General features: G+C 67.4%; 192 protein-coding genes, 4 tRNA genes and 2 pseudogenes (2 of these 198 cut by a window edge). 101 read left to right on the top strand and 97 right to left on the bottom strand.

Going from position 1 to position 228872, the window contains the following annotated elements:
• From metX to LC490_RS04735, 3 genes are all read right to left on the bottom strand, one after another.
• Positions 1 to 269, bottom strand: the 5' end (the start) of a protein-coding gene (gene metX, locus LC490_RS04745; RefSeq protein ID WP_223619449.1) for a homoserine O-acetyltransferase. The gene continues 862 nt to the left of window position 1, outside the view; only the first 269 of its 1131 coding nucleotides appear in the window; the start codon lies at positions 267 to 269; its stop codon lies beyond the left edge, outside the window.
• A 105-nt stretch (positions 270 to 374) separates the two neighbouring features.
• Complete coding sequence (locus LC490_RS04740; RefSeq protein ID WP_051885037.1) at positions 375 to 638, bottom strand: acyl carrier protein; 264 nt, start codon at positions 636 to 638, stop codon at positions 375 to 377.
• Between the two features lie 119 nt (positions 639 to 757).
• The gene (locus tag LC490_RS04735; protein WP_255610658.1) at positions 758 to 2398 is read right to left on the bottom strand and encodes a fatty acyl-AMP ligase; all 1641 of its coding nucleotides are present in this window, start codon (positions 2396 to 2398) and stop codon (positions 758 to 760) included.
• 1189 nt (positions 2399 to 3587) lie between these two features.
• Between LC490_RS04735 and LC490_RS04730 the strand changes: the two genes are divergently transcribed.
• Together LC490_RS04730 and LC490_RS04725 are read left to right on the top strand one after the other, a co-directional pair.
• A complete protein-coding gene (locus LC490_RS04730) occupies positions 3588 to 6131 on the top strand; it encodes a penicillin acylase family protein (protein WP_223619447.1) in 2544 nt (847 codons plus the stop codon).
• Complete coding sequence (locus LC490_RS04725) at positions 6128 to 7855, top strand: cyclic peptide export ABC transporter (protein ID WP_223619446.1); 1728 nt, start codon at positions 6128 to 6130, stop codon at positions 7853 to 7855. The genes LC490_RS04730 and LC490_RS04725 overlap by 4 nt, the downstream gene beginning before the upstream one ends.
• Here LC490_RS04725 and LC490_RS04720 read toward each other — a convergent pair.
• The 7 genes from LC490_RS04720 to LC490_RS04690 all read right to left on the bottom strand — a co-directional run bounded on the left by LC490_RS04720 (position 7842) and on the right by LC490_RS04690 (position 16226).
• Positions 7842 to 8981 carry a hypothetical protein gene (locus LC490_RS04720; RefSeq protein ID WP_223619445.1) on the bottom strand — a complete coding sequence of 380 codons (1140 nt, stop codon included), beginning with the start codon at positions 8979 to 8981 and terminating at the stop codon, positions 7842 to 7844. The genes LC490_RS04725 and LC490_RS04720 overlap by 14 nt on opposite strands.
• A gap of 38 nt (positions 8982 to 9019) precedes the next feature.
• Positions 9020 to 9748, bottom strand: coding sequence for a helix-turn-helix domain-containing protein (locus tag LC490_RS24575; RefSeq protein ID WP_031372230.1), 729 nt, complete (start codon positions 9746 to 9748; stop codon positions 9020 to 9022).
• Entirely contained in the window at positions 9745 to 10278 is a 534-nt protein-coding gene (locus LC490_RS04710) for an SRPBCC domain-containing protein (protein ID WP_223619444.1), read from the bottom strand. Before LC490_RS04710 ends, LC490_RS24575 begins: the two co-directional genes overlap by 4 nt.
• 248 nt (positions 10279 to 10526) lie before the next feature.
• The gene (locus LC490_RS04705) at positions 10527 to 12401 is read right to left on the bottom strand and encodes an ATP-binding cassette domain-containing protein (RefSeq protein WP_223619443.1); all 1875 of its coding nucleotides are present in this window, start codon (positions 12399 to 12401) and stop codon (positions 10527 to 10529) included.
• A gap of 499 nt (positions 12402 to 12900) precedes the next feature.
• Positions 12901 to 13785 carry a GNAT family N-acetyltransferase gene (locus LC490_RS04700; protein WP_223619442.1) on the bottom strand — a complete coding sequence of 295 codons (885 nt, stop codon included), beginning with the start codon at positions 13783 to 13785 and terminating at the stop codon, positions 12901 to 12903.
• A 59-nt stretch (positions 13786 to 13844) separates the two neighbouring features.
• Positions 13845 to 15407, bottom strand: a complete 1563-nt coding sequence (locus tag LC490_RS04695; protein WP_223619441.1) for a YdiU family protein — start codon at positions 15405 to 15407, stop codon at positions 13845 to 13847.
• Between the two features lie 138 nt (positions 15408 to 15545).
• On the bottom strand, positions 15546 to 16226 hold the full coding sequence (locus tag LC490_RS04690) for a glutathione S-transferase (RefSeq protein WP_223619440.1): 681 nt from the start codon (positions 16224 to 16226) through the stop codon (positions 15546 to 15548).
• Between the two features lie 140 nt (positions 16227 to 16366).
• On the opposite strand from LC490_RS04690, the gene LC490_RS04685 reads away from it, so the two are divergent.
• Positions 16367 to 16834 carry a YaiI/YqxD family protein gene (locus tag LC490_RS04685; protein ID WP_223619439.1) on the top strand — a complete coding sequence of 156 codons (468 nt, stop codon included), beginning with the start codon at positions 16367 to 16369 and terminating at the stop codon, positions 16832 to 16834.
• Positions 16835 to 16843: 9 nt separating this feature from the next.
• Here the strand turns inward: LC490_RS04685 and LC490_RS04680 are convergent, their stop codons facing one another.
• Together LC490_RS04680 and LC490_RS04675 are read right to left on the bottom strand one after the other, a co-directional pair.
• Complete coding sequence (locus LC490_RS04680; protein WP_343222998.1) at positions 16844 to 18166, bottom strand: MFS transporter; 1323 nt, start codon at positions 18164 to 18166, stop codon at positions 16844 to 16846.
• A gap of 8 nt (positions 18167 to 18174) precedes the next feature.
• Entirely contained in the window at positions 18175 to 19029 is an 855-nt protein-coding gene (locus tag LC490_RS04675) for a DeoR/GlpR family DNA-binding transcription regulator (RefSeq protein ID WP_223619438.1), read from the bottom strand.
• Between the two features lie 275 nt (positions 19030 to 19304).
• Between LC490_RS04675 and LC490_RS04670 the strand changes: the two genes are divergently transcribed.
• Complete coding sequence (locus LC490_RS04670) at positions 19305 to 21326, top strand: DEAD/DEAH box helicase (protein ID WP_223619437.1); 2022 nt, start codon at positions 19305 to 19307, stop codon at positions 21324 to 21326.
• A gap of 326 nt (positions 21327 to 21652) precedes the next feature.
• Positions 21653 to 22408, top strand: coding sequence for a gamma-glutamyl-gamma-aminobutyrate hydrolase family protein (locus tag LC490_RS04665; RefSeq protein WP_223619436.1), 756 nt, complete (start codon positions 21653 to 21655; stop codon positions 22406 to 22408).
• A gap of 257 nt (positions 22409 to 22665) precedes the next feature.
• Here LC490_RS04665 and LC490_RS04660 read toward each other — a convergent pair whose 3' ends face one another.
• Positions 22666 to 24384 (bottom strand): AIPR family protein, encoded by a 1719-nt coding sequence (locus tag LC490_RS04660; protein ID WP_223619435.1) that lies wholly within the window; start codon positions 24382 to 24384, stop codon positions 22666 to 22668.
• Positions 24385 to 24785: 401 nt separating this feature from the next.
• A complete protein-coding gene (locus LC490_RS04655; protein ID WP_223619434.1) occupies positions 24786 to 25676 on the bottom strand; it encodes a pseudouridine synthase in 891 nt (296 codons plus the stop codon).
• A gap of 218 nt (positions 25677 to 25894) precedes the next feature.
• Between LC490_RS04655 and LC490_RS04650 the strand changes: the two genes are divergently transcribed.
• Positions 25895 to 26452, top strand: a complete 558-nt coding sequence (locus tag LC490_RS04650) for a YaeQ family protein (protein ID WP_057917605.1) — start codon at positions 25895 to 25897, stop codon at positions 26450 to 26452.
• Positions 26453 to 26454: 2 nt separating this feature from the next.
• Positions 26455 to 27642, top strand: a complete 1188-nt coding sequence (locus LC490_RS04645) for an NAD(P)/FAD-dependent oxidoreductase (protein ID WP_223619433.1) — start codon at positions 26455 to 26457, stop codon at positions 27640 to 27642.
• A gap of 325 nt (positions 27643 to 27967) precedes the next feature.
• On the opposite strand, the gene rimO is transcribed toward LC490_RS04645, so the two are convergent.
• The gene (gene rimO / locus LC490_RS04640; protein ID WP_031372245.1) at positions 27968 to 29341 is read right to left on the bottom strand and encodes a 30S ribosomal protein S12 methylthiotransferase RimO; all 1374 of its coding nucleotides are present in this window, start codon (positions 29339 to 29341) and stop codon (positions 27968 to 27970) included.
• A gap of 135 nt (positions 29342 to 29476) precedes the next feature.
• Between rimO and LC490_RS04635 the strand changes: the two genes are divergently transcribed.
• The 11 genes from LC490_RS04635 (at position 29477) to LC490_RS04585 (ending at position 38723) form a co-directional block, all read left to right on the top strand.
• On the top strand, positions 29477 to 30151 hold the full coding sequence (locus LC490_RS04635; RefSeq protein ID WP_223619432.1) for a dienelactone hydrolase family protein: 675 nt from the start codon (positions 29477 to 29479) through the stop codon (positions 30149 to 30151).
• Entirely contained in the window at positions 30148 to 30558 is a 411-nt protein-coding gene (locus LC490_RS04630) for an HIT family protein (RefSeq protein WP_031372247.1), read from the top strand. The genes LC490_RS04635 and LC490_RS04630 overlap by 4 nt, the downstream gene beginning before the upstream one ends.
• Entirely contained in the window at positions 30555 to 31289 is a 735-nt protein-coding gene (gene pxpB / locus LC490_RS04625; protein WP_223619431.1) for a 5-oxoprolinase subunit PxpB, read from the top strand. Before LC490_RS04630 ends, pxpB begins: the two co-directional genes overlap by 4 nt.
• On the top strand, positions 31286 to 32260 hold the full coding sequence (locus LC490_RS04620; RefSeq protein WP_031372249.1) for a biotin-dependent carboxyltransferase family protein: 975 nt from the start codon (positions 31286 to 31288) through the stop codon (positions 32258 to 32260). Before pxpB ends, LC490_RS04620 begins: the two co-directional genes overlap by 4 nt.
• Positions 32261 to 32441: 181 nt before the next feature.
• Positions 32442 to 34280, top strand: coding sequence for a DUF885 domain-containing protein (locus LC490_RS04615; protein ID WP_223619430.1), 1839 nt, complete (start codon positions 32442 to 32444; stop codon positions 34278 to 34280).
• A gap of 706 nt (positions 34281 to 34986) precedes the next feature.
• Positions 34987 to 35154 (top strand): DUF5668 domain-containing protein, encoded by a 168-nt coding sequence (locus LC490_RS04610; protein ID WP_031372251.1) that lies wholly within the window; start codon positions 34987 to 34989, stop codon positions 35152 to 35154.
• Positions 35155 to 35173: 19 nt separating this feature from the next.
• Complete coding sequence (locus LC490_RS04605) at positions 35174 to 35920, top strand: 5-oxoprolinase subunit PxpA (protein WP_223619429.1); 747 nt, start codon at positions 35174 to 35176, stop codon at positions 35918 to 35920.
• Positions 35921 to 35992: 72 nt separating this feature from the next.
• A complete protein-coding gene (locus LC490_RS04600) occupies positions 35993 to 36694 on the top strand; it encodes a DUF969 domain-containing protein (RefSeq protein ID WP_031372253.1) in 702 nt (233 codons plus the stop codon).
• Positions 36691 to 37644: a DUF979 domain-containing protein gene (locus LC490_RS04595; RefSeq protein WP_223619428.1), complete on the top strand. Its 954-nt coding sequence runs from the start codon at positions 36691 to 36693 to the stop codon at positions 37642 to 37644. Before LC490_RS04600 ends, LC490_RS04595 begins: the two co-directional genes overlap by 4 nt.
• Positions 37641 to 38369: a pyroglutamyl-peptidase I gene (gene pcp, locus LC490_RS04590; protein WP_223619427.1), complete on the top strand. Its 729-nt coding sequence runs from the start codon at positions 37641 to 37643 to the stop codon at positions 38367 to 38369. Before LC490_RS04595 ends, pcp begins: the two co-directional genes overlap by 4 nt.
• 45 nt (positions 38370 to 38414) lie before the next feature.
• Complete coding sequence (locus tag LC490_RS04585; protein WP_036148699.1) at positions 38415 to 38723, top strand: hypothetical protein; 309 nt, start codon at positions 38415 to 38417, stop codon at positions 38721 to 38723.
• A 231-nt stretch (positions 38724 to 38954) separates the two neighbouring features.
• On the opposite strand, the gene LC490_RS04580 is transcribed toward LC490_RS04585, so the two are convergent.
• From LC490_RS04580 to apbC, 3 genes are all read right to left on the bottom strand, one after another.
• Positions 38955 to 39467 (bottom strand): RDD family protein, encoded by a 513-nt coding sequence (locus LC490_RS04580; protein ID WP_031372256.1) that lies wholly within the window; start codon positions 39465 to 39467, stop codon positions 38955 to 38957.
• Between the two features lie 256 nt (positions 39468 to 39723).
• Positions 39724 to 40293, bottom strand: coding sequence for a dCTP deaminase (dcd, locus tag LC490_RS04575; protein ID WP_031372257.1), 570 nt, complete (start codon positions 40291 to 40293; stop codon positions 39724 to 39726).
• 61 nt (positions 40294 to 40354) lie between these two features.
• On the bottom strand, positions 40355 to 41422 hold the full coding sequence (gene apbC, locus LC490_RS04570) for an iron-sulfur cluster carrier protein ApbC (protein ID WP_223619426.1): 1068 nt from the start codon (positions 41420 to 41422) through the stop codon (positions 40355 to 40357).
• 498 nt (positions 41423 to 41920) lie between these two features.
• On the opposite strand from apbC, the gene LC490_RS04565 reads away from it, so the two are divergent.
• The 4 genes from LC490_RS04565 to rnfB all read left to right on the top strand — a co-directional run bounded on the left by LC490_RS04565 (position 41921) and on the right by rnfB (position 48336).
• Positions 41921 to 44893 carry a TonB-dependent receptor gene (locus LC490_RS04565; RefSeq protein ID WP_223619425.1) on the top strand — a complete coding sequence of 991 codons (2973 nt, stop codon included), beginning with the start codon at positions 41921 to 41923 and terminating at the stop codon, positions 44891 to 44893.
• Between the two features lie 206 nt (positions 44894 to 45099).
• A complete protein-coding gene (locus tag LC490_RS04560) occupies positions 45100 to 45537 on the top strand; it encodes a DUF2147 domain-containing protein (protein WP_031372260.1) in 438 nt (145 codons plus the stop codon).
• A 146-nt stretch (positions 45538 to 45683) separates the two neighbouring features.
• The gene (gene metG, locus LC490_RS04555; RefSeq protein WP_223619424.1) at positions 45684 to 47789 is read left to right on the top strand and encodes a methionine--tRNA ligase; all 2106 of its coding nucleotides are present in this window, start codon (positions 45684 to 45686) and stop codon (positions 47787 to 47789) included.
• 124 nt (positions 47790 to 47913) lie between these two features.
• On the top strand, positions 47914 to 48336 hold the full coding sequence (rnfB, locus tag LC490_RS04550; protein ID WP_223619423.1) for an Rnf electron transport complex subunit RnfB: 423 nt from the start codon (positions 47914 to 47916) through the stop codon (positions 48334 to 48336).
• On the opposite strand, the gene LC490_RS04545 is transcribed toward rnfB, so the two are convergent.
• The 7 genes from LC490_RS04545 to LC490_RS04510 all read right to left on the bottom strand — a co-directional run bounded on the left by LC490_RS04545 (position 48333) and on the right by LC490_RS04510 (position 57419).
• On the bottom strand, positions 48333 to 48893 hold the full coding sequence (locus tag LC490_RS04545; protein ID WP_223619422.1) for a DUF4303 domain-containing protein: 561 nt from the start codon (positions 48891 to 48893) through the stop codon (positions 48333 to 48335). The genes rnfB and LC490_RS04545 overlap by 4 nt on opposite strands.
• A 14-nt stretch (positions 48894 to 48907) precedes the next feature.
• Positions 48908 to 50095: a TraB/GumN family protein gene (locus LC490_RS04540; RefSeq protein WP_223619421.1), complete on the bottom strand. Its 1188-nt coding sequence runs from the start codon at positions 50093 to 50095 to the stop codon at positions 48908 to 48910.
• Positions 50096 to 50195: 100 nt separating this feature from the next.
• Complete coding sequence (locus LC490_RS04535; protein ID WP_223619420.1) at positions 50196 to 51173, bottom strand: DUF1684 domain-containing protein; 978 nt, start codon at positions 51171 to 51173, stop codon at positions 50196 to 50198.
• Between the two features lie 43 nt (positions 51174 to 51216).
• Positions 51217 to 53100: a DNA mismatch repair endonuclease MutL gene (gene mutL / locus LC490_RS04530; RefSeq protein ID WP_223619419.1), complete on the bottom strand. Its 1884-nt coding sequence runs from the start codon at positions 53098 to 53100 to the stop codon at positions 51217 to 51219.
• Positions 53101 to 53484: 384 nt separating this feature from the next.
• A complete protein-coding gene (locus tag LC490_RS24505) occupies positions 53485 to 55257 on the bottom strand; it encodes an N-acetylmuramoyl-L-alanine amidase (protein WP_305067575.1) in 1773 nt (590 codons plus the stop codon).
• Positions 55258 to 55344: 87 nt separating this feature from the next.
• Positions 55345 to 55848 (bottom strand): tRNA (adenosine(37)-N6)-threonylcarbamoyltransferase complex ATPase subunit type 1 TsaE, encoded by a 504-nt coding sequence (tsaE, locus tag LC490_RS04515; protein WP_051885047.1) that lies wholly within the window; start codon positions 55846 to 55848, stop codon positions 55345 to 55347.
• Between the two features lie 65 nt (positions 55849 to 55913).
• Complete coding sequence (locus LC490_RS04510; protein ID WP_223619418.1) at positions 55914 to 57419, bottom strand: NAD(P)H-hydrate dehydratase; 1506 nt, start codon at positions 57417 to 57419, stop codon at positions 55914 to 55916.
• A 61-nt stretch (positions 57420 to 57480) separates the two neighbouring features.
• Here LC490_RS04510 and queG point away from each other — a divergent pair, with 61 nt between their 5' ends.
• Entirely contained in the window at positions 57481 to 58557 is a 1077-nt protein-coding gene (queG, locus tag LC490_RS04505; protein WP_031372270.1) for a tRNA epoxyqueuosine(34) reductase QueG, read from the top strand.
• A gap of 1021 nt (positions 58558 to 59578) precedes the next feature.
• On the opposite strand, the gene pgi is transcribed toward queG, so the two are convergent.
• The 6 genes and pseudogenes from pgi to pcnB all read right to left on the bottom strand — a co-directional run.
• Entirely contained in the window at positions 59579 to 61090 is a 1512-nt protein-coding gene (pgi, locus tag LC490_RS04500; protein WP_223619417.1) for a glucose-6-phosphate isomerase, read from the bottom strand.
• Between the two features lie 13 nt (positions 61091 to 61103).
• Positions 61104 to 61484, bottom strand: coding sequence for an aspartate 1-decarboxylase (gene panD, locus LC490_RS04495; RefSeq protein WP_031373460.1), 381 nt, complete (start codon positions 61482 to 61484; stop codon positions 61104 to 61106).
• A gap of 148 nt (positions 61485 to 61632) precedes the next feature.
• Complete coding sequence (gene panC / locus LC490_RS04490; RefSeq protein ID WP_223619416.1) at positions 61633 to 62493, bottom strand: pantoate--beta-alanine ligase; 861 nt, start codon at positions 62491 to 62493, stop codon at positions 61633 to 61635.
• 121 nt (positions 62494 to 62614) lie between these two features.
• Positions 62615 to 63445 (bottom strand): 3-methyl-2-oxobutanoate hydroxymethyltransferase, encoded by an 831-nt coding sequence (gene panB / locus LC490_RS04485; protein ID WP_036149399.1) that lies wholly within the window; start codon positions 63443 to 63445, stop codon positions 62615 to 62617.
• Between the two features lie 153 nt (positions 63446 to 63598).
• Positions 63599 to 64126 (bottom strand): 2-amino-4-hydroxy-6-hydroxymethyldihydropteridine diphosphokinase, encoded by a 528-nt coding sequence (gene folK, locus LC490_RS04480; protein WP_223619415.1) that lies wholly within the window; start codon positions 64124 to 64126, stop codon positions 63599 to 63601.
• Positions 64127 to 64249: 123 nt separating this feature from the next.
• Positions 64250 to 65560: pseudogene (pcnB, locus tag LC490_RS04475) on the bottom strand (polynucleotide adenylyltransferase PcnB); the annotation flags it as partial.
• 168 nt (positions 65561 to 65728) lie between these two features.
• Between pcnB and LC490_RS04470 the strand changes: the two are divergent.
• The 3 genes from LC490_RS04470 (at position 65729) to LC490_RS04460 (ending at position 67268) form a co-directional block, all read left to right on the top strand.
• Positions 65729 to 65804, top strand: a tRNA-Glu gene (locus LC490_RS04470).
• Between the two features lie 192 nt (positions 65805 to 65996).
• Positions 65997 to 66320 (top strand): ferredoxin FdxA, encoded by a 324-nt coding sequence (fdxA, locus tag LC490_RS04465; RefSeq protein ID WP_031373455.1) that lies wholly within the window; start codon positions 65997 to 65999, stop codon positions 66318 to 66320.
• A 267-nt stretch (positions 66321 to 66587) separates the two neighbouring features.
• On the top strand, positions 66588 to 67268 hold the full coding sequence (locus LC490_RS04460) for a hypothetical protein (RefSeq protein ID WP_223619414.1): 681 nt from the start codon (positions 66588 to 66590) through the stop codon (positions 67266 to 67268).
• Between the two features lie 78 nt (positions 67269 to 67346).
• On the opposite strand, the gene LC490_RS04455 is transcribed toward LC490_RS04460, so the two are convergent.
• The gene (locus LC490_RS04455) at positions 67347 to 67880 is read right to left on the bottom strand and encodes a hypothetical protein (protein WP_223619413.1); all 534 of its coding nucleotides are present in this window, start codon (positions 67878 to 67880) and stop codon (positions 67347 to 67349) included.
• Between the two features lie 19 nt (positions 67881 to 67899).
• A complete protein-coding gene (gene dapA / locus LC490_RS04450) occupies positions 67900 to 68805 on the bottom strand; it encodes a 4-hydroxy-tetrahydrodipicolinate synthase (RefSeq protein ID WP_031373452.1) in 906 nt (301 codons plus the stop codon).
• A gap of 118 nt (positions 68806 to 68923) precedes the next feature.
• On the opposite strand from dapA, the gene LC490_RS04445 reads away from it, so the two are divergent.
• From LC490_RS04445 to LC490_RS04435, 3 genes are all read left to right on the top strand, one after another.
• Entirely contained in the window at positions 68924 to 69592 is a 669-nt protein-coding gene (locus LC490_RS04445) for a glycine cleavage system protein R (protein ID WP_187308502.1), read from the top strand.
• 2 nt (positions 69593 to 69594) lie between these two features.
• Positions 69595 to 70080: a peroxiredoxin gene (locus LC490_RS04440; RefSeq protein ID WP_031373450.1), complete on the top strand. Its 486-nt coding sequence runs from the start codon at positions 69595 to 69597 to the stop codon at positions 70078 to 70080.
• Between the two features lie 223 nt (positions 70081 to 70303).
• Positions 70304 to 71701, top strand: coding sequence for a PhoH family protein (locus tag LC490_RS04435; protein ID WP_031373449.1), 1398 nt, complete (start codon positions 70304 to 70306; stop codon positions 71699 to 71701).
• A 216-nt stretch (positions 71702 to 71917) separates the two neighbouring features.
• Here LC490_RS04435 and LC490_RS04430 read toward each other — a convergent pair whose 3' ends face one another.
• Entirely contained in the window at positions 71918 to 72952 is a 1035-nt protein-coding gene (locus LC490_RS04430) for a hypothetical protein (protein WP_223619412.1), read from the bottom strand.
• Positions 72953 to 73294: 342 nt separating this feature from the next.
• On the opposite strand from LC490_RS04430, the gene LC490_RS04425 reads away from it, so the two are divergent.
• The 8 genes from LC490_RS04425 to kdpC all read left to right on the top strand — a co-directional run bounded on the left by LC490_RS04425 (position 73295) and on the right by kdpC (position 81243).
• A complete protein-coding gene (locus LC490_RS04425) occupies positions 73295 to 73684 on the top strand; it encodes a helix-turn-helix transcriptional regulator (protein WP_081931199.1) in 390 nt (129 codons plus the stop codon).
• A gap of 138 nt (positions 73685 to 73822) precedes the next feature.
• On the top strand, positions 73823 to 74629 hold the full coding sequence (thiD, locus tag LC490_RS04420; RefSeq protein ID WP_223619411.1) for a bifunctional hydroxymethylpyrimidine kinase/phosphomethylpyrimidine kinase: 807 nt from the start codon (positions 73823 to 73825) through the stop codon (positions 74627 to 74629).
• Positions 74622 to 75482: an alpha/beta fold hydrolase gene (locus tag LC490_RS04415; RefSeq protein ID WP_223619410.1), complete on the top strand. Its 861-nt coding sequence runs from the start codon at positions 74622 to 74624 to the stop codon at positions 75480 to 75482. The genes thiD and LC490_RS04415 overlap by 8 nt, the downstream gene beginning before the upstream one ends.
• 294 nt (positions 75483 to 75776) lie before the next feature.
• Positions 75777 to 76520, top strand: coding sequence for a TorF family putative porin (locus LC490_RS04410; RefSeq protein ID WP_223619409.1), 744 nt, complete (start codon positions 75777 to 75779; stop codon positions 76518 to 76520).
• Between the two features lie 15 nt (positions 76521 to 76535).
• A complete protein-coding gene (locus LC490_RS04405) occupies positions 76536 to 76628 on the top strand; it encodes a potassium-transporting ATPase subunit F (protein WP_031373443.1) in 93 nt (30 codons plus the stop codon).
• A gap of 100 nt (positions 76629 to 76728) precedes the next feature.
• Positions 76729 to 78471 (top strand): potassium-transporting ATPase subunit KdpA, encoded by a 1743-nt coding sequence (gene kdpA, locus LC490_RS04400; RefSeq protein ID WP_223619408.1) that lies wholly within the window; start codon positions 76729 to 76731, stop codon positions 78469 to 78471.
• Between the two features lie 35 nt (positions 78472 to 78506).
• The gene (kdpB, locus tag LC490_RS04395) at positions 78507 to 80543 is read left to right on the top strand and encodes a potassium-transporting ATPase subunit KdpB (RefSeq protein WP_223619615.1); all 2037 of its coding nucleotides are present in this window, start codon (positions 78507 to 78509) and stop codon (positions 80541 to 80543) included.
• Between the two features lie 100 nt (positions 80544 to 80643).
• On the top strand, positions 80644 to 81243 hold the full coding sequence (gene kdpC / locus LC490_RS04390) for a potassium-transporting ATPase subunit KdpC (RefSeq protein ID WP_223619407.1): 600 nt from the start codon (positions 80644 to 80646) through the stop codon (positions 81241 to 81243).
• A 68-nt stretch (positions 81244 to 81311) separates the two neighbouring features.
• Here the strand turns inward: kdpC and LC490_RS04385 are convergent, their stop codons facing one another.
• On the bottom strand, positions 81312 to 81464 hold the full coding sequence (locus LC490_RS04385) for a hypothetical protein (RefSeq protein WP_223619406.1): 153 nt from the start codon (positions 81462 to 81464) through the stop codon (positions 81312 to 81314).
• Between the two features lie 584 nt (positions 81465 to 82048).
• Between LC490_RS04385 and LC490_RS04380 the strand changes: the two genes are divergently transcribed.
• Positions 82049 to 84763, top strand: a complete 2715-nt coding sequence (locus LC490_RS04380) for a sensor histidine kinase KdpD (protein WP_223619405.1) — start codon at positions 82049 to 82051, stop codon at positions 84761 to 84763.
• The gene (locus LC490_RS04375) at positions 84760 to 85482 is read left to right on the top strand and encodes a response regulator (RefSeq protein ID WP_223619404.1); all 723 of its coding nucleotides are present in this window, start codon (positions 84760 to 84762) and stop codon (positions 85480 to 85482) included. Before LC490_RS04380 ends, LC490_RS04375 begins: the two co-directional genes overlap by 4 nt.
• A 1077-nt stretch (positions 85483 to 86559) precedes the next feature.
• Here LC490_RS04375 and LC490_RS04370 read toward each other — a convergent pair.
• The 8 genes from LC490_RS04370 to lexA form a co-directional block, all read right to left on the bottom strand.
• Positions 86560 to 86636 (bottom strand) — tRNA-Arg (locus tag LC490_RS04370).
• 131 nt (positions 86637 to 86767) lie between these two features.
• Positions 86768 to 86860, bottom strand: a tRNA-Ser gene (locus tag LC490_RS04365).
• 66 nt (positions 86861 to 86926) lie between these two features.
• The gene (gene csrA / locus LC490_RS04360) at positions 86927 to 87130 is read right to left on the bottom strand and encodes a carbon storage regulator CsrA (RefSeq protein WP_031371770.1); all 204 of its coding nucleotides are present in this window, start codon (positions 87128 to 87130) and stop codon (positions 86927 to 86929) included.
• 144 nt (positions 87131 to 87274) lie between these two features.
• Positions 87275 to 89908 (bottom strand): alanine--tRNA ligase, encoded by a 2634-nt coding sequence (gene alaS / locus LC490_RS04355; RefSeq protein WP_223619403.1) that lies wholly within the window; start codon positions 89906 to 89908, stop codon positions 87275 to 87277.
• A 164-nt stretch (positions 89909 to 90072) separates the two neighbouring features.
• Positions 90073 to 90582, bottom strand: a complete 510-nt coding sequence (gene recX, locus LC490_RS04350; RefSeq protein ID WP_223619614.1) for a recombination regulator RecX — start codon at positions 90580 to 90582, stop codon at positions 90073 to 90075.
• Positions 90583 to 91199: 617 nt separating this feature from the next.
• On the bottom strand, positions 91200 to 92225 hold the full coding sequence (recA, locus tag LC490_RS04345; RefSeq protein WP_031371767.1) for a recombinase RecA: 1026 nt from the start codon (positions 92223 to 92225) through the stop codon (positions 91200 to 91202).
• 37 nt (positions 92226 to 92262) lie between these two features.
• Positions 92263 to 92496, bottom strand: coding sequence for a hypothetical protein (locus tag LC490_RS04340; RefSeq protein WP_031371766.1), 234 nt, complete (start codon positions 92494 to 92496; stop codon positions 92263 to 92265).
• Positions 92496 to 93152 (bottom strand): transcriptional repressor LexA, encoded by a 657-nt coding sequence (gene lexA, locus LC490_RS04335; protein WP_223619402.1) that lies wholly within the window; start codon positions 93150 to 93152, stop codon positions 92496 to 92498. Before lexA ends, LC490_RS04340 begins: the two co-directional genes overlap by 1 nt.
• 120 nt (positions 93153 to 93272) lie before the next feature.
• On the opposite strand from lexA, the gene LC490_RS04330 reads away from it, so the two are divergent.
• Positions 93273 to 94214, top strand: a complete 942-nt coding sequence (locus LC490_RS04330; protein WP_223619401.1) for a helix-turn-helix domain-containing GNAT family N-acetyltransferase — start codon at positions 93273 to 93275, stop codon at positions 94212 to 94214.
• A 174-nt stretch (positions 94215 to 94388) separates the two neighbouring features.
• Here LC490_RS04330 and LC490_RS04325 read toward each other — a convergent pair whose 3' ends face one another.
• Both LC490_RS04325 and LC490_RS04320 read right to left on the bottom strand, forming a co-directional pair.
• Positions 94389 to 94889 (bottom strand): CinA family protein, encoded by a 501-nt coding sequence (locus tag LC490_RS04325; protein WP_031371763.1) that lies wholly within the window; start codon positions 94887 to 94889, stop codon positions 94389 to 94391.
• Between the two features lie 490 nt (positions 94890 to 95379).
• A complete protein-coding gene (locus LC490_RS04320; protein WP_223619400.1) occupies positions 95380 to 97908 on the bottom strand; it encodes a TonB-dependent receptor in 2529 nt (842 codons plus the stop codon).
• A gap of 547 nt (positions 97909 to 98455) precedes the next feature.
• Here LC490_RS04320 and LC490_RS04315 point away from each other — a divergent pair.
• Together LC490_RS04315 and LC490_RS04310 are read left to right on the top strand one after the other, a co-directional pair.
• Positions 98456 to 99475 (top strand): M15 family metallopeptidase, encoded by a 1020-nt coding sequence (locus LC490_RS04315; protein WP_051884833.1) that lies wholly within the window; start codon positions 98456 to 98458, stop codon positions 99473 to 99475.
• Positions 99476 to 99521: 46 nt separating this feature from the next.
• Complete coding sequence (locus tag LC490_RS04310) at positions 99522 to 100232, top strand: hypothetical protein (protein WP_223619399.1); 711 nt, start codon at positions 99522 to 99524, stop codon at positions 100230 to 100232.
• Positions 100233 to 100324: 92 nt separating this feature from the next.
• Here LC490_RS04310 and LC490_RS04305 read toward each other — a convergent pair whose 3' ends face one another.
• The 5 genes from LC490_RS04305 to LC490_RS04285 form a co-directional block, all read right to left on the bottom strand.
• Positions 100325 to 100876 (bottom strand): DUF4402 domain-containing protein, encoded by a 552-nt coding sequence (locus tag LC490_RS04305; protein ID WP_223619398.1) that lies wholly within the window; start codon positions 100874 to 100876, stop codon positions 100325 to 100327.
• The gene (locus tag LC490_RS04300; RefSeq protein WP_223619397.1) at positions 100876 to 101427 is read right to left on the bottom strand and encodes a DUF4402 domain-containing protein; all 552 of its coding nucleotides are present in this window, start codon (positions 101425 to 101427) and stop codon (positions 100876 to 100878) included. The genes LC490_RS04305 and LC490_RS04300 overlap by 1 nt, the downstream gene beginning before the upstream one ends.
• Positions 101424 to 104357, bottom strand: a complete 2934-nt coding sequence (locus LC490_RS04295) for a hypothetical protein (RefSeq protein WP_223619396.1) — start codon at positions 104355 to 104357, stop codon at positions 101424 to 101426. Before LC490_RS04295 ends, LC490_RS04300 begins: the two co-directional genes overlap by 4 nt.
• Before the next feature lie 20 nt (positions 104358 to 104377).
• Positions 104378 to 105199 (bottom strand): hypothetical protein, encoded by an 822-nt coding sequence (locus LC490_RS04290; RefSeq protein ID WP_223619395.1) that lies wholly within the window; start codon positions 105197 to 105199, stop codon positions 104378 to 104380.
• A gap of 68 nt (positions 105200 to 105267) precedes the next feature.
• Positions 105268 to 105825 carry a hypothetical protein gene (locus LC490_RS04285; RefSeq protein WP_223619394.1) on the bottom strand — a complete coding sequence of 186 codons (558 nt, stop codon included), beginning with the start codon at positions 105823 to 105825 and terminating at the stop codon, positions 105268 to 105270.
• A gap of 685 nt (positions 105826 to 106510) precedes the next feature.
• Here LC490_RS04285 and mutS point away from each other — a divergent pair.
• The 4 genes from mutS to LC490_RS04265 all read left to right on the top strand — a co-directional run bounded on the left by mutS (position 106511) and on the right by LC490_RS04265 (position 116332).
• Positions 106511 to 109054, top strand: a complete 2544-nt coding sequence (gene mutS, locus LC490_RS04280; protein WP_223619613.1) for a DNA mismatch repair protein MutS — start codon at positions 106511 to 106513, stop codon at positions 109052 to 109054.
• Positions 109055 to 109530: 476 nt separating this feature from the next.
• Entirely contained in the window at positions 109531 to 112668 is a 3138-nt protein-coding gene (locus tag LC490_RS04275; RefSeq protein WP_223619393.1) for an AAA family ATPase, read from the top strand.
• A 594-nt stretch (positions 112669 to 113262) separates the two neighbouring features.
• Positions 113263 to 115443, top strand: a complete 2181-nt coding sequence (katG, locus tag LC490_RS04270; RefSeq protein ID WP_223619392.1) for a catalase/peroxidase HPI — start codon at positions 113263 to 113265, stop codon at positions 115441 to 115443.
• 256 nt (positions 115444 to 115699) lie between these two features.
• Positions 115700 to 116332, top strand: coding sequence for a DUF937 domain-containing protein (locus tag LC490_RS04265; RefSeq protein ID WP_031371756.1), 633 nt, complete (start codon positions 115700 to 115702; stop codon positions 116330 to 116332).
• 108 nt (positions 116333 to 116440) lie between these two features.
• On the opposite strand, the gene LC490_RS04260 is transcribed toward LC490_RS04265, so the two are convergent.
• Positions 116441 to 116860 (bottom strand): RNA-binding S4 domain-containing protein, encoded by a 420-nt coding sequence (locus LC490_RS04260; protein ID WP_036148455.1) that lies wholly within the window; start codon positions 116858 to 116860, stop codon positions 116441 to 116443.
• Between the two features lie 137 nt (positions 116861 to 116997).
• Here LC490_RS04260 and LC490_RS04255 point away from each other — a divergent pair, with 137 nt between their 5' ends.
• Positions 116998 to 118542, top strand: a complete 1545-nt coding sequence (locus tag LC490_RS04255; RefSeq protein WP_223619391.1) for an MATE family efflux transporter — start codon at positions 116998 to 117000, stop codon at positions 118540 to 118542.
• A gap of 70 nt (positions 118543 to 118612) precedes the next feature.
• Here LC490_RS04255 and LC490_RS04250 read toward each other — a convergent pair whose 3' ends face one another.
• The 7 genes from LC490_RS04250 to ffh all read right to left on the bottom strand — a co-directional run bounded on the left by LC490_RS04250 (position 118613) and on the right by ffh (position 124563).
• Positions 118613 to 118978, bottom strand: a complete 366-nt coding sequence (locus tag LC490_RS04250) for a hypothetical protein (RefSeq protein ID WP_152566190.1) — start codon at positions 118976 to 118978, stop codon at positions 118613 to 118615.
• A gap of 294 nt (positions 118979 to 119272) precedes the next feature.
• The gene (rplS, locus tag LC490_RS04245) at positions 119273 to 119680 is read right to left on the bottom strand and encodes a 50S ribosomal protein L19 (RefSeq protein ID WP_223619390.1); all 408 of its coding nucleotides are present in this window, start codon (positions 119678 to 119680) and stop codon (positions 119273 to 119275) included.
• Positions 119681 to 119816: 136 nt separating this feature from the next.
• Complete coding sequence (gene trmD, locus LC490_RS04240) at positions 119817 to 120653, bottom strand: tRNA (guanosine(37)-N1)-methyltransferase TrmD (RefSeq protein ID WP_223619389.1); 837 nt, start codon at positions 120651 to 120653, stop codon at positions 119817 to 119819.
• Positions 120654 to 120765: 112 nt separating this feature from the next.
• Positions 120766 to 121281, bottom strand: a complete 516-nt coding sequence (rimM, locus tag LC490_RS04235) for a ribosome maturation factor RimM (protein ID WP_031371750.1) — start codon at positions 121279 to 121281, stop codon at positions 120766 to 120768.
• A gap of 44 nt (positions 121282 to 121325) precedes the next feature.
• Positions 121326 to 121583 (bottom strand): 30S ribosomal protein S16, encoded by a 258-nt coding sequence (gene rpsP / locus LC490_RS04230; RefSeq protein ID WP_031371749.1) that lies wholly within the window; start codon positions 121581 to 121583, stop codon positions 121326 to 121328.
• Between the two features lie 302 nt (positions 121584 to 121885).
• The gene (locus LC490_RS04225; protein WP_223619388.1) at positions 121886 to 123034 is read right to left on the bottom strand and encodes a hypothetical protein; all 1149 of its coding nucleotides are present in this window, start codon (positions 123032 to 123034) and stop codon (positions 121886 to 121888) included.
• 161 nt (positions 123035 to 123195) lie between these two features.
• Positions 123196 to 124563 carry a signal recognition particle protein gene (gene ffh, locus LC490_RS04220; protein ID WP_223619387.1) on the bottom strand — a complete coding sequence of 456 codons (1368 nt, stop codon included), beginning with the start codon at positions 124561 to 124563 and terminating at the stop codon, positions 123196 to 123198.
• 151 nt (positions 124564 to 124714) lie between these two features.
• Here ffh and ccsA point away from each other — a divergent pair, with 151 nt between their 5' ends.
• The 6 genes from ccsA (at position 124715) to LC490_RS04190 (ending at position 131452) form a co-directional block, all read left to right on the top strand.
• Entirely contained in the window at positions 124715 to 125506 is a 792-nt protein-coding gene (gene ccsA / locus LC490_RS04215; protein ID WP_223619386.1) for a cytochrome c biogenesis protein CcsA, read from the top strand.
• A gap of 30 nt (positions 125507 to 125536) precedes the next feature.
• Complete coding sequence (locus LC490_RS04210) at positions 125537 to 126202, top strand: type II CAAX endopeptidase family protein (RefSeq protein ID WP_223619385.1); 666 nt, start codon at positions 125537 to 125539, stop codon at positions 126200 to 126202.
• 204 nt (positions 126203 to 126406) lie between these two features.
• Positions 126407 to 126865 (top strand): MarR family transcriptional regulator, encoded by a 459-nt coding sequence (locus LC490_RS04205; RefSeq protein ID WP_031371745.1) that lies wholly within the window; start codon positions 126407 to 126409, stop codon positions 126863 to 126865.
• Between the two features lie 3 nt (positions 126866 to 126868).
• Complete coding sequence (locus LC490_RS04200; protein WP_223619384.1) at positions 126869 to 128404, top strand: efflux transporter outer membrane subunit; 1536 nt, start codon at positions 126869 to 126871, stop codon at positions 128402 to 128404.
• Positions 128401 to 129594, top strand: coding sequence for an efflux RND transporter periplasmic adaptor subunit (locus LC490_RS04195; protein WP_223619383.1), 1194 nt, complete (start codon positions 128401 to 128403; stop codon positions 129592 to 129594). Before LC490_RS04200 ends, LC490_RS04195 begins: the two co-directional genes overlap by 4 nt.
• Positions 129595 to 129871: 277 nt before the next feature.
• Positions 129872 to 131452 (top strand): DHA2 family efflux MFS transporter permease subunit, encoded by a 1581-nt coding sequence (locus LC490_RS04190; RefSeq protein ID WP_031371742.1) that lies wholly within the window; start codon positions 129872 to 129874, stop codon positions 131450 to 131452.
• 147 nt (positions 131453 to 131599) lie between these two features.
• Here LC490_RS04190 and LC490_RS04185 read toward each other — a convergent pair whose 3' ends face one another.
• A complete protein-coding gene (locus LC490_RS04185) occupies positions 131600 to 133315 on the bottom strand; it encodes an enoyl-CoA hydratase-related protein (protein ID WP_223619382.1) in 1716 nt (571 codons plus the stop codon).
• Positions 133316 to 133359: 44 nt separating this feature from the next.
• On the opposite strand from LC490_RS04185, the gene LC490_RS04180 reads away from it, so the two are divergent.
• Together LC490_RS04180 and LC490_RS04175 are read left to right on the top strand one after the other, a co-directional pair.
• Positions 133360 to 133908, top strand: coding sequence for a hypothetical protein (locus LC490_RS04180; protein WP_223619381.1), 549 nt, complete (start codon positions 133360 to 133362; stop codon positions 133906 to 133908).
• Between the two features lie 490 nt (positions 133909 to 134398).
• Positions 134399 to 134824, top strand: a complete 426-nt coding sequence (locus tag LC490_RS04175) for a glutaredoxin family protein (protein ID WP_223619380.1) — start codon at positions 134399 to 134401, stop codon at positions 134822 to 134824.
• A 45-nt stretch (positions 134825 to 134869) separates the two neighbouring features.
• On the opposite strand, the gene LC490_RS04170 is transcribed toward LC490_RS04175, so the two are convergent.
• The 4 genes from LC490_RS04170 to LC490_RS04155 form a co-directional block, all read right to left on the bottom strand.
• Complete coding sequence (locus LC490_RS04170; protein ID WP_223619379.1) at positions 134870 to 135472, bottom strand: hypothetical protein; 603 nt, start codon at positions 135470 to 135472, stop codon at positions 134870 to 134872.
• Between the two features lie 48 nt (positions 135473 to 135520).
• Complete coding sequence (locus LC490_RS04165; protein ID WP_223619378.1) at positions 135521 to 137077, bottom strand: hypothetical protein; 1557 nt, start codon at positions 137075 to 137077, stop codon at positions 135521 to 135523.
• Positions 137078 to 137281: 204 nt separating this feature from the next.
• Positions 137282 to 138697 carry a DNA repair protein RadA gene (gene radA, locus LC490_RS04160; RefSeq protein ID WP_031371737.1) on the bottom strand — a complete coding sequence of 472 codons (1416 nt, stop codon included), beginning with the start codon at positions 138695 to 138697 and terminating at the stop codon, positions 137282 to 137284.
• Between the two features lie 278 nt (positions 138698 to 138975).
• Complete coding sequence (locus tag LC490_RS04155) at positions 138976 to 139269, bottom strand: hypothetical protein (protein WP_031371736.1); 294 nt, start codon at positions 139267 to 139269, stop codon at positions 138976 to 138978.
• 524 nt (positions 139270 to 139793) lie between these two features.
• Between LC490_RS04155 and LC490_RS04150 the strand changes: the two genes are divergently transcribed.
• Positions 139794 to 144152, top strand: coding sequence for an Ig-like domain-containing protein (locus tag LC490_RS04150; RefSeq protein ID WP_223619377.1), 4359 nt, complete (start codon positions 139794 to 139796; stop codon positions 144150 to 144152).
• A 105-nt stretch (positions 144153 to 144257) separates the two neighbouring features.
• On the opposite strand, the gene LC490_RS04145 is transcribed toward LC490_RS04150, so the two are convergent.
• Positions 144258 to 144920, bottom strand: coding sequence for a hypothetical protein (locus LC490_RS04145; protein ID WP_223619376.1), 663 nt, complete (start codon positions 144918 to 144920; stop codon positions 144258 to 144260).
• A 233-nt stretch (positions 144921 to 145153) separates the two neighbouring features.
• On the opposite strand from LC490_RS04145, the gene LC490_RS04140 reads away from it, so the two are divergent.
• Positions 145154 to 145229: transfer RNA gene (locus LC490_RS04140), tRNA-Thr, on the top strand.
• A 465-nt stretch (positions 145230 to 145694) separates the two neighbouring features.
• Positions 145695 to 146942, top strand: a complete 1248-nt coding sequence (locus tag LC490_RS04135) for a cation:proton antiporter (protein WP_223619375.1) — start codon at positions 145695 to 145697, stop codon at positions 146940 to 146942.
• 42 nt (positions 146943 to 146984) lie between these two features.
• Here LC490_RS04135 and ispH read toward each other — a convergent pair whose 3' ends face one another.
• The 5 genes and pseudogenes from ispH to murJ all read right to left on the bottom strand — a co-directional run bounded on the left by ispH (position 146985) and on the right by murJ (position 154534).
• Positions 146985 to 147935 carry a 4-hydroxy-3-methylbut-2-enyl diphosphate reductase gene (gene ispH, locus LC490_RS04130; protein ID WP_223619374.1) on the bottom strand — a complete coding sequence of 317 codons (951 nt, stop codon included), beginning with the start codon at positions 147933 to 147935 and terminating at the stop codon, positions 146985 to 146987.
• A 259-nt stretch (positions 147936 to 148194) separates the two neighbouring features.
• A complete protein-coding gene (gene lspA / locus LC490_RS04125; protein ID WP_031371905.1) occupies positions 148195 to 148692 on the bottom strand; it encodes a signal peptidase II in 498 nt (165 codons plus the stop codon).
• Between the two features lie 85 nt (positions 148693 to 148777).
• Positions 148778 to 151636, bottom strand: coding sequence for an isoleucine--tRNA ligase (ileS, locus tag LC490_RS04120; protein WP_223619612.1), 2859 nt, complete (start codon positions 151634 to 151636; stop codon positions 148778 to 148780).
• Positions 151637 to 151797: 161 nt separating this feature from the next.
• Positions 151798 to 152733: pseudogene (locus LC490_RS04115) on the bottom strand (bifunctional riboflavin kinase/FAD synthetase); the annotation flags it as partial.
• Between the two features lie 166 nt (positions 152734 to 152899).
• Positions 152900 to 154534 (bottom strand): murein biosynthesis integral membrane protein MurJ, encoded by a 1635-nt coding sequence (gene murJ / locus LC490_RS04110; RefSeq protein WP_031371908.1) that lies wholly within the window; start codon positions 154532 to 154534, stop codon positions 152900 to 152902.
• Positions 154535 to 154661: 127 nt separating this feature from the next.
• Between murJ and rpsT the strand changes: the two genes are divergently transcribed.
• Entirely contained in the window at positions 154662 to 154931 is a 270-nt protein-coding gene (gene rpsT, locus LC490_RS04105; RefSeq protein WP_031371909.1) for a 30S ribosomal protein S20, read from the top strand.
• A 76-nt stretch (positions 154932 to 155007) separates the two neighbouring features.
• Positions 155008 to 155193 carry a hypothetical protein gene (locus tag LC490_RS04100; protein ID WP_152566213.1) on the top strand — a complete coding sequence of 62 codons (186 nt, stop codon included), beginning with the start codon at positions 155008 to 155010 and terminating at the stop codon, positions 155191 to 155193.
• Positions 155194 to 155217: 24 nt separating this feature from the next.
• Here LC490_RS04100 and obgE read toward each other — a convergent pair whose 3' ends face one another.
• The 3 genes from obgE to rplU all read right to left on the bottom strand — a co-directional run bounded on the left by obgE (position 155218) and on the right by rplU (position 157057).
• The gene (obgE, locus tag LC490_RS04095; RefSeq protein ID WP_031371910.1) at positions 155218 to 156285 is read right to left on the bottom strand and encodes an Obg family GTPase CgtA; all 1068 of its coding nucleotides are present in this window, start codon (positions 156283 to 156285) and stop codon (positions 155218 to 155220) included.
• 178 nt (positions 156286 to 156463) lie between these two features.
• The gene (rpmA, locus tag LC490_RS04090; RefSeq protein ID WP_031371911.1) at positions 156464 to 156724 is read right to left on the bottom strand and encodes a 50S ribosomal protein L27; all 261 of its coding nucleotides are present in this window, start codon (positions 156722 to 156724) and stop codon (positions 156464 to 156466) included.
• A 12-nt stretch (positions 156725 to 156736) separates the two neighbouring features.
• Positions 156737 to 157057 (bottom strand): 50S ribosomal protein L21, encoded by a 321-nt coding sequence (rplU, locus tag LC490_RS04085; RefSeq protein ID WP_031371912.1) that lies wholly within the window; start codon positions 157055 to 157057, stop codon positions 156737 to 156739.
• A 360-nt stretch (positions 157058 to 157417) separates the two neighbouring features.
• Here rplU and LC490_RS04080 point away from each other — a divergent pair, with 360 nt between their 5' ends.
• The 6 genes from LC490_RS04080 to LC490_RS04055 all read left to right on the top strand — a co-directional run bounded on the left by LC490_RS04080 (position 157418) and on the right by LC490_RS04055 (position 166861).
• On the top strand, positions 157418 to 158884 hold the full coding sequence (locus LC490_RS04080) for an OmpA family protein (protein ID WP_223619372.1): 1467 nt from the start codon (positions 157418 to 157420) through the stop codon (positions 158882 to 158884).
• 13 nt (positions 158885 to 158897) lie between these two features.
• Complete coding sequence (locus LC490_RS04075; protein WP_223619371.1) at positions 158898 to 159410, top strand: hypothetical protein; 513 nt, start codon at positions 158898 to 158900, stop codon at positions 159408 to 159410.
• Between the two features lie 437 nt (positions 159411 to 159847).
• Entirely contained in the window at positions 159848 to 161923 is a 2076-nt protein-coding gene (locus tag LC490_RS04070; protein ID WP_223619370.1) for a S8 family peptidase, read from the top strand.
• 278 nt (positions 161924 to 162201) lie between these two features.
• On the top strand, positions 162202 to 163098 hold the full coding sequence (locus tag LC490_RS04065; RefSeq protein WP_223619369.1) for an OmpA family protein: 897 nt from the start codon (positions 162202 to 162204) through the stop codon (positions 163096 to 163098).
• 278 nt (positions 163099 to 163376) lie between these two features.
• Complete coding sequence (uvrA, locus tag LC490_RS04060) at positions 163377 to 166298, top strand: excinuclease ABC subunit UvrA (RefSeq protein WP_223619368.1); 2922 nt, start codon at positions 163377 to 163379, stop codon at positions 166296 to 166298.
• A gap of 152 nt (positions 166299 to 166450) precedes the next feature.
• Positions 166451 to 166861 carry a thioesterase family protein gene (locus LC490_RS04055; RefSeq protein ID WP_031371916.1) on the top strand — a complete coding sequence of 137 codons (411 nt, stop codon included), beginning with the start codon at positions 166451 to 166453 and terminating at the stop codon, positions 166859 to 166861.
• Positions 166862 to 167039: 178 nt separating this feature from the next.
• Here LC490_RS04055 and LC490_RS04050 read toward each other — a convergent pair whose 3' ends face one another.
• Positions 167040 to 167531 (bottom strand): copper chaperone PCu(A)C, encoded by a 492-nt coding sequence (locus LC490_RS04050; RefSeq protein WP_223619367.1) that lies wholly within the window; start codon positions 167529 to 167531, stop codon positions 167040 to 167042.
• Between the two features lie 37 nt (positions 167532 to 167568).
• Here LC490_RS04050 and LC490_RS04045 point away from each other — a divergent pair, with 37 nt between their 5' ends.
• The gene (locus LC490_RS04045) at positions 167569 to 169152 is read left to right on the top strand and encodes a DUF4139 domain-containing protein (protein ID WP_223619366.1); all 1584 of its coding nucleotides are present in this window, start codon (positions 167569 to 167571) and stop codon (positions 169150 to 169152) included.
• Complete coding sequence (locus LC490_RS04040; protein WP_223619365.1) at positions 169149 to 169907, top strand: enoyl-CoA hydratase/isomerase family protein; 759 nt, start codon at positions 169149 to 169151, stop codon at positions 169905 to 169907. The genes LC490_RS04045 and LC490_RS04040 overlap by 4 nt, the downstream gene beginning before the upstream one ends.
• 93 nt (positions 169908 to 170000) lie before the next feature.
• Here the strand turns inward: LC490_RS04040 and LC490_RS04035 are convergent, their stop codons facing one another.
• Positions 170001 to 171380 carry a substrate-binding domain-containing protein gene (locus LC490_RS04035; RefSeq protein ID WP_223619364.1) on the bottom strand — a complete coding sequence of 460 codons (1380 nt, stop codon included), beginning with the start codon at positions 171378 to 171380 and terminating at the stop codon, positions 170001 to 170003.
• A 47-nt stretch (positions 171381 to 171427) separates the two neighbouring features.
• On the opposite strand from LC490_RS04035, the gene LC490_RS04030 reads away from it, so the two are divergent.
• Positions 171428 to 171724 carry a hypothetical protein gene (locus LC490_RS04030; protein WP_223619363.1) on the top strand — a complete coding sequence of 99 codons (297 nt, stop codon included), beginning with the start codon at positions 171428 to 171430 and terminating at the stop codon, positions 171722 to 171724.
• 1069 nt (positions 171725 to 172793) lie between these two features.
• Here the strand turns inward: LC490_RS04030 and LC490_RS04025 are convergent.
• The 4 genes from LC490_RS04025 to LC490_RS04010 all read right to left on the bottom strand — a co-directional run bounded on the left by LC490_RS04025 (position 172794) and on the right by LC490_RS04010 (position 175363).
• Positions 172794 to 173645 (bottom strand): sulfurtransferase, encoded by an 852-nt coding sequence (locus LC490_RS04025; protein WP_031370482.1) that lies wholly within the window; start codon positions 173643 to 173645, stop codon positions 172794 to 172796.
• Positions 173642 to 174307, bottom strand: coding sequence for a CoA pyrophosphatase (locus LC490_RS04020; RefSeq protein ID WP_223619362.1), 666 nt, complete (start codon positions 174305 to 174307; stop codon positions 173642 to 173644). Before LC490_RS04020 ends, LC490_RS04025 begins: the two co-directional genes overlap by 4 nt.
• The gene (locus LC490_RS04015; RefSeq protein WP_031370480.1) at positions 174304 to 174486 is read right to left on the bottom strand and encodes a DUF1289 domain-containing protein; all 183 of its coding nucleotides are present in this window, start codon (positions 174484 to 174486) and stop codon (positions 174304 to 174306) included. The genes LC490_RS04020 and LC490_RS04015 overlap by 4 nt, the downstream gene beginning before the upstream one ends.
• A 190-nt stretch (positions 174487 to 174676) precedes the next feature.
• A complete protein-coding gene (locus LC490_RS04010) occupies positions 174677 to 175363 on the bottom strand; it encodes an FKBP-type peptidyl-prolyl cis-trans isomerase N-terminal domain-containing protein (RefSeq protein ID WP_031370479.1) in 687 nt (228 codons plus the stop codon).
• A gap of 236 nt (positions 175364 to 175599) precedes the next feature.
• Between LC490_RS04010 and LC490_RS04005 the strand changes: the two genes are divergently transcribed.
• The 17 genes from LC490_RS04005 (at position 175600) to LC490_RS03925 (ending at position 191563) form a co-directional block, all read left to right on the top strand.
• Positions 175600 to 176382, top strand: coding sequence for an enoyl-CoA hydratase-related protein (locus tag LC490_RS04005; protein ID WP_031370478.1), 783 nt, complete (start codon positions 175600 to 175602; stop codon positions 176380 to 176382).
• The gene (locus LC490_RS24570; RefSeq protein WP_343222997.1) at positions 176379 to 176837 is read left to right on the top strand and encodes a hypothetical protein; all 459 of its coding nucleotides are present in this window, start codon (positions 176379 to 176381) and stop codon (positions 176835 to 176837) included. Before LC490_RS04005 ends, LC490_RS24570 begins: the two co-directional genes overlap by 4 nt.
• A 242-nt stretch (positions 176838 to 177079) precedes the next feature.
• Positions 177080 to 177712 (top strand): endonuclease III, encoded by a 633-nt coding sequence (gene nth, locus LC490_RS03995; RefSeq protein WP_223619611.1) that lies wholly within the window; start codon positions 177080 to 177082, stop codon positions 177710 to 177712.
• Between the two features lie 145 nt (positions 177713 to 177857).
• Positions 177858 to 179132, top strand: a complete 1275-nt coding sequence (locus tag LC490_RS03990; RefSeq protein ID WP_223619361.1) for an OprO/OprP family phosphate-selective porin — start codon at positions 177858 to 177860, stop codon at positions 179130 to 179132.
• A gap of 229 nt (positions 179133 to 179361) precedes the next feature.
• Positions 179362 to 180369 carry a phosphate ABC transporter substrate-binding protein PstS gene (gene pstS, locus LC490_RS03985; RefSeq protein WP_223619610.1) on the top strand — a complete coding sequence of 336 codons (1008 nt, stop codon included), beginning with the start codon at positions 179362 to 179364 and terminating at the stop codon, positions 180367 to 180369.
• Positions 180370 to 181064: 695 nt separating this feature from the next.
• Positions 181065 to 182150 (top strand): phosphate ABC transporter substrate-binding protein PstS, encoded by a 1086-nt coding sequence (gene pstS / locus LC490_RS03980; RefSeq protein WP_031370473.1) that lies wholly within the window; start codon positions 181065 to 181067, stop codon positions 182148 to 182150.
• A gap of 264 nt (positions 182151 to 182414) precedes the next feature.
• Positions 182415 to 183386 (top strand): phosphate ABC transporter permease subunit PstC, encoded by a 972-nt coding sequence (gene pstC / locus LC490_RS03975; RefSeq protein ID WP_031370472.1) that lies wholly within the window; start codon positions 182415 to 182417, stop codon positions 183384 to 183386.
• Positions 183386 to 184291: a phosphate ABC transporter permease PstA gene (gene pstA, locus LC490_RS03970; protein WP_057917512.1), complete on the top strand. Its 906-nt coding sequence runs from the start codon at positions 183386 to 183388 to the stop codon at positions 184289 to 184291. Before pstC ends, pstA begins: the two co-directional genes overlap by 1 nt.
• A complete protein-coding gene (gene pstB, locus LC490_RS03965) occupies positions 184284 to 185141 on the top strand; it encodes a phosphate ABC transporter ATP-binding protein PstB (RefSeq protein WP_223619360.1) in 858 nt (285 codons plus the stop codon). Before pstA ends, pstB begins: the two co-directional genes overlap by 8 nt.
• 154 nt (positions 185142 to 185295) lie before the next feature.
• Entirely contained in the window at positions 185296 to 186006 is a 711-nt protein-coding gene (gene phoU, locus LC490_RS03960) for a phosphate signaling complex protein PhoU (RefSeq protein ID WP_031370469.1), read from the top strand.
• Positions 186007 to 186330: 324 nt separating this feature from the next.
• Complete coding sequence (locus LC490_RS03955; protein ID WP_223619359.1) at positions 186331 to 186846, top strand: sigma-70 family RNA polymerase sigma factor; 516 nt, start codon at positions 186331 to 186333, stop codon at positions 186844 to 186846.
• A 161-nt stretch (positions 186847 to 187007) separates the two neighbouring features.
• Positions 187008 to 187514 carry a hypothetical protein gene (locus LC490_RS03950; protein ID WP_223619358.1) on the top strand — a complete coding sequence of 169 codons (507 nt, stop codon included), beginning with the start codon at positions 187008 to 187010 and terminating at the stop codon, positions 187512 to 187514.
• 19 nt (positions 187515 to 187533) lie between these two features.
• Positions 187534 to 188406 (top strand): DUF692 domain-containing protein, encoded by an 873-nt coding sequence (locus LC490_RS03945; protein WP_223619357.1) that lies wholly within the window; start codon positions 187534 to 187536, stop codon positions 188404 to 188406.
• Between the two features lie 14 nt (positions 188407 to 188420).
• Positions 188421 to 189197 (top strand): putative DNA-binding domain-containing protein, encoded by a 777-nt coding sequence (locus LC490_RS03940; RefSeq protein WP_223619356.1) that lies wholly within the window; start codon positions 188421 to 188423, stop codon positions 189195 to 189197.
• A 60-nt stretch (positions 189198 to 189257) separates the two neighbouring features.
• The gene (locus LC490_RS03935) at positions 189258 to 189923 is read left to right on the top strand and encodes a DoxX family protein (protein WP_223619355.1); all 666 of its coding nucleotides are present in this window, start codon (positions 189258 to 189260) and stop codon (positions 189921 to 189923) included.
• Positions 189924 to 190054: 131 nt separating this feature from the next.
• Positions 190055 to 190705 (top strand): ribonuclease T, encoded by a 651-nt coding sequence (rnt, locus tag LC490_RS03930; RefSeq protein WP_031370463.1) that lies wholly within the window; start codon positions 190055 to 190057, stop codon positions 190703 to 190705.
• Between the two features lie 246 nt (positions 190706 to 190951).
• On the top strand, positions 190952 to 191563 hold the full coding sequence (locus LC490_RS03925) for a glycoside hydrolase family 19 protein (protein ID WP_051884337.1): 612 nt from the start codon (positions 190952 to 190954) through the stop codon (positions 191561 to 191563).
• A 101-nt stretch (positions 191564 to 191664) separates the two neighbouring features.
• Here the strand turns inward: LC490_RS03925 and sugE are convergent, their stop codons facing one another.
• From sugE to rnr, 3 genes are all read right to left on the bottom strand, one after another.
• A complete protein-coding gene (gene sugE, locus LC490_RS03920; protein ID WP_031370460.1) occupies positions 191665 to 191976 on the bottom strand; it encodes a quaternary ammonium compound efflux SMR transporter SugE in 312 nt (103 codons plus the stop codon).
• Positions 191977 to 192254: 278 nt separating this feature from the next.
• Positions 192255 to 193010 (bottom strand): 23S rRNA (guanosine(2251)-2'-O)-methyltransferase RlmB, encoded by a 756-nt coding sequence (gene rlmB / locus LC490_RS03915; RefSeq protein ID WP_031370459.1) that lies wholly within the window; start codon positions 193008 to 193010, stop codon positions 192255 to 192257.
• A 382-nt stretch (positions 193011 to 193392) separates the two neighbouring features.
• Positions 193393 to 195831: a ribonuclease R gene (gene rnr, locus LC490_RS03910; protein ID WP_031370458.1), complete on the bottom strand. Its 2439-nt coding sequence runs from the start codon at positions 195829 to 195831 to the stop codon at positions 193393 to 193395.
• A gap of 459 nt (positions 195832 to 196290) precedes the next feature.
• On the opposite strand from rnr, the gene LC490_RS03905 reads away from it, so the two are divergent.
• Positions 196291 to 197667: a trypsin-like peptidase domain-containing protein gene (locus LC490_RS03905; protein ID WP_031370457.1), complete on the top strand. Its 1377-nt coding sequence runs from the start codon at positions 196291 to 196293 to the stop codon at positions 197665 to 197667.
• A 521-nt stretch (positions 197668 to 198188) separates the two neighbouring features.
• On the opposite strand, the gene LC490_RS03900 is transcribed toward LC490_RS03905, so the two are convergent.
• Complete coding sequence (locus LC490_RS03900; protein ID WP_223619354.1) at positions 198189 to 199151, bottom strand: MBL fold metallo-hydrolase; 963 nt, start codon at positions 199149 to 199151, stop codon at positions 198189 to 198191.
• Positions 199152 to 199358: 207 nt separating this feature from the next.
• Between LC490_RS03900 and LC490_RS03895 the strand changes: the two genes are divergently transcribed.
• The 3 genes from LC490_RS03895 to LC490_RS03885 all read left to right on the top strand — a co-directional run bounded on the left by LC490_RS03895 (position 199359) and on the right by LC490_RS03885 (position 201913).
• On the top strand, positions 199359 to 200261 hold the full coding sequence (locus LC490_RS03895) for a LysR family transcriptional regulator (protein ID WP_255610635.1): 903 nt from the start codon (positions 199359 to 199361) through the stop codon (positions 200259 to 200261).
• Positions 200262 to 200343: 82 nt separating this feature from the next.
• Positions 200344 to 200967, top strand: a complete 624-nt coding sequence (locus tag LC490_RS03890) for a CGNR zinc finger domain-containing protein (protein ID WP_223619352.1) — start codon at positions 200344 to 200346, stop codon at positions 200965 to 200967.
• A 40-nt stretch (positions 200968 to 201007) separates the two neighbouring features.
• The gene (locus LC490_RS03885) at positions 201008 to 201913 is read left to right on the top strand and encodes a hypothetical protein (RefSeq protein WP_223619351.1); all 906 of its coding nucleotides are present in this window, start codon (positions 201008 to 201010) and stop codon (positions 201911 to 201913) included.
• Between the two features lie 88 nt (positions 201914 to 202001).
• Here LC490_RS03885 and LC490_RS03880 read toward each other — a convergent pair whose 3' ends face one another.
• Positions 202002 to 203828, bottom strand: a complete 1827-nt coding sequence (locus tag LC490_RS03880; RefSeq protein WP_223619350.1) for a monovalent cation:proton antiporter-2 (CPA2) family protein — start codon at positions 203826 to 203828, stop codon at positions 202002 to 202004.
• Positions 203829 to 203989: 161 nt separating this feature from the next.
• Here LC490_RS03880 and LC490_RS03875 point away from each other — a divergent pair, with 161 nt between their 5' ends.
• From LC490_RS03875 to LC490_RS03865, 3 genes are all read left to right on the top strand, one after another.
• Entirely contained in the window at positions 203990 to 204952 is a 963-nt protein-coding gene (locus LC490_RS03875) for a tetratricopeptide repeat protein (protein ID WP_223619349.1), read from the top strand.
• A 29-nt stretch (positions 204953 to 204981) separates the two neighbouring features.
• Complete coding sequence (locus LC490_RS03870; protein ID WP_223619348.1) at positions 204982 to 206151, top strand: polysaccharide deacetylase family protein; 1170 nt, start codon at positions 204982 to 204984, stop codon at positions 206149 to 206151.
• Between the two features lie 258 nt (positions 206152 to 206409).
• The gene (locus LC490_RS03865; RefSeq protein ID WP_223619347.1) at positions 206410 to 206886 is read left to right on the top strand and encodes a hypothetical protein; all 477 of its coding nucleotides are present in this window, start codon (positions 206410 to 206412) and stop codon (positions 206884 to 206886) included.
• Between the two features lie 147 nt (positions 206887 to 207033).
• On the opposite strand, the gene asnB is transcribed toward LC490_RS03865, so the two are convergent.
• Positions 207034 to 208728 (bottom strand): asparagine synthase B, encoded by a 1695-nt coding sequence (gene asnB / locus LC490_RS03860; RefSeq protein WP_223619346.1) that lies wholly within the window; start codon positions 208726 to 208728, stop codon positions 207034 to 207036.
• A 140-nt stretch (positions 208729 to 208868) separates the two neighbouring features.
• A complete protein-coding gene (locus LC490_RS24380) occupies positions 208869 to 209000 on the bottom strand; it encodes a hypothetical protein (protein ID WP_255610633.1) in 132 nt (43 codons plus the stop codon).
• A gap of 189 nt (positions 209001 to 209189) precedes the next feature.
• Here LC490_RS24380 and LC490_RS03855 point away from each other — a divergent pair, with 189 nt between their 5' ends.
• Positions 209190 to 211610 carry a penicillin acylase family protein gene (locus LC490_RS03855; RefSeq protein ID WP_223619345.1) on the top strand — a complete coding sequence of 807 codons (2421 nt, stop codon included), beginning with the start codon at positions 209190 to 209192 and terminating at the stop codon, positions 211608 to 211610.
• A gap of 169 nt (positions 211611 to 211779) precedes the next feature.
• On the opposite strand, the gene dapE is transcribed toward LC490_RS03855, so the two are convergent.
• The 8 genes from dapE to map all read right to left on the bottom strand — a co-directional run bounded on the left by dapE (position 211780) and on the right by map (position 219153).
• Entirely contained in the window at positions 211780 to 212940 is a 1161-nt protein-coding gene (gene dapE, locus LC490_RS03850; RefSeq protein WP_223619344.1) for a succinyl-diaminopimelate desuccinylase, read from the bottom strand.
• Positions 212937 to 213296 carry a Spx/MgsR family RNA polymerase-binding regulatory protein gene (locus LC490_RS03845; protein WP_031370445.1) on the bottom strand — a complete coding sequence of 120 codons (360 nt, stop codon included), beginning with the start codon at positions 213294 to 213296 and terminating at the stop codon, positions 212937 to 212939. The genes dapE and LC490_RS03845 overlap by 4 nt, the downstream gene beginning before the upstream one ends.
• Before the next feature lie 26 nt (positions 213297 to 213322).
• Positions 213323 to 213778, bottom strand: coding sequence for a hypothetical protein (locus LC490_RS03840; protein WP_031370444.1), 456 nt, complete (start codon positions 213776 to 213778; stop codon positions 213323 to 213325).
• 11 nt (positions 213779 to 213789) lie between these two features.
• Positions 213790 to 214242 carry a hypothetical protein gene (locus LC490_RS03835; protein ID WP_031370443.1) on the bottom strand — a complete coding sequence of 151 codons (453 nt, stop codon included), beginning with the start codon at positions 214240 to 214242 and terminating at the stop codon, positions 213790 to 213792.
• Between the two features lie 76 nt (positions 214243 to 214318).
• Positions 214319 to 214777, bottom strand: a complete 459-nt coding sequence (locus LC490_RS03830; RefSeq protein WP_223619343.1) for a hypothetical protein — start codon at positions 214775 to 214777, stop codon at positions 214319 to 214321.
• Between the two features lie 10 nt (positions 214778 to 214787).
• The gene (dapD, locus tag LC490_RS03825; protein WP_223619609.1) at positions 214788 to 215777 is read right to left on the bottom strand and encodes a 2,3,4,5-tetrahydropyridine-2,6-dicarboxylate N-succinyltransferase; all 990 of its coding nucleotides are present in this window, start codon (positions 215775 to 215777) and stop codon (positions 214788 to 214790) included.
• Positions 215678 to 218380, bottom strand: a complete 2703-nt coding sequence (gene glnD, locus LC490_RS03820) for a [protein-PII] uridylyltransferase (RefSeq protein WP_343222996.1) — start codon at positions 218378 to 218380, stop codon at positions 215678 to 215680. Before glnD ends, dapD begins: the two co-directional genes overlap by 100 nt.
• Positions 218377 to 219153 carry a type I methionyl aminopeptidase gene (map, locus tag LC490_RS03815; RefSeq protein WP_031370439.1) on the bottom strand — a complete coding sequence of 259 codons (777 nt, stop codon included), beginning with the start codon at positions 219151 to 219153 and terminating at the stop codon, positions 218377 to 218379. Before map ends, glnD begins: the two co-directional genes overlap by 4 nt.
• Between map and LC490_RS03810 the strand changes: the two genes are divergently transcribed.
• The 3 genes from LC490_RS03810 (at position 219152) to tsf (ending at position 221710) form a co-directional block, all read left to right on the top strand.
• Positions 219152 to 219412 (top strand): hypothetical protein, encoded by a 261-nt coding sequence (locus LC490_RS03810; protein ID WP_223619342.1) that lies wholly within the window; start codon positions 219152 to 219154, stop codon positions 219410 to 219412. The two genes, map and LC490_RS03810, sit on opposite strands and share 2 nt — an antisense overlap.
• Positions 219413 to 219812: 400 nt before the next feature.
• Positions 219813 to 220670 (top strand): 30S ribosomal protein S2, encoded by an 858-nt coding sequence (gene rpsB / locus LC490_RS03805; RefSeq protein ID WP_031370438.1) that lies wholly within the window; start codon positions 219813 to 219815, stop codon positions 220668 to 220670.
• A gap of 158 nt (positions 220671 to 220828) precedes the next feature.
• Positions 220829 to 221710, top strand: a complete 882-nt coding sequence (tsf, locus tag LC490_RS03800) for a translation elongation factor Ts (protein WP_031370437.1) — start codon at positions 220829 to 220831, stop codon at positions 221708 to 221710.
• Positions 221711 to 222002: 292 nt separating this feature from the next.
• Here the strand turns inward: tsf and LC490_RS03795 are convergent, their stop codons facing one another.
• Both LC490_RS03795 and LC490_RS03790 read right to left on the bottom strand, forming a co-directional pair.
• Entirely contained in the window at positions 222003 to 222230 is a 228-nt protein-coding gene (locus LC490_RS03795; RefSeq protein WP_031370436.1) for a hypothetical protein, read from the bottom strand.
• Positions 222231 to 222413: 183 nt separating this feature from the next.
• Complete coding sequence (locus tag LC490_RS03790) at positions 222414 to 223106, bottom strand: AIM24 family protein (protein ID WP_223619341.1); 693 nt, start codon at positions 223104 to 223106, stop codon at positions 222414 to 222416.
• Positions 223107 to 223353: 247 nt separating this feature from the next.
• Between LC490_RS03790 and pyrH the strand changes: the two genes are divergently transcribed.
• Positions 223354 to 224076 (top strand): UMP kinase, encoded by a 723-nt coding sequence (gene pyrH / locus LC490_RS03785; RefSeq protein ID WP_031370434.1) that lies wholly within the window; start codon positions 223354 to 223356, stop codon positions 224074 to 224076.
• A gap of 175 nt (positions 224077 to 224251) precedes the next feature.
• Here pyrH and LC490_RS03780 read toward each other — a convergent pair whose 3' ends face one another.
• Both LC490_RS03780 and LC490_RS03775 read right to left on the bottom strand, forming a co-directional pair.
• Positions 224252 to 225898, bottom strand: coding sequence for a M56 family metallopeptidase (locus tag LC490_RS03780; RefSeq protein ID WP_223619340.1), 1647 nt, complete (start codon positions 225896 to 225898; stop codon positions 224252 to 224254).
• Between the two features lies 1 nt (position 225899).
• Positions 225900 to 226286 (bottom strand): BlaI/MecI/CopY family transcriptional regulator, encoded by a 387-nt coding sequence (locus LC490_RS03775; RefSeq protein ID WP_031370432.1) that lies wholly within the window; start codon positions 226284 to 226286, stop codon positions 225900 to 225902.
• Positions 226287 to 226516: 230 nt separating this feature from the next.
• On the opposite strand from LC490_RS03775, the gene LC490_RS03770 reads away from it, so the two are divergent.
• The 3 genes from LC490_RS03770 to uppS all read left to right on the top strand — a co-directional run.
• Positions 226517 to 227542 carry a cation diffusion facilitator family transporter gene (locus LC490_RS03770; RefSeq protein WP_081930568.1) on the top strand — a complete coding sequence of 342 codons (1026 nt, stop codon included), beginning with the start codon at positions 226517 to 226519 and terminating at the stop codon, positions 227540 to 227542.
• A gap of 263 nt (positions 227543 to 227805) precedes the next feature.
• A complete protein-coding gene (frr, locus tag LC490_RS03765; RefSeq protein ID WP_031370430.1) occupies positions 227806 to 228363 on the top strand; it encodes a ribosome recycling factor in 558 nt (185 codons plus the stop codon).
• A 178-nt stretch (positions 228364 to 228541) separates the two neighbouring features.
• Positions 228542 to 228872: the 5' end (the start) of a polyprenyl diphosphate synthase gene (gene uppS / locus LC490_RS03760; protein WP_031370429.1), read on the top strand. 440 nt of this gene lie beyond the right edge of the window; the window shows 331 of its 771 coding nt (coding positions 1-331); it begins with the start codon at positions 228542 to 228544; the stop codon falls past the right edge of the window.

The following is a 228872-nucleotide window of genomic DNA, read 5'->3' as shown; positions in this document are numbered from 1 at the left end:
CAACTGCCGAGGGCATTGCTGCAGACGATGAAATCGCGTTGCGGGTCGAGCGCCTTGCCGGCGCCGAACAAGGGTTCCCACCATTCGGAGGCGTCGGCCGAACCAGTCAGGGCGTGGCAGACGATGACGGCGTTATCGCCGGCCGCGGACAGCTGGCCCCAGGTGCGATAGCCCAGGGTGTAGCCGGGCAGGTTCTGCCCGAGTTCGAGCGCGAGCGGCGCGGCGCTATGCCAGTGGCGAGTCGCGGGCGATACCGGAAATTCGCTCATGTCGCTGATTCCTTTCGTGACGCGTTGAGCAGGCCGCCCGGTTCCGGATCGCGGAACCGTCCATGGACCAGCCTGCGGAGGGTTTGGTTCGTCGGGCCCGCTGCTTCAACCCGGACCGACGGGCGCGGCATCCATCTCGCCGAAACGCTCGTCGAGAAAACACGCGAGCTGGCGCACGCTGGGGTGGTCGAACAACCATTCCAGTTCGACTTCGCTGCCCAGCAGGTCTTCCAACTTGCGCGTCAAGCGCAGTCCCAACAAAGAATCCACGCCGAGTTCGGCGAAGGACTCGGTCGCCGACAACTGCGAGCGGTCCACCTCCAGCACTTCGGCCATCGCATCGATCAACCACGGTTCACGCTTGCTCATTGCCCTACCCCCAACTGCTCCATGTCTTCCGGTCCGCGAGGACCGGCGCTGCACTCACTGGCGTTACGTTTGTTGTTGTCGCGGACGCGGTCCGCGTGGCCCTCTGCGGGGCCGGTCGGTCATCCCGCGCGCTGCAAGGCACCGGCGAGATAATCCATACGACACTGGTTGCGCCGCACCTTGCCGCTCGAGGTGCGCGGCAAGGTGCCGGGCTTGATCAGCACCACCTCGGACACCGGCAAGCCATAGGCGGAATTGACCGAGGCGCGCATCGAGCCGATCACATCGCCCCACTGCGGATGGCGCCGCAGCCATTCGCGCTTGAGTTCGAACACGACCACCAATCGGCCGCTGTCGCCCTCTGCGACGTCGAAGGCGGCGCCGCCGGACTGGCGCAGCGCTTCATGGCTCTGCTCGCATTCGTCTTCGATGTCCTGCGGCACGTACTTGCGGCCGTTGACGATGATCAGGTCCTTGAGCCGGCCTGTAACGAACAACTGACCGTCGTGCAGATAACCCAGGTCGCCGGTGCGTAGGTAACCGCCCGGCGCCACCGTCTCGGCTTCGCCCTCGATGCGCGCATGGAAGGCGATCCGGTTAAGTTCGGGACGCCGCCAATAGCCTTGCGCGACGCTGGCGCCGTGCACCCAGATCTCGCCGCCCTCGCCGTCCGCCACGAGGCGGTGGGTGTGCGGATCGACGACGACCAGGCGCATGCCGACGCGCGGCGTGCCGCAGCCGACCACGGCCGCACCGTCGCGGCGATCGACCGCGGTTGCGGTGCCGCAACGCACGCCGGTGATCAGCAAGGTCGACTCGGCCATGCCATAACAGGGGTAGAAGGATTCGGCGCGGAAGCCATACTCGCCGAAACGTTCGGCGAAACGCGCCACGGTGGCGGCGCGGATCGGCTCGGCGCCGCAGAAGGCGACGCGCCACGACGACAGGTCGACGCCTTCGATCTGTTCGGGCTTGATCGCGCGCCCTGCCAGGTCGTACATGAAGTTCGGGCCGCCGCTGACGGTGACGCCGAACTTCGAAATGATCTGCAGCCAGCGTTCCGGATACTGCACGAACTCGGACGGCGACATGAAGCCGGCCGGGCAGCCGCTGTACATCAGCTGCAACACGCCGCCGACCAGGCCCATGTCGTGGAACAACGGCAAGGCGGTGAACAGCACCGAATCCGGCGACAGTTCCATCGCGTCCTGGATCGCGGCGCAGTTATGCACCAGGTTGCCGTGGCTCACGACGACGCCCTTCGGGTCGCCGGTGGAACCGGAGGTGTACTGGAAGAAAGCGTGCGCCGAAGGTTCGGGGAACGCTTGAGCCCACTGCCCGGCATCGGCGCGCAAGCCCGCCGCGTCGTGTTCGCGCAGGTCGATCTTGAGCAGTCGCTCGCCATCGAATTCGAGCTCGGTGTCGAGCAATTCGTCGCCGTCGAACAACAGCGCGCGCGCCTGGGCGTCGCCGACGATCAACTGCAGGCGGCTCTGCATCACCTGACGGCGCGGCGGCGCCGACGGCACCGCGACCACGCCGGCGAGCATGCAGGCATAGAAGGCGACTACGAAACTCTGCTGCGACTTGCACACCAATACCGCGCGCTGGCCCGACAGGCCGCGCTGCTGCAACCGCGCCGCCAGGCCGGCGGCTTGCTCGAACAGGCCGCCGAAAGTGAATACCTCCGGCTCCAACGAGGCGCCCTTGAAAAAGCGGCAGGCCACGGCGTCGGGCATGGTTCGGGCACGGTGAAGCATGATCTCGGGAAAACTTTGCACACTGACTTCCTTGAGCAAACCTTTGCTTGACTGAACTGCTTCCGTTCGAAGACCCCATGTCTGGCGTGCTTCGCTTCATGCGATATGCGGACCAACAACTCTCCATCGACGCGCGAAACCCGCGCGCCGCCGCTGGTACTTCCTTTCGATTTCCCCCTGAGTCCGAGCCGATTCGGTTCGGACGGTGCGAGCCTAATGGCGCTGGTTCGCACTCGTTGCGACGGTCGTCAACGCGATCCGCGCAACTCCGGGGCCCATGACGCTTGCCACTGCATCTTGCGTAATCGGCCCTCGCGAGGCTTATACGCTTGGCGTCTCAAGCGCGTCAAATGTACGTATGGAATCTGTGCACTTGGTCTCTACAACCACACGAAACTGAAACGCAGTCACATAAAAAATACGGCCAGGTACGTGCAACCTACACACTTCAATGCACGCGCCCTGATTCGATGTGAAGGCGATGTATTAGGCAAATCCCCAGGGAAAACACCACTTTCGAGTGCACTGACGATTTTTTCGCCAACTCGATTCACCTACATGAGCGAGAGTCATTTTATTGACGCCACATCCTCATTAAGCTATTGCTGTGTGACGTTGGTCTTTCATCGACAGCTGTTCTCGTCGAACCGATGACCGCCTATCAGCAAGGATCCGGGGACGCCATAGGCGCATGATCATTGCGATAGCCGACAACGTGATCGCACTCAAGAATCTGCAAACAAAGGATCGAAACCCCAAGGAACAGGGAAATATCCGAAACCCAGTAAACGGCATCCGGGGGATGCACAGGACACGACCCGCTTCTGCGGCCTGCCAGGCCACGGGCGGTCGCGTCTGAACGCCCGCATGGCCTGATGGGGTCGAGTATCGCGTTAGCTATCGCACGGTGGCGACTCGTGCGCCCGCCCGCTGCGGGCCGTTGCGTCTCGTCATGTGCAACGCCGAGCCGCGAGGATGGCGAACCGACGCTGCGCGGTCCGTTCTCGTCGCGACGACCTGACTACGCGCGGCAATGGCATCCGCGCCGGGCGCGCGGCGCTTCGGCTCGGCGCATGGGCAAAGGCGAAAGCCGGCGCCGCAATGGAACGCACGCATCGACACTCCGTGGGGACGGCGTCGACGGCGGAGACAGGGAGTCGTCCCCTTCACGATCATGGCGAGAGCATCGGTGAAGTTTTTTGCATTATTCAGTTCCTTTCCGCTCGCCTCGCGGTTCCTGGCCATCGTCGTCGTACCGTTGCTGGCCGCTTCGGTCTGGACCTGGTCGTCGCTGAAAGCGAGCCTGCCGCAAACGGCGAACTTGCAGATCGGCCGCGCGCAGCTCAGCCGCGGCGCCACGGCACCGGCGACGATCCGGCGCGATGCCGACGGCATGGTCCACATCCAGGCAGCGAGCGACGACGACGCTTTCTTCGCGGTCGGCTATGCGCAAGCGCAAGACCGTCTGTGGCAGTTGGAACTGCAACGGCGCCTGGCACGCGGCCGCGTCAGCGAGATTTTCGGCAAGGACAGCGTCGACACCGACGTCTGGTTCCGTACCCTGGGCCTGTACGAATCCACCGCCACTGCGTGGCCGGCACTGAGCCCGCAGGCGCAGCGTTCGCTGACCGCCTACACCGCCGGCATCAATGCCTGGATCGGCGAAGGCCACCCGCTGCCGAGCGAATTCCGCGTGTTCGGCATCGCGCCGGAGCGCTGGACCGAACGCGATTCGCTGGCCTGGATCAAGATGTTCGCGCTCGATCTGGGCGGCAATTTCCAACGCGAACTGGCGCGCTACGTCGCCCAGCGCGGCCTCGACGAAGCGCAGCTGAAACCGTTCTTCCCCGATTACCCCGCCGATGCGCCGACCACGGTAGCGGCGCTGGGCGCGCGCGATGCCGCGCCGCTGGCCTCGATCGGCCGCCTGCAATCGCAGTTGCAGCGCGATTACGGCCTGGCGGTGCCGAACACCGGCAGCAATGCCTGGGTGGTGGCCGGTCGCCTGACCTCCGATGGCGCCGCCCTGCTCGCCAACGATCCGCATCTCGGCCTGCAGATTCCGTCCTTGTGGTATCCGCTCAGCATCCAGGCGCCGGGGTTGAAAACCTCGGGCATGAGCCTGGTCGGCCTGCCGGTGGTGGTGTTCGGACGCAACGAGCGCCTCGCCTGGGGCGGCACCAATATGATGGCCGACACCCAGGACTTGTTCTTCGAGCGCGTCGACCGCGGCAGCGAGCATTACGAAACCGGCGCCGGTTGGCAGGCGTTCGCGGTGCGCAAGGAGCGCATCGAGGTGCGCGCCGATTTCCCGCGGCAGTTGCGCGAGCAGTACGCGCCGGTCGCCTTGAAGGTCCGCTCGACCCGGCACGGGCCGATCATCAGCGATCGCTACGGCGTGTTCGATCAACCGGTGGCGCTGCGCTGGACCGGGCTCGACCCGGGCGACACCAGTTACGAGGCGTTCTTCCGCCTCGGTTATGCGAAAGACTGGGACGGCTTCCGCCAGGCTCTGGCCTTCCACGTCGCCCCGGCGATGAACATGGTCTACGCCGACCGCGAGGGCAACATCGGTTACCTCGGCGCCGGTCGCCTGCCGTTGCGCAAACAGGGCGAAGGCACCCTGCCCTCGCCGGGCTGGGACGAAGCCTACGGCTGGTCCGGCGAAGTGCCGCCGGCGCAATGGCCGCAAAGCTACAACCCGCCGTCAGGCTACATCGTCACCGCCAACAACAAGGTCGCCGGCGATGGCTACCCGTATTTCGTCTCGCACGACTGGGCTTCGCCGGCGCGCGCGCGACGCATCGAGCAATTGCTGCGCGAGCGCATCGACACCGGCAAGCGCCTGGGCGTGGCCGACATGCAGCGGATCCAGGCCGATACCCTCGACCTGGAAGCGGCGGCGCTGATCGGCGAGTTGCGCAAGCGCCTGCCCAAACTCTCCGACAACAGGCTCTCCGACAGCAGGCTTTCGGACGGCAACGCCCCGGACAAGATGGGGGAACACCGCGCGCAAGCGGCCCGCCATCTCAAGGACTGGAACGGCGACATGCGCGCCGACAGTCAGGCCGCGGCGATCTTCCACGCCTGGATGCGGCACTTCCGCGAGCGCGTCTACGCCGACCGCCTGCAGGCGAACTGGGGCGAGACCGAGGGCGAAGACGTCCTCGACGGGCTCGTCGAAGGCGTCGGCCTGGATCAGCTGACCGCGCTGCTGCGCGCCGACGGCGCGGGCTGGTGCGACCGCCCCGCCACCGCAGCGCGCGAGGCCTGCGACCAGGCCCTGGCGGCCTCGCAGGAACGCGCGTTGTGGGAGTTGTACAAGCTCAAGGGCGACTGGAGCATGGACAGTTGGCGTTGGGGCGAGGTCCAGCACACCGTGTACCGGCATACGCCCTTCAGCCAGTGGAAGCCGTTCGACAAACTGTTCGAGCGTCGCGTCGGCAACGGCGGCTCGCCGAATTCGGTCAACGTCGCCGGCGCCGCCTACGCCGGCTCGGACGGTTATCTGCAAGCCTTCGGCGCCGGCTTCCGGCAAGTGATCGCGTTGCGCCGCGACGCGGTGCTGCACCACTACATGAATTCCACCGGCCAGTCCGGCAACGTGTTCAGCCCGCACTACGACGACAGCGTCGAAGCCTTCCGCAATGTCGAATACCGCAGGCTGGAGGCGAGCTACGACCGGCCCGCCGCCGCACCCCGCGCAGGCCAGGCCACAGGAGCCGCCGAATGAAACTGTTCGCCGAGTATTCCCGCCGCGCGCCCAACAAGGTGTTCTTCTCGATCCTGCTGGGCGGCCTGTCGGGCATCTGCTATTCGTTGCTGATCCCGCTGGTGATGAACGTGCTCAAGCAAGGCGACCCGCGCCTGCACACGATCGCGGCCGCGCCGACCCGGCTGTTCTCGCTGGAGATCGCCAACGCCCCGTTCGCCCTGGTGTTCACGCTGGTGTGCGTGTTCATCCTGATCACCCGGACCTTGTCGCAGGTGGTGCTGACCCGGGTCGCGATCGACGTCGCCTCCAGCCTGCGCACCCGCCTGTACGACCGCATCGCCCAGGCGCCGCTGTCGGCGCTGGAGAAGATCGGCCACTCGCGGCTGATCGCCGCCCTGACCTCGGACGTGCCGCGCATCGTGTTGGGCGCGCGCATGTTCCCGGACATGCTGATCAACCTGGTCATGCTGCTGGGCATGCTCGGCTTCTTGCTGGTGCTCAACGCCGACCTGTTCTGGTTTGTGCTCGGCTGCATCGCCTTCGGTGTGGTCACCTATCAAATCCCGATGCTGATCGGCGGGCGTTATTTCAACAGCGCGCGCCAGCATTTCGACCACCTGCAGGAATCGATCCAGGGCCTCATCCACGGTATCAAGGAGCTCAAGCTCGACGACGCCAAGCGCGAGGCCTTCTTCGACAAGGTGCTGATGCACTGCGAACGCTCGGTGCAGAAGGACGAGAAGACCGGCTATACGATCCTGCGCGCGGCCAGCAACTACGGCGACCTGCTGAGTTTCTTCGTGATCGGCTCGATCGTATTCATCGTGGTCAACTACCGCACGATCAGCAACGAGCAGTTGATCGGGGTGATCATGGCGCTGCTGTACATCGCCGGGCCGATCTCGGCGATCCTCGGCTTTTTGCCGCAGATCTCGATCTCGCGCGTATCGATCCAACGCGTGGCCAAGCTGTTCGAGGAGATCCCGCAGGAGACCATCTCGGCCGTGCAGGAGCCGGCGCGCGACTGGGACAGCGTGCGTTTCGAGCAGGTCAGCTACCGCCACGGCAGCAAGGACGACAAGGACGACGGCTTCCGGGTCGGCCCGCTCGACCTGGAGTTCCGTAAGGGTGAGATCAGCTTCATCGTCGGCGGCAACGGCTCGGGCAAGTCGACCCTGAGCAAGCTGCTGACCCTGCACTACCGCGCGGTCGGCGGCACCATCCGCTTCGGCGAGCACGCCGTCAGCGACGATTCGATCGGCACCTACCGGCAGTCGGTCAGCGCGATCTATTCCGACTACCACCTGTTCGACCAGATCCTCGGCGCCGACGACGACCAGCTCAAGGCGACCGTCGACCACTACCTCAAGGCCCTGCACCTGGACCGCAAGGTCAGCTACCGCGACGGCCGCTTCTCCACCCTCGCCCTGTCCGACGGCCAGCGCCGGCGCATGGCCTTGCTGGCCTCGATCATCGACGACAAAGAACTGTATTTGTTCGACGAATGGGCCGCCGACCAGGACCCGACCTTCAAGGCCGTGTTCTATCACGAGATCCTTCCGGCGCTGAAGGCGCGCGGCAAGGCGATCGTCGCGATCACCCACGACGACCGCTATTTCGATGTCGCCGATCAATTGATCGTGATGGAGGAAGGCCGCGTCGCCCGGGTCGAGCGTCGCGAGACGCGCGCGGCGCAGGCACTCCCGTCGCCGCGCGCGCAAGCTTTCGTCATGGCCGGCTGACAGGCGCCGCCGCGGCCGATTTCGCCTCGCCGCTGTTAACCTCGCCGGTCTTCGCATCGCCCTCGGCCTCGCGCCGCTGGGTGTCGGCGATCAGCACTTCGCGCGCGGTGCGGCGCACCGCTTCGGGATCGGCCTTGCGCAGATCGGCGTCGGCGGCCAGGCCGAGCTTCGTCGCCACCTCGGCGGTGACGCGCTTGTTGGCGTAGGGATGCGGGTGATCGGGTTCGTCGTCCTGGCTGCGATAGAAACGGTCGAGCAGTTTCTCGCGGGTGGTATCGGCCTGGGCCAGTTCGACCAGCTTGGCGCGGTACTCCAGGGTCCAGGCCGGCATCTCCGGCCAGCGCTTCATGTCGGCGAAATGCTGGGCCTCGTGGCCGAGGAAGCTGACCCGGAAGTCTTCGCCCTTCATGTCGCCGTAGGAACTGCGCACGGCGTACAGGCCCTCGGGCTTGGCCCAACCGGCCGCGCCGGTGCGCTCGCACGAGGTGTAGTGGGCCCAGCCGCGGCTGACCCAACCGTCCATCACGAACACCTTCACCGGCTGCTGCTCGCCGCTCGGCAGATCGACGGTGTAAGCCCGCTCCTCCTGCCGGCCCCACAGCATCAGGTCGTACAGCGGCGGCGTGCGGCCCTGCAGCGGATGAAAGCCGCGCTTGCGCAGTTCGACGTTGATGCGCTCGTTCAAGCCTTCGAAAGCTTCTTCGGTCGGTGCCGGCGCGGGCTCGCCGATCAGCGCGGCCAGATCCGTCTTCAAGCGCGCCTCTTCGGCCGGACGCAGCGCCGGGTCGCGCAACGCCTTCCACCAATAGCGCTGATACACCTCCAGCACGCTGCGCGCGAACGGATCGGCGACGGTGCCGGCCAGGTACGGCGGCGTGCTGCGGTCGTGACGGCTGAGCATGCAGGCGCGGAACGCGGCGTCCTTGGCGTTGAACTCCTCCAGCGGGGCCGCCTTCAAGGTGCTCAGCGCGGTCGGCATGTCGGCGCGCAGCGACGCGCCGAGCGCATCGTTGACCGCCTTGGCCGCAACCGGACCGCTGGCGGGGACCGTCGTCGATGCGCCGCTCGCCGCCCAGGCAAGCAGGACGGGCAAGGCCGTGGCGGCGGCAAGTCGGGTGAGGTTCATGGCGTGGCTCCTGGTGCGCCGGCGGCGCGTTGGAGACATTAAGCCGCGATGGCCAGGGGCCGGTCTTGTACGCAATTGATCTGTTGCCGGAGCCGGCCGCGGACCTGTTCGCGCAGCCGCGCCGGCGTGCAGCCGGCATGGGCGACGACGATGCGGTGCAGATGGCTCTGGTCGCTGAAGCCGGCGGCGGCGGCGACTTCGGCCAGCGATGCATTGCCGGCCAGCAGCTGCAACGCATGGCGCCAGCGCGCTTCGCGGCGCAGCGCCTGCGGCGACATACCGTAGGTGCGGGTCAAGGCGCGGCTGGCGTGCTCGGCGGAAACGCCCAGGCGACGCGCGAGGGTGCCGATCTCGTCGTCGCATTCGGCCATCGTGCGCAGCAGTTCGCCTTGCCAATCGGGCACCACCACGGCCGTCTGCGGCGTTGCGCAGGCCAGCAGTTCCGACAGGCGCTGCGGACAACGCGCGAACACTTCCTGGGCTTCGCGCAGGTCGTGCACCTGCCAGGCGCTGGCGGCGAAGACGAAGCGATCGTTCGGCAATTCGATATTGATCGCACTCGCGCCGAGGCGGCCGAAACGATCGCCGTGGGCGTGATACGGCGGATGCAGCACCAAGGTGCCTGGGCGGCACGGCAAGGGGCCGTCGAGACTGGATTCGGTGTAATCGCCGTCCAGCACCAGCGCCGCGTAGGGCGCGTGGTGGCGGTGCGTCGCCAGGATCGCGCCGCGATCGTGGCGGGTGCGATAGGCGAGCCCGGAACTCACTTGCCCGAACCTGCCTTGGCCGGGTCGCGCGCGCGGCGCAGGTAATCGGCCAGACCGCCGAGTTGCAGCCCCTGCACCTTGTCGACCAAGGCGGCGAATTTGCTGAGGTCGTCGGGCGTGTAACCGCCGGCGCGGTAATGCAGGGCGATGCGGGTGCCGCCGTCGTTGACCGGGCTCAGGCGGAACTCCATCGCCCCGCCCAGGCCCATGCCCTGCAGCGGCCCGAGGCCGCCGAGCAGGCGCAGGGTCTTGCCGGGGTCGACGAAGCTGACCGTCATGTGCTGGGCTTGTTGTTGGCCGTTGCGGCCGATCTCGCAGAAGCAGCCGCCGGCGCGGGCGTCGATCGACAGGGTCGATTCGGCGCCCCACCAGGTGTGGTCCTTGGGCCACCAGCGGTCGACGTCTTCGACCAGGGCCTTCCATGCCGTGGCCTGGTCGACCGGGACGACCTGCTCGTTCTCGATGGTGAACCCATTCGGCGCCGTGTCCTTGACCGCGGCCGCGGCGTTGCCGGCACCAAGCAAGGCCAACGCCAGCGCCCCGCCCCATCCGAGCCGGCTCAGTCCGATTCGGTCCAGTCCGATTCGGTCCAGTCCGATTCGATCCGATCCGCTCCGACCCAATCCGCTCCGTTCCGATCCGCTCCGATCCGATCCGACCCTGCGCATCGCCGCTCTCCCCTCGCCGGCCGCGCCGGCGTTCGAGGGGATTAGGAACCGCCGCCTACGCTCCGCGCAAGCGACGGAAGTTGGGGGCCGGCGGCTAGGCCAGGCGCCCCTCAGCCGTCCAGTTCGGCCCAGCGCGCATAGGCCGCGTCGAGCGTGGCCTGGGCCTCGGCGAGGGTCGCGTTGTGGGCGTTGATCGCGGCGGCGTCGCGCTGGTAGAAGGACGGCTGGTTCATCTGCGCGGTGAGTTCGGCCAAGCGTGTTTCCAGGGCCTCGATCTTCGCCGGCAGTTGCTCGAGTTCGCGCGCGTCCTTGTAGCTCAGCTTGCGCTTGGCGACGACCGGTGCGGCCGCTTGGGCGTCCGGCTTCGGGGCCACGGTCTTGTTGGCGACGCTCCTGGCCGCAGCGTTGGCGCGCTGACGCACCCAGTCGCTGTAGCCGCCGACGTATTCGCCGACCCGGCCTTCGCCTTCCATGACCAGGGTCGAGGTCACCACGTTGTCGAGGAAGTCGCGGTCGTGGCTGACCAGCAGCAAGGTGCCGGTGTAGTCGCCGAGCAACTCTTCCAGCAGCTCCAGGGTCTCGACGTCGAGGTCGTTGGTCGGTTCGTCCATCACCAGCAGGTTGGACGGTTGCGCGAACAGCTTGGCCAGCAGCAGGCGATTGCGCTCGCCGCCGGACAGGCGGGTGATCGGCGCACGCGCGCGCTCGGGGGTGAACAGGAAGTCCTGCAGGTAGCCGATGATGTGCTTCTGCTTGCCGCCGACCTCGACATACTCGCGGCCCTCGGCGACGTTCTCGATCGCATTCCAGTCTTCGCGCAAGGTTGCGCGGTACTGGTCGAAATACGCGACCTGCAGCTTGCTGCCTTCGCGCACTTCGCCGGCGCTCGGCTTGAGGTCGCCGAGCAAGGTCTTGAGCAGGGTGGTCTTGCCGCTGCCGTTGGGGCCGATCAGGCCGATGCGGTCGCCGCGGAAGATCGTCGTCGACAGATTGCTCAGCAAGGGCTTGCCGCCGTAGTCGAAGCTGACGTCCTTGGCCTCGATGACCTTGCGCCCCGAGGACTCGGCCTGGGCGAAGTCCATGCGCACGTTGCCGACGGTGTCGCGGCGCGCCTGGCGTTCGTTGCGCATCGCCTTGAGCCGGCGTACGCGGCCTTCGTCGCGGGTGCGGCGGGCCTTGATGCCCTGGCGGATCCACACTTCTTCCTGCGCCAGCAGCTTGTCGAAGCGGGCGTTTTCCTGGGCCTCGGCGTTCAGGCGCTCTTCGCGGCGGCGCACGTAGTTGTCCCAGTCGCCGGGCCAGCTGGTGACCTGGCCGCGATCGATCTCGACGATGCGGGTGGCGAGCGAACGCAGGAAGCGGCGGTCGTGGGTGACGAACAGCAGCGCGCCCTGCCAGGACTTGAGGAATTGTTCGAGCCAGTCGATGGCTTCGATGTCGAGGTGGTTGGTCGGTTCGTCGAGCAGCAGCAGGTCGGGCGCCGAGACCAGCGCGCGCGCCAGCAGCACGCGCCGCTTCATGCCGCCGGACAGGCCCGAGAACGCGGCTTCGCCGTCCAGGCCGAGGCGGTCGAGGGTTTCGGTGACGCGCTGATCCAGGCCCCAGCCGTTGGCAGCCTCGATCTTGGTCTGCACGTCGGCCAGGGCGTCGCCGTCGAAGGGTTCGGCGTGGCTCAGGTGATGGTATTCGGCCAGCCAGTGGCCGAGCTCGCCGAGGCCGTCGGCGACCACGTCGAACACCGTGCCGCTGGCGCCGGGCGGCACTTCCTGTTCGAGCCGGGCGATGCGCACGCCGGATTCGCGGCGGATTTCGCCGTCGTCGGCCTGCAGTTCGCCGGCCAGCAGTTTCATGAGAGTGGACTTGCCCGCGCCGTTGCGACCGATCAGGGCGATGCGTTCGCCCGGTTCGATGGACAGTTCGACGTTTTCGAGCAGGAGCGGGCCGCCGACGCTGTAGTCGGCGTTCTGTACGGTAATCAGGGGCATCCGACCATTCTACCGGGCGCGGCGCGCCAATCGGCAGGCCGGGTCGGGCGGCCGGGGCTGGCCGGCGGCCCCGTGGTTCAGCCGCAAGGCCGCGCCAACGGAGGCTGGCGGACGCAGGCGCCGACCCGCCGGGCGGCGCATACTTGGCCACGGGCGCCCGCCATCCGCTGCGACGCGCCGCCATCGAACGAGGAAGAGATCATGAGCAAGGGAATGGACCGCAAGAAGGAAACCAAGAAGAAACCGGCCAAGACCATGAAGGAAAAGCGCGCCGAAAAGAACGAAAAGAAGACCACCAAGGGCTTCGCCCCGGTCTGAACGACCGGCCCGGCGGCTGCGGCGGCGCCGCGGCGCCGGCCGTCATCGGGCCACGGCCGCCGCGCGATGCGAGTCGTCGGCGCGGCGCAGCCGGGCGGCCCGGGATCGACGGCGGCCAGCGCCGTCGGCGACACCGGCCCGCCCTCGCCACTCTGCCGTCGCCAGCCTGCCGCCGCCGCGCTTAGGTGCGCGCGAGCAAGGGAAACCGGTGCGGCCCCGCCGGCAAGACCAGATTCCGCACGAATAGATCGGCGTCGGCCTCCGCCGCGACCGCACGGGCCCGCGGCCACAGCCGTTCCGGGGTGAAGCCGAAACGCACCGTGTGGATCGGCTGCGCGATCAAATGCGGCAGCGCCGCCGACAGATCCAACGGCCGGGTCGCGAACACGTCTTCGATCGTCAGTACGCCGTCCTCGACCTCGGCGAACACCCAGGTGTCGTCGTCGAGCCGGTGCGCAGGGCTGGCGTAGCCGTTGGCGACGTACCAGGTCGCGATGCGGCCGTAATCGCGCGCGGCGAAGCGTGCGCTGACCGGCGACGCCGCGGCCGCCGAACGCAGGAAGGCTTCGCGGATTTCGCCGTCGGCAAGGTCGAGGGCGGCGGCGCGAACGATGCGGCCCTCGCCCGCCGGCTCGGCTTGCAGCTCGGCTTCGAACAGTGTTTGCGGCGCCGGCGCGAAGCCGAAGCGCGGGTAGAAGTCGAGCACGCTGTCGTTGGCGAACAAGAACACCGGCGCTTGCCCGCAATACGCCAGCGCGGCCTGCATCGCCCTGCGCGCCAGCCCCTGCCCGCGCGCCTGCGGCAGGCAGCCGACGGCGCCGAGCTGATAACCCACAAGCTCGCGCCCCTCGACCAGCAAGCGCATGCGCGACACCGAGGCGTTGGCGAGCACGCGGCCGTCGTCGCCGACGATGCAGAACGCGCGGTAGTCCTCGCCCCACTGCCGCCATTCGCACCAACGGCGGAAATCGGCCTGGCGGAAAACCTGCGAGACGTAATCGCAATACGCGCCATGCCATGCGGCATCGTCGCGGTCGACGACACGGAGTTCGAGAAGCGGGTTCATGGCAGCGGATTCTGCGGCAAACCCCATGGGTTCGCGATGCCCGCTCAGGAACTACGCACTCATGAGCTGCACGACAGCATCGAGCAACCGGCGCGGTCGCGGGCCCATTCCGGGCGGCGCGCGGCATAGACGTCGCGGCCCGGCTGGTCCTCGTACGGCCGGCGCAGCACCTCCAGCAGTTCGGCGATGCCTTGCAGGTCGCCCTGCCCGGCGCGGTCGATGGCCTGCTGGGCCAGATAATTGCGCAGCACGTAACGCGGGTTGGCGGCGTTCATGACGGCGATGCGCTGGTCCGCGGGCCAGGCGTCGGCGCGCGCGCGTTCGGCGTAAGCCGCCAGCCAGGCACGCAAGGCCGCCTCGCCTGTCGCGCCCAGTTCGGCGTCGTAATAGGCCTCGGCGAAAGCCTGCGATTCCGGCTGCGTCTGCGCGATATCGACCGAAGCCAGGGCGCGGAAGAAGATCGTCATGTCGACCTGATGGCGGTGCAGCCACTCGCGCAGTTGCTGCATCAGCTCGACATCGCCGTCGCCGCATTCGCGCAGGCCGAGCTTGCGCGCGATGCTGTCGCGCTCGGCGAGGTTGTAGGCGTCGACATAACGGCGCAGGCCGTCCTGCAAGGCCTCGACCGGCAGCAACAGCGACAGCGCCCCGGCCAACCGGCTTAGGTTCCAGTACGCCACCTGCGGCTGCTGGCCGTAACGGTAGCGGCGCTGGCCGGCGTCGGTGGTGTTCGGCGTCCAGTCCGGGTCGTAGTCGTCGATCCAGCCGTAGGGGCCGTAGTCGATGGTCAGGCCGAGAATCGAAAGATTGTCGGTATTCATCACGCCATGGACGAAGCCGACCCGCATCCAGTGCGCCATCGTCACCGCGGTACGTTCGCAGACTTCGCCGAACCAGGCGCCGTAGCGGGCCTCGCCCTCGCCGCCCAGGTGCGGGAAATCGCGGGCGATGCAGAAGTCGACCAGTTGCCGCAGCAGTTCGGTCTCGCCGCGCGAGGCCGGCAGCTCGAAATTGCCGAAGCGAATGAACGACGGCGCGACCCGGCACACGACCGCGCCGGGCTCGGCCTGCGGATGGCCGTCGTAGAACATATCGCGCACCACGTCCTCGCCGGTGCCGACCAGGCTCAGCGCGCGCGTGGTCGGCACGCCGAGGTGGTGCATGGCCTCGCTGCACAGGAATTCGCGCACCGACGAACGCAGCACCGCGCGGCCATCGGCGGTACGCGAGTACGGCGTCGGGCCGGCGCCCTTGAGCTGCAGTTCCCAACGCTCGCCGGCGGCGTTGACGACTTCGCCGAGCGAAATCGCGCGGCCGTCGCCGAGCTGCCCGGCCCAATGGCCGAACTGATGGCCGCCGTAATTGGCCGCATACGGCTGCATGCCGTCGAGCAAGGCATTGCCGCCGAATACCTCGGCGAAGGCCTGGCTGACGACCTCGTCCTCGCTGAAACCCAGGCGTTCGGCCATCTCGGCCGACCAGGCCAACAGCCGCGGCGCCGCCACCGGGGTCGGGTCGACCCGCGAATACAGCGCGCCATGCACCTGGCGTATGCCCGGCGAGGTGTCGGGGTCGCCGGGAAGTTCGCGGACGAAGGCGTTGTCGAAGTGCGGCGAATGCATGCGGGGCTATGAGGCTCGAAAGGACGGTGTTCGAAAGGACGATGCTCGGAAGAAAGGCAGCGCCGGCGTCGCGGCGCGTTCCCCATCAGTGGGCCCGGACCGGGCCGAAACCAAGCCGGCGCGGGTTCGGCTCGGCAGTCAGCTCAGCAGCGAGTACGGCCCGCCCTGCTCCAGGGCGCGCTGGTAGGCCGGCCGCGCCTGGATGCGTTCGACGAAAGCCTGCATGCGCGGCCGTTCGCGATCCTTGGCCCGGGCGACCGCCGCTTCGACCGGGAAACTCATCTGGATGTCGGCGGCGGTGAAGCGATCGCCCGCGAACCACTCGTGCTTGCCCAATTCGCTTTCGATGTAGTCCAGATGCAGGGCCAGTTGCGGACCGACGAAGGCCGACACCGCCTTGTCGGCGATGCCGCGGGCGATGGGCTTGGCGAAGAACGGCATCGGCGCGCGGCGCAATTTGGAGAACACCAGGTTCAACAGCAAGGGCGGCATCGCCGAACCTTCGGCGTAATGCAGCCAGTAGCGATAACGCAGGCGTTCCTCGCCGTCCAGCGGCTGCAGCGGCGGCGACAGGCGATGGCTGCTGTCGAAGCGCTCGCTCAGGGTCTCGATGATCGCGGCCGATTCGGCCAGCACCTGGCCGTCGAGCTCGACCACCGGCGACTTGCCGAGCGGATGGATCGCGCGCAGTTCCGGCGGCGCCAGCATGGTCTTGGCGTCGCGCTGGTAATGCACGATCTGGTACGGCAGTTCCAGCTCTTCGAGCAGCCACAGCACGCGCTGCGAACGCGAGTTATTGAGGTGATGGACCTTGATCATGCGCGGCGCCCCACTGAGATGGCCGCCAGGACCGCGGCGGAGACGAACATGGTAGCGGGCCGCGGGCGGCGACAGGCGACGCGGCGCACGACTTGGCGCGACAATGCCGGATCGTTGCCGAAGCCGATCTCGCCCGCCTCATGACCGACACCCCCGCACCGCAGATCTGGGTCGATGCCGATGCCTGCCCCGGCGTGATCAAGGAGATCCTGTTCCGCGCCGCCGACCGCGCCCGGGTGCAGGTGACCCTGGTCGCCAATCAGTGGCTGCGCACGCCGCCGTCGCCTTATATCCGCGCGATCCAGGTGCCCGGCGGCTTCGACGTCGCCGATGCGCAAATCGTCGAGCGCGTGGTCGCCGGCGACCTGGTGGTCACCCAGGACATCCCGCTGGCGGCGCTGGCCCTGGAAAAGCATGCGGTCGCGCTGAATCCGCGCGGCGAGCTGTACACCGCGGACAACATCGCCGAACGCCTGTCGATGCGCAATTTCATGGACGAGTTGCGCGGCGCCGGCGTGCAGACCGGCGGCCCGCCGGTGTTTCATGCGCGCGACCGCCAGGCTTTCGCCGCGCAACTGGACCGCTGGCTGGCGCAACGGCCGCGCTGAACCTTCGATTCAATCGCGCGCCGCAGCGATGCGTGCGCTCGCGGCCACAGCGACTAACGCCGCACCCAGCAGCACGAACGCCACCGGCAAGCTGCTGAGCTTGGCGATCCAGCCGATCGCGGCCGGCCCCACCAGGATGCCGGCATAACCCAGCGTACTGACCGCGGAGATCGCCGGACCGGCCGGCATCGCCGTCTGCCGGCCTGCGGCGCTGAACAGGATCGGCACGATGTTGGAGGCGCCGAAACCGACCAGGGCGAAACCCAGCAAGGTCGGCAAGGCGCTCGGCGCGAGCGCCGCCAAGGCGAAACCCGCAGCGGCGCAGGCACCGCCGGCCGCCAACACCGGACGCGGGCCGAAACGGTGGACGATGCGGTCGCCGCTGAAACGCCCGATGGTCATCGCCAGCGCGAACACGGCGTAGCCGATGCCGGCCACGCTGGCCGCGACGCCGCGCTGCGACACCAGCAGCAAGGCGCTCCAGTCGAGCATCGCGCCCTCGGCCAGGAACACGATGAAACACAAGGCGCCGATCAGGATCACCACGCCGTGCGGCAACGCAAACATCGAGCCGCCGCCGTGGCTGTCGTCGCCATAGCGCAACAGGCCGCGACTGCCGGCCAACATCAACAGGGCCAAGACCACCGCGACGCTCATCGCCGCGATCGCAGGGGCCGCCTGCAGCCACAGCAGCACGCTGACCAGACCCGCGCCGGCGATGCCGCCGACGCTGAAAAAGCCGTGGAAACCCGACATCAGCGCACGCCCGCTGGCCTTCTCGACGATCACCGCCTGGATGTTGATGGCGACGTCGATGGTGCCGATGGCGGCGCCGAACACGAACAGGGTCAAGGCCATCGCCGGCACGCCGGAGAAATGCGTGAGCAAGGGCAAGGCCGCGCAGACCACGGCGCTGGCGAGCAGGATCACCCGGCGGCAGCCGTAACGCGCGGCGATGGCGCCGGTCAACGGCATGGTCACCAGCGAACCGGCGCCAAGCGCGAGCAACAGCAGCCCGAGCATGCCCTCGTCGATGCCGGTGCGCGCCTTCGCGTACGGCACCAGCGGCGCCCAAGCCGCCATCGCCAGGCCGGCGATGAAGAAGGCGATGCGGGTCGACAGGCGCTCGCTCGCGCCGATAGCTGCGTCGGCCCGCGTGGCATCCGTCGCTGCAGTGGCGCCGGCGTTTTCGCGCTCGCCCGCGGCGCTTGCCTCGTTGTCTGCCGCAACGGCGGCGGGATCGAATTCGGTCATGATCGTTCTCGGTTCGATGGCGGCGTGTCGCCGCGACAGGACGATGCGGAAGGCATCGGCGCCCAGGCTGCTGGTCATGCGCCGCTCTAATCGGCAGGTTCGGCGCGCAGCACGCGCGCGGCATCAGTCGGTGGGTCGGCGCGCAGCACGCGCGCGGCATCAGTCGGTGGTTCGGCGCGCAGCACGCGCGCGCCGAGTCGAGCGAAAGCTTCGGCCTCGGCGGCGTCGCCGCCGTGCTCGATCACCAGGGCCTGCACGCCTTCGACCGGCCATACCGAAAACGGCGCGGCGGTACCGAGCTTGTCGTCGGTGGCCACCGCCACCACCGCGCGGCTGGCGGCGGCGACTGCGCGCTTGAACTGCGCATCCTCGTAGTCGATCGCGCTGATGCCGGCCTGTGCATCGGCGCCGCAGACGCCGACGAAATACAGATCGCTGACGATCGCCGCGGCGTCGCGGATCGCGCCGCTACCGAGACTGGCGCCGACGTGCGGATCGACGCGGCCGCCGATCACGATCAGCTCGATGTCGTCGCGTTGCGCGAGCAAGGCCGCGATCGCCGGCGCATTGGTCGCCACGGTCAGGTCGAAATCGCGCGGCAAGACCTCGGCGATGGCGATGTTGGTCGAGCCGGCATCGAGGAACAGCAACTGCCCGCGTTCGACCAAGGCCAACGCGGCGCGCGCCAGCGCCGCCTTGCGCGTCGGCGCCTGGGTCCGGCGCTGCGCCAGCGAACCGTGATCGGGCGCCATCGGCAAGGCCCCGCCATAGACCCGCCGGCATTGCCCGGCCGCGGCCATCTCGCGCAGGTCGCGGCGGATGGTGTCGTGGGAGACCTCGAGTTCGCGGGCCAGGTCGACCGCGATCACCCGGCCCTCGGCCAGCAAGCGCTCCAGGATCAGGCGATGACGCTGTTGCGGCAGCAATTCCTCGGCGGACATATCGGCCCAATCGTTAATGATTGAGATAAATTGTGCACAAACGTGCAAACGAAGCAAGTTGCAGCCGACGGGTCGCCCGCAAAGGACCGATCCGGCACAGACGACGTCGGGGCGAGCCGGAAGATCGTCGAAACCCCACCCGATCGCCCTCGCCGTCCGCCCCGCACCTGTACCCAGGATGCCCGCCGATCCTGCGACCGAGCCGTAGCTCCACACTCATAGGAGTAAACTGGTGGGTCTTCCGACCGGCATCGCCGGCGCTGCTGAGCCTCGTTATGAGCGCCGACCTGACCAATACCTCCCCCGATACCCCGAAATTCACCGACCTCGCCCTGTCCGAGCCGCTGCTGCGCGCGCTCAAGGACGTCGGCTACGAGTCGCCCTCGCCGATCCAGGCCGCCACCATCCCGCCGCTGCTCGAAGGCCGCGACCTGCTCGGCCAGGCCCAGACCGGCACCGGCAAGACCGCGGCGTTTGCGCTGCCGATCCTGGCCCAGATCGATCCCAAGCAGTTCAAACCGCAGGCCCTGGTGCTGGCGCCGACCCGCGAGCTGGCGATCCAGGTCGCCGAGGCCTTCCAGAAGTACGCCGTGCACCTGCCCGGCTTCCACGTGCTGCCGATCTACGGCGGCCAGAGCTATTACCCGCAGTTGCAGGCACTCAAGCGCGGTGTGCACGTCGTGGTCGGTACGCCCGGCCGCGTCATCGACCACCTCGACCGCGGCACCCTGGACCTGTCCGAGCTGCGTTGCCTGGTGCTCGACGAAGCCGACGAAATGCTGCGCATGGGCTTCATCGACGACGTCGAGAACGTCCTCAAGAAGACCCCGGAATCGCGCCAGGTCGCACTGTTCTCGGCGACCATGCCGAGCCAGATCAAGCGCATCGCCCAGACCTATCTGAAAGAGCCGGTCGAGATCGCGATCAAGTCGACCACGACCACCGCCGCCAACATCCGCCAGCGCTATTGGTCGGTCAGCGGCGTGCACAAGCTCGACGCGCTGACCCGCATCCTCGAGGCCGAACCCTACGACGCGATGATCGTGTTCTCGCGCACCAAGCTCGGCACCGAAGAGCTGGCCGAGAAGTTGTGCGCGCGCGGCCTGTCGGCGGCGGCGATCAACGGCGACGTGCAGCAGGCGCAGCGCGAGAAGACCATCCAGAACCTCAAGGACGGCAAGATCGACGTGCTGGTGGCCACCGACGTCGCCGCGCGCGGCCTCGACGTGGACCGCATCAGCCACGTGCTGAATTACGACATCCCCTACGACACCGAAAGCTACGTCCACCGCATCGGCCGCACCGGCCGCGCCGGACGCAAGGGCGAGGCGATCCTATTCGTGACCCCGCGCGAGCGCGGCATGCTGCGCGCGATCGAACGCGCCACGCGCCAGCCGATCGAGCCGATGGAACTGCCGAGCGTCGAGACCGTCAACGAACAGCGCGTCGCGCGCTTCCTCGGCCGCATCACCGAAGCCCTGGAAAGCGCCGACCTCGGCCTGTTCCGCGAAATGGTCGAACGCTACGAACGCGAGAAGAACGTGCCGGCGGTCGAGATCGCCGCGGCGCTGGCCAAGGTGGTCCAGGGCGACAGCCCGCTGCTGCTGACCCCGCCTCCGGCGGCGCGTTACGAGCGCGAAGAACGCGACGGCCCGCGCGAACACCGCGGCGCGGCGACGCGCAAGTTCGTCGAGCGCGACAACGCCTCGAATTCCGGCGCGCACCGCAAGGAATACCGCCAGACCGACGCGCGTGCGCCGCGCGAAGGCGAGCGCGCCCCGGCGCCGCGTCGCGAAGACCGCCAGTACACCCCGCCGTCGGCGCGTCCGTCCAACAAGGCCGAGTCGCTGTTCGACGACGAGTCGCCGGCACCGCGCGCCGAACGCGCGCCGCGCGGCGCGCCCGAAGTCGGCATGGAAACCTTCCGTATCGAAGTCGGCCATGCCCATGGCGTCCAGCCCGGCAACATCGTCGGCGCGATCGCCAACGAAGCCGATCTGGAAAGCCGCTACATCGGCCGCATCGACATCCGCGACGACTACACCCTGATCGACCTGCCCGAAGGCATGCCGCGCGAACTGATGGAGCACCTGAAGAAGGTGCGCGTGGCCGGTCACCCGCTGCGCATCCAGCACGCCAGCCCCGGCGACACCGAAGGCGGCCGCAGCCGTCGTCCGGGCCCGGGCGGCCCGCGTGGTCCCGGCGGCCCCGGTGGCCCGCGCGGTCCGGGCGGCCCCGGCGGCCCGAAGTCGCACGGCGGCCCGCGCAAGCCGTTCAAGCCGCGCCCGCCGCGCTGAGTCGAGCTGAGGGGTGATGCCCCCCCTTCTCTCGCGTTCGGGAGAAGGGGGCGGAAGAGCCTGCCCCGCGAAGGCGGGGGCCGGATGAGGGCGCGCAAGCTGCCCCTCTAACCCGCACCCCCGCCCGAACGCCTGGCGTTCGGGCGTTCGCAAACGCGCGAGCCAATGGCTCGCAAGCGGCGTTCGCTCACCCCGCCAGCGGGAGAGGGAGCCATTCGCGGCAACGGCAGCCAGCCACCGCATCCGCACCAAAACTCATAAGCCAACCATCGCGTATCGGCGCCGATCTTTGGCATAGTCGCAGCGTAGTCGCTACGCCGCCGCACATGCCCCGCATCCTGGTATTCCAACACGTCGCCGCCGAACCGCTGGGCACGCTCGATCCCCTGATCCGGCGTCGCGGCCATCGCATCCGTTTCACCAACTTCGACCGCGACCCGCAGGCGCAACCGAACGTCGACCGCTACCGCGGCCTGATCGTGCTCGGCGGACCGATGAACGTCGAAGACCAGGCGCAGCGCCCGCATCTGCGCACCGAACTGCTCGCGATCGAACGCATGCTCGAACAGGGCAAGCCGGTGCTCGGTATCTGCCTGGGCGCGCAACTGCTCGCCCACGTCCTCGGCGCGCCGGTGCGTAAACACCACCGCCCCGAAATCGGCTGGTATCCCCTGCAGACCACCGAGGCCGGCCACGGCGACCCCGTACTCGCACCGCTGGCCGGCACCGCACCGGTGTTCCAGTGGCACCGCTACAGCTTCGAAGTCCCGCAGGGTGCGCACCACCTCGCCCGCACCGACACCTGCGAGCAACAGGCCTTCCGCTGGGGCGACAACGCCTACGGCTTCCAGTTCCATCTGGAAATGGACGTGCCGCTGATCGAACGCTGGCTGACCAACCCGGTCTACCGCGAAGAACTGGCCGAACTCGGCCACGACACCAGCGAAGCGGCGATCCGCGCGCACACGCTCGAACACATCCACGCCATGCAGACCCGCGCCGACGCGGTGTTCAACAACTTCCTCGACCTCATCGGCCAACCGCAACGGCGCTACACCCTGCCCTCGCGCGAGTGGGTCTGAGCCCGCCCACTTTCCAGAAGGCGCAGATCCGCTCTGAGGGGTAGGAGCGGCGCAAGCCGCGACCGCGCCGGTTCCGGTCGCGCCGTCAATATCGTCCGCTAAGGGGCGTGCCCAAATTGCCCATATGAAATACACGTTGGGTCGGGAAAGCCATATCCCGCGTTGATGGGTCTCGAAGGGCTAGCAGTGGTGGATTGAAAAGACCCGCCTTCGAGCGGTTTTTTTGACGGCAGAGGGAGCTCTGTGCACGCTGGCGATCAGGGGTAGAACAGGAACTGCTTGCCCTTGAGATCATCCAAGGCGACGGCGTGAACCGCGGCCGTCTGGGAAGGGTTTTTGAACAGTATGGCCAAGTGCCGGTTCTCGTAGTTGCGCATTAGCTCATTAACAACAGAGGAATGCGTTTCTTCCATTAGCTCCTCAAAAGCCTCGCCTTCGTGCGGAGTCTGCAAAAGGAAGTCTCGAACCGGCACATCAATCAGTGTTCCTAGCCGAGCTGCAAACGCCAAAGAAGCCATCAGTCGGTTTCCGTGGACTAGCGCTCCCCAGCTCTGTCCAGCCTTGCGTACGTACGTGGCCTTTTTTGTTTCGATCCATAGCTCAATCGCACGAAGGGCCAGTGTTGCATTAAATGCTCGCGATCCAGTTGTCGCGGGATTGAAGATGGCAAGGTACGGGGGGCGACTAAGATCGTTAAAAAAGCGACCTAACCCGGTCTTGACCTGTACCGCCATATTTGGGGCGCCTGTCGCACACGCTAGCGCAGTAGTTACTTCGATGAGATCGCACGAATTCGGAGAGCTGACGAAGTCGCCACTTCGGACGTACTGGTACTCAATATCCTCCATCGCCAATTCCTGGCGCAGCCTATGCTGTTGCTGATCTTGCGCGACGAAGTCGCGTGCTTCTATCCGGTTCTGCAGGTTGTTGGTGCGAGTGACCGCGGCAGCGAAGTCTGGCGGTGCTTGATTGAGAAGAATCACTCGTACCGATACCCATGTTCTTCCTAACGCAGTTTCATCTTCAATCGCACCAAGGGTACTGACGGTCTGCGCACCGTTTACGATCGATGCGCCACGAAGACGGAATATCCCTGCTTCACGAGTCGCGCCTGCGGCTGGAGCCTGCAGGGTGTCAGTTGCAATTATTGTGATGCCGTTGTTGTAGTACCAAAACTTCTCGGGCTCATCAGTTGCTGTCTGACGAATCTCGGTGTTGACATCGGTCGAACCCAGAGAGTGGCGAATGTTAGTTGCCAGTAGTCTGCCACCGTTATTCTGCCACCATGATCGAATTGTGAGTCCGTCCACCATGCCAAAGTAAGCAGGGTAGGGAGTCCGGACGAAGTGGTAGTGGAAAAGCTGGCATTGCAGCTCGACGTCGCCTTCATTGGCTGGTGATGCAATCGACGCGTAGACTTCCCTGAGACCGAATACCGCCATGCCTGCGAGCGGTTCCAGCATTCCGTCATTCACGTCTCGAACAAAGTCATCAAGATGCTGCTTGGCGGGCTGCGAGAGCGTGGACGCCCCGGTCGACACTACATATAGATATATTTCAGTGCCTGGCTCTTGAAGTCGATTAATTATGTCGCTCACTCTCCCGGTGAGGCGAGCGTCGAAATTGGCCTGAGACGCCTCGATAAGGTCGTATGCTCCTTTAACAAAGGATGCAACGTCACGCGCCGCTGGTTCGCCGGATCCAGAGATGATCCACTTTGATTGCACTAGCACAACCCGTTTCTTGTTGGGGTCGTAGTAAGCAGCATCAATGCCGTTATCGCCGGTACCATCCCATACAGCGATAGCAGCTTCTACCGGACTGCATCCAGTGGCCATATAAATTGCGTGAGCTGCTAGGCAGCGCGACCATACCGCTTCATCAGCTAACCCATCGATCTCTCCGAGGAGTTCTAAGTCAGGGCGAATGGCCTCTCTAAATCGCCCGGCTATCTGAGTTACGTGCAGCCTCGACATTTGTCAGTCCTTGCGAATGGCGATTGCTGATGCTATCCGATGAGCGGTGGGCTTGCGTCGTCCGAGTGCTGCTTCAGCAGGTTCGATATGGCTGTTGGTCAGCCGCTCGCGATTGCGCGCGGCGACTCCTCGTTAATTTCTGGTTCGTACTTGCGAACCCAGCCGAAGACACAGCCCAGAGCGCGGTCCAAAGTCTTGGTCCAACTGCACCCGACGGCCTCATTGAATGAAACTGGCCGCGCGGCTTGAGTGAAAGATCTGCCGCCCTAATCCGATCTCAAATGCTTGAAAATGCAGGAACCTAGACCACCCGCAGAGGAGTTTTGGGAGACGGGCCTAACCGTATGCCTTATATATTAGGCACTTAGAGCTGGTGAGCTCGTAGGCTGTTAATCGGGGCTCTAAAGCCCCAACCCACTCTCAAACCACCGCTCGCTCCCCTCCAGCGGATCGACAAACCGCAGCGAGCGCGCCAGCAGTTTCAGCGGCCGCGTGTAGTCGTCGGCCAGCGCCTGCGGCGACAAGGGGTAGAACGGGTCGTTGAGGATCGGCGCGCCGAGGGCGGCCAGGTGCACGCGCAGTTGGTGTTTGCGGCCGGTCACCGGTTCCAGGGCGTAGCGCCAGACCGGGCCGTCGCGGTCGATGACGTCGATGCGGGTCTCGCTATTGGGTTCGCCTTCGGCCTCGCACATGCGGAAGAACGGCTCGCCTGCGACCAGGCGCGAACGCCGCACCAACGGGAATTCGAGGGCCGGCAGAGCCGGTGCCAAGGCTTCGTAGCGCTTGTGGATGCGGCGTTCGCGAAACAGGGCCTGATAGGCCGCTCGCGAGGTTGGGTCGCGCGAGAACAGCATCACCCCGGCGGTGCCGCGGTCGAGCCGATGCAAGGGCACCAGATCGGGTTCGTCGTAGCGCCGGATCAGTCTCGTCAGCAAGGTCTCGGCGACGAAGCCGCCGGACGGGGTCACCGGCAGGAAATGCGGTTTGTCGACCACCACCAGGTGCGCGTCGCGATGCAGCACGCGCTCCTCGAACGGAATTCGCGGTTCCTCGGCGACTTCGCGGAAATACAGGATCTCCATGCCGATCCGATAGACGGCGTCGGCCCTCAGCGGCTGGCGTTGCGCATCGAGCACGCGGCCGCGCGCGAAGCGGTCGAGCCAACGCTCGCGTGCGATCGCCGGAAAACGCGCGCACAGGCCATCGAGCAAGTTCGTCCACGGGCCGGGCGGCAGTTGCAAGCGGCTCGGGGCGATGCCGTCGAGGGGCAGATTCGATTCGTTCGGCGACATGCCGGCATCATCGCCGACTTCGCCGCCCTCGCCCACGCCGCAGAACGGCGGCCCGGCGCCCCACCCAGACAAGGTCCAGCCCTGATCCAACAAGACCCAGCCAAGATGCAGGCAGCCGGACGGCGGCCCGACCAGCCTGAACCAGCCCGGGCACCCCGGACCGGACGCGGAAGCCGCCAGCGCCTAGAATGCGCGCTGTTTTCCTGCGAGCTCAGCCCATGGCGCCCAATGCCACCATCGTCAAGATCGAGTTGCAAATCAGCGACATGGACCGGCACTACTACGCCGCCCACGCCCTGACCCTGGCGCAACACCCTTCCGAAACCCAGCAACGGCTGATGGTGCGGATGCTGGCGTTCGCGCTGAACGCGCAGGAGCGGCTGGAATTCGGCCCGGGCCTGAGCAGCGAGGACGAGCCCGACGTGGTCCTGCGCGACTACACCGGCGACATCGATTTGTGGATCGACGTGGGCCAGCCCGACGAGTCGCGCATCCGCAAGGCCTGCGGCCGCGCGCGCCAGGTGGTGGTGGTGAACTACGGCGGCCGCGCCGCCGACATCTGGTGGGACAAGAATGTCGCCATCCTGCGCCGGCTCAAGAACCTGACCGTGCTCGACCTCGACCCGGCTGCGGTGGAAGCGATGGCCGGCCTGGTCGAACGCAGCTTCCGTCTCGATTGCCAGATCCAGGACGGCGAAGTGTCGCTGAGCACCGACAAGGGCGCGCTGGTGCTGACCCCGGGCGTGCGCCAGAGCGCGGACGCGCGAGCCGCCTGAGCATGACGGAAGCGGTCGATGTGGTGATCGTCGGCGGCGGTGCCGCCGGCTTGATGTGCGCCCTCACCGCAGGCCGCCGCGGCCTGCGTGCAGTGGTGATCGAGCACGCCAACAAGGTCGGCAAGAAGATCCTGATGTCGGGCGGCGGGCGCTGCAATTTCACCAACACCGGCACCACCCCGGCCAATTACCTCTCGGCCAATCCGCACTTCTGCAAGTCCGCGCTGGCGCGTTACACGCCGTGGGATTTCATCGCGATGGTCGAGCGCCATCGCATCGCCTATCACGAGAAAGAACTCGGTCAGCTGTTCTGCGACGTGTCGTCGAAGCTGATCGTGCAGATGCTGGTCGACGAGTGCCTGGCGGCCGGGGTGCGCATCGAGATCGGCTGCGCGGTCGAACGCATCGTCCACAACGAGGGCGACAGCGGTTTCCGCGTGCACACCGCGCGCGGCGGCTTCGTGGCGCGGTCGTTGGTGGTCGCCAGCGGCGGCCTGTCGATTCCGAGCATGGGCGCGACCGGCTTCGCTTACGAGTTGGCGAAGCGCTATGGCCACAACGTGTTGCCGACCCGTGCCGGCTTGGTGCCGCTGACCCTCAGCGGTAAACACCAGGAACGCCTGCAGGACCTCAGCGGCGTCGCCCTGCCGGTCACCGCGAGCTGCAACGGCCAGAGTTTCAGTAATCAGATGCTGATCACCCATCGCGGCATCAGCGGCCCGTCGATCCTGCAGATCTCGTCGTACTGGCAGCCGGGCGACGATCTACGCCTGGATCTGCTGCCGGGGCACGATGCGCTCGATTGGCTGCAGACGCAGCAACGCGAGCGTTCCGCCGCGGAGTTGAAGACCGTGCTCGGCGAGGTGGTGCCGCGGCGTTTCGCCCAGCGCTTGTGCGAGGTCTGGCTGGGCAACAAGCCGATGAAGCAATACAACCTGCCGGAGCTGAAGCAGCTCGCCGCGACCTTGAGCGAATGGCCGCTGGTGGCCAGCGGCACCGAGGGTTATCGCACCGCCGAGGTGACCTTGGGCGGTGTCGACACCGACGAGCTGTCGTCGAGCACGATGCAGTCCAAGCGCGTGCCGGGCCTGTATTTCATCGGCGAGGCGATCGACGTCACCGGCTGGCTCGGCGGCTACAACTTCCAGTGGGCCTGGGCATCGGGGCATGCGGCGGGCCAGGCGGTCTGACTGTGGTTGCGTCGTGGGCCTGTTGGCGCGGTCGCGACTTACGTCGCTCCTACAGGGGATGGCGGCGTCGCGGATGTAGGAGCGGCGTGAGCCGCGACCCGTATCCGTAACGGCGTCGCAAGTCTGTTGGTTGGGTCGCGACTTACGTCGCTCCTACAGGAGATGGCGGCGTCGCGGATGAAGGAGCGGCGTGAGCCGCGACCGCGAAACCACGGTTACGGCGTAATCCGATTGGCGCGGTCGCGACTTGTGACCGCAGGAAATCCCTGTGGGACGTCGCTCCTACCCCGGGACCTCGGGATGACGCCGCCGCTCGGCGCCCGCCTCAATCCTGTTCGACGGCTTCGCCGAACAGGTCGTGTTCGTCGCTGCCCATGATCTCGACGTCGACGAATTGGCCGACGCGCAGCTGCGCTTCGAGGCCGTTCTGGATCTGCACCAGGCCGTCGATCTCCGGCGCATCGGCCATCGAACGGGCGATGGCGAGGTCGCCGTCGATGGCGTCGACCAGGCAGCGCTGGATGCTGCCGACCTTGGCTTCGAGCTTGGCCGCGGAAATCTCGGCCTGGCGCTCCATGAAACGCGCCAGACGCTCCTGTTTGACGTCTTCGTCGACCGGGTCGGGCAGATCGTTGGCCTTGGCGCCGTCGACCGGCGAATAGGCGAACGCGCCGACGCGGTCGAGCTGGGCTTCGTCGAGGAAGTCGAGCAGTTCCTCGAACTCCTGCTCGGTCTCGCCGGGGAAACCGACGATGAAGGTGCTGCGGATCGCGATGTCCGGGGCGATCGAACGCCAGCGCTGGATGCGCTCGAGGGTCTTGTCGACCGCGCCGGGGCGCTTCATCAGCTTGAGCACGCGCGGGCTGGCGTGCTGGAACGGAATGTCGAGGTAAGGCAGCAGCTTGGGCATCCCGTTATGAGTCTGGGCCATCAAGGGGATGATGTCGTCGACGTGCGGATACGGATAAACGTAATGCAGACGCGTCCAGATGCCGAGCTCGCTAAGGCCTTCGCACAGCGCCTTCATCCGGGTCTGGTAGGACTTGCCGCGCCATTCGCGCTCGGCGTATTTGACGTCGACGCCATAGGCCGAGGTGTCCTGCGAGATCACCAGCAGTTCCTTGACCCCGCCCATCGCCAGCTTTTCGGCTTCGCGCAGCACTTCGTCGACCGGGCGCGAGACCAGATCGCCGCGCATCGACGGAATGATGCAGAAGCTGCAGCGGTGATTGCAGCCTTCGGAAATCTTCAGATAGGCGTAGTGCTTGGGGGTGAGCTTGACGCCGATGCCATCGTCGCGGCGCGGCACCAGGTCGATGAACGGGTCGTGCTTCGGCGGCAGCGCCGCGTGCACCGCGCTCATCACGCTGCCGTAGTCCTGCGGTCCGCTGATCGACAGCACGCCGGGGTGCGCTTCGCGGATCAGCTCCGAGCGCTTGCCCAGGCAGCCGGTGACGATGACCTTGCCGTTCTCGGCGATGGCCTCGCCGATCGCATCCAGCGATTCGGTCACCGCCGAGTCGATGAAGCCGCAGGTGTTGACCACCACCACGTCGGCGGCGTCGTAGGTCTGGACGATGTCGTAACCCTCGACCCGCAACTGGGTGAGGATGCGTTCCGAATCGACCAGCGCCTTGGGGCAACCGAGACTGACGAAACCGACTTTGGGATTGGCTGGCGAGACGCTGGCGGAAGACATGAACGAGGAGACCTGAACAAGAGAGCCGGACGCCGCGGGGGGCGGCCGGGCCCGGGCGGGAACCGCCGGGGCGCGAATTATAGCCTCCGGGGCTAAACTGGCCGTGGTTTGGATGAATTCGTTCGGGAGCAGGCCATGGGCCACTGGATCGACCTCGACACCCCGGCCGGCACGGTCGCCGCCTGGCGCACCGACCCCAGCGCGGTCCCGCGCGGCGGATTGGTGGTGATTCAAGAGATTTTCGGGGTCAACGCGCATATCCGCGACGTCGCCGAACGCTTCGCCCAGGCCGGTTACGCGGTGCTGGCCCCGGCCCTGTTCGACCCGGTCGAGCGCGGCGTCGAGCTGGGCTACGACCAGTCGGCGGCCGCGCGCGGGGTCGAATTGCGCAATGCCGTGGGTTTCGACCGCGCCACCGAGATCGTCGGTGCGGCCGCCCACCTGCTGCAGGGCGAAGGCCTGCGCACCGGCGCGGTCGGCTTCTGCTGGGGCGGCTCGGTCGCTTTTCTCGCCAATACCCGCCTCGACCTGCCGGCGGTGAGCTACTACGGCGCCCGCACCGTGCCGTTCCTGAGCGAGCGGCCGCGTGCGCCGGTCCGCGCGCCGATCCTGTTCCACTTCGGCCGCCACGACGGCAGCATCCCGCCGGAAGCGATCGAACAGCACCGACAGGCGCTGCCGACCGCGCCGATCCACCTCTACGAAGCCGGCCACGGCTTCAACTGCAACCTGCGCGCCGACTACGACGCCGACAGCGCCGCGTTGGCCTGGACTCGCACGCTCGATTTTCTAGCGGACAGCCTCAAATGAACCCCTGGCACCTGCACCCGCAACTCGCCGACGACACCCATCCGGTCGCCCAGTTCGAACTCAGCGAACTGCGCCTGATGGACGACGCCAACCATCCCTGGCTGATCCTGGTGCCGCGCGTCGACGGCGCGGTCGAACTGATCGACCTCGACGAGCAACAACAGCTCGCCCTGACCCGCGAGATCGCCCGCACCAGCCGTGCCTTGCAGGCCGCGTTCAAGCCGCACAAGCTCAACGTCGCCGCGCTGGGCAACCTGGTGCCGCAGTTGCACGTGCACGTGATCGCGCGCTATCGCGAGGACATCGCCTGGCCGCGTCCGGTCTGGGGCATGGCCAGCGCGCAGCCGTATTCCCCCGAGATCCTGGTGCAACGCATCCGCCGCCTGCAGGACGCGTTGCCGGCGTGAGCGCGGCTACGGCGTCGGCGCCATCGGCCTTCGTGTTCGAAGCGCTTGCCGACGATGCCTGGCTGCTGCGGCTCGGCGACGGCATCGACGACGCGGTCAACGCGCGCGTGCACCGCCTAACCGCGCGGCTGCGCGCGCAAGCGCCGCCGTGGCTGCGCGACCTGGTGCCGGCCTACGCCAGCCTGGCGCTGTTCTTCGACGAGGCCGCGGTCGACGCCTTGAGCGTGCAGGCCTGGCTGATGACGCAATGCGCCGTCATCGACGCGAGCGATGACGAGCTACCCACGCCGCAACGCATCGTCGAGATCCCGGTCGCCTACGGCGGCGACTACGGCCCGGATCTCGACAGCGCCGCCGCCGAACTCGGCCTGTCCGCGTACGAGTTGATCGCACGTCACAGCGGCGGCGAATACACGGTGGCGATGATCGGCTTCGCCCCAGGCTTTCCGTATCTGTCCGGGCTCGACCCCGCGCTCGCGCTGCCGCGCCTGGCGACGCCGCGCACCGAAGTCGCCGCCGGCAGCGTCGCCATCGGCGGCGCCCAGACCGGCATCTATCCGCGCCCCGGTCCCGGCGGTTGGCGCCTGCTCGGTCGCACGCCGCTGGCCTTGTTCGACCTCGCGCGTGCCCAGCCGAGCCTGCTGCAACCCGGCGACCGCGTGCGCTTCGTCGCCATCGACGCGGCCGCGTTCGCCGAACTTGCGCGCCTGCAAGCGCAGACGCCGGCATGAACACACGAAACGAATTCATCGAAGTGATCGCGCCCGGCCCGCTGACCAGCGTGCAGGACCGGGGCCGGCACGGTTGGCGCCATCTCGGCATCGCCCGCAGTGGCGCGCTCGACCCGGAACTGGCCGCGCTGGCCAATCATCTGGTCGGCAATCGCGACGACGATGCCGTGCTCGAACTGAGCCTGCACGGCCCGAGCCTGCGCCTGCCGCGGCCTTCGCGCATCGCCCTGCTCGGCGCGTCGGTCGATGCCCGCTTCGAGGGCACGGTGTTGCCGATGGCGCGGCCGATCGATCTGCCGGCCGGCACGCTCAAGCTCGGCGGCGTGCGCAACGGCGTGCGCGCCTGGCTGGCGATCGCCGGCGGTTTCGAAGTGGCGCCGGTGCTCGGCAGCCGCAGCACCGACCTGCGCGGCGGCTTCGGCGGTCACCAGGGCCGCGCCTTGCAGGCCGGCGACCGTCTGCCGCTCGGTTCGGCGCCGAGCTTGCGCATCGACTCGCCGCAGATCGCGCGCTGGTGGGTCGACCCCGACTTCGACGAAGACCCGCACCTGCCGATCCGCTACCTGCCCGTCGCAAACCCGGCGTTGGCCGACAGCGCCGCAGCGCTCGCCCGCCAGCCCTGGAGCGTCGCCGCCGCCAGCAATCGCCAAGGCCTGCGCCTGGACGGCGCGCCCTTGCCCGCCGTCGGCGGCAGCGGCGTGTCCGAGCCGGTCGCGCCCGGCACCATCCAATTGCCGGCCGACGGGCGTCCTATCGTCCTGCTCGCCGACGCCCAGACCGTCGGCGGTTATGCGCGCCTGGGGCATGTGATCGCCGCCGATCTGCCGCGTTTGGCGCAGGCACCTCCGCATGCGCGGCTGCGCTTTGAGGCCTGCGATGCGCCAGCGGCGATTGCTGCGCTGCGGCATCGGCGCGAACGCATGGCGCGTCTGCGCCTTGCGCTGGCATCGCGCTTGCCGCACACGCGCTAGCGGCATCGCGGATCTCCGCCACTGTGCCGAATTCGGCACCCAGCTAGGGCAAAAGGCACTATCGCTTCCGGCCCGGTTGCCGCGACGATCGACGGCGCACTCACGCCGCCGCTCAGGCGGTCCGCACCTGCTCGACCGTCACACGAACCGCTTCGCCGTCATCGCCTTCTGGAGATCCCGCATGCGTTCCCTGCGTCTGTTGTCGCTGTCCGTCTGTGTCGTCGCCGCGCTCGCCGCCGGCTGCAAATCCGAAACCGCCGCACCGCCCGCCGGTGCCGATGCCGCGCCCGCCGCGGCCAAGCCGGCCGGCGCCGAATGGAACGCCGCCGTCGACGGCTTCCTCAACGGTTTCTTCGAACACTTCCCGACCTGGGGCGCGAACGCCGGCAAGCACGAGTTCGACGGTCGCCTGCCGGATTTCTCGGCCGAAGGCCTGCAACGCAACATCCAATGGCTGCACCAGCAGCGCGACGCCATCAACGCGTTCGGCGACGAGCGCCTCGACGCCGCTCAGCGCTATCAACGCGATTACGTGCGCGCGGTCATCGACGGCCAGTTGTTCTGGCTGGAAGAGTCGGGTTTTTCCGCCAAGAACCCGGCCTTCTACGCCGGCGACCTGTCGCCGAGCATGTACCTGACCCGTCCTTATGCGCCCTTGCCGCAGCGCATGGCCGCGTTCGTGACCTATCAGGAAAACCTGCCCAAGGCGGTCGCGCAGATCCGCGCCAACCTCAAGGGCCCGTTCCCCGAAACCTATATCCAGCTCGGCACCGCGGTGTTCGGCGGCCTCGCCCAGTTCTTCGACACCGACGTGCCGAAGATCTTCGCCGAGGTCAAGGACGACGCCCTGCAGGCGCGCTTCAAGCAATCCAACGCCGCCGCCTCGGCCGCCATGCGCGAACTGGCCGAACACATGGCCTCGCAGAAAGCCCAGGCCACCCAGGATTTCGCCCTGGGCGCGGACAAGTTCGCGAAGATGCTCAAGGCCACCGAAGGCGTCGACCTGCCGCTGGACCAGCTCAAGGCCGCCGGCGAAGCCGACCTCGAACGCAATCTCGCCGCATTGAAGAGCGCCTGCGACCAATACGCCAAGGGCAAATCGCTCAACGACTGCATCACCCGGGTCAACGACGACAAACCGGTCGGCGGCGCAGTCGAAGGCGCACGCGCGCAGTTGGTCGGCTTGCGCCAGTTCCTGGTCGACAAGGACCTGGTGACGATCCCGGGCACCGAGCAGGCCAAGGTCGAGGAAGCGCCGCCGTTCAACCGCAACAACTTCGCCTACATCGAGATCCCCGGCCCGTACGAGAAGAATCTGCCGTCGGTCTACTACATCGCCCCGCCCGATCCGAACTGGCCGAAGGCCGAACAGGACGCCTACGTGCCGGGCAAGGCCGACCTGCTGTTCACCTCGGCGCACGAAGTGTGGCCGGGCCATTTCCTGCAGTTCCTGCACGCCAACCGTTCGCAGTGGAAGTTCGCCCAGTTGTTCGTCGGCTATGCCTATGCCGAAGGCTGGGCGCACTACACCGAGGAAATGATGTTCGACGCCGGCCTCGACGGTGCGACCCCGGAAATCCACATCGGCCAACTCACCAACGCGCTGCTGCGCAACGTGCGTTATCTGTCGGCGATCGGCCTGCACACCGGCGGCATGACCGTCGCCCAGTCCGAACAGATGTTCAAGGACAAGGCCTTCCAGGACCCGGGCAACGCCCGCCAGCAGGCCGCTCGCGGCACCTACGATCCGGCCTACCTCAACTACACCTTGGGCAAGCTGATGATCATGCAGTTGCGCGAAGACTGGACCGCTACGCGCGGCGGCCGCAACGCGTGGAAAGGCTTCCACGACCAGTTCCTGAGCTACGGCGGCCCGCCGATCCCGCTGCTGCGCGGGCAGATGCTGGGCACCAAGCCGGAAACCAAGTTGTGGCAGGCGCCCAAGCCTGCGGCCGCACCGGTGGCCAGCGCAACGGCACCGTCTTCCGCGGCGCCGGCCGCGACCGGCGCCGCGCACTGAACCGATCGAAACACCGATGACGACAAGAACGGGGCCGCACGCGGCCCCGTTCTTGCTTGAGCGGCATCAAATCTCCGTTTGAAGCCCTGCTGTACCCCCCTTTGAAAAAGGGGGGTAGGGGGGATTTGCTCAGGGCTTTGCTGCAACGACAAAAGCAAGAGCAAATCCCCCGGCGCAGCCACCCCATCCAGCCTCCGATTCACGCGGGCGCCAGCCCCCTTCTACAAAGGGGGCAAAGTTGCAGCGCGACGTAACCCATTCGAAGCTCGCTTCGATCCCGCTCCAACCCTCTTTCGCTCGATTCACGCGGGCGCCAGCCCCTTCTACAAAGGGGGCGAGGTTGCAGCGCGGCGTAACCCATTCGAAGTTCGCTTCGATCCCGCTCCCCCTCTTTCGCACCATTCCCCCCTTTGAAAAAGGGGGGCCAGGGGGGATTTGCTCTTCGCTGCAACGGCAAAGCAAATCCCCCGGCGCAGCCGCTCTACCCCGACCTCTATTCACGCAGGCGCCAGCCCCCTTTAAAAAAGGAGGCGAGTTATCCAGCTCGTTCGCACCGACGGCTACCTCCGCCCTCGCCGCCCTCGCCCGCGCGAAGCGATGCTTCCAGTCAGTGGTCGCGCCCGCCTCTTGGTCCCCCCGCCCCAACCCGTCTAGACTCCTTACGTCCCCGGGCCCGGCGCCCTGCACCACTTACGAGACCGCAGCAATGAAATCCAACGTCGTCGGCGCCCTGATCCTGATCGTCATCGGCACCCTGTTCCTGCTCAACAATCTGGGCCTCACCAATGTCAGCCTGACCCGCTTGCTGATGACCTGGTGGCCGGCGATCCTGATCGCCGTGGGCCTGGGTCTGCTGTTCAAGCGCGGCAAATAGCCGCGCGGAGTCTCGCCTCATGCAGGACCGCATCGATTTCAATTGCGATCTCGGCGAGGGTTGCGGCGACGATGCCGCGATCCTGCCCTTCGTCAGTTCGGCCAACATCGCCTGCGGCGGCCATGCCGGCGACGAAGCGACGATGCGCGAAACCCTGCGCCTGTGCCGCGAACACGGCGTCGCCGCCGGCGCGCATCCGGGTTACGACGATCCCGAACACTTCGGCCGCCGCACCCTGCCGCTGAGCCGCGACGAGATCGGCATGCTGATGCTCAACCAGCTCGCCCGGCTCGCCGCGGTCGCCGCCGACGAGGGCGTGCGCCTGAGCCACGTCAAACCGCACGGCGCGCTGTACAACCTCGCCGCCGACGACCGCATCGTCGCCGAAGCCATCGTCGGCGCGGTCGCCGCGTTCGATCCGAACCTGATCGTCTACGGTCTGTCGCAATCGCAGCTCACCGACGCGGCCGAAGCCGCCGGCCTGCGCGTCGCCCACGAGGTCTTCGCCGAGCGCGGTTATGCCCGCAACGGCCGGCTGTTGCCGCGCGGCCAGCCCGGCGCGGTGATCGAGTCGCTCGACGCGGCGATCGCCCAGGTCCATGGCCTGGTCGTGCGCGGCGAAGTCGCCACCGCCGACGGCGGCCGCATCGCGCTGCGCGCCGACACCCTGTGCCTGCACGGCGACCGCAGCGACGCGCCGGCGTTCGCGCGCGCGCTGCGCGACGCGCTCGTGGCCGACGGCATCCGCATCCTGCCGGTCGCATGAGCGCCCGCGCCCTATCGCAGACGGCGCCATCGGCAAACCGCATCACCGAATTTCCATGAGCGAGGGCGTGGCATGAACTATTGGCCCCTGATCGGCGTCGCCGCGGTCGTGATCGGCTTCGTACTGCGGCTCAATCCGGCCCTGGTCGTGGTCGCCGCCGGTTTCATCACCGGCCTGGCGGCGCAGCTGTCGCCGCTGGACATCCTCGAAGTGCTGGGCAAAGCGTTCACCGAGAAACGCTTTCTGTTGCTGTTCCTGCTGACCCTGCCGGTGATCGGCCTGCTCGAACGCCACGGCCTGAAGGAACACGCGCAAAACTGGGTCGCGCGATTGCGCGGCGCGACCATGGCGCGGCTGTTGGTCGCCTATCTGCTGATGCGCCAGCTGTCTTCGGCGATCGGCCTGACCAGCCTCGGCGGGCATCCGCAGACGGTGCGGCCGCTGCTCGCGCCGATGGCCGAGGGCGCGGCGCAGACCCGCCATGGCGAGCTCGACGACGACGAACGCCAACGCATCCGCGCCCTGGCCGCCGGCACCGACAACGTCGGCATGTTCTTCGGCGAGGACATTTTCATCGCCTTCGGCGCGGTGCTGCTGATCCAGAGCTTCTTCGCCGAGCACGGCTTCACGCTCGATCCGCTGCAGATCGCCTTGTGGGGCATTCCGACCGCGATCTGCGCCTTCGTGATCCACTCGGTGCGGATCGTGCGCTTCGAACGCGGACTGGCGCGACGGCGCGCCGTTGCGGCGACGACCGAAGCGCCCGCGCCATGATCACCCTGACCTTCGTCTACTGGGTGCTCGGCGCCTATTTCGGCGTCCTCGCCTGGCGCGGCCTGCGCGATCGCTCGAATCCGCGCCGCCATGCGAACGGCACGTTCTGGGGCCTGATCGCATTGCTGATGTTCGCCGCCGAGCATCTTCCGAACAAAGTCGTCGGCGCCTGCGTGGTCGTGCTCGCGGTGCTCGCCGGTTTCGGCGGCCTCGGCAAGGGCGGTTACGACGAAACCGCCGCCGAAGAAAAACAGGACGAAGCGCAGCGGCTCGGCAACCGGCTGTTCTGGCCGGCGCTGTTGATCCCCAGCGTGACCCTGATCGGCGCGCTCGGCCTGAAGTACGTGCGCATCGGCGACACGCCCTTGCTGCAGACCGCCAACGTCACCCTGATCGCGCTCGCGATCGCCTGCCTGATCGCGCTCGCGGCCGCATGCCGGCTGACCGGGCAGACGCCGTGGAGCGGCGTCGAGCAATCGCGGCGCCTGGTCGATTCGATCGGTTGGGCGGCCTTGCTGCCGCTGCTGCTGGCCACGCTCGGCAGCGTGTTCGAAGCCGGCGGCGTCGGCCAGGCCGTGGCCGGCGTGGTGCGCTCGGTGATTCCGGTCGACAACGCCTTCGTCGTGGTCGCGGCCTACGCGCTCGGCATGGCCTTGTTCACCGTGATCATGGGCAACGCCTTCGCCGCGTTCCCGGTCATGACCGCCGGCATCGCCCTGCCCTTGCTGGTCCATCACCACGGCGCCGAACCGGCCTCGCTGGCGGCCATCGGCATGCTCTCGGGCTATTGCGGCACCCTGCTGACGCCGATGGCGGCGAACTACAACCTGGTGCCGGCGGCCTTGCTCGAACTCAAGGACCCCTACGGCGTGATCCGCGCGCAATGGCCGACCGGCGTGGTGCTGCTGGCTTGCAACGTCGCGCTGATGTACTGGATCGCGTTCCGATGAAGGCGCGCCCGCCGACTGTGCAGGCACCGACTGTGCAGGCACCGACTCTGCAAGCGCCGGCTCTGCAAGCACCGATCCTGTTGACCGGCTTCGCGCCGTTCGGCGGCGAAACCGACAACCCGAGCTGGGACGCGGTACGCCGGCTCGACGGCGCGTCGATCGCAGGCAACGACGGCGCCGAACATCGCATCGTCGCGCGTTGCCTGCCGGTCGCGTTCGGCCAATGCCTGGATGAATTGAACGAAGCCATCGACAGCCTGCGGCCGGCGCTGGTGTTGTGCGTCGGCCAGGCCGGCGGCCGCGCGCAATTGTCGCTGGAGCGCATCGCGATCAACCTCGACGATGCGCGCATCGCCGACAACCGCGGCGCGCAACCGATCGACGAGCCGGTGGTCGCCGACGGCCCGGCCGCGTACTTCACCGACCTGCCGATCAAGGCCGTGCTCGCGGCGCTGCGCACGGCCGGCATCCCGGCCGAGGTGTCCCAGACCGCCGGCACCTATGTCTGCAATCACCTGTTCTATGGGCTGATGCATACCCTGCGCGGCCACGACGGCGTTCGAGGCGGCTTCATCCACATTCCGTATGCTCCGGCACAGGCTGCGCGCCATGCCGGTGCGCCGAGTCTGGCGATCGATACCGTCGTGCAAGGCCTGCGGGTGGCGCTGGAGACGGCGCTGACCACGCGGGTCGACCGACGCATCGCCGGCGGCGCCGAACACTGAACCGGGCGTTCGCCTACCCATCCAATATCCGACGGAGTATCCCCCATGCATCGCCTGTTGCTCGCCGCCCTGCTCGCCACCGCCGCCGTCGCCGGCTCGATCGCCGCCCCCGCGCACGCCGGCCTGTTCGACAAGAACCCCGAGCAGGTCGCCACCGAGGCCGTCAACAAGAACCTGATCGCGGTGACCCTGTGGGTCGACGCGAGCTGGGGTTTCCGCAACCAGGGCGCGGCCAACGCGCTGAGCCGCGCGCATCAGGCCTTCACCACCCGCGATTACGACGTGGTCAGCGTCGAGCCGTATATCGAGAACGGCGATCTGCAGGGGTTTTTCGTTACCTATCAGCGGCGCTGAGCGCGGGCTTTCTGAAGGCTGCGCCGGTGGTCTTAGCGGCGCGGTCGCGGCTCGCGCCGCTCCTACCCTGGAATCGTCGACATCTTGTGGATGCGCGGTCGCGGCGTATGACCGGAGGAAATCCCAGTGGGACGCCGCTCCTACCCAGGGCCCGGGCGTTCTCGAGGCCATAAAAAACGCGCCGATGCGAAAGCATCGACGCGTTTTTTTGAGGCGAGGACGCGTCCGGGATCAGCGCGCGACCACGACCTTGGTGCCGGCGATCTGGTCGTGCAGGCAGCGGCGGTCGTCGCGGAAGATCATCAGCACGTCGACCAGTTGGACGATCGCGCCCAGGCACGGAATCAGGCCGACGCCCTGCGAGAACAGGTAGCGCTTGCCGAGCAGCTCGGCCAGGCTCGGCTGCAGGCCGTCCATGTCGACGATCTTGATCTTCATGACCTTCTTGCCCCAGGTCTGGCCGCTGGCGTTCAGCGGGTAGGCCTGGACCAGGAAAAACACCACGATGCCGATCAAGCCCCACATCATCTGCAGGCCGAAGGTCTGTTCGCCGGCCTGGGCCGCGGTCATGACCTGTTCGAAATAACCGCCGACGAACATCACCGGCATCAGCAACACCAGCATGATCACGGCGTCGATGATGGCGGCGACCAGCCGGATGCCGCGATCGGCCAATTCCTCGCCGTCGGGCTCGGGCGCGGTCAGCGAGGATTGCGGGCTTTGATACGGGTTCTGCGGGTCCATTCCTTTGCTCCTTGGTTGAGATGACGCCAACGGCCCCCTGCCGCGACGCCTGTCGAATTGTGACGGCGAACGATAACAGGCCGGCGGCATCAATACGCATCCTGTCGGCCGATTCGCCTCGACCGATTCGCCGCCTTGCGTCCGCGCCGGCCGCGGACCGGCGCGGCGGGCCGCACGCATACGAGAACGGCCTGGCACGCATCCGCGCCAGGCCGTCGGTCGTCGCTGTCGCCTCGCTCGCCGCAGCGGGCCGGGCTCAGGTGCGCGGCAGGGTCACGCCGACCTGGCCCTGGTACTTGCCGCCGCGGTCCTTGTAGGAGGTCTCGCAGACTTCGTCGGACTGGAAGAACAGCATCTGCGCCACGCCTTCGTTGGCGTAGATGCGCGCCGGCAGCGGCGTGGTGTTGCTGAATTCCAGAGTGACGTGGCCTTCCCACTCCGGCTCCAGCGGGGTCACGTTGACGATGATGCCGCAGCGCGCATAGGTGCTCTTGCCCAGGCAGACCACCAGCACGTCGCGCGGAATGCGGAAGTACTCGACGGTGCGCGCCAGGGCGAAGGAGTTCGGCGGAATGATGCAGACGTCGTTCTCGATGTCGACGAAGCTGCCCGGGTCGAAATGCTTGGGATCGACGATGGTCGAGTTGATGTTGGTGAAGACCTTGAACTCGCGCGAGCAGCGCACGTCGTAGCCGTAGCTGGAGGTGCCGTAGCTGACGATGCGCTGGCCGTCGGCGGCGTGCTTGACCTGGCCGGGCTCGAACGGCTCGATCATGCCGTGCTGCTCGGACATGCGGCGGATCCAACGGTCGGACTTGATGCTCATTGCGATGTTCCAGTAAGGGCAGCCAGGCCGCCGATGGTAAGGGAGGTAATGCGGGCCGCGCTCAGCCGAGCAGCGAGGCCGAGATCGACGGCGTCACCCGCGGCCGCAGCGCGAGCTGCACCGCGAGCCGGCGCGCGGCGGCGCGGTAAGCGCGCGCGGCGGTCGAATCCGGTGCCGAGGCGACGATCGGCACGCCGGCGTCGCCCTGCTCGCGGATGCCGATTTCCAACGGCAGGCTGCCGAGCAGGCTCACGCCGTATTGCGAGGCCATGCGCGCGCCGCCGCCTTCGCCGAACAGATGCTCGGCGTGGCCGCAGTTCGAGCACACGTGCACGGCCATGTTCTCGATCAGCCCGAGCACCGGCACTTCGACCTTCTCGAACATGCGCAGCGCCTTCTTGGCATCGAGCGTGGCCACGTCCTGCGGCGTGGTCACGATGACCGCGCCGGCGACCGGGATTTTCTGCGACAGGGTCAGCTGGATATCGCCGGTGCCGGGCGGCAGGTCGACGATCAGATAGTCGAGCTCGCCCCAGCGGGTGTCGTTGAGCAAGGTGGTCAGCGCCGAAGTCGCCATCGGGCCGCGCCAGATCATCGGCGTGTCCTGCTCGACCAGCGGGCCGATCGACATCGCTTCCAGGCCGTGCGCGCGCATCGGTTCGATGCTCTTGCCGTCCGGGCTGTCGGGGCGGCCGCTGAGGCCCAGCATCATCGGCACGCTGGGGCCGTAGATGTCGGCATCGAGCACGCCGACGCGGGCGCCGTCGGCGGCCAGGGCCAGGGCCAGGTTCACCGCGGTGGTCGACTTGCCGACACCGCCCTTGCCGGAACCGATCGCGATCACATTGCGCACGCTCGGCAGCGGCGCCAACTTCGGCTGGACCGCGTGCGAGACGATGCGGGTGTTGAGTTCCAGGCTCGCCAGGCTGAGGCCTTGGCCCGCCAGCAGCTCGCCGATCGCCGTTTCCAGCGCGGCACGCAGGCCCTCGAGCGGATAGCCGGCGGTGATCGAAACCGCGGCGCGGCCTTCGCCGACGCCGGCGCGGATGCGCGCCTCGCTGTCGCCCAGGCGCACGTCGGTCTCGGGAATGAAAAGTGCCGCGATCGCGGCCTGCAAGGTCTCGCTCATACCGGCCGTCCGGCCGTACGGGGTGTGTGGATGCGCATGGGGACTCTGAATGGGGGGCGGGCCGCGCGGCGGCCTGCGCACATGGTAAGGCCTGCGCCTGGCAGCGTCCTGCCCGGCATGCGCGCGCGGCCGCATTCGACGCCGCTCCGACAGGCCGGCAGCGGCGGCGCCCGACCGGCTCGGCGCCGGCAACATGGCCGCTCAATCAGCAACCATAAATTGCATATCACACCAGCGCGCTGTCACAGATTCCGGCGATCGCGGTCGCGCTCATCCGTGCAGGGACCTGCCTTTCGGCAATGGTCGCCCTTCAGCAACAAGCGCGAAACTGCATTGCAATCAATCGCTTGAATGTTGGCACTCGGCAAAATCAAACACCGCCCCGGGCAAGCAGGGAAATATTACGTGCGTGTTAAGTTCAGGTTTGTAAAGGGATTGTTAATCCGCCAGGAAGGCACCCGAAACATGCACTTACGCTCTCAGTTAGGGGAAAACTCAATGGCAGTACGCAACTCGCAGGGCCTGCGCCGCAGCAGGCTGACGGCGGCGCTGGTCAGCGCGATGCTGGTCTCGGTCGCCGGCACCGGCTACGCCCAGGACGCGGCCCCGGCCGACACCGCGACCGACATCGACGCGGTCACCGTGACCGGCTCGCGCATCAAGCGCATCGGCTTCGTCACGCCCTCGCCGGTGGTCGGCATCAGCGCCGAGGAAATCCGCTCGACCGGCGCGGTGACCATCGCCGACCTCATGACCACCCTGCCGCAGTTGTCGGCCACCTACACCCTGGGCAACTCCACCCGCGCCATCGGCACCGCCGGCCTCGGCCTGCTCGACCTGCGCGGCATGGGCAGCGCGCGCACCCTGGTGCTGGTCAACGGCCGCCGCCATGTCGGCGGTACCTCGGGCTCGACCGCGGTCGACGTCAACACGATTCCGGTCGAACTGATCGAGCGTGTCGAAGTCATCACCGGCGGCGCCTCGGCCGTGTACGGCGCCGACGCCGTCGCCGGCGTGGTCAACTTCATCATGAAGAAGAAGTTCGACGGCTATGAGATCCGCGCCCAGACCGGCGACGCCAGCGAAGGCGATTTCAGCCGATCCTTCATCAGCGCCACCGGCGGCAACGAATTCGCCGGCGGCCGCGGCAACATCGTGTACTCGGCCGAGTACAGCAAGCAGGACCGTTTCGGCCGCGGCGATCGCAAGATCGGCCGCGAGTTCAACGTCAGCATGCCGAACCCGAACTTCGACCCGAGCAAGCCGCCGAGCCAGACCAACCCGCAGCGCGTATTCATGGGCCCGGGCGGCAACTCCAGCCTGTCCTACGGCGGCACCTTCAACCTCGGCGGCAAGCGCTATCTGTTCAACGACGACGGCAGCTTCCGCCCGAACCGTTACGACGGCCCGCGCGACGGACCGAACACCTGCATCGACTGCGACTTCGCCGACCTCAACGGCGTCGCCGACCTGCAACCGGGCTTCGACCGCTACAGCGTCAACACCATGCTCAACTTCGAGATCAACGAGAACCACAAGTTCTTCTTCGAAGGCAAGTACACCAAGACCGAATCGGACTTCCTCGGCCAGCCGGCGTTCGATCAGCCGATCCGCATCCGCCGCGACAACGCCCTGATCTCGCCGCAGCTCGGCGCGCTGATGGACGCCAACGGTCTCGCTTCGCCGGCCAGCCAGTTGCAGATCAGCCGCTTCAACGTCGACGCCGGCCGTCGCGGCGAACAGGTCGACCGCAAGACTCAGCGCTACGTCGCCGGTCTCGAAGGTTATCTGTCGGAGAACTGGACCTATGAAGTGTCCGGCGTTTACGGCAAGACCGAAATCGACCGCCTGAACCTCAACAACCGCATCAACGACCGCTGGCAGGCCGGCATGGACGTGGTGCGCGACGCCAACGGCAACCTCGCCTGCCGCGTCTCGGTCGATCCCAACGCGATCAACCCGAACACCGGCCGCGCCTACCTCGACATCTCGCGCGCCGGCTGCGTGCCCTTCAGCGTGTTCGGCAACGGCGCGGTCGATCCGAAGGCCGCGGCCTGGTTCAACTACGACGCGATCAACCGCAGCAAGATCACCCAGAGCGTGTTCAGCGCCTCGGTCGCCAACAGCGCGCTGTTCGAGCTGCCGGCCGGCGGCGTCGGCTTCGCCGGCGGTATCGAATACCGCAAGGAAACCAGCGAGGAAATCACCGATCCGCTGGCGGCGCAGGGCCTGACCTTCCTCAACGCCATTCCGAGCCGCAAGGGCGAATACAGCGTCAAGGAAATCTTCGCCGAAGCCACCGTGCCGCTGCTGGCCGACCTGCCCGGCGTGCAGCGCCTGAGCATGGACCTGGCCGGCCGTTACTCCGACTACGACACGGTCGGTTCGACCAAGACCTGGAACGTCGGCCTGGACTGGGCGATCAACGACTCGCTGCGGTTGCGCGGCAGCGTCGCCCAAGCGGTGCGCGCGCCGAACATCGGCGAGCTGTTCAACCCGCAGACCCAGAACTTCGCCACGATCTACGACCCCTGCGACACCCGTCCCGGCGTCACCAACGGCGTCTCGACCGCGGGTGATCCGGCCCTGCGCGCGAGCAACTGCGCCGCTCTTGGCCTGCCGGCCAACTACCGCGACACCTATTCGGGCAACCGCCCGGGCCTCAGCGGCGGCAACCCGGATTTGAACGTCGAAGAAGCGCGCTCGCTGTCCTACGGCCTGGTCTGGCAGCCGGAATTCATCGAAGGCTTCGGCCTGTCGGTCGACTACTGGCGCGTCACCCTGACCGACGCCATCGGCGCCGTCACCGCGCAGACCATCGCCACCCGTTGCGTCGATTCGCCCGGCGGCATCGGCAACGATTTCTGCGCCCTGATCCAGCGCGCGCCGGCCGCCGGTTACGTCGACTCGCAGGGCCGCACCTTCCCGGCGAATTCGATCTACAACTGGAAGGCCATCAGCGAGAACCTGGCCAAGACCCGCCGCGCCGGCGTCGACATCGAAGCCGACTACCGCTTCGAAATGCTGGGCGGCCAGGCCGCGCTGCGCTTCGTCGGCACCCGCCTGATCTCCTCGCGCGAATGGCCGTTCCAGGACTTCCCGGCCGAGTACGACGAGTACGTGACCTACGTCAGCGATCCGCGCTGGCGCGCCTCGCTCAACGCCAGCTACAAGCACGGCAACTGGCGCGGTTCGTGGGACATGCGCTACATCGACGGCAACCTGCGCGTGGTGCCGGAGAGCTACAACAGCAACCCGGGCCAGGTCTCGCCGATCCGCAACCCGTCCTACACTTATCACAACCTGCAGATCGGCTATAAGGTCCCGAACACCGGGCTGGACCTGTACATCGGCGCCGACAACGTGTTCGACAAGGATCCGCCGTTGAACTACTTCGGCGAGACCGAGGACAACGCGAACTACGACAGCATCGGCCGCTACGTCTACGCCGGCGCCACCTACAAGTTCTGATCCTCGCAGCAAGCGACACCGCATAGACAGGAAGCCCGGCCCAGGCCGGGCTTCTTTTTGCCCGCCTGAACGGCGGCCCGAGTCGACTTCCATACCCCGGCGGATGCGGTATAAAGGCTGCAACCGCGAACAGCGGCCGGCCTGTCGAGCGGTCCGAGCGCGGTCCGAATGTGGTTCGATCACGCCTAATCCCTGGGAGGGGACCCATGCGTACCAAACTGTTTGCACTGTTGCTGCTCGCCCTGCCGATGGCGGCGTTCGCCCAGGCCACGCCGGTCGGCACCTGGACCACGGTCGACGACAAGACCGGCAAGCCCAAGTCGGTCGTCGAGATCTACGAAGCCAAGGACGGCAGCCTCGCCGGCCGCGTCAACGAAGTCCTGCAATCCGATCGCGGCCCGAACCCCACTTGCGACAAGTGCTCGGGCGAGCGCAAGAACAAGCCGGTCAAGGGCATGGTGATCCTGTGGGGCATCCGCAAGGACGGCAGCACCTGGGACGGCGGCCAGATCCTCGACCCGGCCACCGGCAAGATCTATTCGGTCAAGGTCACCCCGACCGACAGCGGCAAGAAACTCGAAGTCCGCGGCTTCATGGGCTTCTCGCTGCTCGGCCGCACCCAGACCTGGATGCGCCAGCAGTAAACACGGCGCCGGTCCGCGATCCACGGAAACCCGGCCTGTGCGCCGGGTTTCTTTTTGCGCCGACGCCGGCCGCAGACCCGGCGGTCCGCCACGGCCGGCGCGCAGGCCCATGCCATAATTCACGACCACCCACGGCACCCGCACTCATGTCCCGCGAAATCGTCGTCTCCAACGCCCTGCCCTACGCCAACGGGCCGCTGCACCTCGGTCATCTGGTCGGTTACGGCCAGGCCGACATCTGGTGCCGCGCGCAGCGAATGAGCGGCCACCGCGTTCACTACATCTGCGCCGACGACACCCACGGCACGCCGATCATGCTCGGCGCCGAGAAGGCCGGCCTGACCCCGGAAGCCTTCATCGCCGGCGTCCAGGTGAGCCATGAGCGCGACTTCGCCGACTTCGGGGTCAAGTTCGATCACTACGACTCGACCCACTCGGCCGGCAACCGCACCCTGACCGAAGGCTTCTACGCGCGCCTCGACAACAGCGGCCACATCACCCGCCGCTCGGTCGCGCAGTTGTACGACCCGGTCAAGGGCATGTTCCTGCCCGACCGCTACGTCAAGGGCATCTGCCCGAACTGCGGCACCCCCGATCAGTACGGCGACAACTGCGAGAACTGCGGTGCGACTTATGCGCCGACCGAACTGAAGGAGCCGCGCTCGGTGGTCAGCGGGGCGACGCCGGAGCTGCGCGAGTCCGAACACTTCTTCTTCGAGGTCGGCCATTTCGAGGCCTTCCTGCGCGAATGGCTGGCCGGCGACGTCGCCACGCCCGGCATCAAGGCCAAGCTGCACGAATGGCTCGACGTCGACGGCGGCCTGCGCGCCTGGGATATTTCGCGCGACGCGCCCTACTTCGGTTTCGAGATTCCCGGCCACCCGGGCAAGTACCTGTACGTCTGGCTCGACGCCCCGATCGGTTACCTGAGCAGCTTCCAGGCCCTGTGCGAACGCGAAGGCCTGGATTTCTGGTCTTACCTCGCCCGCGACAGCGAAGCCGAACTGCACCACTTCATCGGTAAGGACATCGTCACCTTCCACGGCCTGTTCTGGCCGGCGGTGCTGCACGGCGCCGGTTTCCGCGCGCCGACCCGCCTGCACGTCAACGGCTATCTGATGGTCAACGGCGAGAAGATGTCGAAGTCGCGCGGCACCTTCATCCAGGCCCGCACCTATCTCGACGTCGGCCTGGACCCGGAAGCGCTGCGTTATTACTTCGCCACCAAGACCAGCGGCGGCGTCGAGGACATCGACCTCAACCTGTCCGACTTCGTCGCGCGGGTGAACGCCGACGTGGTCGGCAAGTTCGTCAACCTGGCCAGCCGCTGCGCCGGTTTCATCGAGAAGCGTTTCGACGGCCAGCTCTCGGCGGTGTTGCCGGATGCCGCGATGTACCAGCGCTTCGTCGCCCAGCTGACGCCGATCGCCGAAGCCTATGCGCGCAACGAAGCCGCCAGCGCGGTACGCCTGACCATGGCGCTGGCCGACGAGGCCAACAAATACATCGACGAGCACAAGCCCTGGGTGCTGGCCAAGCAGGAAGGCGCGGAAACGCATCTGCAGGCCGTGTGCACGCAGGGCCTGAACCTGTTCCGCGTGCTCGCCGCCGCGCTCAAGCCGGTGCTGCCGCGCGTCTCGAGCGAGGCCGAGGCCTTCCTCGCCGCGCCGGTGACGCTGTGGGAGGACCTCGCCGAGCCGCTGCTCGACCATCGCATCGGCGCCTACGTGCCGCTCTTCACCCGCATCGACACCAAACTGATCGACACCATGATTGAAGCCAGCAAAGAATCCCTCGCCGCCTCGGCCCCGGCCGCCGTCGCTGTCGGCACCGCCGATGGCAAAGTCCCAGCAGCTGTCGTCGCCGTCGCGAGTTCAACGCCGGCTGTCGTGTCCCCGGGCGCCAATGCAGCGACCGTCGCTACGGTCGGCATCGACGACTTCGCCAAGCTCGACCTGCGCATCGGTACGGTCCGCGTCTGCGAATTCGTCGAAGGCTCCGACAAGCTGCTGCGCTTCGAACTCGACGCCGGCGAACTGGGCACGCGCCAGATTTTCTCCGGCATCCGCGGCTCGTACGCCGAGCCCGACAAGCTGGTCGGCCGCAAGGTGGTGTTCATCGCCAACCTGGCCCCGCGCAAGATGCGCTTCGGCATCAGCGAAGGCATGATCCTGTCGGCCGGTTTCGACGGCGACGGCCTGCATCTGCTCGACGTCGACAGCGGCGCCGCAGCGGGCATGCCGGTCAAGTGACGGCCGGCGAGCAGTGAGTTTGGAGGAGTGAGAAGCGAGTCCCGGCTACAAGGCGCTTCAACAAAGCCGATACACACGGCCGCCTTTACTCACTCCTCACTCCTCTGCCCTCACTTCTAGCCCCATGGATCTGACCGAGCGCCTCGACCGTCTATTGCCGCAGACCCAGTGCGGGCAATGCGGCTACGCCGGCTGCCGGCCCTACGCCGAAGCGATGGCGCGCGGCGAGGCCGGGATCGACCATTGCCCGCCCGGCGGCGACGCCGGCGCGCGCGCCCTGGCGCGCCTGCTGGGCGTGCCGGCGCAGCCTTACGACCGCAGCCGCGGCCAGCACAAACCCGCGCCGCTGGCGCTGATCGTCGAAGCCGACTGCATCGGCTGCACCAAGTGCATCCAGGCCTGCCCGGTCGACGCCATCATCGGCGCGGCCAAGCACATGCACACGGTGATCGAACCGCTGTGCACCGGTTGCGAGCTGTGCGTGCCGGCCTGCCCGGTGGATTGCATCGTGCTGGTTCCGGCCGCGGACGCGATGCTCGGCGCTTAGTCGCGCCAGCCGCTCGACCAAGCGGCGAATTCGGCCGCGATCGCCGGCGAATTCAAGCGCGCCACGCGCCGGTTCAATTCGGCGGCCGGCTCGTCGTCGTCGGAAATCGTCGCCAACACCACGAAGTCCTCGCCGAGCCCGGCGAAGCACTGCTTACGCAACGATTCCGCGCTCTCGACCAGCGTGTCCATCAAACGCGCCTTGAAATCGGCGAAGGCCGCGCCGCCGTCGCGAGCCTCAAGAGCGAACACATGCTCGCGCAGCCGATCGCACAAGCGTCCGAACTGTTCGTCGGCGCCGACGCCTTCCAACGGCCATTCCGACGGCGAATAACGGTAGTACAGACGCTCGCTGGGGTATTCGCTGTCGATGCGGCGCAGGTAATCGGCGGTCGCCATCGCCGGGCACACCGTCATCGCGCCGGAATCGGAGTACAGCGCGAACGCGCGCACCGGGTCGTCGCTTTGCGAGGCGGAGATCTCCGCGAACGCCGCCATGGCCGCGACGACGATGTCCTCGTGCAGCGCCGCAAAATCGAAGCCGGCTGCTTCGGTCATCGCCCGGCTCGTGCTCAGCGCGACGGGGCGGTCGGCTTGGCTTCGGCGCGTGCCGGCGCGTGCTTGGCGGGGTCTTGCCTGGCCGCCTCGGCCTCGCCCGCTTCGTGCTTGCCGCTCTCGTGCTTGCCGCTTTCTTGCTTACCGGAAGCATCCTTGGCGGGCTTGTCCTTGCCGCGCTTGGGCTCGACCGGCTTGCCGGCCTCCTTGGCGGCGAAGGCACGCTCGGCGCCGATCACCGGCACCGGGCCGTCGGCCGGCGCGCAGGTCGAACACACGCGTTCGACCGTATAGCCCTTGCTGCGCAGGCGCTCGACCAGACCGTCGTTGCCGAGCAAGTGCAAGGAACCGACCACGACCAGGGTGTCGCCTTGTTTGGACTCGTCGAGCATCTTCTGGATCTGCGGCACCCAGGCTTCGTTGCGCTCGAGGTTGACCATCCGGTAGGTCTCCGGGGTCTTCTGTTCCATCTCCACGCGCGCCTTCTCGTCGAGCATGGCGAGATCGGCGTTGCGCCAGGCCGAATGGATTTCGTCGAGCATGCCCGGCACGTCCTCGGGCTTGTCGACGAACTCGCGCAGCGCGGTGATCTGCTCGGGCAGCGGGCCGGAATCCATGACCTGCAATTGCAACTCCATGGTCTCCAGGCCCGAGGTGGGCTTGCCGGCTTCGGCCGCCTGCCGCATCAGGTACTGGTCCAGCCCCAGTTGCGGGCTGAAGCCCATCGACTGCGAAACGCCGAGCACCAGCGACAAGTTGACGAACCACGGTTCCAGCGCGTCGAGCTGCGCCAGCGAACTGCCGTTCTTGGCCAGCACGCGGTTGAGCTTTTCGCGCAGGTCGGCCGGCAGCACCTTGCTCAGGGTGCGGCCGTCGTCGTAGCGCGCACGCGCCATGAAACGCTGCGGCACGGTCGGGTCGAACATCTCTTCCGGCGCGACTTCGAACACCAGCTTGCCGGCGCCGGCGAACGCCTGGTCGATGTCCGACGACAGCGGGTAGTCGTCGGCGCGCAGCAGATGGAACGAGCCCAGCAGATAGACCGCGTTGTCCTGGTCGGAGACTTTCCACAGCAAGGGCACCGGCGGCGCCTTCGCGGTCGCCGCGGGCACGTCGCCGGCGGCGATCGCGGTCGCGGAGGTCAACGAGGCGCTGAGCACCGAGGCGGTGAACAAGGGCAGGACGAACAGCTTCAGGAACCGCATGGGCAAACTGATCCTTGGGTCGGCGACGGGCGCGTCGGACTCGGGTAAAGGGGGATGGAGGGGCGCGCTGGTGATTCGCTTGGCGATGAAAGCAATCGGGTCACGAAGCCTGAGCGGTGGCGCTCGCGGCCGGCGCGGTGTCCTCGTGTTTGTAGGTCTTCTCGCCGGCGGCGACTTCCAGGTCGAGACGGTTTTCCGCCGGCGGCAGCGGACAGGTCGCGAACGGCGTGAACGCGCACGGCGGGTTGTAGGCTTTGTTGAAATCGACCGTCACCAGGCCTTGCAGGTTCGGCCGCGCGACGTCGAGGAAACGCCCGGCGCTGTAGCTCTGGTGGCCGCTGGTGCGATCGGCGAACACCAGCAGCAGTTCGTCGCCGCCCTGGTCCAACGCTTCGATGCGATAGGTCTGGCCGTCGCGCTCGAACTCGATCGCGCCCGGGTTCGGCGTCGCCTCGATGGTGCCGATGATGTTGACGATGTCGATGCTCTTGCCGGCCGGATGGGCGATGAACTTGGCGCTGAGCTTCCACTCCTGCTGCGGCTCCCAGTAGTCGATGCCCTTGAAGCCGGTCAGGGTCGGCGCCTGCGCATGGCGTGCGCGCAACAGGTAGCGGTCGCCGCGCTTGATCACGGTCAGGATGCCCTTGCCCTCGTCGAAACCGATCTTGCTCGGGCCGGCCGGATAGTCGTCGGCGAGCAGATTGACCGCGCCCTTGAGCGGCTGGTCGTTGAGGGTCAGCGACTGGCCCCGTTCGGGGATGAAACGCAGGCGCCCCTTGTTGAGCGACAGCAGGCCGAAATGGGCCGGGCCGACGCCGAGACGGATGCCGTTGTCGGGGTCGCTGCCGAAATAATGCGAGCCGGTGTCGATCGGATACAGGCCGACCAGGCTGGCCCAACCGTCGGGCTTGAGCAGCTCGTCCTTGCGTTGCTGGCGCCACAGTTGCTGGTCGCGGGCGAAGGTGTCGCTGACCGCGGCGGCGCGCGCGACCTCGCGCTTCTGCGCGGCCTGTCGTTCGGGCGAATCGCAGGCCACCAGGCCGAGCAACAGCAAGGCCGACAGTGCCGGCGCGGACATCGTGCGCGACAAAGTGCGTGCAAAGGAGCGTGCTGCGGTCATCTCAACGGCCTCGCAGGAACCAGCGGTCGATCTCGGGCAGGCTGAAGCGCGCCCAGGTGGGGCGGCCATGATTGCATTGACCGGAGCGTTCCGTAGCCTCCATCTCGCGCAACAACGCATTCATTTCCGGCAAAGTGAGACGTCGGTTCGCGCGCACCGCACCATGGCAGGCCATGGTCGAGAGCAATTCGTCGCGGGCCGCGGCGACGCGGCGCGATTCGCCGTGCTCGCGCAGGTCGGCGAGGACGTCGCGCAGCAAGGCCTCGACGTCGCCGTGCGCCAGCAGTGCCGGCACCGCGCGCAAGGTCAGCGACTGCGGGCCGCTGCGGGTGACTTCGAATCCGAGCGCGACCAGCGTCGCCTCCTCGCGCTCGGCGACTTCGGCCTCGCGCTCGGACACCGCCAGGCTCGCCGGCACCAGCAAGGGCTGGGTGCGCAGGCCTTCGCCGTCGTGGGCGGTCTTGAGCTTCTCGTAGCCGATGCGTTCGTGGGCGGCGTGCATGTCGACCACGATCAGTCCTTCCGCGCTTTCGGCCAGCACGTAGATGCCGTGCAACTGCGCGATCGCATAACCGAGCGGCGGCAGGGTCTGGTCGTCGCTGTGCGGCAAGCCCGGCGACTGCACGCCATCGCTCGTTTCGCGCGGCGGCATCGCATAGGCGCTGCCGCTGCCCGCGCCGGCGCCGTAACCGCCACCGGCATAGGAAGAGCCGCCGGCGGAACCGCCACCGCCGTTGCCGTACAGGGCGGCGTAACCGGCACGGGTTTCCTGCACCTGCAGGCCGAGCGGCGCCTGCGGGCGCCAGGCATACATCGACGAGCCGGCGGCACCGGCAGCGGCCGGTTCCGCACCCGCGGGCGTCTGCTGGGCCATGCCGGCGCGGGTCTCGGCCAGGGCATCGTTGAGGGTGCGATAGACGAAATCGTGGATCAGGCGCGCATCGCGGAACCGCACCTCGTGCTTGGCCGGATGCACGTTGACGTCGACGCGGCGCGGATCGAGTTCGAGGAACAGCACGTAGGCCGGCTGGCGGCCATGGAACAGCACGTCGGCATAAGCCTGCTTGACCGCGTGAGCGATGCTGCGATCGCGCACCGCGCGGCCGTTGACGTAGAGGTATTGCTGGTCGGCGCTGGCACGGTTGTAGGACGGTTGCGCGATCCAGCCGTGCAGGCGCAGGTCGGCGCCGCTGTGTTCGACGCGCAGCGCGTTCTTGGCGAACTCTTCGCCGAGCGCCTCGCTGATGCGGGTGTCCGACAGGCCCATGTCGACCAGGTCGCCCTCGCCCTTCCAGCGCCGGGTCGGCTTGCCGTTGTGCGAGACGCGCAGTTCGACGTCGGGACGGGCCAGCGCGAGTTGGCGCAGCCACTCTTCGATATGGCCGAGCTCGGTGCGTTCGGCCTTGAGGAATTTGCGCCGCGCCGGCACGTTGAAGAACAGATCGCGGACTTCAACCGTGGTGCCCTGCGGATGCGGCTTCGGCGCGATCTCGCCGACCCGGCCGCCGTCGACTTCGAGCATGGCGCCGCGGTCTTCGCCGATGCGGCGCGAGGACAAGGCGAAACGGCTGACCGAAGCGATCGAGGGCAAGGCTTCGCCGCGGAAACCCAGGGTGGTCACGCCTTCCAGGTCGTCGAGCGAGGCGATCTTGCTGGTGGCGTGGCGCGAGATCGCCAAAGGCAGTTCTTCCGGCGAGATGCCGGCGCCGTCGTCGCGAATCCGGATCAGGCGCACGCCGCCCTCTTCCAGGTCGATGTCGACCCGGCGCGCACCGGCGTCGAGGGCGTTCTCGACCAGTTCCTTGACCACGGAGGCGGGACGTTCGACCACTTCGCCGGCGGCGATCTGGTTGACCAGGGTGTCGGGCAGTTGGCGGATGCTCACAGGCGGCATTCGGTGCGCGCGGCACCGTCGGGGGATGGGGATCGATGATAGCCGTTGGGGTGCGGCTTCCGCGATCCGCAGCTTGCGGTTTGGGCGTGCCGGCGGTTCCGAGACTTATGCGCCCTGCCCTCATCCGCCCTTCGGGCACCTTCTCCCGCAAGCGGGGCCACCCTCATCCGCCCTTCGGGCACCTTCTCCCGCAAGCGGGGCCATCCTCATCCGCCCTTCGGGCACCTTCTCCCGCAAGCGGGGCCATCCTCATCCGCCCTTCGGGCACCTTCTCCCGCAAGCGGGAGAAGGATTCAACAACCGGGCCGCGTGGGCAAAACGAAAACGGCCCCGAGGGGCCGTCGATCGGTCTGATACGAGACGAATGCCGCTGCCTCAGGGGCTGCCGCCGCCTCCGAACCCACCCGGCGAAGGCAGTTGCGCCTCGGCGCGCGCCGCGTACATCGTGCCCGGCGGCGGCTGGCGGGTGAAATAGGTGTTGACGCCGTCGAGCACCGCGCGCGCCAGCGCGCGCTGATGCGAGGGATCGGTGAGACGACGCTCTTCTTCCGGATTGGAGATGAACGCGGTCTCGACCAGCATCGCCGGCATGTCCGAGGTGCGCAGCACAGCGAAGTTGGCCCGCTCGATGTGCGGCTTGTGGTTGTGGCCGACCTGCTTGAGGCCGCTGAGCACGTGCCCGGCCGCGTCTTCGGAGGCCTTCATATGGCCGCTTTGGGTCAGGTCGAGCAAGACCGAGGTCAGGGTGTTGTCGGTCTGCTGCAGGCGCACGCCGCCGACCAGGTCGGAGGCGTTTTCCTTGTCGGCCAGCCAGCGCGCGCGCTGCGAGGACGCGCCCTTGAGCGACAGCACGTACACCGACGAGCCCTTGGCGGCGCGGTTTTCGGCGGCATCGGCGTGGATCGAGATGAACATGTCGGCCTTGGCCTGGCGCGCCAACTGAGCGCGACGCGGCAAGGGGATGAACACGTCGGTGTCGCGGGTCATGTAGGCCTTGAGGCCAGGCGTGGCGTTGATCTGGCGCGCGAGTTCGCGGCCGATCGCCAAGGTCACGTCCTTCTCGCGCTTGCCGGACTGGCCGATCGCGCCGGGGTCCTGGCCGCCGTGGCCGGGATCGATCGCGATCACCAGCGGGCGCATGCCGCGGCCGCGCATGACGTCCTTGAGGGTCTTGACCGCGCCGGCCGGCGGCGCGCTTTCGGGTATCGCTGCGGCCGGAGCCGTCGCGGCGCCGGGCATCGGCGTCGGCACGCCGGTCGCGACCCGGGTCGGGACGCCGGTGGCGATGCGGGTCGGAACCCCGCTGGCGACCGTGGTCGGCATCGGTGCCTGCGCGGCCTGCTCGAACACCGCCTGGCGCGCAGCCTGCTGGGCGGCGAGTTGCTGGGGGTTGGCGGCCGGCGACGTCGCTGCAGCGCCGGCCAGCGCCGGAGCCTGGTTATTCGGAAGCTGCGCGACCGGAGCCTGTGCGTTCGAAGCTTGTGGGTTCGAAGCCTGCAGGTTCGAAGCCTGCAAGTTAGAAGCATGGGCAGCGGGATGCGGCACCGACGCGGTCGGCATCTGGGCCGTCGTTGTGGCCACCGGCGCCGCAGCATTGCGGGCGGCCAGTTCGGAGATCAGGCGGCTGGTCGCGGCAGCGGACTCGACCGAAGGATCGACCGTCGCGGCCGGCGCGTTCGCGGTCGCCGTCGGCGCAGCGGCGGCCGGTGCGGGCGCGGCGGCGACCGCGGCCTTGGGTTCGATACCGTCGCCGGGCCATTCCAGGACCAGGCGCGGGCCCGAGCCGCCCTGCTCGATACGCGGCTTGAGCGCGGCGACCGGCTGGGCGAGATCGAAGACGATGCGGACGGTGCCCGGCTGCGGTGCGCCGGTGCGGACGGATTTGACGATGCCGGCGCCGGCCGGAAGCTTGACGCTTTTGCCGACGCTGGAGGCCGGCAAATCGACGACGAGGCGGTCCGGGCCCTTCAGGCTCAGGACTTTGTAATCGGCGTTCTTGTCGAGGGCGATCTCGGCGCGCGTGCCGGTGGCCCCGGTGCGCAGCTCCAAGCCCTTGATTTCACTGGCGTGCGCGAGATTCCAGGCCAGCGCCGCCAACAGCGCTATGCCGAGCAGGAATTTCTGGACGGTGGCGCCTTTGACTCGCATGGGCGTAAGTCAAGCACTGCGACACAGTAAATGCAAGAACTTTTCCCTTTCAAATCCGGCACCTGGGGCCACTTCCTATGGAATCGTTCAGGAGTCGGCCGCAAACGCATAGGCGGCGGTCGCCGGTCCCAAGGCGACAAGCCAGGCCTGGCCTGCTGCAGAAACCGCGCTGAGTTCGACCCCGCGCCCCGCTCCTTCGACCGCCAACTCGACCCGCAGGTCGGGCGCGGGCAGCCAACCACGGCCGCGTTCCGGCCACTCGACCAGCCACAGCACCGCTTCGCCGCCGTCCAGGCCAAGGAATTCGAGTTCGCCGGCATCGCCGATCCGATACAGGTCGAGGTGCCAGGCTTCGCCGCCTTCGGTCAGCGGATAGCGCTCGACCAAGGTGTAGGTCGGGCTGCGGATCGCGCCGGTAACGCCAAGCGCGCGCAACAAGGCGCGCGCCAGGGTCGATTTGCCGGCGCCGAGGTCGCCGTGCAGATGCACATGCAGGCCCTCGCCGTCGTGCGCAGGCCGCGCCCGCGCCAGGGCGGCGCCGAGCGCGTCGGTGGCCTCGGCATCGCCCAGGTGCAGTTTGATCGTGTGCATGCTCATCCCTGCCGATTCTACTGACTGGTCCGCGTTGCGGATCGATCCAAGCGGCCGGGGCCGCTTTACGGATTGGCGCGACGGCGCAGCCATGGCATCAGATCGCTCGGCAGCAGACCGCGTTCGCCGCCGTCGCGCGCGGCATCGTCGCCGGCCAGCGAATGCAGCAGCGCGCCGCAGCTGGCGGCGTCGAATGCATCGAGACCTTGCGCGCGCAACGCGGCGATCACACCGCTGAGCACGTCGCCCATGCCGCCGACCGCCATGCCGGGATTGCCGGCACCGATCACCCGCACGATGCGATCCGGTGCGGCGACCAGGGTGCCGGCGCCCTTGAGCACGACCGTACAGGCGTAACGCTCGACGAGTGCGCGCACCGCAGCGAAACGATCGGCCTGCACCGTGGCGGTGTCGCTGCCGAGCAGACGCGCGGCTTCGCCGGGATGCGGCGTCAGCACCGTATCGGCCGGCAAACGCCGCGGCGCGGCGGCGAGCAGATTCAGCGCATCCGCGTCGAAAAGCAGCGGTTTTCCGCTGTCCAGCGCATATCGGTATAGCTCGCGCCCCCATGTTTCCTGGCCGAGGCCGGGGCCTATCGCGATCACGTTCGCAGCGGCGAAGGTAGCCCTTGGATCGTCGCCTTCGCCGATCGCACGCGGCATCGCCTCGGGCAATCGCGCCAGCATCGGCGCGACATGCGCCTCGCGCGTGATCGCATCGAGCAAGCCGGCGCCACTGCGCAAGGCCGCCTGCGCGCACAGCAATAACGCACCGCCGTGACCGCGATCGCCGCCGATGCACAACACTCGGCCGTTGCGACCTTTGTGACTGTCGCGCAGACGCGGCGACAACCAGCGCGACACGTCGCCGGCGCGCAGCCAGTGCGCGCTCGCTGGTACGCCGTAGAGTTCGCGCGGCAAACCGAGGTCGGCCAGTGCGAGCGCACCGACGCGATCGAGCGCGGCGCCGCTGCGCAGTCCGCCTTTGCCGGCGATGAATTCGAGCGTGCGCTGCGCGGTCACCGCCGATGGGTAGGCATAGCCGCGATCGGCGTCGACGCCGCTCGGCACGTCGAGTGCGAGCACCGGCGCTGGATGGGCGTTGATCGCGTCGATCAGAGCGGATGCGTCGGCATCGGGCGCACGCGACAGGCCGATGCCGAACAGCGCGTCGACGATGAGCTCGGTCTCCGGCAAGGCGCCTTCGAACTCGACCACACGACCGCCGGCCTGCGCGTAGCCGGCCGCGGCCCGCTCGGCGAGCGCTCCGCGCGGCGCGTGCCCGGGCAGGCGCAGCACCAGCACCAGCACTTTGCGCCCGGCCTGCTGCGCATGCATCGCCAATACATAACCGTCGCCACCGTTGTTGCCCGGGCCGCAGACCACCAGCAGGCGCATCGCCTGCGGCCAATGGCCCAAAAGCTCGCGCCAGGCGGCTTCGCCGGCCCGCGCCATCAGCGCATGGGCGTCGCCGAGCTCGGCGGCGGCCGCGGCTTCGATCGCACGCAGCGCGGCGCCGTCGAACAGAGGCGTCGGCGGCGTCGGCGATGAAGTTTCAGCGGTCGGCGACATGCGGCGATTCTATACTTGCCGCATCGTGAGCCAGCCCGACGCCCGCCCCACTTCGCCTTCCGTGTCCGCCGATGCGCCCGGAACCGCGCCCGACTACGCGGCGCTGGCCTTGCGCATCCGCGAGATCGCCCGCGAATTCGGCTTCCAGCGCTGCGGCATCTCCGGGATCGAACTGGCGCAGGACGAGGCCTACCTGCTCGACTGGCTCGACCAGGGCCTGCATGGCTCGATGGACTGGATGGCCCGCCACGGCGGTTTGCGCGCGCGTCCCGGCGAATTGCTGCCGGGCACCCTGCGGGTGATCTCGGTCGGCCTCGACTACGGCCGTCGCGACGACGAAGACGCCTGGGTCACGCTCGCCGACGGCGAACGCGCCTATGTCGCGCGCTACGCCCTCGGCCGCGATTACCACAAGCTCATGCGCCAGCGCCTGCAGCGCCTGGCCGACCGTCTGGCCGAACTGGTCGGCCCGTTCGGCCATCGCGTGTTCGTCGACTCCGCGCCCGTGCTCGAACGCGCGTTGGCGCGCAACGCCGGGCTCGGCTGGATCGGCAAACACACCTGTTTGATCGACAAGGACGGCGGCTCCTGGTTCTTCCTCGGCGAGATCTACGTCGACTTGCCCTTGCCGATCGACCGCCCGGCCAGCGCCCATTGCGGCACCTGCACGCGCTGCATCGACATCTGCCCGACCCAGGCCATCGTCGCCCCGCACCGCCTCGACGCGCGACGTTGCATTTCCTATCTGACGATCGAGCACGAAGGCCCGATACCGGTCGAACTGCGCGCGCCGATCGGCAACCGCATCTTCGGCTGCGACGACTGCCAGCTCGTCTGCCCCTGGAACAAATTCGCCAAGCGCAACGACGAACCCGATTTCCGTGCCCGCAACGACCTCGACCGCGCCAGCCTGGCGCAATTGTTCGCCTGGGACGAAGACGAATTCCTGCGCCGCACCGAAGGCTCGGCGATCCGCCGCAGCGGCCATGAACGCTGGTTGCGCAACATCGCCGTCGCCCTGGGCAACGCCCCGGGCACGAACGAAGTGATCGCCGCCTTGCGTTCGCGGCGCGAGCATCCCAGCGAGATCGTGCGCGAGCATGTCGAGTGGGCGCTGGCGCGGCACGGGGCGGCGTAGCTCGCGGTATAACGTTCGGTGGCGCGGCGCCATGGCCGGCGCCCCAAAGGGTAGGAGCGGCGCGAGCCGCGACCGTGAACCGGCAACTACTGCGCCGCCTTCCTATCGCACCCAAGACTTCGCGCCGACGTCGCCATTGACTATCGTGTCGCGGCTTGCGCCGCTCCTACCCAAGAGCAGCGACGGCCGTTGCCGTTGCCGTTGCCGTTGCCGTTGCCGTTGCCGTTGCCGTTGCCGTTGCCGAGATTTTGATCTGCTTTGCTGCTTTGCCGCTTTGCCGGTCAAGTGGAGACCCGGAGGGCGCCGCACAGGACGTGCGGCGTTTTTCGATAGGACAAGGATGTCCTATCGAAAAATCCCGGCGCCGGCATCGCACTCGTGGCCTGTGCCCTTGCAAGGAGAGCCCTTTTCTTTGGTTACCTTTCTTTTGGGCTTAGCAAAAGAAAGTAACCCGGCCGCGTTAGCGGACGGAAGCTCTGCACTTGCTTATGGCTTTCATACAAGCAAGATCAAACGATAAAAGCTTCCACCACTAAAGCGGCGGGTTACTTTCTTTTGTCTAAAGCAACAAAAGAAAGTAACCAAAGAAAAATGCTTTCTTTTGAATCACAAGCCCGCACGAGCGATGCCGACGCCGGGATTTTTCATACGGGACATCCCTGTCCCGATGAAAAACGGCCCGCATCCCTGCGGGCCGCCCTCCGGGTCTTCGATTGCCTTCGCGAGCGCGCATCGGCGCACGGCAACAACAAAGAGCAAGAGCGGCAACGGAGCGGCAACGGAGCGGCATTTGATCGACGTCGGCCACGAAAGATCCGCACCGACCGCAGTTCGCGGTCGCGGCTCGCGCCGCTCCTACTCCGGCGAAAGCGCGCCGCTTCGATGAATGACGTCAGCTTTGTTGTCTCTGCGCGTCCCTTGGTCGCGGCTTGCGCCGCTCCTACCCTGAGAGCCGAAGCCCCCCGAAAACGAAGAACGGCGCCGTAGCGCCGTTCTTGTTGATCGCGAATCCGCCGCAGCCTCAGCCGCGCAAGCGCCGGATCAGCTCGCGCGTGACCGGGTCGTCGGCCTGGGCTTCGCCGGCCAAGGCCGGCAGCAGACGGCTGGCGACTTGCTTGCCGAGTTCGACGCCGAATTGGTCGAAGGCGTTGATGCCCCAGAACACCGACTGCAGATAGACGCTGTGTTCGTACATCGCCAACAAGGCGCCGAGCGAATGCGGGGTCAAGGCGTCGAGCAGGATCGTGGTGCTCGGGCGTCCGCCGGCGTAGACGCGGTGCGGATCGTCGCTGCCCTGGCCGTTGGCGAAGGCCTCGGTCTGGGCCAGCAGGTTGGCCTGCAGTGCGCGATGGTTCTGCGCATACGGCGCATCGGTGCGGACCACGCCGATGAAATCGGCCGGCACGATCGAGGTGCCCTGGTGCAGGGCCTGGAAGAAGCTGTGCTGGGTGTCGGTACCGACGCCTCCCCACCACACCGCAACGGTGTCGCCGGCGACGGCCGAACCGTCCAGGCGCACCGACTTGCCCAGGCTTTCCATCACCAACTGCTGCAGATAATTCGACAGCAACTTGAGGCGGTCGTCGTAGGCCAATACGGCCTGAGTCGCGTAGCCGAGGCCGTTGCGGTTCCAGATCGCGGTCAGCGCATGCCAGGCGGCGAGATTGTTCTGCAGCGGCGTGCGCAGCACGTGCGCGTCCATCTCGGCGGCGCCGTCGAGGAACTGTTCGAACGCGTCCATGCCGATGGCCAGCGCGATCGGCAGGCCGACCGCCGACCACAGCGAATACCGGCCGCCGACCCAGTCCCACATCGGCAGGATACGCTCGGAGGGGATGTTGAAGGCCTCTGCCGCGCGCTCGAGGTTGGCGCTGATCGCGTACAGGCGCGAGTCGTCGCCGAGCCAGTCGCGCAGGATACCGCCGTTGAGCAGGGTCTCCTGGGTGCCGAAGGTCTTGGAGATCAACAGCGCGGCGGTGCGCTTGGGGTCGAGGCCGGCAAGCACGCGCTGGGCGGCGTGGCCGTCGACGTTGGATAGGAAGTGCACGCGGAAGCGGCCCGGGGCGGCGCCGGTCAACGCATCCACGGCCAGGCGCGGGCCGAGATCGGAACCGCCGATGCCGACGCTGACGATGTCGGTGACCTCGCTAGCGGCGAGCGCATCGACTACGGCGCGCATGCGCTTGCGCGCTTCCAACGCCTGGGCGTGGGCAGCGCGCGCGGTGTCGGTGGCCGACAAGTCGCTGCGCAAGGCGCTGTGCAGCGCCGGACGGCCTTCGGTGACGTTGACGATCTCGCCGTCGAACAGGGCGCGCAGGCGGCCGACGCTGTCGGCGGCCTCGGCGGCGCGGAACAACCACTCCAGCGCGGCGCGGTCGTAACGCTGGCGGGCGAAGCTGGCGTAGACCGGCCCGACCTTGACGGTGAAGTCCGTTGCGCGGGCCGGATCGGCGGCGATCAACGCCGGCAGCGGGGTTTGGGTGACGCGCCCGACTTCGGCGCGCAGCTCAGTCAGTCGGGCGTCATCGCTCATCTGTCTTCGGTTCTCAGGCGGCCTGCGCCGGCATCGAGGTGTTGGTGTGGGTGAGTTGGTTGTTGCGGTCCACATAGACCAGGGTCGGCTTGTACTTCGCCGCCTCGGCCTCGTCGCAGATACCGTAAGCGCAAATGATGACCAGATCGCCGGGCTGGGCCTTGTGGGCCGCCGCGCCGTTGACCGAGATCACGCCGCTGCCCTCTTCGCCGCGAATGGCGTAGGTCGAGAAGCGGTGGCCGCTGTTGATGTTGTAGATGTGGACCTGTTCGTACTCACGGATGCCCGAGATATCGAGCAGGCGGCCATCGATGGCGCAGGAGCCTTCGTAATGAAGCTCGGCGTGGGTCACGGTGGCGCGGTGGATCTTGGCCTTGAGCAGGTTCAGTTGCATGTCGGTTACTCCGTCCGCAGACGCGCGGGCGCGAAAGGCCAGAAGTCTAGCAGCGCATGGCGCGCTGCAACATGGGTCGGGGGCGCAGCCGGCGGAACGGAGTATTCCCGTTCAGTGGCGCGGCTTTCTTGGGGCGCCCGGCGCCTGTTCAGGTCTCGAATTCGAGGTTGTCGATGAGCCGGGTGCGGCCCAGTCGGGCCGCGATCAACGCCACCCGTGCCCCGCTCTCGCCGGCCCCGCCCTCGCCTTCTTCGGGCAAGCCCAGGTCCGGGCGCCGGACCACGGCGTAGTCGACCACGAAGCCGGCCGCACCTAGGCGCTCGAGCGCGCCGGCCTCGACCGTTTCGCGCGACTGCCCGGCCTGGCTGGCCTCGCGCATCCATTGCAGACAGGCGTGGATGGCCACTGCCTGCGGGCGCTCGCTTTCGGACAGGTACTGGTTGCGCGAACTCAAGGCCAGGCCGTCGGCCTCGCGGCGGGTGTCGGCGCCGACGATCTCGATCGGGAACGCGAGGTCGCGGACCATGTAGCGGATCACCGCGAGCTGTTGGTAGTCCTTGCGGCCGAACACGGCGACGTCCGGGCGGACCTGGTTGAACAAACGCGCGACCACGGTAGCGACGCCGTCGAAATGCCCGGGACGGTGCGCGCCTTCGAGGGTCTCGGTGACCTGCGGCACCCGCACCTGCACGGTGCGCTCGGCGCCGAAGGGATACATGGTCTCGACCGAAGGCAACCACAGCAGATCGCAACCGGACGTGCGCAGGCCTTCGGCATCGGCCTCGGGCGTGCGCGGGTAACGGCCGTAGTCTTCGTTCGGGCCGAACTGGGTCGGGTTGACGAACACGCTCGCCACCACGCGGTCGGCGCGCTCGCGCGCCAGGCGGATCAGCGAATGGTGGCCGGCGTGCAGGTTGCCCATGGTCGGCACGAAGGCGATGCGTTGCCCGGCCAGGCGCCACGTTTCCAGGGTCGAGCGCAGCGCGCCCAGTTGATCGACAGTCAGCATGCGGTACTCGGTAGGACGGCGCGGACCGGGTCCGCGATGAAGGCAAGATCGGGGTGCGCGGCGGCGATTTCCAGCGCGCCGCGCGGATGCGGGCGATCGCCGGACGGACCCGCCGCAAGGATCAGTCGTAAGAGTGCGCCGCGTCCGGGAAGGCGCCGCTGCGCACGGCGTCGGCGAAGGCCTGGAAGGCGCCGGCGACCGAGCCGCCCTCGGCGAGGAAATCCTTGACGAACTTGGGCCGGCGATGACCCGAGTTGACCCCGAGCAGATCGTGCAGCACCAACACCTGGCCGTCGCAGTGCGGGCCGGCACCGATGCCGATGGTCGGGATGGCGAGGTCGGCGGTGATCGCCGCGGCCAACCCGGTCGGCACGCATTCGAGCACCAGCAGGGTCGCCCCGGCCTCGGCCACCGCGCGCGCGTCGGCGCGCAGCCTGGTCGCGGTGGCGTCGTCGCGGCCCTGCAGCTTGTAACCGCCCAGGCGCAGCACCGATTGCGGGGTCAGGCCGAGATGGGCGCAGACCGGGATCTCGCGCTCGACCAGGAAACGGATGACTTCGAGCTTATGGCCCGCGCCTTCCAACTTGACCATCGCCGCGCCGGCCTGCAGCAACCGCGTCGCCGCTTCGAGCGCGCGTTCGGGCGTAGCGTCGGACTGGAACGGCAGGTCGCTGATCAGCAGGGCTTTGGACAAACCGCGCGCGACGCAGGCGGTGTGATAGGCCATATCGGCGGTGGTGACCGGCAAGGTGCTGTTCTGGCCTTGCACGACCATGCCGAGCGAGTCGCCGACCAACACCAGCTCGACGCCGACCGCGTCCATGGTGCGGGCGAAACTGGCGTCGTAGGCGGTCAGCATGACCAGCTTGCGGCCGTCGCGCTTGGCGTCGGCGAGCATGGGCACGGTCCAGGCCTTGGCGGCCGGTTTGTCGGTGGGGGCCGATGTGTACATGGTGTGGGTTCGTCCGGGCGGTGGCGCGCGGACGCCGCTGGGGAGAGCGCAATAACTTAACAGGTTGCGCCGGGGCGCGACCGGCCATGCGTCCAACGCGATCGGCCCGCCACGGCGCGGCAAGCCGGCCGCCTCATGCGCGCAGCGCGGCGGTCAATTATCGACCGCGTCGAGCCGGCGAATCGCGCCGGCATCGATGCACTGCAAGGCCTCGCGCGCCGGTCCGCGCCGCGGAATGACGGCGTCGGGCGCGATTTCGAGCAAAGGCACCAGGGCGAATGCGCGTTCGTGCAGATGCGAATGCGGCACGTGCAGGCCGGGCTCGTCGATCACCGAGTCGCCGTAAAGCAGCAAGTCGAGGTCGAGCGTGCGCGGGCCCCAGCGGTCGCTGCCGTCGGCGCGGCGCGCGCGTCCGGCCTCGCGTTCGATCGCGAACATCGCCGCTAGCAGCTGCTGCGCGCTCAAGCCGGTTTCGAGCATCGCCACGGCGTTGACGAAATCGGGTTGCTCGGTGACGCCCCAGGCCGGCGTGCGGTAGAGGCTGGACAGACGCAACAACCGCGTCTGCGGCGCGATATCGAGAGCGCGCGAGGCGGCACGCAAAACCTCGGCGCTGTCGCCGAGATTGCTGCCGAGGCCGACGAAAGCGACCGTCGACGGGGCGGATGCGGTCCAGGTCATGCTCAGGCCATCGCAGATTCAAGGTCACCGGAAGCCGGTCGCGGCCGGGATCTTCTCGTCAGAGCATCGTCTCAGCCGGAAATTCTCGGGCCTGTCGTCGCCGACGACGCAGGCCCGTGCCGATCACTCCGATGCGGTCGGCACGCCGCGACGACGGCGGCGACGCTTGCGCGGGCCGCGTTCCTCGCCGCCCTCCTCGTCGTCCTGGGGCGGATTCGCCTCCTGGTAGGCAAGCAGTTCGCCCGGATGCAATTGCGCCTCGCGCCAGAATTCGACGTCGGCGGTGTGCTCGTCCGATGCGGCCATGCGCAGCGAGAGGAAATCGAAAGCGGCGCGGAAACGCGGATGCGACAGCAGCCGGAACACGCGCTTGCGCTGACGCTGCTGGAAACGCGACTGCAGCAGCCAGATCTCCTGCATCGGCAGCGAGAAACGGCGCGGCAGCGCGATCGTCGACAGCTGATGCAAGGTGACGCGGTCGGCAGCGCGGCGCTGCGCTTCGGCGGTGTGCACGCCTTGCGCCTGCAGGCCCATCAGGTCGCGGCAATACGCCGGCCACAGCAACAGCGCGAACAGGAACGCAGGAGAAACCGGCTCGTCGTTGGCGACGCGCGCGTCGGTGCCCTTCAGCCCTTCCAGCACCATCCGGCGCAGGGCGCCGCTGCGGTTGGACTTCAAGGCCGCGGCGCTTTCCGGCAACAGCGCCGACAGCAATCCGAAACGCTCCAGGCCGAGGAAGCTCTCGACCGCGTGGCCCGACAAGAACAGCTTGAGGCATTCCTCGAACAACCGCGCCGGCGCGGCGTCGGCGAGCAACGGCGCCAGGTGCGGGATCGGCGCGGCGGTGGCCGCTTCGATCTCGAAGCCGAGCTTGGCCGCCAGGCGCACCGCGCGCAGCATCCGCACCGGGTCTTCGCGATAACGCGTTTCCGGATCGCCGATCAGGCGCATGAGGCGGTTCTGCACGTCCTCGAAGCCGCCGACGTAGTCGCGCACCGAGAAATCCTCGACCGCGTAATACAGCGCATTGGCGGTGAAGTCGCGGCGGACCGCGTCGTCCTCGATGCTGCCGTAGACGTTGTCGCGGACCAGACGGCCGCCGGTGTCGGTCTCGCGGTCGCCGCTGCCGTCGTCGATGTTGGCGCGGAAAGTCGCGACCTCGATGATCTCGCGGCCGTAGACCACGTGCGCCAGGCGGAACCTGCGGCCGATCAGGCGGCAGTTGCGGAACAGGCCCTTGACCTGCTCTGGCGTGGCGTCGGTGGCGACGTCGAAGTCCTTGGGGTGACCGCCGACCAGGATGTCGCGCACGGCGCCGCCGACCAGGAAGGCACCGAAGCCGCTGTCGCGCAGCCGATACAGCACGCGAAGCGCGTTCGGACTGATCTCCTTGCGCGAGACATTGTGCTGGTCGCGCGGGATCACGCGCAGCGAGGTATGGAATGAAGAGTTATCGGCTTGCATCGAGCGGGCGTGCCGCCTTATAGGTTCGTAAGGTTCAACCGTTGCCCGTGGCAACGGCGGCGCATATACTAGCAGGCCGCATCGGGTTGAGAGTCCGTGCGGTCTGCCAGGAACCCGTTCCCGGCCGAGTTTCAACCTGCTCCCTTCGTCTAGAGGCCTAGGACGTGGCCCTCTCAAGGCTAAAACACGGGTTCGAATCCCGTAGGGAGCGCCAATACGCGACCAGGTCGCCAAAAGCCCGCGCAGCGATGCGCGGGCTTTTTCTTGGCGCCAGCCGCGTTACGGGGCCGGGCGGACGCGCGATTTGCGCCAACGGCCCAGTCCCGCCTTGGGTCGTCGCCGCGCGAATGGCTACACTATCGCTGCCCGGCCTGTTCGCCCCGGACCATAGCTCAGGATTCCCGCCATGCCCTTCGTCGTCACCGAGAACTGCATCAAGTGCAAGTACACCGACTGCGTCGAGGTGTGCCCGGTCGACTGCTTCCACGAAGGTCCGAATTTCCTGGTGATCGACCCGGACGAGTGCATCGACTGCACCCTGTGCGAGCCGGAATGCCCGATCAACGCGATCTATCCCGAGGACGACGTGCCGGCCGGCCAGGAGCCTTTCGTCGCGCTCAACGCCGAACTGTCCAAGTCCTGGCCGGTGATCACCACCCGCAAGGACGGCCCGCCCGACGCCAAGGACTGGGAAAACAAGCCCGGCAAGCTCGACCTGCTCGAGCGTTGAGCCTCGCCGGCGCGGCGTCGGCCGCGCTCGTCCGAACCACCTCGTAAAACTCGGCGGGCTTCGCCCCGCCTTCCGCAACAACCCGGCTGGCCGATGCAGCCTGGCCGGCTCGGCTCGGCCTGGCTCTGCCCTGGCCGCCCGGACCATGCCGGGATGAGCGCCGGCACTGCCTCCCGCCCGAGCCCGCCTCGGCCCGCACCGTGGCCGCCTGGCATTCATCGGCCCGCACCTAGACTCGGCCGGTCACGGACCGAATGAAACGACGCCATGCCGCATGCCCGTTTGCGCCTGAATCTGCTCCTCGCGCTTTGCGCCGCACCGATCCTCGTCGGCGCACAGCCGCGCACGCTCGCCCTCGCCCAGCTCGATCTGTCGCGGCTGGACCTATCGAAGCTGGACCTATCGAAGCTGGATCTGTCGCAGGTCGACCTGTCGCAGTTGGACCCGGCCGCGATCGCCGCCGGCGCCAGCGACACTCTGATGCGCGCGCCCGACGGCTCGATCGACGACTTGTTCCAGGCCCTGCACCAGGCCTCGCGCCATCCGCGCGATGCGGCGACGCTGTGCGCCTTGTTCGATCCGGCCGCCGACCGCAGCCCGCAGGCGCTCGCTGCCGCGGCGCAGAACCTCGGCGACGCCAGCCGCCAGGGTTTCGCCAACGCCCTGCTCGGCATCGCCACGAACGGCCTACAGAACCCGCGCCAGCCTTACGACGCCGGTGCGGCGAAACAAACGCTGAAATCCGCCGGCACCACCGCGATGCTGCTGCACGACGGCTTCATGGGCGCGCTCAATGCCGACGCCGGCGAACCGGGCGGACGCGAGGCGCGCTGCCAGGCCTTCGGCTGGTTGTTGGATGCGCTCAAGGGCATGCCGCGCGCGCAGCGCGCCTCGGCGATGCGCCTGATGTTGAACGAGGGTCTGACCCGCTGGTCGCCGCCACGCTGAGTGCGCTCGGCGTGCTGGCTTGATAACGAAAACGGGCGCCATCGGCGCCCGTTTCGCAAGCAGGACTGCGGCGTTGGATCAACGGCCGCCGAGCGCTGCCTTGAGGCTGGCGATCAGCTTGGCCGGAGCGGCGCCGGTGGCGGGCAGGCCGCGCGGGTCGACCGCCGAGACGTAGGCGCCGGCTTCGACCGCACTGATGCGGACCAGGAAGTTGCTGCCTTCGTAGTTCACGTCGTAGGCGCCGAGCAACTGCGCGCGGCTGGCGATGTTGAGGCCTTCGACCTTGCCGAGCGCGTCGCCGACCTGGTTGAACACCGCGTCGCGGTTGCCACTGACGGTGAAACCGTTGGCCGACGAGGCCGGGGTGCCGGCAGCGGCCTGGGTCGGACGCGACGCGGCCAGGCCCGAGGCGGTCACCGAACCGCCCGGCACGGCCATGGCACCGTCGGTGCGCGGCTGGTCGAGGTCCGGCGGCACTTCCAGCGGACGGTTCTCAGGCGTTTCGGCGTAGAGCTTGTTGCCCTTGCGGAACCAGCTGCAACCCGACGTGGCGACCATCGCCAGCAACAGACCGGCGACAACCGCGCGGGACAGAGAAACATTGGAACGCATGAGCATCTCCTACAGGGATTCAGGCCGCGAGGGTGTCGCGGCAGACGTGTTCGAGTTCGACGACGAGACCGGCGGTGCGCCGGGCGGCATCCTGATGGGCGGCCGAGAGCGACTGCAGGGGCAGGCGCAGACCATGGCCGATGCCCTGGGCGCTGAGCAAGGCCTTGACCGGAATCGGGTTCGGTTCCAGACCGAGGAAATCGTAGGCCGGGCGCAGACGCGCGTCCCAGGCCTCGGCTTCGGCGCCGCGACCGGCGCGGGCCAGGTCGGCGAGACGGCGGAATGCCGCCGGCAGCACATTGGAACCGACCGAAATGATGCCGTCGGCGCCGGCAAGCATCGCCCGGCAGGCGGTCGGGTCGTCGCCGCTGATCACGGCGAAGCCTTCGCTCTTGAGCGCCAGCAAGGCCTGCATCCGCTGCGGATCGGACACCGCTTCCTTGATGCCGACGATGCGCGGATGGCCGGCCAGCTCGGCCACGGTCTCCGGCAGCAGGTCGCCGCCGGTGCGGCCGGGCACGTTGTAGAGCACCACCGGCAAGGCACCGTCGTCGGCTATCGCACGGAAATGCGCGACCAGGCCGGCCTGGGTCGGGCGCACGTAGGGCGGGGTCACGACCAGCGCCGCGTCGGCGCCGAGGGCGGCCACGTGGCGGGTCAGTTCGATGGTTTTGGCGGTATTGGACAAGCCGGTGCCGGCCAGGACCGGAATGCGGCCGGCGACGAATTCGACCGCAGCGCGCAGCACGGCGTCGTATTCGGCGTCGTAGAGCGCGGCGGCCTCGCCGGTCGAGCCGGCGACGACGACGGCCTGGGTGCCGCCTTCCAGCTGCATCGCCAGCAGTTTGTGCCAGGCGTCCAGGTCGATTTCGCCGGACGCGGTGAAAGGCGTCGCCAGCGCGGTGATGCTGCCGGAAAGTCGCAAGTGAAGACCTACTAAGTGGAGTTCGCGTCCGCAGCCGTGCTGCGGAGCGGTCGGGGGCCATTATTCCAGCGGGCGGGCCGGTGCGGAAACGTGCGCCGGTGCAGCCACGCACGGGACGATGTTACTTGCGGCCCGAAAGCGCGGGCAAGTATGCTCCCTTCAGCCGCAGCCCGTCCGCGGGCCGCCGTTCATATCCGAGCATCACGCTCCCCTTGCAGGCGCCGCCTTGACCGATTCCGCTTCCCGGCCGTCGCCGAACGAAAACCACCTCCTGATCAACGCCTATACGACGCATCCGGAGTCGCCGCTGTTGTCGGTGACGCGCCGGATCGCCGATTCGGGCTGCAATCTCGTCGATGCACGCCTGTCCACGGTGGGCCGCGACGTCTCGGTGACCGCGCTGGCGGTCGGCTCCTGGGACTCGGTCGCCAAGCTCGAGGCCATGCTGACGCGCCTGGAGCGCGAGGAAGGCCTGAAACTGGTCTGGTACCGCACCGGCGCCAAGCAGGTGCAGTCCAACCTGCTGCCCTACATCGTCGAGGTCGTGGCCGCCGACAAGCCGGGCATCCTGTTCCAGCTGGCCGACTTCTTCGACCGTCAGGGCATCACCATCGAAAGCCTGCATTGCTCGCGTTACCGCGCGATGCAGACCGGCGCCGACATGTTCTCGGCGCAGATCACCATCGGCGTGCCCTCGAGCATGCACATCGCCGCCCTGCGCGACGATTTCCTCGAGTTCTGCGACCATCTGAACCTAGACGCCATCATGGACCCGATGAAGTTCTGATCATGCTCGATACCGGCGACCACGCTTACGGCAAGAAAACCCCCGACCTCGCCCTGGCCCTGTCCGGCGGCGAGACGGTCAAGCTCAAGGACTATGCCGGCCAATGGCTGGTGCTGTACTTCTACCCGAAGGACAGCACCCCGGGCTGCACCACTGAAGGCCTGGACTTCAACGCCTTGCTGCCCAAGTTCAAGAAGCTCGGCGCGACCGTGCTCGGGGTGTCGCGCGATTCGATCAAATCGCACCAGAATTTCTGCGCCAAGCAGGGCTTCAAGTTCGAACTGGTCAGCGACGCCGACGAATCGGTGTGCAACGCCTTCGGTGTGATCAAGGAAAAGAACCTGTACGGCCGCAAGTACATGGGCATCGAACGCAGCACCTTCCTGATCGACCCCAAGGGCGTCATCGCCCAGTCATGGCGACCGGTGAAAGTCGCTGGCCATGCCCAGGCCGTACTCGACGCACTCAAGGAACACGCCGCCCAGTGAGGCCCCTCGTTTCCACGCTCGCACGCTGTCCCGCCCCGCGGGTCACGGCGGCGCGGCCGTGCGCGCGCGCCGCCCGCTCGCGTTCGCCGCACTTGTGCGACCCACACCCCGCCCCGGCGAGGGCCGCTGGCGGACACTCGCCTCAGCGCCTTCGCGAGCCTTGCCACCCCGTTCCGCCGTCGCAACGAAACGCACCGCCCATCATCTCCGACGAGACTTCCGAATGACCAGAAGCAAGCGGATCTATGTGCTCGACACGAACGTGCTCATGCACGACCCGACCGCGCTGTTCAAGTTCCAGGAACACGATGTCTACCTGCCGATGCAAGTCATCGAGGAGTTGGACAACGGCAAGAAAGGCACCTCCGAAGCCAGCCGCAACGCGCGCCAGGTCAGCCGCTTCCTCAACGAACTGATCCAGGCCGAAGGCACCGACAAGATCAGCAGCGGCATCACCCTCAACCGCCCGCAGGGGCTGCAGCTGCGCGGCGCGCAGAGCATCGGCAAGCTGCGCTTCCAGACCGGCTCGTTCGACGCCGGCAAGCGCTTCAGCGCGGTGATCCCGGACAACCAGATCCTCGGCGCGATCCTCGCCCTGCAGGAGCAGGAGCCCGGCGTGCCGGTGGTGTTCGTATCCAAGGACATCAACCTGCGCATCAAGGCCTCGATCGCCGGCATCGTGTCGGAGGATTACGAGAACGACCGCGCGCTCGACGATTTCAGCCTGCTCTACACCGGCGCGACCGCGCTGCCGGACGACTTCTGGCAGCGCCACGGCCAGGACCTCAAGTCCTGGACCGAGAAAGGCCGCACCTACTACGAAATCAGCCGCACCGAGAACGACGACTGGTACCCGAACCAGTTCCTCTACCTGCCCGGCGACGACGAGTCCGAACTCAAGGTCACCAAGGTCGGCGAAGACCGCGTGCAGTTGCAGATCGTCGACGACTTCCGTCATAACCAGCATGCGGTTTGGGGCATCATCGCGCGCAATCGCGAACAGAACTTCGCCCTCAACGCGCTGATGGACCCGGAGATCGACTTCGTCACCCTGCTCGGCACCGCCGGCACCGGCAAGACCCTGCTCGCCCTCGCCGCCGGCCTGGCGCAGACCATGGACCAGCAGCGCTACCGCGAAATCATCATGACCCGCGCCACCGTCAGCGTCGGCGAGGACATCGGCTTCCTGCCCGGCACCGAAGAGGAAAAGATGACGCCGTGGATGGGCGCGTTGACCGACAACCTGGAAGTGCTGACCCACAACCAGGAAGGCGGCGCCTGGGGCCGCGCGGCGACCAACGACCTGCTCGCCTCGCGCATCAAGATCCGCTCGATGAACTTCATGCGCGGCCGCACCTTCCTGAGCCGCTGGCTGATCCTCGACGAAGCACAGAACCTGACCCCGAAGCAGATGAAGACCCTGATCACCCGTGCCGGCCCCGGCACCAAGATCGTCTGCCTCGGCAACGTCGAACAGATCGACACCCCGTATCTGACCGAAACCACTTCGGGTTTGACCTACGCGGTCGACCGCTTCAAGGGCTGGGCGCACAGCGCGCACGTGACCCTGCGCCGCGGCGAGCGTTCGAGGTTGGCGGATTACGCTTCCGAAGTGCTCTGATCCCTTAACGGGTGTCCAATCGAGCGCCGCGCGATGCTGTATCGCGCGGCGCTCGATTTTTCTGCGGGCCCGCATCAAGCCGCGCCCCATAGGAACCGCCGGACACCGGCATGCTCCCGACCGGCGTCGTGCCCGATCGATGTCGTACGCATACGAAGAAAGCCGGCGCGAGCGCCGGCTTTCCCGATTCGTAACGCGTTCTGATGAGCCCGGCGATCAGCGTCCGGGCACGCGGCAGCAGGTAACCTGGGCTTTGTAGGCGATCCCGCTCAGTAACGAGCCGACCAGGTCGCACTTCCAGCCGGTCGGCTGGCCGCCGACGACATTGGGTTCCGAGCTGTTGATCGTCAGCCCCAACGCACCGCTGCACGAACCGCTGGTCGCCGAGTAACCGGCAGGGCAAGCGATCGTGCGCGTCTGCACTCCACCGAGCAAATCGAGAAAGCCGCTCTGCTCGGCTACGGTGCAGTCCAGTGCGACCGTCTCAGGCTCGGTGAAATAGCCTTCGGCGTCGATCACCATGTGCGATTGATTATGGCTGTAGACGTTGAACTGCGAGGAACAGCTCGGACGGCACTGCGGTACAGTGGAGTGTCCCGAGGTGATCAGACCGGGACTATAATTCAGCGCGGTCGTGATCGGCTTAGCTTCATTGAACGGATATGCAGTGAAATAGCCGTTACCGCCGGGGAGCACCGACGTGAAACTCAATGCCAGAGCGGCGGCGTTCGCGGGAATTCCGCAGTTGGATTCGAAACCGCCTTGCGAAGTGAAATCCGTCGCCGTGTAGCCCGCATAACTCCGCGTTTCTCCGCCGGCAAGCGGACCGCCGACTACCCGCGTATCGACGATGCGACAGGGATTGATCGGGGTATAGACCAGATTGCTTGCGGTGACGGCCTTGGTTTGCGCGCCACCGTCCTTACCTGCAACCGCGACGATCGCCGGAGCGCCTCCCAGGAGTTGACTGCTCATCGACTGAAAATCGTCTGCACTCGCGGCGCGCTCGAGATTGCTGATGTCTACTTCGTTTATCGTATCCTGCAGTCGATCGCCCCATCCGGCGGCCGAAGGGCCGTAAGTTTTTTCGACGTAGGGCGTCCAACGCGAAACGATGCTTTCGCCCAGTTCCGCGCGCATTGATTCCGGAGCCAGGCCGGTGTCGTTGCGGACCATCCAGCCATAACCCAACGCAATCGTCGGCAAACCGATTACCAGCAGACCAATTAATAACTTCCTTTTTGTACTCATGAGCAGTCGCCCTTTCCTGGTAGGAGTGCATAGGCGCGCTAGGCGCCGAGGATAAATGGTCTCCGCACCGCTCGTTTCGTTCGGCGGCGAGGCTCGCGCAGCACTGCGCAAAGAATGGATAGTTCATCCGATGCGCGTGCGGCAACCTCCGCTTTCGCTAACGGAGCGTATCGTTCGTGATACACGGGCACGCAACGCTTTCGTTCCAACGCAGCCCACCTGTGACGAAATCCTCAATATATGCAACCGCGTTATCGAATCCGGACCAATAGCGACCAGTTCCCCTATCGGGTTAGCGATACGGGGAGCATGATCGGCCTTGTCTTTCCAGGGGAGACCGTCATGGCTGCACTGCCTGATCGCATTCGACGCGCACGCTCGCTGTCCCGCACCTCTCAGCTCGAACTGGCCAAGGCCGTAGGCGTCCAACGCAGCGCGGTCGCGCAATGGGAACGGGCCGACGGCAGTCGCCCATCGATGCATCACCTGCTCGCGATCGCGACGACCACGGGGGTATGTCTGGAATGGCTCGGCACTGGCCGGGGACAGATGCACCCTGCCGAAAATGCCTGGACCCTGGCCGTCCGTTCGGCCGATTACGCGCAGGACGATATCGAGGAGGAATGTCTGAATTCGCTCAGGCAGTTGCCCTTTCAACTTCGCAAACAGCTGGTAGCGACCATCTCGCTGATGGCCAAGACCTCGGTCGCGGTTGAATCCAAACGCGATTAGATAACAATCTGGCCGCGACCGAGGCGTTACGACGATCCGCTGCGCGAGTCGAAGCGGTGCGGTATCGTGTCGCGCATAGCAACCTAATCGCACCCGCTTTGATCAGTATCCATGACCGCCTTGCGCAGGACGTTCAAAATGTTTGAACGCCCCAGTTCCGCCCTCACCATCGCCGGCTCCGACTCCGGCGGCGGCGCCGGCATCCAGGCCGATCTCAAGACCTTCGCCGCGCATCGCGTGCACGGGCTCAGCGCGCTCGCGGCGTTGACCGCGCAGCACACTCGCGGGGTAACCGCCGTGCACGTGCCCGACACCGGCTTCCTGCGCGCGCAGATCGATGCCTGCTTCGACGATTTCGACGTGCGCGCGGTCAAGCTCGGCATGCTCGCCAACGCCGAGGTCATTCTTGCCGTCGCCGATGCGCTGGAGCATTACCGGCCCGAGTACGTGGTGCTCGACCCGGTCATGGTCGCGACCTCCGGGGCGCGCCTGCTCGAAGCCTCGGCCCTGGACGCCATGCGCACACGGCTGCTGCCCTTGGCCAGCCTGGTCACGCCGAACCTGCCGGAAGCGGAACTGCTGCTCGGTACCGCCGTCGACGATCTCGACGGCATGCGCGCGGCCCTCGCCGGCCTGTCGGCGCTCGGTGCGCGTGCGGTGCTGCTCAAGGGCGGGCATTTGCCCGGGCAGGGCGACGTCGTCGATTTGTTCGCCGATAGCATGCAGGTGCGCGAGATCGCACACGCGCGCTTGCAAGTCGATGCCCATGGCACCGGCTGCACTCTGGCTTCGGCGGTCGCGGCGAATCTCTGCCTCGGGCGCTCACTGGAAGACGCCTGCGTGGCCGCGGCCGACTACGTCCATGCCGCTCTGCGCCTGGGCTATCGCCCGGGGCGCAGCGAGGTGTTGGTGCTCGATCACTTCGGCGCGGCACCGCATGGCTGATCGTCACGAGCCCTCCGGTCTGCCGTTGCGCGCCGAGGACGGCCATCGCTGGAATCTGTACGCACGCGTCCCCGCCGAACCGACCGCGAGCCTGCTGTGGCTGCCCGCGCTCGGCGTCGCCGCGCGTCATTACCTGCCCTTCGCCGATGCCCTGGCAGCGCGCGGCATCGCCGTCTACGTGCACGAGTGGCGCGGCAACGGCAGCAGCAGCGTGCGCGCCAGCCGCGACAGCGATTGGGGCTATCGCGAGCTGTTGCTCGACGATCTGCCGGTCAGCGATGCCGCGGTCGCCGCGGCCCTGCCCCAGCTGCCGCGCAGCATCGGCGGCCACAGCCTGGGCGGTCAGCTCGCCTGCATGCGCCTGGGCCTGGCTGCGTTACGCAACGAACCGGCGCTGCCGACATCGCTGTGGCTGGTCGCCAGCGGCGCGCCATATTGGCGCACCTTCCCGATGCCGCAGCGGATCGCGATGCCGCCGATCTATCGCTTCCTGCCCTGGCTCGCCCACGTCAACGGCACCCTGCCCGGCCGTCGCATCGGTTTCGGCGGCAACGAGGCGCGCAGCCTGATCCGCGATTGGGGCCGCACCGCGCTGAGCGGCCGTTATGCCGCTGCCGGTATCGATGCCGACGTCGAAGCCGGCATGGCCCAGGTCGCGGTCGATGCGCGCGCGGTCTCGATGGACGGCGATTGGCTGGTGCCGCCGGGATCGGTGGGTTATTTGTTGTCGAAGCTGCCGCGCGCGCGCAGCGAAAGCCTGTTGTTGGGCACGCGCGATCTCGGCACCAAGGCCGATCATTTTTCCTGGATGAAGCAGCCCGAGGCGGTGGTCAAGGCGCTGTTGCGCCGATAAACCATGCGTTGGGGTAGGTGCGGCGTCCCACAGGGATTTCCTCCGGTCACGAGCCGCGACCACGCCAATAAAGCGCCGTCGCCGGTGTAGTGCCGCCGTTGATGCGGTATCGCGGTCGCGGCTCGCGCCGCTGCTACCCTGAAAGCGGTTTGCCACGCGCGGTGATTTACGCCGAACGGCCGAAGTTTTACGGCGAATTTACGCAGTGACGGCGGTCGCGAAATAGCGGCTTTACGCCCCCGGTTCCGAGAATGGCGATGTGGCCAGACAGGCCTCTCCCACCCGGAATCCACTATGTCGTCGCATCATCTCTTTCGCAGCCGCGAAGCCGCCGTCCCGCTGATCCTGGCCGCCTGCGCCGGCGTCGGCCTGCTTGCGCTCGGCACCCAGGCCCAGGCCGCCGAGCAGGACGCGGTCCAGTTCAGCGGCTCGGCCGCGCTCACCAGCGACTACGTCTGGCGCGGCAGCTCCCAGACCCAGGGCGATCCGGCCGTGCAGGTCGGCTTCAAGGCCGCGGCGGCCAACGGTTTCTACGGCTCGGTATGGGGCTCGAACGTCGAGTTCGCCCCGCAGACGCATGCCAGCAGCGAATTCGATTTCACTGTCGGCTGGGCCGGCCAGGTCGCCGAACACTGGGCGCTGGACGTCAACGTCCTGCACTACCGCTATCCGTCGACGACCAGCGATCTCAATTGGACCGAACTCAACGGCACCGTGACCTACCGCGACAATTATTGGCTGTCGCTGGCTTACTCGAACGAAGCGCTCGGCAGCAAGGAGCGCGGTATCTATTCGCAGATCGGCGCGCGCTTCCCGGTCAACGACGCGCTGCGCTTCGAAGCCGCGGCCGGCCATTACTTTCTCGACGACGTTTACGACCGCAGCTACAGCCACGGCCAGCTCAGTGCGATCTGGGCCGTCAAAGTGCCCTTCGAGCTGCGCCTGACCGCGCACGCCAGCGATCGCAACGCCGAACGCATCTTCGGCGACTCGCTGGCCGGCTCGCGCATCGAAGCGGCCGTGCAAGCGTCCTTCTGACAGGAGTAACCCCTCATGCCCGGCTGGCTTTCCATGTTGTGCGCGGTTTCGGTCCTGGTGGCCGGCGCCTATCTGCTCTACGTCGTGCTGCGCCCGGAAGACTTCTAGCCCGCGCGGCCGCAATGCGGACCAGGACCGGTCCGCATCACCCTATCCCTGAAGGCGCCGGACGCGCCAGCACGGACCCATCACCGCACGGTGTTTCACCATGATCGAAATCTTTCTCGTATTCGCGCTGGCGATCGGCCTGGGATGGCCACTCGGCCAGTACCTGGCGCGGGTCATGCGCGGCGACCGCTCGCGCCTGGACGCACTGTTCGGGCCACTGGAACGCACGATCTATCGCCTGATCGGCGTCGACGCCACGCGCGGCATGAGCTGGCGCGGCTACGCATTAGCGTTCGCCTTGAGCAACCTCGTGCTGGCCGTGCTGGTCTGGGTGTTGTTCATGACCCAGGCCTGGCTGCCGCTGAATCCGGACGCCGTGCCGAACCTGCGCTGGGACACCGCGCTGCACACCATGGTGTCGTTCCTCACCAACACCAACCAGCAGCATTACTCCGGCCAGGCGCAGCTGAGCTATCTCTCGCAGATGGTCGGCATCGTCGGCCTGCAGGTGGTCACGCCGATGATGGGCCTGGCGATCGTGGTCGCGACCTTGCGCGGCCTGTTCGGCGGGCGCCAGGCGATGGGCGCGCAAGGCGCGGCGCCGGCCGAAGGCGCACCGCGCGACCTCGGCAACTATTGGGTCGACGTGACCCGCGCCACCCTGCGCTTCATGCTGCCGCTGTGCCTGGTGTGGGCAGTGCTGCTGACTTCGCAGGGCGTGCCTTCGACCTTACAAGGCGCGGTCAGCGTCGCGCCGCTCGACCAAAGCGCCGGGCTGACAGATCAGAAGATACCTGTGGGGCCCGTCGCTTCCATGGTCGCGGCCAAGCAGCTCGGCACCAACGGCGGTGGCTGGTACGGCCCGAACAGCGCGGTGCCGCTGGAGAACCCGACCCCGTTCGCCAATCTGCTGGAAACCCTGGCGCTGATCCTGATCCCGGTCGCGGTGACTTTCATGATCGGCCCCTTCACCGGCCGCCGGCGCCTCACCGCCCTGGTGTTCGGCAGCATGCTGCTGATGTCGGTGATCTCCACCGGCCTGACCGTCGGTTCGGAAGCTTATTCGTCGAGCAGCAGCGACGTCGCCCTGATGGAAGGCAAGGAAACCCGTTTCGGCGCCAGCGATTCGGCGCTGTGGACTGCGCTGACCACGCAGAGCAGCAACGGCTCGGTCAACGCCATGCACGACTCGCTGGCACCGCTGACCGGCGCGATGGCGATGATCAACATGTTGATCAACGCGATCTGGGGCGGCATCGGCTGCGGCTTGCAGCAGTTCCTGGTCTATCTGTTGCTGTCGGTGTTCCTCGCCGGGTTGATGACCGGACGCACGCCGGAACTGTTCGGCCGCAAGATCGAAGCGCCTGAAGTACGCTTGCTGGCCTTGCTGATCCTGCTGCAACCGCTGGTCGTGCTGGGCTTCAGCGCGGTCGCCCTGGCGCTGCCGTCGATCACCGGCAACTCCAATCCGGGCTTCCACGGCATCAGCCAGGTGTTCTACGAGTACACCTCGGCCTACGCTAACAACGGCTCCGGCTTCGAGGGCCTCGACGATGCGACCTATTGGTGGAACCTGAGCTGCGCCGCCGTGCTCGCCCTCGGCCGCTACCCGGCGCTGATCATTCCGCTCGCGGTCGCCGGCCTGCTGGCGCGCAAACGCGTCGCGCCGGAAAGCGCCGGCACCCTTCACGCCGAAACGCCGACCTTCGCCCTGACCCTGATCGCGGTGATCGCGATCCTGACCGTCCTGCAATTCATGCCCGCGCTGGTGCTCGGCCCCATCGCCGATCACCTGACGCTGTCTGCGAGCGCCGCTTCGGCGCTGAGCAGCCCCGCTCTCTGAGGTAAGCCATCGTGACCGAACAAACCCATCTCGGAGTGCAGCGCCGCAAATCCGCGGTCGCCGGCCTCGATGCCGCCGGCGTACGCGCGGCCGTGCTCGAATCCTTCCTCAAACTATCGCCGCGGCACGCCGTGCGCAGCCCGATCATGGCCGTGGTGCTGCTCGGCACGGTCCTGTCGGGGCTGATCACGATCTTCGTCCCCGGTCACCTCGGCTTCGGCGCCGCGGTCACCGTCATCCTGCTGGTGACGGTGCTGTTCGCCAACTTCGCCGAAGCCGTGGCCGAAGCGCGCGGCCGCGGCCAAGCGGCGTCCTTGCGGGCGGCGCGGCGCGACTTGGTCGCGCGCAAGCTCGACACCGTCGGCAAGAACGAAACCCGGGTGCCGGCGTCGAGCCTGAAGCCCGGCGACCGCGTCATCGTCTCGGCCAACGAACTGATCCCGGCCGACGGCGAAATCGTGCGCGGCCTGGCGACGATCAACGAGTCGGCGGTGACCGGCGAATCCGCGCCGGTGCTGCGCGAGGCCGGTACCGACCGTTCCGGCGTGATCGGCGGCACCAAGGTGCTGTCGGACGAGATCGTGATCGAAGTCAGCGCCGAGCCCGGCCACAGCTTCCTCGACCGCATGATCGCCCTGGTCGAGGGCGCCAACCGGCAGAAGACGCCGAACGAGATCGCCCTGACCATGCTGCTCGCGGCGATGACCCTGACCTTTCTGATCGTGGTCGCGACCCTGCCGTTCTTCGCCGGCTTCGTCGGCGCCAAGCTCGACCCGCTGTTGCTGATCGCGCTGCTCGTATGCCTGATCCCGACCACCATCGGCGGCCTGTTGCCGGCGATCGGCATCGCCGGCATGAACCGCGCGCTATCGGCGAACGTGCTGGCGAAGTCCGGCAAGGCGGTCGAAGTGGCCGGCGACGTCGACGTGCTGCTGCTCGACAAGACCGGCACCATCACCCACGGCGACCGCCAGGCGACCGCATTCCATCCGCTCGCCGGCATCGATCATGCGCAGTTGCGCGATGCCGCCCTGCTGTCCTCGCTGGCCGACCCGACGCCGGAAGGCAAATCCATCGTGCGCCTGGCGCGCGAGCTGCACAGCACCGTGGCCGAGCCCGAGCGCGCGGACTACATTCAGTTCACCGCGCAGACGCGCATGTCCGGCGTGGATCTGCCGGCCGAAGCCGCCGGCGGCGCGCGTTCGATCCGCAAGGGCGCGGGCGATGCGATCTCCCAGTACGTACGATCGCTCGGCGGCGAGGCGACCAGCGAACTCGTCGCGCGCGTCGAACAAGTGGCGCGCGGCGGCGCCACCCCGCTGGTGGTGTCCGAAGGCCGTCACGTACTCGGTGTGGTCGAACTGTCCGACGTGGTCAAGCACGGCGTTAAGGAACGCTTCGCCCGCCTGCGCGCCATGGGCGTGCGGACGATCATGATCACCGGCGACAACCCGCTCACCGCCGCCGCGATCGCGGCCGAGGCCGGCGTCGACGACTACATCGCCGAGGCCCGCCCGGAAGACAAGCTCGCCCGCATCCGCGCCGAGCAGGCCGGCGGGCGTCTGGTGGCGATGGTCGGCGACGGCACCAACGATGCACCCGCGCTGGCCCAGGCCGACGTCGGCCTGGCGATGAACTCCGGCACCCAGGCGGCGAAGGAAGCCGGCAACATGGTCGACCTGGATTCCGACCCGGCCAAGCTGCTGGCGGTGGTCGAAGTCGGCAAGCAACAGCTGATCACCCGCGGCGCGCTGACCACGTTCTCGCTCGCCAACGACGTCTCCAAGTACTTCGCGATCCTGCCGGCGCTGTTCGCCGCGGCTATCCCGCAGATGGCCGCGCTCAACGTCATGCGCCTGTCGAGCCCGAGCAACGCCGTGCTGGCTGCCCTGATCTTCAACGCGATCATCATCCCCGCGCTAATCCCGCTGGCCCTCGCCGGCGTGCGCTTCAAACCGGCCACCGCGGTCGCTCTGCTGCGCCGGAACATGCTGATCTACGGCCTCGGCGGCGTGCTGCTGCCGTTCGTGGCGATCAAGCTCATCGACATGGCGCTGGTGGCGATCTTCTGAGCCCGCCCCGCCCCTTCGAGCCCCTCTCCCGCTTGCCGGAGAGGGTCGCGATAAGGACCCGCACACGGCGCGCCATCGCCGAATACCACAGGACATCGACATGAACACCCCTACCAGTCAAACCGCCAACATCGACGACCGCATCCCGCTGCGCGCCCCGCTGCTGTTCGCCGCCGTCGCCTTGCTCGGCTTCGGCCTACTTTATTCGCTCACCGCCACCGCATTAGGGCGCCTGGCGTTTCCGTGGCAGGCCACCGGCAGCGTGATAGAACGCGACGGCCATGCGGTCGGCTCGCAGCTGATCGCACAACCCTTCGCCGATGCCGGCTATTTCCAGGCCCGGCCGTCGGCCGCCAATTACGACCCCATGGCCGCGGCCGGCAGCAACATGGCGCGCACCAACCCCGACCTGCGCGAGCGCATCGCCGAGACCGCCGCCGCCGTGGTCGAGCGCGAAGGCATCGCGCTGGCGCAGGTACCGGCCGAACTGGCGACGCAATCCGGCGGCGGCCTCGATCCGCACATTTCCCCGCGCGCGGCGCAGATCCAAGCCGCCCGCGTGGCCCGCGTACGCGGCCTCGACAGCGCGCAAGTCGAACAGTTAATCGGGGCCCATACCGAAGCCCCGCAGTTCGGTGTGCTCGGCGAGCCGCGGGTGAACGTGTTGAAGCTCAATCTGGCCTTGGATGCGGTGCACTGAGGCGGTTGTGGGGTTGAGGCGGTGTTCGCGGCGAGACCGAAATGGCGCGGTCGCGGCTTACGCCGCTCCTACCCAAGCACCGCGCTGCCGTTGCCGTTGCCGTTGCCGTTGTAGTTGTAGTTGTAGTTGTAGTTGTCGTTGTCGTTGTCGTTGTCGTTGCCGGATGAGCTTGGCGCAGTACCGAACTCGCGAGAACAGTGGAGACCCGGAGGGCGCCGCACAGGACGTGCGGCGTTTTCCGATAAGACAGGGACGTCTTATCGGAAAATTCCGGCGCAAGCGACGTACTCGCAGGGGAGCTTCGTCAAGGAGAGCCCTTTTCTTTGGTTACCTTTCTTTTGGGCTCAGCAAAAGAAAGTAACCCGGCCGCGTCAGCGGACGGAAGCTCTGCTCTTGCTTATGGCTTCTTCAGAAACAAGATCATGATCAAACGCTAAAAGCTTCCGCCACTAAAGCGGCGGGTTACTTTCTTTTGTCATAAGCAACAAAAGAAAGGTAACCAAAGAAAAATGCTTTTCTTTTGAATCAAAGGCCCGCACGTTCGATGCCGACGCAGGGGTTTTTCATACGGGACATCCATGTCCCGATGAAAAACGGCACGCATCCCTGCGTGCCGCCCTCCGGGTCTGGATTTGCATCGCAAGGTCGAAGCGGCGCACAGCAACAGCCACAGCAAGACTAGAGCCGAGGCTAAAAATCGGAGCGAACTGCCAGCCGCGCCCCCTACAGAAACGACACGTCCACAACCTCAAACCGCCACCCCATCACTACACCTCCCTCACCCACCCAGCGCACAATCCCCCTCATGACCGACCCGCGCAGCGCCCAAGCCGATGCCCTCATGGGCGAACTGCAACGCCAGGGCGCCGGGCGGCTGACGATCTTCCTCGGCGCCGCGCCCGGGGTCGGCAAGACCTACGCCATGCTCGGGCGGGCACGCGAGTTGCAACGGCGCGGGGTCGATGTGGTCGTGGCCATCGTCGAAACCCACGGACGCGCCGAGACCGGCGCGCTGGTCGAAGGGCTCGACGTGTTGCCGCGCAAACGCCTGGACTATCAGGGGCGTGCGCTCGATGAGATGGACCTCGACGCCGTGCTCGCGCGCAAGCCCACGGTCGCGTTGGTCGACGAACTCGCCCACCGCAATGCCCCGGGCAGCCGCCACGAGCGGCGCTGGCAGGACGTGCTGGAACTGCTCGACGCCGGCATCGACGTCTACACGACGATCAACATCCAGCATCTGGAAAGCCTCAACGACGTCATTCACCGCATCACTGGCGTGCGGGTCAGCGAGACCGTCCCGGATGCGCTGTTCGACCGCCTGCGCGACATCGTCCTGGTCGACCTGCCGCCGCGCGAGCTGATCGAGCGTCTGCAGCAGGGCAAGGTGTATGTGCCCGAGCAGGCCGCGCACGCCTTGCAGGCGTTCTTCTCGCCGTCGAACCTGACCGCCTTGCGCGAACTGGCGATGCAGACCGCCGCCGATCGCGTCGACAGCGATCTGCGCGAGGCCCAGACCGCGCGCGGCCTGCCCGGGGTGCCGCTGCGGCGGGCGGTGATGGTGGCGATCGACGGCCTCGGCCAGTCGGAATATCTGGTGCGTGTCGCGCGGCGCCTCGCCGAACGACGCGACGCCCCGTGGCTGGTCGTGACCGTGCAAACCGGCGCCTCGCCCGACGAGGCGCGCCAGTCCGAACTCGACCGCGCCTTCGCCCTGGCCCGGCGGCTCGGCGGCGACACCGCGGTGTTGCACGGCAACAGCATCGTCGACGCCCTGCTCGACCACGGCGAACGCGCCGGCGTGTCGACCATCGTGCTCGGCCGTACCCGCGAACGCCCGCTGGCGCGCATGGTCAACCGCACCCTGACCCAGCAACTGATCCAGCGCGGCGCGCATTACGAACTGACCATCGTCAGCACGCCGGAGGCGCGCGCCCGCGCCCGCCGTTCGCTACGCCAGAGCAGCACCTTGCTGCGCAGCCTGCTGACCCGCAGCGACGCCGGCCTGGCCGTGGTCGCCGCGACCGTGGCCACGGCGCTGGCCTGGATCGCCGAGCGCTGGATCGGGCTCGGCGACCTGTCGCTGATCTTCATCGTCGCCGTGGTCGTGGTCGCCGCGCGCACCCGCATGACCGCGGCGGTGATCGCCTCGGTCCTGTGTTTCCTCGCCTACAACTTCTTCTTCATCGAACCGCGCTTCACCTTGCTGATCGGCGCGCGCCAGGGCGTGGCGACTGTGCTGCTGTTCCTCGCCGCGGCGCTGGTCGCCGGGCGCCTGGCCTCGAAGCTGCGCATGCAGGTGCTGGCGTTACGCGCGTCCAACGCGCACGCCACCGAGCTGCAAACCCTCGGCCGCGAACTCGCCACCGCGGCCGACGTCGGCCAGGTCGTGCGTGCCGGCCGCGACGCGCTCAGGCGTTCGCTCGGCGTCGAGGCGTTCATTTACATCGGCACGGCGCCGCTGCGCGGCGAATCGCTGCCGGAGATGGGCGACAAGGACCGCGCCGCCGCCGACTGGAGCCTCAAGCATCGCCAATCCGCCGGGCGCTATACCGACACCCTGGCCGGCTCGGACTGGTGGCTGCTGCCGCTCAAGGGCGACGGCGCCGCCGACGCGCCAGCCGCGGGCGTGATCGGGCTGCGCTTTCCGCCGTCGCTGACCCGGCTCGGGCCCGAGCAACGGCGCCTGGCCGAAGCGATGACCGACGACGTCGCCCAGGCGGTGCTGCGTACGCGCCTGGTCGCCGACCTCGAGGACTCGCGCGTCAGCGGCGAGACCGAGCGCCTGCGCTCGGCCTTGCTGTCTTCGGTCTCGCACGACCTGCGCTCGCCGCTGGCCTCGATCATCGGCGCCGCCAGCAGCCTGGACAGTTATGCCGAGGCGATGCCGCGCGAAGACCGCCACAGCCTGCTCGAAACCATCCGCATCGAAGGCGAACGCCTGGACCGCTACATCCAGAACTTGCTCGACATGACCCGGCTCGGCCACGGCGGGCTGGCGCTCAACCGCGACTGGATCGGCGTCGACGAATTGATCGGCTCGGCGGTGACGCGCCTGCAGCGCTACGAGCCGCGTGCGCGCTTCGAACTGCGCATCGAGCCCGGCCTCGGCCCGATCTGGGTGCATCCGGCCCTGGTCGAGCAGGCGCTGTTCAACGTGATCGAGAACGCGGTGAAATTCTCGCCACCGGACGCGGCGGTGACGATCGATGCGCGCCGGGTCGACGGCGAGCCCGGTGCGGGCCCGGCGCAAGTGCTGCGCATCGACGTCAGCGACCGCGGCCCCGGCATTCCCGAAGACGAGCGCGCGCGCATCTTCGACATGTTCTACAGCGTCGAGCGAGGCGATCGCGGGCGCCAGGGCACCGGGCTCGGCCTGGCCATCTGCCAGGGCATGATCGGCGCCCATGGCGGCAGCGTGGTCGCCCTGCCCGGCCTGGCCGACGAGCAGGGTCGCCGCGGCACCACGATCCGGATTACCCTGCCGCCCATCGAACCCGCCGTGCCCGCCGCCCCATGACCGAGGATCGCGTTCCGCCTTCCGCCACGACGCCGCCCGCGCGCGTGCTGGTGATCGACGACGAGCCGCAGATCCGCAAATTCCTCGACATAGCCCTACGCGCGCAGGGCTATGCGGTGGAGTTGGCCGACACCGGCGGCGCCGGCCTGGAGGCCCTGGCCACGCGCGGCGCCGATTTGGTCGTGCTCGACCTCGGTCTGCCCGACCGCGACGGCCACGATGTGCTGCGCGAGCTGCGCCAGTGGTCGAGCGTGCCGGTGATCCTGCTCACCGTGCGCGCCGGCGAGACCGAGAAGGTCGCCGCGCTCGACGGCGGCGCCAACGACTACGTGACCAAGCCGTTCGGCGTACAGGAGCTCATGGCGCGCATACGCGCCCTGCTGCGCGCGCACGGCCCGCAAGGCGAGACCCTGCCGGTGTTCGACGACGGCCGCCTGCACATCGACCTGGCCCGCCGCGAGGTGAGCCTGGACGGCGAAACGGTGGTGCTGGCGCGCAAGGAATACGCCCTGCTGGCGATGCTGGTGCAACACGCCGGCCGCGTCGTCACCCAACCGCAGCTGTTGCGAGAGCTGTGGGGGCCGACCCATCAGGAAGACACCCATTACCTGCGCATCCTGGTCGGCAAATTGCGCCACAAACTCGGCGACGACGCCGCGGCGCCGCGCTACATCGCGACCGAACCCGGCGTGGGCCTGCGCTTCATCGAGAAGCGTTGAGCCGGCAAGCGTCCCCGCCTCTGTAGGAGCGGCGTCGCACGGGTATTTCCTGCGGCCATAAACCATGACATCGACCTCGCGGTTGCGAGGCCGGCTGGTGACGCGGTCGCGGCTCGCGCCGCTCCTACTCCGGTGTCGTCGCCAATACACCTCACCGCCGCGCTCAAAGGGTAGGAGCGGCGCAAGCCGCGACATCGGCCTCGCAGCTCCGACGCCAGCGCGGTAGCGCGGTAGCGGCTTGCGCCGCTCCTACTCCAAAGCAACGCGAGCTCCGGCTTTCGCTGAATAACGGATTGTGGACGGTGGCTAATACCGCGTCGCTGCCAGCCTTGTGGGGTAGGAGCGGCGCACCGTCAGCCGTTGCCGTTGCCGTTGCGATGAAGAGCTTGGAGCAGTTCCGCACTCGCGATGCGATCGTAGACCCGGAGGGCGCCGCACAGGACGTGCGGCGTTTTCCGATAAGACAGGGACGTCTTATCGGAAAATCCCGGCGCAAGCTGCGTGCTCGCAGGGGAGCTTTGTCAAGGAAAGCCCTCCCTTTGGTTACCTTTGACCGAAGGGAATCCAGACGGACTTTTGGGCTTAGCAAAAGAAAGTAACCCGGCCGCGTCAGCGGACGGAAGCCTTAGATGTTGCTTCACAGCCCTTTAGCCGGTAACGCCGCAGCCGAACACTGCGCGGTCGCGACTTACGTCGCTCCTACAAGGGGGAACGCCGCGAGGCTGAGGCTACGTGGTCGCGACTTGCGTCGCTCCTACAACGTGGAACGCCGCGAGGCTGAGGCGACACGGCCACGGCTTGCGACCGTAGGAAATCCCCGAGGGATGCCGCGCCTGCCCGGTATGGCCGGACATGCCCGTGCCGGGGACAGGCGGAGAAACTCCGCCGGACTCAAGAAACACGAAAGCCTCGAATGCGCCCGCGCAACTGCGTGTGCGGCGACCGAGTCGTACTTAATCGGCTTAGGCGCAATGTCGCGCGCAAACCAGCGAACGGCCGCCATGAACAGGCGGCGGCGAACAAGAATCGCGCGCAAAGAAAAACCCGGCAATCTTGCGATTGCCGGGCTTCTTTGTATGGCGCGCCCGGAAGGATTCGAACCTCCGACCCCCAAGTTCGTAGCCTGGTGCTCTATCCAGCTGAGCTACGGGCGCTGAGTTGAAAAATTATGACGGACGTTTTTCTGTTCGTCAACATTTTCTGTTTTGCTCTTTGCGTCCTCATCGGCTGCGAAAACCCCGATGGATCTGCAAAGAAAAGCCGCCAGAAGCGGCTCTTTTGTAACTGGCGGAGAGTGAGGGATTCGAACCCTCGATAGAGCTTTTGACCCTATACTCCCTTAGCAGGGGAGCCCCTTCAGCCTCTCGGGCAACTCTCCGCATCACTTAACGCGGTGCGGGCGGGAAGCATAACGGCTCACCCGATTCGCAGCAAACTTTTTTTATCAGCCGCCGGTGTTCTTGCCCGAGTCGTCCGACGCATCCTCGCCGCGCTGGATGCGCTGATAGATCTCTTCGCGATGGACTGCGACATCTTTGGGTGCGGTAATACCGATACGCACCTGGTTCCCCTTGACGCCGAGCACGGTGACAGTCACCGAGTCGCCGATCATCAGGGTTTCGCCGACGCGACGCGTCAGGATCAGCATTGAAAACCTCCTCGAGCCGGCACCGCAGCGCCGGCGTTGGCATTCTTTTCCATCAGGAAGAATGCTTCAATTTGTACACAAACGTGAACCATCTTAGCGACCGGTCAAACCCGGTCGCAAGCGATAGAAGTCACTGTTCGCCATTCATACAAGCCTACTCTCAACCCACTGCGCCACGCCCGCAAGAGCCTTCGACAACGCAGGGCCGTCGTCACCGCCGCCCTGCGCCATATCCGGGCGGCCGCCGCCTTTACCGTTGATCTGACTGGCAACGTGGGCGAGCAGTTCCCCCGCCTTGACCTTGCCAGCCGCGCTTCCGTTCACTCCGGCGACCAAAGCCGCCTTACCGTCGCTGGCTCCCGCCAGCACGATTACCGCATCGCCGAGCTGCTGCTTGAGGCTGTCCACCGCCTCGCGCAACGCCTTGGCGTCAAAACCTTCCAACCGGGTCGAGACCACCCGCACCCCGCCGATCTGCGCCGCCGAGGCGGCCAGGTCGGTGGCGGCGCCGGAGGCGGCCTTGGCCTTGATCGATTCGAGCTCGCGTTCCAGCTTCTTCTGCCGGTCCAGCAGGGCCCGCAGCTTGTCGGCCACGTCGGCCGTATTGCCGCCGAGCAGGCGCGCGGCCTGCTCCAGACGCTGCTCTTCTTCGGCCACGTAGTCCAGCGCGCCCTGCCCGGTCAGCGCCTCGATCCGGCGCACGCCGGCCTGGACTCCGCTCTCGGAGACGATCTTGAACAGGCCGATGTCGCCGGTACGCGAAACGTGGGTGCCGCCGCACAGCTCGGTCGAGGCCTCGCCCATGCGCAGGACCCGCACGCGGTCGCCGTATTTCTCGCCGAACAACGCCATCGCGCCGAACTCCAGGGCTTCCTGCATGCCCATCTGGTGGACTTCGGCCGCGTAGTTGCGGCGCACGTCGGCGTTGACCTGGCGCTCGATCTCGGCGAGCTCGGCGTCGGTCATCGGGTTGAAGTGCGAGAAGTCGAAACGCAGGCGGTCTGGAGCGACCAGCGAGCCCTTCTGGGTCACATGGTCGCCGAGCAGGCGGCGCAGGGCCGCATGCAGCAGGTGGGTCGCCGAATGGTTGAGCACGGTCGCCGCGCGGCGGGCCTCGTCGACGGCGCCCAGGACACGGTCGCCGCGCTTCAGGGTGCCGGCGGTCAGCTCGCCGATGTGGCCATGGAACTGGCCGGCGAACTTCTGGGTGTCGCGGACCAGGAAACGGGTGCCGGCTTCGTCGAGCTCGCCGGCGTCGCCGACCTGGCCGCCGCTTTCGGCGTAGAACGGGGTGCGCTCGAGGATCACGACCGCGTTGTCGCCGGCCACGATCTGGTCGACCGGCATGCCGTCGCGCAGCAGGGCGACGACTTCCAGGCCGCCCTCGGTCAGACGGTCGTAGCCGAGGAATTCGGTCGGGGCGAGCTTGGCGGCGAGTTCCGCCGGCATCGTGGTCTTGCTGCCGAAGTCGGCGCCTTCGCGGCCGCCCTGCTTCTGCTTGGCCATGGCGGCGTCGTAGCCCTCCATGTCCAGGGTCAGGCCGCGCTCGCGCGCGATGTCGGCGGTCAGGTCGGTCGGGAAACCGTAGGTGTCGTAGAGACGGAACACGTCGATGCCCGGGATTACCCCGGTCGAGCGCTCGGCCACTTCGTCGAAGATGCGCATGCCCGAATCGAGGGTCTGCGAGAAGCGTTCTTCTTCGGCCAACAGCGCGCGTTCGACGAATTCGCGCTTGGCCGCCAGCTCCGGATAGCCGTCGCCCATCACCTCGACCAGCGCCGGCACCATCAGATGGAAGAAGGGCTTCTTCTGCCCCAGCATCCAGCCATGGCGCAGCGCGCGGCGGATGATCCGGCGCAGCACGTAGCCGCGGCCGTCGTTGGACGGCAGCACGCCGTCGACGATCAGGAAGGAGCAGGCGCGGATGTGATCGGCGATCACTCGCAGCGACTTGTTCTGCAGATCGTCGGTGCCGGTGAAGCGCGCCGCGGCGGCGATCAGGTGGCGGAACAGATCGATGTCGTAGTTGCCGTGCACGCCCTGCAGCACCGCCGCCAGACGTTCCAGGCCCATGCCGGTGTCGACGCACGGCGCCGGCAACGGCAGCAGGCTGCCATCGGGCTGGCGGTCGAACTGCATGAAGACCAGGTTCCAGATCTCGATGAAGCGATCGCCGTCCTCATCGGGCGAACCCGGCGGGCCGCCGGCGATGTGGTCGCCGTGGTCGTAGAAGATTTCGGTGCAGGGGCCGCAGGGGCCGGTGTCGGCCATCTGCCAGAAGTTGTCCGAGGCGAACGGCGCGCCCTTGTTGTCGCCGATGCGGACGATGCGCTCGGCCGGCACGCCGATCTTCTGGTTCCACAGCGCGTAGGCCTCGTCGTCGGTGTGATAGACCGTGACCAGCAGGCGTTCCGGCGCCAGACCCCAGACCTTCGTCAACAGCTCCCAGGCCCAGACGATGGCGTCTTCCTTGAAGTAGTCGCCGAACGACCAGTTGCCGAGCATCTCGAAAAAGGTGTGGTGACGTGCGGTGTAGCCGACCTGATCGAGGTCGTTGTGCTTGCCGCCGGCACGCAGGCAACGCTGGACGTCGGCCGCGCGCACGTAACCCGGCTTCTCGCTGCCGAGGAATACGTTCTTGAACTGCACCATGCCCGAGTTGGTGAACAACAACGTCGGGTCGTTGGCCGGCACCAACGGTGCCGACGGCACGATGGTGTGACCTTTGCCCCGAAAGAACTCGAGGAAATCGCTGCGGATTTCAGTGGTGGTTTTCATGCCTGGGATTATTTGCCTGGTCGGGAGCGGTGCCGCTCGACCGAACCCATGCCACCACGATGGAGGCATCGACTGGAACAGGCAACCCGGGACCCGAAAGCCGCGTAGCCTAACAGGCCCGGGGGCCTTATGTGCAAGGCCGTACGGCAAATATGTCCGACCGTTCAGTCGTCGGAGCCGGAACGGTTCGCATTACGAGCCGTATCGCCGTCGAAGCCCCGCCGCATCAGCAGATCGGCGGCCTTGCGCCGCCTTGCCGGGTCGGCGGCGAAGTCCTCGCCATAGCGGCGCCGGACCAGGTCGCGGGCGTTCTGCAGCCAGTCGCCCTCATAGCTGGCCAGGGCGTCGGAGATGGTCTGGCTGTCGAGGCCGTGGGTGGCCAATTCAGCACGTATGTGCAAGGGCCCATAACCATTGCCGGCGCGGCTTCTGACCATGCTTTCGGCGAAGCGGACGTCGTTCTGCCAACCAGCCTCGGCCAACTGGGCGACCGCGGTTTCCACCTCGCCGGCGTCGAGGCCGCGGGAGGTCAGTTTGCGGGTCAATTCCTTGCGCGAATGCTCGCGGCGGGTCAGCAGGCCGAGGGCCCGCTGGGTCGGGCTCTGCTCGCGCGGCGCCCGCCGGCGCTGGCCCCGGCCCGAACCGTCAGGGCGGCTTAGACTTTCGTCGAACAGTGCACTGGGTCGATCTTCCGCGGAGGCCGGATCGAGCGGATCGGCGCCGCCCAGGGCGAGCTGCGCCTCGAAGCGGTCGGCTTCGGGCCAGGCCGAGCCGCCCGGAACGGACCGCTCCGGACCGTCGGCCTGGCCGCCGAAGCCGCTGTTTCCGGACGATTTCGAGGCGAACGGTTTCGAACCGAAGCCCTTGGAGCCGAACCGTTTCGAAGCCGACGGCTTCAAACCCGAGCGCTTCGAGCCAAAGCCGCCGGAAAACCCGCCGCGCCGGCCGGTTTCAGAAGTTGAGCGCTCGGACGTGGTGCGCTCCTCAGCCGGCCCTTCATCCGGCTCTATATCTGCATCGGCATCCGCAGCTTCGTCTGGCGACGAAAGCCGCTGCGGACGGGTCGCCGCCGGGCCCAGGGCCGACTTCGGCGCCGCATTGCCGGCTTCGATCGCACGCATCCGCGCGCGCAGCTCCTCGCGAAGCTGCGTGTCGCGGCCGGATTTGGGCATGGGCTGTCCGCCCTGCCCGTCCGGGTCTACGGCGCCGCCTTCGCGACGCCGATCGTCGTGCCGATCCGACGTCATAGAGCCTTAACCGTTCAGAGCCGGAACCATTCAGAGCCGGACGATCATTCCTCGACGGCTTCGTCGCGCGGGGCGTCGCTCGGGACGTACTTCTCGCGCAGGGTCGCTTCGAGACGGGCGGCCAGCTCGGGGTTCTCCTTGAGGTACTGGCGGGCGTTTTCCTTGCCCTGGCCGATGCGCTCGTCGCCGCAGCTGTACCAGGCGCCCGACTTCTCGACCAACTTGGCTTCCACGCCCATGTCGATCAGTTCGCCTTCGCGCGAGATGCCTTCGCCGTAGAGGATCTCGGTCAGGACCTGCTTGAACGGCGGGGCCAGCTTGTTCTTGACGACCTTGATCTTGGTCTGGTTGCCGATGATCTCGTCGCCCTTCTTGATCGCGCCGATGCGGCGGATGTCCAGGCGCACCGAGGCGTAGAACTTGAGCGCGTTGCCGCCGGTGGTCACTTCCGGGCTCTGGCCCGGCATCATCACGCCGATCTTCATGCGCAGCTGGTTGATGAAGATCACCAGAGTGTTGGAGCGCTTGATGTTGCCGGTCAGCTTGCGCAGCGCCTGGCTCATCAGACGGGCCTGCAGGCCCGGCAGCTGGTCGCCCATTTCGCCTTCGATTTCGGCCTTCGGGGTCAGCGCGGCGACCGAGTCGACCACCACCATGTCCACCGCGGCCGAACGCACCAGCATGTCGGCGATTTCGAGCGCCTGCTCGCCGGTGTCGGGCTGCGAGACCAGCAGATCGTCGATGTTGACGCCGAGCTTGCCGGCGTAGATCGGGTCGAGCGCGTGCTCGGCGTCGATGAAGGCCGCCGTGCCGCCCTTCTTCTGGCACTCGGCGATGGCCTGCAGGGTCAGCGTGGTCTTGCCCGAGGATTCCGGACCATAGATTTCGACGACGCGACCCTTGGGCAGGCCACCGATGCCGAGGGCGATGTCGAGCATCAACGAGCCGGTGCCGATGACTTCGGCGGCTTCGACGGCGCGGTCGCCCATGCGCATCACCGAGCCCTTGCCGAACTGCTTTTCGATCTGGCTAAGAGCGGCGGAAAGGGCGCGCTTTTTGTTCTCGTCCATGGTGGTGTCCTTAAGTCGTGTCGTGGTGAGAGGGAAGTTAGAGGAGGCGGATCGCAGAGGCTGAGACCGCGTCGCCTGGAAGCAAATTATCGCTCGCCGCAGCGGCGGTCAGCCGGGCGGCCGCTTGTGCCGGGGTCGGATTTCCCCGCGAAAACGCCGCGGAAATCGACTCGTCCAGGCCTTGCAGGGCGGCTTGTGCGGCCGGCACGGCGGCGCAGGCGCGCACCGAGCCATAGCGATCGACATTGGGATCGGGCTTGGCGCGTGCCATCAGCGATTCGGCCGGACCAGGCCGCAGTACAGGCCCTCGATCGCGAAATCCTGATCGGGCTGGACCTCGATCGGCGCATAGTCGGGGTTGCGCGGCAGCAGGCGGATGCGGTCCTTGCCGATCTTCAGCAACTTGACGGTGATTTCGTCGTCGATGCGCGCGACCACGATCTGGCCCGAGCGCGCGTCGCGGGTGCGGTGCACGCCGATCAGGTCGCCGTCGAAAATGCCTTCGTCGCGCATCGAATCGCCCTTGACCTTGAGCAGGTAGTCCGGCGACGGGAAGAACATGTTGCGATCGAGCAGGACGTAGTTGTCGGCACCCGCGTCCGCACCGATCGGCGCCCCGGCGGCGACGCGGCCGAGCACCGGCAGGCGGATCGCCTCCTCGTTCGCCGAGCTCACGCCCATCGAGATCAGGCCCAGCTCGCGTTGCGCCTGCGGCGGCGGCTGCAACACGCGGATGCCGCGCGCCCGGCCCGGCATGCGTTCGATCGCGCCGGCGGTCTCGAGCGCATCGAGGTGGTACTGCGCCGCGCGCACGCCCTTGAAGCCGAAGGCTTTGGCGATTTCGGTCTGCGACGGCGGGAAACCCTCGGTGTCGATGCGCTCGGCGATCATCGCGAGGATGGCTTGCTGGGTGTCGGTCAGGCTCATGGTTAGTAGTATTACTACTAACAAACTACGAGAGCAAGTGTCTCCGCCAAGCATTTAATTGACAAAGTCAAACATCTAACTAGTCTGGCCTTCGTCCTGCCTATCTCTACGAGCCCCTTCATGACCGGTGCTGCCGAGACCGCCGACGTCGATGCCGTCCGCGCCTTCAACCGTTTCTATACCCGCCGGATCGGCGTGCTGCAGGAAGACCTGCTCGACAGCGCGTTCCCGCTGACCCAGGCGCGGGTGCTGTTCGAACTCGCCCAGCGCGAGCCGGTCGCCGCGCGCGAAATCGGCGAGGTGCTCGGCCTCGACCCGGGCTATCTGAGCCGCATTCTGCAGGGCTTCGCCGGCGACGGTCTGATCGACAAGGCCCGCTCCGAGCAGGACGCGCGCAGCTTCGTGCTGACTCTGTCGGCGAAAGGCCGCGAAGCCTTCGCCGCGCTCGACCGCAGCTCGCACGAGTCGACCGCGGCGATGCTGTCGGCCTTGTCGACGCTGGATCGCGACCGCTTGTTGCGCGCAATCCGCGAGGCCGAACAGGCCTTATCGACGCCGTCGCTGCCGGCTGCGCAGCGCTTGCTGGTGCGCGAGCACCGGATCGGCGACATCGGTTGGGCGATCGAACGCCACGGCCGGCTGTACGCGGACGAGTACGGCTGGAACGGCGAGTTCGAAGCCCTGGTCGCCACTTTGTTCGCGCGTTTCGCGACCCGCCATGACCCGCAATACGAGCGCTGCTGGATCGCCGAACTCGATGGCGAACGCATCGGCTGCGTGTTCGTGGTCCGCAACGAGGACGATGCCGCGACCGCGCAATTGCGCTGTCTGTTGGTCGACCCGCGCGCACGCGGCCTGGGCGTCGGCCGACGTCTCGTCGAAACCTGCATCGCCTTCGCGCGCGGCGCCGGCTATCGGCGGATGCTGCTGTGGACCAACGACGTGCTGATTTCGGCGCGGAAGATCTACGAAGGCTGCGGCTTCAGCCTGATCGAACAGGCGCCGCACCACAGCTTCGGCCATGACCTGGTCGGCCAGGTCTGGACGCGCGCGTTGGATTGATCGAGCGGGACGGATCTGAGTGAGACGGATCGAGCGGGACAGATCTGGCCGGGTCGAAGCCGGCCCACCGATGGATCGGCGTAACCGGCGCGGCGACCGAGTCGGCGGATTCGCCACGCTAGCCGGACCGGGTCGCGCCTGGCGACCACGAGTGCCGAAGCGCCCGCTGCCGCATCAGCTCGTCAGCGACTGCATCGCGTGCAGCGCCGCGGCGACGGTCTTGCGCCGCACCGCTTCGCGATCGCCGTCGAAATGGAAGACCTCGGCCATCGGGTAACCGCCGCGGCGTTTCCAGGCGATCCAGACGGTGCCGACCGGCTTGTCGTCGGTGCCGCCGCCGGGGCCGGCGATGCCGGTCACCGCGACCGCGATGGTCGCGCCGGTATTGGCCAGCGCGCCGGACACCATTTCGATCACCGTCTCGCGGCTGACCGCGCCGTATTGCTCAAGGGTCTGCGGGCGCACGCTCAGCAGCGACTGCTTGGCCTCGTAGCTGTAGGCGACGATGCCGCAGCCGAACCAGGCCGAGGAGCCGGCGATGTCGGTCAGGGTCTTGGCGATCCAGCCGCCGGTGCAGCTCTCGGCGGTGACCAGCATGTGGTGGTTGAGGCGCGCCGCCTCGCCGAGTCGTTCGGCGAGGCCACGCAGGGCGGAGTCGCTGGTATCGGGCGTCATGGCGCCACTATAACGGGCGTCGCGGGCTGGGCTTTGCCTGGACGGTCGGGATCGACGGCCGATTGGCGCGCACGCCTCTCTGTGCGCGACGCGGTATCGCTGTAGGAGCGGCGTGGGCCGCGACGGGGACGCGGGGTTGCATCGGGCGGCGACGTAGTTGCGGCTACGCGGTCGCGGCTTGCGCCGCTCCTACCCTTGAGCCGCGCCGCAACCGCTTTGGGGTAGGAGCGGCGCGAGCCGCGACACGGGACGCGGGGTTGCATCGGGTGGCGACGTAGTTGCGGCTACACGGTCGCGGCTTGCGCCGCTCCTACCCTTGAGCCGCGCCGCACCGCTTTGGGGTAGGAGCGGCGCGAGCCGCGACACGGGACGCGGGGTTGCATCCGGTGGCGACGTAGATGCGGCGGCACAGTCGCGGCTTGCGCCGCTCCTACAAAAGACTGGAGCGATCAGCAAAAAGAGAGCGGCGTCGCCGCCGCTCCCGCATTGCTCAGTACATGACCCGCAAAGTCACCCCGTAGGTGCGCGGGGCACCGAGGAAGGCGTTCCAGGAACCGGTCTGCAACGGGGCGTCGAAGCCGACCTGCTTGTACTCCTCGTCGGTGAGGTTCATGGCCCAGGCTTCGACCATCCAGCGCCGGTTCTTGGCGCCGATGCCGAGGCGCGCATTGACCACGGTGTAGGCCTCCTGGCCCTTCTCCGGGTCGAGGTCGGAACCGGTGTTGTAGTCGGACGAGTACTTGGCGCCGATGTTGAAGCGACCGACCAGCGAGGCGCCGAAGTCCCACTGGTAGGTCGCCGAAGCCGAGGCCGACCACAGCGGCGCGAAGCTCGCCCGCGCGCCGGGCAACTTGGCCAGGTCGGCGTCGGGCAGCGGGTCGTTGCCGTACTTGGTGTCGGCGTACATCAAGCCGCCCTGCAGCATCAGGCCCTTGAGCCCGGTCTGCCACAGGATCTCGGTGTCGATGCCCTGCGACACCACCTCCGGGATCGACCGCACCACGAAGCTGGTGCCGAGGAAGCTGTTGAGCTGGAAGTCGGTGTAGGTCTGGTGGAACAAGGTCGCGTTGAGCAGCAGGTTGCCGCCGGCCCAGGTGGTCTTGGCGCCGAGCTCATAGCTGTCGACGAACTCGCCCGGGAACGAGGTGTCGTTGACCGGGGCGATGCCGGCGGTGCCCGAGGACAGGCCGTTGGAGGACTGCACGCGATCGAGGTTGAAGCCGCCGGCCTTGTAGCCGCGCGCGGCCGAGGCGTAGCCCATGACGTGCTCGTTCCAGCGGTAGGCCGCCTTGATCGTGCCCGACCATTCCTTCTCGTCGCGTTCCTGGTTGGTCACCCGGCCGTTGTGCAGGGTGTTGGCCCACGGCAGGCACATGAAGCCGACCACCTGCTGGACCAGCGCCGCGCGCGCCGCGGCCGGCACGCCGCGTGCGGCCAGGGCCGCGCCGACCCGGGTCGGGTTGGCCAGTGCCGCGCCGCAACCGAGGCCGCCGTTGGGATTGCTGTAGACCGAGTCGAGTTCCTTGTTCTCCTTGGTGTAGCGCAGGCCCAAGGTGATATCGAGGGCGTCGGTCGCATGCCAGGTGTTATTGGTGAACAAGGCCACGCTCTTGCTGTTCTGCTGGTAGCGGTCGAGCGCACCGAGCCCGCCGAAACTGCTGCCGAACGGGCGGCCCGAAGCCTGCGACAAGAAGGTCGCGGCATTGGCGGTGTTGATCAGCCCGGCCGGGAAGCGCGCGGCGATCTGGCTCAGCACCGCGGTCGACAGATACGGCTCGTAGTGCGCGCCGAGGCTGTAGGAATCGTTGCGCTTAAGGTCTTCGTCGGCATAGAACAAGCCGAACATCCAGTCGAGCTTGTCGGTCGCGCCGGTCAGGCGGAACTCCTGGCTGAACTGTTTGAAGCCGGTGAAGGATTCGTCCGTGTCCGGATTGCGGTAGATCAGGTCGGCGGTGGTGAAATCGAAATCCAGGCCGTTCATGGCCTGCCAGTCGCGCGAGGCGGTGATCGAGGTCAGGGTGGCGCCGCCGAACCAGGGCGTAATCCAGTTGACCTCGGCCGAGATGCCCTTGTCCTTGATGTCCTGGGTGGTCGGGCGATTGCTCCAGGCCACGCGCGCGAACGGATCGGCGACCGGCGCGACGCCGGTGCCGCCGACCAGCGCATTGATGATCGCCGAGGTCGGGCCACGCACCGTGGTCAGGCCGACGCAGCAGTTCTCTTCGCGGCTGCTGTAGTCGGCGATGAAGTTGATGTCGAGGTTCTCGGTCGGCTCCAACAGCAGCTGACCGCGCAAAGTGTGGAAGTTCTGGTCGCCGTCCTCGCGCTCGCCGCGCGGGCCGCGGCCGATCTCGACGTCGGTGAAACCGTCGCGCTTGCGCTTGCCGGCGTAGACGCGGAAGGCGGCGTTCTCGCCGATCGCGGTATTGAACGAGCCGGCCAGACCGACCGCGCCGTAGTTGCCGATGGTCAGCTCGCCCTCGACCGTGGTGTCGTAGCTCGGCCGGCGGGTGATGACGTTGATGACGCCGGCCGAGGTGTTCTTGCCGAACACCGTGCCCTGCGGGCCCTTCAGCACTTCGATACGCTCGATCTCGCCGAGGTCGCCGAAGCCGACGCCGTTGCGCGGGCGGTAGACGCCGTCGATGACCACGCCGACCGAGGACTCCAGGCCGGCGTTGTCGCCGACCGTGCCGATGCCGCGGATGCGCGCCACCGTCTGCACTTCGCTCTGGGTGCTGCTCACGGTCAGGCCGGGCACCAGCACCTGCAGGTCCTTGACGTCGCGCACGCCGGTGTCCTGCAGTAACTGCTCGGGCAAGGCGGTGATCGAGATCGGCACGTCCTGCATGGCCTCCTCGCGCTTTTGCGCGGTCACGGTGAGGCCGGCCAAGGTCGTGGCCTCCTCTTCGGCGGGGGCAGCACCGGTTTGTTGCGCCTGTGCGGTCGCGGCGAGCGACGCCACTGATAAGGCGATGGCCAAAGACAAGGACTTGCGACCCGGCTGACGAGCGATCATCTGGTTTCCCCCAAGTTTGAAAACGTTCGGGACGTGCTGGACTTCGATGTCCGGTGCGGCGGGTGCGCAAGATGAAGGCATGCGTCCGGGGGTCCGACCCGTGTCTGCGATACCGCGCCGTCCCCTGCGCGGATCACATCCTTGTTCGATACGTAATCCGTGAGCGATTGCGGCCTGAGTCTGTAAGGCGTGGATCGAATCGGCGTGCGGAAATTAGCACGCTGTTAACGAACGTCATGCGGCGATGCAACACCTTTGTGTAGGCAAACGCAAGCAAAAGCGCAGAAGCGCGTCGCATCGTGGTTCGCGGCTTAAAAACGAACGAACGTTCGCGCGTTCGCGAAGCGAGGGCACGACAGCGTCGTGTCGGAATGCGCAAACGCGACTGCACAGCCGTGCACGAAAACTGCGTCATCGGTCCGCCGGCGCTAGGGTCGATCCCAGGTGGCGACAGCGATGCATGCGGCGTGCAATGCAGGCGAACCTTCCGTGGAACCTCGCCCAGGCAGCGAAGTTCCGGCCGTTCCCCCGAACAAGGACTACGCCCATGGACAGCGTCAATGGCGCATCGCACAGCAGCGAATCGCAATCCACCGCCTCGGCCACCCAGGCCCAGGCCCAGGCCACGCCGAGCATCAGCGAAGAGCGCGAGGAGGAGATCCGCGCCGAGCTGGCGCAGAACCCGCAGGCGGTCGCCGCGCTCGACCAGTTGGTCGCCGACCGCAATTTCGGCCAGCTCAGCGAAGAACAGAAAGTCGAATCGCTCAATTCCTTCATGAGCGCGCCGAACGCGGCGACCGCGACCTATCTGCAGGGCGCAGCGGAAGTGAGCTTGAACCCGCAGGCGACACCGTCCTCGTTGACGCCCGACGCCGGCACCCTGACCCTGGACGGCGTCACCTACGGCATCCAGAACGGCAATCTGCTCGATGCCGAGGGCCGCACCGTCGGCACGATCCGCAACGACGGCACCGTCCAGCTCGCCAACGAAGCCGCCGCGCGCAGCGTCTACGACAACATCGGCACCCGCGTGCAACTGACCGAACAAATCGGCGCGCAGACCCGGACCCTGGTCGATCTGCATGCCGCCGATCCGCGCGGCCGCCTCGCCGATCCCAACCTGAATCAGGAAGTCGCCAATCGCGTCACTGCCGTGATCGAGCAGGCGCGCCGCGAAGGCATGAACATGCGCGTGGACACCGCCTATCGCACCTTCGCCGAACAGGACACGCTGTACGCGCAGGGCCGCACCGCGCCAGGCAACCGGGTCACCAACGCGCGCGCCGGCCAGTCCTGGCACAACTACGGTGTCGCGGTCGACCTGGTCTTCAACGACGCCAACGGCCGGCCGAGCTGGGCCGAGACCAACAACTGGGACCGTTACGGCGAAATCGCCGTCGCCCAGGGCCTGGAATGGGGCGGCAACTGGCAAGGGTTTACCGATCGTCCGCACGTCGAGTACCACCCCGGCTTCGACGCCGGCGATGCGCGCAACATGATGCAAAGCCATCGCCAGGGCGGGCTGGAGGCGGTCTGGGATCGCATGGGCATCGGCCAGGTACCGTGACCCAGGCCGCGGCGCCTCGCCTCGCGATGGCTAGACTGGTCCGCACATGAGTCGCCACGCGCACCGCCTTTGTCTCGCGATCGCCTGTGCGGTCGCCCTGTTGCCGGCCTGCCGGGCCGGCGCCGCGCGCCCTGCCCTTGCATCGCCCACCGCGTCGGCCGCCGCCGAAGCCGCACCGCCGCGTCTGCTCGCCGGAGCCGGCGCGGTCGCGTTTCACCCGAGCCGGCCGCTGCTCGCCTGGAGCGACGGCAAACGCTGGCACGTGCTCGACCTGCACACCGGCCGCGTCGCCGACTTCGCCGGCGACAGCGAGATCGCCGACCTCGCCTACGCGCCCGACGGCGACCTGTGGCTGGTCGGCGACCATGCCGAGCGCTGGCGCGACGGCCGCCTCGGCTGCCGCAGCGAAGCCGCCGACCTCAGCCGCGCGCTCGGCACCGCGGGCGACGGCCTCGCTGCCGCCGGCTACGGCCATTCCGACGGCGTCGGGCCCTTGCGCCATCCGGTCTGGATCGACCTGCACTGCGGTCTCACCCGCTATCCGGCCGAGCCGTTACCGGCCGGCGTCGCCGATGCCTCTGCCGACCATGGCGGCATCGCCGGCAAGAACACTCGACCGCCGCGTGCGCTGCCGCGCGGATTCGTCGCGCCGGCGGGCACCTCCGCCCAACCGATCGCGGCGTCCCACGATGGGCGCTGGTGGGTCGGCGAGGACGCGGGACGCCTGCATCTGTATCGGACCGCGAGCGACGACTGAACCCGTGCCCGCGGAACCCGGCCAAATCCGTTCCTGTCAACGGCACGGTGAAGCGAAGTGCGGCCACTTCGAGTCCGGTCCCATCCGCCCCCTCACTCGGTGACGGTGAGAGTGAAGGTCTGGGAGTAAGTGCCGAACGCCGAGAAATTGGCGGGAACGCTCAAGGTCCCGCCGATGTAGATCGGCGTGGCCGAGCCGCTGACCAGCACGATCGCCTTGTCGATCTCGATCACCACCTCGAGACTGTCCGATCCCATCAGCAGCCTGGCGCCGGTGAGTTTCCGGGTAATGCCGTTCCAGGCGCCGCCGCCACCGCTGACGGCGACGGTGGCGACACCGCCGACATCGGTCACGTCGCAGCGTCCGCGTTGGTGCCCGGTCACCAGGAAGGACGTCGTCGTCACGCCTCCGGCCAGGCTGGGCGCCACCGACACGGAGCCCGGGCTGTTGCCGCCAGGGATCGAAACGACACCGAAGTTGAGCGGCAGGCTGCAGGTCACATCCAGGGCCAGGCCGGTGTTGCCGGTGATCGGCAGCTCTTCGGCCGCGGCGACCGGGGCCGCAAACACCAGGGCGGCCGTCAACGCCCAACGACAGGCACGACCCGGCGGCGGCGCTCGCAGGAAGTTCGAGTCGCTGACCATCAGCGCGGCTCCACGTCGATCGACACGCTGCTGGTCCAGCCGCCATGAACACCGTTGCCCTGAAACACCAGGGTCGCGCCGACCAGCAAACGCGCTCGGCCGGACGCGCCCAACTGGCCCTCCCATCGCTCAGCATCGATGCGTTCCAGTTGCAAGCCCGGGCCCTCGATCACGAACTGGGACACCTGGGTGGCCGCAGGACGACCCTGCGGCATATGGGTCTGCGCCTCCGGCGTCCTTACCACCACCGCCATGCGTTGGCCTGGTTCGCCGCAGACTTCCATTTCACCGGCAACCGGGTCGCGACGCACGACCACGTTGTCGGACTTGATCATGCCGCCGTCCGGCCGAACGCTGACGAACCCCGATTGCCGGGCCTTGATGCGTACCTCGCCGAAGTCCAGCGGACGCAAAGTCCGCAGTTCCAAGCGCTGGTCGCAAGCCGAGGACGCGTGCTGTACGGGTATCGGGTCCGAAGCGAACCCGAGCAGAACCCACAGCGCAGGCAATAGCAGGTATTGCGGACTATGTCGCCGGATGGCCGAAGTCATGGCTCCACCTTCGAAGGCGGTATCGCCGGCGGATCCGGCGACCCCGTCGCTTCCGGAATCGGATCGAGCAGACGCAATTCAACGCCGTCGACCATGAGTCGCTCGCGCGTCACGCGGGCCGGCCGACTGACGCTGCCCAGCGCCGCGCCGCGAATGTTCTGCCCGGCCCGAACGCGCACCAGGTAGCTTCCGGGCGGGACCATGTCGAACAGGAAACCGCCGTCGTACTGGGTTCGTTTGGTGCTCAACAAGCGGTAGTCGCCGTCGATACCTGCGATGGGCAAACCGCCGTTGCCGGGCGCTGCTTGCGACATGCCCAGCATGCGCTTCAGGGAAAGCCCCGGCCCGGCGTTCGCGTCGCGAACACGGGAATGCACGACCAGCAGCTCGACGACCACGGCCGACAAGCCCAACCGCTCCCCATCGCGCACGAGGATCAACTGGCCGGACACTTCGCCGGTTTCCACCAGCGCCAATTGCGCGTCATAGGACTGTCCGGGGCGCGGCATGAAACGCAGCCCGCCCGATACCGGCGCCATGAAGGGGTCGCCGATGCTGCCGGGGTCTATCTGCAGCGTTACCGGCTGGGTGGTGCTCAGACCGGTGACGAAGGCACGGCCGTGCCGATCGGTTCGGCTGGCATACCCACGCTGGCCGTTCACCAGCAGCCGGGCATCGGCCAATGCCTCGTCCTGCTCGGCGTCATAGCGGCCATTGCCGTCGAGATCGCTGAACACGAGCACGTCTGCGGCACCCTGCTGGGCCATCGGCCGGCTGCTCAAAGCCAGCTTTCCGCTGCGATCGAAACCGAACGACAGGCTGATGCCGACGCTCGCCGACAGCTCGCCTGCGGCACTGCGCGCTGCGTAGGCATTGGCATTGAAAGAGCCGAAGTCGCGCGACAGCCCCGCCCAGACACCGTAACCGCGCGAAACATCGCTGTCGGCGCGGCCGCGGGTGAGGCCGAAGTTGGCGCGGGTCGTGGTGCTGATCAGCCAATGAGCCGAAAGCTGCAGCTGATCCAGGCGCTTTTCCCGAGTGTCGTAGCGCGCCGCGGCCGCCAACCGGACCGGTCCCAGGCTGCCCGACAAGCTGGGGACGTAATACGACTGTCCGGTGCGGAAGGCCAACGGGCTGTCCGGAAAATACTCGCGTCGACGCCACTCGAACCCTTGCCCGACCGACAGGCCTTTGAAGCTGAAACGCGCCTGCAATTGCGCCGCCGTCTCGCGGTCGCCGCTTTCGAGCAGCCAACGCTCGCCCACGGCCGCGAGCGTGATCGGACGCCCCGCGAACGGCACCACGGTGGACACATGCAGGCTCGTCTCCGATCGCAGCGGCAGGCCGGATTCCAGGGCCTCGCGACTCCTGAAGCCGTCGTAGCGCGCGTGCCGCGCCGAAAGATTGAAACGGCCGACGGCGCCGCTGGCCCCCAGGCTCCAGGCCCGGCCGCCGTCTGCTTGACCGGCCAGCATGCTTTCCAGATAGACCGCCGGCAGCGACAGGCGCAGCCCGCCCCCCAAGGTGTCGCGCAGCGGGGAGTCCGGGCGGTGATCTTCGGAAGCGCGGGTCGCGAACATCGTCGCGGTGAGCCGGCGGCTCAGGCCGAGCTCGGCTTCGAGGCTGGCGGTGCCGCGTCCGCTCTTCGCGGAGTCGCGCGCGAGTGCACCGCCGACGTCCGGCAACCACGCATCCAACAGGCGCGTACCGGCCTGCCCGACCGACGCGCGCCAATACAGCAGACCGGGCGGCGCCATGCCGCTGCCGATGCGGAAGCTTCGGGTTTCTTCGCGACGTTGGCCATCGGGTCCGTACAGGACCACGCGCAGGGCGTTGTCGCCGAACAACAGCGGCACGGCTTCGAATCGGTAACGTGCATCGGCGCCCACGCGTTGGTAATCCAGAAGCTCTTCGCCGCGCAGCAGTTCGGCGTCCCAACCCGCGGGGGCATCGCCTTCGACCAGGGTCTGGTCGAAACGATCGGGGCGGTCGAGTGGATAAGCACTCAAGCTCGCTCCGCGCATTTGTCCCATGCTGCCCATCAACGGCAGCGCGGGAGCTTGCACATCGCCGATGAAAGCGCTGGTCAGGCCGGGTACACCCCACACGCCCCCTAACGGCGACTCGCGCCCCAACCGAAGGCGTGCGTCGCGCAGACGGGTTTCGTCGCTGCCGCTGACGAAAAGCAGGACGCTGGCGAAGGCCAGTTCCTGGCTGATCAGCGCGTCGTAACTGACGCTGCGAAACGACGCCGCTCCCGCACCGTATTGCGCCGTCACCCGCACGTCGCCGAACGGGCGGCCCAGGCCTCGATAGGGGAAAGCCTGCAACGGCAGCTCATCGGGCTGGCTGCGGCTATCGAAGCGGCTGCGGGCCAGTTCGCGCTGACGGGTCAGATCCAACGCCAAGGGGCCGGTGCCGACCAAGCTAAAGCGCTGATCGCGCTGATTCATGCGCAACTCGACCGGCGCCAGCAGAATCAGCGCGCGCGGCGTCACGTACAGCTCGCCGTTGTGAAACAAATGCTCCGCCGGGTCCAGCTGACCGGCGCGTCCGCCGATGAGGTAGCTGCCGTCGGGCGCAAACGAAAACGGCAGGTCGTCGGGCTGCACTCTCCCCGCCAGACTGCCGTCGCTAGCCGCGGTGAAGCGCATGCGTAACGCATCGAGCAGCGCCGCCAGCAGCAACAGCGGTGGCTGGTCGGCACGCAGGAAAGCCGGTACCGGGTCGCCCAGGCGTTCACCCCGATATTCGCCTTGCAGCAGTGCCTCGTCGAAAGCCGGTGCGACCGAAGGGGCCGCCACCGCAGGCAACTCGCTGGTCTGCGCCCAAGCCAGTGCCGGCAGAGCCAACGAACAGCCCAGCGCAACCATCAGCAGCCCGGCGTGCGATCCGCCGCGGCGGGCCTGGATGCAGGGGGCGGGCGACATGGCGCTGGGTGTCCACGGGCTCAGGGCGCGCAGGCTTCCGCAGCGGGCAGCCGGGGCGCACCAGGATCGCTGTGCTCCAGCCTCGCGCACAGGCTGGCGCCGGAAGGCAGCTCATCGGCGGGCAGCCTGGCTTCGAAGCGACGGCTCGACTGCTCGGCGTAGATGCTCGTGCCGATGGCCGGCCAGGATTTGAGTTCGCGGCCATCGCTCCCGCGCGCAAACGGCACGACACTGGCCAGAAGGCTGGTGGCCCCCAGGCGCTGGACATCGAAGGCAAGCACCGCATCGGCGCCCTCACGGCGCCGGGTCAACCCAGCCAGGCGCCCGCCCTCGGGCGACACCTGATGACGCAGCAACACGCGCACCCCACGCGCCACGTTGAACGGAATGACCACGCCGAGGGATTGGCTCGCCGCATGCCGGGCCTGGGCCACATCGGCGCGAGCGGCCTGTTCGGCCAGGTTGGTGACCGCAAGGTGCAGCCGGTACTCACCGGCAGCCAACTCGCGCGGCACGCGCGCGGCCACACGCACGGTCTGCCCTTCGCCACCGGCCAGGGCAAAACGGCGCGGCCCTACCCGCAACAGTTTGTGCGCGCTGTTGCCTGCCGTCTCGGCGGCCTTCGCCGAAAGCTGACCATCGGCTCCCTGGATGAAAAATGCATCGTCCACGCGGAACGTGGCCACCGCGCCACCGGGGTTGCCCACGGTGATTTCGCCGGAACGGGCCGACCCGTCCAGTACCAGGGTGCCGGGGGTCAGCATGACTTGTTGCGCGCAGGCCGAGGACACCGGAATCACCAGCAGCGCTAGCGCGGCAGCGATGTAATGCAGTCGTTTCAAGGCAGTGGACCTCGGGACTGGGAAGCCGCCGCACGCGGCACTCCGATCGGAGTGCCGCATGCCCCCGATCAGTCGCTCACGGTGAGGGTGACCGCAGCGGAGGTGAATACACCGTCGGCCGCTTCGGCAGCCGACGGACCCGCGGTCTTCAGCGTCATCACGCCGCCGATCCGGAACACGCCGGTGGTGCTCGCCCCCGGAACGGTATCGAAAGGACTCAGGTTGAGTACGGCGGAAAGCGATTGGGCGACGTTCACCATCAACACCGTGCCCAGTGACAGCACGGCGGTTGCCGATGCCGGCGTACTCGCGGTCAGCCCGGTCACCGTGCAAACGGCCGGATTGCCGCCCGACACGACCGCGCCCGCGGCCGCGGTCGTCGCGACGTCGGTGTTGCTGGTATTGCCCACGACGACGGTGTCGGCGGGGGTGAACACTGTCAGCGGGATGCGATGAATGACGCCGAAGCTCAGATTGGTGCAGGAAACGCCGATGATGTCTCGCATCGTGGCGCTGGCAACGAAGCTGCCTACTCCAGGATCGGAGGTTTGGGCCATAGCGCCGCCAGCCGACGACGCTAAAGCCAGGCCCAAGGCCCATTGGCCGAGTGTCCATGTGGTTTTCATGTTGGTGCCCCTGATTGAAATGCAGCGCAACGCAGGCACGCGCAGAGTGCGCATTCTCTGGCGCGATGGACCTCATCGGCGGAAGCGGTCGGCAAAGGCCGTGCACGGCACCGGAAGGGCGGTTGAAGCCCGGATCCACGGTAATGGTGCGTGGTTGGAGCGGACGCAGCGGCCATCGGCAGCTACGCAAGTTGGAGCATCGAGTTGCTCGATGCGCCCAGTCAGGGGAGTCAAGCTACTCCCTGCCACTTGCCCTCCACGTGCCTCACGTCACACTTATCTGGCGATCGCCAGGCCCGTTCATCGACGGATCGATGCGCCACGCCGAAGCCTGCCGGGTCGGCGGAGCGCGCAGCCCGATGCCCGCTGGCGCCACCCCACTCACGAGGTGAACGCGCTGATGCATTCGGTTGCGGTCGCGGCCGCGTGGCCGGCAACGCCGCGCAACCGACCCGCGCACGCAACGGCTGACGACGTCGCCAGCCGGCGCCCGGTATAGGACGAGCCGCCCTCGCCACCGAGGCCGCAACGATTCGGTTTCAGGCCGCGGCCTGCAGCCGGCTGGCATACTGTGCGCCCGCCTGCAGCCCCAGCGCGCCGGCTCCTCCCGCATCAGAACACCCGGTATTTCGTGTCCGCCCCAGACTCCTCCAGCGCCCGCAATCTCGACGCCCATACCCCGCTCATGCGCCAGTTCTTCGCCGCCAAGGCGGAGCATCCGGACGTACTGATGTTCTTCCGCATGGGCGATTTCTACGAGCTGTTCTACGACGACGCCCGCAAGGCGGCGCGACTGCTCGACATCACCCTGACCCAGCGCGGCAACTCGGCCGGGCAACCGATCCCGATGGCCGGCGTGCCGCACCATTCGGCCGAAGGCTATCTGGCGCGCCTGGTCGCGCTCGGCGAATCGGTGGCGATCTGCGAGCAGATCGGCGACCCAGCCCTGGCCAAGGGCATCGTCGAACGCAAGGTGGTGCGGATCATCACCCCGGGCACGGTCACCGACGAGGCCCTGCTCAACGAACGCCGCGACACCTTGTTGCTCGCGGTGGCGCGCGGCAAGCACGCTTACGGCGTGGCCTGGGCCGACCTGGCCTCGGGCCGCTTCCTGGTCAACGAAGTCGCCAGCGAAGACGCGCTGGAAGCCGAACTGGCCCGGCTGGAACCGGCCGAGCTGCTGGTCGCCGACGAAGACGGCTGGCCGCCGTTCGTGGCCGAACGCAGCGGCATGCGCCGCCGTCCGCCGTGGCTGTTCGACGTCGACAGCGGCCGCCGCCAGTTGCTGCGTTTCTTCGGCCTGCACGACCTCAGCGGCTTCGGCCTGGAAGACAAGCCGCTGGCGATCGCCGCCGCCGCGGCCCTGCTCGGCTATGTCGAGGAAACCCAGAAGCAACGCCTGCCGCACCTGACTTCGATCGCGATCGAATCCGGCGACGGCGCGATCGCGATGAACGCGGCCACCCGCCGCCATCTCGAACTCGACAGCCGCGTCGACGGCGACAGCCGCACCACCCTGCTCGGCGTGCTCGACAGCACCGTGACGCCGATGGGCGGGCGCCTGCTGCGGCGCTGGCTGCACCGCCCGCTGCGCGACCGCAGCGTGCTGCGTCATCGCCATCAGGCGGTCGCGACCTTGATCGAAAGCCGCGCCGGCGACGACATCCGCGAACGCTTCCGCGCGCTCGGCGATCTGGAACGCATCCTCTCGCGCATCGCCCTGCGCAGCGCGCGCCCGCGCGACCTGTCGACTCTGCGCGACGGCCTCGGCCTGTTGCCGGACGTGCGCGCCACTCTGGCGCCGCTCGATGCGCCGCGCCTCAACGCGCTGGGCGCCGAACTCGGCGAACACGACGCCCACGCGCATCTGCTGGCCGAGGCCATCGTGCCGCAGCCGCCGGTGCTGGCCCGCGACGGCGGCGTATTCGCCACCGGCTACGACGCCGAGCTCGACGAGCTGCGCACCTTGTCGACCAACGCCGATCAGTTCCTGGTCGACCTGGAAGCGCGCGAACGCGCCAGCAGCGGCATCGCCACGCTCAAGGTCGGCTACAACCGCGTCCACGGTTACTACCTCGAAATCAGCAAGGGCCAAGCCGACAAGGCGCCGACCCACTACACCCGGCGGCAGACGCTCAGCAACGCCGAGCGCTACATCACCGAGGAACTCAAGCAGTTCGAGGACAAGGTGTTGTCGGCGCGCGAGCGCTCGCTCGCGCGTGAGCGACTGCTGTACGAACAATTGCTCGATGCCCTCAACGAACGCCTGGAGCCGCTCAAGCATTGCGCCGCGGCCCTGGCCGAGCTCGACGTGCTGTGCGGTTTCGCCGAACGCGCGCAGGCGCTGGACTGGTCGCAGCCGGAACTCGGCGACACGCCCGGCCTGCGCATCGAACGCGGCCGCCACCCGGTGGTCGAGGCGGTGCGCAAGGACCCGTTCGAACCCAACGACCTGATTCTCGATGAGGACAATGGCCGCCGCATGCTGGTGATCACCGGCCCGAACATGGGCGGTAAGTCGACCTACATGCGCCAGAACGCGCTGATCGTGCTGCTCGCCCACATCGGCAGCTTCGTGCCGGCCGCGCGCGCGCTGATCGGCCCGATCGACCGCATCCTGACCCGCATCGGCGCCGGCGACGACCTCGCCCGCGGCCAGTCGACCTTCATGGTCGAGATGAGCGAGACCAGCTACATCCTGCATCACGCCACCGACCAGTCGCTGGTGCTGATGGACGAGATCGGCCGCGGCACCTCGACCTACGACGGCCTGGCCCTGGCCGAGGCCTGCGCGCGCCACCTGGCCCACAGCAACCGCGCCTACACCTTGTTCGCGACGCATTACTTCGAGCTCACCGCATTGGCCGAGCCCGGCAACGGCATCGCCAACGTCCACCTGGACGCGGTCGAGCACGGCGACCAACTGGTGTTCATGCATGCGGTCAAGGACGGCCCGGCCGATCGCAGCTTCGGCTTGCAGGTCGCCGCGTTGGCCGGCCTGCCGAAGTCGGTGGTCAAGCAGGCGCGCGGGCGTTTGATCGAGCTGGAACAACAAGGTCGCGAGACGCCCAAGCCCTCGTTCGCCACCGCCGCGCTCGACCAACCGCAGCAGTTCGGTCTGTTCGCGACCTCGTCGGCGGCGTTGGATGCGCTGGCCGAAGTCGATCCGGACGAACTGACGCCGAAACAGGCCTTGGAAGCGCTGTATCGGATCAAAGCGCTGGCTTGAGCGCAGAGTACGGTGACGACGCAGACGGGTGCCGCTTGGTTGCCCGCCGCGGTCCGCCCCGATAATCCCGTCATCCCCGCGAAGGCGGGGATCCAGGGCTCTACCGCGACATCACTCTGAAGTCTCTGGATCCCCGCCTGCGCGGGGACGACGACTGAAAGATCGATAGCGGCATCGAACGACATCGCCGCCGACAGTCATAGCGCACGGTCCCTATCGGACGAACCGCTAAACTAATGCCCGGAACGGACACCGGAGCGCATGTGGAAGCCCTATTACTCGTCGTCGGCCTGATCGCCGGCCTGATTCTCGCGCGTCTGTATCGGCCGCAGGCGGCGATCGTCGCTGCCTCGACGGATACGCCGCGGGCGGATACGGAAAACACGCCGGCTGTCGAGCAAATCCAAAACGAAGCCGAAGCACCGATTGAATCGACTTCGGAAACGGCCGAAGCACCAGAGGATCGCTTACTTCGGTTGGTCCGTTCCATCGATGCGGTCGACGAACGCATCCAGCGTCCGCAGGACCTGCTCGCCCTGCCCGAGTTCCACCAAGGCGTCGATCTGGTCGCGAGCGAAGCCTTCAGCGCCGCCGACCTGGTGCGCCAGCTCAGCGGCACCGGCTACGTGCTGCAATCGATGATCACCAAGGCCCTGCCGCGCCGCAGCGACGTCGCGCTCGACCCGGTGTTCGAGCACGTCGGCCAGTTCGGCGGTTACCCGCTGCACTTCCTGGTCGAGTACCTGCGCACCCGCCCCGACGCCAGCGAGCTGCCCAAGCTGCTGCGCCATGCCCAGCCGTGGTGGTGGGACTTCGCCCCGGTGCGCCAGCAACTGCGCGACTACCTGCAATGGGCCGAACAATTCGGGCCGGCGCCGGCCGCGCCGGTGCTGGAGGAACTGGAGGAGCACGCCGCGACGCAGTTGCGCGACACCCTGAAGCGCTTCCAGTCGCCGCTGCTGGAACCGCTGATCGAGCAGGCCGAACACGCCACCAATGCGCGCCGCGAAAGCCGCGTGCTCGGCGCCTTCGGCCGGGTCAACGCCAGCGCCAAGGCGCAGACGCGCATCGTCCACGACGCCCTCGCCCGCCAACTCGAACGCCTGCACGAACTGCTGTCGGGCGACGACGCCGCCTCGGTGCTGGTCTCCGGCGAACACGGTGTCGGCAAGACCGTGCTGATCGACCTGTTGGCCGAGCGCCTGCAGGCCGAAGGCTGGCTGGTGTTCGAGGCTTCGGCGGCCGAGATCCTATCCGGCCAGAGCTACATCGGCGAGCTCGAAGAGCGGGTACGCGAGATGCTCGGCGTGCTCAACCGCAAGCGCGCGGTGTGGCGCGCGCCGGAGTTCTTCGACCTGCTCGCTAAGGGCTCGCACTCGCGCGACCCGCGCGGCCTGCTCGACCTGGTGCTGCCGGCGATCGAGCGCGGCCAGCTGCGGGTGATCGGCGAGATCACCCCGCGCCAGTTGGCGCAGTTGCTGATCGCACGTCCGGTCATCAAGCACCACGTCGAAATCGTGCCGCTGTTGCCGACCGAAGCCGATGCGCTGGAGGCGATCGCCGCCGAGTGGGCGCGTTTGGAAGGCGAACGCCTCGGTCGCCCGGTCGCCGACCCGCGCGCGCTGGCAGAGGGCGCGCGCATGGCCGCCCAGTATTTCCCCGAGCAACAAGAACCCGGCCGCCTGCTGCGCCTGCTCAACGACGCGCTGCAGAGCGCGCTGGCGGAAGCGCCGCCGGCGCTGCCGCTCGACGCCGAGCGCCTGCTGGCGACCATCGCCCAGCGCAGCGGCCTGCCGCTCGACGTCATCGACGACCGCCAGAGCCTCGACCTCGACCGTCTGCGCGCGTTTTTCCGCCAGCGCGTGATCGGCCAGGACGAAGCCGTCGACGCCCTGCTCGACCGCATCGCCATGCTCAAGGCCGGGCTGATCGACAGCAGCCGCCCGATCGGCGTGTTCCTGTTCGCCGGCCCCACCGGCACCGGCAAGACCGAACTGGCCAAAGCGCTCGGCGAGCTCTTGTTCGGCAGCGACGAACGCCTGCTGCGCCTGGACATGAGCGAGTTCCAGTCCGAGGACTCGGCCTGGCGCCTGACCGCCGACGAAGGCGGCCAGAGCGGCGTGCGTTCGCTGACCTCGCGCATCCGCGAGCAGCCGTTCTCGGTGGTGTTGCTGGACGAGTTCGAGAAGGCCCATCCGAAAGTCTGGGACCTGTTCCTGCAGGTGTTCGACGATGCGCGCCTGAGCGACCGCAGCGGCCACACCGCCGACTTCCGCCACAGCATCATCATCCTGACCAGCAACGTCGGCTCGACCATTTCGCGCAGCGCCGGCCCGGGTTTCACCTCGGCGCGCGGCGGTTATTCGCGCGACGCGGTCGAGAAGGCGCTGTTCGAGACCTTCCGCCGCGAGTTCCTCAACCGTCTCGACCGCATCGTGCTGTTCAATCCGCTCGACCGCAGCCTGATGCGCGAGATCCTGCACAAGGAGCTCAAGCGCGTGCTGACCCGGCGCGGCCTGCGCAATCGCGACTGGGCGGTGGAATGGGAGCCCTCGGCGATCGAGTTCCTGCTCGACCGCGGCTTCACCCCCGACCTCGGCGCGCGGCCGCTGCGCCGCGCGATCGAGCACTACCTGCTCGCCCCCCTGGCGCGCAGCATCGTCGAACACCGCGCTCCGCAGGGCGACCAGTTCCTGTTCGTGCGCAGCGCCGGCGACCAGCTCGACGTGCAGTTCATCGATCCCGACGCGTCGCGGCGCAACGACGGCGCCGTGGCCGAAGTCGCCGCGCCCGCCGACGCCGGCGACCTGCGCGATCTGGTGCATGCGCCGTCGGCTGCGGCGGCGTCGGTGGCGCGGCTCGATGCCCGCCTGCAGCAGCTCGACCTCACCGTGACCTCGCAAGACTGGGTCTCGGCGCGCGAAGCCGATTACGCGCGCATGGCCGAGGCCGATTTCTGGAACGCCGGCGACCGCCATCTGGTGCTCGACCGCATCGAACGTCGCGACCGCATCGAGAGCGCGCTCGATACCGCCCATCGCATGCACCATCGTTTGCGCGAGGACGGCGGCAACGACGAATTCGCCGGCCGCATCGCCCAGTTGCTGTTCCTGCTCGGCCTGGCGGTCGACGCCGTTCGCGAACAGCGCCCGCAGGATGCCTTGATCGAAATCGATACCGACGAAGCCGCGCACCTGCGCCACGGCCCCGACCTGCGCTTGTGGTGGCAGCGCCTGCTGGCGATGTACCTGGCCTGGGCGCAGCGCCGCAACATGCGCGTGGAAGTGCTGCGCCAGGACGCCGAGCGCTGCAAGGCCTGGCTGGCGGTGAGCGGTTTCGGCGCCTTCGACCTGCTGCAGGCCGAGTCCGGCCTGCACGTGCTCGAAGACCAGGAGGACGGCGTCACCCGCCGCGTCTCGTTGTCGGTGCAGGTGGCACCGGACCTGCCGGGCCGTGCGCGCGTCGCCCAGGCCGCGGCCGAAGGCGAGCGGCGCATCAGCCGGCGTTACCGCGAGTCGCCCTCGCCCTTGGTCCGCGACGGCGTGCGCGGCTGGCGCAGCGGCCGCCTCGACCGCGTGCTCGGCGGCGAGTTCGACGTCATGCAGGGCGGCTGATGGGCGCCTGATGCGCCGCACATCTCATGGGTAGGAGCGGCGCAAGCCGCGAGAGCATCACCGGCCGTGCCCACGCGGTCGCGGCTCGAGTCGCTCCTGCTCCTCCCGGCCGTCGGCCGCGATCGAATCGGCCGGCTGTACGACCCTTCCGAATCCGTCAGGCGGTCACGGCCTCGCAGCGATAAGCCTTCCATGATCCGTCTTGGATGGAACGGCGGTGCCGCCGTCGCGCATCGCCGTCCATAGCCGTTCCCTATCGGATAAGTCGAAAGGATCGATTTCACATGCGGATGGTCCCGGCCTATCGTTCCCTCGTCCCTTCGTGACACGGAACGCCAGCGATGAGCCAACAGGACGAACCACACCCGATGTCGCCGACCATCGCCCTCGACGGTCCGGTACGCGAACGTCCGCATCTTGCCTCGGCGCACTCGCACGGATCGCTTTCATCGCACGACGATCGATCGACCGATCCGTCGCCCCCCTCCTGAAGAACTTGCACGAGCCGCTCCAGGGCGGCCCGTGCGCACATCGTTGCGCCACCCAGCCCCACGTCCCCAGTCGCCGGATCCACATCCTCAAAGGCACGTAGCCATGTCAAACGAAAGCAAATGCCCCTTCAATCACACCGCCGGTGGCGGCACCTCCAACCGCGACTGGTGGCCTAACCAGCTCAACCTCAAGGTCCTGCACCAACAGACCCCGCATGCCGACCCGATGAGCGAGGGCTTCGACTACGCGGAAGCCTTCAAGAGCCTCGACCTGGCCGCGGTCAAGAACGATCTGCACGCGCTGATGACCGACTCGCAGGAGTGGTGGCCGGCCGACTTCGGCCATTACGGCCCCTTGTTCATCCGCATGGCCTGGCACAGCGCCGGCACTTACCGCACCTTCGACGGCCGCGGCGGCGCGGGCGCCGGCCAACAGCGTTTCGCCCCGCTCAACAGCTGGCCGGACAACGGCAACCTCGACAAGGCCCGCCGCCTGCTGTGGCCGATCAAGCAGAAGTACGGCAACAAGATTTCCTGGGCCGACTTGATGATCCTCACCGGCAACGTCGCCCTGGAGTCGATGGGCTTCAAGACCTTCGGCTTCGCCGGCGGCCGCGCCGACGTGTGGGAGCCGGAAGAACACGTTTACTGGGGCACCGAAACCACCTGGCTCGGCGACAAGCGCTACTCCGGCGACCGCGTCCTGGAGAACCCGCTCGGCGCCGTGCAGATGGGCCTGATCTACGTCAATCCGCAGGGCCCGAACGGCAACCCCGACCCGCTCGCGGCGGCTCGCGACATCCGCGAGACCTTCACGCGCATGGCCATGGACGATGAGGAAACCGTCGCTCTGATCGCCGGCGGCCACAGCTTCGGCAAGACCCACGGCGCCGGTCCCGAATCGCACGTCGGCCGCGAGCCCGAAGGCGGCGATCTCGAACAGCAGGGCCTGGGCTGGGCCAGCAGCTTCGGCAGCGGCCTCGGCGGCGATTCGATCACCAGCGGCCTGGAAGTCACCTGGACCAGCACGCCGACGCAGTGGAGCAACCAGTTCTTCGAAAACCTGTTCGGCTACGAATGGGAACTGAGCAAGAGCCCGGCCGGCGCGCACCAGTGGATCGCGAAGGACGGCGCCGGCGCCGGCACCATTCCCGACGCGCACGACCCGAACAAGCGCCGCGCGCCGACCATGCTGACCACCGACCTGTCGCTGCGCTTCGATCCGGCCTACGAAAAGATCTCGCGCCGCTTCCTGGAAAACCCGGATCAACTCGCCGACGCCTTCGCCCGCGCCTGGTTCAAGCTGACCCATCGCGACATGGGCCCGCGCGCGCGCTACCTCGGCCCGGAAGTCCCGGCCGAAGAACTGATCTGGCAGGACCCGGTTCCGGCCGTCGACCATCCGCTGATCGACGAGCAGGACATCGCCGCGCTCAAGAGCAAGATCCTGGCTTCGGGCCTGCCGGTCTCGCAATTGGTCTCGACCGCCTGGGCTTCGGCCTCGACCTTCCGCGGCTCCGACAAGCGCGGCGGCGCCAACGGCGCGCGCATCCGCCTGGCCCCGCAGAAGGATTGGGAGGTCAATCAGCCGGCGCAACTCGCCAAGGTGCTGTCGGCCCTGGAAGCGATCCGGCAAGACTTCGACGCCGCGCAATCCGGCGGCAAGAAGGTTTCGCTGGCCGACCTGATCGTGCTGGCCGGCGCCGCCGGCGTCGAGCAGGCGGCGAAGAACGCCGGCCATCCGGTCAAGGTGCCGTTCGCTCCGGGACGCACCGACGCCACGGCCGCGCAGACCGACGTCGATTCCTTCGCCGTGCTCGAACCCATCGCCGACGGCTTCCGCAACTACCTCAAGGGCAAGTACGAGGTCAGCGCCGAATCGTTGCTGATCGACAAGGCCCAGTTGCTCGATCTGAGCGCACCGGAACTGACCGTGCTGGTCGGCGGCCTGCGCATGCTCGGCACCAACGTCGGCCCGAGCCGGCACGGCGTGTTCACCCATCGCGCCGATGCGCTGAGCAACGACTTCTTCGTCAACCTGCTCGACATGAGCACGGTGTGGAAGCCGGTTTCGGACGCCAAGGACGTGTTCGAAGGGCGCGACCGCAAGAGCGGCGAACTGAAGTGGACGGCGACCCGCGTCGACCTGGTGTTCGGCTCGCACTCGCAGTTGCGCGCGCTGGCCGAGGTGTATGCGAGCTCGGACGCGCAGGAGAAGTTCGTCCACGACTTCGTCGCCGCCTGGAACAAGGTGATGAACGCGGATCGCTTCGACCTCGCCTGAGCCTGGCCAGCACGGCTTCCACTCGAACGGGTCGGCCGGATGGCCGGCCCGTTGCGTTTCCGAGCCGGTAGCTGCGCGAGTCGGCGCCTCGCGGCCCGAGCGACGGATCGCCATGGAGCGCATGAATCTTCGTTTATCGCCCTTCTATCGCCCGCTTATCGGCGGGTAAGTGTGCTATCGAAAAAAACCCGCGAATCTCACCCCAAGCTCACCGGCCGGCGCTAGCATCTGGGTTCCTTGCAACGGACCGACCCCGATGAGCGCTTCGCTGACCGACGACCTTCTCAACCAACTCCAGGGCCAGCCGCTGGCGCAACTGGGCAGCCAGCTCGGGCTGTCGCAACCGCAGACGCAGAACGCGGTGAGCGCCGCCCTGCCCTTGCTGCTCGGCGCGCTCGGCCGCAACGCCAGCCAGCCGCAGGGTGCCGAGGCGCTGTTCGGCGCGCTGCAACGCGACCACGCCGGCGCTGGCAGCGGTCTCGACATCGGCAGCGTGCTCGGTGCGGTGCTCGGCGGCGGCGGCGCAAGCCGGCAGACCGACGGCGCCGGCATCCTCGGCCACATCTTCGGCGGCCGCCAGGAAACCGCGGCGGAAGGTCTCGGCCAGGCCACCGGTCTCGGCGGCAGCCAGGCCAATACGCTGTTGAAGGTACTGGCGCCGATCGTGCTGTCCTATCTCGCCCAACGCATGATGTCGGGCGGCAACCAGGCGGCATCGCCGCAGGCGCTCGGCCAGGTGCTCGGCCAGGAAGAGCAGCGTATTTCCCAGCAGGGCGGCCTCGGCGGCGGCCTGCTCGGCGCGGTGCTCGACCAGGACGGCGACGGCCAGTTGGGCCTGGGCGATCTGCTCAAGATCGGCGGCGGCCTGCTCGGCGGCGGCCAGCGCTGAATCCAGGCTGGTTTTCCCGATGTATCGACGACGGCTGCGCCCAGGCGCAGCCGTTTTCGTTTTCGCCGCCATCGATTCGCCGTTATCGAACGGCGACACGCGCGCAACTCACAGAGCGTCGATATCGCCCAGGGCTTTGATCAAGCGCCGCGCGCGCTTGTCGGGCTTGGTCTCCGGCGCGCGATAGCCATTGCGTTCGGCCACGCGCATCGCCCGTGCCTGCTCGCGGGCAAGGCGCGAGGCTTCGGTTTCCGCGTACAGAGTCTGGGCGACGCTTGCCGGCCCGCGCGTATCGCTGAGCCTGGTCACGGCGACCTCGAACATTTCCTCGCCGCGCGCGATGCGCAAGGCGTCGCCGACGCGCAGCGCGCGCGAGGCCTTGCCGCGCTGACCGCCGATCTCGACCTTGCCGGTCTCGACCGCCTGCCGCGCCAGGCTGCGGGTCTTGAAGAAACGCGCCGCCCACAACCACAGATCCAGACGGACCGAGGCCTGCGGCGGTGGCGAAGGAATCTCTTGCTTGCTCATCGGCGCGAAAGATACCACTGCGTTCCTACACGGCAACTGAGGGCCGCGGGCCGACGTTCCCGCTGCCGACGCAGGTAGGGCGACGACCCACTCACCGATCAGCCGGCATACTGCGCCGACTCCGCACGGATCCCGTCATGGCCCCCAGCCCCTCACGCGGCAGCCATCTGCTGACCGAAGGTCCGATCGGACGCACGATGATCGCTTTCGCGCTGCCGATCATGGCCGGTAACGCCGCGCAGTCGCTCAACGGCTCGATCAACTCGATCTGGGTCGGGCGTTATCTCGGCGAAGCCGCGCTGACCGCGACCGCGAACGCCAACAACATCATGTTTTTCCTGATCGGTTCGATCTTCGGCATCGGCATGGCCGCGACGATCCTGATCGGCCAGGCGATCGGCGCCAAGGACACGGCGCGCGCACGCCGGGTCATGGGCACCAGCGCGACCTTCTTCATCGGCCTGTCGACGCTGATCGCCGCGGCCGGTTGGTTCATGGCCGATCCGGTGTTGCGCGCGATGGGCACGCCCGCGGCGGCGCTGCCGCTGGCCGAGGACTATCTGCGGGTGATCTTCCTGTCGATGCCGTTCCTGTACGCCTTCGCCTTCATCTCGGCGGCCCTGCGCGGCGCCGGCGATTCGCGCACGCCGTTCCGCTTCCTGCTGATGGCGGTGGTGCTCGACATCGCCTTCAACCCCTTGCTGATCTTCGGCTGGGGGCCGATCCCCGCACTCGGCATCGCCGGCTCGGCCGCCTCGACCTTCTTCGCCCAGGGCCTGGGCCTGATGGCGATGCTGCTGTATCTGCGACGCAAGCGTCACGTGCTCTGGCTCGGCCGCCAGGACGCGCATCTGCTGAAGATCGACCCGACCGTGTTGCGCGCGTTGATCGTCAAGGGCGTGCCGATGGGTTTGCAGATGGTGCTGATCTCGTTGGCGATGATCGCGATGATCAGCCTGGTCAATGCCCACGGCACCGGCACCGCGGCCGGCTATGGCGCCGCGCTGCAGTTGTGGACCTATGTGCAGATGCCGGCGATGGCGATCGGCGCGGCCTGTTCGTCGATCGCCGCGCAGAGCGTCGGCGCCGGGCGTTGGGACCGCGTCGACGCGACCGCGCGCACCGGCACCGGTTTCAACTTCCTCATGACCGGCGCGCTGATCGTGCCGCTGATCCTGTTCGACCGCTACAGCCTGGCGCTGTTCCTGCCGGAAGGCAGCGCTTCGTTCGAAATCGCGCGCCATCTCAACCATATCGCGATCTGGTCGTTCCTGTTCTTCGGCGTGACCTTCGTGATTTCCGGCGTGGTGCGCGCGACGGGCGCGGTGGTGCCGCCGCTGTTGATCCTCGGTTTCGCGCTATGGGGCATCCGCGTGCCGTTCGCGACCTTGCTGCAGCCGGCGATCGGCACCGATGCGCTGTGGTGGAGTTTCCCGGTCAGCGCGCTGTGCTCGATGCTGATGTCGATCGCCTACTACCGCTGGGGTGGCTGGCGACGTTCGCGGATGATGGCCGCGCCCGAGCGCGTCGTCGCGCCGATCGCTGCCCAAACCATCGCCACCCCGGCCGAAATCGCCGCGTCGCCGTCGGCGCCGGTGGCCGATGCGAGTCCTGAGGAGACCGACGAGATCGGCGAGATCGACATCGTCGCCGCGTCTGTGCGCGAGCCCCGCGTTCGTTGATAGACGCGCCGGTCGGCATTGCGGCGCGTAGACGCTGCAGATTCGTGCGCCGCCATGCCGGCGGGCGGGGTCAGATGTCCTGCAACGGCAGGGTAAACACCCCCGCCTCGCCCTTGTCGAAGGCCTCGCGCCAGATGCGGTAGCCCTCCAGGTCGCTCTCGCGTACCGGCAGATGGCCGATCACCCGCGGCTCGACCTCGGCCACGCGCGTGCCGACGATGGGGAAATGGCCGAGCAGGCGCAGGCTCTTGAGTTCGGCGACCTCGTCGACGTGCTCGCGCAGCACTTCCTCCGCGGTGTGGGTGTCGAACTTGCGCAGCGACAAGGCGTCGCGGCCGTCGGGCAAGGCATCGATACGCTGCACCCAGAAGAATCCCCAGGCGCCGTCGCTGCGCAGATAGGTGCAGATATCGCCTTCGGACAAACCGGGATTCACGTTGCGCTCTCCTGCCGCGGGGGCGGCATCGTGCGGGCGGCGCCGCGTCGGGAATCTAGCGCGAACCGGCCCCGGCGTATATTCCGGGAGCGGTCGAAAAGCGGGGCCGTTGCGGCCTATGTCGCGGACGCGCTCGGCGGCTGCGTCAGCAGCGCGGCGGCGACGTCGAAAGCCGGCGAGAACCGGCCCGTTCCAGCCGCCGCTGTTTCGCTTCGGCCTGACGCCGCCCGAAACGAAAACGGCCGCCTTGCGGCGGCCGTTCGATGCGCTGCGCGGTGAGGCGCGGCGACGGGATTACTCGGCTGCGGTAGCCGCGGCAGCGCTCTTGGCGCGCGCGTAGGCAGCGAGGTCTTCCTTGATGCGGGCCTTCTTGCCTTCCAGGCCGCGCAGGTAGTACAGCTTGCCGGCGCGAACCTTACCGCGGCGCTTGACGTCGACCGAGTCGATGATCGCGCTGTGGGTCTGGAAGACGCGCTCGACGCCGAAGCCGTGCGAAATCTTGCGAACGGTGAACGAGGAGTTCAGGCCGCCGTTCTTCTTGGCGATGACCACGCCTTCATAGGCCTGGACGCGCTCGCGGTTGCCTTCCTTGACCTTGACGTTGACCACGACGGTGTCGCCGGGGCTGAAGTCGGGCAGCTTGCGCTGGATCTGTTCGGCTTCGAAGTTCTGCAGCAGGGTGTGGATAGAGGGCTTGTTCATGGGTGCGGCCTGTTGGATTAGTTGTTGCGCGAGTGCACGTGGACCCGCGTCATGGCATCGGTACAGCAAATGGGTACGGCTAAGCGGCTAATTATAGCGGCATTTTTTATCGGGTTGCCAGCTTGGGCTGCCCGTCTCAGGCCGTCCGACCCGGGCCGGGAGCCTTGGCCGGGGCCTGATCGGCGCTGGAAACGCTTCCAGCCCCGCCCTCGCCCGGCTCTGCGGCGGCCTGCGAGGCGGCCAGCTCGGCCCGGTAGGCCTCCAGCAGCTTGCGGTCGGCCTTGGACAGAGCCGCCTCGTCGAGCAGGTGGGGCCGGCGCTGCCAGGTCCGGCCGAGCGACTGCTGCCGGCGCCAGCGCGCGATATGGGCGTGGTTGCCCGACATCAGCACCGCCGGCACGCCGCCGAGCTCGTGCTCGACCGGGCGGGTGTAATGCGGGCAGTCGAGCAGGCCGTCCTCGAAACTGTCCTGGACCGCCGACTCGGCGTCGTTGAGGGCGCCGTCCTGGAGCCGGGCGACCGCGTCGACGATCACCGCCGCAGCGAGTTCGCCGCCGGACAGGACGTAGTCGCCGATCGAGACTTCCTCGTCGACCTCGGCCTGGATCAGGCGCTCGTCGACGCCTTCATAGCGGCCGCACAACAGGATCAGGCGCTCGTGGGCGGCCAGTTCGCGGACCTTGGCCTGGTCCAGGCGCACGCCCTGCGGGCTCATATAGACCACCCGCGCCGGGGTCGGATCGGCCGCGCGCGCGGCGCGGATCGCGGCACGCAGCGGCTCGATCAGCATCACCATGCCGGGACCGCCGCCGAACGGACGTTCGTCGACGCGGCGGTAGTTGCCCTCGGCGTAATCGCGCGGATTCCAGCCGTGCAACGACAGCAGCCCGCGTTCGCCGGCACGGCCGACCACGCCGAACGCGGCGCACTGGGCGACGAATTCGGGGAACAGGCTGATGACGTCGATGCGCATGGGAGCGAGGAACGAGTGCCCAGTAAAGAAAAACGAGTGGCAATGCGGGAACTGCCGAAACGCTGCGAGAGAGACGGGAACGCATTCGTTCCTCGTTCCTCTTCACTCGTTCCTAGAACTCGGGATCCCAGTCGACCGTGACCGTATTGTTGTCGAAATCGACCGAAGTGACGTACTGCGGGAGTACGAACGGAATCATGCGCTCGCGGGTGTCGTCGCGGGCGACCAGCACGTCGTTGGCGCCGGTGGAAAACAGGTGCGAGACCGTGCCGAGCGAAACGCCCTCGGTCGTGACCACGCGCAGGCCTTCCAGGTCGACCCAGTAGTATTCGCCGGCCTTGGGCGGCGGCAGCGCCGAACGCGGCACGTAGATCTCGGTGCCGTGCATGGCCTCGACCGTGTCGCGATCGGTGACTTCGGGGAAATTGGCGATCAGGTACTTGCCGCTTTCGCGCCCGCGCACGCCCGAAAGCTCGCGCTCGCGGCCCTGCGGGTCGCGCACGATCCAGGGCTGGTAGCGGAAGATCGCAACGCGCGGCTCGGTCCAGGACTCGAGCTTGGCTTCGCCGCGAAGACCGAAAGCGCCAAGCACCCTGCCCAGCAGGATGCGGCGCGTGGAATCTGTCATCGGTGCGGTAATCGGGCCGCGCGCCAGGCGCGCGGCCCGCCGGCTCAGGCGGCCGGAGCGGCCTTGACGGCCTGCTTGTACAGGTCGGCGACCTTTTCGGTCAGCTGCGCGCCCTGGGAGACCCAGTGCTTCACGCGCTCGACGTTGAGCTCGACGCGCTTTTCGGCGCCGGCGGCCACCGGGTTGTAGAAACCGACGCGCTCGATGTTGCGGCCGTCGCGGGCGCTGCGGCTGTCGGTGACGATGATGTGGTAGAACGGACGCTTCTTGGCGCCGCCGCGGGTCAGTCGAATCTTGACCATGGGGTCTGCTTTCCTGTGTTGCCCAGCCGTCGGAATGACGGGGTAAGCCGGAAAGTCTAACCGATTCCGCGGCTTGGGCAAACCCGGGCCCTGTCCGAACCAAGGATCGGGTCGAACCGGGCCCGGACCGCCGGGCTTCCCGCCCCCACGCCGCCCGAGCCGGCTCGTCCCTGAACGCAGCCTGGTCCCTCAAGCTTCGCCACGGGCCGCACCGCCGCGGCCCGACTTGCACGATCCCGCCCCCGCAACCGCCCCCTGGATCGGTCAGGCGGCTCGAAGCCCCTTCGAGCCGGCCATCGGCATCAAGCCTGGTAACGGATCGTGCCGCGCAAGGCCTCGCTCGAACCGTCGCAACGCTGGACGAACTCGGCATGCAGGCCGGTCATCGCGCCCGTCGCCGGGTCGAATTCCACCGCCTTGATCTCGAGCGTGCCGCCGGAGATCTGCGGGCAACGCCGGGTCGGCCGCTCGAAGCGGAAACCGGCATGGCTGGCATCGGCCGTCTCGGCGATCGCATAGGTCCCGACATGCAAGGCCTGGCCGACCGGCGGATACAACTCCGCGCTCCAGCGATCGCGCGAGCCGCTGGCGGTATACCCCGCCCCTTGCGCATCGCCCCACAACTGGAACAGCGTCGTATCGCCGTAATAAGTCTTGTCGATGCCCTCGCCGACGAAATCGCCCGGGTCGCCATCCAGCTTCAGCGACAGCGGCTCGACGTTGTGGCGGATCACCGCCGCGAGCACCGGCGCGGCGGCCGAATCGCAATGCTGCAGCACGGTAGCTTCCAAAGCGGTGATGTTGTCGTCGGCATCGGTCTCGAACTGCTGGATGCGGATCTCGCCCCAGGCATCGTCGCAACGACGCCCGTTGTTTGCCAGGTAGACGTAGGGCGCGCGCCCGGTCCGACGCGTCGGATTTTCCGCATCGGCGAAGCGCCGAACCTCGAATTTTTGCTCCACCGGCGCGCCCAGGGAGACATACCAATTGTCGCTGCCGTCCTCGACCCGGACGATGATGTGCCGGGAGTCGCCGCTCAACGAAATCGTCGAGTCGGCTTCGGTATAGACCTTCGACTCTCCCAGCCCGACCGAATCCCCTGCCTGACTGGTGAACGAAAACACCGTGGCCGCCGACGCGGCCGGTGCGGCCAGTGCCGCAGCCGCCGCCAGCGCGATACTGGCGCAACGGATAGGTAACTGTTTCATTCCTCGCTCCATGATGATCGACTCCCCAACGCACGCCAGGACGGCGTGCGCCCATTCGTTGTTGCGGCGGCACGAATGCGTCGCCGCCGAGTCATCCGACTCTTCGCCGCCCGCGCTCCGCGCTGCGACGAGGATCATCTTGGGCCGAGGCCGTCTCTCGCTTCGAGAATCCCGTTCGCCGTTCGTCCGGACCGAACGGCAGGTCGCCTTAGCAAGGCGCTCCGCATCGGACCACGAGCGCACGACGCCAGCGCAAGAGGAGCCTGCACGGCATGCGCCGGAACGCAGGATTCGCGCACGACGCAAGCCGTAACGCATGCCCGACCGGCACGAACGAAAACGGCGACCAAGCGGTCGCCATTTCTTGTCTGCGATGTCGTCGCCGCGTAGCGCGGCGCGCACGATCAGCGGAACGGCATGCCGCCGCGACCACCCATCATGCCCTTCATGCCGCGCATCAAACCCTTCATGCCGCCGCCGGACAGCTTGCTCATCATCTTTTCCATCTGCTGATACTGCTTCATCAGCTTGTTGACGTCGGCCGGGGTCAGGCCCGCGCCCTTGGCAATGCGCGCGCGGCGCGAACCGTTGAGCAGGCCCGGGTTACGGCGCTCTTTCTTGGTCATCGAGTTGATGATCGCGACCATGCGCGGCACTTCCTTGCCGGTGACCTGGTTCTTGACCGACTCGGGGATCTGGCCCATGCCCGGCAGCTTGTCCATGAGGCCGTGCAGGCCGCCCATGTTCTGCATCTGCTCGAGCTGGTCCTTCATGTCGTTGAGGTCGAATTTCTTGCCCTTGGCGACCTTCTCGGCGAGCTTCTGCGCCTTGTCCTTGTCGACCTGCTGCTCGACCTGCTCGACCAGCGACAGCACGTCGCCCATGTCGAGAATGCGGCTGGCGACGCGATCGGGGTGGAACACGTCGAGGCCGTCGGGCTTCTCGCCGACGCCGATGAACTTGATCGGGCGGCCGGTGACGTAGCGCACCGACAAGGCCGCGCCGCCGCGGGCGTCGCCGTCGGTCTTGGTCAGCACCACGCCGGTCAACGGCAGGGCTTCGCTGAAGGCCTTGGCGGTGATCGCGGCGTCCTGGCCGGTCATCGAGTCGACCACGAACAGGGTCTCGACCGGCGCGGCGGCGGCGTGCAGCGCCTTGATCTCGCTCATCATCGCTTCGTCGATGGCGAGGCGGCCGGCGGTATCGACCAGCAGCACGTCGACGTACGACTTGCGCGCGTCGGCGATCGCCGCGCGGACGATGTCCACGGGCTTCTGCGACGAGTCCGAGGCGAAGAACAACACCTCGACCTGCTCGGCGAGCTGCTTGAGCTGCTCGATCGCGGCCGGGCGGTAGACGTCGGCCGAGACCACCATGACCTTCTTCTTGCGGCGCTCGCGCAGATGCTTGGCGAGCTTGCCGACGGTGGTGGTCTTGCCGGCGCCTTGCAGGCCGGCCATCAGGATCACCGCCGGCGCCGGCACGTTGAGGTTCAGGTCGGCGGCCTGCGAGCCCATGACCGTGGTCAGCTCGTCGCGCACCACCTTGATCAGGGCCTGGCCCGGGGTCAGGCTCTTCAGCACTTCCTGGCCGACCGCGCGGATCTTGATGCGCTCGATCAGGGCCTGCACCACCGGCAGGGCCACGTCGGCCTCGAGCAGGGCGATGCGGACCTCGCGCAGCGATTCGCGGATGTTTTCCTCGGTCAGACGGCCGCGGCCACGCAGGCGCTCGATGGTGCCGGAGAGGCGTTGGGTCAGGGATTCGAACATGCGCGCGCTACCTGCGTTGGGGCCGGCGCGACCGGGACGATGCCGGGCGGCCTTGCCGTATGGGTCTGATAAGACCGCGAAGTATAGCCCGGCGCGCGAATCCGCCATCCGGTCGCTGCAGATCGCCATGCCGCTATGCCACACTGCCGCGATGACAATCGTTCTCATCGCCGTCGCGCTCTACCTCGTCGCCAGCGGACTGCTGATCGCAGCGGTGCGCCACGACGTCGGGCGACAGGCGCGGTTGTGGCTGCTGCCGGCCAATCTGGCGGTGCTGTTGCACGGCGCCGCCCACTTCCTCGCCTGGCGCGCCGCCGGCGGCGCCGACCTGCATTTCTTCGCCGCGTTGTCCCTGGTCGGCCTGGGCATGGCCGCGCTGACCGCGATCGTCGGCGCCTCCGGGCGCATGGCCGCGCTCGGGGTGGTCGTGTTCCCGCTCGCCGCGCTGATGCTCGGCGCCTATCAGTTCAACGGCCACGTCCAGCATCCCGCGCCGCTGGACTGGCGCCTGCAGTTGCACGCCTGGTTCGCCCTGCTCGCCTACGCCACCCTGGCCGTCGCCGCCCTGTTCGCGTTGATGCTGTGGCTGCAGGAACGCGCTCTGCGCCGGCGCGAGTTCCACGGTTGGCTGCGCGCCCTGCCGCCGCTGGTCGAGCTGGAAAGCCTGTTGTTCCGCACCATCGCGGTCGGCTTCGCCCTGTTGACCGCGACCCTGCTGACCGGGGTGCTGTTCGTCGAGAACCTGTTCGCCCAGCATCTGGTGCACAAGACCGTGCTCAGCGTGCTGTCCTGGCTGGCCTTCGGCGGGCTGCTGCTGGGGCGCTGGCGTTACGGCTGGCGTGGGACCACCGCGGTGCGCTGGACCCTGGCGGCGATGATCCTGTTGGTGCTGGCCTTCTTCGGCAGTAAGTTCGTCCTCGAACTGGTCCTGCGCAGGACCTGAGTCACCGCCTCAGTCACCACCGGCACAGGCATGGACCGCTGGATCAAGTCGCTTTCGGCGCGCAGTGAATTCGTCTTCGTGCTGGTGCTGGCCTTCGCCTGGCCGGTCCTCGGCAGCCTGACCGCAGTCGCCTACCCGCAACCGCCGACACCGATCGACGGCGCCGGGTTGGCTTCGATCCTGAGCCTGGAAATCCCGGTGTTGGCCGTACTCGCGGTGTTCCTGTCGCTGCGCGGCTGGAACCTGGCCAGGCTCGGCCCGGCACCGACGAAGACCGACCTGCCGCTGGGCCTGGCCCTGGCCGTGCTGACCGCGATGCTGTTCTGGCTGCTGCAGGCCCTGGCGCTCGCGTTCGGCCTGAGCTTGCCGCCGGTCGACGAGGCGGTGCCGGTCGCCAGCGATATCGGCTGGCCGATGCGGCTCGCGGCCTCGGTGGTGAACGGCTTTTACGAGGAAGCCCTGGTCTGCGGTTATCTGATCACGGCGATGCGCGAGCGCCGCAGCACCTGGACCGCGATCCACCTGAGCACCGCGATCCGCACCGCCTACCACCTCTACCAGGGCAGCGTCGGGGTGATCTCGATCGTGCCGATGGGCTTGCTGTACGCCTGGCTGTACGCCCGCACCGGCCGGCTCTGGCCACTGGTGGTGGCCCATATCGTCCTGGATGTTTGGGCACTGAGCCTTCCGAGCTGAGTGTTCCCGACGGCAGCCGGCGCCCCGCCGCCTGGCCCGTCGAACCTGCTCTTGCCAAGTAATAACCCAACAAATCAGCCACCTGCCGGCGAGCATCGGGCGGGCGGCGCCCGTGTGCACGATTCGTCGACTTGGCTTAACCGGCGCTTGCCGGAACAATATTTGCCTTGACAACTATTGCCTAGGCGCAGATTATTCGGCGCCATGACCACCCCCAATCCGAACCAGCCCTGCTCGACCTCGAACCTCGGCCTGCTGTTCCGCCAGGTCCGCGACGCGATGTGGGCACAGATGGAACGCGAGCTGGCGCAGGCCGGCCACGATCTGACCTTCAGCCAGTTCATCACCCTCAAGGAACTCGCGATCGGCACCGCCGGCGTGACCGAGCTGGCCCGCGCCGCCCAGCTCAATCCCGGGGCGATGACGCGCCTGCTCGACAAGCTGGAAAGCCGCGGCCTGGTCGCGCGCGTCGCCGATCCCGACGATCGCCGCGCCATCAACATCCACCTGACCGAGGCCGGTTCGGCGATCTGGAGCGATATCGACCAATGCGGCCGACGCGTGCGCGAACGCGCGATGGCCGGCCTCAGCGAAGACGACCGCGACCAGCTTTACCGTCTGCTCGAACAGGTTCGCGACAACCTCTCCCTTTCCGGTTCCTGAGCCATGTCACCCATCGACACTCGCCCGCGCCGCGGGCTGCTCCTCGTGCTCGCGCCGCTCGCCGCGGCCTTGATCCTCGCCGGCTGCGCCAGCACCCGCGGCCTCGTCCCCGAAGGGCGCGCGCTCGACGCCGACGACCTGGCGACCCAGCGCAGCTTCGCCGGCGCCCCGCGGTCCGAGACGTCGCTATCCGAGGCTACGTTCCCCAAGCGCGACTGGTGGACCTCGCTCGGCGACGCGCAATTGAATGGCTTGATCGACGAAGCCCTGACCGGCACGCCGGGCCTGGACGCCGCCGACGCGCGCGTGCGCCAGGCCGTCGCCCAGGCCGGCCTCGCCGATGCCGCGCGCAAGGCCACCCTCGGCGGCAGCGCCCAGTATTCCGGCCTGCAACTGCCCGAGACGGTCGCCCCCGAACCGCTCGGCGGCAAATACAGCGGCGTGGAAGTGCTGTCGCTGAGCTTCAAGTACAGCCCCGATCTGTGGGGCGGCAAACGCGCGCGCTGGCATGCCGCACTCGGCCAGGCCCGCGCCGCCGAAGTGGAGTCCCAGGCCGCGCGCCTGACCCTGTCGTCGAACATCGCCCGCGCCTACGTCTCGCTGGCGCAGGCTTATGCCGGGTTCGACGTCGCCCAGGCCGAGAAGCAACGCTCCGAGCATCTGCTCGGCCTCGGCCGCCAGCGGGTCAAGGCCGGTCTCGACAATCAACTGCAGATCCGCAACGCCGAAAGCGCCAGCGCCGCCGCCGACCAGCAGATGCAATCGGCGCAGCAGCAGATCGATGCCACCCGCAACGCCATCGCCGCCCTGCTCGGCAAAGGCCCCGACCGCGGCCTCGACATCGCGCGCCCGTCCCTGCTCAGCGTGAAATCACCGGCGGTGCCGGCGGTGACCTCGAGCGAATTGCTCGGCCATCGTCCCGACGTGGTCGCCGCGCGTTGGCGCGTGGAAGCCGCATCGCACGGGATCAAGGCCGCCAAGGCCGATTTCTATCCGAGCGTGAATCTCAGCGCCATGCTCGGGCTGGCCTCGGGCGGCCTGTCGGATCTGTTCGGCAGCGATGCCGTGCTGATCCAGGGCGGCCCGGCCATCAGCCTGCCGATCTTCGACGGCGGCCGTCTGCGCAACCAACTCGCCGAAAGCGATGCCGAGTACGACCTCGCCGTCGCCAACTACAACCAGAACCTGGTCGCGGCCTTGCGCGAAGTCGCCGATGCCCTGCAGGCCTCGCGTTCGCTCGATACGCAGTTGGTTTCGGCGCAGCAGGCGCGCGATGCCGCGCAACAGGCCTGGCAGATCGCCAGCACCCGCTACCGCGCCGGCCTGGGCACGCAGCTCGACGTGCTGTCGGCGCAGCGCCCGCTGTTGCAGCTCGACCAACAGCTCGCCGGTTTGCGCGCACAACGCTTGGCCGCGGCGATCGAACTCGACCGCGCGCTCGGCGGCGGTCTCGAACTGCGCGCGCCCGACCCGGTCGCCGCGAAGCACCCCGTCGCCATTTCCGATTCCAGCGTTATCGCCAAGGCCTCCACGCCATGACCACCGAAATCAATCCGCAAGCCGCGGCCGCAGCCGCCGCCCCGCCGTCCAACGGCAAGCGCCGCAAGGCGCTGTTGATCCTGCTCAGCGTGGTCGCGGTCGCCGCGATCGCATGGGGCCTGTACTACATGCTGGTGCTGCGTTGGCATCAGGACACCGACGACGCCTACGTACAGGGCAACGTCGTCAGCATCACCCCGCAGACCCTGGGCACCGTGGTCAGCATCGGCGCCGACGACGGCATGAAGGTGAGCGCCGGCCAGGTGCTGGTCCAGCTCGATCCGAACGACGCCCAGGTCGCCTACGACCAGGCCACCGCCAACCTCGCCAACACCGTGCGCCAAGTGCGCGGTCTGTTCAGCGCGGTCGATGCCGGCCAAGCCGATCTGTCGGCGCGCCAAGTCGCGGTGCAGAAGGCGCGTGCCGACGTGAAGCGCCGCGAAGGCCTGGTCGCCGGCGGCGCGGTCTCGGCCGAAGAGCTCGCCCACGCCCGCGACGAACTCGCCGCGGCCGAAGCGGCGCTGTCGTCTTCGCGCGGTTCGCTGGCGCGCAATCGCGCGCTGGTCGACGCCACCACCGTCGCCAAGCAGCCGCAGGTCGCCGCGGCCGCGGCGCAATTGCGCCAGGCCTATCTGAACCTGCAGCGCGCGGCCATCCTTGCCCCGGTCGACGGCTACGTCGCCAAGCGCAGCGTGCAGCTCGGCCAACGCGTGCAGCCCGGCACCGCGTTGATGACGATCGTGCCGCTGGAACAGGTCTGGATCGAAGCCAACTTCAAGGAAACCCAGCTCGCCGACATGCGCATCGGCCAGCCGGTCGAACTGCACTCGGACCTGTACGGCAGCGACGTGACCTACCAGGGCAAGCTGGTCAGCCTCGGCATGGGCACCGGCAGCGCCTTCTCGCTGTTGCCGGCGCAGAACGCCAGCGGCAACTGGATCAAGATCATCCAACGCGTGCCGGTGCGCATCGAAATCGAGCCCAAGCAACTCGTCGAACACCCGTTGCGCCTGGGCCTGAGCATGCACGTCGACGTCGGCATCCGCGAACGCGGAGGCGCCGTGCTCGCCGCCGCGCCGCCGGCCAAGCCGCTGCTGAGCACCCAGGCCTATGCCAAGCAGTTGTCCGAAGCCGATGCGGTGATCGCGAACATCGTCCGCGAGAATTTGCCCGGCACGCACCACGGTTGACGAACGCGCGACCGGATCCGCTTCTCAGGCGCGATCCGGTCACGCAACTACCCCGCAGCAAAGACGAAGCGCCTCCCCCACGTCGTTCTTCGTCTGTCGCGACGCATCGCATCGAAGCAGCCGCGCCATCGGCGCCGCTTCGTCCCCTCCCCCCGCGATGCGTCGCGAGCTCTGAGACCGCCATTCCGGCACAAGCCGGAATGGCGGGAATCGGACGCTTTGGTTCCCGCTTTTGGTCCCGCGCCCGCGCGGCCCAACCGAACAGACAGGCAGATCCATGTCCGCCACCACGGCCAATGCCGGCGCCGCCCCCGCAGCGCCCACGCAAGCGGGCTTCCGCCCGCCGAACATCGCGCTGACCACGCTGGGCCTGGCCCTGGCGTCGTTCATGCAGGTGCTCGACATCACCATCGCCAACGTCTCGTTGCCGACCATCGCCGGCAACCTCGGCGGCAGCAGCAGCCAGGCGACCTGGGTCATCACCTCGTTCGCGGTCAGCAATGCGATCGCCCTGCCGCTGACCGGTTTCTTCACCCGCCGCTTCGGCGAGCGCAAATTGTTCATGTGGGCGACGCTGGCGTTCGTGGTCGCGTCCCTGCTGTGCGGCCTGGCCAGCAGCATGGGCCTGCTGGTCACCGCGCGCGCCCTCCAGGGCTTCGTCGCCGGCCCGATGTATCCGGTGACCCAGGCGCTGCTGATCTCGATCTACCCACCGCACAAACGCGGGCAAGCGATCGCGCTGCTGGCGATGGTCACGGTGGTGGCGCCGATCGCAGGCCCCATCCTGGGCGGCTGGATCACCGACAACTACAGCTGGGAATGGATCTTCTTCATCAACATTCCCATCGGCATCTTCGCCAGCCTGGTGGTCGGCAGCCAGTTGCGCGGCCGCCCGGAGAAACTCGAACGCCCGAAGATGGACTACATGGGCCTGATGACCCTGATCGTCGGCGTGGGCGCGCTGCAGGTCCTGCTCGACCTGGGCAACGACGAAGACTGGTTCAACTCGACCAAGATCGTGATCCTGGCGATCGTCTCGGTGATCGCGCTGACCGTGTTCGTGATCTGGGAGCTGACCGAGCGCGACCCGATCGTAAACCTGCGCCTGTTCCGCCATCGCAACTTCGCCGCCGGCACCGCGGCGATGGTGCTGGCCTACTCGGCGTTCTTCGCGGTCGGCCTGCTGGTGCCGCTGTGGCTGCAGCGCAACCTGGGCTATACGCCGATCTGGGCCGGTTTCGCCACCGCGCCGATCGGCATCCTGCCTGTGTTGCTGACGCCTTTCGTCGGCCTGTACGCGACCCGCTTCGATCTGCGCATGGTCGCCAGCTTCGCCTTCATCGCGATGGCCTTCACCAGCTTCATCCGCTCAGGCTTCAACCTCGACGTCGACTTCAACCACGTCGCGATGGTGCAGCTGTGGCAGGGCCTGGGCGTGGCACTGTTCTTCATGCCGGTGCTGACGATCCTGTTGTCGGACCTGGAGCCGCACGAGATCGCCGCGGGCTCGGGCCTGGCCACCTTCGTGCGCACCCTCGGCGGCAGCTTCGCCGCCTCGTTGACCACCTGGGGCTGGAACCAGCGCAGCACCATCCACCATGCACAACTCACCGAGCACATCGGCGCCTACGACCCGGCGGTGCTGCAGACGGTCGATACGCTCGGCCGCGGCGACCTGCAACGCGGCGCGGTCAGCCTGAACCAGATGATTTCGCAGCAGGCCGCCCAGATCGGCTTCAACGAGATCTTCCACCTGCTCGGCATCCTGTTCCTGGCGGTGATCGTCATCGTCTGGTTCGCCAAGCCGCCGTTCACCGCCAAGCTCGGCGGCGGCGCGGCCGCAGCCGGCGGACATTGATCGCGGCGAATCGCTCCACCCCACGATCCAGCACCTTGCCGCACTGGTAACGCCGCAGCGGATGCTATCAACGACAGGCCGGGTTCGTCCGGCCTGTCGCGTTTCGCGTCTTGTTCCCTCACGGCCGCAGCCGTATCGATGCCGGACTCAGGCCGGCACCCGCACCGTGGGCTGCGCCACCGGCGCCGCCTCGCAGACCTCCGCCGCGCACTTCAATACGAAGCGCTGCCGCGCCTCGTGGTAGCTGCGATCGGCGCCGAAGAAATTGCGATACATGTGCGCGAGTTCTTCGGCCCCGTAACTTTCCAGCGGCTTGCGGCGTTCGTCGGCGGCGCGGCGGCGACGCTTGAGCGCCAAGGCCTTGCGACAACTCGCCGGATCGGCCGCGCGCTCGGCGCGCTGTTCGACATGGGCGACGAAATCGGTGGCACTCGAACCGAACGCGGCGTCGATCAGGCCGATGCGCTCGGCACCGGCGGCGCCGATCGGACGCAGGCCCTCGGTCAGCTCCTGGGCCAAGGTGTCGCCGACCCGACGCGGCAACAGATAGGTCCAATACTCCGAACCGTACAGCCCGCCCATGCTCTTGTAGTGCGGATTCATCACCACGCCGCGCCGCGCCCACACCTGGTCCGCAGCCAAGGCCAGGATCGCCCCGCCGGCGCCGGCATTGCCCTGCATCGCCGAGATCACCAGGTGGCTGTCGGTCAGCACGATCTCACGCACCAGCGCGTTCATCGCCAGGATGTTGCGCCACGACTCCAGCGCCGGATCGTTCGAGGCCTGGATGGTGTTGAGGTGGATGCCGTTCGACCACAGGTCGGCGCCGCCCATTAAGACGATCGCCCGGGTCGGGCGCTGCCGCGCCTGCAGGAAAGCGGTGCGTAACCGATCGCATTGCGCGGTCGACATCGCGCCGTTGTAGAAGTCGAAATGCAGGTAGCCGATGGCGCCGACTTCGCGGTAACGGATCTGCCGGTAGCCGTGGTCGCGCCGCCCGGCGACCGACATGGCCGGCCTCGACGCTCGCTCGATCACCCCCTGCATGCGCCGCTCGCCGAGCACCTGGGTCGCCGGCAGCTTGATTCCGTCCTTCTCGCGCAGATGGCTGAGCCAGACCGCGCCGTCGCCGGTGGCCACACAGACCGCGCCGTCGCGCCATCCGAGCAGCTCGCCCGGACGGCCGCGCAAGGCGCGCTCGGGGTGGGCGCCGAACACTTGGCAACGCAGTCCGGCCAGTTCGGCGCGCGCGCCCGGATAGCTGTCGGCGCAGCGCACGCGCGCCAGCACCGACGCGGTGTCGAGCTGCCAGTCGATCGATCGTTCGGAGGGGCGCATCGAGGCGCGCAGGCGTCCGCGCACCTCGGCCCTACCGTAGTCGAGCGGCTGCGGGCGATAGCCGCCCTCGGCGTAGCGTTCCACCGCCTGCAGCAAAGCACGGATCGCGGCATCGGTGACTTCGTGCCGATACAGCTGGCTCTTGGACGCGCCGCGCATGGCGAAGCCGGCGCTGGCCCAGATGTCGCCGGCGTCCATCTCGGCCGCCGCCTGCAACACCGTTACCCCCCAGTCGTGTTCGCCGTCGAGGATCGCCCAGTCCAGCGAGGACGGCCCACGGTCGCCGACGATGCCGGGGTGGACGATCAGGCAGGTGTGGTGGGTCCAGATGTCGTCGGGAATCGCCGACTTGAGCATCGGCGCGACGATCAGCTGCGGCCGCTCGCGCGCGACCGCGGCACGCATCGTGTCGGCATCGGCGGCGACTTGCACGCTGACCTCATGGCCGAGATCGGTCAGCTCGACCCAGGCGCGCTGCGCAAGGCCGTTGTACGCGGTGCACAGGAACAGGATACGCAGCGCCATCGCACGCTCCATGTCACGACGAAGCGTCGAATTTGTGCCATCGCATGTTCATATTCCTGAGCGGCGATCACAAATTTCTGCTGCGCCGCAGCGGGATCGCGAATTCTCGACGGCCATCGCCGTTCCAGGAAGAACTGCGGAAAACAGGTGCTTTCGTTGACCGTCGCGGCTGCCACGCTACGTTTGGCTACGGGCGACGACCGTCTGTTTTGACAGTTGCCCGGCGCGCGCCGCGCCGATTCGGCATCCTCGCCGGGCGACGGCGGATCCGTTGCACGCGCGGCGTCGGGGACGCAACGCCGCCTGTTCTCGTGGAGCGTCCAGGAACGGCCGCGATCGCGGTCTCATCGCCCATGACGGGCTCAAGGAGAGGACTGATGTTGAAGCGCACGACCACCAAGCTGTTCGCCATCTGCGCGTTCTGTTTCGGCATGGCGTTTTCGTTGAGCGCCATCGGCTCCGGCGGTTGCCAGAGCTGTTGGGATGCTTGCCAGGCGGAGTTCGATTACTGCATCGACGCCGGCTACCCCGCGCAAAATTGCCAGATCACCTGGCGCAGCTGCGGCATTTCCTGCGGTTGCCCGATCCCCTGAGCCGCTCGCGCGGCCGGCAGGCGCCAACACGCCCGCCGGCCGCGTTCGATGCGCAAGATCGTGATGCATCGCAGCGAAGACCGTCTACGGCGCACCGGGTGCGGCAGTCGGAACGTTCGCCACGAGCGCGCCGAACCTTCCAACAGGCAACCCGAGCGGTGTTTAGCAACGTCGATCACATCGGCAGGGCGGCCGGGCCATCGCGCCGGATCGCGACGGTGCTATAACTCCGAGCGTCCAGTGACGGACCAGGAGCAACAGTGACGTTGACGCCCTCCACCGGCTTATCTCCGCAGGCCGCATCGCTTCCGTTACACCGCTCCCGAAGCCCGGCACCCGCCCGGATCGCCGTACTGGTCGCTACCCGCATACCCCCATCGCCTGTCGGCGAACGCATCCGCCCTGCAGCGGCCGCGATCGCTGGCCTGCGCGATCACCCCATCACAGCCACCGCCGGCCCGCGCACGCTCCGGCTCTACGAGGACATGGAATGAACTTCAAATCGATCCTGACGACGATCCTGGTCGTGGCGCTGGCGCTCGGCCTCGGCGTCGGTGCCGGCTACCTGGTCCGCAACAGCGGCCTGCTCGGCAACGGCGGAGGCGGCGGCGGTGCGGTGGTGACCCAGGGCGATTACTCGTCGGTCTACGCCAAGGCCGGCGGCGAGGTGGTGATGTATTCGTTGTCGACCTGCCCCTTCTGCAAACAGGCGCGCGCCGTGCTCGAGAAACAGAACGTCAAGTTCGTCGAACGCATCATCGACCAGGACAAGGATGCCAAGGTCGAGGCCGACGGCCTGAAGATCAAGAGCGTGCCGACCTTGTACATCGGCGACCAGAGCTTGCAGGGCTACGACGAAGCCAAGCTGGTCGAACTGATCAATGCGCACGGCAAGGCGGCCAAGCCGGCGGCCTGAGGCCGGCGCGGTTCGACTTACCTCGCCGGCCCGGCCTCCACCGGCTTAGCCGGCGAGGACCTGCAGGCCGCAGGCGAACGCTGCGCCGAGCAGCGTTCCGCCGATCACTTCGGCCAGGGTGTGTCGCGCCAGTTTCAGGCGCGACCACGCCAACAACGGCAGCAGCAACAGCGCAACGGTTGCCAGCGCCGACCGCAGCGAAAACAGCGACACCCCGGCGAACGCCAGGCTCGCCATGTGCAGGGACAGTTTGATCCAGCGGTTGAGCAAGGCCGCCGCGACCAGCATCGCCGCGACCGCGAGTATCCCCTGCCCCATTGGTGCCGCGCGTTCGCGCATCCACCACCAACAGATCGCCAGCACCGCGAGCAACACCGCATACAGCAGCGGCCGCTCGCTGCGATGCGAGGCATCCACAGTCGACCACTGCCCGCTCCGGCGACGCTGGACCACGAAAGCCCAGCTCACCGACACCGCCACCGCGACCCCGCACACCGCCGACCAGAACGCCTGCGGCGCGAGCACCCGCACGCTGACCATCGTCAAGGCGATGAACACCGCGAACGGATGCAGGACGATCGATACCCAGCGGGCGAACCTTCCCGTCAGGGCAACAGGAAGGTTCGTCGAGGGCGGATCGCCGTTCATTCGTCCACAGACCGTTTGGGAGACGACGTAGCCCGAACCCGAGTCCCCTCAGGTTTCCGCGTGCCAGGCCCAGCGGATGTCGCCGTTGCCCGGATTCTTGCACTGGACATGGACATAGCTCCCATCGACCTGGACCAGACGGATTTCAGCATCGCCGGCCGCCGCGCTGTTGGGCACCACGCCGAACTTCGCGGGCGTACCCAGCAAGCCGTGCGGGATCGCGTACGTGCTCTGACCGCCGCCACCGAACACCGCCACGCCTCCATTGCGGGTTTGAGTGTTGTTGGTGTTATGGATCATGACTTTATTCGCGTCCTGCGGCTGGCAGTTCACCGGCACGGGATTGACGCCCAGGGTGCCGCCCGAAACATGGATGCGCGAGATCTCGCCGACCGCGGCATGGCCCAGTTCCAGGAAGCGTTGGTTACCGTCGTAATTGGGCGCAACGATGTCGAGCCCGTGCACCGCTGCACCCGGCAAAGTCCGGATCGCATGCTCCGGCGGGTCGCCGCCGAGCTGGAATTCGCAGTTGATCAGGCTGATCCGCTTGGCGCGCTGACGAAAGGTAATACCGGCCTTGGTGCCGGAGATGTAACAGTTGGAGAAATATAGGTGCTCGGCGTTGTACAGGGTGATCGCATCGGCGGTTTCCCCGGATTGATTGAAATAGCAATTGGAAAAGTACATGAAGCGACACGGCTTGGGCTGGCCGTTGGTGCCGCCGCCGTCGATGAACAACGCTTCCTTGACCGAGCCTTCGAATACGGTATTGCTAATCTGGTGAATGCCCGAATGGGTCGCATTGGAGACCAGACGAAAGCAGTTCTCGGTCAGTTTAGCCGGCGAAATCATGCAGTCCGACAACACCACCGAGCCCGCGTTCTCCAAATAAAATCCGTACTTACCGCGAGCCGCGGTCATCTGACACTGCCAAAACTGCACGGCATAACCGGGCAGATCGGTGGAAGGGCCTGCACCGTTGACATGCGCATTGAGGCACGTGAACCAGCGGATGTTCTCGAAGTAGGAATAGAACACGATGCCGTAGATATGAATGCTGTTGTTACAGCCCTCGAACACGATATTGCGCAGATAGATGTTGCCGATGCCTAGATTCTTCCCGTTCTCATCCGGTCTGATGCCGTAGAGCAATACGCCATCCTGCTGAGCTCGCGTCCCGGCTTGCCCATCCTCGTCCAGGGATACGGCATCGCCGATGATGCCGAAGTTTTCCAAGGTGCACTGGCACTTGATGGTCAAGGCGGGCGCATTCGCTTTGATGCACAACCTGCTGCCCTGAGTGCCCGCGTCGATGCCGCTGATCTTGATGGCATCGCGCCCGTTGATCGGCTCGATCGTGAGCCCGCTGTTGAGAACAATGTTGCCGCTTGGCAGGATCAGCTCGAGCTCGTTGATGATGCAGTAGTCGATCGCCCGGGTCATCGCCGCGGAATCGTCGCTCGTACCATCGGCCAGCACGCCGAAATCGATGGCGAACACCGACCCCCTCGAAATGGGAGTCGGAGGCGGATCGGCCATCGCCGCCGGAATCGCGGTGGCGGCCAGGCCGATCGGGAGGGCACCAATGAAGTGACGACGCTGCATGACTGCATCCTTGTGATGATGAGCGGGCGTTTTGCCCATGCAGAGTCTAAAGCCGAAGCAGATCGAGGCTTGAGATAATCGCCAACAAGAAGGCTACTTTATCGTCTGAATATGTGCCACGCGACCCACTGCATTGGGTGCATTATCCTCGGCACATAATCCGTCGCGACACCTTGAGCGCGATCGAACTTGTGGAGCCCGAAACTAGGCCGCGTCCAAGGCCTCGGACAGGCGTTCGACCGCGATCACTTCCATCTCGCCGATACGGCCGCCGCGCGGGGCGTTGCCCTTGGCCACGATGGCGCGCTTGAAGCCGTGGGTCGCGGCTTCCTTGAGACGGTCCTCGCCGTTCGGCACCGGGCGGATCTCGCCGGACAGGCCGACTTCGCCGAAGGCGACGGTGTGCTCGGCCAATGGCTGATCGCGCAGCGAGGACAGCACCGCCAGCAACACCGGCAGGTCGGCCGCGGTTTCCTGCACCCGGATGCCGCCGACCACGTTGACGAACACGTCCTGGTCGCCGACCGAAATGCCGCCGTGGCGATGCAGCACAGCGAGCAGCATCGCCAGACGGTTCTGCTCCATGCCGACCGCGACCCGGCGCGGGTTCGACAAGGGCGAGGAATCGACCAGTGCCTGCACCTCGACCAGCAACGGCCGGGTGCCTTCGCGCGTCACCATGACGCAACTGCCCGGCTGCGGGCTGCGGCTGCCCGACAGGAAGATCGCCGAAGGGTTCGGCACTTCGCGCAGGCCCTTGTCGCTCATCGCGAACACGCCGAGCTCGTTGACCGCGCCGAAGCGGTTCTTGAATGCGCGCAGCACGCGGAAACGGCTGCCGCTCTCGCCTTCGAAATACAGCACCGCATCGACCATGTGTTCGAGCACGCGCGGGCCGGCGATGCCGCCCTCCTTGGTCACGTGGCCGACCAGGAACACCGCGGTGCCGGTTTCCTTGGCGTAGCGCACGAGCCGTGCCGCGCTTTCGCGGACCTGGCTGACCGATCCTGGCGCGGCGCCGAGTTGTTCGGTCCACAGGGTCTGCACCGAGTCGGCGACGATCAGCGCCGGCTTGGTTGCGGCGGCGTGTTCGAGAATGCGCTCCACACCGGTCTCGGCCAGCGCATGCACGCCGTCGAGCGGCAGGCCGAGGCGCGCGGCCCGGCCGGCGACTTGCGACAGCGATTCTTCGCCGGTGACATACAAACCCGGCAGGGTCTGGGCCATGCGCGTGATCGCCTGCAGCAACAGGGTCGACTTGCCGATGCCGGGGTCGCCGCCGACCAGCACGACCGCGCCGTGCACCAGGCCGCCGCCGAGAACGCGGTCGAACTCGCCGATGCCGGTGCTGACCCGCGACTCTTCGCTATGGCGCACGTCCTTCAACGCGGTCACCGCGGGCGCATCGACGCGTCCGGCCCAACTCGAACGGCGGCTGGCGGCCACGCCGCCGCCCGCGCCGGCCTTGGCCGCCGGTTCGACGATGAACTCGCTTAGGGTGTTCCAGCCGCCGCATTCGCCGCACTGCCCCTGCCATTTGTTGTAGTCGGCGCCGCACTCCGAACAGACGTAGGCGGTGCGGGCGGCCTTGGCGGCGGACTTGCCGGGCGATTTGGACATATTCGACATGGGTGGCGATTGACAACGATGCGGCACGAAGCCGCACTGTAGCCGCTCGCAGTCGCATGCTGCGAGATTGGCCGCGCAACTCATTGATCCGCCGAGGCAAGCGACACGGTCCGCGGCTTCGCCGAGGATCGATGAGCCGACAGAACCAAAGGCGCGCCGCTCCAAACGGCGCCGGAGCCCCGCCGCCCCACCTGAATCGATCGAGCCAGCGTTCGCTTCGCCGAACGCGCCCGAAGACCGCCCGCAGGCGACCCCGCGGCGCCGAGAGCTCAGGCCGCGAAGGGCTGGTGGTGTTCGGGATAGATCGCGCGCAGATTCTGCTGCGGGATCGCCAGCAGGCCGCCGACGTCGTGCGAGGCGACGATGCTGTAGCCGCGCGCATCGATGTCCTTGGCGATCGTGTGCCAGTCCAGCTTCGGCATCGCCATCGAAGTGTCGATGGTCCAACCGAAGCGCAAGGCGCCGAGGGCCTTCATTTCGTCCAGCGGCAACCAGCTGTCGGCAGGTGCGACCACATAACCCTCGTCCTCACCCACCACGAATACGTCTACGCGCATTTTCATCAGTGCCTTTGCTGTATTTGCTGCAAGCCGGCGCATGGTGTCGATCGGCCCGATAAAAAAAGGTGAAGAAGGAATTAGCGATTTGCAGAAGCGCCGCGGGTTGCTGATCTTGGATTCAAGATCTATGCAAGTTGATGACAGAAACGCAGGACTCCGTGCTGCCCTGCAGCTTGACAAGACAAGGTCTCAGGCATTGCGACGCAAGCGTTTCAAACTGAACGCCACGGCGAGGATGAAGCACATTCACCCGTCTACCGTCGCGCCCGGGCTTCGGGTTAAATAGCGGCGCGACCCGTCGCTCGGTCGGTGCACAGCGAGCTTCGCTTGGCATCCGAACCCATGCCGGCCGCCATCCATCCGTCATTAGTTCAAGGCCCCGTTTTCTCCGGGGTCGCTCTGGGGAGAGCACCCGCGACATGCACGCACGCATTCGGACCGACCGTGTTCCGTCTCGGTTCGCTCGTGCGTCATCGCCAAGGTGGCTGCCCGCCTCCATCGAAACGTCTCTACACAAGGAACCCGCCATGAGGCCCAAGCAACAGGAAGTTCGCAGGAATTGGCGTTGGAGCGCAGCGGCCTTGGCCCTGACCCTGACGATGGGATCGTCGGCCCTGCTGTCGAGCAGCGCCGGGGCCGCTTCGGAGCCACTGCCGCAAACGCTCGCTCACCGCTTGGCGGCCGATGCGCGCGAAGGCCGCGCGCAATTGCCGGACGGCCGCTGGCTGGTGCTTGAGCGCAGCGGCGCCGCATTGGTCTTGATGGAGGACCGCGAAGGCGGCGCAGCCCTGCGTCGCTGGCCGCTTTCCTCGCCGCGCCGCTGGGCCAGCCTGAGCCTGCTGCCGAGCGGACGCGTATTGATCTGGGGCGGCGTCGACGGCAAGGGTCATGTACATCAAGGCGGTCTGTGGTTCGACCCGGCATCGCGCAGCTTGAGCAGCAGCGGCCCGCTCAAGCTGCTGCCGCGTGCCGGCCATGCCGCCACCGTACTCAGCGACGGCCGCCTGCTGCTCACCGGCGGTTGGACCCCGGGCAGCGTCGGCATCGCCCAGGCCGAGCTGTGGGACGAACGCAGCGCTTCGGTATCGGTGCCGAAGGGGTTCTCGACTCCACCGCGCATCGGCCATCGCAGCCGGATCGAGAACGACGGCCGTGTGCGCCTTTCCGGCGGCGTCGACGGCCAAGGCCGCCCTATCGCCCAGGATCAACGCTACGACCCGGCTCGGCAGAGCTTCGAGGCCGCCGGCGTCGCTTCTGCCCAGGCCACCGACAACGGCCGGGCCCCCAAGTTGATGGCGGCTTTCCCGCAGGACCTGGCTCAGGGTGTTGCGCCGGACTCGCGACTGTCGCTGCGCTTCGACCAACCCTTACGCGTGGCGGAATTGAACGCCGCCAGCGTCACCCTGCTCGGCCCGCGCGGCTTCGCCGCCGTCCAGGTCACTCCAGCCGAGGCCGGCCGCTTGCTGTTCGTGACGCCGCGGCAACCGATGCAACCCAACGCAGCGTATTCGCTGTTGGTCGACGGCGTGCACGCGCGCAACGGCAAATCGCTGGCGACGACGCTGATCGATTTCGAAACCGGGACTGCCGGCCCGCGCCCATCGCCGCAACCCGCAGCGCCGGTCGCGACCGCACCGCGCATGGCGGCCGCTTCGACGACGGCATCGGTCAGCGGCACGCTCGCACCCGACGGCAACCCGGTGGACGTCGAGTCGCAGACGCCGGGGCAAGAGATCACCGTGCCGTTCACGATCTCGCAAACCGGCGACTACGGCCTGGGCGTCAGCGAGCTGAACTTGAGCGCAGGCACAGCGGCGACCGTGAAAGTCACCCGCAGCGGCAGCACCGTGGTCAGCACCAACTGCACGGCTCAATACGCGGGATGCGCGCTCAACCTGGCCAAACTCAGCACCGGCAGCTATGTATTGAGCGCGCGGCCGACGTCGGGTACCGCAACGATCAAGTTCAAGGCCACGCTGAGTCGCGACGCGGGAACGCTGCTTCAGCCCGGCATCGCCTATCCGCTGAGCCTGAGCTATCGCGGCCAGAACGGCCGTCCGGTGTTCAACGGCAACGCGAATCAGCAAGTCAGCCTGCGCATCGCCGGGCAAGCCACGCTGCCGGCGGGTCGCGACATCGGCTACGTCGTCTACAACCCGGCCGGCGCGGCCATCAAGACCAGCGTGATTTCCGCGGCGACCGCCTCGATCAACCTCGTGCTGCCGAGCACCGGACGCTACACCGTCCTGGTCGACCCGCTCTATGGCGAAACCGCGAACGTCCAGCTCACCCTGACCCAGGGCTTCAGCGACGTGCTGGTCGCCGACGGCGATTCGATGGACCTGGCCTCGCCGACCGAAGGCAAATCGGCGGCGGTCGATTTCTACGTCACCGCGGGCACCAAGCTGGGCTTGGGCTTCAGCAACCTGGCCCTTACCGGTGCGCCAGCGGGCGACCCGGCGATCGCAGTTCTGACCAAGCCCGATGGCAGCCAAAGCACGCTTGGCAACTGTTTCGTCGCCAACGGCGGTTGCGACTTCAATCTCAGCGGCCTGGCGGCCGGCATGCACAACATCCGACTCGGCTCGTATTCGGCCACGGCCCGGATATCGGCCACCGCGACCTTGAGCAACGACAAAACAGGTCCCGTGCCTTCGACCCCGACGCCGTTTGCGTTGGATCGTCGTGGCCAGAATGCGCGCCTGTGGTTCGATGCCAGCGCCGGGCAAACCGTGGCACTGGCGTATTCGCAGTTGCTCAGTGCCCCGGCCAACCGGGCGGTCGCGATCACCGTGTACCGGCCCGACGGAACCACTTTGAAAACCAGCAGCTCGCGCTCGCCGGCAGCCACCCTCAATCTGCCCAGCCTGTCGGCGACCGGACGTTATTCGGTGCTGATCGACACCGAACTCGGCGCCACCGTGTCGATGGACCTGTGGCTGGCGAATGGCGTCGATGAAAGCCTTGCGCTCGACGGCAGCAGCATCGACGCCGCGGCACAGAACGCCGGACAGAATTTCTACTTCCGCATGTCGAACCCGCAGACCGGCAATATCGGCCTCGGCTTCAGCGAACTGTCGGCCCCGGACCTCGGCAACGGCCGCGTCAAGGTCAGCGTTCTGTCCAGCGGCGACGCCAGCGTGCATACGGAAGAGTGCAGCCTCTCGCTGGGCGGTTGCGACCTCAACCTGACGAATCTCGCCAGCGGCAACTACAGCATCGTCGTCGAACCGCTGGGCCAGCAGAAACTGAGCCTGCGTGCGACCGCCAGTACCCAGCTCACCGGGTCGCTGCTCGGGGAAACTCCATTCGCCCTTGCCATTACCCGCCCCGGCCAGGATGCCCTGCTCGGCTTCAACCTGCCCCAGGCACAGGACGTGGCCTTGGGCGTCTACCAACACGCGACCCAGCCGGTCGGCCGCAGCGTCGCCTACAGCGTCTACAAGCCCGATGGCAGCCTGATCCTGCACCGTTCGGTCGATGCCGACCAATCGCTCTTTCTGCCAGGTCTCGCCGCAGGCGCCTATACGATCAGAATCGACCCCACCGAAGGCGAAACCGCCAGCGCGCAACTGATCCTGCACACACCCAAGACCGGTGTATTGACGGTCGACGGCGATTCCGTGCCGCTGTCGACCCAGGCCGCGGGCCAGGAAATCCACCTGAGTTTCGAAGCGCAACAGGGCGCCAACCTGGGCCTCGGCATTTCGGAATTGAGCGGCTCGATATCGCGTGCGGCCTTGCTCAATGCTTACCGGCCGGATGGTACTCAACTGCATTCGCAGTCGTGCGCACCGCCGGGCTGCAGCATGAACTTCAAGAACCTGGATGCGGGTATCTACACGGTCCGGATTTCCGATAGCGCTCCACCGCCGCCGGCCCGCTCGCTGCTCGCGACACTGAGCTCAGACCTGGAAGGCAGCGTGGGCGCGAACGCCCCGACCACGATCTCCTTGAACCGCCCGGGCCTCAATGGCCGCTACCGTTTCAATGCGGTGGCCGGACAGAACCTGGCACTGACGATCTCCAATGTCGCGACCGTGCCGGCGTTTGGGGATGTCGATTACACCCTGTATCTGCCCGATGGCAGTCAGCGCACCGGCAGGTCGCAAAAGGGTTACACCTTCAACCTGGACGCGCTTGCGCTGACCGGCGAATACATGCTGTTCGTCGATCCATCCAAGGCGATGCAGTTGAGCGGCAAGATCGGACTCGTGCTCGGAGAAAGCGGCCATATCGTCGCCGACGGCGATCCGGTCAACTTCGCCACTCAGCTTCACGGTCAGTCGCTGTATTTCACCTTCGATGCGGCGCAGGGCGAATACCTCGACCTGGGCTTGAGCGAGTTCCAGCTCGACGGCGCTTCGGGCGACTACAAGATCTTCGTGGTTCCGCTGGCCGACGGCCCCACGCGCGAGGGTTACTGCGTCATGCAAGGTCCCTGCAGCATGCGTCTGAAGGACCTCGCGGCCGGCCGTTATCTGGTCGCCCTGGAGCCGTACTGGCAGGACCCCGACCGCTACAGCCCCTTCAGCACCACCGCGACCCTCAGCCGCGAACTCTCCGGAACCTTGAGCCTCGACCAGCCGCAGACCGTGACGATTCCACGCCACGGCCAAGTCATGCGAATGACCCTGCCTGTGGTCGCGGGACAAAAGCTGCTGCTGAAAGTCGCCGGCCAATCGACCGCTCCCACGGGAAGCGTCGTCGGCTATGGCGTCCAGACGCCGACCGGCGGACCGGTGGTGTCGAGCGGCAACGCCAACGAGGCCGCGACCTTCAGCCTGAACTACCTGACCGCCAGCGGCGACTACCTGGTGACGATCACCAATGGGCACGCGACGAGTGCGCAGATGCAGGTGGTGGTCGAGCAGGCACCGCAGTAAGGCGAGCGGTGCATTCGTAAGGGACCGCACAAAGCCCCGCTCCGGCGGGGCTTTGTTTTGGCGACCGTCGAACGATTCCATTGCACGATTCGCGAGTCCTCAACGCTAGGCGATATAGCGCTTGACCTGATCCCGGGGGATGCGCAGAAAACGCGCGATGGCATCGAGGTGCTCGTTGTTCTCGCGCAGACGCGATTCCTTCGGTGCGACCACCACCGGCTCGAATTGGTTGATCTTCTTGGAGTTCTGTACCACGTGATAACCCCACACCATGCCCTGGTCGAACACCTTGCCGCTGGGCATGTCGACCACGTAATTGGCGAACTTGGTGGTGGTGTCGCCCTCGAAGCGGCCATTGACGAAGCGGTTGTTGAACTCGCGCGGCGTATCGATCAGCCAGCATTCGGTCGGCGACAGATGGCGGGTCGGCTGACCCGCGTAGTACTGCGAATGCGCGCCTATGAAGACGCCCGGCTCGCTGTACAAGCAATTGCGCATCGGTTGCTGCCCCACAGTGGGGTCGCGCTTGTCGACGTTCCACTGACGGATCTGGGTATGCGGGAACACCGCCGTCTGCGGGAAGATCAGTTGGATCAACCCGATCTCGCTGTTCTGAGGCGCAGCGCGTGCGAAACGCGTCTTGAAGTCGCCGCCGTACTGCAAGGCAGCGTCCGGCGCGAACACGTTCTCGGGCGCAGCCAGATAGGGATGCAACTGCAGGTGAAACTTACCCGCATCGAAATTCTGCTCGGGCCAGTAATTGCTCATGACGGTATTCCTCGTGTCGGAACGGCGAAATCTCCCCGCTCCGTCGTCGCCCTGCGGTCCGCCCGCCAACGCCGCGCCGGCCGGGGGCCATCGTTACGAACGCGGCGATCCCGCGCCCGTGAAGGCTTAACCTTGGCGCCGCGGCCTTCAGGCCCGGTTTTGGCCGGCGCCGAGACCGTCCCGGCCCGGTCGATTGACCGCGCCGACCGTCGCCGCCTAGAATTGCCCTCTTCGCCGGAATAGCTCAGTTGGTAGAGCGGCGCATTCGTAATGCGTAGGTCGTAGGTTCGATTCCTATTTCCGGCACCAAGTAACCCCGAGGGCAAGCCAACCGCTCGGCCAACGATCCAACGGCCGGTAGCCTTCCGGAAATACTTCAAAGCCCCGCCGAAAGCGGGGCTTTTTTTGTAACTCACGCTGCCAAATCAGGAAGTCGGTGCGCATTCCAGTCCTCTTCGACAGCATCCGATGGCCCCCAAAGCAGGCTCTCCATTGCTTGTAAGGGAAGGGAAGGCAAGCCAACCGCCCGGCCAACGATCCAACGGCCGGCAATCCGGAAATACTTCAAAGCCCCCGTCGAAAGCGGGACTCTTTGTGAAACAGGCGTGCCAAATCAGGAACTCGCCCCCCTCCCGGCGATCTTTCCGTCAGCCCCAACACGTCCAAAAAGCGTGGTCTTCCGCTGCTTGTATCGCCTGCTTTCGCACGAGCCGATTGCGCTGTCGGTATGAAGCCGGAAGCCGCACATTCCGCGACGCCGTTATCATCCGCGCCATGCAACCCATCCTCGCCGCGCTCGTCGATTCGTCGATCTTCATCCTGTTGTCCTGGGGCATCTGGCGCCTGTTGGGCCGCTCGATACCGCTGGCGGTAGTGCCGATCGCGATCGGCCTCGGGCTGGCGGCGATGGGCGGCCTGCCGGCGCAGGTCGGCGTGCCCTCGGCCATCGGCGACCGGTTCGGCTGGGTCGGGGTGCTGGCGCTGGCCTTCACCGCCGGCCTGGAGACCCGCCACGGCGGAGATCCGGCCGCGCCCTCGCCGGCGGCTGCGCGTGCGCTCGGCTCGTCCCTGCCCCGTTTCGTGCTCAGTGCTGCGCTGGCGCTGGCGCTGCCGTTCCTGGTCGGCACGGTCGCCGCCCACGCTTATTTCACCGGCCTGCCCGGCTGGGCGGCGCCACGGGGCCAGGACTGGCTCGGCGCGGTCGCGATCGGGCTTTGCGTCGCGGTCAGCGCCTTGCCGGTCCTGATCGGCATCGTGCGCGAACTCAAGGCCGAGCACCGCGCCTTGACCCAGGTAGCGGTCGGCATCGCGGTCGTCGACGACGCGGTGCTGTGGGTCGGCCTGGCGGCGTTACTGTTGATCGCCGACGGCGGCGCCGGTTTCGCCGGCTGGTCGGGGCTGGATGCGCTCGCGGTCGTGGTGCCGCTGGTTCTCGCCGCGGCCGCCGCGGTGGCCGAACGCAAGGCCTGGATGCCGCCGAAAATCGCGATCTGGCTGGCCATGCCGCTGTACCTCGGCGCCTGCTCATGGGCCAGTTCGCAACTGGGGCTGCACGCGCTGCTAGGCGCCTACTTCGGCGGCGCGATCATGGCGCCGAGCTGGATCCGGCGCTTGCCGGTCGAACGGATCGGCCAGTTCGCCCTGGTCGGCCTGGCGCCGCTGTTCTTCGGCCACAGCGGCCTGCGCATCGACGGCGACGCGCTCGGTTGGAGTTCGCTGCAGGCCACGGTGGCCCTGTTGGCCCTGTCGGTCGCGGCGAAGCTGGCCGCCTTGCTGATCTGCCCGCCGTCGGCACGGTTCTCGCGCCGGGATGCGCTGGCGATCGGCGCGCTGCTGCAATGCAAGGGGCTGATGGAGATCGTCGCGGCGACCGTGCTGCGCGACAAGGGACTGTTGTCGGAACCGGCCTACGCCGCGCTGGTCATGCTGGCGGTGCTGTCGACCGTGCTGACCGGCCCGCTGTTCCGTTCGATCGTGGGGCGTCGCAGCGCCGCCCCGGATGCCGATCGCGAATACGTCTGAGCGAGCGGCCGAAGCAACCGCTCGAGCGACCGGGCCGAGCCCTCAACCGACCAATTGCAGGCGCAGCTCCTTGGGCAGGGCGAAGACCATGTTCTCGGGCTCGCCTTCCAGTTCGTTGACGCGCTCGGCGCCGAGCTCGCGCAGGCGCTCGATCACCCCGCGCACCAGCACTTCGGGCGCGGACGCGCCGGCGGTGATGCCGATGTGCTTGCGGCCGCGCACCCAGTTCGGGTCGATCTCGATCGCGCCGTCGATCAGGTGGGCCTCGACGCCCTCGCGCTCGGACAGCTCGCGCAGGCGATTGGAGTTGGAGCTGTTCGGCGAACCGACCACCAGCACCAGGTCGCAACGCGCGGCCAGCGCGCGCACGGCGTCCTGGCGGTTCTGGGTGGCGTAGCAGATGTCGTCGTGGCGCGGGCCCTGGATCGCCGGGTACTTCGCGCGCATGGCCTCGATCACCGCGCGGGTGTCGTCGACCGACAAGGTGGTCTGGGTGGTGTAGGCCAGGTTTTCGGGTTGGTCGACTTCGAGCGCGGCGACGTCGTCGATGTCCTCGACCAGATAGATCCGGCCGGAACCGGCTTCGCGCCGCCACTGGCCCATCGTGCCTTCGACTTCCGGATGGCCTTCGTGGCCGATCAGGATCACGTCGCGGCCGGCGCGGCAGTGGCGCGAGACTTCGAGGTGGACCTTGGTCACCAGCGGGCAGGTCGCATCGAAGACCTTCAGGCCGCGACGGTCGGCTTCCTCGCGCACGGCCTTGGACACGCCGTGGGCGCTGAAGATCACCGTCGCGCCGTCGGGCACTTCGTCGAGTTCTTCGACGAAGACCGCGCCGCGGTGTTTGAGGTCGTCGACGACGAAGCGGTTGTGTACGACTTCGTGACGCACGTAGATCGGCGCGCCGAGCGTCTCGATGGCGCGCTTGACGATCTCGATCGCGCGGTCGACACCGGCGCAGAAGCCACGGGGGTTGGCGAGGATGACGTCCATGGGGGCATTGTACTCCTGGCTGAGGAGCTGAGGAGTGAGCTAGGAGGAGTGAGGAGTGAGCAAAAAGCGCTCCCGCTCACCTCTCGTTCCCGGATTCGCTGAACGAGTCGCAGGGACCGCGATCCCGATGGCGCCGGCAACGATGGCCGAGTCCGCGATGTTGAACGAGGGCCAGTGACAGTCGCGCCAGAACGACGGGATGAACTGAGTGGAAGAAATCAAGAGCCAAGGCTTCAACTCACTCCTCACTCCTCTCCGCTCACTTCTCGCTCTCGGGCTTGCTGAACAAGCCATAGACCGCGATCCCGATCGCGCCGGCGACGATGGCCGAGTCGGCAATGTTGAACGAGGGCCAGTGATAGTCGCGCCAGTACCACTGGATGAAGTCGACGACGTGGCCGTGCAGCATACGGTCGATCACGTTGCCGATCGCCCCGCCGATCACCAGGGCGTACGGCAGCGCGGTTTTCCAGTCGCCGCGCGCGGCGCGCGACAGCCAGTAGGCGAGCAGGCCGCTGATGCCGACGGCGAGAATCGCGAAGAAATACTTCTGCCAGCCGCCGGCGTCGCTGAGGAAGCTGAAGGCCGCACCGGTGTTGTAGCTGCGGTACCAGTTCCAGAAGCCGTCGATGACCGGCACCGCGGTGTACTCGGGCAAGGAACTCAGCACCCAGGCCTTGCTGAGCTGGTCGAGCACGATCACGACCATCGAGACGATCAGCCAGGGCAATGCGTTCTTGCGGGGGGTATCGGTCATAAGCCTTCGGTTCTACGGATTGGTGCGAAACCGGTGGATTGAAGCGGCCGCGCGCGATGCCTCGCCGCGCGCGGCCGTGTTGCGGTCAGAACCAGTGCCGATCCTCGCCCTCGCCCGCCACGTTGTCGACGCAGCGGCCACAGAGCTCGGGATGCTCGGCGACGGCGCCGACATCGGCGCGGTAATGCCAGCAGCGCACGCACTTGCTCTTGGCGGTCGGTACGGCGAGCACCGCGATGTCCTTGATGCCGTCGTCGGCGACCACTTCGACATCGCCGCTGATGAACAGGAAGCGCAGCTCCTCGGCCAGCGGCGCCAGCCAGTTCTGGTCGGACACGCCGCAGCGCAGCGAGATCTCGGCCTCGAGCGCGGCGCCGATCTGGCCGGCGGCACGCATCGGCTCCAGGGTCTTGGCGACGCTGTCGCGCAGCGCGAGCAAGCGCTCGAACTCTTCGTTCGACAAGGCGGCGTCGGCCGGCAACAGGGCCAGGCCGTCGTACCAGGTGGTGAACAGGACGTTGTCTTCGCGCGCGTCGCGTTCGGTCTGCGCCGGCAGATGACGCCACATCTCGTCGGCGGTGAACGCCAGGATCGGCGCGATCCAGCGCACGAAGGCTTCGGAGATGCGGTACATCGCGCTCTGCGCCGAACGGCGGCCGCGCGAATCCTCCTGCATCGTGTACAGGCGGTCCTTGGTCACGTCGAGGTACAGCGAGCCCAGGTCGACGCTGCAGAAGTTCGACAGCAGTTGCACGATCTCGGCGAAGTCGTAACGGTCGTAGGCCGAGGCGATGCGGTCCTGCAGTTCGGCGGCGCGATGCACGATCCAGCGGTCCAGCGCGACCATGTCGGCCAACCCGACCAGATGCTGACCGGGGTCGAAGCCGGCCAGGTTGCCGAGCAGGAAGCGCGCGGTGTTGCGGATGCGCCGGTAGACGTCGCCGTTCTGCTTGAGGATGGCGTCGGACACCGTCATCTCATTGCGGAAATCGGTCGAGGCCACCCACAGCCGCAGCACGTCGGCGCCCATCGCGTCGGTGACTTTCTCCGGCGCGAGCGCGTTCTGCATCGACTTCGACATCTTCTTGCCTTCGGCGTCGACGGTGAAACCGTGCGTCAACACCTGCCGGTACGGCGCCGCCGCGTCCATCGCCACGCCGCTGAGCAGCGCGCTGTGGAACCAGCCGCGGTGCTGGTCGGAACCTTCCAGATACAGATCGGCCGGCTTGCGCAGCCCGTCTTGCGGACGCTGTGCAAGCACGCATTCGTGGCTGGTGCCGGAGTCGAACCAGACGTCGAGAATGTCGTTGACCTTCTCGTAGCCCTCGGCCTCGTCGCCGAGCAGTTCTTCGGCGGTCATCGAATACCAGGCGTCGACGCCTTCGCGCTCGACCCGGTCGGCGACCTGATGCATCACCTCGACCGTACGCGGATGCGGCTCGCCGGTTTCGCGGCTGAAGAACAGCGCGATCGGCACGCCCCAATAACGCTGGCGCGAGATGGTCCAGTCCGGACGCGCCTCGATCATGTTGTAGATGCGCGCCTCGCCCCAGCCCGGCACCCAGGACACGCCGCCGATCGCAGCCAACGCATCGCGGCGCAGGCCGGCCTGCTCCATCGAGATGAACCACTGCGGCGTGGCGCGGAACACCACCGGCGTCTTGTGACGCCAGCAATGCGGATAGCTGTGCTTGAGACGGCCGGTCGCGAGCAAGGCGCCGCGCTCGCGCAACACCTCCAGCAGGAGCGCGTCGATCTTGAAGATGTGCTGCCCGGCCAGTTCGTGCGCGCCCGCCGGCGGCGTCGACGGCAGGTAACGGCCGCGCGCATCGACCGGATTGATCTGCGCGGCGCTGTAGCGCTCGATCAGGCCGTACTTCAGCGAAACCGCGTAGTCCTCCTGGCCGTGACCGGGCGCGGTGTGCACCGCACCGGTACCGGCCTCGACGGTGACGTGGTCGCCGAGCAACACCGGGATTTCGCGGTCGTTATAGAACGGGTGCTGCAAGCGCAGGCCCTCGAAGGCCTCGCCCTTGTGCGAGGACCAGTCGCGGCTTTCCACGCTATGCCCTTGCTTGAGCGCATCGGCGGCGGTGATCGCGGCGAGCACGCCGCCGATCAGTTCGCTGGCGACCAGCAGGTATTCCGGGCGCTGGCCCGGCTCCTTGAACAGCGATTCTTCGCTGGGCTCGATCCGCACCAGCGAATACTCGACCTGCGGCCCCATCGACACCGCCAGGCTGGCCGGCAGCGTCCACGGCGTGGTCGTCCAGATCGGCACCGACAACGGCGCGCCGTCGTCCTCGATGCCGAAGGTGTCGAACACCTTCTTGCGCTCGATCACCGGATAACGCACGTAGATCTGGGTCGATTCCTTGTCCTGGTACTCGATCTCGGCCTCGGCCAGGGCCGAGCCGCAGTCGAAGCACCAATGCACCGGCTTGGAGCCGCGCACCAGATGACCGCGCTCGACGATCTTGGCGAGCGAACGGATGATGTCCGCCTCGTAGCGGAAATCCATGGTGCGATAGGGGTTGTCCCAATCGCCGATCACGCCCAGGCGCTTGAAGCCGCGGCGTTGCAGATCGATCTGGGTGGCGGCGTATTCGCGGCACTTGGCGCGGAATTCGGCGGCGTCGAGCTTGTCGCCGACCTTGCCGAATTCCTTCTCGACCTTATGCTCGATCGGCAGGCCGTGGCAATCCCAGCCCGGCACGTAGGGCGCGTCGAAGCCGGACAGCAGCTTGGACTTCACCACCACGTCCTTGAGCACCTTGTTGACCGCGTGACCGATGTGGATCTCGCCGTTCGCATAGGGCGGGCCGTCGTGCAGCACGAAGCTGCGTTCGCGGTCCTTCACCTTCTCGCGAATTCGTCCATACAAGCCTTCGCTTTCCCAGCGCGCCAGGGTTTCCGGTTCGCGCTTGGGCAGGTCGCCGCGCATCGGGAAATCGGTCGCCGGCAGCAACAAGGTGCTCTTGTAGGGATTGGCGGGAGCGGATTGGCTCGGGTCTTTGGCGGTCACAGCAGCTCTCATGCAGGTGTTTGGGTCGCTGCCGCAAGCGGAGCCGGCAACGGCGCGGCGGCGCGTTGCGAGTCCAGTCGCAGCAGACCGCGCGCCTGTTCGGCATCGCGGTGCATTTGCTCGGTCAGCGCCGGCAAGTCGGGGAATTTCAATTCGGGACGCAGGTGGGCGACGAATTCGACCTCGATGCGTCGACCGTACAGGTCGCCGTCGAAGTCGAACAGATGCGCTTCGAGCAAGGGCTCGACCCCGGCGACGGTCGGCCGCGTACCCAGGCTGGACACCGATGGCCAGGGACGCTCGCCGATGCCGTGGACCCAGGTCGCATAGATCCCCGACAAAGCCGGGGTCTTGCCGCCGAAGCGCAGGTTGGCGGTCGGAAAGCCGAGCGTGCGGCCGAGTTGCTGGCCGCGCACGACGTGGCCGCCGATCGCATAGCGGCGCCCGAGCCAGCGCGCGGCGGCGGCGAAATCGCCGGCCAACAGCGCCTCGCGGATGCGCGTGCTGGAGACGCGCTCGCCGTCCAGCAATACCGGTTCGATCTCGTGCGCGCTGAAGCCCTGGTCCTCGGCCCTGCCCTCTTCGCCCATGCGCCGCAGCAGGGCGATGTCGCCGCCGCGGGCCTTGCCGAAACGGAACTCCGGGCCGACCCAGACCTCGCGTGCGGACAGGCGCTGGACCAGCACGCGGCGCACGAACTCCTCGGCGCCCAAGGCGCTGAGACGGCCGTTGAAACGCAGCAGGCCGACCTGGTCGGCCTCCAGCGCCAGCAAGCCTTCGGCCTTGGCGCGCGGCAACAACAGACGCGGCGGCGGCGCGGCCGGAGCGAAGAACTCGCGTGGCAGCGGCTCGAAACTCAGCGCGACCGCCTCTACGCCCAGGGCGCGCGCACGCGAAACCGTGTGGCGCACCAACGCCCGATGCCCGAGGTGCAGGCCATCGAAGGCGCCGATGCAGACCACACTGCCGTGCGGGCACCGCGGCCCGCCCTCGACGTCACGAAACAGCCTGCTCATTAGTGTCCGGCGTGGGGACCCGGACGAACCGGGACATTGCGTGAAGGATGAATCAGGAAGTATAGCCGCCGCCCGCCGCTCTCAACGGTGCCGCTGAACACGGCCGCCAATCTCAACGGGGCCGCGGCGGCGGGCGATTCACGATGCCGGCCCTGGCGAAGCGCGTTCAATGGCCGCGCAGATCGCGCATGCGGATGCCCTGCAGCCACAGCGCGGCGCCGTAGAACGCCCCGCCCGCACCGACCACGACCGCGAGCTTCCAGGCGCGCTCCCACCACGGCCAACCGGTCCAGCCGGTCCAGAACCACAACAGCCCCAGCACCACGACCGTCATGGCCACGCTGGCCACCGCGATCTGGCGCAGGAAACGGCCCCAGCCCGGCTGGCGCGCATAGACCTTCGAACGGCGCAGGTACCAGGCCAGTTGCAGGGCGTTGACCCAGCCGGCGATGGCGATCGCCAGGGCCAGGCAGGCATGCGCGCCGGGCACTTCGCCGAGCGCCCGGCGCAGGTCGCCGCCGCTGCTGTGCAGGGCGGCGCGGCCGGCTTCGGTCAGGTACAGCACCGCCAGCAACAGGCCCGCGGTCGAGACCAGGTTGACGATCACCGACACCACCGCCGACTTGACCGGGGTCTTGGTGTCCTGGCGCGAATAGAACGCCGGCGCCAGCACCTTCACCAGCAGGAAGGCCGGCACCGCGATCGACTGCGCCATCAGGCTCAGGCGGATCATCGCGGTGTCGTGGGCGGTCAGGCGACCGTACTGGAACAGCGACGCGACCAGGGGCTCGGCGCACAGCACCAGCCCGAGGCAGGCCGGCACGCCGATCAGCAGGCACAGGCGGAAGCCCCAATCCAGACCCTTCGAGAAGCCCTGCGGGTCGGTCGCGGCATGACGCTTGGACAAATGCGGCAGGATCACCGTGCCGATGGCGACACCGAACATGCCCAGCGGGAATTCGAGCAGGCGGTCGGTCAGGTACAGCCAGGTCACGCTGCCGGCGATCAGGAACGAGGCCATCGCGGTGTTCAGCAACAGGTTGACCTGGGCCACCGACGAGCCGAACAGGGTCGGCACCATCAGCCGCATGATCTTGCGCACGCCCTCGTGCGCCCCGCCCCAGCGCGGCCGCGGCAGCAGCCCCAGCTTGGCCAGCGCCGGCAACTGGAAGCCCAGCTGCAGCACGCCGGCGAGCAGGACGCCCCAGGCCAAGGCCAGCACCGGGTTCAGGCCCATCGGGCTGAACACCCGTTCGGCGCAGACCGCCGCGGCGATCATCGACAGGTTCAGCAACACCGGCGACAGCGCCGGGATGGCGAACTTCTCGTAGCTGTTCAGCACCCCGCCGACCAACGAGGCCAGGGAGATGAACAAGGCGTACGGGAAGGTGATCTGCAGCATCTGGGTCGCCATCCGGTACTGCTCGCTGCCGGGCTCGAAACCCGGGGCGAACAGCGCCATGACCCAGGGCGCGGCGAAGATCACCACCGCGGTCAGGACCAGCAGGAAGGCGCTGAGGGTGCCGCTGACCCGGTCGATCAGCTCCTTGACCGCGGCCTGGTCGTGTTTTTGCTTGTACTCGGCCAGGACCGGCACGAAGGCCATCGAAAACGAGCCCTCGGCCGACAGCCGGCGCATGAAATTGGGGATCCGGAAGGCCACGAAGAACGCGTCCATGGCCGGGCTGGCCCCGAACACCACCGCATAGACCTGGTCCCGGATCAGGCCGGAAACCCGCGAAATGAAGGTCATCGCGCTGAAAATGGCCGAAGAACGCAGCAAGCCGCTACCCTTGCTCATCGCCCCGCCCTCTTCCAGTTGACGCAACCCACTGAATCGCCCATACTTTTGGGTCTGATTTTCCGTAACTGCATTTCACCGCCCAGTTTCATTAACGCTTTTCACCAAATATTCCAGGAATCCACTCGTGGCAAACATCAAGTCCGCCAAGAAGCGCGCCAAGCAGACTGTCGTGCGTAACGCCCGTAACGCCAGCCAGCGTTCGATGCTGCGTACCGCCGTCAAGAAGGTGCTGAAGGCCCTCGGCGAGAACGACGCCGCCAGTGCCAAGTCCGCGTTCGACGTCGCTCAGCCGATCCTCGACCGTTTCAGTGCCCGTGGCCTGATTCACAAGAACAAAGCTGCCCGTCACAAGAGCCGCCTGTCGGCCCGCATCAAGGCACTGGCAGCCGCCTGATACGTCGCTCGCGACGTGACGCAAAAGCCCGGCTTCGGCCGGGCTTTTTCGTTTTGCGGCCGATGCCGCGACGGACATGTCGGCGGAGTTCTTCGCGCTGTGCACCGCACGCATCATCGGCGCCATCGGTGAAGCGAATTTGAAGTCGAGCAGGCCCACGGCAACGCCCGCGCTCGAACGCGCCGGACTCAGTACCTGTGCAACAGCGAACGCGTCGCCCACGGCAAGGCCGCGACGCATCGCGCGCCGCAGCCTGGATTGATTCGGGTTCCGGCGAGCCTGCGGCTCAGGGAACATGGTCGCCGGCAGCGCTCGCGGCTTCGAGGGCATCGGCGCGCTGACGGTCGAAGAACGCCATCACGTCGCGCATGATCGGCCAGGTGCCTTCGCGGCCGATGGCCGAGACCAGATACCAACGGTCCTTCCAGCCCAGCTCGTCGATGACCGCCTGCGCCGCCGCCTGCTGCTCTTCTTCGAGCAACAGGTCGGCCTTGTTGAGCACCAGCCAACGCGGCTTCTCGAGCAATTCGGGATCGTGCTTGCGCAACTCGTTCTCGATCGCGCGCACCTGCTCGGCCGGAGTCACGCCCTCGACACCGCCCTCCATCGGCGCGACATCGACCAGGTGCAGCAACAGGCGCGTGCGCTGCAGATGACGCAGGAACTGCGCACCCAGGCCGGCGCCGTCGGCCGCACCTTCGATCAGGCCCGGGATGTCGGCGATCACGAAGCTGCGGTGCGCTTCGACGCTGACCACGCCGAGATTCGGATACAGCGTGGTGAACGGATAGTCCGCGACCTTCGGCGTCGCCGCCGACACCGCGCGGATCAGGGTGCTCTTGCCGGCATTCGGGAAGCCGAGCAGGCCGACGTCGGCCAGCAGCTTCAGCTCCAGCTTGAGCTCGCGCTCCTCACCCGGCAGACCCGGCAGGGCCTTGCGCGGCGTGCGGTTGATCGAGCTCTTGAAATGCATGTTGCCCAGGCCGCCCTTGCCGCCGTGCGCCACCAGCAGACGATCGCCGTGCGCGACCAGGTCGCCGATGATCTCGTCGGTTTCGACATTGGTGACCACGGTGCCGACCGGCACCACGATGACCAGATCGTCGCCGCCCTTGCCGTAGGCCTGCCGCCCCATGCCGTTCTCGCCGCGCTGGGCGCGGAACTGCTTCTGGTGACGGAAATCGACCAGCGTATTGACGTTCTCGTTCGCCACCAGCCACACGCTGCCGCCGGCGCCGCCGTCGCCACCGTCCGGCCCGCCGAGCGGAATGAACTTCTCGCGACGGAAGCCGATGCAGCCGTTGCCGCCGTTGCCGGCGATGACTTTGATTTCTGCTTCGTCTACGAGTTTCATAAGAGCCGGGAATGGGGAATGGGGATTCGGAAATCGTAAAAACAACAGCAAGGATTGTAGCGGCAGTGGAAGCTCCGGGTTTTCGCCTCTGCGAATCCCGAATCCCCACTCCCAAATCCCGGCTTACAAACGAAAAACCCCGCCGAAGCGGGGCTCCTCGCAGTACGTCGCGCCAGAATTACTCGGCGGCGACGACACTGACGGTGCGGCGCTTCTTCAGGCCCTTGGTCGAAAACTCGACCTTGCCGTCGACCAGCGCGAACAGCGTGTGGTCGCGACCGAGGCCGACGCCGGCGCCCGGATGGAACTGGGTGCCGCGCTGACGCACGATGATGTTGCCGGCTTCGATGGCCTGACCGCCGTAGATCTTCACGCCCAAGTACTTCGGGTTGGAGTCGCGGCCGTTGCGGGTGGAACCTACGCCCTTTTTATGTGCCATGGCGGCTTCTCCTTACTTGTTGTCGCCACCGGCAATGCCGGTGATCTCGATTTCGGTGTAGTGCTGACGGTGGCCCATCTGCTTGCGATGGTGCTTACGACGGCGGAACTTGACGATGCGCACCTTGTCGGCGCGGCCGTGGCCGACGACCTTGGCGGTGACGCTGGCGCCCTTGAGCGCGTCGCCGAGCGTGACGCCTTCGCCGTTGCCGAGCATCAGCACGGTGTCGAACTTGATTTCGCTGCCGGCTTCGACGTCGAGCAATTCGACGCGGAGCTTTTCGCCTTGCATCACGCGGTATTGCTTACCGCCGGTGACGAGAACTGCGTACATGACCAGGATTCCTCTGTAGTTATTTTGGTCGCTGCCGCGCCCAAGCGGGCGGACAGAAGCGGAATTGTAGCGGTGCCAAGGGCTTAGGGTCAAATCGCCCCAGCTTTGGTCCGCCGCCGCCCCAGCCGCGCCGGGCGGCCCCGGCCTGTCGCCCACTCGAATGTGCCTTCTAGTGTGCTTTCAATGTGCTTTCTTGACCACTTGTGCCCGTTCGTGGCCGTACGGACGCCGTCCGTCCGCCGGGTCGCGTCCGTGCGCAAAAAAAGCCGGTTCGACTGTGCAAATCCTGGCGGGAACATGATAAATCGGCGGTGCGCGTCCATTTTTCGTGATGCGCATCACACAATCATGGAAAGCACTATGCGCATCGACCTGTTAGACAACCTCATCAGCGACGTCTCCGGCCGCTTCGGCCTGACTAACGACAAGGCCCGCCAATTGGTCGGCGTCCTGATCGCCCTGATCTTCGACGAGAAACGCGGCGGCTTCGCCGGCTTCGTCCGCTTGTTCGAGCAGAAGGGCCTGGGGCGTCTGATCCAGTCCTGGGTCGGCACCGGCCCGAACGAATCGATCAGCGCCGCCCAGGTCGACCACATCTTCGGCGCGCCGCTGATCGGCGCGATCGCCGGCAAGCTCGGCGCCCCGGTCTCGGCCACCGCCGGCGCCATCGGCGGCCTGCTGCCGAACCTGATCAACGAGCTGACCGAGGGCGGCAAGGAGCCGACCGGCATCCCCGAAACCCTGAAGTCCTGGGTCGCGGGCATCGCCGACTGGCTGGGCGACCTCGGCCGCTTCGGTTGGGGCGCACTGGCGGCCAGCGCCGCCGCGGTGGGCGGTGCCGTCGCCGGCGGCGCGCGTGCGGTCGGCCACGCCGCCGACGCCACCGTCGACGCCGCGGCCTATGCCGCCAAAAAGACCGGCAGCGGCCTCGGCAAGATCCTGCCCTGGCTGTTGCTTGGCGCCTTGCTGATCGCCGCCTTCCTGCTGTTCAAGGGCTGCAAGAAGGACGAGGCCGTCGTCGCCGCGCCCGGCACCGACAGCTCGGTCTCCTCGACCGCGCCGATCGCGGCGCCGGCCGCTCAGGCCAACCCGCGCTTCAGTTTCGAGAACGTCGACGGCAAGGCGAGCGTCAGCGGCCAGGTCGCCAGCGACGCCGAGAAGACCAAGCTGCTCGATGCGATCAAGGCCACCTTCGGCGCGGACAACGTCAACGGCGACATCAGCGTCGACGCTGCGACCGCTCCGGCCGGCTGGATGGACAAGCTGATCGCCCTGCTGCCGGACCTGAAGGCCAGCGGCGTCAAGCTCGGCTTCGACGGCGACAAGATCGCCATCGACACCTCGGCGCTGCCGGAAGCGGAGCGTTTCGCGCTGTCGCAGAAGCTGCGCAGCGGTTTCGGCGGCTTCGAGATCAGCGGCCTGTGGGACAAGGCGATGGCGGCGTTGTCCTCGCTCAAGGCCGGCTTCAGCGCCGACGACCTGATCAAGGCGCTGAACCTGTCGGGCATCAACTTCGACACCGGTTCGGCCACGATCACCCGCGACAGCTACGAGACGCTCGCCAAAGCGGCCGAGGCCATCAAGGCCGCTCCGGCCGGCACCCGCATCGAAGTCGGCGGCCACACCGACAACACCGGCGACGCCGCGGCAAACTTGCAGCTCTCGTTGGATCGCGCCAACGCCGTCACCGCGAAACTGGTCGAACTCGGCGTGCCGGGCGAACAACTGCTCGGCAAGGGCTATGGTCAGGACAAGCCGGTAGCCGACAACGCCAGCGAAGAAGGCAAGGCGCAGAACCGTCGCATGGAATTCACCGTGCTCAAGTAAGCGGCGAGCGATCATGGATCGGAACAAAGGGCGCCTCGGCGCCCTTTGTTTTGCGATTGCGCCTCCGGCGCCCTTTGTTTTGCCGATGCGTCTCGGCGCCGTTCTTTCCTGGCGACTGCGCCTCGGTGCGGACCGTTGTTACGGCCGATCGGCGATGCGCGATGTTGCGCGCCTGCAACATCGCAACACTCGATATCGAACGTCGCGTTCGCAGCGTGCATTCACATCGCCTCTTCGCAGCGGAGCTTCGCAGCGCGCCTTCGCCCGTTGTCGCACGCCGCTTGAAGAACCGCGCATCCGATCAAGAAAAAACACGGCATCGCGACGCAAAGAGACCGACACAGTTCACAGTTCCGAAAGAAATTTTGCTCGAAGCGAAAATGCGCGCGAGCGCGCGCCCGCATCCGTTCGACGCAAAAAAACCCTTGATTTCCCGCATGGACGGATCGCCCTCACGATCGCGCCGTGCACGCGCATCGGCGCCGTCTGTGAGCCCAGTCGCATTCATGCGGTCATGACGGCGTAAACGACACTTGCACGCACCCACCGGCCTCAATTAGCTTCGATCCCGAGCGACAGCTTGGGGTCGCGCGACAAGGAACAGCACTTCGTAGCGCAGCCTCTGCGACGCAGACGCGCCACGATGATGCCGTCGCGTTGAATTCCAGTATCCCGTGCATGCCGTTCGCAGTCGTCCGCCATACCGGTTTCCAGCGCTGGGGCTTCGCTCCTGCGCAACAGACGCATTCTCCCACCCACTCACGCCGCCTTGCGCGCGTGCAGGCAGACGAATGCGTCTTCGTCAGCAATCCCGCAGCCCGACCCGCTCCTGGATGGACGCCGGCCGGCTGCCCAAGGAAGTACCTCGGAGGTTTTCGGCACCGCCTCCGCGGACCAAGGCCCGACGCTCGACAGGGGATGCGAAGGGGATCATGCGCAACGAAAGGATCAAGGATGTTTGTCATGAATCGTAAAGAACGTTCATTGAAATGGACCGCACTGGCTATCGCGACCGCCGTACTCGTCGCTCCGGCTGCCTACTCGGGCAGCAAGCTGCAGACGTTCTCGAAGTTGCAGGGACCGAAAGCGACGACCTCGGCCAAGGCAGTGAAGAAGGCCGCCGCCCAGACCTACGACCGCTTCATCGTCACCCGCGCGCCCGGCGCGAACGCCAAGCTCAGCGCTGCCGCGGTCAATAAGCAGTACGCCAACGCCGCCGGCAAGCTCGGCATCGGTATCGCCCCGATGCGTACCCTGGCCACCGGCGCCAGCCTGATCCGCACCGACACCAAGCTCAATACCGCTGCCATGAAGGAGCTGGCGATCGAGCTGATGAAGGACCCGAGCGTGATCGCGGTCGAACCCGATCTGCTCAAGCAAAAGACGATGGTCCCGAGCGATCCGGGCTACGCGCAGCAGTGGCACTACAAGAACGGCCCGGGCGGCATCAACCTCGAACCGGCCTGGGACATCACCGACGGCGACGGCATCGTGGTCGCGGTGCTCGACACCGGCATCACCCCGCACACCGATCTCGACGCCAACATCCTGCCGGGCTACGACTTCATCATCGACCAGGAAGTCAGCGTCGACGGCGACGGCCGCGACGCCAACCCGAACGATCCGGGCGACTGGCACGCCGGCGAATGCAACATCTTCGGCATCCCGGAAGACAGCAGCTGGCACGGCACCCACGTCGCCGGCACCATCGCCGCGGCCACCAACAACGCCAGCGGCGTCGCCGGCGTGGCGCATGGCGCCAAGGTCCAGCCGGTGCGCGTGCTCGGCAAGTGCGGCGGCTACACCTCCGACATCATCGATGCCGTGACCTGGGCCTCGGGCGGCACCGTCGCCGGCGTGCCGGACAACGCGACCCCGGCCGAAGTCATCAACCTCAGCCTCGGCGGCAGCGGCGCCTGCAGCGTGGCCGAACAGACCGCGTTCGACGCAGCGCGCGCGCGCGGCACCACCGTCGTCATCGCCGCCGGCAACTCGGGCGGCGACGTGGCCAACTTCTCGCCCGCCAACTGCGACAACGTCATCGCCGTGTCCGCAGTCGGCCCGACCGGCACCCTGGCCAGCTACTCCAACTTCGGCCCGAAGATCGACGTCGCCGCACCGGGCGGTTCCGGCGCGCAGCCGGCGGCCGACAACATCCTGTCGACGCTGAACCTCGGCCTGCAGGGCCAGGAAGGCCCGGGCTATGCCTGGATGGCCGGCACCTCGATGGCGGCGCCGCACGTCGCCGGCGTGGTCGCGCTGATGCAGTCCGCGGCGACCACGCCGAAGACCCCGGCCGAGATCGAGAAGATCCTGGTCAACACCGCTCATGTCGGCGGCCTGCCGGGCGGCTGCAGCTGGGCCAACCCCTGCGGTTCGGGCGTCGTCGACGCGCGTCACGCGGTCGCCGTGGCCAACGGCAGCGAGCCGCTGCCGCCGGATCCGCAGGCGCCGGAACCCGAGCCGCCGATCGAGCTGGAGAACGGCATTACCGTGACCAACATCGAAGTCGCGGCCAACGGCGTGATCAAGTACCAGTTGCTGGTGCCGAACGGCGCGTCGAACCTGTTGTTCGCCATGTACGGCGGCACCGGCGATTCGGACATCTACGTCAAGTACGGCGCAGAACCGACCAACACGTCCTACGACTGCCGTCCGTTCACCGCGAGCAACAACGAGACCTGCTTCTTCCCGACCCCGAAGGGCGGCGTGTGGTACGTCAACGTCAAGGGCTATCGCGCATCGGCGGGCATGTCGCTGTACCCGAGCTTCGTCGACGCCAATTGGCCGCGTCGGGTCGATGCCAAGGCCAGTGCGCTGCCGAACCACCGCACCTCGGTCAACCTGTCGTGGGAGAAGGGCAAGAAGAACATCGACATCTACCGCAACGGCGCGATCCTCAAGACCGTGCGCAACACCGGCGCCAACACCGATACCTTCCGCATCATCGGCAGCGGCACCATGAGCTACAAGCTGTGCAACAACCAGACGCAGGAATGCGCGGATCCGGTGGAGATCCAGTACAACTCCAGCAAGTGATCGCAGCGTAGGCAATCGCGAAGGGCCCGGATCGCTGGGCCCTTCGTTTTTTCCGGGGATGGATCGGCCCCGTTCGATCGACGGTCGTGGCCGCCGTCGCAGCGTTGCGGCGCAGCGAACGCCCGCGCCAGACGACTTCGGATGGACTAAGGCACTCCATCCCCATCCCGGTCGACGCGGCCTGCGGTCGCTCATCGTCCGGCCACATTCGGCACGCTTCGGCCATCGCACAAGCGCTCCATACTCACGAATCCCGGTTCCAGAACAGCGGAGACTTCATGCGCCATCCTTCATCCGCCCCACGCCGCCCCGCCCTCGCTCGCAGCGGCCTGTTATTGGCCGTACTGATCGCCGGCGTGGCCGGCTGCGACAAGCATTCCCCTCCGGCCGACGAGAGCGCGACGGCGGCCACGCCGGCGCCGGTCACCGCGCCGGTCGTGCGTTTCGACGCCAAGCTCAGCCTGGTCAACAACAACGGCGCGATCCGCTACGACGGCACCGTCGACAGCGAAACCACGCGCAAGGCGCTGAGCACCGCCCTGACCCAGGCCTACATGGGCCAGATCAGCGGCAGCCTCAACGTCGACAAGGCCGCCAAACCGGCCCCGTGGCAGGACAAACTGCCGCAATTCGCCGCGGCGCTGACCATGCCCGGCGCCGCGGTGAGCTTCCAGGGCACCACCATCGAGCTCAGCGGCCAGGCCTCCGACGCCGACCGCGTGACCCTGCTCGAGAAAGCCAAGGCCTTGTTCCCCGGCTACAACTACGCCGGCCTGTTCGAGGGCGTCGGCGGCGCGGCCGCCTCCTCGGACGCAGCCGCGCAGGCCCTGGCCGCGCTCGAACCCGGCAAGGCCGGCAGCGCCGAGATCGCCAAGGCGCTGAACCTGATGAACCTGCGCTTCGACGAGGGCAGCGCGCGCATCGCGCCGGCCAGCCTCGACATCCTCAGCCGCGCCGCCAAGGCCCTGCAGGCCGGCCCCAAGGACGCGCGCTTCGAGATCGTCGGGCCCGGCGGCGGCGCCGGCCAACCGGCCGACAACGAAGCCCTGTCGCGCCAACGCGCCGAGGCGGTCAAGGTCCAACTGATCGTCGCCGGCGCCAACCCGGGCGCGCTCGACACCCGCGGCGAACCCGGCGCGGCGACCACGCCGCTGCGTTTCAACCCGGTCGAATGATCCACCGGCCGCGGCCACCCGGCCCCGGTCTTGCAAGCTGAACCTGTCAGACGGGGGCCGACGGCCCCCGTCGTCTTTGCGCACTCGGCCGGCGTGCACGCCGGTGCGCGCCGGCCGGCGCCGCGGCCGCCATCGGTGAACCCCAGGCCCCACGGGCCTCGCGCGGCGGGTCCCAAGGCTTCCGTTTTCCGGATTTGCCCCCACCTAGCCCACTCGATACGCTCCTCTGTTCGCCGTCGCGTTTCGCGCCGGCAGCCCTCCCCCCTTGCAGGCACCCGATGGCGCTGGACTACATCCGCATCCGCGGCGCGCGGACGCACAACCTCAAGAACATCGATCTCGATCTGCCGCGCGACAAGCTGATCGTGATCACCGGCTTGTCCGGTTCCGGTAAATCCTCGCTGGCCTTCGACACGATCTACGCCGAAGGCCAGCGACGCTACGTCGAATCGCTGTCGGCCTACGCCCGACAGTTCCTTTCGGTGATGGAAAAGCCCGATGTCGACCACATCGAAGGCCTGTCGCCGGCGATCTCGATCGAGCAGAAATCGACCTCGCACAACCCGCGTTCGACCGTCGGCACGATCACCGAGGTCTACGACTACCTGCGTCTGCTGTACGCAAGAGTCGGCGCGCCGCGTTGCCCCGACCACCACTACCCGCTCGAAGCGCAGACCGTCAGCCAGATGGTCGACCAGGCGCTGGCGCTGGACCCGGAGCAACGCTACATGCTGCTGGCACCGGTGATCCGCGAGCGCAAGGGCGAGCACGCCCAGGTGTTCGAACAACTGCGCGCGCAGGGCTTCGTGCGCGTGCGCGTCGACGGCGAGCTGTACGAGATCGACGCGGTGCCGCCGCTGGCGCTGCGGGTCAAGCACACCATCGAAGCGGTGGTCGACCGTTTCCGTCCGCGCGATGACATCAAGCAACGCCTGGCCGAGTCGTTCGAGACCGCGCTCAAGCTCGGCGACGGCATGGCCCAGGTGTATTCGCTGGACAAGGCAGACGCCGCACCCCTGCTGTTCTCCTCGAAATACAGCTGCCCGGTCTGCGACTACTCGCTGCCCGAGCTGGAACCGCGTTTGTTCTCGTTCAACTCGCCGGTCGGCGCCTGCCCGACCTGCGACGGCCTCGGCGTGGCCGAGTTCTTCGATCCGGCGCGCGTGGTCGTGCACCCGGAGCTGTCGCTCTCGGCCGGCGCGGTGCGCGGCTGGGACCGCCGCAACGCCTATTACTTCCAGTTGATCCAGTCGCTGGCCAAGCACTACAAATTCAACGTCGATGCGCCCTGGCAGTCGCTGTCGGCGACGGTGCAGAAGGCAGTGCTGTACGGCAGCGGCGATGAGCTGATCAGCTTCACCTACCTCACCGAGAACGGCGGCCGTAGCCAGCGCAAGCATCGCTTCGAAGGCATCGTGCCTAACCTCGAACGCCGTTACCGCGAAACCGAGTCGGCGGCGGTGCGCGAGGAACTGGCCAAGTACATCAGCCAGCGTCCCTGCCCCGACTGCGGCGGTGCGCGCCTCAACCGCGCCGCGCGCAACGTGTTCGTCGCCGAACGCCCCTTGCCGGAACTGGTGGTGCTGCCGGTCGACGAAGCCTTGCAGTTCTTCAAGGCCCTGGAACTGCCGGGCTGGCGCGGCGAGATCGCGGTCAAGATCGTCAAGGAGATCGTCGACCGCCTGCGCTTCCTGGTCGACGTGGGCCTGGATTACCTGACCCTCGAACGCAAGGCCGATTCGCTGTCGGGCGGCGAGGCCCAGCGCATCCGCCTGGCCAGCCAGATCGGCGCCGGCCTGGTCGGCGTGATGTACGTGCTCGATGAGCCCTCTATCGGCCTGCACCAGCGCGACAACGAGCGCCTGCTCGGCACCCTGACCCGGCTGCGCGATCTCGGCAACACCGTGATCGTGGTCGAACACGACGAAGACGCGATCCGCCTGGCCGACTACATCGTCGACATCGGTCCCGGCGCCGGCGTGCACGGCGGCGAAGTCGTGGCCCAGGGCCAGTTCGCCGACGTGCTGAAGGCGCCGCGTTCGCTGACCGGCCAGTACCTCAGCGGCAAGCGCAAGATCGAGATCCCCAAGAACCGCCACAAGCCGAATCCGAAGGCGATGCTGCATCTGCGCGGCGCCACCGGCAACAACCTCAAGGATGTCGATCTCGACATCCCCTCGGGCCTGTTGACCTGCGTCACCGGCGTATCCGGCTCGGGCAAGTCGACCCTGATCAACGACACCTTGTACGTGCTCGCCGCCAACGAACTCAATGGCGCTTCGCAGACGCCGGCGCCGTATCGTTCGATCGAGAACATGGAGTTGTTCGACAAGGTCGTCGACATCGACCAGTCGCCGATCGGCCGCACGCCGCGTTCGAACCCGGCCACCTACACCGGCCTGTTCACGCCGCTGCGCGAGTTGTTCGCACAGGTGCCGGAAGCGCGCGCGCGCGGCTACTCGCCGGGCCGCTTCAGCTTCAACGTGCGCGGCGGACGCTGCGAGGCCTGCCAAGGCGACGGCCTGATCAAGGTCGAGATGCATTTTCTGCCCGATGTCTACGTGCCTTGCGACGTCTGCCACGGCAAGCGCTACAACCGCGAAACCCTGGAAGTCCTGTACAAGGGCTACAACATCAACGACGTGCTGTCGATGACGGTCGAAGCGGCGTTGAACCTGTTCGAGGCGGTGCCGACCATCGCGCGCAAACTCGAAACGCTGATGGACGTCGGCTTGAGCTACATCAAGCTCGGCCAGAGCGCGACCACCTTGTCGGGCGGCGAAGCGCAGCGCGTCAAGTTGTCGAAGGAACTGTCGCGGCGCGATACCGGCCGCACCCTGTACATCCTCGACGAGCCGACCACCGGCCTGCACTTCCACGACATCGAGCATCTGCTGGTGGTCCTGCACCGCCTGCGCGACGATGGCAACACCGTGGTGGTGATCGAACACAACCTCGACGTGATCAAGACCGCGGACTGGGTCATCGACCTGGGACCGGAAGGCGGCCATCGCGGCGGCACCATCCTCGCCACCGGCACGCCGGAGCAGATCGCCGCGCTGCCGCATTCGCACACCGGCCACTTCCTCGCCCCCCTGCTCGGCACGCCGAAAGCGGATGCGGCGAAGAAGAAGCCGGCGGCGAAAAAGCCCGTCTCCACCGCGACCGCATCGCGCGCCAAGAAGAAATCCGCCGCATGACCGATACCCAGCAGCCGCCTTCGGGTGGCAAGAAAGCGGCGCCGCGCAAGCGTGCGCCGCGCAGCCGCAAGGCCGCTGCGGCTCCGGCCACGGACCTTGCGACCGTTTCCAGCAATACCGCCGAGGCTGCCGCAGCGCAGGTCGCGGTGACCGTGCCGGCAACGCCGCCGGCACTGATCCGGGTACCCCTGTCGGTGCGCTGGCGCGACCTGGACGCCTTCAACCACGTCAACAACTCGAAGTTCCTCAGCTACCTCGAGGAAGCGCGCCTGCGTTGGATGGTGACCCTGCCCGGCCACGGCATGGACGAACACGTCGCCCCGGTGGTCGCGGCGGCGCATCTCAACTATCGCCGCCCGATCGAATGGCCGAACGAACTCGACATCGAACTGTTCGTCGAGCGCCTCGGCAACACCAGCCTCAGCATCGGCCACCGCATCGTCGGCGCGACCGACACCTCGGCGGTGTATTGCGACGGCAACGTCGTGCTGGTGTGGATCCACCGCGAAACCGGCCAACCGGCCGCGTTGCCGGAGCCGGTGCGCGCGGCCTGCACGGCTTGACGATTATCTGATCGTCGTTCGAAGCGACGCCATTACGTCGTCGCATTCGGATCCTGCATGGGCCGTTGCTTCAGGGTAGGAGCGGCGCAAGCCGCGACATCGTCCTGGCGGCGCCGACGCAAGCGCGGTTTCGCGCTCGCGGCTTACGCCACTCCTGCAGGGAAAGGACCGGAAGGATTCAGGGCGCGGCCTTGCGCACCTCGAACTCGCCGAACAGCGAGCCGCCGCCCTTGAGCGCGAACTCGACCGCGACGCGACTGCCTTCCTTGAGCGGCTTGTGCGGCTGCATCAACATCAAATGCAGGCCGCCCGGCTTGAGCTGGGCCGAACCGTCCGGGGCGATGCGCAGTTCGGGCACCGCGCGCATCTTGCTGACGCCGTCGACGATACGGGTCTCGTGCAGGGACACATCGGCGAACGCCGCGCTCTTGGCCGAGACGATGGTCACCGGCACCGAGCAGCGATTCTCGATGCGGCCGAAGCCGGCCATCATCGGCATCTGCATCGGCGGCATCCGCACCCAACCGTCGCGCACCTGCGCAGCGCAGGCCTTGCCCGCGGGTGCCTTGGCTTGTTGCACGGCGCGGCCTTGCGCGCCGGCCTGAAATACCGACGCCGCGGCCAGCATGGCGGCGAGCGTCAACCCCGTTCGGATGCCAGATACGTTCATCGGCCTATGATACCTCCCGCCTGTGGAGGAGTTGACCATGAAGGAGTTGACGATGAAGCATCCGCTCAGCCTGCTCGCCCTGGCCTGTTCATTGGCCGCCTGTTCCGGCGCACCGACCGGCGACGCCGACAAACCTTCGGCCGGCCCCGCCGCAGGGTCCGAGGCTCCTGCCGAAGCCCCCGCCAGCGATGCGCCCGGCGGCGAAAGCCGGCTCACCGTCTACAGCGGCGACTACGAGGCGCTGGCCAACGCGCGCGCCCCCAATGTCGGCATGCCCGGCTATGCGCTGGTCGAACGCCCTCTGCGCTACGCGCTAAAGAGCGGCCGCAATGCGCTGTCCAGCAAGTCCCTGCCCCCGTCGATGGACACCGAGGCCGCGGTGCTGCAGCCGCGCAGCAACGGCATCGCAATCGTCGGACAGCGCTACATCGCCCCGGTCTCGGGTGCGCAGAACGTGGTCGGCGTGGCGATCGGCCGCAAGGTCACGGTCGAACACACCGCCGGCGGCGCCAAGCAGACCGACAGCGGCCTGCTGTTGTCGGCCGGCGACGGCCTGACCCTCGCGCTCGACGACGGCCGCATCAAGGTGATCCGCAGCTACGACAGCTTCAGTCTGGTCGACAACGACAACCTGCTGCCGCGCCAATCGGCCTTGCAGTGGACGGTCAACGCCGACAAGGCCGGCGACGCCGACTTCGTGCTGTCGTATCCGATGGGCGGCATGGCCTGGCGCGCCGAGTACCTCGCCACCTTGACCCCGGGCCAGGGCTGCAAGCTCGCGCTCGACGGCGCCGCGCTGGTCGCCAATCGTTCCGGCTCGGGCTTCAACCAGACCCGATTGAGTCTGGTCGCCGGCGAGCCCAATCGCACCCGTCGCGAGGAAATCGGCGTCATGGGCGGCCACGCCGAACGCTTCGCGGCCGCGCCGATCGCCCAGGCCGCCGATGCGGCGATGCCGGTCGAGCGCGCCGCCGGCGAGTACCACGCCTACGATCTGCCGCAGCCGGTCACCCTCGGCAGCGGCAGCACCGAACGCATCGCCCTGTTCCCGCGCAACGGCGCGGTCGCCTGCGAACGCATCTACGCGATCGAGGCCGGCGACAACGACTGGCGCCCGCCGACGCCGTTGATCGATCCGAACTTCCAGGGCCAGACCGGCGACGTGCCGGTGATGTCCAAGGTCGAGTTCAAGAACGACAAGGCCTCCGGCCTCGGCCTGCCGCTGCCGGCCGGACGCGTGCGCGCCTTCGACGGCAAGGATTTCCTCGGCGAATCGCAACTCGCGCACACGCCGCAGGGCGCCGAGATCCGCCTGCAACTCGGCAAGGTCTTCGACCTCAGCAGCACCCGCGAAGCGAGCGGTTTCCAGCTCGACCGTACCGGACGCACCATCACCGAATCGTTCGCGGTGACGATCAAGAACGCAAAGAAGCACGAGGCCACGGTTCGGGTGATCGAACCCTTGCCGCGCTGGACCGATTGGGAGATCGTGTCGTCCAGCCTGCCGTCGAAGAAGAAGGACGCGCGCCACGCCCAGTTCGAAGTGGCCGTGCCCGCCGGCGGCGAAACCAAGCTGACCTACACCGTGCGCTATCGCTGGCCCCAGGACGTCAAACCATGAGCTTCGTAGAAACCCAGACCCACGGCGACATCGTCGAAATCCGCCTGGCGCGCGCGCCGGTCAACGCCCTCAACCCGCAGTTGTGCAACGAAACGCGCGAAGCCATCGAACAGGCCGTGCACCACGGCGCCCACGGCATCGTCCTCAGCGGCGGGCCGAAGGTATTCTCGGCCGGCCTCGACGTGCCGTATCTGCTCTCGCTCGGCGACCAGCGCGATCACCTGCTGCTGGCGTGGCAGGCCTTCTTCGGCCTCGCCCGCACGCTCGCCGCGGCGCCGCTGCCGGTGGTCGCGGCCTTGGGCGGCCATGCGCCGGCCGGCGGCTGCGTGCTCGCGCTGTGCTGCGACTACCGCATCATGGCCTCGGGCCCGTACCGCATCGGCCTCAACGAAACCCAGGTGGGCCTGGTCGCACCCGAAGGCATCCAGCGTCTGATGCGGCGCGTGGTCGGCGCTTATCGCGCCGAACGCCTGCTGGTCGGCGGCGAGATGGTCGATGCCGACACCGCCCTGCAGATCGGCCTGGTCGATGAATTGGTCGAGATCGAAAACGTCGCCCAGCGCGGCCGGGTTTGGCTGGAGCAGCTGCTGAGCCTGCCGCGCAGCGCGATGCTGCACACCCGCCAGCTCGCCCGCGCCGATCTGGTCGAAGCCCTGCGTCCGGAGCATATCGAGCTCGACCGTTTCGTCGATGCCTGGTATTCGCCGGACACGCAGAGCGCGCTCAAGGCGCTGGTGGCGAAGCTGGGCAAGTAAAACGAGTAGAGAGTAAGTAGTAGTGAGGAACGAGCAGGAGCCAAAGCCGGCTTCGCTCTTACTCACTACTCGCTCCTAGTAACTCACTGCTGCTCAGAGCAGCCATACCTCGACCCGCTCGTTGCGATAGCGCGAACCGGCATCGCGGGCGGTCGGGTTGCGCGCACTGCCCGGCTGCGCAGCCGCCAGAGGCAGGGCCGTGCCCATGCCGCGCGCCTGCTCGACCCGCAGGCCGCGCGACATCAACTCCTGGGCGACCAGGTCGGCGCGGTCGTTGCTCATCATCATCGCCGCCATCGTCGAACCGGCGCTGGCATCGGCGAATCCGACCACCAGCAATCGCCGGCCGCGATTCGGCGGCAGCGCCATGAAGCTGCGCAGGCGATCCAGATCGCGCACCGCGCGGCTGTCGAACACGTTCGCGGCGACGCCGCTTTCGCCGGGCCCACCGAAGTTGAAACGCAGGCTCAGCGGCAGACGCACCGCACGGCCGACCAGTTCGCGATACTCCGCCGGGCCGGCCGACACCGGCCGCTCGCGTCCCGGCACCAGGGTCACCGCGAGATGGCCGCTGCGCGCGACCGCGCGCTGACCGGCGCGGGTCATCGCATACAAGGCGAAGCTGCGGCTCAACGCGCCCATCATCTGGCCGCCGTAGAGATACAAGCGCCGGCTCAAGGGATAGTCCTCGCTCAGCACCTCGGTGCGGGTCGGCGCGATCGCGCGCCCGCCATCGGCGATCGCCACCGGCTTGGTGCCGGCGCCGTAGTGCTCGCCGATCGGGATCAGGCCGATCGCCAAGGGATCGGCCGCGACCGCCGCGATCAATTCGCGTGCGTTGCGATGGCGCTGCGCTTCGCCGAACGCCGTACCGAACATGACCCGGTCGTTCATCAGGTCGCGCACCGCACCGGCACCGGGATCGAGATGCAGTCGCACCTCGCCCGGGCTGCCGCCGAACTCGCGCCATTGCCGCGACTGCCCGGAAAACAGCCGGCGCAACTGGGCGAAATCCAGGCGCACGACCGGATTGCGGCGATTGACCACGACCGCGACGCCGTCGAGCGCGACCACGAACTCCTGGTCCTGCGAACCGAGGTCGCCGAGCTGCCAACCGGCCTCGAGTTCGGCTGCGTTCGGCCGTCGCGCCATCATCGCGATCTGCGCCTGCCCTTCGACCAGATCGGTGAAGCCCTGCGCCGAATCGCTGCCGGCGATCTCGACGATCAGCGGCTGGCCGTCGCGACTGGCGTGGATTTCGGTCAAAGCCGGGCGCGGCCGGCGGGTGCGAATGCCGGAGTAGCCGATGTCGCGCAGCCAGGCCTCGGCCAGGCTCGGCACCAGCGCGTGACCGAGCGTTTGAGAACCGTGGATACGGACGCGTTCGGCGTCCTGGGCACGGGCGGGAAACGCAATCGCGGACAACGATGCGGACAAGAACAACACGAACGGCAACACAACGGCACGCGACATGGCGCGCACTCCCCCTGTACGAACTGCGCGCAGGATGGGTGCGGCCTGTGACGCTGCGATTACGCGACGGCAAGCACAGTAATGACGAAGTGGAATGCCCTTATTTCGTCAAGCTGCAACAAGCGTGCGGCAAGCAGCCGCGAGTCGCAGAAGCGGGGCAATATCCGCGATGCGCGCAGGCGCTTGCGGATCGCGACGCAACCGGTAGCTACGCAGTCGCGGCTTGTGCCGCAGGAAATCCAGTCGGACGCCGCCCCCTAAAGCCGCTGCGCGCCGTTGTCGTTGTCATTGTCGTTGTTGTGAAGATTTTGCTGTTGTTGTTGCTGTGCGACGTGTCGCACTAGCGAAGGCAATCGAAGACCCGGAGGGCGGCGCGCAAGGATGCGCGCCGTTTTTCATCGGGACAGGGATGTCCCGTATGAAAAATCCCTGCGGAGGCACCGGTCGTGCGGGCTTGTGATTCAAAGCAAAAGCACTTTTCTTTGGTGACTTTCTTTTGTTGCTTTAGACAAAAGAAAGTTACCCGCCGCTTTAGTGGCGGAAGCTCTTGTCGTTTGACCTTGCTTGTATGAAAGCTATAAGCAAGTGCAGAGCTTCCGCCCGCTACGCGGCCGGGTTACTTTCTTTTGCTAAGCCCAAAAGAAAAGTAACCAAAGAAAAGGGCTCTCCTTGCAAGGGCACAGGCCACGAGTGCGATGCCCGCGCCGGGATTTTTCGATAAGACATCCTTGTCCTATCGAGACATTCCATTTAGGGGCTGGGCGCACGTCCTGTGCGCCGCCCTCCGGGTCTACGGTCGACCGGCAAAGCGGCAAAGCGGCAAAGCGGCAAAGCACAGCAAGGGCTAAGTGCAAGTGCAAGACCAATTGTGCAGAGCGAACTTGAAGCATCACGGTCGCGGCTTGCGCCGCTCCTACCCCTCAAGCCGCTACGCGCCATGGCCAGAAAGATTTTGCTGTTGCCGTGCGCCGATTCGTACTAGCGAAGGCAATCGAAGACCCGGAGGGCGGCGCGCAAGGATGCGCGCCGTTTTTCATCGGGACAGGGATGTCCCGTATGAAAAATCCCTGCGTATGCACCGCTCGTGCGGGCCTGTGATTCAAAGAGAAAGCGTTTTTCTTTGGTTACTTTCTTTTGTCGCTTTTGACAAAAGAAAGTAACCCGCCGCTTTAGTGGCGGAAGCTTTTGGCGTTTGATCTTGATCTTGCTTGAGCGAAACGCCGCAAAGCCGTTGCAGCGCGGTCGCGGCTCGCGCCGCTCCTACCCCTGCGGAAGCACGCCGCTTCGATGCGTGGCATCGGCGCAGTTGCTTCTGCGCGTCCCGCGGTCGCGGCTCACGCCGCTCCTACAGGAGAGCACCTACGGCGGTTCGTGGCTTCGATTGATGGCTGTGACGACTGCGCGTCCCTCGCCTCACTCGTCCCCGATCGCCACCGGCCGCTGCGGATCCTCGATCCAACCGCTCCAGGAACCGGTATACAACGCCGCCCCGTCGAAACCGGCATGCGCCATCGCCAGCAGATGGTGGCAGGCGGTCACGCCAGAGCCGCACATCACCGCGGTCTGCGCCGGCGCGCGGCCCGCGAGCAAGGGCGCGAATTCGCCGGCGAGCGTTTCGCTCGACTTGAAGCGGCCATCGGCGAGGTTGTTCGCATACGGGCGGTTGCGCGCACCGGGCACGTGGCCGGCGACGCGGTCGAGCGGTTCGACTTCGCCGCGGAAGCGCTCGCCGGCGCGCGCGTCGATCAGCAGGCCGCCGGAATCGAGCAAGGAACGCACGTCCTGCGCATCCAGCACACGACGCGCGTCATAGCTGGCTTCGTAGCGGGTCGCTGCCGGCGCCGGCACGAGGTCGTCGCTCGGCAGGCCGAGCGCGGTCCAACGCTGCCAGCCGCCGTCGAGCACGGCGACGCGCTGGTGGCCGAGCACGCGCAGCAGGAACCACAGGCGCGCCGCGGCCAGGGCGCCGTCGCCGTTGTCGTAGACCACGACCTGGTGCTGCGGGGTGATGCCCCAGCGCCCGAGCGCGGCGGTGAAATCGTCGGCCTCGGGCCAGGGATGACGGCCGCCGCCCGATTTGCGGTGATCGGACAGGTCGCGGTCGAGATGCGCGTAACGCGCGCCTGGCACATGCGCCTGGCGATAAGCGGCTTCGCCCGCGGCCTTGTCGTTGAGAGCGAAGCGCGCGTCGACGACGATCAGATCGTCGCGGCCCAATGCCGCAGCGAGGTCCTCGGCCGATACCAGGGTGGTCCAGTCGCTCATCGGGTCGTCTCCAATCGCTGCCGCAGGTTCAACAGCATCGATGCGGTCGCGCCCCAGATGCGTTGGCTCGGATAGCGGTATTCGAGCACGTGGCGGGCGCGGCCCTTGTACTCGAGGGTGCGCGTGGTGAGGTTGTCGGGGTCGAGCAGGAAGGCCAGCGGCACTTCGAACACCTCGGCGACTTCGTTCGGGTCGGGCCGCGCGACGTAGGCCGGGTCGATCACCGCGACCAGCGGCAACACGCGAAAGCCGGTAATCGTCACCAGCGGGTCGAGGAAACCGAGCGGCGCGATCAACGCGGCCGGCACGCCGATTTCCTCTTCGGTCTCGCGCAAGGCGGCCGCGACCGCATCGGCATCGCCGGGTTCGATGCGGCCGCCGGGAAAGCTCACCTGACCGCCGTGCTGGCGCAGGCCATCGGTGCGGCGCGTGAGCAGCACTTGTACGCCGTCGGCGCGCGGCACCAGGCCGACCAACACCGCCGCCTGCGCATGCGAGGCGTCGTCGGGCAGCAGCCCGGTCAGATCGTCGAGGTTCCAGCCGTCGCTCTCCGGCGCGGCATCGAGCGGATGCAGCGCCGCCAGCAGACGGGTGCGTTCGCGCGAATCGCCGTCGAGGAAGTCGGCGCCCATGAAGGCCGGTGTTGGCGCAGGCGCGGTCACCGCAGCTTCGACTCGCGCTGTGGCAACACTACTTCCATCAGGCGCAGGCGCTCATCGTCGTTCATCTGCGACCAACGGGCGATTTCGGCCGTGGTGCGGTGGCAGCCCGAACACAGGCCGTCGTCGCCGAGTTGGCAGACACCGATGCACGGACTCAGCACCGCGCGGAATGTCGTCATATCGTCCACCGAGGCCATGCCGCCATTGTGCCTGGCGGGGCGACCTCGTAAAGCCCGACCGAGCGATCGGCAGGCCGTGCGAAACATCGGGCACCGCGCATCGAGTCCTGATATCGCTCGACCCGCCGCCCCGCTCCAGAAACGACTTGCGCCGGGCTAGCCGGCGCAAGTCTGTGACGCTTGTCTGATCTTACTTGACGCTGACCAGCTTGATTTCGAACTGCACGGCGACGTTCGGCGGGTACGGCGTGCGCGGGTCGGCGCCGTAGGCCTTGTCGGCCGGCAGGGTCACTTCCCACTTCGAACCGCTCGGCATCTGCAGCAGCACTTCGCGCATCGCCGCCATTTCGATTTCGCTGACCTTGATCGACGGAATCGAGTTGGCCGGACGCGCCTGCTCGGGACGCTGGCCCCACGGGAACGGACCGGCGACTTCCAGGGCGACGGTGCTGGCCTGGGTCGGCTTGGCGCCGGTACCGGTGTCGATGATGCGGTACTGCACGCCGCTCGGCAGCGTCTTCACGCCGGCCTTGGCCTTGTTGCCGTTGATGAAGGTGTCGCTCTTGCCCTTGTTTTCGGCAGCGGCCTTGTCCCACTCGGCCTTGGCCTTGTCCTGCTGGCGCTTCTGCATGTTCTGCACGGCAGTGCGCAGCTGGTCGACCGGCACCGACGGCTGCTTCTTGGCATAGCCGTCCTGCAGACCCTTGACGATCGTGTTGACATCGACCTGCTCACCGCTTTCGACGGCATTGCGGCCGAGGTCGTAACCGAGCGCATAGCTCAGCTTGCCCTTCTCGGAAGAAGTGTCCTGCGCGACGGCGTTGCCGGCGGTCAGTGCCAGGGCCGCAACGGCGGCAGCAATCAAACGCAACTTCATTCGGTGGAATCTCCGGTAATGGCACGGGGCGACTGCGTCGCCCCGATCGGCTAGGGGCATAGTCCAATCATGCCCCGATGTAGAAGCCCTGGGTCGGTCGTAAGTGCCCGACAGGACGAGTTAGGATACCGGCGGCAGCGCTTAACCGCCACTGACGACCGGGGATCTGACCGCGACGCAGGGCCGGAGTTCCCTGCCTGCCGCTCCCCATCCCCCCGGAATCCAACGGCCATCACATGACCGAATCGCCCCTGCTGATCGCCGATCGCGGCGCCGTGCGCCAGATCACCGTCAACCGTCCCGACAAGCTGAACGCGCTCAATGCCGCGACCCTGGACGCCCTGCTGGCCGCCTTCGAAGCCGCCGCCGCCGACCCCGCCGTGCGCGCCGTGGTCCTGACCGGCGCCGGCCCCAAGGCCTTCGTCGCCGGCGCCGACATCTCGGAAATGAACACCCTGACCCCGGTCCAGGGCCGCGACTTCTCCCAGCGCGGGCAGAAACTGATGCGCCGGATCGAGAAGATGCCCAAGCCCGTCATCGGCATGATCAACGGCTTTGCCCTCGGCGGCGGCCTGGAACTGGCGATGGGCTGCCACCTGCGCATCGCCTCCGACAACGCCAAGATCGGCCAGCCCGAGATCAACCTCGGCCTGATCCCGGGCTTCGGCGGCACCCAGCGCCTGCTGCGCCTGGCCGGCCGCGCCGCCACCCTGGAGCTGTGCCTGGTCGGCGCCCCGATCGACGCCGCGCGTGCGCGCGAGCTGGGCATCGTCAATCGCGTGGTGCCGGCGGCCGAACTCGAGGCCGAGACCTTCAAGCTCGCCGAACAGCTCGCCGCGGCCGCGCCGCTGGCGCTGCGCGGCGTGCTCGACTGCATCGCGGTCGGCGGCGAATGCGGGATCGAAGAAGGTTTGGAATACGAAACCGCGCAGTTCGGCCTGATGTTCGCGACCGACGACATGCGCGAAGGCACCACCGCCTTCCTCGAACGGCGCAAGCCCGCTTTCGCCGGAACGTGAGCGAGCGCACGTCCGCGCCCTGCCGCTGCGGCTGCGCCGATGCGCGCGGCGCGACGGCGCACGCGATCGTCGCGGCGCTGGCGCAGGACGATCTGGATGCCGCGATCGCGCTCGGCTTGTTGAGCGCGAACTTCGACGACGGCGACGGCATCGTCTGTCGCCAGTGCACCGGCGCCTGCACCCAGGCGCTGCGCAGCGCGCGCGAGGCGCGCCTGCGCGCCCTGGCGGCGCGCGAACGTTACCGCGCACGCAACCTTCGCCTGCAGCGACGCGCCGACGAGCGCGCCGCACAACGCGCGGCGACGCCTGCGCCCACGAGCGCAGCCGATAATTCAGTTGGCGACACCATTGCCGACACCTCTCCCCCCGCCACGCAGCGCCCGGCCCTGCCTTCGGCCGCCGCGGCCGCCTTGGCCCGCGCCAAGGCCAAGGCCGCGCAGCGCGGACCGACCTGAGACCGACCCTCCGCATGGCCAAGACCTCCCCGCCCGCCGCCAAGCCCGCCAGGAACGCCGCCAGCAAGACGCTCAAGCAGGCGACCAAAAAAGTCGCCAAGAAAGCCGTCGCAAAACCTGCTGCGAAACTCCCGGCCAAGCGCGCTGCAAGCAAACCCGCTACGACCAAGCCGGCGGCAAAAAAGACCGCGAAACCGGCCGGAAAACGCGTCGCCCGTCTCGCTCCGGCCGAGATCGAGGAGATGTTCTCGCGCCTGCAGGCGTTGAACCCGAAGCCGACCACCGAACTCGAATACAGCACGTCGTTCGAGTTGCTGGTCGCCGTGGTGCTGTCCGCGCAGGCCACCGACGTCGGCGTCAACAAGGCCATGCGCAAGTTGTTTCCGGTCGCCAACACGCCGCAGGCGATCGCCGCGCTCGGCGTCGACGGGCTCAAGCCCTACATCGCCACGATCGGCCTGTTCAACACCAAGGCCGCGAACGTGATCGCCTTGTCGCAACAGCTCATCGACCTGCATGGCGGCGAGGTGCCGCACGACCGCGCCGCGCTCGAAGCCCTGCCCGGGGTCGGCCGCAAGACCGCCAACGTCGTGCTCAACACGGCCTTCGGCGAACCGACCATGGCGGTGGACACCCATATCTTCCGCGTCTCCAACCGCACCGGCCTGGCGCCCGGCAAGGACGTGCGCGCGGTCGAGGACGGCCTGCTCAAGGCGGTGCCCGCGCACTATCTGCAGGACGCGCATCACTGGTTGATCCTGCACGGACGTTACGTTTGCAAGGCACGCAAGCCCGATTGCCCGCACTGCGCGATCCGTGATCTGTGCCGCTTCACAGACAAAACGCCCGGCGAACCCGAGCCCATAGCGGCTTGATTTAAAAAGAAAATCCAACCGGTGCGCCGTGCTTGCGCGAGCGTCATCGCAGCGTCATGCCTGCGAAATAAGTCAGATCTGTCACATTTACGCAACTTTCACACTCTAGCCTGCGCGCCATCACTCCACGCCTCAGGGCTAGACCATGAAACTCTCCCGCAACACCCTTGCCGTCGCGTTGTTCGCCGCTCTCGCAGCGCCCGCCGCGCACGCCGAAATCGCACTCGACGTCATCGGCGACTCGGAAGTCACCTTCGAAGGTCTGCTGCAGGCGGATTACAACGATTTCAACAGCGACGTCCTCAACCTCAACGCCGACGTGCCGGACGGCAAGGACAACGACAACGAACTGCGCCGCGCCGAGCTGGTGCTGAAGGGCAAGGGCCCGGGCAACATCGAGTGGGTCGCCGGTTACGACGCCAAGGCCGACAAGTTCCTCGACGTCAATCTGAAGTACAAGCTCGGCGGCAACGCCAACCACTACATCCAGGTCGGCCAGTACAAGCAGCCGAACAGCCTAGAAGAGCTGTCCTCGACCAAGAACAACGACTTCATCTCCAAGGCGATGGTGACCAACACCTTCGGCGTGGCGCGCCGTCTCGGCGCCGCCTACAGCTACGGCACCAACGACTGGAGCCTGACCGCGAGCTACTTCGGCCGCGAGCTGACCCGTAACCTCGCCCACGGATCGGGCTACGGCCTGCGCGGCACCTTCGCGCCGATCAACGAGAAGGGCAACATCCTCCACTTCGGCCTGTCCTACGTCGACCTCGACACCGACGCCGACACCGTGCGCATCCGCACCCGTCCGCAGGTCGACCTCGCGGCCGGCCGCCTGGTCGACACCGGTAACCTGCTCAACGTCGACCGCCAGAACACCATCGGCGCCGAGGCGATGTGGGTGCACGGCCCGGTCAAGGTCCAGGCCGAGTACATGCGTTCGGAATTCGACCGCTACGCCACCCGCTCCATCGCCCAGCCGGGCAAGAAGTTCAGCGGCGACAGCTTCTACGTCAGCGGCGTGTGGAACATCACCGGCGAGACCTGGGGCTACAAGGGCGGCGTGCCGACCACCCCGCTGCCCGACGAGCCCGCCAGCGGCATGTGGCAGGTCGGCCTGCGCTACGACAAGATCGACCTCAACGACGGCTCGCTGCGCCCGGGCGCGACCCCGACCGCCGCTCCGATCGTCGACGGCGTGCTCGGCGGCGAAATGGACGCCTGGACGGTCGGCGTGAACTGGTACTGGCGCTCGAACTTCAAGTTCATGCTCGACTACTCGATCGTCGACAGCTCGCGCTACATCGGCAAGACCAGCGCCACCTACTCGCAGACCGCGGCCTACAACAACCGTACCTTCAACCGCGTCGTCGACGACAGCCCGAACGTGATCTCGGCGCGCGTGCAGTTCTACTGGTAAGCCGCGGCTTACCGCTCCGATCGGACATCTCTCCCCCTCGATCGGCAACGATCGTTACGGGCGCGGCCTAGGCCGCGCCCTTCTTTTGCGCGCACCGTGCGTCGGAAAGAAAGGGATGTCACGTCTCTGTCATGTTTTCGCCTCGTGACTGTCATCGAACCGTTATGAAATTCGCCGCAACGGATTCGTGCCAGCCGTCTCTCTTCAGGAGCTCACCGTGTTCAAGTCTCTGTCCTTCCGCCTGACCGCACTCGCCTTCGCGACCGCGTTCGCCGTCAACGCCCAGGCCGCCGACGTCACCGGCGCGGGCGCGTCGTTCGTGTATCCCGTGATGTCGAAGTGGTCGGCCGACTACGCCAAGTCGACCAGCAAGAAAGTGAACTACCAGTCGATCGGCTCCGGCGGCGGCATCGCCCAGATCAAGGCCGCGACGGTCGACTTCGGTTCCTCCGACGCCCCGCTCAAGCCCGAAGAGCTCGCCAAGTTCGGCCTGGCCCAGTTCCCGTCGGTGATCGGCGGCGTGGTGCCGGTGATCAACGTGCCGGGCGTGGCCTCGGGCGCGATGAAGCTCGACGGCGCGACCTTGGCCGGCATCTTCCTCGGCAAGATCAGCATGTGGAACGACCCGGCGATCGTCGCCCTCAACGGCGGCCTGAAGCTGCCGGCGAAGAAGATCACCGTCGTCCACCGTTCCGACGGTTCGGGCACGACCTTCAACTTCGTCAACTACCTGTCCAAGGTCAGCGGCGATTGGAAGAGCTCGGTCGGCGAAGGCACCGCGGTCAAGTGGCCGACCGGCATCGGCGGCAAGGGCAACGAAGGCGTGGCCGCCTACGTCAAGCAGATCCAGGGCGGCATCGGCTATGTCGAGCTGTCGTACGCGCTGCAGAACAAGATGGCGTACTCGCGCCTGAAGAACGCCGACGGCAATTTCGTGCTGCCGACCGACGAGACCTTCTCGGCCGCCGCCGCCAGCGCCAACTGGGCCGACGCCAAGGACTTCTACCTGGTCATGACCAATGCGCCGGGCGAGAACTCTTGGCCGATCACCGCGACCAACTTCATCCTGATGTACAAGCAGCCCAAGAACGCCGCCGGCGCCAAGAACGCCAAGGAATTCTTCCGTTGGGTCTACGCCAACGGCGACCAGCAGGCCAAGACGCTCGACTACGTGCCGCTGCCGGACGCGCTGGTCAAGCAGATCGAGACCTACTGGACGGCGAACATGAACTACTGATCCGACCGATCGTCGGATCCGGGGGGATCCTTCAGATTGGGGAGATCGGACGAAACGGGCCTTCGGGCCCGTTTTGTTTTGGGCGCGGGATCGGGAATCGGGAATCGGGAATCGGGAGTCGGGAGTCGGGAGTCGGGATTGGGAGACTTCAACATCCGGTCTGGATGAAGCCCTGGGTTCCCGCCTCCGCGGGAACGACGAGAGGTAGATGGAGCCCCACCACTTTCCAGCCGTCATCCCCGCGGAGGCGGGGATCCAGAGACTTCAGAGCCATGCCTCGGTGAAGCCTTGGGTTCCTGCCTCCACGGGAACGACGGCAGGAAAGAACGCGACGTCTCTTCCAGACGGGGTGGGTTTGGTCGGGAAGACTTCAGCGCCGTTCCTGAATTGGCCCCGGATATTTAGGTCCGCCGAGCGGGCCGAGCCCGCCTGCGCGGATTGATGGCCGGCCGCCCACGTCACCCCGGCCCGGGCCCCAAATCGCCCGTGCCGCAGTCGAATCGGAAACCGTGCCTGGGGCGGTTTGTTACCGCCAAACAGCAGCTCCAGCCCCGCAAACCGCGACTTTCAACACCCCTCCCGCCCTTTCGCTACAGATTCATTACGAATCCATGTCATAGCCGTGTAACAAAAAGATCATCAAATGGCGCCATCCGAGCCGGCGCCCTCGCCGGCCTTCTTTCATGGAGCTGTACATGAAATCGTCGCCGGCCCGCATCGCCGTCCTCTCTATCGCCATTACCCTGGCCGCCGCCGCGTGCTCGGGCAGCCAGACGCCGGCCCCGGCCGCCGACGGCAAGACCGAGGCCGCTACGCCCGCGGGCGACCAGGTCGCCGCGCAGATCACCGGCGCCGGCGCGACCTTCATCTTCCCGCTGCTGTCGAAGTGGTCGGACGACTACAACAAGGCCACCGGCGCCAAGGTCAACTACCAGTCGATCGGTTCCGGCGGCGGCATCGCCCAGATCAAGGCCGGCACGGTCGATTTCGGCTCCTCCGACAAGCCGCTGCCGAGCGAAGAGCTCGCCGCCGCCGGCCTCGGCCAGTTCCCCTCGGCGATCGGCGGTGTGGTGCCGGTGGTCAACGTCGAAGGCATCGAAGCCGGCAAGCTGCGCCTGACCGGCCCGCTGCTCGCCGACATCTTCCTCGGCAACGTCGGCAAGTGGAACGACGCGGCGATCGCCGCGGTCAACCCGGGCGTCGCCCTGCCCGACCTGAAGATCAACATCGTCCACCGCTCCGACGGTTCGGGCACCACCTTCAACTTCTCCAACTACCTGTCCAAGGTCAGCCCGGCCTGGCAGAGCAAGGTCGGCGAAGGCACCTCGGTGCAGTGGCCCGGCGGCGTGGGCGGCAAGGGCAACGAAGGCGTGGCTTCGTACGTGAAGCAGATCAAGGGTTCGATCGGCTACGTCGAACTGGCCTATGCGCTGCAGAACAAGATGGCGCACACGCAGTTGCAGAACGCCGCGGGCAACTTCGTCCAGCCGAGCGCCGAGGCCTTCCAGGCCGCGGCCTCGACCGCCGACTGGGCCAGCGCGAAAGACTTCAACCTGGTCATCACCAATGCCGGCGGCGCGCAATCCTGGCCGATCACCGCGACCAATTTCATCCTGATGTACAAGCAGCCCAAGGACGCCAAGCGCAGCGCCGACACCCGCGCGTTCTTCAAGTGGGCCTTCGAGAACGGCCAGTCGCAGGCGCAGGGCCTGGACTACGTGCCGCTGCCGCCGGAACTGGTCAAGCAGATCGAAGCCTACTGGGCTGCCGAGTTCAAGTGACGAATCGGCCCGCGCGCGCAAGCGCGTGGCTTTGCCGATTCGTCATCTCCGCGCAGACGGAGATCCACCGGACTTTCGTGCGAGAACGACTGAAGTCTTTAGATCCCCGCCTACGCGGGGACAACGAGCAGGAAAGTTTTTAGCAACCCATCGCCGAAACTTCATCGGCAACTCAGTAACACCGCCTCGAATCAGCACCCCGCATCCGCCACAGCCCCGCACGCTCCCGATGCAACGCACTGCCACGACGGACCTCCCTTCGCAATGAACGCGACCGCCCTACCCGCCCGATCCGGTATTTCCAGCCGCGATGGCAAAGATGCGCGCAACGACCGTCTGTTTCGTTATGTGCTCACCGCCACCGTCATCTTCGTTCTGTTCGCTCTCGCCAGCGCCGCCTTGTCGATGCTCTGGGGCGGCCGCCACGTGCTGGCCAAGGAAGGTCTCGATTTCTTCATCACCGCCGAATGGAACCCGGTCGAGGACCAATACGGCGCGCTCGTTCCGATCTACGGCACCATCGTCACCGCGCTGATCGCGATGGTGATCGCCGTGCCGGTGAGCTTCGGCATCGCTTTCTTTCTGACCGAAGTCGCGCCGCGCTGGGCGCGCGGCCCGATCGGCACCGCCATCGAGCTGCTCGCCGGCATTCCCTCGATCATCTACGGCATGTGGGGCCTGTTCGTGTTGGTGCCGGTGATGACCGAACACGTCACGCCCTGGCTCAACGACAACGTCGGCACCTGGCCGGTGATCGGCAAGCTGTTCCAGGGCCCACCGCTCGGCATCGGCATGCTCACCGCCGGCATCGTCCTGGCGATCATGGTGATCCCGTTCATTTCCTCGGTGATGCGCGAAGTGTTCCTGACCGTGCCGACCCGTCTCAAGGAGTCGGCCTACGCGCTGGGCTCGACCAAGTGGGAAGTCAGCTGGGACATCGTCCTGCCCTACACCCGCTCGGCGGTGATCGGCGGCGTCTTCCTCGGCCTCGGCCGCGCCCTCGGCGAAACCATGGCGGTCGCCTTCGTGATCGGCAACTCGGTCAACTTCTCGGCTTCGTTGCTCGAACCCGGCACGACCATCGCCGCGCTGATCGCCAACGACTTCGGCGAAGCCACCGAGACCTATCGCTCGGCCCTGCTGCTGCTCGGCTTCGTGCTGTTCATCGTGACCTTCTTCGTCCTCGCCGCCGCACGGCTGATGCTGATGCAACTCTCGCGCAAGGAGGGCAACTGATGAACGCGACTCCCGCTCCCATCGACGCCGAACTGCAGCGCCGCCACCGCGTCGCCGATTCGCTGTACGGCCGGCGCCGCGTGTTCAACGCGATCGCCGTGATCATGGCCTGCGCGGCCGCCGCGTTCGGCCTGTTCTTCCTCGGCTGGATTCTCTACACCCTGCTCGCCAAGGGCCTGGGCGGCATCAACCTCGCGCTGTTCACCCAGAACACGCCGCCGCCGATGCAGGAAGGCGGCCTGCTTAACGCGTTCTTCGGCAGCGCGGTGATGTGCCTGATCGCGATCGTGCTCGGCACGCCGCTCGGCATTGCCGCCGGCACCTGGCTGGCCGAGTACGGCGCCGGCCGCAAGATCGGCACCGTGGTGCGCTTCGTCAACGACATTCTGTTGTCGGCGCCGTCGATCGTGCTCGGCCTGTTCGTCTACACCTTGGTGGTGATGCAGAGCGGCGGCAATTTCTCGGCCTTGGCCGGTGCGATCTCGCTGGCCTTCATCGTGCTGCCGGTGGTGGTGCGCACCACCGACGAAATGCTGCGCCTGGTGCCTTCGCAGATGCGCGAGGCCGCGCTGTCGCTCGGCGTGCCGCAGTGGAAGGTGATCGTGCAAGTGCTGTACCGCAGCGCCTCGGCCGGCATCGTCACCGGCGTCCTGCTCGCCCTGGCGCGTATTTCCGGCGAGACCGCGCCGCTCCTGTTCACCGCTTTCGGCAACCAGTACTGGAGCCACAACGTGCTGCAGCCGATGGCCAGCGTGCCGGTGGTGATGAACCAGTTCGCCGGCAGCCCCTACGAAACCTGGCAGACCCTCGCCTGGGCCGGCGCCCTGGTGCTCACCTTCTTCGTCCTGGTCGTCAGCCTGCTCGCCCGCGCCCTCGTGTTGCGCAATCGGATCTCCAATGACTGATCTCTCGAACCAACCCGTTGCCCGGACCCCGGCCATGAACGATGCACGCCTTTCCGTCGCCACCCCGGACCGCGCCGCTGCCGTGGTCGGCGCCTCGCCGGTCAAGCTCGCCGCGCGCGGCCTGGACTTCTACTACGACAAGTTCCACGCGCTGAAGTCGATCCACCTGGAGATCCCCGAGAAGCAGGTCACCGCGCTGATCGGCCCCTCGGGTTGCGGCAAGTCGACCCTGCTGCGCATCTTCAACCGCATCTACGCGCTGTACCCGAAGCTGGAAGCGCGCGGCGAAGTGCTGCTCGACGGCGAGAACATCCTCGACCCGAAGTACCCGATGAACCGCCTGCGCAGCAAGGTCGGCATGGTGTTCCAGAAGCCGGTGCCGTTCCCGATGACGATCTTCGAGAACGTGGCCTACGGCATCCGCCACCACGAGAAGTTGTCGAAGTCGGAAATGAACGACCGCGTCGAGCAGGCCCTGCGCCAGGGCGCGCTGTGGGACGAGGTCAAGGACAAGCTGGGCCAGAGCGCCCTGGGCCTGTCCGGCGGCCAGCAGCAGCGCCTGTGCATCGCCCGCGCGGTGGCGTTGAAGCCGTCGGTGCTGCTGCTTGACGAACCGACCTCGGCGCTCGACCCGATCTCGACCAGCCGCATCGAGCAGCTCGTCGAAGAGCTCAAGAAGGACTACACGATCGCGATCGTGACCCACAACATGCAGCAGGCCGCGCGCGTGTCCGATTTCACCGCCTTCATGTACCTGGGCGACCTGATCGAGCACGGCCCGACCGAACAGATTTTCTCCAAGCCGACGAAGCAGCAGACCGAGGATTACATCACGGGCCGCTTTGGGTAAGGCGCCGCGCTCAGCCTGTGCCCTATCGGCACAGGCTGCGGCACCGAACGCCCGGCCATGGATGGCCGGGCCGGACCGTCCGGAGATGCGCTGTCCCGCCAGGGATGGCATCGTCGGCCCAGCAACAACACGAGCGAGACTCGGACACACCTAAATGAGCACCCAAATGCACGACCACATCGTCAAGAGCTACGACGACGAGCAGCGCCGCCTGCTCGACGAAACCCTGCGCATGGGCGAGATGGCCGCGTCCCAGCTCGAAGCCGCGCTCGACGTGGTCCAGCGCCGCGACGACAAGGCCGCCGAGCGGATCATCGCCAACGACGAGGCGATCGACGCGCTCGAACAGGAAATCAGCCACGACGTCATGAAGCTGGCCCTGCGCGGGCCGATGGCGCGCGACCTGCGCGAAATCCTGGCGGCGATCCGCATCGCCTCGGACATCGAGCGCGTCGGCGACTACGCCGCCAACGTCGCCAAGCGTTCGACCGCGCTGAATCTGTCGCCGCCGCTGCCGCACGTGGCCGGCCTGCACGCGCTGGGCACCCTCGCGGTCAAGCAACTGCGCGACGTGCTGTCGGCCTATCGCGACAACGACATCGAACTGGCGCAGAGCGTGCGCGCCCGCGACGCCGAGGTCGACACCGCCTACACCGGCCTGTTCCGCGAGCTGCTGACCTACATGATGGAAGACGCGCGCAGCATCACCGCCTGCACCCATTTGCTGTTCATGGCCAAGAACATCGAGCGTATCGGCGACCACGCCACCAACATCGCCGAGAACGTCTGGTTCCTGGTCAAGGGCGAAGAGCAGTTGCCGCCGCGCGAGAAGCGCGACGACACCAACACCACCGGCGCGGTCTGACCCGGCCCCACCCGCTCCGGCAGGCTCCGGAGCGGGGTTCGCGCAGACGCGTCGCGCTGCGTTGCAGCAAAACCGCGGCCGCCGCCATCGGCCGATGAGCGGCCCCACGCACCGCCCCGCTGCCACTGTCGCGGTCCGCATTCGGAATGCCCGCATCCGCGCGGCTCCTGCAAACGGTTACAGCCGTTCCAGACTGAATCCGCTCTAAACGAATCCGCCAACGGCGTCGCAATCGCGAACCGATCGGCCCCTCTCCAAACTCTTGGTACATGCCCGCAGCGCCCTGCCGCGGTGTATTTTGCGTACCTCGGAGGAGACCCGGGCATGACCTTGCTGATAGCGAACGGGGATTTGGCGGCCGCCCGATCGGGCGACCGCGCCGCGCTGGAGCGCGTGCTGACGCACTCGCGCCAGGATCTGCGCCGCTACGCCGAGTACCACTGCGTCATCAACGACATCGAGGATGCGGTCCAGGAAAGCCTGATCACCGTCTCGCGCAAGTTGCGCGACCTGCGCGTGCTCGAATGCTTCGTTTCTTGGACCTTCCGCATCGTCAAGCGCGAGTGCAACCGTCTCAAGCGCGGTCGGCGTATGCTCAGCGGCGACGTCATCACCGATGAAATCCTGCCGGTGGTCACTCCCGAGCCCTGCGAATGGCGCCACGATGTCGCCGCCGCACTCGAATCCCTGCCTGCGCACTACCGCGAAATCGTCCTGTTGCGCGACCTGGAGGGCCTGACCATTGCCGAGATCGGCGATCAGCTCGGGCTCAGCCGCGAAGCGGTGAAATCGCGCCTGCATCGGGCTCGCGTCCTGGCCCGTGAGTATCTCGCTCCGTGACGCATCCCTGCCTCGCTTCCACCCGTATCGCCAAGCCGCCCCCGGATTCGTAACCGCTCACTTCGATACCGTTGCACATCGCATCCAGACGGAACCCGGCACACTGGGCCGTTCATCCCGCCGGCGGGCCTCCCGCCGTCATCGCCACGTAGGAGTCATCCATGTCCAAGCAAATCAAGAAGCCCATCGCCCTCGCTATCGGCGCCACCCTGCTCGGCGGCCTGAGCCTGTCGGCTTCCGCGTTCGCCATGAGCGATCTCTCCCAGGGCTATCTGCTCGGCGCCCAGCAGGCTCCGCCGGCCGCCGAGAAGGCCGCCGACGCCAAGGCCGCCGCCGACACGACCAAGCACGCCGAAGGCACCTGCGGCGCCGACAAGAAGGCGAAGGAAGGCAGCTGCGGCGGCGACAAGAAGCACGCCGAAGGCAAGTGTGGCGAAGGCAAGTGCGGTGCCGACAAGAAGAAGGCCGGCGAAGGCAAGTGCGGTGAAGGCAAGTGCGGCGCCGACAAGAAGAAGGCCGGTGAGGGCAAGTGCGGCGAAGGCAAGTGCGGTGGCGACAGCAAGGCCGCCGCTGCGCCCGCTACCGGCACGGCCGCTCCTGCCGCGACCAAGGCCAAGAAGGCCGCCGAGGGCAAGTGCGGCGAAGGCAAGTGCGGCGGTTCGATCTGATCGCTGCGCATCGATGACGATGGACGGCTCGCGTCCCCTGAAACCGGATGCCGTCGGCCTCGGCCTGCGGCGGGCCCTGCTGGGCCCGCTGCAGTCCGCCGCGGCCGGTGATTTCGATTTCCTCGAATGCGCGCCCGAGAACTGGATCGGCATCGGCGGCCGCTACGGCGAAGCGCTGCGCGAGTTGAGTTCGCGCCACGCGCTGGTCTGCCACGGCTTGTCGCTGTCGCTGGGCGGCACCGAGCCGCTCGACGAAACCTTCCTGATCCGCGTCCGCCGTTTTCTCGACGAACACCGCGTCGCCTGCTACAGCGAGCACCTGAGCTATTGCAGCGACGACGGCCATCTCTACGACCTGCTGCCGATCCCGTTCACCGAGGAAGCCGTGCACCACGTCGCCGCACGCATCCGCCGCACCCAGGACATCGTCGGCCGCCGCATCGCGGTTGAGAACGCCTCCTACTACGCCGCGCCGCACCAGGAAATGAGCGAGATCGAGTTCACCCGCGCGGTGCTCGCCGAAGCCGATTGCGAGCTGCTGCTCGACGTCAACAACATCTACGTCAATTCGATCAACCATCGCTACGACGCGCGCGAATTCCTCGCCGCGATGCCGGGCGAACGCATCGCCTACCTGCACGTCGCCGGCCATTACGACGAGGCCGAAGACCTCAAGGTCGACACCCACGGCGCCCCGGTCAAGCATGAGGTCTGGTCGCTGCTCGGCGACGCCTACCGTTTGTTCGGCGCGCGCCCGACCCTGCTCGAACGCGACTTCAATTTCCCGCCGTACGAGGAACTCGTCGGCGAGCTCGACATCGTCCGCCAGGTGCTGCGCGAAACCGCGCCGCAAACCGCCGCGCCCGGTGCACGCGCCCAAGCTGCACGATGAGCGACGACGCAAGCATGAGCGACGCCCCTTCGCGACTGCGCGCGCAGCAGTTCGAGCTGACCCGCCACCTACGCGACCCGGCAACCAGCCCGGCACCCGCCGGCATCGAAGACCGCCGCCTCGGGATCTATCGCGACCTGCTGTTCAACAACATCGAAGGCCTGTTGGCGAGCAATTTCCCGGTCATCCGCAAGCTGCTCGGCGAGCGACGCTGGACCGCGCTGGTGCGCGATTTCTACCGCGACCATCGCTGCCACACCCCGCTGTTCGCCGAGATCGCCCGCGAATTCCTGCGCTACCTGCCCGAACGCGACGACGGCGATCCGCCCTTCCTGGCGGAGCTGGCGCATTACGAATGGGTCGAACTCGCGCTGCAGCTCAGCGAAGCGCAGGCACCGCAGGACGACGCCGGCATCGGCGACGCCGACCTGCTCGAACACGCGCCGCAGTTGTCGCCGCTGGCCTGGCCGCTGGCCTACGCCTGGCCGGTGCACCGCCTCGGCCCGGACCATCAGCCCGAACAGCCGCCGCCGGCCCCGACCCTGTTGCTGCTGCGCCGCGAGGCCGACGGCGAGGTGCGTTTCTCCGAGTTGAGCCCGCTCGCCTTCCGCCTGATCGAACGCATCGGCGAAGCGCCGGAACTCAGCGCGCGCGAACAATTGCGGGCGCTGGCGCAGGAAGCCGGCAGCGACGACCTCGCCGCCTTTCTCGAATCGGGCCAGGGACTGTTGCGGCAGATGCGCGCCAGCGGCGTGATCTTTTTTACCGCGGCGGCGAATCCTTCCGCCTGAGCGCCGCCTCTTTAGTGGAAAGCGCCGGCCGATCGGCGCAGGTCCCCACTGGAGCAGCTCATGGCCCGTCCCCGTATCGCAACCTGCCTCGCCCTGCGCGATCGTCTCACCGGCGTGAGCGCCTGGCTCTCGCCGCTCGGCCTGCGCCTGGTGCTGGCCTGGGAGTTCTACGAATCCGGGCGCGAAAAGCTGCACGGCGAAAACTGGTTCGGCGCGGTCATGGCGAATTTCCCGTTTCCGTTCGACCGTGTGCCCGCGGACCTGAGTTGGGGCATGGCGACCTGGTTCGAGCTGCTCGGCGGTGTGGCCCTGTTGCTCGGCCTGGGCACGCGCCTGGTCGCCGCCTCGCTGTTCGTGCTGACCGTGGTCGCCATCGCCGCCGTGCATTGGCCGCAGGACTGGATGGGCCTGTCCCAGCTCGTCCAGGGCTATGCCATCACCGATAACGGCGCCGGCAACTACAAACTGCCGTTGCTGTTCCTGGTGATGCTGTGGCCGCTGATCCTCGGCGGCGCCGGCCGCCTCAGCATCGACGCCCTGCTCGCGCGCGTGGCCGCCCTGTGCCCACCGACGCCGCGCGACGACCCGACCGGCTGGGGCCTGGTCCTGCTGCCGGTCGGCCTGGTCGTGGCGATGCTGCTGCCGACGCCGGGCCTGGCTCTGGCCGGGCTCGGTGCGGCTCTGCTGCTGTTTGCGGCGGCCCGTTCGCGCCGCATCGAAGGATAGGTGCGGCGTCGCACAGGGATTTCCTTCGGTCACAAGCCGCGACCGCGACATCGCAACGACGCCGCTCCTGCCCAAGGCAGGTTCTGCGTCCCCGGAACGACCGATTCGCGACAACCTGCTAGGCTTTCGCGATGATCGAAACCGGCCCCACTCCGTCCACCGCCCCCGCGGCCCCCACCCTCGCCAACCGTTTCCGTGGCTACTTGCCGGTCGTCGTCGATGTCGAAACCGGCGGCTTCGATTGGAACAAGCACGCCCTGCTCGAGATCGCGGTACAGCCGCTCGAACTCGATGCCGACGGCCGCCTGGTCCCGGGCCCGATGAGCAGCGCCCATGTCGTGCCCGCGCCCGGCACCTTGATCGACCCCAAGTCGCTCGAAGTGACCGGCATCGACATCGACCACCCGTTCCGCGACGCCAAACCCGAGCGCCAGGCTCTGGAGAGCGTGTTCGCGCCGGTGCGCGAAGCGCTCAAACGCCAAGGCTGCCAGCGCGCGATCCTGGTCGGCCACAACGCCCACTTCGATCTGAACTTCCTCAACGCCGCGGTCGCCCGCAGCGGCCACAAACGCAATCCCTTCCACCCCTTCAGCGTGTTCGACACCGTCACCCTCGCCGGCGTCGCCTACGGCCAGACCGTGCTCGCGCGCGCGCTGCAGGCCGCCGAGCTGGAATGGAACGCCCAGGACGCGCATTCGGCCGTCTACGACACCGAACGCACCGCGCAATTGTTCTGCAAGATCGTCAACGCCTGGCCGCAGCGCGGCATTGCCACGCCCTAGCGGTTCGAGCCCGAACCGCTGCGCATCGATACCGTCTGAGTCCCTGCCGTTCCGTCTATCCCGACCTGCGGCTTAGCGACACTCGCGTTCGACGATTTTTCGTTTCCGCAACGAAACATCCGCGTTTGGCCGCCCGGCGCCGAACGCCGCGTTGAATGGACTGCGAGCGGCATGGCGCCGCCACGACCGGCAGGACGCGCGGCCGCTTTCGCGCGCACATGCCGTTGCGCATGCAGGGAGGACAGGATGTTCGCTTTCGACGACGAGCAGTTTCTAGACGGTTACCGCCGGCGCTTCGGGCCGCTGCGCGACGAACTCGCGCAGGCCGTGCGTTTCCTGATCGGACGCATCGAACAGGACGCCAGCTTCAACCAGAACCCGGTGCATCGCCACCAGATCGCCTATTGCCTGGCGACGTTCAAGTGGGAAACCGCGCATACCTTGCGCCCCATCGACGAGTTCGGCGACGACGCGCGTTTCGAACGCCTGTACGGGCCGGGTACGCGTATAGGCAAGATGCTCGGCAATACCCGCGCCGGCGACGGCGCGCGCTACCACGGCCGCGGTTACGTGCAACTCACCGGCCGCGCCAACTACGAGCGCGCCGGCAAGATCCTCGGCATCGATCTGATCAAGCATCCCGACGAGGCCAAGAAGCCCGAAGTCGCCTATGCGATCGCGATGGAAGGCATGAAGAAGGGCTGGTTCACCGGCAAGAAGCTCGACAACTACTTCAAGCCCGGACAGCTGCCGAACTACGAGGACGCGCGACGGATCATCAACGGCCAGGACAAGGCGCAGACGATCGCCGACATCGCACGCCGGTTCGACGAATTGCTGGTCAATTCGCTGCACTGATCGCTATGCGGCGTGGGTGCGCGCAGCGACGTACACCGGCGCGACAGGACGTCGCGCCGGTGTACGGGCGATACTGCGGTGCGGACGCTGCGGTGCGGAACTCAGGCCAGCTTCAAGCCGACCAGGCCGGCGACGATCAACAGCACGCTGGCGACGCGCATCGTGTTGAGCGGCTCGTTGAACAACACGATGCCGAGAATGACCGTGCCGACCGCGCCGACGCCGACCCAGACCGCATAAGCGGTGCCGACCGGCAGCGACTTCATCGCCACGCCCAGCAGGCCGAGACTGATCGCCATCGCGGCGATGGTGCCGACCGACGGCCACAAACGGGTGAAACCTTCGGTGTATTTGAGGCCGATGGCCCAGCCGACTTCGAACAGGCCGGCGAAGAACAGCAGAATCCAAGGCATGACGATGCTCCCATGATGATGGGGCCGTCCCCGGATGAAGTAATGCGAACGGGGTCGTCCCCGTTCGCGAGCCATTATAACGGGCCCGATTCGTCGGGGCCGGCCGCTGCGTATGCGGGGTCAGCGGGGGGTTACAAAGCGCTCGCGCGCTGCCGCTCATGGGGCTTTCGCTATGCCTGCAGTACCCGCGAGCCGGCTAACGACGACGCTGCGGCGATGCCGCGCGCAGGACGGTGGACGCGCTCTGCTCCCTCGGGGACGAGCGCGTCCTGCGCGCATCAACCGCGCTGACGCACCGCCTCGAACAAGGTCACGCCGGCGGCGACCGAAACGTTGAGGCTTTCGACGCCGCCCGCGGCGTCGCCGCCCGGCATCGGAATCTTGACCAGCTGATCGCAGGTATCGCGGGTGAGACGACGCAGGCCATCGGCTTCGCCGCCCAGCACCAAGGCGACGTTGCCTCGCAGATCGATCGAGTACAGCGAGGCGTCGGCCTCGCCGGCCAGGCCATAGATCCACACGCCGAGCTGCTGCAGATCGCGCAGCGCGCGCGCCAGGTTGGTCACCGGGATCACCGCCACGCTGTCGGCGGCACCAGCCGAGGTCTTGCGCACGGTCGCGTTGACTTGCACCGACTTGTCCTTCGGGATGATCACCGCGGTCACGCCGGCCGCCGCGGCGCTGCGCAGGCAGGCGCCGAGGTTGTGCGGGTCCTGCACGCCGTCGAGCACCAACACCAGCGCACGGCCTTCGGCGGCCTGGATCAGGCCTTCGAGTTCGTTTTCGTTCCAGGTTTTGGCCGCTGCATAACGCGCGACCACGCCCTGGTGGCGCAGATTGCCGACCACGCCGTCGAGCGCCTGGGTCGCGACCCGGCGCACGTCGATGTCGGCGCGGCGGGCGGCGGTCTCGATCTCGGTCAGGCGCGGGTTCTTGGCGCCGGCCTCGATGAGGACTTCACGCACGTTCTGCGCGTCGTGTTCGATCGAGGCGGAGACGGCGTTGATGCCGGCGATCCATTGTTTCTGGCTCATGGGGATTCCGTGGGGCTGGGGCGCCGCGCGGCGGCCTTGGCGGCGGCGCGGTCGGGGGCGGACGGCAATTCTAAGCTACCGGGCCCGGGGTGGCCGGCGCCGGGCCGATCCAGTGGCTCGCCGCCTGCTTGCCGGAGCCTGTTCGATGCATGGGAGGCCTCCTTTCACCCCCTCGAGGGCATTCCCCCCTTTCCATAGGAGGCCAGGGAGGATTTCGCTTTGGCTTTGGCCTCGACGGCTTCGCCCGGCCGAAAGCAAATCCCCCGCGCTGAAGCGCGATGAGAAACGAACCAGCGCCGGGCGCTCGCCCCCTTCGTCGAAGGGGGCTATGAGCGGACGCCGTGAAAATCCGGTCCGGTCTGGAGGGCAGCCCCTCCTGCGCTCAATACTTCTGCTTGGTCCGCTTCGCCGGCTGTCCGCGCGGCGGCAGCGGTTTGGCGCCGCGCTCCTCGACCAGGCGGAAGTCGATCTTGCGGTCTTCGACGCTGGCCTTGAGCACGACGATACTGACCCGGTCGCCGAGGCGGAACTCGCGCGCGGTGCGTTCGCCCTTCAGCGTTTTGCGGATCGGGTCGAAGTGGTAGTAGTCGTGCGGCAGCTGGGTCACGTGGACCAGGCCGTTGACCTTGGATTCGTCGAGTTCGATGAACAAGCCGAAGCTGGTCACGCCGCTGATCGTGCCCTCGAACTCGCCGCCGACGTGCTGCTCCATCCACGCGGCGCGATAACGCTCGTCGACCTCGCGCTCGGCCTCGTCGGCACGGCGCTCGCGTTCGGAGCATTGCAGCGCCAGCGCGGTCATCTGCCGCGGCGAATACACGAAGGTCGCCGGCTGCGCGCCGCCGAGCGCGTGCTTGATCGCGCGATGCACCAGCAGGTCCGGATAACGGCGGATCGGCGAGGTGAAGTGGGCATAGGCCGTCAAGGCCAGGCCGAAGTGACCGACGTTCTCCGGCGCGTACACCGCCAGGCTCTGGCTGCGCAGCAACACCGATTCGATCAGGGCCGCATCGGGGCGTTCGCGGATCTTCTTCAGCAACTGGGTGAAATCGCGCGGCTCGACCTGCTTCCAGGCCGGCATGCGCAGCGCGAATTCCTTGAGGAACTCCTGCAGGTCGGCGTACTTCTGTTCCGGCGGGCGGTCGTGGATGCGGAACGGCGCCGGCACCTGCTGCGCGATCAGGAACTTCGCTGCCTCGACGTTGGCGGCGATCATGCATTCCTCGATCAGCTTGTGCGCGTCGTTGCGCTGAAGCATGCCGGCCTGCACCACTTCGCCGCTCTTGCCGAGGACGAAACGCACTTCGCTGGATTCGAACTCGATCGCGCCGCGCTTCTGCCGCGCTTTCAGCAATACCTGGAACAATTGGTGCAGGCGCTCGATATGCGGCAGCAGCGAGCCGATCTGCTCGCGCGCTTCGTTCTGCGCTTCCTCGGGGACGTCGCCGACCGCATTCCAGACCTGGGTATAGGTCAGGCGCGCATGCGAGTTCATCACCGCTTCGTAGAACTTCGACTGGGTCACTTCGCCGTCGCGGCCGATCTGCATGTCGCAGACGAAACACAGACGATCGACCTTCGGGTTGAGCGAGCAGATGCCGTTCGACAAGGTCTCCGGCAGCATCGGCACGACGAAGCCGGGGAAATACACCGAGGTCGCGCGCTTCTGCGCTTCGTCGTCGAGCGGCGTGCCGGGACGCACGTAATGCGAGACGTCGGCGATGGCGACCACAAGGCGGAAGCCGTCGCGATTGCTTTCGCAATACACCGCGTCGTCGAAGTCCTTGGCGTCCTCGCCGTCGATGGTGACCAGCGGCATCGCGCGCAGGTCGACGCGCTGCGCGGCGACGGAGGCCTCGACGGTCAGCGGTACCGCCGCGGCTTCGTCGAGGGTTTCCTGCGGGAACACATCGGGAATCTCGTGGCCGTGGATCGCCGCCTGCACCGCCAGCGAGGCGGTGAGCTTGTCGCCGAGCACCGCGAGCACGCGGCCGATCGGCGGGCGCTTCGGGTCCGGCGCCTGCAGCAGTTCGCAGACCACGAGTTGGCCGTTCTGCGCCTCCATGCGCGCGTCCGGCGGAATCTGCACGTTGCGCTGGATGCGGCGGTCGTCGGGCACGACGTAGCTGATGCCCGACTCGACGGTGAAGCGTCCGATCAGGCGGTTGATGCGGCGTTCGAGCACTTCGACGATAGCGCCTTCGCGGCGGCCGCGACGGTCGACGCCGGTGACGCTGACCAGCACGCGGTCGCCGTGCATGGCCTTGCGCATCTCGAACGGCGGCAGGAACAGGTCGTCGCCGCCGGCCTCCGGGCGCAGGAAGCCGAAGCCGTCGGGATTGGCGATCACCACGCCGGGAATCAGGTCCATCTGCGCCGCCGGGGCGAACTCGCCCTTGCGGTTCTGTATCAGCTGGCCGTCGCGCAGCATCGCGCCCAGGCGTTTGCCGAGCGCATCCACGCGGTCGGGCTCGGTCAGTTGCAGGCGCTCGGCCAGTGCTTCGGCGCGCATCGGCCCGTCGGCGGCGACCAAGGTCTGCAGGATCAATTCGCGGCTCGCGATCGGCTGCGCGTAACGCGAGGCTTCGCGGTCGGCGTAGGGATCGTGATAGGCGGGAACACGGGCCGGACCGGAAGCGGGCTTGGCGTGCGGGCCTTTGGGCGGGCCGTGCTGGAGATTCTCGGGCAGCCAGGCCGGGCGTGGCGCGGCGCTCTTGCGGCTGCGGGGGCCGGCGCTCTGGGCGGCGCCGCCAGGGGTCTTGCGGGAGGGGGTTTTGCCACCGGTCGGACCGGTCTTGTTGCTTTTCGTCTTTTTTGTCATGCCAGTATGGTCTCACATCGCCATGAACGGGGCGTCTGCCGCGCCCGGGAGGCAGCGGGCTCCCGACGTGCGGTCGCTCGCTTCCCGCCCGCTCGCAGGCTGCCGCGCGACGCAGGCAGGCCTGCGCTACGCGCCGCATGCACGAGCGTCGGGGCGGCGAAGCTCGGCTGCGGCGCGCGCCGCACGCGCCGCAGCTGAACGAGAAAACCGCTGTTTTCATGCTGCTTCGCACACCGACACGGGCCCGCGTCACGTTCCGGCTAGCGTCGAGTTGCAACGCAGCGCACAAATAATCCGCGCGTTCGCAAAGCCCGCGCCTTGTACTTCAAGCGCTTCGGCGAAGCCGGAAAGACCGCACAAAACCGCATTCCGGGCAGCCGTAGGGTCCGGGCGTCCCCGCTGCGGCGGCGGACCGGCGACACCGCCGTCCCCTCCCTATGGCACTCAAGGAATCGCACGATGATCCGCAAGAACGCGCTTTGCCTGGCGCTCGTCGCCGGGCTGTCCAGTTTCTCGATGCATGCCGCTACCGGTTCCAATACCGCCGAGATGGATTCGGCGCCGGTCACCGAAGCGCCGTCGGCCGGCGCGATGGGCGCGGCCGAGTTCGCCGTCGCCGCCAAGGCTTCGACGCCGCGCTTGTTCAGCCTGGGCCGCCCGACCAGCCTGGATGTTTCGGCGCTGAAAGACCGCCGCGTCCGTCAGGACAAGAACGGCGAACCGCTCGAAATAGGTTTTGCCCGCAACATCGCCCGCAGCACGGTCGATCTGAACACCCTCGCCTGGCAGCCGCTCGCCGACGGCTCGCGCGCCGCGCGCTTCGAGGTGTCCTCCAACGGCGCGGTCGCATTGCGTGCCGGACTGTCGCTGCGCGGCGCCGGTGCGGCCTCGGCGACCCTGCATTTCGCCGGCAACGACGGCCGCGTATTCGAGCAGCGCGGCGCCGATTTCGCCGGCAACGCACTGGGTTGGTCGCCGGTGGTCGCCGGCGACACCCTCGTGGTCGAACTGGTCCTGCCCAAGGGCGTGCGCACGAAGGCGCTGAGCCTGAAGATCCCGCAGCTCTCGCACCTGGACGTCAGCCCGGTCGCGAGCGAGCGCGAGTTCCAGGCCAAGATCGGCGAAAGCGACTACTGCGAGAAGGACATCGTCTGCCGCACCAGCCCGCCGTCGGGCTTCCTCTCCGCCACCAAGTCGGTCGCGCGCATGACCTTCACCAGCGGCGGCGGCACGTATCTGTGCACCGGCACCCTGCTCAACAACAACCACTCGCCGAAAAAGCGCCTGTTCTGGACCGCGGCGCATTGCATCGGCAGCCAGACCGTCGCCAATTCGCTGCAGACCTATTGGTTCTACAACGTCACTACCTGCAACGGTTCGACCGTCAACCCGGCCTACACCACGCTCAGCGGCGGCGCTTACCTGCGCCATGCCAACAACACCCGCGACACCGCCCTGCTCGAACTCAAGACCGCGCCGCCGTCGGGCGCGGTGTACGCGGGCTGGTCGAGTGCGGCGATCGGCGCCACCGGCACCGCGATCGAAGGCATCCACCACCCGGCCGGCGACGTCAAGAAGTACTCGCTGGGTTCGGTGACCGGCCTGTCGACCTCGATCGACGGCAAGTCGCCGCTGTATCGCGTGGTCTGGAACACCGGCGTCACCGAAGGCGGTTCGTCGGGCTCGGGCCTGTTCACCGTGACCGGCACCGGCGGCTACCAGCTGCGCGGCGGCCTGTACGGCGGTTATTCCTACTGCAGCGCACCGCGCGACCCGGATTATTACTCGCGTTTCTCGGACATCTATTCGAGCGTGTCGAGCTATTTCAATCCCTGAGTGCGGTAACGATCGCGATCCGGAATTCCTGATCGCATCGCAAACAAACGGCCGCTGCGTGGGCAGCGGCCGTTTTTGTGTTCGCGAGGCGCTCTGGCTCCTGGGCAGGAGCGACGTCCCACAAGGATTTCCTTCGGTCACGAGTCGCGACCGCGCAGCTTCGGGCGAGGACGTGGTCGCGGCTTGCGCCGCTCCTACCCTTAAAGCTAAGCGGACGATTCGAGAACGGCGCCTTGGCTTCTGGGTAGGAGCGACGTCCCACAGGGATTTTCTACGGTCACGAGTCGCGACCGCGCAGCTTCGGGCGAGGACGTGGTCGCGGCTTGCGCCGCTCCTACCCTTAAAGCTGAGCGGACGATCCGAGAACGGCGCCTTGGCTTCTGGGTAGGAGCGACGTGAGTCGCGACCGCGCAGCTTCGGGCTAGGACGTGGTCGCGGCTTGTGACCGCAGGAAATCCCTGTGGGACGCCGCTCCTACCCTCAAAGCCGAAGCCGGCGCATCGCTCGGCAAGGCAACGCAATCAATGCCAAGGCATCTCGCCCTTGGCGACCTTCGCGCTGATCTCCAACGACAGGTCGCCGCCCAGGTCGGGATAGCGCTTTTTCATCGCCGCGATCAAGGCCTTCGAGTCGGCCGCCTTCGCGGCTTCTTCGTCGAAGGCGCGGATGTAGCCGGCGCTGAAACGCACCGCTTCGAGGTTCTGCGCCGCAGCTTCGGCAAAATGCCCCGGAATCACCACATCGGGCTTGAGGTCCTCGATGCTCTTGAGCGTGGCCAGCCAGGCCTGGTGCGATTGCGGGGTCTGGGTGTCGGCCATGAACAGGTGTTCGCCTGCCACCACCGGCACGCCGCCGGCGACGGTGCGGATCGACGGAATCCAGACGTAACTGCGGTCCGGCGTAGCGCCGTCGAGACCGACGATCTGCAGCGACTGGCCCTCCAGTTCGATGCGATCGCCTGCGAGCGGCTGCGGCACGACGATGCGCTTGGGCGCGTTCGCGCCGAGCTTCGGGCCCCAGTAGGCGAACTTGCCTTCCTGGGTGCCGCGGATGTGTTCGACCGTCTGCGGCGTGGCGAGGATCTTGGCCTCGGGGAACGCGTCCTGCAGCGTGTCCAGGCCGAAATAGAAATCCGGATCGCCGTGGCTGATGTAGATCGTGGTCAGGCGCTTGCCCGAGGCCTTGACCAGATCGACGAGCTTGCGCGCGTCGGCGGCGGCGAACTGGGCGTCGATCAGCACCACATCGCGCTCGCCGCTCACCAACACCGAGCTGACTTCGAAGATGCCCTGCTTGCCCGGGTTGTAGACCTCGGTCTTGAGCGGTGCCGCGGCCGGCTCGGCCGGCGTCGCCGCAGCGGCCGGCGCTGCGCTCGGTTCGGCCGGGGTGGATTCATGGCGGCCGCAGGCGGCCAGCGCCAGGCTCAGGCAAGCCGCCGAGATGGCCAGGAACAGGCGGTGGTTGTAGACGGGGTGCTTGGACATGGAGGCTTCCTCAAGGGGAGATCTGAACGACGACGGCGACGGATTCCGGCCCGGCGGCCAGGGTGCGGCGCACCGGGCGCAGAGCGTGTGATGGCTCGACCAGGCGGCCCAGGCCGCACCAGCGCGATAGCGACAGAATAGTTGCCTGAAACAGCGCGAAAAACCGCGTATAAGTCGACTGTCTTTTGCATATTCCGAGCTAATCGAATGGACCGGATGACCGCCATCGCTGTCTTCGTCGAGATCGCCGAACGCGGCAGCCTGACCGCCGCGGCCGAGGCCCTGGACATGTCGAGGGCCATGGTCACGCGCTATCTGGCCGAGCTGGAACGCTGGCTGGGCGTGCGCGTGTTGCACCGGACCACGCGGCGGATCGGCCTGACCGGCGCCGGCGAGACCGCCCTCGCCCGCTTCCGGCAGATGCTCGAGATCGGCGACGACCTGCGCCTCGCCCTGGCCGCCGACGACACCGAACCGCACGGGCAGATCCGCATCACCGCCTCGATGTCGTTCGGCGCGAGTCATCTCGCTGCCGCGGTCGCCGACTACGTCGCGCGCCATCCGCAGACGCGCATCGACATGGTGCTGGGCGAGCGCGCGGTCAATCTGGTCGAGGAGCGCATCGACCTGGCGATCCGCATCGCGCGCGAACTCGACCCCAACCTGATCGCACGCCGGCTCAGCGTCTGCCGCTCGGTGCTGTGCGCCGCGCCGGCCTATCTGGCGCAACGCGGGCGGCCGCAACGCATCGAAGACTTGAGCGCGCACAACTGCCTGACCCATCACCACGTCGGCCGCAGCCTGTGGGAGTTCCGTCATCGCGGCGAGCCGTGCAGCGTCGCAGTCGGCGGCACCATCAGCGCCAACGAAGCCACGGTGCTGGTCGCCGCGGCCCGCGCCGGCGCCGGCATCGCGCCGCTGCCGACCTATCAGGCCCTGGAATGGGTGCGTACGGGCGAGCTCGAGATCGTCCTGCCGGACTACGAGCTGCCGCCGATGGGCATCCACGGCGTCTATGCCTCGCGTCGGCAGATGCCGGCGCTGGTGCGCAGCTTCCTGGACTTCCTGGTCGAACGCTTCGGCGACGAGCCCTATTGGGATCGCGCCTGAGCCGCTCGTCAGAACCTTTCAAATCAATATTGAAGGTTAGACGGAATCGGCCTAGTCTCGTGGCGAACCGCAAGGACCCCGCATGCGCCTCGAACACCACGCCTTCCAGCCCGCCGATCTGGTCGGCGGCGACCCCGCACTCGACCTGGTCAATACCGTCACCGCGCGCGACAGCGAGCCGCGCGATTGGCTCGACGATTACGCTGCGTTGCTGCGTTGGGCGCGGCAGACCTTGTGCTTCTCGCGCGCCGATCTCAATGCGCTCGAAGCACTGGAACGCGAAGCGCCGACCAAGGCCGCGACCGCGTTGGCGCGCTGCAAGGCCTTGCGCGAAGCCTTGTGCAACGCGCTGTACGCCCTGGCCGACGGCAAGGCGCCCGGCAGCGCCGACCTCGACGTCATCGACCAAGCCCGCCTGGCCGCATCGAAAGCCGCGCGCCTGGTGTCGCGGCGCTCGCGCCTGCAAACCGAATGGTCGCCGGAGCGCTCCGGGCTCGACCTGATCGCGCACGTGATCACCGCCTATGCCATCGAACTGCTCAAGGACGCCCGCCTCGACCGCCTGCGCGTCTGCGACGGCCACGATTGCGGCTGGGTGTTCGTCGATACCTCCAAGAACGGCCGCCGCCGCTGGTGCGACATGGCCACCTGCGGCAACGTCGCCAAGGCACGGCGCTTTCAGCAGCGCGTCCGCGACGGCGATTGAGCGCAAACCGAACCCGACCGCCCACCGCGCGAGCACAGCCATGGCCATGCACCGAGCGTCGTCCGTTCCGCCCCTGTTGCGTTCGCTCGCGCCCTGCTTGCTGTCGATCGCCGGCTGCGCCGATGCGGGCGCGCCGAACCCGACCGGCGCGGCATTGCGCTGGACGCCGCCGGCCATCGCCAGCGATCAATACGAATCCTCGCCGACCTTCTCGCCCGACGGCGGCGAGCTGTATTTCATGCGCAGCGATCGCCAGTTCGGCAACTGGCGGATCCTGCATTCGCGTTGCGGCCGCGACGGTTGGTCGACGCCGCAGGCGCCGTCATTCGCCGCCGCGTCCGGCGCCGATGCCGATCCCTTCCTGAGCACCGACGGCCGACGCCTGTATTTCGTCTCGACCCGCCACGACCCCACTGGCGAGGATCTCGACATCTATTACGTCGAGCGCGGCGCCGACGGTGCCTGGGGCGCGGCGCAGCGCCTGCCCGAGCCGGTCAACTCCAAGGCCTCGGAACTGCTGCCGCGTGCGACTGCCGACGGCCGGCTGTACTTCGGCTCCAGCCGCGACGGCGGGCACGGCAAGAACGACCTCTACCTCGCCACGCCGCAGGCCGACGGCAGTTGGCGCGTGCACAACCTCGGCGCGCCGCTGAGCACGGCCGCCGACGAGTACGAAGCCGACGTCGCCCGCGACGGCCGCAGCCTGGTCGCGGTGATCGATCGCGGCGACCGCTCGCATCTGTACCGATTCGAGCGGGGCGAAGACGGTTGGCGCGAAAGCGGGCGTATTCCAGCCCGCGCCGACGCATTCCAGGTCGGCCCCTTGTTATCGCCGCGCGGCGACCGGCTGTTGTTCGCGCAGGCCGATGGCGAGCGCTCGGGCGAGTTGTTCTTGATCGATCTCGTCGCCAAGCCCGACCTGAGTTGGCCGCCGCGGTGTCCGTGAGCGGTTGGAGCTAGCTCTTAAGTTACTGGGAACTGGGAATCAGTAAGAGGCGAGAAGTGAGAAGTGAGAAGTGAGGTCAGCAGGACGCTTACGCGCTGCTGGCACTGTCTTCGACCGCCGGCTCGACGGTTTTCGCGCCAGTACGCGGCTTCGGCGTGACCAACGGGGTCTGCTGCATGTTGCCGTACAGCAGCGATACTCCCGCGCCGACGCCGCCGACCAGTTCCAGCTCGAAGCGCTCGGCGTCGCGATGGCGGATCTCGGCCACGACTTCGGCCGCTTCGTCCTGCGGCACGCCGAGTTCGACCAGGGCCGCTTCGCCGAAGCGCATCGCCGACTCGAAGGTCTCGCGCACCTGCAGATCGACGCCGGCATGCACCAGCTCCAATGCGTGTTCGCGGTCGAAGCTGCGCGCCAGCAGCCGCGCCTGCGGGAACTCGTGACGGATCAATTGGGCGGTGACCGTGGCCGCGGCGCGGTCGTCGATGCAGATCGCGATCAACTGGGCGGTGTCCGCGCCCGAGGCGTGCAGCACGTCGAGGCGTGTGCCGTCGCCGTAATACACTTTGAAACCGAAAGTCTGCGCACTCTGGATCATCTCCACGTCGGTATCGATGATCGACACCTCGACGCCGCGCGCGAGCAAGGATTGGCAGACCACCTGGCCGAAGCGGCCGAAGCCGATCAACAACACGCTGCCGCCCAGACCGTTGGGCTCGTCGATGCCTTCCAGCGACAGCGCGGTCTTCGGCGCCAGCCGGCGCAAGGCGATGATGGCGATCGGCGTCAGCGCCATCGACAGCACCACGATCGCGGTCAGGTTGGCGCCGACCGTGGCGTCGATCAGGCCGGCGCTGGCCGCGGCGGAGAACAGCACGAAGGCGAATTCGCCGCCCTGCGCCATCAGCACCGCGCGGTCCAGGGCTTCGGTGTGGCAGGCCTTGAGCAGCCGCGCGACGATGTAGATGCACACCGCCTTGACGATCATCAGCGCGACCACGCCGCCGACGATCAGCGGCCAGTTCGCCGCGACCACGATCAGGTCCAGCGACATGCCGACGCTGAGGAAGAACAGGCCCAGCAGGATGCCGCGGAAAGGCTCGACATCGGCTTCGAGCTGATGGCGGAAGGTCGATTCCGACAACAGTACGCCGGCCAGGAACGCGCCCATCGCCATCGACAGGCCGCCGACCTGCATCAGCAGCGCCGCGCCCAGCACGACCAACAAGGCCGCCGCGGTCATGACCTCGCGCGCCTTGGCCGCGGCGAGCACGCGGAACAGCGGGTTCAACAACCAGATGCCGGCCGCCAGCAGCGCCGCCAGCGACGCCAGGGCGATGCCGATGTCGAGCCAGCGCGAACGCGCGGCGCCGTCGGCGGCCAGATCGGCCGGCGCCATCAAGGCGACCAAGGCCAGCAGCGGCACGATCAGCAGATCCTCGAACAACAGGATCGAGACGATGCGCTGCCCGCGCGGCAAGGCCAGGTCGCCGCGTTCGCCGAGGATCTGCATGACGATCGCGGTCGAGGTCAGCACGAAGCCCATCGCGCCGATGAAGGCGACCACCGGCGGGAAGCCGAACAACAGGCCGACCCCGGTCATCGCCGCCGAACACAGCAGGATCTGCGCGGTGCCCAGGCCGAAGATCTCGCGGCGCAGGCTCCACAGATGCGAAGGCCGCATCTCCAGGCCGATCAGGAACAGGAACATGACCACGCCGAGTTCGGCGACGTGCAGGATCGCCTGCGAGTCGGCGAAGAAGCCGAGCCCGAACGGACCGATCGCGAGGCCCGCGGCCAGATAGCCGAGCACCGAGCCCAGGCCGATGCGCTTGAAGATCGGCACCGCGATCACGCCCGCTGCCAGCAGCACCACCACCTTGACCAGTTCGCTGCCCTGCGCTTCGGCTGCCATCGCGCGTCTCCCCTTCTCGACTCACTTCGTATTCGGATGCACGGCCGCCGCTTCGGGCCGGCTTGGGCACAGCCTAGCAGGCGCGCCGCGCGTGGCTTGCGGGCAGGCGCCCGCGGCGTTGCTATCATCGCGCCTCGCAACTCCCTTCTAAGGACCGGACCATGCTTCGCCGTGCGGCTGCGCTCGCCCTAGTTCTTTGCTGCAGCATGCTCTGCGGCGGCACGGCCCAGGCATTGAGCCCGGGTACGGGTACGGGCACGACCAATCTCGACGGCCTACGCATCGTGTTGAGCTGGAACGCGGCCGAGGCCGACCTCGACTCGCACCTCAGCTATCCGGACCATCACGTCTATTTCGAGCGCAAGACCAGCGACGGCGCGCGCCTGGACGTAGACGACGGCGCCCGCAAGAGCCCGGAAACCATGACCCTGCTGCGCAAGCAGGCCGGTTACGGCTACACCTATGCGGTGCACGATTTCGGCAACCGCAGCCGCCCCGAGGCCAGCGCGCTCTCGCGCAGCGGCGCCCGGGTCTCGCTGTATCTGGGCGAGCAATTGCTGCGCAGCTACGCAGTGCCGCAGAACCGTCCCGGCAACCTGTGGCGGGTGTTCCGCATCGACGGCGAAGGCCGCTTCCAGGACATCGACCGGATCGATGCCAGCACCGCGCAGGCCGAACGCATAGACACCGAGCTCGACCGGCTCGACGGCGCTGGCGACGATGCCGGCGGCGACGAGATCGAGGCCGGCCTGGCCGGCCCGGCCGCCCATGCCAACCAACGCGGCGAAGCGGCGTACCGCGCCGGCAATCTCGAAGGCGCGGTCGCGCTGTACCAGCAGTCGATCGAGCTCGACCCCGATTACGCCCTGGCCTACAGCAATCTGGGCCTGGCCTACGTCAAACTCGGCCGCAGCGCCGAGGCGATCTGGGCCTCGCGCAAGGCCATCGCCCTGGCCCGCGGCGCCAACGCCGCCACGATCCGTGCCGGCGCCTACTACAACATCGGCAAACTGTTCGAGGAAGCCGGCCGCTACGACGAAGCCATGTCGAACTATCTCTCGGCCAAGCGCGAGCAGGCCCACCCGACCTACGACAAGGCGATCGAACGGGTACGCGGGCTTTGATGCGCTCCCTCGCCACCACGAGCCAGCCGATGAAGTCCCCGCTTAAATCGCCGCTTCGATCACTATTGGTCTGGATCTTATTGGCTTGGAGCGCGCTGTGTATCGCACCGATGGCCCAGGCGGCCGGACCGTCCGCGGTCGCCAGCGCCGATCGCGCCACCTGGCCGCAGGCCTTGAACACACCAGCCGCGTTCGACCGCGCCTCGCGCGCCGAGATCCTCGCCTTCGCCCATGAGCTGGCGGCCAGCGAAACTCTCGACGAGGCCGCCCTGCTCGCCCGCCTCAAGCTCAAGCAGATCGATCGCGCCTCGCTCGACAAGATCCGTGCGCGCTTCTGGCAGCGGCTGAGCGCGAACTATCGGCTGGCCTCGCGCTCGTGCACGCCGCGCGAAGCGTTCTGTGCCGCAGCCGACGACGCCGCGGCCTTGCGCCGCCTCGCCGAGGCCTTCGACGCCGCGCCCGACCGCAGCTACGCGGCATGGCGCGCCGATGCCGCACGCTTCCATCGCATCTACCTCGACGAGACCCTGCGCCTGGCGGCCTTGTTTCCGCGGGTCAGCAGCGAGATCGACACCTATTCCGCGGCCGAACTCGATGGCAACGAGTTGCGCGACCGCCAGTTCCTGCTGAGCTTCGACGACGGCCCGACCGCGGCCGGCGGCAACACCGACCGTCTGTTGGCGACCTTGCGCCAGGCCGGGCTCGACGCGACCTTCTTCGTCGTCGGCGAATCGCTGCAACGGCGGCTGGGCGCCGCCCGGGCGCGACCGACCGATCTGTACGCCGGCATGTGCGTCGCCTCGCACGGCTGGGAACACCAGTCGCATGCGCGTTGGCCGCAGTGGCAGGACTCGGTGATCCGCAGCGATGCCTTGGTGCGGGCCGCGGCCGGTTCGGCCTACGTGCCGCTGTTCCGGCCGCCGTACGGCCAACGCCGCGCCGACAGCGGACCGTTCTTCGCCCAGCAAGGCCTGCGCGTGGCCTTGTGGAGCATCGACTCGCAGGACTGGAACGCCAAGGTCTCGGCCATGGAGGTGCAAGGCCGCTTGCTCAGCCTGATGCTGCTGTGGCGCCACGGCACGATCCTGTTCCACGACGTCCACGACAAGGCGCGCGTCGCTCTGCCCGGGCTGCTGCAACAGACCCGCGGCGCCGGCCTGCATTGGCTCGACTGCAAGGACTATCCGGGCCGCGGCTGAGTCCGGCGCGCGCTTCGTCCGCGCCCGACGGGGTTTCGTCGGGCCGTGGCGGCCTTCGTCGCAAATCCGTCCACGGCCGGTTAACGCCGCAAACCGCCTGTGCCACATTCTCGCCCCGGCGCCGCCCGTCGCGGCGCCGTCCGCACAGTCTCGGCCTGCGCGCGGCGCATGTTCTCGGGGAACATGTTCCCGGAGAACAGGTCCGTGCAGAGCCGGCTGGCGGGCTCTTACTCAACGTCATCCAAGGAAGATTCGACAATGTTCAAGACTCATCGGATTCCGGCGCTCGCCGCCGGCATGCTCTCGCTCGTCCTGCCTTTGGCCGCGCTCGCGTCCGAACCGCCGAGCATCTCGGAAAACCAGTCCGCCTGCGCCGGCAAATACTCGGCCAAGCTCAAGCTGGTGTTCGACCACAGCGGCAGCGCCGCCAGCGCGCACGCCGAAGCCAGCCTGGTGCGTAATCCCTTCGCCCACGGCTCGGTGCCCTATCCGAACTATTTCGGCGCCCAGAGCGTGGTGATGAGCCGCAATTCGGCCAACCCCAACTGGGTCAGCGACGTGCAGGACACCGAGATCACCGGCGCTTACTCCACCACGCCGGTGACCAGCGGCACCACCGTGTTCAAGGCCCCGGGCTGTGAACTGGTCGCGGCCGCGACGGTCAACGTGCAATGCCCGAACGGCACCTGGGAATACAAAAACCTCGAACGCCGTTGGCCGGGTTGCGGGCAGTAACACAGTCGCAGTCGCCGAAGCCGATCGCCAGGAGTGGCGATCGTCTTGATCGCAAGCGATGAACTCCTGCCGGGCCTCATCACGCGAGGCCCGGCACCGCCGGCGGTTCGATCGCCCCCCCGGCCGACCTCGCTCAGCCGGCGCCGCTCAGACCAACGCCGCCTGATGCACGCCGGCCACCGCGCGACCCGACGGATCGGCCGCGTTCGCGAACGAAGCGTCCCAGGCGATCGCCGCCGGCGACGAACAGGCGATCGACTTGCCGCCCGGCACGGTCTCGGCGCAGGCCGCGCCCGGGAAATGACGCTCGAACAGGCCGCGATAGAAATACGCCTCCTTGGTCTGCGGGGTGTTGATCGGGAAACGCCCCACCGCCGTGGCCATGTCGCGGTCGCTGACCTGCGCTTCGGCGTGGGCCTTGAGACCGTCGATCCAACCGTAGCCGACGCCGTCGCTGAACTGCTCCTTCTGCCGCCACAGGATCGAATCGGGCAGATAACCCTCGAAGGCCTCGCGCAGCACCGCCTTCTCGATGCCGCGCTTGCCGCCCGCGGCCTTGTCGACCATCTTCGCCTGCGCGTCCATGCGCATCGCCACGTCGAGGAACTCGACGTCGAGGAAGGGCACGCGCGGCTCCACGCCCCAGGCCATCATCGACTTGTTCGCACGCAGGCAATCGAAGCTGTGCAGCGCATCGAGTTTGCGCACCAATTCCTCGTGGAATTCGCGCGCGTTCGGCGCCTTGTGAAAATACAGATAGCCGCCGAAGATTTCGTCCGAGCCTTCGCCCGACAACACCATCTTCACGCCCATCGCCTTGATCCGTCGCGCCAGCAGGAACATCGGCGTCGACGCGCGGATCGTGGTCACGTCGTAGGTCTCGATGTGCTGGATCACGTCGGGCAATACGTCCAACCCTTCCTCGAAGGTGTAGGTGAAGCCGTGATGCACGGTGCCGAGCGCCTGCGCGGCGATCTCGGCCGCGGCCAGGTCGGGCGAGCCCTCCAGGCCGATCGCGAACGAATGCAGGCGCGGCCACCAGGCCTCGGCCTGATCGTCCTCCTCGACACGGCGGCGGGCGAAACGCGCCGCGCAGGCCGCAACCAGCGACGAGTCCAATCCGCCCGAGAGCAGCACGCCGTAGGGCACGTCGCTCATCATCTGCCGGTGCACGGCGCGCTCGAAGGCCTCGCGCAGTTCCTGCTTGGACACTTCGACGCCTTGGGTGGCGTCGTAGTCGCGCCACGGCCGCTGGTAGTACTTCACCGGCGCACCGACCTCGCTGTCGTAGTAGTGCCCGGCCGGGAACGGGCTGACGTCGTCGCACAAGCGCGCCAGCGCCTTCATCTCCGAAGCCACCCACAAGCGGCCGTCTGCATCGTGGCCCCAGTACAGCGGGCATACGCCGATAGGATCGCGCGCGATCACGTAGCGGCCGCGCGCCGCATCCCACAAGGCGAAGGCGAAGATGCCGTTGAGGCGGTTGAGCAGGTCGCCGAGGTCGCCGCCTTCGTGGTACAGGGCGTTGATGACTTCGCAGTCGGACTTGGTCTGGAACTCGTAGGGCTGGACGAGTTGCTGTTCGAGTTCGCGGTGGTTGTAGATCTCGCCGTTGACCGCCAGCGCGAGTTCGCCGTCGCTGGAACGCAGCGGCTGCGAGCCGCCGGTCGGGTCGACGATGGCGAGCCGCTCATGCACCAGGATCGCGCGCGGCTCGACGCTGACGCCGGACCAGTCGGGGCCGCGATGGCGCTGGCGCGCGGACAGGGACAGGGCCAGCGGCCGCAGCGGGCGCAGGTCGGCGCCGGGGCGCAGGTCGAACAGACCGAGGATCGAGCACATCTGAGCATCTCCTGGAGGGTTTGCAGCGGTTCGGGACGGAAGGGGCGGAAGGGACGGCGGAAGAGCCAGGGGCCCAAAACGCAGAAAGCCCGCACTTCGCAGTGCGGGCTTCCTGAGCGATTGAGCGTGTGTTGCGCGCGCTAATCGCCGGCCCGCGGGAGGCTGGCGTTATTGCGATTATTGTTGTTGACCCGCACGTCGGCCGCGGCCGGGCGCGCACGGCCGCGGAGGGCGGCGTGGCTGCGGCTGGCGGTGGCGAAGACGGCGGTCATGACCCGATCCTGCTTGAGGATCGCGCCGGATGCAAGCGCCGGATTCGCAACACGGGCACCGGGCGCGACCGCGGTCGCGATTCGAGCGTCCCGGCCTCTGGCGAGACCGGGCCGGCGCCGGCACAAGCCGATGCGATACGGCCGCAGCGCGGTCGCGGACTTCGGCTAAGCTCGGCGGTGGAGGAAATCATGGCCAAATGGATCAAGCGCGGCCTGCTCGCGCTGCTTTGCCTGTCGTTGCTCGGCGCCGTCGCGGCCTGGTGGCTGTTGCGCGGCAGCCTGCCCCGCCTGGACGGCGAACTCGCCCTGCCCGGCCTGTCGGCCCCGGTGACGATCCAGCGCGACGCGCTCGGCGTGGTCACCGTCGATGCCGCCAACCAGACCGATGCGATGCGCGCACTGGGCTACGTCCACGGCCAGGAACGCTATTTCGAGATGGACCTGCTGCGACGCACGGCCGCCGGCGAACTGTCGGCGCTGTTCGGCGCTCGCGCCCTCGATTACGACCGCCGTCACCGCGTGCACCGCCTGCGCGGCCGGGTCGAAGCGCAACTCGCGTCGTTCGCCGGCGACAAGACCGCCTTGCTGCAGGCCTATGCCGACGGTATCAACGCCGGCCTCGGCGGCTTGTCGCGCAAGCCCTGGCCCTATCTGTTGCTCCGCGCCGAACCCGAACCGTGGAAGTTGTCGGATTCGGCCCTGGTCGGTTATGCCATGTACTTCGACCTGCAGGACGCGAGCAACGCCCGCGATCTCGCCTATTGGCGCATGCGTCCGCACCTGCCGCCGGCCTTGTACGCCTTGATCACTCACAACGGCAGCCGTTGGGATGCGCCGTTGTTCGGGGCGCCGTTCGGCGATGCCGAACTGCCGAGCGCCGACCAGGTCGATCTGCGCAAGCTGCCGACGCCCGCGTCCGGTGGCGTGATGCAACTGCCGTTCCCGGACGAGATCGGCAGCAACAACTTCGCCGTCGCCGGCAGCGTGACCGCCGACCGTCGTGCAATCGTCGCCGACGACATGCACCTGGGCCTGCGTGCGCCCAACCTGTGGTTCCGTGCGCGCCTGCGCTACGCCGACCCGCGCGTGCCCGGCGGCCGCATCGACGCCAGCGGCTTCACCCTGCCCGGCCTGCCGGCGCTGGTGGTCGGCAGCAACGGCCATGTCGCCTGGGCCTTCACCAATAGCTACGGCGACTGGGCCGACTGGTCGCGCGAACCCGGCTGCGCCGGCGACGCCAAGGCCGCGACCTGCGCGGGCCTGCGCATCCACGAGGAACTCATCGCGGTCAAAGGCGCGCCGTCGAGCAAACTGACGGTGCGCGAGACCGCCTGGGGCCCGCTGCTGCACGACAACGGCGACGGCAGTGCCCTCGCCCTGCGCTGGGCCGCACACCTGCCGGGTTCGCTCAACATGGGCTTGGCCGACCTGAGCCGTGCGCAATCGGTCGACGAAGCGATGCAACTCGCCCGCGGCGTCGCCATGCCGGTGCAGAACCTGGTGCTCGGCGACCGCCGGGGCAAGATCGCCTGGCGTCTGCTCGGGCCGATTCCGGAACGCGACGAAGAATGCTCCACCGCGACCCTGGTCGAGAACGACCTCGTCGACGGCAAGCAACGCAGCGTCACCGACTGCCCACCCTGGAGCCTGCAAACGCAGGACGCGCCGCAGCTGGTCGCGCCGCCGTCGGGCCGCTTGTGGACCGCCAACACGCGCACGCTCGACGGCCTCGAATACGAGCGCATCGGCGACGGCAACTACGTGCTCGGCGCGCGCGCCGGACAGATCCGCGACGGCCTGTTCGCCAAGCAGCGCTTCAACGAACGCGACTTGCTCGCTATCCAGCTCGACGACCGCGCGTTGTTCCTGCAGCGCTGGTGGAAGCTGTTGCAGGACCAGGCCGCCCGCGTCGACAAAGCCGGCAATGCCAGCCCCGCGCTGGCGACCCTGGCCGAAGCGGCACGTCGTTGGGAAGGCCGCGCCGTGCCCGATTCGGCGAGTTACCGCATCGTCCGCAACTGGCGCCGCGCCGTGCACACGCGCGTCGCCAACGGCCTGACCGCGCCGGTGCGCGCCGCGCTCGGCGAACGCTTCGAAATGCCCGAGCTGAAACAACTCGAAGGCGTGGTCTGGCCGCTGCTGGCGCAACGGCCGGATCATCTGCTGCCGCGCAGCGAACGTTCCTGGGACGAGTTGCTGGAGCACTCGGCCGACGACGTGCTCAAGGAGTTCGCGGTAACGCCCCGCCCGGACGCAGCGGCGCGATTGGCCCAGCAGCGCTGGGGCGAGCACAACACCGCCTCGATCTGCCACCCGCTCGCCTCGGCCCTGCCCGGCTTCGCCAAGCGCGCCCTGTGCATGCCCTTCGACGAACTGCCCGGCGATTCGGCCATGCCGCGCGTGCAGCGCCCGGATTTCGGCGCCTCCGAACGCATGGTGGTGTCGCCCGGCCACGAGGCCGACGGCATCATCCACATGCCCGGCGGCCAGAGCGGCCACCCGCTGTCGCCGTTCTGGGGCGCGGGCCACGACGATTGGGTGCATGGACGGCCGACGCCGTTCCTGCCGGGGCCGGCGCGGCATACCTTGACGATGAAGCCGTTGCGGTGATTGCCGGGGGCGCGGCGATCTGACGTCACGCGGTCGCGGCTCGCGCCGCTCCTACCCAGGAGCGACGTTGCAAAGGGTAGGAGCGGCGCAAGCCGCGACCGCGAACCGCAACGGCGTGGCAACAGCCGTTAGCCGACGACGCACGCAAGCGCCGCGGCTTCGTGCCCGGTCAGACCAACAAGCGCTCGATCAACGCCCGATACAGATCCGGCAGCGCCTCCAGGTCGGCGACCAGGACGTTCTCGTCGACCTTGTGGATGCTGGCATTGACCGGGCCGATCTCGATGCACTGCGCGCCCAGCGGCGCGATGAAACGCGCATCCGAGGTGCCGCCGCCCGTGCTTTCCTCGGGCACGGCGCCGGAGAACTGCGCCAGCACTTCGCGCGCCGCCGCGCGCAGCGGGCCTTCCGGGGTGTAGAACGGTTCGCCGCCGCGGAACCAGCGCAATTCGTATTCCAAGCCATGCGCGCGCAGCACTGCTTCGCACTGCTGCTCCAGGCGTTCGGCATTCCAGCTCGGGTTGTAGCGCAGGTTGAACAACACCTGCAGTTCGCCCGGGATCACGTTGTTGGCGCCGGTGCCGGCGTGGATATTGCTGATCTGCAGCGAGGTCGGCGGGAAGGTTTCGTAACCCTCGTCCCAGCGCCGCGCAGCGAGTTCGGACAAGGCCGGCATGGCCTGGTGGATCGGGTTGCGCGCCTTGTCCGGATAGGCGACATGGCCCTGCACGCCGATCACCTTCAAAGTCGCCGACAAGGTGCCGCGACGGCCGACGCGCAACAGATCGCCGAGCTTGGCGGTCGACGAGGGCTCGCCGGTCACGCACCAGTCGATGCGCTCGCCGCGCTCGCGGAAGGTCTCGGCGACGCGGCGCACGCCGTCGATCGCATCGCCTTCTTCGTCCGAGGTCAGCAACAGGGCGACACGCCCGCGATGCTGCGGATGCGCGGCGACGAAGTCCTCCAGCGCGACCACGAACGCGGCCACGCTGCCCTTCATGTCGGCGGCGCCGCGGCCGTACAACACACCGTTGCGGATCTCCGGCAGATAGGGATCGCTGGACCAGGCATCGACCGGGCCCGAAGGCACCACGTCGGTATGGCCGAGCAGGACCAGGGTCGGGCCTTCGCCGTCGCCATGCACCGCCCAGAGATTGTCGACCTCGCCGTAGCGCAGGTGCTCGCAGACGAAACCGGCGCGGCGCAGGCGTTCGGCGATCAGCGCCTGGCAACCGAGATCGTCGGGCGTGACCGAGGGCCGTGCGATCAGCGCCAGAGTCAGATCGAGCACGGCACTCGAGGAGGCCCCGCTCGAAGAGGCCGTGCTCACGACCCGACCCCGAAGCGCTGCTTGAAGCCGTTGTCGCTGAAGCCCTGGCTGACCTTGCCGTCGTCGGTCACCACCAACGGGCGACGGATCAGCTGCGGGTATTCCTTCAGCAGCAGCTTCCACTCCGCATCCGAGGCCGGTTCCTTGCGGTTCGGCGCCAAGGTGCGCCAGGTGGTCGAAGACTTGTTAATCAGCGACTCCCAGCCGCCGACCTGGTTCTTCCACTCGACCAACGTCTCCGGCGCCTGCCGGTTATCGCGATAGTCGACGAAAGTGTGGGCGACGCCGAAGCGGTCCAGCCACTTACGGGCCTTCTTGCAGGTGTCGCAGTTGTTGAGTCCGTAAAGCGTGGTCATGCAGTGAACCTCGATTCGATGTCGGATCAATTCGTACGAAGACGCTTGACGCGCTCGGCCAGTTCGGCGCCCAGCGGGTGCTTGAAGAAAGGCACCAGCACCAGGCCTTTCGGAATGAAGACGATCTCCTTGCCCAGCTTCCCGGGCACGCGCAGTTTCAGGGTGAGGCGCGGAGGATTGTCGTTGCGGGTGATATGGACATCATCGATGTCTTCCAGGGCGATGCGTTGTTTCACCAGGCCTCTCCTGACCAGCAAGAAGCTTCCGCCGTCGAGCACTTTGTCGGCCAAGGTGGAGACATAGCGCTTCATCAGGAGATAGCCGCCCAACAGCATCAGCGTGGGCGCCAGCACCGCCAGGGGCTCGGTCTTCCAAGACTCGGCCGCGAGCGCTCTGGCGATGATGTAACCCAGCGCTCCGTACCAGATGACCGGAAAAATTTTCTTGAGGAAGAAGGTCTGTCCCGACGAAATCTCTCTCATGGCCATCGTTCTCAGGTCTCGTTCCGTGACAGATTGACTCGACGCTCGAGGTCGAACGCCACTTCGTTGCGTCCAAGAGAATTGGGCCGGGGCATGAATACAATCCGCTGTCCCAACGGCCCCGAAGACTTCAGATGCAAGGTCACGCGGCGAGGCTTGAGGTTGTGACTGTCTTCGACGTAGGCGATGTCGGCGAACTTGAGTTGCAGCTCCAATTTTCGACGCCGTACCAGCAGGTAGTCGCCGTAATCGGCGACACAATCGGCGAAGGAGCTCGTCACCACGCAATAAGCGGCGAGTGCCGCGACCAATGCCAACCAGATCGCGACGTGCTCGGCAGAGACGCCGGTCCGACCGCCGAACAAGTACGTCGCAGGAGCAAGCAAGACGACGCCCAACAATAGCCGCGACCATAGTTTGCGCACCACAGTAGTCGGCGACGCGAGCTGATCCCCTTCTATCATTGGGCAAACCCTATCGATGCACGATCCCATGCAGCGGGCCCTGGATGCTGATCCTTAACCGAGCGGAACCGTATCGTCATCGCTTCGACGGCCGCGCGGTGGGAGCTGCACCCACGCGCCTCTCAAGATCGGCCAGGATCGCGTTCTTGCCCGAATCCAACCAGGGATTGGCCTGCGGCAGGAAAACGATATGCCGGCCCAAGGCGCTCGGCTCGCGCAGCTCCAGCATGAGCTGGCCGCGCTGCAGCCAGCCGGCCGGGCGCACTTCCTGCACCTCCGCCAGCGCTACCCGGGCCTCGACGCTGCCGCGCCGCACACGCAACACGTCTCCGGCCTGCTCGACCTCATCGGCCAAGCCCCAGTTGAGCGGCAGGAACGCCGCCGATACGGCCGCGTAGGTGCCGAATACCGCGACCGCCCACATCACTGGAAACCCCACGCCGTAGGTCGCCGCGCATGCGACCGGCAGGCACAGCAGCGGCAGCAACGGGCCCCACTTGTGCCATGCCGTCCAGCGCGACGAGATCCGGCGCATCCGCGCTGCCTCAGTCGGCCAGGCCGCGCAGCAAATCGTTGATGCTGGTCTTCGAACGCGTCTTGGCGTCGACCTGCTTGACGATGACCGCGCAGTACAACGAATGCGATCCGTCCTTGGCCGGCAACTGGCCCGACACGACCACGCTGTACGGCGGCACGTGGCCGTAGCTGATCTCGCCGGTGGCGCGGTTGTAGACGCGGGTGCTCTGGCCGAGGAACACGCCCATGCCGATCACGCTGTGGTGGCCGACGACGAAGCCCTCGACCACTTCCGAACGCGCGCCGATGAAGCAGTGGTCTTCGATGATGGTCGGCGAGGCCTGCAGCGGTTCGAGCACGCCGCCGATGCCGGCGCCGCCGGACAGGTGGCAGTGCTTGCCGATCTGGGCGCAGGAACCGACCGTGGCCCAGGTGTCGACCATGGTGCCTTCGCCGACGTGCGCGCCGATGTTGACGAAGCTCGGCATCAACACCACGTCCTTGCCGATGTAGGCGCCGCGGCGGGCGATCGCGCCGGGCACGACGCGCGCGCCGAGCTTGCGGAAATCGGCTTCGCCGTAGCCTTCGAAGCGCGCCGGCACCTTGTCCCAGAACGGCGCCGGGTCGGCTTCGACGACCTGCATGTCGTTGACGCGGAAGTACAGCAGCACCGCCTTCTTCAGCCACTCATTGACGGTCCAGCCGCCCTTGCCGTCGGGTTCGGCGACGCGGAACTCGCCCTGCTCCAGACCGGCGATGACGCGCTCGACGGTGGGCCGGGTCGAGCCTTCGATCTCGTCGGGCGTGAGCATGCTGCGGCGCTCGAAAGCGCTGTCGATCATGAACTTCAGCTCGTCGATGCCCGGCACTTCGTTGCTCTTCTTGCGTGCGGTCTTCTTGGCGGTCTTCTTGGCGGGGCTCATCGACTGTCTCCTTCGAGGCAGGCCAGCAGCGCGTCGCGCAGGGCCTGCTGTTGCGTTTCGTCGAGCGCGCGATCGCGCCCGTCGGTGATCTGGAATACGTCCTCGGCGCGTTCGCCGAAGGTGGCGATGCGCGCGTCGTACACGCGCAGCCGCTGTTTTCGCAAAGTCTGGGCGACGTCGGCCAGCAGGCCGGGGCGGTCGGTGCAGACCAGGCTCAAGGTGGTGCGCGCGCTCGCCGCTTCGTCCTTGTTGAACGAGGCGAACACGATCTGCGGCACGATGCGGAAATGGCGCAGATGCCGCGGTTGCGCCCGGCGTGCCGGCTTGATGCGTTCGAGCGGGCCGGCCAGGGTCGACTCCAGGCGCCGTTCGACATCTTCGGCGCTCGGCGGCTGGCGCGGATCGGTCGGCACTACTTCGAAGGTGTCGAAAATCGCGCCTTGCGGGCCGTCGAGCACACGCGCCTGCTGGATCGCCAGGCCGAGCCGGTCGAGCGTGGCGACGATCGCAGCGAACAGGCCGTCGCGGTCCGGCGAATGCACGAACACTTCGAGCGCGCCGGCATGGGCGCCGCCGTGGGCGCTGACCGGCCGCGCACGCACGCGGGTGTCGCCGAGCGCGATGCCGCGCAGCGAGGCCGCCTGCCAGGCGATCTGGTCCGGGCGGCCGCGCTGGAAGGCGATCTCGGGCATGCGCGCGAACAAGGCGGCGATCTCGTCGTCGCGCGCGCCGAACGCGGCCAGCATGGCCTGCGCGGCTTCGCGGGTTTCGGCGGCGCGCTCGGCGCCCGCGACCGGATGTTCGAGCCCACGCCGCAAGGCCAGGCGGGTGGCGGTGTAAAGGTCGGCGAGCAGCCGGTCTTTCCACGCGTTCCACAGCTTCGGCGAGGTGCCGGCGATGTCGGCGCAGGTCAACAGATACAGATGATCGAGGTGCTCGCGATCGGCCACCTTGGTGGCGAAGCGATGGATCACGTCGGGGTCGGCGATGTCCTGCTTCTGCGCAGTCACCGACATCAACAGATGTTGGCGCACCAGCCATTCGACCAGTGCGGTGTCGGCCTCGCTCAGGCCCATGGTCGAGCAGAACACACGCGCGTCGTCGCCGCCGAGTTCGGAGTGGTCGCCGCCGCGGCCCTTGGCGATGTCGTGGAACAGGCCGGCAAGCAGCAACAGCTCCGGCTTGCGCAGGCGCGGCCAGACTTCGTGGGCGATGCTGAAGCGTTCGTCGGCTACGCCGGAGGCGAAGCGGGCGAGATTGCGCAGCACCGCCAGGGTGTGCTGGTCGACCGTGTAGACGTGGAACAGGTCGAACTGCATGCGCCCGGAGACTTTCGAGAACGCCGGAATCCAGCGCCCCAGCACGCCCAGGCGCGCCATGCGTTCGAGCGCGTGCACCGGATGCGGGCCGCGCAGGATCTTGATGAAGCGTTCGCGCAACGCCGGCTCGGCCTGGACGAAGCTCGGCACCTGCGACAACGCCTCGGCCAGCGCGCGCGCAGTCTGCGAATGCAGGCCGCGGATCTCGTCGTGCGCGGCCCAGGCTGCGAACAGGGCGAACACCTCGGAGGCGTCGCGCGGCCACTCGGCGTCGCGGGCGGCACCCGCTGTCCGAGCAGCGATGTAGTCGCGGCGCAACTCGAAGGCCTCGAACACGCCGTCCAGCGGCACCGGCACGGCCTCGCCTTCGATCTGCTCCTCGAAGCGCTGCAGCAGGCGCTCGCCGATGCGCAGCACCAGGGCGGCGCTGCGATAGAAGCCCTGCATCATCTGCTCGACCGCGAGGTTGTCGGCGTTGTCGACATGCCCCAGGCGTTCGGCGAGCAGTTTCTGGTAATCGAAACGCAGCCGCTCTTCGCGTTTGCGCGCGACCAGATGCAGCCCGAAACGCAAGCGCGACAAGGTGCGGCGCTCGCGCTCCAGCGTGGTCAGTTCGTCCGGCCCCAGTTGGCCGATCGACACCAGCGATTCCAGATCGGAGGTACCGATGATGCGCAGCGCCATCCAGTGCAGGGTCTGCACGTCGCGCATGCCGCCCGGCCCTTCCTTGAGATTGGGCTCGAGGTTGTCGGCGGTGTCGCCGTAGCGGGCATGGCGCAGGCGCAGCTCTTCGCGCTTGGCGATGAAGAATTCGCGCGCCGGCCACACCTGCGACGGCGAGATCGCCGCCTGCAGCGCCATCTGCGCGACCGCGCCAGCGGCGAGCGGGCGCGCTTCCAGCATCGCGGTCAGCACGCTCAGGTCGGCCGCGGCTTCGGTGCATTGCTCGGCCGAACGCACCGCGTGGCCGACCGGCAGGCCGGCGTCCCACAGCGAGGCGAAAAAACAGCCGAGTTGTTCGGCCTGGGCGGTCTGCGCTTCGGAGTCGGCGAGCACCAGCAAGTCGATATCCGACTGCGGGAACAACTCGCCGCGGCCGTAGCCGCCGACCGCGAACAGGGCCAGTGGCGCGGCCTCGTCGATGCAGGCCTGCCAGGCCGCACGCACCTGCGCATCGACCGCGTCGGTGCGCGCGCGCAGCAGGCGGTCGATGTCGGCATTGGGGTCGCTGTCGAAGCGCTGCGCGAGCGCGGCGTCGACCGCGCTCAAGGCCGCGCGGATCGCCGCCGGGCTGCCGGCGGCGGGCGTCGCCACATCGGGCGCCGCCGACCGATCGGCCAATCGTTCGTCAGGCCGATCGCCGGCGACGGGGCCGGTCATAGGTCGTTGTCGTCGCCCGGCACGCGGGTCAGGATTTCGACGCCGTCCTCGGTCACCGCGACGGTGTGCTCCCACTGCGCCGACAACTTGCGGTCCTTGGTCACCACGGTCCAGCCGTCCGGCAGGGTCTTATGGCGGTAGGTGCCTTCGTTGATCATCGGCTCGATGGTGAAGGTCATGCCGGGCACGAGCTTGACGCCTTCGCCGGGACGGCCGTGGTGCAGCACCTGCGGGTCTTCGTGATACACGCGGCCGATGCCGTGGCCGCAGTAGTCGCGCACCACGCTGAAGCGCTCGGCTTCGGCATAGGTCTGGATGGCATGGCCGATGTCGCCGAGGGTGATGCCGGGCTTGACCAGGCGGATGCCGCGGAACATGGCTTCGCGGGTCACGTCGACCAGGCGCTTGGCCATGACCGAGGGCGTGCCGACGTAATACATACGGCTGGTGTCGCCGTGCCAGCCGTCCTTGATCACGGTGACGTCGATGTTGACGATGTCGCCGTCCTTGAGGATCTTGCTGTCGCTCGGGATGCCGTGGCAGATCACGTTGTTGACCGAAGTACACACGGTCTTCGGAAAGCCCTTGTAGCCGACGTTGGCCGGAATCGCTTTCTGCACGTTAACGATGTGCTCGTTGCAGATGCGGTCCAGCTCGCCGGTGCTGACGCCCGGCTTCACGTACGGAGCGACGATCTGCAGCACCTCGGCGGCCAGGCGGCCGGCGACGCGCATCTTCTCGATGTCTTCGGGTGTCTTGATGGAAATAGCCATGTCGGCATTATCGCTTAATCGGGGCCGCCCTTCACGCGTCGCAGGCCTCGTCGACGCGACGCTGCGTGCCATCGCCGGCGCGGTCGGTGCGCACGTCCCGAAGGTGGACCGCGCGGCACAGGGCGGCCGGCGAACGCTGGAGCTGCCACCGCGTGCAGGGCGCGAAGGCCAGGCGCCCGCGCAAGCCGAATCGCCGCCCGGGCAGCCGCTCAATCGGCCCGGCCGGCCCCTGGCGGGTGGATTTCTCAGCCCGAGCTGAGATGGTGAACCTCAAGGGCGGAAGCCAGGCAATTCGGGCGGCTCCAGGGCGCCCTGGGTGCCTCCTGGCCGCCCCGCCCCTCGTCCGACCCGGCTTCCAGCCCCCTCAACTTGCCCCAAGCCCCCGTCCCCGTTACACTTCCGCGGCTCTGCGACCGGACCGACCTGCTTCACCGGACCGAATCGCGCCGCCCACGTCGGGCGTCACCGACGAATACACACCTGCCGCCACAGCCCGTGCCGGGGTGCCTGAGGGACCGATCGCAAGCTCGGCTCCGCAGGTTCGGACACGGAAGCGACAGGGAGGCCCAACCCCGGAACCCTTCGCCACGGACCTGCGTCCGCGGCGAGCCGCCATCACTCAACCGGCGGTCGGTTCCCTTGCCTTCGGAGTTATCGCAATGCCTCAGATCACCATGCGTCAGATGCTGGAAGCCGGCGTCCATTTCGGCCACCAGACGCGCTACTGGAATCCCAAGATGGGCCCGTACATCTTCGGCGCCCGCGGCAAGATCCACATCATCAACCTCGAGAAGACCGTTCCGCTGTTCAACGACGCGATGAACTTCATCTCGGGCATCGCCCAGAAGCGCGGCACCATCCTGTTCATCGGCACCAAGCGTTCGGCGCGCGATTCGATCAAGGAAGAAGCCCAGCGCTGCAACATGCCGTACATGACCCAGCGCTGGCTGGGCGGCACGCTGACCAACTTCCGCACCGTCAAGCAGTCGGTCTCGCGCCTGAAGGAACTGGAAGCCGGCGAAACCGACGGCACCTTCCAGAAGATGGTCAAGCACGAAGTGCTGGGCCTGCGCCGCGAGCGCGACAAGCTGGAAGCCTCGCTGGGCGGCATCAAGGACATGAACCGTCTGCCCGACGCTCTGTTCGTGATCGACATCGGCCATGAAGACATCGCGATCAAGGAAGCCAAGAAGCTCGGCATCCCGGTCATCGCCGTTGTCGACACCAACTACGACCCGGCCCTGGTCGACTACGCGATCCCGGGCAACGACGACGCCATCCGCGCCGTGCAGCTGTATGCCCGCGCCGCCGCCGACGCCGTGCTCGAAGGCAAGGCCGCCGCTCCGCAGGTCGGCAGCGTCCGCGAGGAAGAGTTCGCCGAAGCCGCCGAAGACGGCGCCGCCAAGGACGACCGCAAGTCCGCTCCGCGCGGCCGCGCACCGGCCAAGAAGGGCCCGGCTCCGGCTGCCGCCCCGGCCGCCAAGAAGGCCGACGGCGAAGCTCCGGCTGCCGAGTAAGCGTCATGTAATGCAGCCGCGCGACACTGCGCGGCTGCACTTGCCCGTATCCGCTCCGGGTAGCAGCGGCGTAAGCCGCGATGCATCGCCGTACCGAGCGATGAAACGCGGCTTACGCCGCTCCTGCCCGGACTTTATCGAACACCCGAGGTAACCCCATGGCTGAAATTTCCGCTTCCCTGGTCAAGGAACTCCGCGAGCGCACCGGCGCCGGCATGATGGAGTGCAAGAAGGCGCTCGTCGAAAACAACGGCGACATCGACGCCGCTGCCGAATGGCTGCGCAAGTCGGGCCTGGCCAAGGCCGACAAGAAGGCCGGCCGCGTCGCTGCCGAAGGCCGCATCGCGGTCGCCCAGGACGGCGGCAAGGCCGTGCTGGTCGAGATCAACTCCGAGACCGACTTCGTCGCCAAGGACGCCAACTTCCTGTCCTTCACCGAGACCGTGGCCCAGGCCGCGCTGAGCTCGGGCGCCGTCGACGCCGAGGCGCTGAAGGCCGTCAAGCTGGCTTCCGGCGAAACCGTCGAGGAAACCCGCGCCGCGGTCATCGCCAAGGTCGGCGAGAACCTGCAGGTGCGTCGCCTGATCCAGATCGACAGCGCCAACAACGTCGCGGCCTACGTCCACGGCGGCCGCATCGGCGTGCTGATCGAGCTCAAGGGCGGCGATGCCGACCTGGCCCGCGGCCTGGCCATGCACGTTGCCGCGATGAACCCGCCGCACATCAAGGCCAGCGACGTCCCGGCCGAGTTCGTGGCGAAGGAAAAGGAAATCGAACTGGCCAAGATGTCCGACAAGGACAAGTCCAAGCCGGCCGACATCCTGGAGAAGATCATCGGCGGCAAGATCGCCAAGATCGTCAACGAAGTCACCCTGTACGGCCAGCCCTACGTGCTGAACACCGATCAGACCGTCGAGCAGGTGGTCAAGGCCGCCGGCGCCGACGTGGTCAGCATGCAGCGCATCGCCGTCGGCGAAGGCATCGAGAAGCAGGTCGACGACTTCGCTGCCGAAGTCATGAAGCAGGCCGGCCTGGCGTAAGCCACCGTCGCTTCGAGGCAGTACGAGAAAGGCCGCGGATTCCGCGGCCTTTTTCTTTGTTCGGGATTCGGGATTCGGGATTCGGGATTCGGGATTCGGGAATCGGGAATCGGGAATCGGGAATCGGGAACAGCGTAATCATCACCCGTCGTTCCCGCGAAGGCGGGAACCCAGGGCTTTCGGGCGAGAACGCTTGAAGTCGCTGGGTGTTCGGCTTCGCCGAAGTGAAGCGTGCCCCACCTTCGCGGCAACGACGGGGATGGTTACGCTGTTCGATTCCCGATTCCCCGCCTCACTCGATCGGCGGGCAGGACTCGGCGTAGTGCGAACTCTGCGAGATCACCACCCACTGACCGCCGGTGTAGCGGTACTTGGTCAGCACGATCTCGTAGGCCCAGCCCTGGTATTCGCAGGTGGTCTCCGTGCGGAACGAGCCCTCGGCCGGATCGGCCTGGGCCACCGGCAGGAACAGCAACAGGCCCGACAGGCCCAACGCGCACACGGTATTCCGAAACGTCATGGCAACCCCTCCTGGGTTAGGCGAACCGATTCGCCGAACCGATCATAGTCCGGCCGCGTCCGCGTCCCTGCGACACCTGTCAGATTCCCCCACCCCGACGCAACACGGCCGCGATCTCTCGCGGCCGTGCGCTTGCGGACCAGATCATGGCGGTCGCGGCAGCGGGAACGCTGCCGCGGCGGCTCAGCCGGCCTGCTGGAAATACACCTCTTCGTACGGCTGCACGACGACCCAGCCGGTGCCGGCGAACTTGAGCTGCACGCTCTCGCCCGAGCCGCGCCCGAACAGGGTGCCCAGGGAGATGTCGGTGACGATGTCGGGGCTGAGGCCGCCGGACCAGGCGACGGTCGCGTTCGGGTCGGTGAACACCGGCTGGTCCGGGGTCACCGCCAGGGTCAGCGGTTCGTAATGCGAGGTGATCGCGACCACGCCGCTGCCGCTGAGTTTGATGTTGAACAGGCCGCCGGACATCATGCCCGAGACCTTGCGCATCATCTTGATGTCGGCCGAAATGCCGTCCTCGTAGGCCAGCACGTCGTTGCCGTTGACGAAGATGGACTCGCCGCCCAGGCGCAGCAGGGTGATCTTCTTGCCGGCATCGGCGATGTAGACCCGGCCCTTGCCTTCCATCTTCATCAGCTGCGTGCCTTCGCCGCTGATCGCCTTCTTCAGCAGGTTGCTCAGGCCCTGCTCGAGCACGCCCTGGCGCACGAACTTGACGCCGCCGCGGTACGCCACCATCGAGCCGGCCTTGGCCCAGACCCGGCCGTCGAGCTTGACTTCGAGCAGGTGCGAGCTTTCCAGCTCGAACACGTCCTGGCTGAGGTCCTTCTGCTTCGAGGCTTCGACGAATTCGTTGAGGTTCTTGATCGACACTTCCATCTCCTTGGGTGGTGCGCGGCGCGTGCCGGGACGGCACGGGCGCGATACGGCGGTTCCAATCTGGACCGGCGGCGGGATCATAAGGGATCGCCGTGCCGGAACGAGGGCGGCGGCACCGACAATCGCAGCCGCGGACACGGCCGACATGGCCTTCGCGGCCGCCGGAGGCCCGTTTGCGCACGACCCGGGGTGGGCGCTTGAGCTACAATTCGGCCGCTGCCCGCCTCCCCGAGAATGCCCCATGTCCCAGCTCGCCTATCGCCGTGTCCTGTTGAAACTTTCCGGCGAGGCGTTGATGGGGGACGAGGACTACGGCATCGATCCCAAGGTGATCGGCCGCCTCGCCCGCGAAGTCATCGAAGTCCAGCAGGCCGGCGCGGAAATCGCGCTGGTGATCGGCGGCGGCAACATCTTCCGCGGCGCCGGCCTCGCCGCCAGCGGCATGGACCGGGTCACCGGCGACCAGATGGGCATGCTCGCCACCGTCATCAACGCCCTGGCGATGCAGGATTCGCTCGAGAAGCTCGGCGCCAAGGTGCGGGTGATGAGCGCGATCAAGATCAACGACGTCTGCGAGGACTACATCCGCCGTCGCGCGATTCGTCATTTGGAAAAAGGCCGCCTGGCGATCTTCGCCGCCGGCGTCGGCAGCCCGTTCTTCACCACCGACTCGGGCGCCGCCCTGCGCGCGATCGAGATCGGCGCCGACCTGTTGCTGAAGGCGACCAAGGTCGACGGCGTGTACGACAAGGACCCGAAGAAGCACAGCGACGCGGTGCGCTTCGACAAGCTCACCTACGACGACGTCATCACCCGCGACCTGCAGGTCATGGACACCGCGGCGTTCGCGCTGTGCCGCGACAGCGAACTGCCGCTGCGCATCTTCGACATGGGCCAGCCCGGCGTGCTGCTGAAGATCCTGCGCGGCGAGAACATCGGCACCCTGGTCAAGGGCCGCAACTGAGCCTGCGACTCAGGCGACCCGCTCGACGGCGGATGTCGTTTTGGGCCATCCGCTCCGGCCGCCCAGGCGCTGGAGCGTGATTCCCGGCAAGGCCGCCGAGCCCTGCCGCATCGATCGTTCCTCGTGAAGAAACGCCTCCCGCTCCGATGCCCGGAGCGCGATCGAGCATGCCCGATCAGGCGTCGGTCGCCGACTGCCCACCGTCGCTGATCCAGCGCACATACTCGGCCGCATCGCGCGCAGCCTGTTCGGCATCGCGGATAGCCTGCTGCACATCCCGGCGTGCCTGCTCGACATCGCGCATATGTTGTTCGGCATCGCGCCGGGCCTGTTCGGCATCGCGCGCCACCTGATCCCGATCCAACGCAGCCTGCCGCGCATCGTTTGCGCCTTGCGCCGCATCGAGACGAGCCTGCTCGCCGTCGCGCCGCGCCTGCTGGGCCACGCGTTCGGCCTCGCGACCGGCACGCTCGGCGTCCTGGGCCGAACGCAGGGCTTCGCGCTCGGCGATCTTGGCGTCGCGCTCGGCCTGGCGGGCATCGATCTCGGCCGCCTTCATGTCGCGCATGTGCTGCTGCAAACGCGCGAGAGTCGCGGCATCGCGCACTTCTTCGTAGCGCTCGTCGGCGTCGACGCGATAGAACTTGCCGCCCTTGGCCGCCCAGACCGAAGGCGCCTGCCCCTGGTGCCGCTCGAAGATGCGGGTTTCGCCGGCCTTGCCGCCGCTGCGGTCGGATTGGACCGAGATCGTCCGCGACGAGGCCTTTGCCGATGCGTCCGCAGCAGCGGTGATCCGGTACGGCACCAGGCCGAGCAGGACCACGGCGAAGGTCAACGCCAAGGTACCGGCGTGCGAGGTCGAAGCTGCGTTCTGCAACATGGTCAATCTCCTCTTGAGAGCGGTATAGGTGGGTGAAGCGCTGGCGACGCCGGCGCCGGGCCGCGGCGCGACGCCGAGGCGCAGGAGCAATCGCCCGTAGTCCTGGGGCGTGTAGCGGCGGCTGTCGAGCACCGCCGCATCGCAGGCGGCCTCCCGCGCAAGCGAGTACTCGCGTGCGACCAGATGAGCGAGCGGATGGAAGAAGAACAGCTGCTGGGCCAGGGCCGGCACCCAGCCCCACCACAGATCGCGACGGCGCAGATGGACCAACTCGTGGTGCAGGGCCATGTCGAGTTCGCCGGCACTCATCGAGGCGATGCGGTGTTGCGGCAACAGCACCACCGCAGGCCACGGGCCGAGCAGTTGCGGCGATTCGATCTCCGCCGACAGGCGCAGCTCCGGCAAACGCCGCAGGCCGAGGCTGTCGCCGAGCCGGCGATAGGCCTGCGCCACCGGCAGCGGCACCTCCGCCGAGGAACGCGCGATGCGACGGCGCGTGTCGAGGAAAGCGCGCAGGTTCGCGGTCAGCACGGCACTGAAAGCCAACAGCCAGATCCCGGCCAGTAACGAAGTCCACGACGGCCAGACGCTGCCGATCGCAGCATCGGCCAGCGATGCCGTGGGGGCGTCGCCGCCGGCCATCACGAACGGTAGGCGTGCCGACAACGGCATCGCCGTGGCCGACGGCGCGTCGGCGATCAGGATGCCGAAGGATTCCGGCAACAGCGGCAGCATCAGCGGCGTCGGCCACAACAGGCCAACCAACAACTGCAACGCCGCCAGCCACCACAGCCAGCAGCGCGCCGAAGCGCTCAGGCGCGGCAAGTAGCGGCACAGCGCCCACACCGCGGCGACCAGCAGCAAGGATTGCAGGCTGGCCGCGGCCAGGCGCGGCAGCAGCGTGTCGGCGACGAAGGACAGATCCATCGAGGGCAGACTCATCTCAGCTCTCCTTGCGGCGCGACTGCAGATCGGCGACGAGCCCTTCGAGTTCGGCCAGTTCCTCGTCGCTGACTTCGGTGCGCTGCGACATCCAGGCCACGAACGGCGACAGCGATCCCTGCAGGGTGTTGGCGACGAACTTGCCGACCGCCGAGCGCATCACGTCGTCGGGCGCGGTCGCACTGGCATAGCGGTACACGCCGCCGAGCTTGCGCCGGCGCAGATACGACTTCGCGCGCAGGCGTTCCATCATCGTCAGCACGGTCGAACGCGCGAGGCCGCGCGGCTCGCCGTAGGCGGAGGCGACTTCGCCGACCGAGGCGTCGCCGTTCTCGTCGATGTATTGCAGTAGCGCCAGTTCCTGGTCGCCTATGGATTTGCGGTTCATGACGCTCCTGCTGATCGCCTGACCGGGTCGTGGCCGGCCATGACTACATGTGTAGGCATAGTTGTCGTGACTACAGACGTAGTCAAGGGTGTCGGAAGTCATGACGGGCCGGCGCACGGCACGCGCAAGACCAGAGCGGATAGGGCTTCTGCGACGGCCATCGAGCTTCCGCCCGCACCCGGCCGGGGCTGTAATAGTGTTCACGGCGCGGGCCGTGACAGCATTCGTCCATGCACTCGCACAGCCATCACCACGGCCCCAGCGGCACCCGCGCCTTCGCCGCGGTGACCCTGATCAACCTGGCCTACACGATTCTCGAAGCCGGCTATGGCTTCATGACCAATTCGCTGGCCCTGCTGTCGGACGCCCTGCACAACCTGGGCGACGTGCTCGGGCTGGGCCTGGCCTGGGGCGCGGCAGTGCTGGCGCGGCGCGCGCCGACCGCGCGCCACACCTACGGCTGGCGACGCGCGACCCTGCTCTCGCCGTTGGCCAATGCCCTGCTGCTGGTCGGTTTTTCCGGCGCCCTGGGCTGGGAGGCGATCCGCCGCTTCAACGCGCCGCCGGAGATCCCGGCCCTGCCGGTGATGCTGGTGGCGGCACTCGGCATCGCGGTCAATCTCGGCGCGGCCTGGCTGGTACGCGACGGCCACGACCACGACCTCAACCGCCGCGGCGCCTTCCTGCATCTGATGGCCGACGCGGCCGTGTCGCTGGCCGCAGTCCTGGCCGGCGCCGGCATGTGGTTCACCGGTTGGGCCTGGCTCGACCCGGCCATCGCCCTGCTGATCGGCGCGGTGGTCGCGATCGGCGCCTTCGGTCTGCTGCGCGAGAGCTTCAACGCGGCGATGGACGCGGTGCCGCGCGGCGTCGACCGCGCCGAAGTCGAGAGCCTGCTGCGCGCGCAACCCGGGGTGGAAGCGATCCACCATCTGCACATCTGGTCGCTCGGCGCCGGCGAAATCGCCATGACCGCGCATATCGTGCGCCCCGACGACCGCGACCACGACGTCTTCATCGACCGCCTCAACCGCGAGCTCGACCAACGCTTCGGCATCAACCACCCGACCCTGCAGGTCGAGCACGGCCGGGCCTGCGAGCACGACCGCCACGACCGCGCGCCGCACGGCGCCGGCGGCCATGATCATGACCACGACCATGACGATCATCACGGCCACGAGCACGAACACAGGCACGGCCGCGAACAAGGCGACGAGGACCATCGGCATACGCACGGCCACTCGCACAGCCATTGAGGGTTCATGCTGCATTGCAGCGAAAACCGCGGCCGGCGCGGCCGGCGGCGCAGGATAACGAAAACTTCGCGTTTGCCCCGGCCTGAAACCGTGACGCAATCCGGTACACGGCCGCACATCGGCGCGCGCCATACCCGTGCAAAACAGCCTAAACCGCGCTGACCTCAGCCCATCCGCGTGGCCGCCACGGCGGCGTTCGGTCCGCAAAACCCGCCCGAGCCCATATAATCCCGCGATTACCGCCACAGGACCGGAGCCGGCGAATGCTCAATGAAATCAAGAAAGACGCACAGAACCGCATGGCCAAGAGCGTCGAAGCCTTTCGCCACGACCTGACCAAGGTCCGCACCGGGCGCGCTTCGGCTGCGCTGGTCGATCACCTGAAGGTGAACTACCACGGTTCCGAGATGCCGCTGAACCAGGTCGCCAGCGTCGCGGTCTCCGATGCGCGCACCCTGACCATCACCCCGTGGGAAAAGCAGATCGTCGGCGCGGTCGAGAAGGCCATCCTCGCCTCCGACCTGGGCCTGACCCCGAACACCGCCGGCACCGTCATCCGCATCAACCTGCCGGCGCTGACCGAAGAACGCCGCAAGGAACTGACCAAGGTCGTGCACAGCGAGAGCGAGAACGCGAAGGTCGCGATCCGCAACATCCGCCGCGACGCCAACACCCAGGCCAAGGAACTGCTGAAGGACAAGAAGATCACCGAGGACGAGCTGCGCCGCTACGAGGACGACATCCAGAAGGTCACCGACAGCGCGATCAAGGACGTCGACGGCGTGGTCAAGGCGAAGGAACAGGAATTGATGGCGGTCTGACCGGTCGCCGCAGTCCCTGGGCGGCGGTCCGAATCGATCGCCGCAGTTCCTGGACGATCGCGCACTGAACTTTCTGCCGATCGCACGGGTCAGCACTGGGTCCCGGACGGGATCCATCGTCGCCGGAACCCCGCTTCCGGATGCCCCTCCCGCTTCCAAGGTCAACATCATCGGCGCCATGCCCAACGAGCCCGCACCCACCGCGCCCGCACGCATCCCGCGCCACCTGGCCGTCATCATGGACGGCAACGGGCGCTGGGCCGAGCGCCGCCGCCGGCCGCGCATCATCGGCCACCGCGCCGGCGCGCGCACGGTCAACATCTGCATCGACTTCTGCATCGCCCGCGGCATCGAGGCGCTGACCCTGTTCGCGTTCTCGAGCGAAAACTGGGGCCGCCCCGAAGACGAAGTCGGCGCGCTCATGAAGCTGTTCCTCAACGCGCTCGAGCGCGAGGTCGAGGAACTTCACCGTCGCGGCGTGCGCGTGCGCTTCATCGGCGAGCGCGAGC

The organism is Lysobacter sp. ESA13C, assembly GCF_019970005.1.
In the GTDB taxonomy this organism is placed as follows: Bacteria; Pseudomonadota; Gammaproteobacteria; order Xanthomonadales; family Xanthomonadaceae; genus Lysobacter; species Lysobacter antibioticus_B.
This window is presented reverse-complemented; position numbering and strand designations above follow the sequence as displayed.

What these genes read in the sequence shown, in the direction of transcription:
- LC490_RS04145 (WP_223619376.1), bottom strand. Translation starts at nt 144,920, where the DNA reads ATGAGCAATTACTGGCCCGAGCAGAATTTCGATGCGGGTAAGTTTCAC.
- ileS (WP_223619612.1), bottom strand. Translation starts at nt 151,636, where the DNA reads ATGCGCGGCGACCTGCCCAAGCGCGAACCGGAAACCCTGGCGCGCTGG.
- obgE (WP_031371910.1), bottom strand. Translation starts at nt 156,285, where the DNA reads ATGAAACTCGTAGACGAAGCAGAAATCAAAGTCATCGCCGGCAACGGC.
- pcp (WP_223619427.1), top strand. Translation starts at nt 37,641, where the DNA reads ATGAAGGCGCGCCCGCCGACTGTGCAGGCACCGACTGTGCAGGCACCG.
- nth (WP_223619611.1), top strand. Translation starts at nt 177,080, where the DNA reads ATGTTCTCGCGCCTGCAGGCGTTGAACCCGAAGCCGACCACCGAACTC.
- rnr (WP_031370458.1), bottom strand. Translation starts at nt 195,831, where the DNA reads ATGACAAAAAAGACGAAAAGCAACAAGACCGGTCCGACCGGTGGCAAA.
- LC490_RS03855 (WP_223619345.1), top strand. Translation starts at nt 209,190, where the DNA reads ATGGCCAAATGGATCAAGCGCGGCCTGCTCGCGCTGCTTTGCCTGTCG.
- thiD (WP_223619411.1), top strand. Translation starts at nt 73,823, where the DNA reads ATGTTTGAACGCCCCAGTTCCGCCCTCACCATCGCCGGCTCCGACTCC.
- pstC (WP_031370472.1), top strand. Translation starts at nt 182,415, where the DNA reads ATGAACGCGACCGCCCTACCCGCCCGATCCGGTATTTCCAGCCGCGAT.
- rimO (WP_031372245.1), bottom strand. Translation starts at nt 29,341, where the DNA reads ATGTCTTCCGCCAGCGTCTCGCCAGCCAATCCCAAAGTCGGTTTCGTC.
- LC490_RS04325 (WP_031371763.1), bottom strand. Translation starts at nt 94,889, where the DNA reads ATGACGCCCGATACCAGCGACTCCGCCCTGCGTGGCCTCGCCGAACGA.
- LC490_RS03885 (WP_223619351.1), top strand. Translation starts at nt 201,008, where the DNA reads ATGGCCATGCACCGAGCGTCGTCCGTTCCGCCCCTGTTGCGTTCGCTC.
- rpsB (WP_031370438.1), top strand. Translation starts at nt 219,813, where the DNA reads ATGCCTCAGATCACCATGCGTCAGATGCTGGAAGCCGGCGTCCATTTC.
- LC490_RS04150 (WP_223619377.1), top strand. Translation starts at nt 139,794, where the DNA reads ATGAGGCCCAAGCAACAGGAAGTTCGCAGGAATTGGCGTTGGAGCGCA.
- LC490_RS04045 (WP_223619366.1), top strand. Translation starts at nt 167,569, where the DNA reads ATGAAGGAGTTGACGATGAAGCATCCGCTCAGCCTGCTCGCCCTGGCC.
- LC490_RS04035 (WP_223619364.1), bottom strand. Translation starts at nt 171,380, where the DNA reads ATGTCGCGTGCCGTTGTGTTGCCGTTCGTGTTGTTCTTGTCCGCATCG.
- folK (WP_223619415.1), bottom strand. Translation starts at nt 64,126, where the DNA reads ATGACCTGGACCGCATCCGCCCCGTCGACGGTCGCTTTCGTCGGCCTC.
- LC490_RS04670 (WP_223619437.1), top strand. Translation starts at nt 19,305, where the DNA reads ATGAGCGCCGACCTGACCAATACCTCCCCCGATACCCCGAAATTCACC.
- LC490_RS04600 (WP_031372253.1), top strand. Translation starts at nt 35,993, where the DNA reads ATGAACTATTGGCCCCTGATCGGCGTCGCCGCGGTCGTGATCGGCTTC.
- LC490_RS04010 (WP_031370479.1), bottom strand. Translation starts at nt 175,363, where the DNA reads ATGAAGTTGCGTTTGATTGCTGCCGCCGTTGCGGCCCTGGCACTGACC.
- LC490_RS04165 (WP_223619378.1), bottom strand. Translation starts at nt 137,077, where the DNA reads ATGCAGCGTCGTCACTTCATTGGTGCCCTCCCGATCGGCCTGGCCGCC.
- LC490_RS04685 (WP_223619439.1), top strand. Translation starts at nt 16,367, where the DNA reads ATGACCGACACCCCCGCACCGCAGATCTGGGTCGATGCCGATGCCTGC.
- rpsP (WP_031371749.1), bottom strand. Translation starts at nt 121,583, where the DNA reads ATGGTCAAGATTCGACTGACCCGCGGCGGCGCCAAGAAGCGTCCGTTC.
- LC490_RS04405 (WP_031373443.1), top strand. Translation starts at nt 76,536, where the DNA reads ATGCCCGGCTGGCTTTCCATGTTGTGCGCGGTTTCGGTCCTGGTGGCC.
- LC490_RS04610 (WP_031372251.1), top strand. Translation starts at nt 34,987, where the DNA reads ATGAAATCCAACGTCGTCGGCGCCCTGATCCTGATCGTCATCGGCACC.
- ccsA (WP_223619386.1), top strand. Translation starts at nt 124,715, where the DNA reads ATGACAATCGTTCTCATCGCCGTCGCGCTCTACCTCGTCGCCAGCGGA.
- LC490_RS04620 (WP_031372249.1), top strand. Translation starts at nt 31,286, where the DNA reads ATGAACACACGAAACGAATTCATCGAAGTGATCGCGCCCGGCCCGCTG.
- LC490_RS04585 (WP_036148699.1), top strand. Translation starts at nt 38,415, where the DNA reads ATGCATCGCCTGTTGCTCGCCGCCCTGCTCGCCACCGCCGCCGTCGCC.
- LC490_RS04100 (WP_152566213.1), top strand. Translation starts at nt 155,008, where the DNA reads ATGTCGGCGGAGTTCTTCGCGCTGTGCACCGCACGCATCATCGGCGCC.
- phoU (WP_031370469.1), top strand. Translation starts at nt 185,296, where the DNA reads ATGAGCACCCAAATGCACGACCACATCGTCAAGAGCTACGACGACGAG.
- LC490_RS04005 (WP_031370478.1), top strand. Translation starts at nt 175,600, where the DNA reads ATGACCGAATCGCCCCTGCTGATCGCCGATCGCGGCGCCGTGCGCCAG.
- ispH (WP_223619374.1), bottom strand. Translation starts at nt 147,935, where the DNA reads ATGGACGTCATCCTCGCCAACCCCCGTGGCTTCTGCGCCGGTGTCGAC.
- LC490_RS04535 (WP_223619420.1), bottom strand. Translation starts at nt 51,173, where the DNA reads ATGTCCGCGCCGGCACTGTCGGCCTTGCTGTTGCTCGGCCTGGTGGCC.
- LC490_RS04410 (WP_223619409.1), top strand. Translation starts at nt 75,777, where the DNA reads ATGTCGTCGCATCATCTCTTTCGCAGCCGCGAAGCCGCCGTCCCGCTG.
- tsaE (WP_051885047.1), bottom strand. Translation starts at nt 55,848, where the DNA reads ATGCACACGATCAAACTGCACCTGGGCGATGCCGAGGCCACCGACGCG.
- LC490_RS03875 (WP_223619349.1), top strand. Translation starts at nt 203,990, where the DNA reads ATGCTTCGCCGTGCGGCTGCGCTCGCCCTAGTTCTTTGCTGCAGCATG.
- LC490_RS04305 (WP_223619398.1), bottom strand. Translation starts at nt 100,876, where the DNA reads ATGGTCAGCGACTCGAACTTCCTGCGAGCGCCGCCGCCGGGTCGTGCC.
- LC490_RS03840 (WP_031370444.1), bottom strand. Translation starts at nt 213,778, where the DNA reads ATGAGAGAGATTTCGTCGGGACAGACCTTCTTCCTCAAGAAAATTTTT.
- mutS (WP_223619613.1), top strand. Translation starts at nt 106,511, where the DNA reads ATGCGCCAGTTCTTCGCCGCCAAGGCGGAGCATCCGGACGTACTGATG.
- LC490_RS04155 (WP_031371736.1), bottom strand. Translation starts at nt 139,269, where the DNA reads ATGAAAATGCGCGTAGACGTATTCGTGGTGGGTGAGGACGAGGGTTAT.
- LC490_RS04740 (WP_051885037.1), bottom strand. Translation starts at nt 638, where the DNA reads ATGAGCAAGCGTGAACCGTGGTTGATCGATGCGATGGCCGAAGTGCTG.
- LC490_RS04650 (WP_057917605.1), top strand. Translation starts at nt 25,895, where the DNA reads ATGGCGCCCAATGCCACCATCGTCAAGATCGAGTTGCAAATCAGCGAC.
- LC490_RS04545 (WP_223619422.1), bottom strand. Translation starts at nt 48,893, where the DNA reads ATGACCGAAGCAGCCGGCTTCGATTTTGCGGCGCTGCACGAGGACATC.
- lspA (WP_031371905.1), bottom strand. Translation starts at nt 148,692, where the DNA reads ATGACCGATACCCCCCGCAAGAACGCATTGCCCTGGCTGATCGTCTCG.
- radA (WP_031371737.1), bottom strand. Translation starts at nt 138,697, where the DNA reads ATGTCCAAATCGCCCGGCAAGTCCGCCGCCAAGGCCGCCCGCACCGCC.
- LC490_RS04725 (WP_223619446.1), top strand. Translation starts at nt 6,128, where the DNA reads ATGAAACTGTTCGCCGAGTATTCCCGCCGCGCGCCCAACAAGGTGTTC.
- LC490_RS04415 (WP_223619410.1), top strand. Translation starts at nt 74,622, where the DNA reads ATGGCTGATCGTCACGAGCCCTCCGGTCTGCCGTTGCGCGCCGAGGAC.
- murJ (WP_031371908.1), bottom strand. Translation starts at nt 154,534, where the DNA reads ATGAGCAAGGGTAGCGGCTTGCTGCGTTCTTCGGCCATTTTCAGCGCG.
- LC490_RS04185 (WP_223619382.1), bottom strand. Translation starts at nt 133,315, where the DNA reads ATGGCGCTGCGTATCCTGTTCCTGTGCACCGCGTACAACGGCCTTGCG.
- LC490_RS04565 (WP_223619425.1), top strand. Translation starts at nt 41,921, where the DNA reads ATGGCAGTACGCAACTCGCAGGGCCTGCGCCGCAGCAGGCTGACGGCG.
- LC490_RS03835 (WP_031370443.1), bottom strand. Translation starts at nt 214,242, where the DNA reads ATGATAGAAGGGGATCAGCTCGCGTCGCCGACTACTGTGGTGCGCAAA.
- LC490_RS04310 (WP_223619399.1), top strand. Translation starts at nt 99,522, where the DNA reads ATGAGTCGCCACGCGCACCGCCTTTGTCTCGCGATCGCCTGTGCGGTC.
- pstS (WP_031370473.1), top strand. Translation starts at nt 181,065, where the DNA reads ATGAAATCGTCGCCGGCCCGCATCGCCGTCCTCTCTATCGCCATTACC.
- rimM (WP_031371750.1), bottom strand. Translation starts at nt 121,281, where the DNA reads ATGACAGATTCCACGCGCCGCATCCTGCTGGGCAGGGTGCTTGGCGCT.
- LC490_RS04180 (WP_223619381.1), top strand. Translation starts at nt 133,360, where the DNA reads ATGTTCATATTCCTGAGCGGCGATCACAAATTTCTGCTGCGCCGCAGC.
- LC490_RS03870 (WP_223619348.1), top strand. Translation starts at nt 204,982, where the DNA reads ATGAAGTCCCCGCTTAAATCGCCGCTTCGATCACTATTGGTCTGGATC.
- LC490_RS04605 (WP_223619429.1), top strand. Translation starts at nt 35,174, where the DNA reads ATGCAGGACCGCATCGATTTCAATTGCGATCTCGGCGAGGGTTGCGGC.
- LC490_RS04445 (WP_187308502.1), top strand. Translation starts at nt 68,924, where the DNA reads ATGTTACTTGCGGCCCGAAAGCGCGGGCAAGTATGCTCCCTTCAGCCG.
- LC490_RS03795 (WP_031370436.1), bottom strand. Translation starts at nt 222,230, where the DNA reads ATGACGTTTCGGAATACCGTGTGCGCGTTGGGCCTGTCGGGCCTGTTG.
- LC490_RS03950 (WP_223619358.1), top strand. Translation starts at nt 187,008, where the DNA reads ATGTCCAAGCAAATCAAGAAGCCCATCGCCCTCGCTATCGGCGCCACC.
- trmD (WP_223619389.1), bottom strand. Translation starts at nt 120,653, where the DNA reads ATGCGCATCGACGTCATCAGCCTGTTCCCCGAATTCGTCGCCCAGTGC.
- LC490_RS04025 (WP_031370482.1), bottom strand. Translation starts at nt 173,645, where the DNA reads ATGAGCGACTGGACCACCCTGGTATCGGCCGAGGACCTCGCTGCGGCA.
- LC490_RS03810 (WP_223619342.1), top strand. Translation starts at nt 219,152, where the DNA reads ATGTCGGCATTATCGCTTAATCGGGGCCGCCCTTCACGCGTCGCAGGC.
- LC490_RS04660 (WP_223619435.1), bottom strand. Translation starts at nt 24,384, where the DNA reads ATGTCGAGGCTGCACGTAACTCAGATAGCCGGGCGATTTAGAGAGGCC.
- LC490_RS04205 (WP_031371745.1), top strand. Translation starts at nt 126,407, where the DNA reads ATGACCACCCCCAATCCGAACCAGCCCTGCTCGACCTCGAACCTCGGC.
- LC490_RS04050 (WP_223619367.1), bottom strand. Translation starts at nt 167,531, where the DNA reads ATGAACGTATCTGGCATCCGAACGGGGTTGACGCTCGCCGCCATGCTG.
- pstA (WP_057917512.1), top strand. Translation starts at nt 183,386, where the DNA reads ATGAACGCGACTCCCGCTCCCATCGACGCCGAACTGCAGCGCCGCCAC.
- LC490_RS03865 (WP_223619347.1), top strand. Translation starts at nt 206,410, where the DNA reads ATGTTCAAGACTCATCGGATTCCGGCGCTCGCCGCCGGCATGCTCTCG.
- LC490_RS04665 (WP_223619436.1), top strand. Translation starts at nt 21,653, where the DNA reads ATGCCCCGCATCCTGGTATTCCAACACGTCGCCGCCGAACCGCTGGGC.
- fdxA (WP_031373455.1), top strand. Translation starts at nt 65,997, where the DNA reads ATGCCCTTCGTCGTCACCGAGAACTGCATCAAGTGCAAGTACACCGAC.
- rnfB (WP_223619423.1), top strand. Translation starts at nt 47,914, where the DNA reads ATGGATCTGACCGAGCGCCTCGACCGTCTATTGCCGCAGACCCAGTGC.
- LC490_RS04635 (WP_223619432.1), top strand. Translation starts at nt 29,477, where the DNA reads ATGGGCCACTGGATCGACCTCGACACCCCGGCCGGCACGGTCGCCGCC.
- katG (WP_223619392.1), top strand. Translation starts at nt 113,263, where the DNA reads ATGTCAAACGAAAGCAAATGCCCCTTCAATCACACCGCCGGTGGCGGC.
- csrA (WP_031371770.1), bottom strand. Translation starts at nt 87,130, where the DNA reads ATGCTGATCCTGACGCGTCGCGTCGGCGAAACCCTGATGATCGGCGAC.
- LC490_RS03895 (WP_255610635.1), top strand. Translation starts at nt 199,359, where the DNA reads ATGGACCGGATGACCGCCATCGCTGTCTTCGTCGAGATCGCCGAACGC.
- LC490_RS04065 (WP_223619369.1), top strand. Translation starts at nt 162,202, where the DNA reads ATGCGCCATCCTTCATCCGCCCCACGCCGCCCCGCCCTCGCTCGCAGC.
- tsf (WP_031370437.1), top strand. Translation starts at nt 220,829, where the DNA reads ATGGCTGAAATTTCCGCTTCCCTGGTCAAGGAACTCCGCGAGCGCACC.
- LC490_RS04040 (WP_223619365.1), top strand. Translation starts at nt 169,149, where the DNA reads ATGAGCTTCGTAGAAACCCAGACCCACGGCGACATCGTCGAAATCCGC.
- uvrA (WP_223619368.1), top strand. Translation starts at nt 163,377, where the DNA reads ATGGCGCTGGACTACATCCGCATCCGCGGCGCGCGGACGCACAACCTC.
- LC490_RS03845 (WP_031370445.1), bottom strand. Translation starts at nt 213,296, where the DNA reads ATGACCACGCTTTACGGACTCAACAACTGCGACACCTGCAAGAAGGCC.
- dcd (WP_031372257.1), bottom strand. Translation starts at nt 40,293, where the DNA reads ATGAGCATCAAGTCCGACCGTTGGATCCGCCGCATGTCCGAGCAGCAC.
- panD (WP_031373460.1), bottom strand. Translation starts at nt 61,484, where the DNA reads ATGCAACTGAACCTGCTCAAGGCCAAGATCCACCGCGCCACCGTGACC.
- LC490_RS04340 (WP_031371766.1), bottom strand. Translation starts at nt 92,496, where the DNA reads ATGGCACGCGCCAAGCCCGATCCCAATGTCGATCGCTATGGCTCGGTG.
- LC490_RS04265 (WP_031371756.1), top strand. Translation starts at nt 115,700, where the DNA reads ATGAGCGCTTCGCTGACCGACGACCTTCTCAACCAACTCCAGGGCCAG.
- frr (WP_031370430.1), top strand. Translation starts at nt 227,806, where the DNA reads ATGCTCAATGAAATCAAGAAAGACGCACAGAACCGCATGGCCAAGAGC.
- LC490_RS03905 (WP_031370457.1), top strand. Translation starts at nt 196,291, where the DNA reads ATGATCCGCAAGAACGCGCTTTGCCTGGCGCTCGTCGCCGGGCTGTCC.
- panB (WP_036149399.1), bottom strand. Translation starts at nt 63,445, where the DNA reads ATGTACACATCGGCCCCCACCGACAAACCGGCCGCCAAGGCCTGGACC.
- rnt (WP_031370463.1), top strand. Translation starts at nt 190,055, where the DNA reads ATGATCGAAACCGGCCCCACTCCGTCCACCGCCCCCGCGGCCCCCACC.
- LC490_RS04680 (WP_343222998.1), bottom strand. Translation starts at nt 18,166, where the DNA reads ATGACCAGCAGCCTGGGCGCCGATGCCTTCCGCATCGTCCTGTCGCGG.
- LC490_RS24380 (WP_255610633.1), bottom strand. Translation starts at nt 209,000, where the DNA reads ATGACCGCCGTCTTCGCCACCGCCAGCCGCAGCCACGCCGCCCTCCGC.
- LC490_RS04705 (WP_223619443.1), bottom strand. Translation starts at nt 12,401, where the DNA reads ATGCCCCTGATTACCGTACAGAACGCCGACTACAGCGTCGGCGGCCCG.
- sugE (WP_031370460.1), bottom strand. Translation starts at nt 191,976, where the DNA reads ATGCCTTGGATTCTGCTGTTCTTCGCCGGCCTGTTCGAAGTCGGCTGG.
- LC490_RS04440 (WP_031373450.1), top strand. Translation starts at nt 69,595, where the DNA reads ATGCTCGATACCGGCGACCACGCTTACGGCAAGAAAACCCCCGACCTC.
- rpmA (WP_031371911.1), bottom strand. Translation starts at nt 156,724, where the DNA reads ATGGCACATAAAAAGGGCGTAGGTTCCACCCGCAACGGCCGCGACTCC.
- LC490_RS04630 (WP_031372247.1), top strand. Translation starts at nt 30,148, where the DNA reads ATGAACCCCTGGCACCTGCACCCGCAACTCGCCGACGACACCCATCCG.
- LC490_RS03900 (WP_223619354.1), bottom strand. Translation starts at nt 199,151, where the DNA reads ATGTCCAAGCACCCCGTCTACAACCACCGCCTGTTCCTGGCCATCTCG.
- asnB (WP_223619346.1), bottom strand. Translation starts at nt 208,728, where the DNA reads ATGTGCTCGATCCTCGGTCTGTTCGACCTGCGCCCCGGCGCCGACCTG.
- LC490_RS04260 (WP_036148455.1), bottom strand. Translation starts at nt 116,860, where the DNA reads ATGAGCAAGCAAGAGATTCCTTCGCCACCGCCGCAGGCCTCGGTCCGT.
- LC490_RS04320 (WP_223619400.1), bottom strand. Translation starts at nt 97,908, where the DNA reads ATGATCGCTCGTCAGCCGGGTCGCAAGTCCTTGTCTTTGGCCATCGCC.
- LC490_RS03775 (WP_031370432.1), bottom strand. Translation starts at nt 226,286, where the DNA reads ATGAACCGCAAATCCATAGGCGACCAGGAACTGGCGCTACTGCAATAC.
- LC490_RS03830 (WP_223619343.1), bottom strand. Translation starts at nt 214,777, where the DNA reads ATGCGCCGGATCTCGTCGCGCTGGACGGCATGGCACAAGTGGGGCCCG.
- LC490_RS03770 (WP_081930568.1), top strand. Translation starts at nt 226,517, where the DNA reads ATGCACTCGCACAGCCATCACCACGGCCCCAGCGGCACCCGCGCCTTC.
- rplS (WP_223619390.1), bottom strand. Translation starts at nt 119,680, where the DNA reads ATGAACAAGCCCTCTATCCACACCCTGCTGCAGAACTTCGAAGCCGAA.
- LC490_RS04295 (WP_223619396.1), bottom strand. Translation starts at nt 104,357, where the DNA reads ATGTCGCCCGCCCCCTGCATCCAGGCCCGCCGCGGCGGATCGCACGCC.
- rplU (WP_031371912.1), bottom strand. Translation starts at nt 157,057, where the DNA reads ATGTACGCAGTTCTCGTCACCGGCGGTAAGCAATACCGCGTGATGCAA.
- LC490_RS03955 (WP_223619359.1), top strand. Translation starts at nt 186,331, where the DNA reads ATGACCTTGCTGATAGCGAACGGGGATTTGGCGGCCGCCCGATCGGGC.
- metG (WP_223619424.1), top strand. Translation starts at nt 45,684, where the DNA reads ATGTCCCGCGAAATCGTCGTCTCCAACGCCCTGCCCTACGCCAACGGG.
- LC490_RS03945 (WP_223619357.1), top strand. Translation starts at nt 187,534, where the DNA reads ATGGACGGCTCGCGTCCCCTGAAACCGGATGCCGTCGGCCTCGGCCTG.
- LC490_RS03925 (WP_051884337.1), top strand. Translation starts at nt 190,952, where the DNA reads ATGTTCGCTTTCGACGACGAGCAGTTTCTAGACGGTTACCGCCGGCGC.
- LC490_RS04315 (WP_051884833.1), top strand. Translation starts at nt 98,456, where the DNA reads ATGGACAGCGTCAATGGCGCATCGCACAGCAGCGAATCGCAATCCACC.
- LC490_RS04595 (WP_223619428.1), top strand. Translation starts at nt 36,691, where the DNA reads ATGATCACCCTGACCTTCGTCTACTGGGTGCTCGGCGCCTATTTCGGC.
- LC490_RS03935 (WP_223619355.1), top strand. Translation starts at nt 189,258, where the DNA reads ATGGCCCGTCCCCGTATCGCAACCTGCCTCGCCCTGCGCGATCGTCTC.
- map (WP_031370439.1), bottom strand. Translation starts at nt 219,153, where the DNA reads ATGGCTATTTCCATCAAGACACCCGAAGACATCGAGAAGATGCGCGTC.
- LC490_RS04655 (WP_223619434.1), bottom strand. Translation starts at nt 25,676, where the DNA reads ATGTCGCCGAACGAATCGAATCTGCCCCTCGACGGCATCGCCCCGAGC.
- LC490_RS04695 (WP_223619441.1), bottom strand. Translation starts at nt 15,407, where the DNA reads ATGCATTCGCCGCACTTCGACAACGCCTTCGTCCGCGAACTTCCCGGC.
- LC490_RS04175 (WP_223619380.1), top strand. Translation starts at nt 134,399, where the DNA reads ATGAACTTCAAATCGATCCTGACGACGATCCTGGTCGTGGCGCTGGCG.
- LC490_RS04080 (WP_223619372.1), top strand. Translation starts at nt 157,418, where the DNA reads ATGCGCATCGACCTGTTAGACAACCTCATCAGCGACGTCTCCGGCCGC.
- recA (WP_031371767.1), bottom strand. Translation starts at nt 92,225, where the DNA reads ATGGACGAGAACAAAAAGCGCGCCCTTTCCGCCGCTCTTAGCCAGATC.
- LC490_RS04075 (WP_223619371.1), top strand. Translation starts at nt 158,898, where the DNA reads ATGGATCGGAACAAAGGGCGCCTCGGCGCCCTTTGTTTTGCGATTGCG.
- alaS (WP_223619403.1), bottom strand. Translation starts at nt 89,908, where the DNA reads ATGAAAACCACCACTGAAATCCGCAGCGATTTCCTCGAGTTCTTTCGG.
- LC490_RS04300 (WP_223619397.1), bottom strand. Translation starts at nt 101,427, where the DNA reads ATGACTTCGGCCATCCGGCGACATAGTCCGCAATACCTGCTATTGCCT.
- LC490_RS04735 (WP_255610658.1), bottom strand. Translation starts at nt 2,398, where the DNA reads ATGCTTCACCGTGCCCGAACCATGCCCGACGCCGTGGCCTGCCGCTTT.
- panC (WP_223619416.1), bottom strand. Translation starts at nt 62,493, where the DNA reads ATGCTGACTGTCGATCAACTGGGCGCGCTGCGCTCGACCCTGGAAACG.
- LC490_RS03890 (WP_223619352.1), top strand. Translation starts at nt 200,344, where the DNA reads ATGCGCCTCGAACACCACGCCTTCCAGCCCGCCGATCTGGTCGGCGGC.
- LC490_RS04285 (WP_223619394.1), bottom strand. Translation starts at nt 105,825, where the DNA reads ATGAAAACCACATGGACACTCGGCCAATGGGCCTTGGGCCTGGCTTTA.
- LC490_RS04430 (WP_223619412.1), bottom strand. Translation starts at nt 72,952, where the DNA reads ATGAGTACAAAAAGGAAGTTATTAATTGGTCTGCTGGTAATCGGTTTG.
- LC490_RS04195 (WP_223619383.1), top strand. Translation starts at nt 128,401, where the DNA reads ATGACCACCGAAATCAATCCGCAAGCCGCGGCCGCAGCCGCCGCCCCG.
- glnD (WP_343222996.1), bottom strand. Translation starts at nt 218,380, where the DNA reads ATGACCGGCCCCGTCGCCGGCGATCGGCCTGACGAACGATTGGCCGAT.
- LC490_RS04190 (WP_031371742.1), top strand. Translation starts at nt 129,872, where the DNA reads ATGTCCGCCACCACGGCCAATGCCGGCGCCGCCCCCGCAGCGCCCACG.
- LC490_RS04170 (WP_223619379.1), bottom strand. Translation starts at nt 135,472, where the DNA reads ATGAACGGCGATCCGCCCTCGACGAACCTTCCTGTTGCCCTGACGGGA.
- LC490_RS04015 (WP_031370480.1), bottom strand. Translation starts at nt 174,486, where the DNA reads ATGACGACATTCCGCGCGGTGCTGAGTCCGTGCATCGGTGTCTGCCAA.
- pstB (WP_223619360.1), top strand. Translation starts at nt 184,284, where the DNA reads ATGACTGATCTCTCGAACCAACCCGTTGCCCGGACCCCGGCCATGAAC.
- LC490_RS24505 (WP_305067575.1), bottom strand. Translation starts at nt 55,257, where the DNA reads ATGCGAGTCAAAGGCGCCACCGTCCAGAAATTCCTGCTCGGCATAGCG.
- lexA (WP_223619402.1), bottom strand. Translation starts at nt 93,152, where the DNA reads ATGAGCCTGACCGACACCCAGCAAGCCATCCTCGCGATGATCGCCGAG.
- LC490_RS04455 (WP_223619413.1), bottom strand. Translation starts at nt 67,880, where the DNA reads ATGCGTTCCAATGTTTCTCTGTCCCGCGCGGTTGTCGCCGGTCTGTTG.
- LC490_RS04380 (WP_223619405.1), top strand. Translation starts at nt 82,049, where the DNA reads ATGACCGACCCGCGCAGCGCCCAAGCCGATGCCCTCATGGGCGAACTG.
- LC490_RS04210 (WP_223619385.1), top strand. Translation starts at nt 125,537, where the DNA reads ATGGACCGCTGGATCAAGTCGCTTTCGGCGCGCAGTGAATTCGTCTTC.
- pyrH (WP_031370434.1), top strand. Translation starts at nt 223,354, where the DNA reads ATGTCCCAGCTCGCCTATCGCCGTGTCCTGTTGAAACTTTCCGGCGAG.
- LC490_RS04675 (WP_223619438.1), bottom strand. Translation starts at nt 19,029, where the DNA reads ATGTCCGCCGAGGAATTGCTGCCGCAACAGCGTCATCGCCTGATCCTG.
- LC490_RS04460 (WP_223619414.1), top strand. Translation starts at nt 66,588, where the DNA reads ATGCCGCATGCCCGTTTGCGCCTGAATCTGCTCCTCGCGCTTTGCGCC.
- apbC (WP_223619426.1), bottom strand. Translation starts at nt 41,422, where the DNA reads ATGAGCGAGACCTTGCAGGCCGCGATCGCGGCACTTTTCATTCCCGAG.
- rlmB (WP_031370459.1), bottom strand. Translation starts at nt 193,010, where the DNA reads ATGAGCCAGAAACAATGGATCGCCGGCATCAACGCCGTCTCCGCCTCG.
- LC490_RS04070 (WP_223619370.1), top strand. Translation starts at nt 159,848, where the DNA reads ATGAATCGTAAAGAACGTTCATTGAAATGGACCGCACTGGCTATCGCG.
- LC490_RS04510 (WP_223619418.1), bottom strand. Translation starts at nt 57,419, where the DNA reads ATGTCGCCGACCGCTGAAACTTCATCGCCGACGCCGCCGACGCCTCTG.
- LC490_RS04645 (WP_223619433.1), top strand. Translation starts at nt 26,455, where the DNA reads ATGACGGAAGCGGTCGATGTGGTGATCGTCGGCGGCGGTGCCGCCGGC.
- LC490_RS03940 (WP_223619356.1), top strand. Translation starts at nt 188,421, where the DNA reads ATGAGCGACGCCCCTTCGCGACTGCGCGCGCAGCAGTTCGAGCTGACC.
- kdpC (WP_223619407.1), top strand. Translation starts at nt 80,644, where the DNA reads ATGAACACCCCTACCAGTCAAACCGCCAACATCGACGACCGCATCCCG.
- LC490_RS04720 (WP_223619445.1), bottom strand. Translation starts at nt 8,981, where the DNA reads ATGAACCTCACCCGACTTGCCGCCGCCACGGCCTTGCCCGTCCTGCTT.
- LC490_RS04255 (WP_223619391.1), top strand. Translation starts at nt 116,998, where the DNA reads ATGGCCCCCAGCCCCTCACGCGGCAGCCATCTGCTGACCGAAGGTCCG.
- LC490_RS04375 (WP_223619404.1), top strand. Translation starts at nt 84,760, where the DNA reads ATGACCGAGGATCGCGTTCCGCCTTCCGCCACGACGCCGCCCGCGCGC.
- LC490_RS03990 (WP_223619361.1), top strand. Translation starts at nt 177,858, where the DNA reads ATGAAACTCTCCCGCAACACCCTTGCCGTCGCGTTGTTCGCCGCTCTC.
- kdpA (WP_223619408.1), top strand. Translation starts at nt 76,729, where the DNA reads ATGATCGAAATCTTTCTCGTATTCGCGCTGGCGATCGGCCTGGGATGG.
- LC490_RS04700 (WP_223619442.1), bottom strand. Translation starts at nt 13,785, where the DNA reads ATGAACCCGCTTCTCGAACTCCGTGTCGTCGACCGCGACGATGCCGCA.
- LC490_RS04200 (WP_223619384.1), top strand. Translation starts at nt 126,869, where the DNA reads ATGTCACCCATCGACACTCGCCCGCGCCGCGGGCTGCTCCTCGTGCTC.
- LC490_RS04580 (WP_031372256.1), bottom strand. Translation starts at nt 39,467, where the DNA reads ATGGACCCGCAGAACCCGTATCAAAGCCCGCAATCCTCGCTGACCGCG.
- LC490_RS04135 (WP_223619375.1), top strand. Translation starts at nt 145,695, where the DNA reads ATGCAACCCATCCTCGCCGCGCTCGTCGATTCGTCGATCTTCATCCTG.
- LC490_RS04425 (WP_081931199.1), top strand. Translation starts at nt 73,295, where the DNA reads ATGGCTGCACTGCCTGATCGCATTCGACGCGCACGCTCGCTGTCCCGC.
- LC490_RS03780 (WP_223619340.1), bottom strand. Translation starts at nt 225,898, where the DNA reads ATGAGTCTGCCCTCGATGGATCTGTCCTTCGTCGCCGACACGCTGCTG.
- LC490_RS04690 (WP_223619440.1), bottom strand. Translation starts at nt 16,226, where the DNA reads ATGATCAAGGTCCATCACCTCAATAACTCGCGTTCGCAGCGCGTGCTG.
- LC490_RS03880 (WP_223619350.1), bottom strand. Translation starts at nt 203,828, where the DNA reads ATGGCAGCCGAAGCGCAGGGCAGCGAACTGGTCAAGGTGGTGGTGCTG.
- ffh (WP_223619387.1), bottom strand. Translation starts at nt 124,563, where the DNA reads ATGTTCGAATCCCTGACCCAACGCCTCTCCGGCACCATCGAGCGCCTG.
- LC490_RS04615 (WP_223619430.1), top strand. Translation starts at nt 32,442, where the DNA reads ATGCGTTCCCTGCGTCTGTTGTCGCTGTCCGTCTGTGTCGTCGCCGCG.
- pgi (WP_223619417.1), bottom strand. Translation starts at nt 61,090, where the DNA reads ATGAGCGATGACGCCCGACTGACTGAGCTGCGCGCCGAAGTCGGGCGC.
- LC490_RS04560 (WP_031372260.1), top strand. Translation starts at nt 45,100, where the DNA reads ATGCGTACCAAACTGTTTGCACTGTTGCTGCTCGCCCTGCCGATGGCG.
- LC490_RS04435 (WP_031373449.1), top strand. Translation starts at nt 70,304, where the DNA reads ATGACCAGAAGCAAGCGGATCTATGTGCTCGACACGAACGTGCTCATG.
- LC490_RS04330 (WP_223619401.1), top strand. Translation starts at nt 93,273, where the DNA reads ATGACCGGTGCTGCCGAGACCGCCGACGTCGATGCCGTCCGCGCCTTC.
- LC490_RS04540 (WP_223619421.1), bottom strand. Translation starts at nt 50,095, where the DNA reads ATGCGGTTCCTGAAGCTGTTCGTCCTGCCCTTGTTCACCGCCTCGGTG.